General features: G+C 69.8%; 197 protein-coding genes, 2 pseudogenes and 1 riboswitch (2 of these 200 cut by a window edge). Of the genes and pseudogenes, 116 read left to right on the forward strand and 83 right to left on the reverse strand.

The genetic code is table 11. From position 1 onward, the window contains the following. From OG883_RS05720 to OG883_RS05735, 4 genes are all read left to right on the forward strand, one after another. Nucleotides 1-427: the 3' end of a F0F1 ATP synthase subunit gamma gene (locus tag OG883_RS05720; protein WP_266535819.1), read on the forward strand. The gene continues 491 nt to the left of window position 1, outside the view; the window shows 427 of its 918 coding nt (coding positions 492-918); the start codon falls outside the window, past its left edge; it ends in the stop codon at nucleotides 425-427. Continuing rightward, on the forward strand, nucleotides 427-1,869 hold the full coding sequence (atpD, locus tag OG883_RS05725) for a F0F1 ATP synthase subunit beta (RefSeq protein WP_266535822.1): 1,443 nt from the start codon (nucleotides 427-429) through the stop codon (nucleotides 1,867-1,869). Before OG883_RS05720 ends, atpD begins: the two co-directional genes overlap by 1 nt. Before the next feature lie 111 nt (nucleotides 1,870-1,980). Continuing rightward, nucleotides 1,981-2,355, forward strand: coding sequence for a F0F1 ATP synthase subunit epsilon (locus OG883_RS05730; RefSeq protein ID WP_266535826.1), 375 nt, complete (start codon nucleotides 1,981-1,983; stop codon nucleotides 2,353-2,355). Nucleotides 2,356-2,481: 126 nt separating this feature from the next. Then, nucleotides 2,482-2,928 (forward strand): DUF2550 domain-containing protein, encoded by a 447-nt coding sequence (locus OG883_RS05735; protein ID WP_266535829.1) that lies wholly within the window; start codon nucleotides 2,482-2,484, stop codon nucleotides 2,926-2,928. Nucleotides 2,929-3,058: 130 nt separating this feature from the next. Here OG883_RS05735 and OG883_RS05740 read toward each other — a convergent pair whose 3' ends face one another. The 3 genes from OG883_RS05740 to OG883_RS05750 all read right to left on the reverse strand — a co-directional run bounded on the left by OG883_RS05740 (nucleotide 3,059) and on the right by OG883_RS05750 (nucleotide 6,891). Continuing rightward, nucleotides 3,059-4,903: a glycoside hydrolase family 18 chitinase gene (locus tag OG883_RS05740; RefSeq protein WP_266535831.1), complete on the reverse strand. Its 1,845-nt coding sequence runs from the start codon at nucleotides 4,901-4,903 to the stop codon at nucleotides 3,059-3,061. Between the two features lie 144 nt (nucleotides 4,904-5,047). Next, the gene (locus OG883_RS05745) at nucleotides 5,048-5,698 is read right to left on the reverse strand and encodes a response regulator transcription factor (RefSeq protein WP_266535832.1); all 651 of its coding nucleotides are present in this window, start codon (nucleotides 5,696-5,698) and stop codon (nucleotides 5,048-5,050) included. Further along, a complete protein-coding gene (locus OG883_RS05750; protein WP_266535835.1) occupies nucleotides 5,695-6,891 on the reverse strand; it encodes a sensor histidine kinase in 1,197 nt (398 codons plus the stop codon). Before OG883_RS05750 ends, OG883_RS05745 begins: the two co-directional genes overlap by 4 nt. Nucleotides 6,892-7,042: 151 nt before the next feature. Between OG883_RS05750 and OG883_RS05755 the strand changes: the two genes are divergently transcribed. After that, on the forward strand, nucleotides 7,043-7,633 hold the full coding sequence (locus tag OG883_RS05755) for a hypothetical protein (protein ID WP_266535837.1): 591 nt from the start codon (nucleotides 7,043-7,045) through the stop codon (nucleotides 7,631-7,633). Nucleotides 7,634-7,648: 15 nt separating this feature from the next. Here the strand turns inward: OG883_RS05755 and OG883_RS05760 are convergent, their stop codons facing one another. Genes OG883_RS05760 through OG883_RS05770 form a run of 3 tightly spaced genes read right to left on the reverse strand, consistent with a single transcriptional unit; the run spans nucleotide 7,649 to nucleotide 9,781 of the window. Next, nucleotides 7,649-8,221, reverse strand: a complete 573-nt coding sequence (locus OG883_RS05760) for a cob(I)yrinic acid a,c-diamide adenosyltransferase (protein WP_266535840.1) — start codon at nucleotides 8,219-8,221, stop codon at nucleotides 7,649-7,651. Nucleotides 8,222-8,234: 13 nt separating this feature from the next. Next, nucleotides 8,235-8,990, reverse strand: a complete 756-nt coding sequence (locus OG883_RS05765; protein WP_266535843.1) for an ABC transporter permease — start codon at nucleotides 8,988-8,990, stop codon at nucleotides 8,235-8,237. An 8-nt stretch (nucleotides 8,991-8,998) separates the two neighbouring features. Continuing rightward, a complete protein-coding gene (locus OG883_RS05770; RefSeq protein WP_266535846.1) occupies nucleotides 8,999-9,781 on the reverse strand; it encodes an ABC transporter ATP-binding protein in 783 nt (260 codons plus the stop codon). A gap of 79 nt (nucleotides 9,782-9,860) precedes the next feature. On the opposite strand from OG883_RS05770, the gene OG883_RS05775 reads away from it, so the two are divergent. From OG883_RS05775 to OG883_RS05790, 4 genes are all read left to right on the forward strand, one after another. Then, entirely contained in the window at nucleotides 9,861-10,499 is a 639-nt protein-coding gene (locus OG883_RS05775; RefSeq protein WP_266535849.1) for a TetR/AcrR family transcriptional regulator, read from the forward strand. A 128-nt stretch (nucleotides 10,500-10,627) separates the two neighbouring features. Then, a complete protein-coding gene (locus OG883_RS05780; protein ID WP_266535852.1) occupies nucleotides 10,628-11,476 on the forward strand; it encodes a 3-hydroxyacyl-CoA dehydrogenase family protein in 849 nt (282 codons plus the stop codon). A gap of 164 nt (nucleotides 11,477-11,640) precedes the next feature. Beyond that, nucleotides 11,641-11,964 carry an STAS domain-containing protein gene (locus OG883_RS05785; RefSeq protein ID WP_266535855.1) on the forward strand — a complete coding sequence of 108 codons (324 nt, stop codon included), beginning with the start codon at nucleotides 11,641-11,643 and terminating at the stop codon, nucleotides 11,962-11,964. Nucleotides 11,965-12,220: 256 nt separating this feature from the next. Further along, complete coding sequence (locus OG883_RS05790; RefSeq protein ID WP_266535858.1) at nucleotides 12,221-14,689, forward strand: ATP-binding protein; 2,469 nt, start codon at nucleotides 12,221-12,223, stop codon at nucleotides 14,687-14,689. Nucleotides 14,690-14,757: 68 nt separating this feature from the next. Here the strand turns inward: OG883_RS05790 and nucS are convergent, their stop codons facing one another. Continuing rightward, nucleotides 14,758-15,420, reverse strand: coding sequence for an endonuclease NucS (nucS, locus tag OG883_RS05795; protein ID WP_266535861.1), 663 nt, complete (start codon nucleotides 15,418-15,420; stop codon nucleotides 14,758-14,760). Between the two features lie 241 nt (nucleotides 15,421-15,661). Between nucS and OG883_RS05800 the strand changes: the two genes are divergently transcribed. Then, nucleotides 15,662-16,054 (forward strand): SCO5389 family protein, encoded by a 393-nt coding sequence (locus OG883_RS05800; protein ID WP_266535864.1) that lies wholly within the window; start codon nucleotides 15,662-15,664, stop codon nucleotides 16,052-16,054. Nucleotides 16,055-16,172: 118 nt separating this feature from the next. Here the strand turns inward: OG883_RS05800 and OG883_RS05805 are convergent, their stop codons facing one another. Beyond that, nucleotides 16,173-17,204, reverse strand: coding sequence for an LLM class flavin-dependent oxidoreductase (locus OG883_RS05805; protein WP_266535867.1), 1,032 nt, complete (start codon nucleotides 17,202-17,204; stop codon nucleotides 16,173-16,175). A 215-nt stretch (nucleotides 17,205-17,419) separates the two neighbouring features. Between OG883_RS05805 and OG883_RS05810 the strand changes: the two genes are divergently transcribed. Next, nucleotides 17,420-17,749: an ATP/GTP-binding protein gene (locus OG883_RS05810; RefSeq protein ID WP_266535870.1), complete on the forward strand. Its 330-nt coding sequence runs from the start codon at nucleotides 17,420-17,422 to the stop codon at nucleotides 17,747-17,749. Between the two features lie 6 nt (nucleotides 17,750-17,755). Here the strand turns inward: OG883_RS05810 and OG883_RS05815 are convergent, their stop codons facing one another. From OG883_RS05815 to mce, 8 genes are all read right to left on the reverse strand, one after another. Next, a complete protein-coding gene (locus OG883_RS05815; RefSeq protein WP_266535873.1) occupies nucleotides 17,756-18,583 on the reverse strand; it encodes an ABC transporter permease subunit in 828 nt (275 codons plus the stop codon). Continuing rightward, nucleotides 18,580-19,779, reverse strand: a complete 1,200-nt coding sequence (locus tag OG883_RS05820) for an ABC transporter ATP-binding protein (RefSeq protein ID WP_266535876.1) — start codon at nucleotides 19,777-19,779, stop codon at nucleotides 18,580-18,582. The genes OG883_RS05815 and OG883_RS05820 overlap by 4 nt, the downstream gene beginning before the upstream one ends. A 111-nt stretch (nucleotides 19,780-19,890) precedes the next feature. Beyond that, nucleotides 19,891-20,772, reverse strand: a complete 882-nt coding sequence (locus OG883_RS05825) for a hypothetical protein (RefSeq protein ID WP_266535880.1) — start codon at nucleotides 20,770-20,772, stop codon at nucleotides 19,891-19,893. A gap of 124 nt (nucleotides 20,773-20,896) precedes the next feature. Then, on the reverse strand, nucleotides 20,897-21,676 hold the full coding sequence (locus OG883_RS05830) for an ABC transporter permease (RefSeq protein ID WP_266535883.1): 780 nt from the start codon (nucleotides 21,674-21,676) through the stop codon (nucleotides 20,897-20,899). 3 nt (nucleotides 21,677-21,679) lie between these two features. Then, a complete protein-coding gene (locus tag OG883_RS05835) occupies nucleotides 21,680-22,660 on the reverse strand; it encodes an ABC transporter ATP-binding protein (RefSeq protein ID WP_266535886.1) in 981 nt (326 codons plus the stop codon). Between the two features lie 145 nt (nucleotides 22,661-22,805). After that, on the reverse strand, nucleotides 22,806-23,744 hold the full coding sequence (locus tag OG883_RS05840; protein ID WP_266535889.1) for a cellulose-binding protein: 939 nt from the start codon (nucleotides 23,742-23,744) through the stop codon (nucleotides 22,806-22,808). 114 nt (nucleotides 23,745-23,858) lie between these two features. After that, nucleotides 23,859-27,812 carry a polarized growth protein Scy gene (gene scy, locus OG883_RS05845; RefSeq protein ID WP_266535895.1) on the reverse strand — a complete coding sequence of 1,318 codons (3,954 nt, stop codon included), beginning with the start codon at nucleotides 27,810-27,812 and terminating at the stop codon, nucleotides 23,859-23,861. A 166-nt stretch (nucleotides 27,813-27,978) separates the two neighbouring features. Then, nucleotides 27,979-28,407 carry a methylmalonyl-CoA epimerase gene (gene mce / locus OG883_RS05850; RefSeq protein WP_266535898.1) on the reverse strand — a complete coding sequence of 143 codons (429 nt, stop codon included), beginning with the start codon at nucleotides 28,405-28,407 and terminating at the stop codon, nucleotides 27,979-27,981. A gap of 145 nt (nucleotides 28,408-28,552) precedes the next feature. Here mce and OG883_RS05855 point away from each other — a divergent pair, with 145 nt between their 5' ends. After that, nucleotides 28,553-29,755, forward strand: a complete 1,203-nt coding sequence (locus tag OG883_RS05855) for an acetyl-CoA C-acetyltransferase (RefSeq protein ID WP_266535901.1) — start codon at nucleotides 28,553-28,555, stop codon at nucleotides 29,753-29,755. A gap of 11 nt (nucleotides 29,756-29,766) precedes the next feature. After that, nucleotides 29,767-30,723 (forward strand): methylmalonyl Co-A mutase-associated GTPase MeaB, encoded by a 957-nt coding sequence (meaB, locus tag OG883_RS05860; protein ID WP_266535904.1) that lies wholly within the window; start codon nucleotides 29,767-29,769, stop codon nucleotides 30,721-30,723. Between the two features lie 238 nt (nucleotides 30,724-30,961). On the opposite strand, the gene OG883_RS05865 is transcribed toward meaB, so the two are convergent. Next, nucleotides 30,962-31,612, reverse strand: coding sequence for a PepSY domain-containing protein (locus tag OG883_RS05865; protein ID WP_266535909.1), 651 nt, complete (start codon nucleotides 31,610-31,612; stop codon nucleotides 30,962-30,964). A gap of 115 nt (nucleotides 31,613-31,727) precedes the next feature. Between OG883_RS05865 and OG883_RS05870 the strand changes: the two genes are divergently transcribed. Both OG883_RS05870 and OG883_RS05875 read left to right on the forward strand, forming a co-directional pair. Continuing rightward, entirely contained in the window at nucleotides 31,728-32,393 is a 666-nt protein-coding gene (locus OG883_RS05870; protein ID WP_266535911.1) for a response regulator transcription factor, read from the forward strand. Beyond that, nucleotides 32,390-33,841, forward strand: a complete 1,452-nt coding sequence (locus OG883_RS05875) for a HAMP domain-containing sensor histidine kinase (RefSeq protein ID WP_266535914.1) — start codon at nucleotides 32,390-32,392, stop codon at nucleotides 33,839-33,841. Before OG883_RS05870 ends, OG883_RS05875 begins: the two co-directional genes overlap by 4 nt. Before the next feature lie 101 nt (nucleotides 33,842-33,942). Here the strand turns inward: OG883_RS05875 and OG883_RS05880 are convergent, their stop codons facing one another. The 4 genes from OG883_RS05880 to OG883_RS05895 form a co-directional block, all read right to left on the reverse strand. Next, nucleotides 33,943-34,419, reverse strand: a complete 477-nt coding sequence (locus OG883_RS05880; protein WP_266535918.1) for a MarR family winged helix-turn-helix transcriptional regulator — start codon at nucleotides 34,417-34,419, stop codon at nucleotides 33,943-33,945. 140 nt (nucleotides 34,420-34,559) lie between these two features. Continuing rightward, entirely contained in the window at nucleotides 34,560-35,342 is a 783-nt protein-coding gene (locus tag OG883_RS05885) for an AIM24 family protein (protein ID WP_266535920.1), read from the reverse strand. After that, nucleotides 35,339-35,989 (reverse strand): AIM24 family protein, encoded by a 651-nt coding sequence (locus OG883_RS05890; protein WP_266535923.1) that lies wholly within the window; start codon nucleotides 35,987-35,989, stop codon nucleotides 35,339-35,341. The genes OG883_RS05885 and OG883_RS05890 overlap by 4 nt, the downstream gene beginning before the upstream one ends. Beyond that, the gene (locus OG883_RS05895) at nucleotides 35,989-36,621 is read right to left on the reverse strand and encodes an AIM24 family protein (protein WP_266541267.1); all 633 of its coding nucleotides are present in this window, start codon (nucleotides 36,619-36,621) and stop codon (nucleotides 35,989-35,991) included. Before OG883_RS05895 ends, OG883_RS05890 begins: the two co-directional genes overlap by 1 nt. 161 nt (nucleotides 36,622-36,782) lie before the next feature. Between OG883_RS05895 and OG883_RS05900 the strand changes: the two genes are divergently transcribed. Together OG883_RS05900 and OG883_RS05905 are read left to right on the forward strand one after the other, a co-directional pair. Further along, the gene (locus tag OG883_RS05900) at nucleotides 36,783-37,127 is read left to right on the forward strand and encodes a DUF3817 domain-containing protein (protein WP_266535926.1); all 345 of its coding nucleotides are present in this window, start codon (nucleotides 36,783-36,785) and stop codon (nucleotides 37,125-37,127) included. Then, complete coding sequence (locus tag OG883_RS05905) at nucleotides 37,124-37,417, forward strand: MTH1187 family thiamine-binding protein (RefSeq protein ID WP_266535928.1); 294 nt, start codon at nucleotides 37,124-37,126, stop codon at nucleotides 37,415-37,417. The genes OG883_RS05900 and OG883_RS05905 overlap by 4 nt, the downstream gene beginning before the upstream one ends. Nucleotides 37,418-37,474: 57 nt before the next feature. On the opposite strand, the gene OG883_RS05910 is transcribed toward OG883_RS05905, so the two are convergent. Further along, nucleotides 37,475-38,467, reverse strand: coding sequence for a DUF5937 family protein (locus OG883_RS05910; protein ID WP_266535931.1), 993 nt, complete (start codon nucleotides 38,465-38,467; stop codon nucleotides 37,475-37,477). A gap of 231 nt (nucleotides 38,468-38,698) precedes the next feature. Here OG883_RS05910 and OG883_RS05915 point away from each other — a divergent pair, with 231 nt between their 5' ends. From OG883_RS05915 to OG883_RS05935, 5 genes are all read left to right on the forward strand, one after another. Next, complete coding sequence (locus OG883_RS05915; RefSeq protein WP_266541270.1) at nucleotides 38,699-40,102, forward strand: MFS transporter; 1,404 nt, start codon at nucleotides 38,699-38,701, stop codon at nucleotides 40,100-40,102. A 130-nt stretch (nucleotides 40,103-40,232) separates the two neighbouring features. Then, nucleotides 40,233-40,742 carry a MarR family winged helix-turn-helix transcriptional regulator gene (locus tag OG883_RS05920; protein ID WP_266535934.1) on the forward strand — a complete coding sequence of 170 codons (510 nt, stop codon included), beginning with the start codon at nucleotides 40,233-40,235 and terminating at the stop codon, nucleotides 40,740-40,742. Nucleotides 40,743-40,794: 52 nt separating this feature from the next. Then, complete coding sequence (locus OG883_RS05925) at nucleotides 40,795-41,121, forward strand: DUF3817 domain-containing protein (protein ID WP_266535936.1); 327 nt, start codon at nucleotides 40,795-40,797, stop codon at nucleotides 41,119-41,121. Nucleotides 41,122-41,196: 75 nt separating this feature from the next. After that, on the forward strand, nucleotides 41,197-42,897 hold the full coding sequence (locus OG883_RS05930) for a methylmalonyl-CoA mutase (protein WP_266535939.1): 1,701 nt from the start codon (nucleotides 41,197-41,199) through the stop codon (nucleotides 42,895-42,897). A 42-nt stretch (nucleotides 42,898-42,939) separates the two neighbouring features. Next, entirely contained in the window at nucleotides 42,940-43,383 is a 444-nt protein-coding gene (locus OG883_RS05935) for a hypothetical protein (protein ID WP_266535942.1), read from the forward strand. Here OG883_RS05935 and OG883_RS05940 read toward each other — a convergent pair. Both OG883_RS05940 and OG883_RS05945 read right to left on the reverse strand, forming a co-directional pair. Continuing rightward, nucleotides 43,358-44,749 (reverse strand): cell wall metabolism sensor histidine kinase WalK, encoded by a 1,392-nt coding sequence (locus tag OG883_RS05940; RefSeq protein WP_266535945.1) that lies wholly within the window; start codon nucleotides 44,747-44,749, stop codon nucleotides 43,358-43,360. The genes OG883_RS05935 and OG883_RS05940 overlap by 26 nt on opposite strands. Beyond that, nucleotides 44,746-45,429 carry a response regulator transcription factor gene (locus tag OG883_RS05945; protein WP_266535948.1) on the reverse strand — a complete coding sequence of 228 codons (684 nt, stop codon included), beginning with the start codon at nucleotides 45,427-45,429 and terminating at the stop codon, nucleotides 44,746-44,748. The genes OG883_RS05940 and OG883_RS05945 overlap by 4 nt, the downstream gene beginning before the upstream one ends. Nucleotides 45,430-45,492: 63 nt before the next feature. Here OG883_RS05945 and OG883_RS05950 point away from each other — a divergent pair, with 63 nt between their 5' ends. Beyond that, complete coding sequence (locus OG883_RS05950) at nucleotides 45,493-46,653, forward strand: glycosyltransferase (protein ID WP_266535951.1); 1,161 nt, start codon at nucleotides 45,493-45,495, stop codon at nucleotides 46,651-46,653. Beyond that, nucleotides 46,650-47,636, forward strand: coding sequence for an SDR family NAD(P)-dependent oxidoreductase (locus OG883_RS05955; RefSeq protein ID WP_266535953.1), 987 nt, complete (start codon nucleotides 46,650-46,652; stop codon nucleotides 47,634-47,636). Before OG883_RS05950 ends, OG883_RS05955 begins: the two co-directional genes overlap by 4 nt. Nucleotides 47,637-47,745: 109 nt before the next feature. On the opposite strand, the gene OG883_RS05960 is transcribed toward OG883_RS05955, so the two are convergent. After that, nucleotides 47,746-48,381, reverse strand: a complete 636-nt coding sequence (locus OG883_RS05960; protein WP_266535955.1) for a TetR/AcrR family transcriptional regulator — start codon at nucleotides 48,379-48,381, stop codon at nucleotides 47,746-47,748. A gap of 207 nt (nucleotides 48,382-48,588) precedes the next feature. Here OG883_RS05960 and OG883_RS05965 point away from each other — a divergent pair, with 207 nt between their 5' ends. The 4 genes from OG883_RS05965 (at nucleotide 48,589) to OG883_RS05980 (ending at nucleotide 52,842) form a co-directional block, all read left to right on the forward strand. After that, nucleotides 48,589-49,566 (forward strand): tetratricopeptide repeat protein, encoded by a 978-nt coding sequence (locus OG883_RS05965; protein ID WP_266535958.1) that lies wholly within the window; start codon nucleotides 48,589-48,591, stop codon nucleotides 49,564-49,566. A gap of 634 nt (nucleotides 49,567-50,200) precedes the next feature. Beyond that, nucleotides 50,201-50,851, forward strand: coding sequence for a DUF6230 family protein (locus OG883_RS05970; RefSeq protein ID WP_266535961.1), 651 nt, complete (start codon nucleotides 50,201-50,203; stop codon nucleotides 50,849-50,851). Nucleotides 50,852-50,951: 100 nt separating this feature from the next. Beyond that, entirely contained in the window at nucleotides 50,952-51,503 is a 552-nt protein-coding gene (locus tag OG883_RS05975) for a DUF6114 domain-containing protein (RefSeq protein ID WP_266535964.1), read from the forward strand. Further along, entirely contained in the window at nucleotides 51,493-52,842 is a 1,350-nt protein-coding gene (locus tag OG883_RS05980; RefSeq protein WP_266535967.1) for a hypothetical protein, read from the forward strand. Before OG883_RS05975 ends, OG883_RS05980 begins: the two co-directional genes overlap by 11 nt. A gap of 405 nt (nucleotides 52,843-53,247) precedes the next feature. Here the strand turns inward: OG883_RS05980 and OG883_RS05985 are convergent, their stop codons facing one another. Together OG883_RS05985 and OG883_RS05990 are read right to left on the reverse strand one after the other, a co-directional pair. After that, a complete protein-coding gene (locus OG883_RS05985; RefSeq protein ID WP_266535970.1) occupies nucleotides 53,248-53,784 on the reverse strand; it encodes an N-acetyltransferase in 537 nt (178 codons plus the stop codon). Then, nucleotides 53,774-55,012, reverse strand: a complete 1,239-nt coding sequence (locus OG883_RS05990) for a helix-turn-helix transcriptional regulator (RefSeq protein ID WP_266535973.1) — start codon at nucleotides 55,010-55,012, stop codon at nucleotides 53,774-53,776. Before OG883_RS05990 ends, OG883_RS05985 begins: the two co-directional genes overlap by 11 nt. A gap of 241 nt (nucleotides 55,013-55,253) precedes the next feature. Here OG883_RS05990 and OG883_RS05995 point away from each other — a divergent pair, with 241 nt between their 5' ends. The 3 genes from OG883_RS05995 (at nucleotide 55,254) to OG883_RS06005 (ending at nucleotide 61,911) form a co-directional block, all read left to right on the forward strand. Next, on the forward strand, nucleotides 55,254-55,637 hold the full coding sequence (locus OG883_RS05995) for an ATP-binding protein (RefSeq protein ID WP_266535976.1): 384 nt from the start codon (nucleotides 55,254-55,256) through the stop codon (nucleotides 55,635-55,637). A gap of 705 nt (nucleotides 55,638-56,342) precedes the next feature. Further along, nucleotides 56,343-61,253, forward strand: a complete 4,911-nt coding sequence (locus OG883_RS06000; protein WP_266535979.1) for an RICIN domain-containing protein — start codon at nucleotides 56,343-56,345, stop codon at nucleotides 61,251-61,253. Nucleotides 61,254-61,266: 13 nt separating this feature from the next. Further along, complete coding sequence (locus OG883_RS06005; protein ID WP_266535980.1) at nucleotides 61,267-61,911, forward strand: hypothetical protein; 645 nt, start codon at nucleotides 61,267-61,269, stop codon at nucleotides 61,909-61,911. A gap of 148 nt (nucleotides 61,912-62,059) precedes the next feature. On the opposite strand, the pseudogene OG883_RS06010 reads toward OG883_RS06005, so the two are convergent. Continuing rightward, nucleotides 62,060-62,254, reverse strand: a pseudogene (locus OG883_RS06010) (multiprotein-bridging factor 1 family protein); the annotation flags it as partial. Between the two features lie 303 nt (nucleotides 62,255-62,557). Here OG883_RS06010 and OG883_RS06015 point away from each other — a divergent pair. After that, the gene (locus OG883_RS06015; protein ID WP_266535983.1) at nucleotides 62,558-62,815 is read left to right on the forward strand and encodes a hypothetical protein; all 258 of its coding nucleotides are present in this window, start codon (nucleotides 62,558-62,560) and stop codon (nucleotides 62,813-62,815) included. Beyond that, complete coding sequence (locus OG883_RS06020; RefSeq protein WP_266535986.1) at nucleotides 62,812-63,120, forward strand: hypothetical protein; 309 nt, start codon at nucleotides 62,812-62,814, stop codon at nucleotides 63,118-63,120. The genes OG883_RS06015 and OG883_RS06020 overlap by 4 nt, the downstream gene beginning before the upstream one ends. Nucleotides 63,121-63,356: 236 nt before the next feature. Here OG883_RS06020 and pyk read toward each other — a convergent pair whose 3' ends face one another. The 3 genes from pyk to pta form a co-directional block, all read right to left on the reverse strand. Further along, on the reverse strand, nucleotides 63,357-64,787 hold the full coding sequence (gene pyk / locus OG883_RS06025) for a pyruvate kinase (protein WP_266535988.1): 1,431 nt from the start codon (nucleotides 64,785-64,787) through the stop codon (nucleotides 63,357-63,359). A 111-nt stretch (nucleotides 64,788-64,898) separates the two neighbouring features. Continuing rightward, nucleotides 64,899-66,137 carry an acetate kinase gene (locus tag OG883_RS06030; protein WP_266535991.1) on the reverse strand — a complete coding sequence of 413 codons (1,239 nt, stop codon included), beginning with the start codon at nucleotides 66,135-66,137 and terminating at the stop codon, nucleotides 64,899-64,901. A 26-nt stretch (nucleotides 66,138-66,163) separates the two neighbouring features. After that, nucleotides 66,164-68,269 carry a phosphate acetyltransferase gene (pta, locus tag OG883_RS06035; RefSeq protein WP_266535994.1) on the reverse strand — a complete coding sequence of 702 codons (2,106 nt, stop codon included), beginning with the start codon at nucleotides 68,267-68,269 and terminating at the stop codon, nucleotides 66,164-66,166. Between the two features lie 283 nt (nucleotides 68,270-68,552). Here pta and OG883_RS06040 point away from each other — a divergent pair, with 283 nt between their 5' ends. Together OG883_RS06040 and OG883_RS06045 are read left to right on the forward strand one after the other, a co-directional pair. Beyond that, nucleotides 68,553-69,578: an ATP-dependent 6-phosphofructokinase gene (locus tag OG883_RS06040; RefSeq protein WP_266535997.1), complete on the forward strand. Its 1,026-nt coding sequence runs from the start codon at nucleotides 68,553-68,555 to the stop codon at nucleotides 69,576-69,578. Nucleotides 69,579-69,853: 275 nt separating this feature from the next. Then, a complete protein-coding gene (locus tag OG883_RS06045) occupies nucleotides 69,854-70,897 on the forward strand; it encodes an RICIN domain-containing protein (RefSeq protein ID WP_266536000.1) in 1,044 nt (347 codons plus the stop codon). Nucleotides 70,898-70,954: 57 nt separating this feature from the next. Here OG883_RS06045 and OG883_RS06050 read toward each other — a convergent pair whose 3' ends face one another. The 6 genes from OG883_RS06050 to OG883_RS06075 form a co-directional block, all read right to left on the reverse strand. Continuing rightward, a complete protein-coding gene (locus OG883_RS06050; protein ID WP_266536003.1) occupies nucleotides 70,955-71,632 on the reverse strand; it encodes a helix-turn-helix transcriptional regulator in 678 nt (225 codons plus the stop codon). 179 nt (nucleotides 71,633-71,811) lie between these two features. Next, nucleotides 71,812-72,636 (reverse strand): carbohydrate ABC transporter permease, encoded by an 825-nt coding sequence (locus OG883_RS06055; RefSeq protein ID WP_266536006.1) that lies wholly within the window; start codon nucleotides 72,634-72,636, stop codon nucleotides 71,812-71,814. After that, a complete protein-coding gene (locus OG883_RS06060) occupies nucleotides 72,636-73,502 on the reverse strand; it encodes a carbohydrate ABC transporter permease (protein WP_266536009.1) in 867 nt (288 codons plus the stop codon). The genes OG883_RS06055 and OG883_RS06060 overlap by 1 nt, the downstream gene beginning before the upstream one ends. A 41-nt stretch (nucleotides 73,503-73,543) precedes the next feature. Then, nucleotides 73,544-74,902: an ABC transporter substrate-binding protein gene (locus tag OG883_RS06065; protein WP_266536011.1), complete on the reverse strand. Its 1,359-nt coding sequence runs from the start codon at nucleotides 74,900-74,902 to the stop codon at nucleotides 73,544-73,546. A 128-nt stretch (nucleotides 74,903-75,030) separates the two neighbouring features. Further along, on the reverse strand, nucleotides 75,031-75,723 hold the full coding sequence (locus OG883_RS06070; protein WP_266541273.1) for a response regulator: 693 nt from the start codon (nucleotides 75,721-75,723) through the stop codon (nucleotides 75,031-75,033). An 88-nt stretch (nucleotides 75,724-75,811) separates the two neighbouring features. Further along, nucleotides 75,812-77,554, reverse strand: a complete 1,743-nt coding sequence (locus OG883_RS06075; RefSeq protein ID WP_266536013.1) for an ATP-binding protein — start codon at nucleotides 77,552-77,554, stop codon at nucleotides 75,812-75,814. 127 nt (nucleotides 77,555-77,681) lie between these two features. Between OG883_RS06075 and OG883_RS06080 the strand changes: the two genes are divergently transcribed. From OG883_RS06080 to trxA, 4 genes are all read left to right on the forward strand, one after another. After that, the gene (locus tag OG883_RS06080; protein WP_266536016.1) at nucleotides 77,682-79,055 is read left to right on the forward strand and encodes a cation:dicarboxylase symporter family transporter; all 1,374 of its coding nucleotides are present in this window, start codon (nucleotides 77,682-77,684) and stop codon (nucleotides 79,053-79,055) included. Nucleotides 79,056-79,181: 126 nt separating this feature from the next. Beyond that, a complete protein-coding gene (locus tag OG883_RS06085; RefSeq protein ID WP_266536017.1) occupies nucleotides 79,182-80,390 on the forward strand; it encodes a YncE family protein in 1,209 nt (402 codons plus the stop codon). A gap of 397 nt (nucleotides 80,391-80,787) precedes the next feature. Next, nucleotides 80,788-81,207 (forward strand): MerR family transcriptional regulator, encoded by a 420-nt coding sequence (locus OG883_RS06090; RefSeq protein ID WP_266541276.1) that lies wholly within the window; start codon nucleotides 80,788-80,790, stop codon nucleotides 81,205-81,207. Continuing rightward, entirely contained in the window at nucleotides 81,204-81,548 is a 345-nt protein-coding gene (trxA, locus tag OG883_RS06095; RefSeq protein WP_266536020.1) for a thioredoxin, read from the forward strand. The genes OG883_RS06090 and trxA overlap by 4 nt, the downstream gene beginning before the upstream one ends. Nucleotides 81,549-81,691: 143 nt before the next feature. Here the strand turns inward: trxA and OG883_RS06100 are convergent, their stop codons facing one another. After that, nucleotides 81,692-82,258, reverse strand: a complete 567-nt coding sequence (locus OG883_RS06100) for a DUF6817 domain-containing protein (RefSeq protein ID WP_266536023.1) — start codon at nucleotides 82,256-82,258, stop codon at nucleotides 81,692-81,694. A gap of 148 nt (nucleotides 82,259-82,406) precedes the next feature. Here OG883_RS06100 and OG883_RS06105 point away from each other — a divergent pair, with 148 nt between their 5' ends. Next, nucleotides 82,407-84,659 (forward strand): ATP-binding domain-containing protein, encoded by a 2,253-nt coding sequence (locus OG883_RS06105; protein ID WP_266541279.1) that lies wholly within the window; start codon nucleotides 82,407-82,409, stop codon nucleotides 84,657-84,659. Between the two features lie 33 nt (nucleotides 84,660-84,692). Here the strand turns inward: OG883_RS06105 and glgB are convergent, their stop codons facing one another. From glgB to OG883_RS06125, 4 genes are all read right to left on the reverse strand, one after another. Beyond that, nucleotides 84,693-87,059, reverse strand: a complete 2,367-nt coding sequence (gene glgB, locus OG883_RS06110) for a 1,4-alpha-glucan branching enzyme (protein WP_266536026.1) — start codon at nucleotides 87,057-87,059, stop codon at nucleotides 84,693-84,695. Nucleotides 87,060-87,090: 31 nt separating this feature from the next. Continuing rightward, nucleotides 87,091-88,590, reverse strand: a complete 1,500-nt coding sequence (locus tag OG883_RS06115; RefSeq protein WP_266536029.1) for a maltokinase — start codon at nucleotides 88,588-88,590, stop codon at nucleotides 87,091-87,093. 165 nt (nucleotides 88,591-88,755) lie between these two features. Beyond that, the gene (gene treS / locus OG883_RS06120; RefSeq protein ID WP_266536032.1) at nucleotides 88,756-90,462 is read right to left on the reverse strand and encodes a maltose alpha-D-glucosyltransferase; all 1,707 of its coding nucleotides are present in this window, start codon (nucleotides 90,460-90,462) and stop codon (nucleotides 88,756-88,758) included. Then, on the reverse strand, nucleotides 90,459-92,447 hold the full coding sequence (locus OG883_RS06125; RefSeq protein WP_266536035.1) for an alpha-1,4-glucan--maltose-1-phosphate maltosyltransferase: 1,989 nt from the start codon (nucleotides 92,445-92,447) through the stop codon (nucleotides 90,459-90,461). Before OG883_RS06125 ends, treS begins: the two co-directional genes overlap by 4 nt. Nucleotides 92,448-93,491: 1,044 nt before the next feature. On the opposite strand from OG883_RS06125, the gene glgP reads away from it, so the two are divergent. Next, nucleotides 93,492-96,152, forward strand: a complete 2,661-nt coding sequence (gene glgP, locus OG883_RS06130) for an alpha-glucan family phosphorylase (RefSeq protein WP_266536038.1) — start codon at nucleotides 93,492-93,494, stop codon at nucleotides 96,150-96,152. A gap of 188 nt (nucleotides 96,153-96,340) precedes the next feature. Here glgP and OG883_RS06135 read toward each other — a convergent pair whose 3' ends face one another. Beyond that, complete coding sequence (locus OG883_RS06135) at nucleotides 96,341-97,954, reverse strand: sensor histidine kinase (RefSeq protein ID WP_266536041.1); 1,614 nt, start codon at nucleotides 97,952-97,954, stop codon at nucleotides 96,341-96,343. 101 nt (nucleotides 97,955-98,055) lie between these two features. Next, nucleotides 98,056-98,775: a response regulator transcription factor gene (locus OG883_RS06140; protein ID WP_266536044.1), complete on the reverse strand. Its 720-nt coding sequence runs from the start codon at nucleotides 98,773-98,775 to the stop codon at nucleotides 98,056-98,058. Nucleotides 98,776-98,948: 173 nt separating this feature from the next. Here OG883_RS06140 and OG883_RS06145 point away from each other — a divergent pair, with 173 nt between their 5' ends. After that, on the forward strand, nucleotides 98,949-99,353 hold the full coding sequence (locus OG883_RS06145; RefSeq protein ID WP_266536047.1) for a hypothetical protein: 405 nt from the start codon (nucleotides 98,949-98,951) through the stop codon (nucleotides 99,351-99,353). A gap of 3 nt (nucleotides 99,354-99,356) precedes the next feature. On the opposite strand, the gene OG883_RS06150 is transcribed toward OG883_RS06145, so the two are convergent. The 3 genes and pseudogenes from OG883_RS06150 to OG883_RS06160 form a co-directional block, all read right to left on the reverse strand. Further along, nucleotides 99,357-99,875 (reverse strand): hypothetical protein, encoded by a 519-nt coding sequence (locus OG883_RS06150; RefSeq protein WP_266536050.1) that lies wholly within the window; start codon nucleotides 99,873-99,875, stop codon nucleotides 99,357-99,359. A gap of 828 nt (nucleotides 99,876-100,703) precedes the next feature. Beyond that, nucleotides 100,704-101,119: pseudogene (locus OG883_RS06155) on the reverse strand (ATP-binding protein). Beyond that, the gene (locus OG883_RS06160) at nucleotides 101,116-101,286 is read right to left on the reverse strand and encodes a hypothetical protein (protein WP_266536053.1); all 171 of its coding nucleotides are present in this window, start codon (nucleotides 101,284-101,286) and stop codon (nucleotides 101,116-101,118) included. The pseudogene OG883_RS06155 and the gene OG883_RS06160 overlap by 4 nt, the downstream one beginning before the upstream one ends. Before the next feature lie 147 nt (nucleotides 101,287-101,433). Here OG883_RS06160 and OG883_RS06165 point away from each other — a divergent pair, with 147 nt between their 5' ends. Then, nucleotides 101,434-102,780 (forward strand): tol-pal system YbgF family protein, encoded by a 1,347-nt coding sequence (locus OG883_RS06165; protein ID WP_266541282.1) that lies wholly within the window; start codon nucleotides 101,434-101,436, stop codon nucleotides 102,778-102,780. Nucleotides 102,781-102,845: 65 nt separating this feature from the next. Here the strand turns inward: OG883_RS06165 and OG883_RS06170 are convergent, their stop codons facing one another. The 5 genes from OG883_RS06170 to OG883_RS06190 all read right to left on the reverse strand — a co-directional run bounded on the left by OG883_RS06170 (nucleotide 102,846) and on the right by OG883_RS06190 (nucleotide 109,967). Beyond that, the gene (locus OG883_RS06170) at nucleotides 102,846-103,025 is read right to left on the reverse strand and encodes a hypothetical protein (RefSeq protein ID WP_266536055.1); all 180 of its coding nucleotides are present in this window, start codon (nucleotides 103,023-103,025) and stop codon (nucleotides 102,846-102,848) included. 358 nt (nucleotides 103,026-103,383) lie between these two features. Continuing rightward, nucleotides 103,384-105,405: a M4 family metallopeptidase gene (locus tag OG883_RS06175; RefSeq protein ID WP_266536057.1), complete on the reverse strand. Its 2,022-nt coding sequence runs from the start codon at nucleotides 105,403-105,405 to the stop codon at nucleotides 103,384-103,386. A 272-nt stretch (nucleotides 105,406-105,677) separates the two neighbouring features. After that, nucleotides 105,678-106,055 carry a TetR/AcrR family transcriptional regulator C-terminal domain-containing protein gene (locus OG883_RS06180; protein ID WP_266536060.1) on the reverse strand — a complete coding sequence of 126 codons (378 nt, stop codon included), beginning with the start codon at nucleotides 106,053-106,055 and terminating at the stop codon, nucleotides 105,678-105,680. Nucleotides 106,056-106,149: 94 nt separating this feature from the next. Then, nucleotides 106,150-108,057, reverse strand: a complete 1,908-nt coding sequence (locus OG883_RS06185) for an ABC transporter ATP-binding protein (protein ID WP_266536063.1) — start codon at nucleotides 108,055-108,057, stop codon at nucleotides 106,150-106,152. Further along, the gene (locus OG883_RS06190) at nucleotides 108,054-109,967 is read right to left on the reverse strand and encodes an ABC transporter ATP-binding protein (RefSeq protein ID WP_266536066.1); all 1,914 of its coding nucleotides are present in this window, start codon (nucleotides 109,965-109,967) and stop codon (nucleotides 108,054-108,056) included. The genes OG883_RS06185 and OG883_RS06190 overlap by 4 nt, the downstream gene beginning before the upstream one ends. 149 nt (nucleotides 109,968-110,116) lie before the next feature. Between OG883_RS06190 and OG883_RS06195 the strand changes: the two genes are divergently transcribed. From OG883_RS06195 to OG883_RS06210, 4 genes are all read left to right on the forward strand, one after another. Next, nucleotides 110,117-111,046 (forward strand): ABC transporter ATP-binding protein, encoded by a 930-nt coding sequence (locus OG883_RS06195; RefSeq protein WP_266536068.1) that lies wholly within the window; start codon nucleotides 110,117-110,119, stop codon nucleotides 111,044-111,046. Between the two features lies 1 nt (nucleotide 111,047). After that, complete coding sequence (locus OG883_RS06200; protein ID WP_266536071.1) at nucleotides 111,048-111,791, forward strand: ABC transporter permease; 744 nt, start codon at nucleotides 111,048-111,050, stop codon at nucleotides 111,789-111,791. A 122-nt stretch (nucleotides 111,792-111,913) separates the two neighbouring features. Continuing rightward, the gene (locus tag OG883_RS06205; RefSeq protein WP_266541285.1) at nucleotides 111,914-113,158 is read left to right on the forward strand and encodes a sensor histidine kinase; all 1,245 of its coding nucleotides are present in this window, start codon (nucleotides 111,914-111,916) and stop codon (nucleotides 113,156-113,158) included. Then, nucleotides 113,151-113,795 (forward strand): response regulator transcription factor, encoded by a 645-nt coding sequence (locus tag OG883_RS06210; protein ID WP_266536074.1) that lies wholly within the window; start codon nucleotides 113,151-113,153, stop codon nucleotides 113,793-113,795. The genes OG883_RS06205 and OG883_RS06210 overlap by 8 nt, the downstream gene beginning before the upstream one ends. Before the next feature lie 22 nt (nucleotides 113,796-113,817). Here the strand turns inward: OG883_RS06210 and glgX are convergent, their stop codons facing one another. Further along, the gene (gene glgX / locus OG883_RS06215) at nucleotides 113,818-116,121 is read right to left on the reverse strand and encodes a glycogen debranching protein GlgX (protein ID WP_266536076.1); all 2,304 of its coding nucleotides are present in this window, start codon (nucleotides 116,119-116,121) and stop codon (nucleotides 113,818-113,820) included. Between the two features lie 201 nt (nucleotides 116,122-116,322). On the opposite strand from glgX, the gene OG883_RS06220 reads away from it, so the two are divergent. From OG883_RS06220 to OG883_RS06245, 6 genes are all read left to right on the forward strand, one after another. After that, nucleotides 116,323-117,549 carry an Ig-like domain-containing protein gene (locus OG883_RS06220; RefSeq protein WP_266536079.1) on the forward strand — a complete coding sequence of 409 codons (1,227 nt, stop codon included), beginning with the start codon at nucleotides 116,323-116,325 and terminating at the stop codon, nucleotides 117,547-117,549. Between the two features lie 187 nt (nucleotides 117,550-117,736). Beyond that, the gene (locus OG883_RS06225; RefSeq protein WP_266536082.1) at nucleotides 117,737-118,993 is read left to right on the forward strand and encodes an Ig-like domain-containing protein; all 1,257 of its coding nucleotides are present in this window, start codon (nucleotides 117,737-117,739) and stop codon (nucleotides 118,991-118,993) included. Nucleotides 118,994-119,186: 193 nt separating this feature from the next. Continuing rightward, the gene (locus OG883_RS06230) at nucleotides 119,187-119,954 is read left to right on the forward strand and encodes an enoyl-CoA hydratase/isomerase family protein (RefSeq protein WP_266536085.1); all 768 of its coding nucleotides are present in this window, start codon (nucleotides 119,187-119,189) and stop codon (nucleotides 119,952-119,954) included. 262 nt (nucleotides 119,955-120,216) lie between these two features. Then, nucleotides 120,217-120,720 (forward strand): anti-sigma regulatory factor, encoded by a 504-nt coding sequence (locus OG883_RS06235; protein WP_266536088.1) that lies wholly within the window; start codon nucleotides 120,217-120,219, stop codon nucleotides 120,718-120,720. Between the two features lie 369 nt (nucleotides 120,721-121,089). Next, nucleotides 121,090-121,875, forward strand: coding sequence for a polysaccharide deacetylase family protein (locus tag OG883_RS06240; RefSeq protein WP_266536090.1), 786 nt, complete (start codon nucleotides 121,090-121,092; stop codon nucleotides 121,873-121,875). Next, the gene (locus OG883_RS06245; protein WP_266536093.1) at nucleotides 121,875-123,062 is read left to right on the forward strand and encodes a YncE family protein; all 1,188 of its coding nucleotides are present in this window, start codon (nucleotides 121,875-121,877) and stop codon (nucleotides 123,060-123,062) included. Before OG883_RS06240 ends, OG883_RS06245 begins: the two co-directional genes overlap by 1 nt. Before the next feature lie 157 nt (nucleotides 123,063-123,219). Here the strand turns inward: OG883_RS06245 and OG883_RS06250 are convergent, their stop codons facing one another. Both OG883_RS06250 and OG883_RS06255 read right to left on the reverse strand, forming a co-directional pair. Continuing rightward, complete coding sequence (locus OG883_RS06250; protein WP_266536095.1) at nucleotides 123,220-124,410, reverse strand: cytochrome P450; 1,191 nt, start codon at nucleotides 124,408-124,410, stop codon at nucleotides 123,220-123,222. Continuing rightward, a complete protein-coding gene (locus OG883_RS06255; protein WP_266536098.1) occupies nucleotides 124,391-125,116 on the reverse strand; it encodes a tRNA-dependent cyclodipeptide synthase in 726 nt (241 codons plus the stop codon). Before OG883_RS06255 ends, OG883_RS06250 begins: the two co-directional genes overlap by 20 nt. Before the next feature lie 348 nt (nucleotides 125,117-125,464). On the opposite strand from OG883_RS06255, the gene OG883_RS06260 reads away from it, so the two are divergent. Further along, complete coding sequence (locus OG883_RS06260) at nucleotides 125,465-125,680, forward strand: EF-hand domain-containing protein (protein WP_266536101.1); 216 nt, start codon at nucleotides 125,465-125,467, stop codon at nucleotides 125,678-125,680. A 141-nt stretch (nucleotides 125,681-125,821) separates the two neighbouring features. On the opposite strand, the gene OG883_RS06265 is transcribed toward OG883_RS06260, so the two are convergent. The 4 genes from OG883_RS06265 to gcvT form a co-directional block, all read right to left on the reverse strand. Next, nucleotides 125,822-127,204: an L-serine ammonia-lyase gene (locus OG883_RS06265; RefSeq protein WP_266536104.1), complete on the reverse strand. Its 1,383-nt coding sequence runs from the start codon at nucleotides 127,202-127,204 to the stop codon at nucleotides 125,822-125,824. Nucleotides 127,205-127,429: 225 nt separating this feature from the next. Beyond that, nucleotides 127,430-128,689 carry a serine hydroxymethyltransferase gene (glyA, locus tag OG883_RS06270; RefSeq protein ID WP_266536107.1) on the reverse strand — a complete coding sequence of 420 codons (1,260 nt, stop codon included), beginning with the start codon at nucleotides 128,687-128,689 and terminating at the stop codon, nucleotides 127,430-127,432. 25 nt (nucleotides 128,690-128,714) lie between these two features. Further along, nucleotides 128,715-129,092, reverse strand: a complete 378-nt coding sequence (gene gcvH / locus OG883_RS06275; protein WP_266536112.1) for a glycine cleavage system protein GcvH — start codon at nucleotides 129,090-129,092, stop codon at nucleotides 128,715-128,717. A gap of 61 nt (nucleotides 129,093-129,153) precedes the next feature. Beyond that, nucleotides 129,154-130,278, reverse strand: coding sequence for a glycine cleavage system aminomethyltransferase GcvT (gene gcvT, locus OG883_RS06280; protein WP_266536115.1), 1,125 nt, complete (start codon nucleotides 130,276-130,278; stop codon nucleotides 129,154-129,156). A gap of 150 nt (nucleotides 130,279-130,428) precedes the next feature. Further along, nucleotides 130,429-130,526: riboswitch (glycine riboswitch) on the reverse strand. 160 nt (nucleotides 130,527-130,686) lie between these two features. Here gcvT and OG883_RS06285 point away from each other — a divergent pair. From OG883_RS06285 to OG883_RS06335, 11 genes are all read left to right on the forward strand, one after another. Further along, complete coding sequence (locus OG883_RS06285; protein WP_266536118.1) at nucleotides 130,687-131,337, forward strand: AAA family ATPase; 651 nt, start codon at nucleotides 130,687-130,689, stop codon at nucleotides 131,335-131,337. 117 nt (nucleotides 131,338-131,454) lie between these two features. Further along, nucleotides 131,455-132,225: an enhanced serine sensitivity protein SseB gene (locus OG883_RS06290; RefSeq protein WP_266536121.1), complete on the forward strand. Its 771-nt coding sequence runs from the start codon at nucleotides 131,455-131,457 to the stop codon at nucleotides 132,223-132,225. 143 nt (nucleotides 132,226-132,368) lie between these two features. After that, a complete protein-coding gene (locus OG883_RS06295) occupies nucleotides 132,369-133,157 on the forward strand; it encodes an enhanced serine sensitivity protein SseB C-terminal domain-containing protein (protein ID WP_266536123.1) in 789 nt (262 codons plus the stop codon). A gap of 545 nt (nucleotides 133,158-133,702) precedes the next feature. Further along, nucleotides 133,703-134,704, forward strand: a complete 1,002-nt coding sequence (locus OG883_RS06300; protein ID WP_266536126.1) for an ABC transporter permease — start codon at nucleotides 133,703-133,705, stop codon at nucleotides 134,702-134,704. 57 nt (nucleotides 134,705-134,761) lie between these two features. After that, nucleotides 134,762-136,513, forward strand: a complete 1,752-nt coding sequence (locus OG883_RS06305; RefSeq protein ID WP_266536129.1) for an ABC transporter substrate-binding protein — start codon at nucleotides 134,762-134,764, stop codon at nucleotides 136,511-136,513. Between the two features lie 72 nt (nucleotides 136,514-136,585). After that, complete coding sequence (locus OG883_RS06310; RefSeq protein ID WP_266536132.1) at nucleotides 136,586-137,593, forward strand: ABC transporter permease; 1,008 nt, start codon at nucleotides 136,586-136,588, stop codon at nucleotides 137,591-137,593. Next, nucleotides 137,590-138,690: an ABC transporter ATP-binding protein gene (locus OG883_RS06315; RefSeq protein WP_266536136.1), complete on the forward strand. Its 1,101-nt coding sequence runs from the start codon at nucleotides 137,590-137,592 to the stop codon at nucleotides 138,688-138,690. The genes OG883_RS06310 and OG883_RS06315 overlap by 4 nt, the downstream gene beginning before the upstream one ends. Then, nucleotides 138,687-140,081, forward strand: a complete 1,395-nt coding sequence (locus tag OG883_RS06320) for an ABC transporter ATP-binding protein (protein WP_266536139.1) — start codon at nucleotides 138,687-138,689, stop codon at nucleotides 140,079-140,081. Before OG883_RS06315 ends, OG883_RS06320 begins: the two co-directional genes overlap by 4 nt. Nucleotides 140,082-140,099: 18 nt before the next feature. After that, nucleotides 140,100-140,759 (forward strand): trimeric intracellular cation channel family protein, encoded by a 660-nt coding sequence (locus OG883_RS06325; protein WP_266536142.1) that lies wholly within the window; start codon nucleotides 140,100-140,102, stop codon nucleotides 140,757-140,759. 57 nt (nucleotides 140,760-140,816) lie between these two features. Then, nucleotides 140,817-141,689, forward strand: a complete 873-nt coding sequence (locus OG883_RS06330; protein WP_266536143.1) for a thioesterase family protein — start codon at nucleotides 140,817-140,819, stop codon at nucleotides 141,687-141,689. Between the two features lie 41 nt (nucleotides 141,690-141,730). Further along, on the forward strand, nucleotides 141,731-142,711 hold the full coding sequence (locus OG883_RS06335; protein ID WP_266536145.1) for a YafY family protein: 981 nt from the start codon (nucleotides 141,731-141,733) through the stop codon (nucleotides 142,709-142,711). On the opposite strand, the gene OG883_RS06340 is transcribed toward OG883_RS06335, so the two are convergent. Further along, nucleotides 142,680-143,300 carry a TetR family transcriptional regulator gene (locus OG883_RS06340; protein ID WP_266536148.1) on the reverse strand — a complete coding sequence of 207 codons (621 nt, stop codon included), beginning with the start codon at nucleotides 143,298-143,300 and terminating at the stop codon, nucleotides 142,680-142,682. The two genes, OG883_RS06335 and OG883_RS06340, sit on opposite strands and share 32 nt — an antisense overlap. 100 nt (nucleotides 143,301-143,400) lie before the next feature. Between OG883_RS06340 and OG883_RS06345 the strand changes: the two genes are divergently transcribed. The 3 genes from OG883_RS06345 (at nucleotide 143,401) to OG883_RS06355 (ending at nucleotide 145,258) form a co-directional block, all read left to right on the forward strand. Continuing rightward, nucleotides 143,401-143,556, forward strand: a complete 156-nt coding sequence (locus OG883_RS06345; protein WP_266541685.1) for a hypothetical protein — start codon at nucleotides 143,401-143,403, stop codon at nucleotides 143,554-143,556. Nucleotides 143,557-143,578: 22 nt separating this feature from the next. After that, nucleotides 143,579-143,980 (forward strand): hypothetical protein, encoded by a 402-nt coding sequence (locus OG883_RS06350; protein ID WP_266536151.1) that lies wholly within the window; start codon nucleotides 143,579-143,581, stop codon nucleotides 143,978-143,980. Nucleotides 143,981-144,094: 114 nt separating this feature from the next. Then, the gene (locus OG883_RS06355; protein WP_266536154.1) at nucleotides 144,095-145,258 is read left to right on the forward strand and encodes a cysteine desulfurase family protein; all 1,164 of its coding nucleotides are present in this window, start codon (nucleotides 144,095-144,097) and stop codon (nucleotides 145,256-145,258) included. 249 nt (nucleotides 145,259-145,507) lie between these two features. Here the strand turns inward: OG883_RS06355 and OG883_RS06360 are convergent, their stop codons facing one another. Continuing rightward, nucleotides 145,508-146,188 carry an N-acetylmuramoyl-L-alanine amidase gene (locus OG883_RS06360; protein WP_266536156.1) on the reverse strand — a complete coding sequence of 227 codons (681 nt, stop codon included), beginning with the start codon at nucleotides 146,186-146,188 and terminating at the stop codon, nucleotides 145,508-145,510. A gap of 61 nt (nucleotides 146,189-146,249) precedes the next feature. Between OG883_RS06360 and mnmA the strand changes: the two genes are divergently transcribed. Then, the gene (gene mnmA / locus OG883_RS06365) at nucleotides 146,250-147,374 is read left to right on the forward strand and encodes a tRNA 2-thiouridine(34) synthase MnmA (RefSeq protein ID WP_266536159.1); all 1,125 of its coding nucleotides are present in this window, start codon (nucleotides 146,250-146,252) and stop codon (nucleotides 147,372-147,374) included. A gap of 126 nt (nucleotides 147,375-147,500) precedes the next feature. On the opposite strand, the gene OG883_RS06370 is transcribed toward mnmA, so the two are convergent. Continuing rightward, the gene (locus tag OG883_RS06370) at nucleotides 147,501-147,812 is read right to left on the reverse strand and encodes a DUF427 domain-containing protein (RefSeq protein ID WP_266541288.1); all 312 of its coding nucleotides are present in this window, start codon (nucleotides 147,810-147,812) and stop codon (nucleotides 147,501-147,503) included. Nucleotides 147,813-148,084: 272 nt separating this feature from the next. On the opposite strand from OG883_RS06370, the gene OG883_RS06375 reads away from it, so the two are divergent. The 10 genes from OG883_RS06375 (at nucleotide 148,085) to gatB (ending at nucleotide 159,326) form a co-directional block, all read left to right on the forward strand. Then, entirely contained in the window at nucleotides 148,085-148,774 is a 690-nt protein-coding gene (locus tag OG883_RS06375; protein ID WP_266536162.1) for an SDR family oxidoreductase, read from the forward strand. A 196-nt stretch (nucleotides 148,775-148,970) separates the two neighbouring features. Continuing rightward, entirely contained in the window at nucleotides 148,971-149,321 is a 351-nt protein-coding gene (locus OG883_RS46740; protein WP_323180882.1) for a hypothetical protein, read from the forward strand. Nucleotides 149,322-149,436: 115 nt separating this feature from the next. Further along, entirely contained in the window at nucleotides 149,437-149,760 is a 324-nt protein-coding gene (locus OG883_RS46745) for a hypothetical protein (protein ID WP_323180883.1), read from the forward strand. Nucleotides 149,761-149,899: 139 nt separating this feature from the next. Then, a complete protein-coding gene (locus tag OG883_RS06385) occupies nucleotides 149,900-150,904 on the forward strand; it encodes a methionine synthase (RefSeq protein WP_266536165.1) in 1,005 nt (334 codons plus the stop codon). 28 nt (nucleotides 150,905-150,932) lie between these two features. Continuing rightward, nucleotides 150,933-153,116 carry an NAD-dependent DNA ligase LigA gene (ligA, locus tag OG883_RS06390; protein ID WP_266536168.1) on the forward strand — a complete coding sequence of 728 codons (2,184 nt, stop codon included), beginning with the start codon at nucleotides 150,933-150,935 and terminating at the stop codon, nucleotides 153,114-153,116. A gap of 315 nt (nucleotides 153,117-153,431) precedes the next feature. Continuing rightward, a complete protein-coding gene (locus OG883_RS06395) occupies nucleotides 153,432-155,552 on the forward strand; it encodes a bifunctional diguanylate cyclase/phosphodiesterase (protein ID WP_266536170.1) in 2,121 nt (706 codons plus the stop codon). Nucleotides 155,553-155,766: 214 nt separating this feature from the next. Next, nucleotides 155,767-156,063 (forward strand): Asp-tRNA(Asn)/Glu-tRNA(Gln) amidotransferase subunit GatC, encoded by a 297-nt coding sequence (gatC, locus tag OG883_RS06400; RefSeq protein ID WP_016642027.1) that lies wholly within the window; start codon nucleotides 155,767-155,769, stop codon nucleotides 156,061-156,063. Between the two features lie 5 nt (nucleotides 156,064-156,068). Further along, nucleotides 156,069-157,562, forward strand: a complete 1,494-nt coding sequence (gatA, locus tag OG883_RS06405; RefSeq protein ID WP_266536173.1) for an Asp-tRNA(Asn)/Glu-tRNA(Gln) amidotransferase subunit GatA — start codon at nucleotides 156,069-156,071, stop codon at nucleotides 157,560-157,562. 5 nt (nucleotides 157,563-157,567) lie between these two features. Next, entirely contained in the window at nucleotides 157,568-157,801 is a 234-nt protein-coding gene (locus tag OG883_RS06410) for a hypothetical protein (protein ID WP_266536176.1), read from the forward strand. Between the two features lie 16 nt (nucleotides 157,802-157,817). Continuing rightward, nucleotides 157,818-159,326, forward strand: a complete 1,509-nt coding sequence (gene gatB, locus OG883_RS06415; RefSeq protein WP_266536179.1) for an Asp-tRNA(Asn)/Glu-tRNA(Gln) amidotransferase subunit GatB — start codon at nucleotides 157,818-157,820, stop codon at nucleotides 159,324-159,326. Between the two features lie 277 nt (nucleotides 159,327-159,603). Here the strand turns inward: gatB and OG883_RS06420 are convergent, their stop codons facing one another. After that, nucleotides 159,604-160,503 (reverse strand): hypothetical protein, encoded by a 900-nt coding sequence (locus OG883_RS06420; protein ID WP_266536182.1) that lies wholly within the window; start codon nucleotides 160,501-160,503, stop codon nucleotides 159,604-159,606. A gap of 268 nt (nucleotides 160,504-160,771) precedes the next feature. On the opposite strand from OG883_RS06420, the gene OG883_RS06425 reads away from it, so the two are divergent. The 7 genes from OG883_RS06425 (at nucleotide 160,772) to OG883_RS06455 (ending at nucleotide 171,017) form a co-directional block, all read left to right on the forward strand. Continuing rightward, nucleotides 160,772-162,865, forward strand: coding sequence for a phosphocholine-specific phospholipase C (locus OG883_RS06425; protein ID WP_266536184.1), 2,094 nt, complete (start codon nucleotides 160,772-160,774; stop codon nucleotides 162,863-162,865). A 257-nt stretch (nucleotides 162,866-163,122) separates the two neighbouring features. Further along, nucleotides 163,123-165,327, forward strand: a complete 2,205-nt coding sequence (locus OG883_RS06430; protein ID WP_266536185.1) for an MMPL family transporter — start codon at nucleotides 163,123-163,125, stop codon at nucleotides 165,325-165,327. Nucleotides 165,328-165,345: 18 nt separating this feature from the next. Continuing rightward, the gene (locus tag OG883_RS06435; RefSeq protein WP_266536188.1) at nucleotides 165,346-165,909 is read left to right on the forward strand and encodes a GNAT family N-acetyltransferase; all 564 of its coding nucleotides are present in this window, start codon (nucleotides 165,346-165,348) and stop codon (nucleotides 165,907-165,909) included. Nucleotides 165,910-165,944: 35 nt separating this feature from the next. After that, nucleotides 165,945-166,595 (forward strand): hypothetical protein, encoded by a 651-nt coding sequence (locus tag OG883_RS06440; protein ID WP_266536191.1) that lies wholly within the window; start codon nucleotides 165,945-165,947, stop codon nucleotides 166,593-166,595. A gap of 108 nt (nucleotides 166,596-166,703) precedes the next feature. Continuing rightward, on the forward strand, nucleotides 166,704-167,492 hold the full coding sequence (locus OG883_RS06445; protein ID WP_266536194.1) for a GNAT family N-acetyltransferase: 789 nt from the start codon (nucleotides 166,704-166,706) through the stop codon (nucleotides 167,490-167,492). A 201-nt stretch (nucleotides 167,493-167,693) separates the two neighbouring features. Next, a complete protein-coding gene (locus tag OG883_RS06450) occupies nucleotides 167,694-167,870 on the forward strand; it encodes a hypothetical protein (RefSeq protein WP_266536197.1) in 177 nt (58 codons plus the stop codon). Between the two features lie 45 nt (nucleotides 167,871-167,915). After that, on the forward strand, nucleotides 167,916-171,017 hold the full coding sequence (locus OG883_RS06455) for a helix-turn-helix transcriptional regulator (RefSeq protein WP_266536200.1): 3,102 nt from the start codon (nucleotides 167,916-167,918) through the stop codon (nucleotides 171,015-171,017). Between the two features lie 2 nt (nucleotides 171,018-171,019). On the opposite strand, the gene OG883_RS46750 is transcribed toward OG883_RS06455, so the two are convergent. The 3 genes from OG883_RS46750 to OG883_RS06470 form a co-directional block, all read right to left on the reverse strand. Continuing rightward, nucleotides 171,020-171,427, reverse strand: a complete 408-nt coding sequence (locus OG883_RS46750) for a DUF6191 domain-containing protein (RefSeq protein ID WP_323180886.1) — start codon at nucleotides 171,425-171,427, stop codon at nucleotides 171,020-171,022. A gap of 14 nt (nucleotides 171,428-171,441) precedes the next feature. Then, nucleotides 171,442-172,599 (reverse strand): sorbosone dehydrogenase family protein, encoded by a 1,158-nt coding sequence (locus OG883_RS06465; protein WP_266536202.1) that lies wholly within the window; start codon nucleotides 172,597-172,599, stop codon nucleotides 171,442-171,444. Between the two features lie 124 nt (nucleotides 172,600-172,723). After that, nucleotides 172,724-173,722: an aldo/keto reductase gene (locus tag OG883_RS06470; RefSeq protein WP_266536204.1), complete on the reverse strand. Its 999-nt coding sequence runs from the start codon at nucleotides 173,720-173,722 to the stop codon at nucleotides 172,724-172,726. Nucleotides 173,723-173,797: 75 nt separating this feature from the next. On the opposite strand from OG883_RS06470, the gene OG883_RS06475 reads away from it, so the two are divergent. From OG883_RS06475 to OG883_RS06505, 7 genes are all read left to right on the forward strand, one after another. After that, nucleotides 173,798-174,748, forward strand: a complete 951-nt coding sequence (locus tag OG883_RS06475) for a 2-hydroxyacid dehydrogenase (protein WP_266536206.1) — start codon at nucleotides 173,798-173,800, stop codon at nucleotides 174,746-174,748. Between the two features lie 452 nt (nucleotides 174,749-175,200). Next, complete coding sequence (locus tag OG883_RS06480) at nucleotides 175,201-177,984, forward strand: bifunctional diguanylate cyclase/phosphodiesterase (RefSeq protein WP_266536209.1); 2,784 nt, start codon at nucleotides 175,201-175,203, stop codon at nucleotides 177,982-177,984. Between the two features lie 204 nt (nucleotides 177,985-178,188). Then, nucleotides 178,189-180,075 (forward strand): acetolactate synthase large subunit, encoded by a 1,887-nt coding sequence (locus tag OG883_RS06485; RefSeq protein WP_266536212.1) that lies wholly within the window; start codon nucleotides 178,189-178,191, stop codon nucleotides 180,073-180,075. 38 nt (nucleotides 180,076-180,113) lie between these two features. Continuing rightward, nucleotides 180,114-180,638, forward strand: coding sequence for an acetolactate synthase small subunit (ilvN, locus tag OG883_RS06490; RefSeq protein WP_071263920.1), 525 nt, complete (start codon nucleotides 180,114-180,116; stop codon nucleotides 180,636-180,638). Nucleotides 180,639-180,712: 74 nt separating this feature from the next. Next, nucleotides 180,713-181,714: a ketol-acid reductoisomerase gene (ilvC, locus tag OG883_RS06495; RefSeq protein ID WP_266536219.1), complete on the forward strand. Its 1,002-nt coding sequence runs from the start codon at nucleotides 180,713-180,715 to the stop codon at nucleotides 181,712-181,714. A gap of 257 nt (nucleotides 181,715-181,971) precedes the next feature. After that, nucleotides 181,972-183,564 (forward strand): phosphoglycerate dehydrogenase, encoded by a 1,593-nt coding sequence (gene serA, locus OG883_RS06500; protein ID WP_266536222.1) that lies wholly within the window; start codon nucleotides 181,972-181,974, stop codon nucleotides 183,562-183,564. Nucleotides 183,565-183,678: 114 nt separating this feature from the next. Next, a complete protein-coding gene (locus OG883_RS06505; protein WP_266536224.1) occupies nucleotides 183,679-184,254 on the forward strand; it encodes a TetR/AcrR family transcriptional regulator in 576 nt (191 codons plus the stop codon). A 208-nt stretch (nucleotides 184,255-184,462) separates the two neighbouring features. Here the strand turns inward: OG883_RS06505 and OG883_RS06510 are convergent, their stop codons facing one another. Then, nucleotides 184,463-185,812, reverse strand: a complete 1,350-nt coding sequence (locus tag OG883_RS06510; protein WP_266536227.1) for a CdaR family transcriptional regulator — start codon at nucleotides 185,810-185,812, stop codon at nucleotides 184,463-184,465. Nucleotides 185,813-185,987: 175 nt separating this feature from the next. On the opposite strand from OG883_RS06510, the gene OG883_RS06515 reads away from it, so the two are divergent. Together OG883_RS06515 and pruA are read left to right on the forward strand one after the other, a co-directional pair. Further along, complete coding sequence (locus OG883_RS06515; RefSeq protein WP_266536229.1) at nucleotides 185,988-186,914, forward strand: proline dehydrogenase family protein; 927 nt, start codon at nucleotides 185,988-185,990, stop codon at nucleotides 186,912-186,914. 123 nt (nucleotides 186,915-187,037) lie between these two features. Then, on the forward strand, nucleotides 187,038-188,669 hold the full coding sequence (gene pruA, locus OG883_RS06520; protein WP_266536232.1) for an L-glutamate gamma-semialdehyde dehydrogenase: 1,632 nt from the start codon (nucleotides 187,038-187,040) through the stop codon (nucleotides 188,667-188,669). A 249-nt stretch (nucleotides 188,670-188,918) separates the two neighbouring features. Here pruA and OG883_RS06525 read toward each other — a convergent pair whose 3' ends face one another. From OG883_RS06525 to OG883_RS06535, 3 genes are all read right to left on the reverse strand, one after another. After that, nucleotides 188,919-189,884 (reverse strand): alpha/beta fold hydrolase, encoded by a 966-nt coding sequence (locus OG883_RS06525; RefSeq protein WP_266536235.1) that lies wholly within the window; start codon nucleotides 189,882-189,884, stop codon nucleotides 188,919-188,921. A 75-nt stretch (nucleotides 189,885-189,959) separates the two neighbouring features. Continuing rightward, nucleotides 189,960-190,331, reverse strand: coding sequence for a helix-turn-helix transcriptional regulator (locus OG883_RS06530; protein WP_266541291.1), 372 nt, complete (start codon nucleotides 190,329-190,331; stop codon nucleotides 189,960-189,962). 92 nt (nucleotides 190,332-190,423) lie between these two features. Further along, entirely contained in the window at nucleotides 190,424-190,879 is a 456-nt protein-coding gene (locus OG883_RS06535; protein WP_266536237.1) for an SRPBCC family protein, read from the reverse strand. Nucleotides 190,880-191,131: 252 nt separating this feature from the next. On the opposite strand from OG883_RS06535, the gene OG883_RS06540 reads away from it, so the two are divergent. Beyond that, entirely contained in the window at nucleotides 191,132-191,674 is a 543-nt protein-coding gene (locus tag OG883_RS06540; protein WP_266536239.1) for a GNAT family N-acetyltransferase, read from the forward strand. Here the strand turns inward: OG883_RS06540 and OG883_RS06545 are convergent. Continuing rightward, nucleotides 191,671-192,783 carry an NADP-dependent oxidoreductase gene (locus tag OG883_RS06545; protein ID WP_266541293.1) on the reverse strand — a complete coding sequence of 371 codons (1,113 nt, stop codon included), beginning with the start codon at nucleotides 192,781-192,783 and terminating at the stop codon, nucleotides 191,671-191,673. The genes OG883_RS06540 and OG883_RS06545 overlap by 4 nt on opposite strands. Before the next feature lie 125 nt (nucleotides 192,784-192,908). Here OG883_RS06545 and OG883_RS06550 point away from each other — a divergent pair, with 125 nt between their 5' ends. The 5 genes from OG883_RS06550 (at nucleotide 192,909) to OG883_RS06570 (ending at nucleotide 196,733) form a co-directional block, all read left to right on the forward strand. Continuing rightward, nucleotides 192,909-193,805, forward strand: coding sequence for a LysR family transcriptional regulator (locus OG883_RS06550; protein ID WP_266536241.1), 897 nt, complete (start codon nucleotides 192,909-192,911; stop codon nucleotides 193,803-193,805). 186 nt (nucleotides 193,806-193,991) lie between these two features. Then, entirely contained in the window at nucleotides 193,992-194,129 is a 138-nt protein-coding gene (locus tag OG883_RS06555; protein WP_266536242.1) for a hypothetical protein, read from the forward strand. Between the two features lie 100 nt (nucleotides 194,130-194,229). After that, entirely contained in the window at nucleotides 194,230-194,358 is a 129-nt protein-coding gene (locus tag OG883_RS06560) for a hypothetical protein (protein WP_266536243.1), read from the forward strand. A 9-nt stretch (nucleotides 194,359-194,367) separates the two neighbouring features. Continuing rightward, entirely contained in the window at nucleotides 194,368-195,411 is a 1,044-nt protein-coding gene (locus OG883_RS06565; RefSeq protein ID WP_266536245.1) for a 3-isopropylmalate dehydrogenase, read from the forward strand. A gap of 233 nt (nucleotides 195,412-195,644) precedes the next feature. Then, nucleotides 195,645-196,733, forward strand: a complete 1,089-nt coding sequence (locus OG883_RS06570) for a branched-chain amino acid aminotransferase (protein ID WP_266536247.1) — start codon at nucleotides 195,645-195,647, stop codon at nucleotides 196,731-196,733. Between the two features lie 64 nt (nucleotides 196,734-196,797). Here the strand turns inward: OG883_RS06570 and OG883_RS06575 are convergent, their stop codons facing one another. Beyond that, a complete protein-coding gene (locus tag OG883_RS06575; RefSeq protein WP_266536250.1) occupies nucleotides 196,798-198,207 on the reverse strand; it encodes a cytosine permease in 1,410 nt (469 codons plus the stop codon). Between the two features lie 126 nt (nucleotides 198,208-198,333). On the opposite strand from OG883_RS06575, the gene ureA reads away from it, so the two are divergent. From ureA to OG883_RS06625, 10 genes are all read left to right on the forward strand, one after another. Beyond that, complete coding sequence (gene ureA, locus OG883_RS06580; protein WP_266536256.1) at nucleotides 198,334-199,020, forward strand: urease subunit gamma; 687 nt, start codon at nucleotides 198,334-198,336, stop codon at nucleotides 199,018-199,020. Nucleotides 199,021-199,199: 179 nt separating this feature from the next. Then, nucleotides 199,200-200,891, forward strand: coding sequence for an urease subunit alpha (locus OG883_RS06585; protein WP_266536261.1), 1,692 nt, complete (start codon nucleotides 199,200-199,202; stop codon nucleotides 200,889-200,891). Nucleotides 200,892-200,901: 10 nt separating this feature from the next. Further along, nucleotides 200,902-201,918, forward strand: a complete 1,017-nt coding sequence (locus OG883_RS06590; protein ID WP_266536264.1) for an agmatine/peptidylarginine deiminase — start codon at nucleotides 200,902-200,904, stop codon at nucleotides 201,916-201,918. A gap of 314 nt (nucleotides 201,919-202,232) precedes the next feature. Beyond that, on the forward strand, nucleotides 202,233-202,844 hold the full coding sequence (locus OG883_RS06595) for a TetR/AcrR family transcriptional regulator (RefSeq protein ID WP_266536267.1): 612 nt from the start codon (nucleotides 202,233-202,235) through the stop codon (nucleotides 202,842-202,844). A gap of 104 nt (nucleotides 202,845-202,948) precedes the next feature. After that, nucleotides 202,949-204,265 (forward strand): MFS transporter, encoded by a 1,317-nt coding sequence (locus OG883_RS06600; protein WP_266536270.1) that lies wholly within the window; start codon nucleotides 202,949-202,951, stop codon nucleotides 204,263-204,265. A gap of 445 nt (nucleotides 204,266-204,710) precedes the next feature. Then, nucleotides 204,711-206,336, forward strand: coding sequence for a citramalate synthase (gene cimA / locus OG883_RS06605; RefSeq protein ID WP_266536273.1), 1,626 nt, complete (start codon nucleotides 204,711-204,713; stop codon nucleotides 206,334-206,336). A 271-nt stretch (nucleotides 206,337-206,607) separates the two neighbouring features. Beyond that, nucleotides 206,608-207,258: a TMEM175 family protein gene (locus OG883_RS06610; RefSeq protein WP_266536275.1), complete on the forward strand. Its 651-nt coding sequence runs from the start codon at nucleotides 206,608-206,610 to the stop codon at nucleotides 207,256-207,258. A 110-nt stretch (nucleotides 207,259-207,368) separates the two neighbouring features. Beyond that, entirely contained in the window at nucleotides 207,369-208,781 is a 1,413-nt protein-coding gene (locus tag OG883_RS06615; protein WP_266536277.1) for a S9 family peptidase, read from the forward strand. A 110-nt stretch (nucleotides 208,782-208,891) separates the two neighbouring features. Beyond that, entirely contained in the window at nucleotides 208,892-210,235 is a 1,344-nt protein-coding gene (locus tag OG883_RS06620) for a hypothetical protein (RefSeq protein ID WP_266536278.1), read from the forward strand. Then, nucleotides 210,235-210,504 (forward strand): DUF1876 domain-containing protein, encoded by a 270-nt coding sequence (locus OG883_RS06625; protein ID WP_266536280.1) that lies wholly within the window; start codon nucleotides 210,235-210,237, stop codon nucleotides 210,502-210,504. The genes OG883_RS06620 and OG883_RS06625 overlap by 1 nt, the downstream gene beginning before the upstream one ends. Before the next feature lies 1 nt (nucleotide 210,505). Here OG883_RS06625 and OG883_RS06630 read toward each other — a convergent pair whose 3' ends face one another. Then, nucleotides 210,506-210,733, reverse strand: coding sequence for a DUF397 domain-containing protein (locus OG883_RS06630; protein ID WP_266536282.1), 228 nt, complete (start codon nucleotides 210,731-210,733; stop codon nucleotides 210,506-210,508). Further along, a complete protein-coding gene (locus tag OG883_RS06635) occupies nucleotides 210,730-211,551 on the reverse strand; it encodes a helix-turn-helix transcriptional regulator (RefSeq protein ID WP_266536285.1) in 822 nt (273 codons plus the stop codon). The genes OG883_RS06630 and OG883_RS06635 overlap by 4 nt, the downstream gene beginning before the upstream one ends. 187 nt (nucleotides 211,552-211,738) lie before the next feature. On the opposite strand from OG883_RS06635, the gene OG883_RS06640 reads away from it, so the two are divergent. Continuing rightward, entirely contained in the window at nucleotides 211,739-212,938 is a 1,200-nt protein-coding gene (locus tag OG883_RS06640) for a S8 family peptidase (RefSeq protein WP_266541296.1), read from the forward strand. Between the two features lie 100 nt (nucleotides 212,939-213,038). Here OG883_RS06640 and OG883_RS06645 read toward each other — a convergent pair whose 3' ends face one another. Further along, nucleotides 213,039-213,656, reverse strand: a complete 618-nt coding sequence (locus OG883_RS06645; protein WP_266536288.1) for a YceI family protein — start codon at nucleotides 213,654-213,656, stop codon at nucleotides 213,039-213,041. Between the two features lie 231 nt (nucleotides 213,657-213,887). Next, nucleotides 213,888-215,102 carry a glycoside hydrolase family 64 protein gene (locus OG883_RS06650; RefSeq protein WP_266541298.1) on the reverse strand — a complete coding sequence of 405 codons (1,215 nt, stop codon included), beginning with the start codon at nucleotides 215,100-215,102 and terminating at the stop codon, nucleotides 213,888-213,890. A gap of 317 nt (nucleotides 215,103-215,419) precedes the next feature. On the opposite strand from OG883_RS06650, the gene OG883_RS06655 reads away from it, so the two are divergent. From OG883_RS06655 to OG883_RS06670, 4 genes are all read left to right on the forward strand, one after another. After that, nucleotides 215,420-219,268, forward strand: a complete 3,849-nt coding sequence (locus OG883_RS06655) for an endo-alpha-N-acetylgalactosaminidase family protein (RefSeq protein WP_266536291.1) — start codon at nucleotides 215,420-215,422, stop codon at nucleotides 219,266-219,268. A 301-nt stretch (nucleotides 219,269-219,569) separates the two neighbouring features. Beyond that, a complete protein-coding gene (locus OG883_RS06660) occupies nucleotides 219,570-221,909 on the forward strand; it encodes a polysaccharide lyase 8 family protein (RefSeq protein WP_266541300.1) in 2,340 nt (779 codons plus the stop codon). Between the two features lie 154 nt (nucleotides 221,910-222,063). Then, nucleotides 222,064-223,668 (forward strand): acyl-CoA carboxylase subunit beta, encoded by a 1,605-nt coding sequence (locus OG883_RS06665; protein WP_266536294.1) that lies wholly within the window; start codon nucleotides 222,064-222,066, stop codon nucleotides 223,666-223,668. A gap of 30 nt (nucleotides 223,669-223,698) precedes the next feature. Further along, nucleotides 223,699-223,905, forward strand: coding sequence for an acyl-CoA carboxylase subunit epsilon (locus tag OG883_RS06670; RefSeq protein ID WP_266536297.1), 207 nt, complete (start codon nucleotides 223,699-223,701; stop codon nucleotides 223,903-223,905). Between the two features lie 267 nt (nucleotides 223,906-224,172). Here OG883_RS06670 and OG883_RS06675 read toward each other — a convergent pair whose 3' ends face one another. From OG883_RS06675 to OG883_RS06705, 7 genes are all read right to left on the reverse strand, one after another. Continuing rightward, a complete protein-coding gene (locus OG883_RS06675) occupies nucleotides 224,173-224,754 on the reverse strand; it encodes an ATP/GTP-binding protein (protein ID WP_050791473.1) in 582 nt (193 codons plus the stop codon). Further along, nucleotides 224,735-225,280 carry a DUF742 domain-containing protein gene (locus OG883_RS06680; protein ID WP_266536299.1) on the reverse strand — a complete coding sequence of 182 codons (546 nt, stop codon included), beginning with the start codon at nucleotides 225,278-225,280 and terminating at the stop codon, nucleotides 224,735-224,737. The genes OG883_RS06675 and OG883_RS06680 overlap by 20 nt, the downstream gene beginning before the upstream one ends. A 96-nt stretch (nucleotides 225,281-225,376) precedes the next feature. After that, entirely contained in the window at nucleotides 225,377-225,790 is a 414-nt protein-coding gene (locus OG883_RS06685; RefSeq protein ID WP_037649449.1) for a roadblock/LC7 domain-containing protein, read from the reverse strand. 10 nt (nucleotides 225,791-225,800) lie between these two features. Beyond that, nucleotides 225,801-228,977: a nitrate- and nitrite sensing domain-containing protein gene (locus OG883_RS06690; protein ID WP_266536301.1), complete on the reverse strand. Its 3,177-nt coding sequence runs from the start codon at nucleotides 228,975-228,977 to the stop codon at nucleotides 225,801-225,803. Between the two features lie 349 nt (nucleotides 228,978-229,326). Then, nucleotides 229,327-229,908, reverse strand: coding sequence for an ATP/GTP-binding protein (locus OG883_RS06695; protein WP_266488710.1), 582 nt, complete (start codon nucleotides 229,906-229,908; stop codon nucleotides 229,327-229,329). Further along, nucleotides 229,889-230,293 (reverse strand): DUF742 domain-containing protein, encoded by a 405-nt coding sequence (locus OG883_RS06700; protein WP_266536304.1) that lies wholly within the window; start codon nucleotides 230,291-230,293, stop codon nucleotides 229,889-229,891. The genes OG883_RS06695 and OG883_RS06700 overlap by 20 nt, the downstream gene beginning before the upstream one ends. Before the next feature lie 142 nt (nucleotides 230,294-230,435). Further along, nucleotides 230,436-230,686, reverse strand: partial view of a roadblock/LC7 domain-containing protein gene (locus tag OG883_RS06705; protein WP_005311457.1) — the 3' portion only. It continues 163 nt past the right edge of the window; 251 of the gene's 414 nt are visible here — the last part of the coding sequence; the start codon falls outside the window, past its right edge; its stop codon occupies nucleotides 230,436-230,438.

Raw genomic sequence — 230,686 nt, forward strand, 5'->3', positions numbered from 1 at the left:
CACGGCGGAAGGCGGCGTGGACGAGCTCCACATCGTCTTCACCGAGTTCATCTCGATGCTGACGCAGACACCGGTGGACAACCGGCTGCTGCCCCTCAGCCTCGACCTGGCGGCCGAGGAGTCAGGGACCAAGGGCGAGATCCTTCCGCTGTTCGACTTCGAGCCGTCGGCGGAGGACGTCCTTGACGCTCTGCTGCCGCGCTACGTCGAGAGCCGTATCTACAACGCGCTGCTCCAGGCCGCTGCTTCCAAGCACGCTGCCACCCGCCGCGCGATGAAGTCGGCGACCGACAACGCCGGGGAGCTCATCAAGAGCCTCTCCCGGCTTGCCAACGCGGCCCGCCAGGCCGAAATCACCCAGGAAATCAGCGAGATCGTCGGTGGCGCCAGCGCCCTGGCCGACGCGACCGCGGGGAGTGACAAGTAATGACGACCACTGTTGAGACGGCCGCCGCCACGGGCCGCGTCGCCCGGGTGATCGGCCCGGTCGTCGACGTGGAGTTCCCCGTCGACGCGATGCCGGAGATCTACAACGCCCTGCACGTCGAGGTTGCCGACCCGGCCGAGGACGGCAAGAAGAAGACGCTGACCCTCGAAGTCGCCCAGCACCTGGGCGAGGGCGTGGTTCGCGCGGTCTCGATGCAGCCCACCGACGGTCTGGTCCGTCAGGCTCCGGTGACCAACACCGGCGCCGGTATCACCGTGCCGGTCGGTGACATCACCAAGGGCAAGGTGTTCAACACCCTCGGTCAGATCCTCAACGAGCCGGAGGCCGAGGCTCAGATCACCGAGCGCTGGCCGATCCACCGCAAGGCCCCGGCCTTCGACCAGCTCGAGTCCAAGACCGAGATGTTCGAGACCGGCCTGAAGGTCGTCGACCTGCTGACCCCGTACGTCAAGGGCGGCAAGATCGGTCTGTTCGGTGGTGCGGGCGTCGGCAAGACCGTCCTCATCCAGGAAATGATCATGCGTGTGGCCAAGCTGCACGATGGTGTTTCCGTGTTCGCCGGTGTCGGTGAGCGCACCCGTGAGGGCAACGACCTCATCGACGAGATGACCGAGTCGGGCGTTCTGGACAAGACCGCGCTGGTCTTCGGCCAGATGGACGAGCCGCCGGGCACCCGTCTTCGGGTCGCGCTCTCCGCGCTGACCATGGCGGAGTACTTCCGCGATGTGCAGAAGCAGGACGTGCTGCTCTTCATCGACAACATCTTCCGCTTCACCCAGGCCGGTTCCGAGGTCTCCACGCTGCTCGGCCGTATGCCGTCCGCGGTGGGTTACCAGCCGACCCTGGCGGACGAGATGGGTGTGCTCCAGGAGCGCATCACCTCGACCCGTGGCCACTCGATCACCTCGATGCAGGCGATCTACGTGCCGGCGGACGACCTGACCGACCCGGCCCCGGCCACGACCTTCGCGCACCTCGACGCGACGACCGTGCTGTCGCGTCCGATCTCGGAGAAGGGCATCTACCCGGCGGTCGACCCGCTGGACTCGACGTCCCGCATCCTGGACCCCCGTTACATCGCGCAGGACCACTACGACGCGGCCAGCCGCGTCAAGGGAATCCTGCAGAAGTACAAGGACCTCCAGGACATCATCGCGATCCTCGGTATCGACGAGCTGGGCGAAGAGGACAAGCTTGTTGTCCACCGCGCCCGTCGCGTCGAGCGTTTCCTGTCGCAGAACACCCACGCCGCCAAGCAGTTCACCGGCCTGGACGGTTCGGACGTGCCGCTCGACGAGTCGATCGCCGCGTTCAACGCGATCTGTGACGGTGAGTACGACCACTTCCCCGAGCAGGCGTTCTTCATGTGCGGTGGCATTGACGACCTGAAGGCGAAGGCCAAGGAGCTCGGCGTCTCCTGAGCCCCGTGCTCCTGCTGAGAGGGGCGGGTGCGTCCCGCCCCTCTCCGTACGCCCCCTAGAATTGACCCAACACCCGGCACAACCGCCGGGTGGTGACCCGAGGAGCCCACCTTGGCTGCTGAGCTGCATGTCGAGCTGGTAGCGGCGGACCGCAGTGTCTGGTCCGGCGAGGCCACCCTGGTCGTCGCGCGAACCACGTCCGGCGACATCGGCGTCATGCCCGGTCACCAGCCGCTGCTCGGTGTGCTGGAATCGGGCCCGGTGACCATCCGTACGAGCGAGGGCGGAACCGTCGTCGCTGCTGTCCACGGCGGATTCATCTCGTTCGCGGACAACAAGCTCTCGCTGCTGGCGGAGATCGCCGAGCTGGCGGACGAGATCGACGCCCAGCGCGCCGAGCGTGCGCTGGAGCGCGCAAGGTCGGCAGACGACGACGCCGCCGAGCGGCGCGCCGATGTCCGGCTGCGTGCGGTGGCGGTGCGCTAGGCACCCCGCCGACTGGTTGACGACTCAGCCGCGGCCCGGTCTGGACTCTCCAGCCCGTGCCGCGGCTGAGGCAATGCAGGTGACGTTGTATTCCGCTAACGGGACGATGCGAGGAGGTCGGTGGAGATGTTCCTCGCTCTTCTTGTGGGCGGCCTGATCGTCGCACTGGTAGTGATCGGGTTGTTCGTCTTCGGGCTGCGCCGGCGGCTGATCCAGCGCTCCGGCGGCACGTTCGACTGCAGTCTGCGCTGGAACCTGCCGGAGGAGCCCGATGTCTCCGGCAAGGGATGGGTCTACGGCGTCGCCCGCTACAGCGGTGACCGGATCGAGTGGTTCCGGGTCTTCTCGTACGCCCCCCGTCCGCGCCGTGTCCTGGAGCGCTCGGCGATCGAGGTCGTCGCGCGCCGAACGCCCGAGGGCGAGGAGGAGCTGGCGCTGCTCTCCGACGCGGTCGTGCTGGGCTGTGTCCACCGCGGCACCCGGCTGGAACTGGCGATGAGCGAGGACGCGCTCACCGGATTCCTCGCCTGGCTCGAGGCGGCGCCACCCGGCCAACGGGTCAATGTCGCTTAAGTAGGCAGAGCCCCCTCGAAGCGCACTCCGTCGATCCCGGCGAGATGCTGGTACCGCTCCCCGCCCGTAGCCGGTGAGAGAGGGGGACGGCAGATGTGCGCCGTCCCCCTCGATCAGCTTGCTGCCGGGTCTACCCGAGGCCGCTGTCGATGGCGTTCGCCAGCTCGCCGTTGGTGGTGTCGCCGCTGAACTCCCAGAAGAACGCGCCCTTGAGGCCCTGGTTCTTCACGTAGTTCATCTTGCCGCTGATGGTGGCCGGGGTGTCATAGCTCCACCACTGCGTGCCGCAGTGCGCGTAGGCGGTGCCGGCGACGGTGCCGGTGGCCGGGCACTTGCTCTTGAGTTCCTTGTAGTCGTCGATGCCCTGTTCGTACTTTCCGGGGGCCGGTCCGGTGGCCGAGCCGCCGGGAGCGGCCTGGGTGACGCCGGTCCAGCCGCGGCCGTAGAAGCCGATGCCGAGATTCAGCTTGCTGCCCGGGATTCCCTTGCCCTTGAGCTTCTGGATCGCCGCGTCGGAGTTGAAGCCCTGCTGCGGGATGCCGGAGTAGGAGGTGAGCGGGGAGTGCGGCGCGGTCGGGCCCTGCGCGGCCCAGGCACCGAAGAAGTCGTACGTCATCACGTTGTAGAAGTCGACGTACTGGGCGGCGCCGCCGTAGTCGGCCGCGTCGATCTTGCCGCCGCTGGATGCGTCGGCGGTGATGGCCGCGGTGACGAGCTTGCTGCCGAACTTGGCGCGCATCGCCTGCATCATGTTCTTGAAGGAGGCGGCGCCGCTGGTGTCGCAGGACAGGCCGCAGGCGTTCGGGTACTCCCAGTCCAGGTCGATGCCGTCGAAGAGCCCGGCCCAGCGCGGGTCGTTGACGAGGTCGTAGCAGGACTGGGCGAAGGCCGTCGGGTTCTGTACGGCCTGGCCGAAGCCGCCGGACCAGGTCCAGCCGCCGAACGACCACAGAATCTTGATGTGCGGGTACTTCGCCTTGAGCTTCTTCAGCTGGTTGAAGTTGCCGCGCAGCGGCTGGTCCCAGGTGTCGGCGACGCCGTCGACGCTCTGGTCGGCCGTGTACGACTTCTCGTACGCCGGGAAGGCCTCGCCGACCGTGCACCTGCCGCCCTGGACGTTGCCGAAGGCGTAGTTGATGTGCGTGATCTTCGAGGCGGAGCCGCTGGTGACCAGATTCTTGACGTGGTAATTGCGGTCATAGACGCCCCACTCGGTGAAGTAGCCGAGTTTGACCTTGCTGCCCGGGTCGGGGTTGCCGCCACCGCCGGTGGTACGGACCGCACGGGCGCCGCTGACCGGTCCGGTCTGGTCGGCGGTGTCACGCGCCTGGACGGTGAACTCGTAGTCGGTGCCGGCGGTGAGGCCGGTGTTCGTGTACGTCGTGCCGGTCACCGTCGCGACCTTGGTGCCGTCGCGCAGTACGTCGTAGTTCTTGACGCCCTTGTCGTCGGTCGCGGCGGTCCAGCCCAGCTTCACCGAGGTGTTGGTGACTTCGGACGCGCTCGGGGTGCCGGGGGCGGAGGGCGGGTTGTCGCCGGGGACGCCGCCGCCGTCGCAGGAGGCGCCGTTGAGCTTGCAGCCCGAGGGGGCGCCGGAGCCGGTGCCGTTGAAACCGAAGGAGACGGAGGCGCCGGGGGCGAGGGTGCCGTTCCAGCTCTTGTTCCTGGCGGTCCAGTGGGTGCCGGAGCCGGTGACGTCCGCGTCCCAGGCGGAGGTGACGGAGGTTCCCGAGGGGAAGTCCCACTCGACGGTCCAGGAGCCGATCGAGGTGGTGCCGGTGTTCTTCACCGTCCACTTGCCCTCGAAGCCGGAGCCCCAGTCGGAGGCCTTGGCGTAGGTGGCGGTTGCCGAGGGGGCCGCCTCGGCGGGAGAGGCGAGGCCGACCATGGCGGCCAGGGGGAGCAGCAGCGCGGTCAGACCCGCGACAGCTCTGGAGCTGATCCTTCTTCGGTGCAGGGGGGTGTGGGTTCTCAAGGGTGCTCCTCGAGTTGCGGACGGACAATCGGGGTGGTCCGTGCAGTGCGCACCCTGCGACAGCTCACCGCAGCGTGTCCGGTGAGCGTAGGAAGGTCTGGACCAATCGTCAATAGGTCCAGACCAAAGTCGCCCGACTCTCTCTCAGATCCCCAACTCCTGTGCCAGGACAGCCGCTTGGACTCTGCTGCGCAGCTCCAGCTTTCCCAGCAGACGGCTCACATGGGTCTTCACCGTTGCCTCCGCCATGGCGAGTCTGGTCGCGATCTCGGCGTTCGACATCCCTTCCCCCAGACACGACAGCACCTCGCGCTCGCGACGGGTGAGCACATCGAGGACCGCGGGGTCCGGCGCGTTCGCGGCACGTACCGGCTTCGGCGTCGCGAACTCGGCGATCAGCCGGCGGGTCACGGCCGGCGCGATGAGTCCCTCACCACGCGCCACCGTACGCACCGCCTCGATCAGATCCCCCGCCTCGGTGTTCTTCAGCAGGAAGCCGACGGCCCCCGCCCGCAGCGCCCCGAAGACGTACTCGTCCAGATCGAACGTGGTCAGCACCAGGACGTCGGCAAGCTGCTCGGCGACGACCTGCCGGGTCGCCGACACGCCGTCAAGACGCGGCATCTGGATGTCCATCAGCACCAGATCCGGGCGCAGTTCGCGGGCCAGGCGGACCGCTTCCTCGCCGTCCGCCGCCTCGCCGACGACCTCGATGTCCGGCGCGCTGCGCAGGATCAGGACCAGACCGGCGCGTACGGCGCTCTGGTCCTCCGCGACCAGTATCCGGATCGTCATACCTTGCCGTTCCCTTCCTCGACGGGCAGTTCTGCCCGTACCTGCCAGATCTTCGTGCCGTCGCCTGCGGTGACCGGTCCGGCCTCGAACGTCCCGTCCAGCAGCGCCACCCGCTCGCGCATACCGACCAGACCGGCCCCGGAGCCGGGGGCGCGCGGTCCCGGCCGGTCGCCGTACGGGCTGGTGATCCCGACGATCAGCACCTGCCCGTCCTGGCCCAGAGTGACGGAGACCGTGCCGGGAGAGGCGTGCTTGAGGGCATTGGTCAGTGACTCCTGGACGATGCGGTACGCCGAGAGCTCGACCGGCGCGGGCAGCGGCAGACTCTCCCCGCGCGCGTCGGCCAGCGTGAACTCCAGGCCGCTGGAGGCGCCGTTGGTCCGCGTCTGCTCCAGCAGCGCGTCGATACCGTCGAGGGTCGGTGCGGCCGCGGGCCCCCCGTCGTCGCCGCTGTCCCGCAGCAGCCCGATCAGCCGGCGCATTTCGGCCAGGCCGTCCACGCTGTTCTCGCGGATGACCCCGAGCGCCTCGCGCGAGGTCTTCTGATCGTCGAGCGAGAGCGCGGCGGTGGAGTGGATCGCGATCGCCGAGAGATGGTTGGCGACCATGTCGTGCAGCTCGCGGGCCATCCGGGCACGCTCGGCGGTCACCGCCTGGGTGCGGTCCATCTCCGCGAGAAGCCGGGTCTGCTCGGCGCGCAACCTGGCCGCCTCGGCCGCGTCGCGATGGGTGCGCACACTGAAGCCGGTCGCGGCGGGGGCCACCGTGACCAGTGCCACCACCAGGCCGAGCAGCACGGCCTCCGCCCCGTCGAAGAGCACCAGGCCGGTGAGTGTGGTGGCCACCGCGATCATCACGCTCACGTCCGGAATGCGCCGGGCCGCTGCCGGGCTGCCGTACAGGACCGCCGCGTAGACCAGATCGGTGAAGAGCACGGCGGTGGCGATGTTGCCGTTCACGAACTGGTCGGCGGCCATCATCAGGGTGCCGATGCCCAGCGCCGTAAGAGGCATGGTCCGGCGCAGCAGCGCCGCCGCGCTGATCACGGCCAGCGGCAGCAGAGCGAGCCAGCGGGGACCGAGGCCCTGCTTGGGGTGATTGTCCAGGCCCAGCTGCCACAGCAGCAGGCCGCCGAGGAATCCGGCCACGGCGATGAGCACATCGTCGCGGTGCGGGCGGGGGAGAGCGGTCACGGAGCCATCAAACACGGCGGGCGGAGCGGGGACGTCCACGTGTCGGGTGAGGGCCGGCTACATCGAAGGATGCAGTGCCGTTTCGTCACTGGCGACGACGAAGCGGGGCGGTGGCGACGGGAGCCTGGAGGAGGACCGAAGGGAGAGTGCTGTGATCGTCATGCTGATCGTGATCTGCGAGGTCGGCTTCTGGGTGCTGCTGGCCGGGGGACTGGCGCTGCGCTATCTGGCGAAGATGCCCCGTCTCGGGGCGGCCGTGCTGCTCTGTGAGCCGCTGCTGGAGGTCGTCATGCTCGTCGTGACGGCGATCGACCTCAAGAACGGCGCGGAGCCGGACTGGAAACACGGACTCGCCGCCGTCTACATCGGCTTCACGGTGGGACTGGGCCACCACACGATCAAGCAGGTCGACGCGTGGGTCGCACACCGGTTCGCAGGTGGCCCGGCGCCCGTCAAACCGCCGAAGTACGGCACCGGCCGCATGATCCACGAGTGGCGGACGGCCGCGCGCTGGATCGTCGCGGCGGTGGTCGCGATGGGTCTGCTGCAGGCCGCGATCTGGTACGTCGGAGGCGACGGCGACATCGGTTCGCTGCGCATGTGGCAGCGGAAGATGCCCTACGTCATCGGTATCAACGTGATCATCGCCGGGTGCTACACACTCTTCCCGAAGAAGGCCCCGCAACCGGCGGAGACCGAGCCCGTCCGAGTGGAGCGGCCCCGGTCCCTCACCGAGCGCTGACGCCGCGGGGCGTGACTACCGCTCGCCGCCCGGGACCCAGAGCACGTCACCGGCCTCCTTGTTCGCCGTACGGGCCAGGATGAACAGGAGGTCGGACAGGCGGTTGAGATACGTCGCCGTCAGGCTGTTCATGCTCCCGCCGTGCACCTCCAGCGCCGCCCACGTCGAGCGCTCCGCGCGCCGGACGACCGTGCAGGCCTGGTGCAGCAGCGCCGCCCCCGGCGTACCGCCCGGCAGGATGAAGCTGCGGAGCTTCTCCAGCTCCTCCAGGAAGCGGTCGCAGTCCGCCTCCAGCTTGTCGATGTAGAACTGCTCGACCCGCAGCGGCGGGTACTCCGGCGCCTCGACCACGGGGGTGCACAGGTCCGCGCCCACGTCGAAGAGGTCGTTCTGGACGCGGACGAGGACCTTGACGACCTCCTCCGGCAGCTGCCCGAGCGCGATCGCCGTGCCGAGCGCGGCGTTGGCCTCGTTGGCGTCGGCGTAGGCCGCGATCCGCGGATCGGTCTTGGCGGTCCGGCTCATGTCGCCCAGCGCCGTGGTGCCCTGGTCGCCGGTACGGGTGTAGATGCGCGTCAGATTGACCATGCGACCAGCCTAGTTACGCACCGGCCCGGCGGAAGACACGTGTGCCGACCGTCACGGAGCCGAGAACGAGGGCGAGCGCCATGAGTCCGCCGTACAGCATGGCCGTCCCCGTGTAGTCGCCGACATAGGCGGCCCGCATCGCGTCCACCAGATAGCGGAACGGCATGAAGTGCGACAGCACGTCCAGCCAGCCCGGGGCGAGCGTCATCGGCAGCATCAGCCCGGAGAGCAGCATCGACGGCATGCTGACGGCGTTGATGACCGGACCGAACTCGTACGGCTCGGAGACCTTGAGCGCCAGCGCGTACGAGAGCGCCGCGAGCGAGAGTGTCACCGCGAAGACGAACACGAAGCCGATGAGGATGCCGCCCAGCGGCGCACGCAGCCCCATGACCTCCGCGGCCAGCACCAGCAGCACCGCCTGGAACACGAAGAGCACGGCGTCGCGCAGCACCCGTCCGAGGAGCAGGGCCAGCCGGCTGACCGGCGTCACCCGCATCCGCTCCACGACGCCGAACTGCTTCTCGATGATGATCGCGAATCCGGAGAACAGTGCGCCGAACAAGCCGAGTTGGAGAAGCAGGCCGGGCACCAGGACCTGCCAGGAGTCACCCTGGGAGGCGAGCGGCAGATCGGACAGCAGCGGCCCGAAGAAGAGGAGATACAGCAGCGGCATCAGTACGCCGAAGAGGATCTGGAACCTGGAGTGCAGGGTCTGCCGGGCGTACCGCGAAAAGATCAGCGCGGTGTCGGAGAGAACTGAAGGCATGGGGAGTCCTAAACGGCGACGGGGGCGGTGTCCTCGGGCGCGATACTGCGCCCGGTGATGGCGAGGAAGGTGTCCTGGAGGGATGCGTCGGCCGAGCCGCCGTACCGGAGCTTGAGCGCACTCGGCGTGCCCTCGGCCACCACTACGCCCTTGTCGGCCACGACGAGCCGGTCGGAGAGCGCGTCCGCCTCGTCGAGATAGTGCGTGGTGAGGAAGACGGTGGTGCCCTGCTCCTCGCGGATGCGGCGCACCAGCTGCCACAGATCGGCCCGGCTGCCCGGGTCGAGTCCGGTGGTCGGCTCGTCCAGGAAGAGCACTTCGGGCCGGTGCGTCAGCCCCATCGCGATATCGAGCCGCCGTCGCTGACCGCGGGAGAGGGCGGCGCACTTGCGGTCCATCAGCTCGGTGAGGCCGAGGTCGCGCGCCAGTTCGTCGGCGCGGGCGACGGCGTGGGTACGGGAGAGGCGGTAGAGCCGCCCCTGGGTGACCAGCTCCTCGCGTACGGAGACGGAGAGGTCGACGCCACCCGACTGGGCGACGTAACCGATCCTGCGGCGTACCCCGGCGGGGTCGCGGGTCAGATCGAATCCAGCGACCGTGGCGGCACCGCCGGTGGGCCTCAGCAGCGTGGTGAGCATCCGCAGGGTGGTCGTCTTGCCCGCTCCGTTCGGGCCGAGGAAGCCGAGGATCTCGCCCGGCTGCACGGTCAGGTCGATGCCGCGCACGGCCTCGACGGGTCCGTTCCTGGTCTGGAAGGTCAGTGCGAGTCCGGCCGTACTGATGATTGCCATGGCCCCAGAAAAACAGAGTCACTTAAATTTTGCAACGCCTCCAAGTTTTCAGGGAACCCATGAAAGCTAGGATGAGGGCATGGCCGAGGGACTCAGAGAGCGGAAGAAGCGCCGGACCAGGCAGCACATCTCGGATGTCGCCACCGGTCTGTTCGTGGAGCGCGGCTTCGACGTGGTGACGATCGCCGAGATCGCCGAGGCGGCGGACGTCTCCGTCAACACCGTCTACAACTACTTTCCGGCCAAGGAGGACCTCTTCCTGGACCGGAGCGCGGGCATCGTCGACCGGCTCTCCCGCTATGTGCGCGGCCGCGGGGCGGGGGAGTCGGCTGCCGACGCAGTCCTGCGTGAACTGCGCGAACAGGTCGAGGCCGTCTCACCCACCGTCGGACTGCACGCGGGCTACGACAGCTTCCTGAAGGTCATCCACGGCGCGCACACCCTCCGCTCCCGCCTCTGGCACATCCAGCACGAGGCCCGGGAGAACATCGAGGAGACGCTCCGGGAGGAGACCGGCGCCGCACCCGGCGACACCCTCCCGACCCTCGTGGCCGGCCAGCTCTCCTGGGTGCAGGACACGCTCATGGCCTGCATCGGCCGCGCGATGGTGGTCGGCCGCTCGCCGGAAGAGGTCTCCCGCGAGGCACTCGTCCTTCTGGACGACATGGAGGAACTGCTGGGCGAGAGGGTGCTCAAGTACGCGGTGCGCGAAGCCTGATGGGCCGTACCAGTGTGATGTCCGTCATCTGAGACGTGACGCGCATCTCTTCACCGCCCCACGGCACCTCACGGACGCTAACCTCCCGCAGAGAGCGAAGATGTAAACAGTTGTTAAGGGGTGCCGCAGTGGCCAGGAAGCTCGCCGTCATCGGCGCCGGACTCATGGGGTCCGGTATCGCGCAGGTCTCGGCCCAGGCGGGCTGGGAGGTCGTGCTGCGTGATGTCACCGACGCGGCTCTGACCCGCGGCAGGGACGGCATCAAGGCCTCGTACGACAAGTTCGTCTCCAAGGGCAAGCTCGAAGCGGCCGACGCCGACGCGGCGTTGGCGCGCATCACCACCACCACCGACCTGGACGCCGTCGCCGATGCGGACATCGTCGTCGAAGCCGTCTTCGAGAAGCTCGAGGTCAAGCACGAGATCTTCCGTGCGCTCGACAAGCTCGTACGGGACGATGCGGTGCTCGCCTCCAACACCTCCGCCATCCCGATCACCAAGATCGCGGCCGTGACGGAGCGTCCGGAGCGCGTCGTCGGTGCGCACTTCTTCTCGCCCGTCCCGATGATGCAGCTGTGCGAGCTGGTGCGCGGCTACAAGACCAGTGACGAAACCCTCGCCATCACGCGGGAGTTCGCCGAGTCCGTCGGCAAGACCTGCATCGTCGTCAACCGCGACGTTGCCGGCTTTGTCACCACCCGTCTCATTTCGGCGCTGATCGTCGAGGCCGCCAAGCTGTACGAATCGGGCGTGGCGTCCGCCGAGGACATCGACATCGCCTGCAAGCTGGGCTTCGGCCACGCCATGGGGCCGCTCGCCACCGCCGACCTCACGGGCGTGGACATCCTGCTCCACGCCACCGGCAACATCTACACCGAGTCCCAGGACGAGAAGTTCGCGCCGCCGGAGCTGATGCGCCGGATGGTTGACGCGGGTGACATCGGACGCAAGAGCGGGCAGGGCTTCTACAAGCACTGACCCGCATCGACCGGTTTGGTGTCACCCTCCGGGGTGAATTCGGTATCGGTTCGCTCACAAGCAGCAACCGTCCTGCCCATGGGGCAGTCAGTTGTTGCAAGACAGAGAAGTCGGACAGACAGACACAGGCACACACCGCATCGAAGCACTCCCGGGGAGCGTATATGCACATCAGGGGCGACCACGCCGAGCTGGTCGTCGGGGGCCGCCTCGACGTCCGCAGCGCGGCGGACGCCCGTACGGTCCTGCACGCGGCCGTCGACGACGGAGTCGGCGACCTGGTGCTCGACCTGACTCATCTCGACTCCTGGGACGCCACCGGGCTCGGGGTCATCATGGGCGCCCACCGCAGGGCCGGCCGCTGCGGCCGGCGGCTGGTGCTGCGCGGCGTCCCGCCGCAGATGCAGAGACTGCTGGTCGCGACCCGGCTGCATCGCATTCTTGCGATCGAAGGCGGCATCGCGGCCGAATCGCTCCCCCGGGTGTGAACCGTACGACGCTCACAATCCTCACGAGACTGTGACGTCTTGGGCGGGGTGGCACCCCGCCGGTTCCGCGATACTGAGCGAAGGTCTAGGGTTCGGTCGCCTGCCGAATCGACAATCCCACACGGCGGGCACCGGACCGAAGCGACAGCTGGGCGTGCAGAAAGCCGGGAGGGGCATCCGCACGTGGCTCCGCCACCAGGAATAGAGATCTTGGCGGGGACGAAGCCAAGCGAAGCGCATCTGGGGGGCTTTGACCATGGACAACGACAGCTTCGGCGAGGACGCGGGACAGGCGCGCCCGCCGCGCGACGCCATGACTCCCGACTTCGGGCAGTCCGCTCCGGCGCTCGCCCGTACCGTCCAGCTCGTCTCGGGCGACTTCCTGCTCACCGTCAATCCGATCGACGGCAGTGAGATCGAACCCTGCCCGCCGGGCGAACAGCCCGCGCGGCCGGCCCGGCGCAGCGCCGCCGAGCGCGTCGAGCTGCTGCGCGCGGCGCAGCCGCCCGTACCGGCGGGTCCCGCCTCGCCCCGGCTCCCGCTGCTGGAGCGCGACGAGGAGCGGGAGCGGCTGGTACGGCTCCTGGGGCGCGGGCGCTCGGTGCGGCTCACCGGACCCGCGGGCTCCGGGCGCAGTGCCCTGCTCGACGCGGTCGCCGAGGAGTGCGCGGACCTCGCGCCCGACGGTGTCGTACGCCTCAGCGGCTACCACCGCACCCCCACCGAGCTGCTCTACGAGCTCTTCGCCATCGTCCACAGCGCCCCGCTGCACCGTCCCGACCGGGCCGGGCTGCTCGAAATCGTCCGCGACATCGGAGCGATCGTCGTCCTCGACGACCTCGAGTTCGGCGGAGCGTCCCTGGGCGAGCTGCTGGACGCCGCGCCCGAATGCGCCTTCCTCGTCGCTGCCACACCCGACGTCGCCGCGCCCTCCGCGGACTCGCACCTCGAAGAGGTCTTCCTCGCCGGGCTCGGCCGCAGCACCTCGCTGGACCTGCTCAAGCGCACCGTGGACCGGCCGCTCACCGAGGACGAGGCGAACTGGGCGGGCGACCTCTGGTTCGAGTCCGAGGGCCTGCCGCTGCGCTTCGTACAGGCCGGTGCACTGCTGCGGCAGTGCGACACCCTGCGTGCCGACCCGGAGACCTCCGAGGCGTACGCACCCTTCGACGCGGTCGAGGGCATCGACGTACCGCTGCCGACGCTGGGGGAGGGGGCCGCGCCCGCGGCACTGCTCGCCTCCCGGCTGGGCAAGTCCGCTCGTCAGACTCTGCGCATCGCCGTCGCGCTCGGCGGCGAGATCCCGCACCAGGCACACCTGCCGGCGCTCGTCGGGGACACCCACGCGGACGCCGCGCTCGGTGAGCTGATGAGCTGCGGACTGGTCTCCCCGGTCGGTACGCGCTACCGGCTGGCGGCCGGCGTCATGGCGCAGCTGACGGAGAAGGGCTACGCCCAGGACGCGCTCGCCCACGCCCACACCGCCGCCCAGCACTACGCCTGGTGGGCGGGACACCCCTCGGTCACCCCCGAGCGGGCGGTGGCCGAGTCGGACGCGGTCCTCGCGGCGCTCACCGCGCTCGTGCCGGGCCAGGAGGCCGGGCACCCCAGCGCGGCCGTGCTGCTGGCCCGCAGCGCCGCCCCTGCCCTCGCGGCGGGGCTGCACTGGGGCGCCTGGGAGCGTGCCCTGCGGGCGGGCTCCGAGGCGGCCCGGATAGCGGGCGAGGTCGCCGAAGAGGCGTACTTCCACCACGAGCTGGGCGTCCTGGCTCTCTGCCACGGCAACCTGGACCGGGCACGTGCCGAGCTGGAGGCCTCCATCGCCATGCGCGGGGCGCTCGCCGACAAGCGGGGCACCGTCGCGGGACGCAGGGCGCTGGCGCTCGTCGCGGACCGTGCGGGCGGCCCGCTGCTCGGCGGACGCAGTCCGGCGGGCGAGGAGGTGCCGGCCGCACGGTACGAGGAGTCGGCGTCGCCGCCCCGGGGCATTCCGGCAGCCGTGCCTCTGGTGGGGCTGGGATCCGGCCGGGCGGGAGGTCCGGTCCGTCCGGAGGAGGTCACGACGCTGGTGGCCGGGCAGAGCGCCGGTGGCGGCACCAAGTGGGGCCGCCGTCTCTCGGTGCTCGGCGGCGCCCGCCGCAACCTCGTCGCCGCGGGAGCGGGCGCGCTGCTCGCCGCGGTGCTCGGCACGGTGGTGACGCTCGGCGCGACCTCGGACCAGGAGGACCCGCCGGGCAGCAAGGTCAGGAACGGCCAGTCCGCGAACGAGGACGACGCCCAGGACGGCATGGACGCGGAGGAGCCGGCTGCCAACTCGTCCAACCACCCCGGCGGCCCCGGCGACGGAACCGAGGACCCGAAGGACCCGGGCTCGGTGACGCCGGGCGCCACCTCCTCGTCGGGCAACGCGTCCACGCCGGGCGGCGAACCGTCCTCCAGCGCGTCGACGCCGGACGGCAAGCCTTCGACGTCGGGCAAGCCCCCGACCAGGCCGACGACGAAGCCGCCCACGCCGACGAAGCCGCCCGCCACGACGTTCACGCCGCCGACGCCGTCCACCACGCCGCCCACCGCGACGCCTACGCCGACGCCGACGGGTACTCCCGCGGACTCCACCTCCGCGAGCGGCCCCGCGACGACCACCAGCGCCCCGATGACCAGCAGCAGCGCCCCCGGGTCCACCGGCTCCTCGGGCTCCACCACGGAGTCCTCACCGGTCATGTGACACAGGAGTGACGCAGTACGGCCCCGGGCAGCATCGCCGCCCGGGGCCGTACGCACACCTCGGCAGACTCAGAAGAGCCTGAGCTTGTCGTCCTCGATACCGCGCAGCGCGTTGTAGTCCAGCACCACGCAGCCGATCCCGCGGTCCGTCGCCAGCACCCGTGCCTGGGGCTTGATCTCCTGTGCGGCGAAGAGGCCCTTCACCGGAGCCAGGTGCGGATCGCGGTTCAGCAGCTCCAGATAGCGCGTGAGCTGCTCCACACCGTCGATCTCGCCGCGCCGCTTGATCTCCACGGCCACGGTCGCGCCGTCGGAGTCCCGGCACAGGATGTCCACCGGGCCGATGGCCGTGGGGTATTCGCGCCGGATCAGGCTGTAGCCCTCGCCCAGTGTCTCGATCCGGTCGGCGAGCAGCTCCTGGAGGTGCGCTTCCACGCCGTCCTTGATGAGACCGGGGTCCACGCCGAGCTCGTGCGACGAGTCATGGAGGATTTCCTCCATCGTAATGATCAGTTTCTCGCCCGCTTTGTTCACGACGGTCCACACGCTGCCGTCGCCCTCTTTGAGAGCGCAGGGAGGGGACATCCAGTTGAGCGGTTTGTACGCCCTGTCGTCGGCATGGATGGAGACGCTGCCGTCTGCCTTGACCAGGATCAGACGGGGGGCGGAGGGCAGGTGGGCGGTGAGCCGGCCCGCGTAGTCCACGGAGCAGCGGGCGATGACAAGACGCATGGTCGGCAACGCTACTCGACACAAGCAGTTGCGCGCGATTCGCCCCGGAAGCCCCCTTCGTTATTTGGCCGGTTGTGTTCCCAATCTCCTGGTGCCCTCCAGTCGGCGCACTTACCGTGGAAGCAGGAGGTCGTCGGTCGTGCACTCTGCGTCGTCGTACGTCGTTGGTATGCCGTCGTTCGTCGTCGCCTCCTTCCCTGCCCGTAAGGCTCCGGGTCCCGGGGCCGCGAGAGGAGAACCCATGTCGCTCGACGTCTCACCGGCGCTGTTGGAACAGGCCGAGCGAGGCGAGGTCGACGAAGCTGTCTTCGTCGACTGCGTCCGGACCTCCCTGCCCTTCGCATGGGAGATGATCAGCTCTCTGGTGGCTCAGCTGAAGGTGGACGGCGGCGACTTCGCCGACAACCAGACGCCCCCGCCGGACGAGCAGGCACGTGGTCAGCTGCTGCGCGCGCTCGCGAGTGACGCGATTCGCGGCGCGCTGCAACGGCACTTCGGGGTGCGACTGGCATTCCAGAACTGCCACCGCGTCGCGGTGTTCCCGCTGGACTCCTCGGTCGACGAGCGGCTCGCCCGCTTCACCTCCGTACGTGGCCAGCTGCTCAATCAGTCGCCCGAACTGCGCGACTGCTGAAGTCTTTTGCTGCCGCTCCGCATTGCGGGAGGTGCAACTGATGTCGGAGCGGCAGCGCCTCCGGTACGACCACGTACGACGAGTACGCCCCCGTACGACTCCGTACGCCGAGCGGGAGTCAGCCGAGCAGAGGCAGTACCTCTGTGCCCAGCCGCCGCACGTTCTCCTCGGTGGCCGCCAGATCGCCCGAGCCCTCTGCGAGCAGCGCGAAGCGTGTGACACCGGTACGTTCGGCCGTGGCCGCGATCCGGTCCGCGGCGAGCCGTGGCGGGCCCACCGGGTGCAGCCCGCACAGCAGTTCCGTGTAGGCCACGGGGTCCCGCATGGCGCGCTGCCGGCCGTCGACCGTCACATGGGCGTCCAGGCCCTGCTTGAGCCAGCCGGGCATCGCCTTCACCAGGGTCTCGGCGGCCTCGGCCCGGCGGTCGGCGATCTGGGCCACTCCGGCCGACACATGGCCGGGGTCCTCGACCTCCTCGGGCGGGCGGCCCGCGGCGAGCGCGTGCGTGCGCCACAGGGCGACCATCTCCGCCTTCTCCGCGTCCCCGCAGTGCATTCCGAGCAGCATCGGGAGCCCGCGTTCGGCGGCGAGCTTCACACTCTTCGAGGACGTACACGCGACGATGACCTCGGGGCCCTTGGGCGGGCCGTCGATCAGCTCGTCCGGCCGTGGCACGACCGGGACTTCACGGAAGGTGAATCGCTCCCCCCGGGCTGCGACACGGGGCTCGCGCAGCCAGCGCAGCAGCAGGTCAAGGGATTCGGTGAACCCCTTCTCGTACGCGTCGAGCCCCGCGCCGAACACCTCCAGGTCGACCCAGGGGCCGCCCCGGCCCAGGCCGAGCGAGAACCTCCCTCCGGAGGTGAGATGCAGCAGCGCCGCCTGCTCGCCGAGGGCCACGGGATGGGCGTTCGGCAGGACGCTCACCGCCGTGCCGACACGGATCCGGCGGGTGCGGCCGAGCAGCAGTGCGGCCAGTGTGATGGCCGACGGGCACACGCCGTACGGCACGAAATGATGCTCGGCCAGCCAGACCGAATCCAGACCGGATTCCTCCGCCACCTCGGCGGACCGCACCGCTCGGTGCAGCGCCTCCCCCTGCCCCTGGCCCGGGAATTGGGCGGCCAGTACAAAAGTTCCCACGCGCATCGCCTTCTGCCTCCTTGCGGCCGACGCGTCACTCCCCCTACCGGCAACAACGTCTGACACGTGCCATAGGCACGGCCAATCGTGAAGTTGTTGCGATTTTCCGGTAACTGCCCCCAGTGGGTGCCGCGGTCTCACGCAGTCCTGTACGTGTACCCCGGACTGCGGCCCGTAGGCTGGAGGGAGGAACTGTCCGGACTTGCCCCGTGAGGTGTCACGTGTCCCCGCGCCGCAACCGCCCCCGAGGCGGCGAGAACCCGACCGAGCGCACAGCAGAGCCGGGTGAGAGGTACGGCGGCTTCGGGAGGAGCGAGTCCTGGCAGGGCGAGGAATGGTCGGTGCGCCATGTCGCGGGTGCACGTGCCGCGGGCAAGAGGTATCGCTGCCCCGGCTGCGACCAGGAGATCCCGTCCGGGGTGCCGCATGTGGTGGTGTGGCCCGAGCACGGCGGGGTGGACGACCGCCGGCACTGGCACAAGGCGTGCTGGAACGCGAAGGACCGCCGCACCACGCGGGTGCAGCGGTCCCGTAACGCGCCCAGGTACTGAGGCGCGTCAGACGTCGCGCTTGCCGAGGGAGACGAACGCGCCCGCCATCGCGACCGCCGTCACCCCCAGCGCGAGCCACAGCGGATCCCAGCCCTCCGGGCCGGAATCGGTCACGGCGGTGTCGTAGAGCACGCCGATCTGGTTGGGGATCGAGTACTCGAAGAGGGCCTGCTGCAGATCCCGCAGCGACTCCGAGAACATGAACATGGCCAGCACCAGCGGGAGCAGCACGACACCGATCATGATGGTGATCGCGCCCGCCGAGTGGCGGATCAGCGTGCCGACGGCGAGCGAGAGCAGGCCGAGGGTCGCGACGTAGAGAGCGATGCCGATCGTCGCGCGGAACCACTCCTCGCCGGTGGACGGGCCCTGGTCCACGATCACGGTCTGCAGTCCGCCCACGAACGCGGTGATCACCGTGGTGAGGGTGAAGACGAGCAGGAAGAAGACGATCGCCTTGGCGATCAGCACGCGGGCGCGGCTGGGGCAGGCGGTCAGCGTGGTCCTGATCATCCCCGTGCCGTACTCGGACGCGATGGTCAGGACGCCCAGCGTGATCACGCAGATGGAGCCGAGCAGTACGCCGAAGAAGCCGAGGGAGAGGACCGACTGACCGGCCAGATCGGCGTCCGCGGCGGAGACGGCGACCGCCGAGAGCACGCCGATGCCGACCATCAGCACGATCATGACGCCGAGCGTCCACATCGTGGAGCGTACGGAACGGATCTTGGTCCACTCGGAGGCGAGGGCATCACCGAGATTGGCCCCGCGCACGGGAATCGGCGAGGAGTACGTGGCGGCGGGTGCGCCCTGCTGCTGGTAGGGGGTGGTCATCGGGCGTCCTCGGGCTTGGTCAGGTCGGCGGGGGCGGCGGCCGGGGGCACGACGGGCGGAGCAGCCGGAGCAGCCGCAGGCGCGGCGGGAGCTGCGGGAGCGCCCGCGTACGGATTCTGGCCGGGCTGGGGCGGCGTCTGGCCGGGCTGGGGCGGCGTCTGGCCGGGCTGGGGCGGCGGCGGGGCGTACCAGCCCTGCTGCGGCGCGACCTCGGGGATCTGCTGTTGCGGCGGGGCGTAGCCCATCGGCGGCTGCTGCATCAGACCCGACTTCTGGTCGACGGTCGAGCGGTAGTCGACCGCGCCCTGCGTCATCCGCATGTACGCCTCTTCCAGCGAGGCCTGGTGCGGCGAGAGCTCCCAGAGCCGTACGTCCGCGGCATGCGCCAGATCGCTGATCTGCGGCAGCTGCATCCCGGTGATCCGCAGTGCGCCGTCCGGCTCGGACATGACCTGCCCGCCGGCCTCGGTGATCGCGGCCGACAGCTTTTCGCGCTGCTGAGGATCGGTCTGCGGGGTACGCACCCGGGCGAAGTCCGCGGAGTTGTGCGAGATGAAGTCCTTGACGCTCATGTCCGCGAGCAGCTGCCCGCGCCCGATCACGATCAAGTGGTCGGCGGTGAGCGCCATTTCGCTCATCAGGTGGGAGGAGACGAAGACCGTACGGCCCTCGGAGGCCAGCTGCTTCATCAGATTGCGGACCCAGAGGATGCCCTCGGGGTCCAGGCCGTTGACCGGCTCGTCGAAGAGCAGCACCTGCGGGTCGCCGAGCAGTGCCGCCGCGATGCCGAGCCGCTGACCCATGCCGAGGGAGAAGCCCTTGGAGCGCTTCTTGGCGACCTCCTGCAGACCGACGACGCCCAGCACCTCGTCGACCCGGCGGGCCGGGATGCCGGACAGCTGCGCCAGCGAGAGCAGATGGTTGCGCGCGCTTCGGCCGCCGTGCACCGCCTTGGCGTCGAGCAGCGCACCGACCTGGCGGGGAGCGTTCGGGAGCTGACGGAAGCCACGGCCGCCGATGGTCACCTGGCCCTCGGTCGGCTGGTCGAGCCCGAGGATCATGCGCATCGTCGTCGACTTGCCGGCACCGTTGGGGCCCAGGAATCCGGTCACGGCCCCGGGCCGCACCTGGAAGGAAAGGTTGTACACGGCCGTCTTGGCGCCGTAGCGCTTTGTCAGGCCGACTGCCTCGATCATTCTCCAGCCCCATCGACTTTCGGGTCGTCGGGGCCCAGGCCATGTGGCCGTACGCCCCCGTAAGAGTTAGGAGGATAACTGGGACTTGACGGTTCCGGCCAAGCCGTAACGCTATGGCGTCGGTGGAAGGGAGTCGCCGAGCGGCGGCAGATCGTCGTAGGGCCGCAGCTCGGCGTCGTCGTCGAGGTACGGAAGGAAGTCGGTCTTCGGCAGCACCCAGCTCTCCTCACCGAAGATCTGGGTGCCCCGTTCGCGCAGTGCCCGGTCGGCGCCCGCCTTCCTCACCCAGGCCGCCGGATCGGGGCCCAGCAGCCGGTGCAGCCGGGGGGAGGCGTCCAGCAGGGCCGCGAGCAGGGCGGACTGGTCGCCGCCGCCGGGGCGGGGAGTGCCGTCGGGGCCCGCGAGGACGCCGTACGCGCTGAGGTAGATGTACGCGCCGCCCAGCCGTTCCCCCGACGGCATCGTCATCGGGAACTCGTCGCCCGGGAGTATCGCCCGCCGGTTGTTGGGGAACTCCGTGTCGTCGACGGCCGTGAGCTGGGTGGCATCCAGCCAGGAGACGACGAGGACCGTCTGCGCGTCCCGGTCGGCGTACGGCGTGGCCGCGACATAGCCGGCCGGGCTGATGTGGCCCGAGCAGCCGATCCCGATACCGCCCACGCGTACCGGCACCATCGGGACGGTCACCGGGATGCCGCGGCGGGCGATTTTGTGGCTGACCTGGCCCGGCGAGGCGTTGGAGCCGACCGCGATCACCGGATGGCGGTGGCCCGTCCCGACCTGGCCGCGGTCAAAGAGCACTTCGTCGAGCCGCTGCTGCTGCGCCTGCTCCTCGACGTACCAGTCGCCGAGCCGCAGCGGGCGGACGTGGAGCGGCAGCAGTTCGTCGCCGACGAGCAGCGAGGGCTCGGTGGTGGGCAGGCCCGGATAGATCAGCGGCTGCCGGGCCGGGACGCCGTCCAGGCCCAGCGCTTCAAGGCTTCGGTCCTTCATGGCGCACGCCCCTCCGGGCCGGTCGCGCGTACAGGGAAGCCCGGTCCGGTCCTTGAACGGCTGGACCGGGGACGGAGTCCGGCAGAGCTGCTGCCCGACGAGGGGAAGCCGTGGAACCCGTCTCCTACGCGTCCCGCTTCTTGAGTACCAGATAGCCGCCGAGCAGCGCCAGGACCACCCAGATGACCATGATCCCGAGTCCGCCCCACGGGCCGTACGGAGCCTCGTCACTGCCCAGTGCGGTCGGGACCACCTGCATGATCTTGGAGCCGGCCTGGTCGGGGAAGTACTGCGCGACCGTCTTCGCCTTCGGTACGGACGCCAGGATCTGCGAGACCAGGAAGAAGAACGGCATCAGGATGCCCAGCGACAGCATCGAGCTGCGCAGCATCGTCGCCACGCCCATCGAGAACAGCGCGATCAGGCCCATGTAGAGCCCGCCGCCGATGACGGCGCGCAGCACGTTGTCCGCGCCGATCGTCGTGCGGTGCTCGCCCAGCAGCGCCTGGCCGAGGAAGAAGGAGAGGAAACTGGTCGCAAAACCGACCACCAGCGCCAGCACCGTGGCCACCGTGATCTTGCTGAACATGAAGGTGGCACGCTGCGGTACGGCGGCGAGCGAGGTGCGGATCATGCCGGAGCTGTACTCCGTGCCGACCACCAGCACCCCGAAGACCACCATCGCGAGCTGCCCCAGGATCATCCCGGAGAAGCTGACGAAGGTCGGGTCGAAGGTGAGCCGCTCCACCTCCGACAGATCGTCGAACGTCGCCTTCAGCAGCGCGCTCAACGCGGCGCCCAGTGCGACGGTGACGACGAACGCGCTCACCAGCGTCCAGGTGGTCGAGGACACCGTACGGATCTTGGTCCACTCGGACTGGAGGACGGCGGGTACCGAGGCCATGGGTCAGGCTCCCTTGTTGCTCTGGTAGCTCTGGCCCCACTGGGGACCCGGTGGCTGGACCGGCGGCGACGCCTCGCCCGCCGAGTGCGCGTGGTACTCCACCGAGCCTGCCGTCATCTGCATGAACGCCTCCTCCAGCGAGGCGCGCTGGGAGCTCAGTTCATGCAGGACGAGCTGATGCTCGGCGGCCAGCTCACCGAGTTGCTCGGAGGTGGCACCGTCGACCTCCAGCGTGCCGTTGCCCGCCTCGACGGGGAGGAAGCCCGACCGGTGCAGCACATCGCGCAGCCGCTCCTGCTGAGGTGAGCGAAGCCGTACGAAACTGCGGGAGTTCTCCTGGATGAAATCGGCCATCGAGGTGTCGGCCAGAAGTCGCCCCTGCCCGATCACGATCAAGTGATCGGCGGTCAGCGCCATTTCGCTCATCAGATGCGAAGAGACGAAGATCGTGCGCCCTTGTGATGCGAGAGTCTTCATAAGATTGCGGATCCAGTGAATTCCCTCGGGGTCCAGACCATTGACGGGCTCGTCGAACATCAAGATTTCCGGATCGCCGAGCAGTGCGGAGGCGATTCCGAGCCGTTGGCCCATACCGAGCGAAAAACCTTTCACCTTCTTCCTCGCCACCGGGGTCAGCCCCACCGTGTCCAGGACCTCCGAGACCCGGGAGGCGGGGATGCGGTTGGCCTGGGCGAGACAGAGGAGGTTGTTGTACGCGCTCCGCCCGCCGTGCATCGCCTTGGCGTCCAGCAGCGCACCCATGTACTTCAGCGGTTCCTCGAGGTCGCGGTAGTGCTTGCCGTCGATCCTGACCGTGCCGCTTGTCGGGTTGTCGAGATCGAGCAGCATGCGCATCGTCGTCGACTTGCCGGCGCCGTTCGGTCCGAGGAAGCCGGTCACCACACCGGGCCGCACCTGAAAGGAGAGATGGTCGACCGCGGTCTTGGTGCCGAAGCGCTTGGTAAGGCCCTCGAGCTCGATCATGCGGCCACGCTAAGGGGGACCTCCAGCCTCCGCCACCCGTACGGCAGGCACTTTCCTCCGAGCGTGCGCGTACGCACGAGTGCCCGGCGCCGCAAGGGCACCGGGCACTCGAAGACGTACAGGTGCTACCGCACCGCAGGTCCCACTAGCGGGACTGCTGGGCCGGGACACCGCGGGAGATCGGCTCGTCGTCGGCGGGGGTGCCGGCCGCGGCCACGGCCGCACCGGTCAGCGTGGCCAGCATCTCGCGGACGTTGGTCAGCTGGGCGTTGATCGAGTCGCGGCGGTTGGTGAGCGCCGCCAGCTCGCGCTCCGATTCGCTGCGGATCCGGTCGGCCTTGGCGTTCGCGTCGGCCACGATGTCCTCGGCCTGGCGCTGCGCCGTCTCCACCGTCTGACGGGCCCGGCGCTCCGCGTCCGTACGCAGCTTCTCGGCCTCCAGACGAAGCTGCTCGGCGCGGTGCTCGATCTCCGCCAGGCGCTTCTCCGCCTTCGCCTGACGCGAAGCCAGGTCGCGCTCCGACTGCTCACGGCGCTTGGCGAGGTTCGTCTCGAAGTCCGCGGCGGCCTGGGCGGCCTTGGCACGGGTCTCCTCGAAGAGTGCGTCCGCCTCCTCGCGCTTGGACTGCGCGTCCTTCTGCGCCTCGCTGCGCAGTGTAGAGGCCTCGCCCTTCGCCTTCTCGACGATACGGACGCCCTCGTCCTCCGCCTTCGACTTGCGCTCGGCGGCGAACGACTCGGCGTCGTTGCGCACCTGCTGGGCGGCGGACTCGGCGAGCTCACGGTGCTGCTCGGCCGCGCGACGGGCCTCCTCGCGAAGGTCCTTCGCCTCCTCCTCGGCGAGGCGGAGGATCTTCTCGACGCGCGCACCGAGACCGGCGTACGACGGCTCCGCGTCGTTGACCTGGGCCTGGGCGTTCTGCGTCTCGAGGTGGAGTTCCTCGATGCGCTTTTCCAGAGAGGTGATTCGGGCCAGGGCACTGTCACGGTCGGCGACGAGTTTGGTAATGCGGTCGTCCACCTGACCGCGGTCGTAACCACGCCGCACGAGCTCGAAGCCGAAGGGGGAGGATGTGTCGCTCATGGGGTTCCTGTCGAATGAGACCGGTGAGGTGATAGGGAGAATCCTAGGGGCCGAAGCGGCGTGTCACCGTGTGGATGCCCGTTTGATCTGGAGAATGTCCAGCCTTTTGAGTGGCTAGCTCTCGGATGACTTGCCACTCGAACGTGTAACCCCCGCACTTGCGCCTGCTCTGACGCCTCCGTCCTTCCCACCCGACGGCGCTTCAAAAGACTCCAACGCCTCAAGTACGTCCTGGACACGAGAGATCTCCGCCTGGATGTCCTCGCGGCGGCGCACCAGCACATCGAGCTCGCGCTTGCCCTCCGTGACCATACGCTCGGCCTCTTCCTCCGCCTCCGCCTTGATCCGCTCGGCCTCCCGGACCAGCTCGGCCTTCTTCTGCTCGGCCTCCTTCAGGAGCCCCTCGGCCTTGCGCACCGCCGCGATCCGGACCTTGCCGGCCTCCGAATTGGCGTCGGACAGGAGCTCCTTGGCCTTCGCCTCGGCCTCGGCCTGCTGCTCGGTGGCGGTCTTCAGGAGATGGTCGACCCGCTCGCCGGCCGACTTCATCTGCTCGGAGGTCTCCCGGCGGGCCCGCTCGTGCAGCTCCTCGACCTCGGACTCGACACGGGTCCGCAGCTCCTCGCTGCGTTCCCTGACGGCGGTGGCGTCCCGGCGCGCGCCGACCAGCAGCTCATCGGCGTCCGTACGGGACTTCTCCACCAGGGAGTTGCCCTCGACCGTAGCCTCGCCGACCAGCCGGTCGGCCTCCTTGCGGGCAGCGCCCACCATCAGGTCGGCCTGCTCCTCGGCCTCGGTGGCTGCGCGCAGCGCCTCCTCCTGTGCCTTGTTGATGAGCTGGTCGGCCTGCTCGGCGGCGTCCGCACGGCGCTTGGCCGCGGCCTCGCGCGCCTCGTCGACCGCCCGGTCCGCCTCTTGCCTGGCCTCCGTACGCATCAGCTCGACCGCGGCCTCCGCGTCCGCCTTGGCCCTCTGGGCCTCGGACTTGATGCGCTCGGCGGCCTGCTGGGCGGAACCCACCGTGTCGGCGGCCTCGGCGCGCAGCCGCTCGGCCTCGCTGCTCGCCTCGGAGATGAGCTCGTCGGCCTGACCGGCGGCATCCGCCCGGCGCTTGTCGGCGGCCTCGCGGGCCTCGTCGAGAATGTGCTCGCCCTCGGCACGGATCCCGGCGTGCAACCGCTCGGCCTCGGCCTCGGCGTCCGCCTTGATCTGCTCGGCCTCCTGCAGCAGACGGGCCGCGCCCGTCTCCGCGGCGGACAGGGCCTCGGCCGCGTCGCTGCGCAGCCGCTCGCTCTCGCTCGTCGCCTCGCCGATGAGCAGATCGGCCTGGGCGGCGGCGTCGGAACGCATGCGGTTGGCGTCCTCGCGTGCCTCCGCACGGGCGCGCGAGGCGTCCTGCTCGGCGGCGGCGAGGGAGTCCGACACCTCGGTACGGACCCGCTGCGTGTACTCCGCGGTGTCGGCGCGCAGCCGGTCCGACTCGGTGATCGCGTCCGAGACGGTCCGCTCGGCGAGCGCGTTCGCGGCCTCGGTCTCCTCGTGGGCCCTGGCCCGCAGTCGCCCGGCGTCCTCGGTGGCCCGCTCCCGCTCGGCGTACGCATCGGCGCGGACCCGGTCCGCCTCCTCCTGCGCCTCGGTCCTGGTGCGGTCCGCGGAGTGCTCGGCGGCGGAGCGCAGCCCGGCGATCTCCTGCTCGGCCTGTTCCTGGAGACCGGAGACGGAGTCCCGTACCTGCTGGGCGGTCTGCTCGGCGGCGGAGACCATCTCGGTGGCGCGCCGGTCGGCCTCCTCGACCAGCCGTTGCGCCTCGGTCTGCGCCTCCTCGACGCGCTTGCGGGCGGAGGCGAGGAGCTCCTCGCTCTGCTCGCGGGCCCGCTCGCGCTCCTGATTCGCCTCGCTGCGCGCGGAGTCGAGGATCTCCTCGGCCTCGCGACGACGGCGGTTCGCCTCCTCCTGGGCGGCGGCGAGTGCCTCGGCTGCCTCGGCGGCCACCCGCTCGGCGGCGGCCGCGGCCTCCGCCCGCACCCGGTCGGCGGTCTCCTGTGCCTCGGACTTCAGGCGTTCCGCCTCGGCGGCGGCATCGCTGCGCAGCCGTACCGCGACGTTCTCGGCCTCGGCGCGGGTGGTCGAGGCGTCGGCGGCGGCATCGTCGCGCAGCCGCTCGGCCTCCTGCTCGGCCTGTGCCTGGAGTGTACGGATCCGCTCGGCGGCCTCACTGCGCAGCCGCTCGGTCTCCTCGGCTGCCTCGCGGCGGATCCGCTCGCCCTCGCCGCGGGAGTCGGACAGGCCCTGCTCGGCGGCGGCGAGGCGCGACTCGGCCTCGGTGTGCAGCCGGGTCAGTTCCTCGGCGGCCTCGCCCTGGCGGGCCGCGATGCCGCGCTCGGTCTCCTCGCGCAGCTCCTCGGCGGCCTGCTCGGCGGCGGACTTCACGCCCTCCGCCTGCTCCTCGGCCTCGCCGCGCAGCCGCTCCGCCTCGGCGCGGGTGCGCTCCAGCGTCTCCTCGGCCTGCTTGCGCAGGGTGGTGGCCCGCTCGATCGCTTCCGTACGGACGCGCTGGCTCTCGGTGGTGGCGCCGGCCCGCAGCTCGTCCGCGTCGGTCCGCGCCTTGGTCAGCAGCTCCTCGGCGGTGCGGGCCGCCTCCTCGATCTGCTGGACGGCCTCACGACGCGCCTCGCCGCGGATGCGCTCGCCCTCGGCGACCGCCTCGGCGCGCAGCTGCTCGGCCTCGCCGCGCAGCCGGCGCGCCTCCTCCTGCAGCTCGACGGTCTTGGCGCGGTACTCCTTGGTGTCGTCCTTGGCCGCGCCCTTGAGCTGGTCGGCCTGCTCGGCGGCCTCGCCGCGCAGCCGGTCCGCCTCGGCCTCCGCCTCGCGGCGGATCCGGTCGGCCTCCTCGCTCGCCGCGCGGGTGGTGGCCCTGGCGTCGTCGGACGCCTTGGTCAGTACTTCCTCGGCGGTACGGGCCGCCTTGGCGAGATGTGCCGCGGAGTCCTCGGCCGCGACCGTCTTGGCCTTCTCCCCGGCCTCCGCGACCAGCTTCTCCGCTTCGGCAATCGCCTCGCGGAGCTTCTCGTCGGCCTCCGCCTTGACGGCCTCGGACTCCTTGGTGGCCTCGCCGACCAGCCGGGCGATCTCCGCCTTGGCCGTACGGGTGCGCTGCTCGTTGACGGACTCGGCGGACGCCAGCTGCTTGGCCGCCGAGTCCTTGGCCTCGGTGAGGACCTTCTCGGACTCCGCGCGGGCCTCGCGCAGCTTCTCTTCCGCCTCCTGGATCCGCTGCTCGGCGGCGCGGCTCAGCTCGGCGGCCTGCTGGCGGGCCTGGTCGGACTCGGCGCTGGTCGACGAGCGCAGCTGCTCGGCGTGGCTGGTGGCCTCCTGCGCCTGGTTGGAGGCGGCGTTCAGGAGGCGCTCGGCGTCCCTGCGGGCGCGCAGCAGGATCGCCTCGGCCTCGGTGCGGGCGGCCTCCGACTCGGAACCCAGCCGCTGGCGGGCCTCCTCGGCAACCCGGGTCGCCTCGGCGCGGGCCGCGGCCAGCGACTGCTCGGCCTCGGCGCGGGACTCCTCGAGCAGCCGGCGGGCCTGCGCCTCGGTGCGGGCGCGCAGCTGCTCTGCCCAGGCGACGTTCTCGTTGACGTGCGACTCGACGGTCTGCCGGCGCTCGGCCAGCTCCTGGTCCAGACGCTGGCGCCGCTGATTGGCCTCGGTGTGCAGCTCGGCCTGCAGGCGCGCCTGGTGCTCGGCGTGCTCCTGGAGGATGCGCTGCGTCTGCGCGCGGGCGTCGCGCAGCTCGCGCTCGGCGTCCGAGCGCAGCTGGTCGGCCTGGACCTGGGCGTTACGGAGCAGCTGTTCGGCCTGGTAGCCGATGTCGGCGCTGTCGTAAGCAGGACGGGTGGCGAGGTTGCGGCGCGCCTCATGGAGCTTGGCGCGCAATACCTCGACCTGATAGCCGAGGTCCTCGGCATGCTGGACGGCCTTCTCCCGCGCGGTCTTCAGCCGGTCCATCTCGGCTTCGAACCGCGAGAGGTGGTCGTCGTCAGCTCGGTGGCTCTCCTGGCGTTCGTAGCCCCGCACTGCGCGGTCCCATCCGTCCCCTGGTCGCAACTGTCTCCAAACGAGCACCGTCCAACGGCGAACGGCCCCCCGGGGAATGGTGACAGATCAACGGCGGGGACGCGGCGCGGCCCCGACCCGGCCCCGGCCCGGAATCGCCCACTCTACCGGGCCGGGAATCCGGAGGTCAGTGCTCGGTTGCAGAGGTGACGAGTTCGGTGAGAACGCCGTGGCAGTCCTTGGGGTGCAGGAAGGTGATACGGGAGCCCATGGAACCGATACGCGGCTCGTCGTACAGGACACGTACGCCCTTGTCCCGGATGGACTGCGCATCCCCGTCCACGTCCGCCGTGCCGAAGGCGATGTGGTGGACGCCCTCGCCGTTCTTGGCCAGCCACTTCCCCACGGCCGAGTCCTCGCGGGTGGGCTCCAGGAGCTGGAGGTAGGAGGCGCCGCCGTCGGACGTCTCATTGATCTTGAGCATGGCTTCGCGTACGCCCTGCTCCTCGTTGACCTCGGTGTGGAAGACCTCGAAGCCGTAGGTGGCCCGGTAGAACTCCACTGTCTTGTCGAGGTCGAAACAGGCAATCCCGATGTGGTCGATTCGCGTCAGCATGGTTCCAGTGCAGCGCCCCGGGCAGTGGTTACGCAACGTGCGCGCGATCACACCAGCTGCCCGGTGACCCAGGACAGTACTGCTCAGTACATTGAGGTAAACCCTCGTTCACTCCTCAGCTGCGGCTGAAAGGGGATCGCGTCACATGTCTGGAACGACCGGTACCACGTCAGTGATTGTTGCGGGCGCCCGTACGCCCATGGGCCGCCTGCTCGGCTCGCTCAAGTCCTTCTCCGGTGCCGATCTCGGCGGCTTCGCCATCAAGGCGGCGCTGGACCGGGCCGGCATCGGCGGTGATCAGGTGCAGTACGTGATCATGGGCCAGGTGCTGCAGGCCGGGGCGGGGCAGATCCCGGCGCGCCAGGCCGCGGTCAAGGGCGGCATCCCGATGAGTGTCCCCGCGCTCACCATCAACAAAGTCTGTCTCTCCGGTCTCGACGCCATCGCGCTGGCCGACCAGCTGATCCGCGCCGGCGAGTTCGACGTGATCGTCGCCGGCGGCCAGGAGTCCATGACCAACGCTCCGCACCTGCTGCCGAAGTCGCGCGAGGGCTACAAGTACGGCGCGATCGAGATGCTCGACTCGATGGCGTACGACGGTCTGACCGACTCCTTCGAGAACGTCGCCATGGGCGAGTCCACGGAGAAGCACAACACCCGGCTCGGCATCGCCCGTCCCGAGCAGGACGAGATCGCGGCGCTCTCGCACCAGCGGGCCGCTGCCGCACAGAAGAACGGCATCTTCGAGGCGGAGATCACCCCCGTCGAGATCCCGCAGCGCAAGGGCGAGCCGGTGGTCTTCGCCAAGGACGAGGGCATCCGCGCCGAGACGACGGTGGAGTCGCTGGGCAGGCTGCGCCCCGCGTTCGCCAAGGACGGCACGATCACGGCCGGTACGTCCTCGCAGATCTCCGACGGCGCCGCGGCGGTCGTGGTGATGAGCAAGGCCAAGGCCGAGGAGCTGGGCCTGGAGTGGATCGCGGAGATCGGCGCGCACGGAAACGTGGCAGGACCCGACAACTCGCTCCAGTCGCAGCCGTCCAACGCGATCCAGCAGGCCCTGCGCAAGGAAGGCCTCGGCGTCGAGGACCTCGACCTCGTCGAGATCAACGAGGCGTTCGCCGCGGTCGCCGTGCAGTCAATGAAGGACCTCGGGGTATCCCCGGAAAAGGTGAATGTCAACGGCGGTGCGATTGCCCTCGGTCACCCGATCGGCATGTCCGGCGCGCGGGTGGTCCTGCACCTGGCGCTGGAGCTGAAGCGCCGGGGCGGCGGCGTCGGTGCGGCGGCGCTGTGCGGCGGCGGCGGTCAGGGCGACGCGCTGATCGTTCGCCTGGCCGGCAAGTAAGGAGCAGGCACATGGTGGACGTCCCCCAACTGGTCGCCCAGGCGCGCGAGGGCAGGCCCCGGGCCGTGGCCCGGCTGATCTCTCTGGTGGAGGGGGCGTCCCCGCAGCTGCGGGAGGTCATGGCGGCGCTGGCGCCGCTGACGGGCGGCGCGTACGTGGTGGGCCTGACGGGCTCGCCCGGCGTCGGCAAATCCACCTCCACCTCGGCGCTGGTGTCCGCGTACCGGAAGACCGGTAAGCGGGTCGGCGTCCTGGCTGTCGACCCGTCCTCGCCCTTTTCGGGCGGGGCGCTGCTCGGAGACCGGGTCCGGATGTCGGACCACGCCTCCGATCCGGGCGTCTACATCCGCTCCATGGCCACCCGCGGCCATCTGGGCGGTCTTGCCTGGTCCGCACCGCAGGCGATCCGCGTCCTGGACGCGGCAGGCTGCGACGTGATCCTGGTCGAGACGGTGGGCGTCGGGCAGTCGGAGGTGGAGATCGCCTCGCAGGCGGACACCTCGGTGGTGCTGCTGGCGCCCGGGATGGGCGACGGCATCCAGGCGGCGAAGGCGGGCATCCTCGAGATCGGCGATGTGTATGTCGTCAACAAGGCGGACCGGGACGGCGCGGACGCGACGGCCCGCGAGCTGAACCACATGCTCGGCCTGGGCGAGGCCCGCGGGCCGGGCGACTGGCGACCGCCGATCGTGAAGACGGTCGCGGCGCGGGGCGAGGGCATCGACGAGGTCGTCGAGGCGCTGGAGAAGCACCGCGCGTGGATGGAGGAGCACGGCGTCCTCGCGGAGCGCCGCGCCCGCCGCGCGGCCGGCGAGGTGGAGACCATCGCGGTGACGGCCCTGCGGGAACGCATCGGCGACCTGCACGGTGACCGCCGTCTGGGCGCGCTGGCGGAACGGATCGTGGCGGGGGAGCTGGACCCGTACACGGCGGCGGACGAACTGGTGGCGGGCATCACACAGGCGTAGCGGGGCGTACGGCGGTGGCCTCCCGGCACGGCGGAGTTGCTCCGCCGTGCCGGGAGGCCGCCCCGCGTGCTCCGTGGCCGGCCCGCAGTCCCTGGTCCAGGTCCTGGACCTGGTCCTCGGCCCCGGCGTGCCCGTCGCCTCGCCGGGGCGCCGAACGCGCGAGAGCGCCCCGGGCGGGCCCGCACGTCGCGGTCCCGGCCGTGGGCGCCCTGCTCGCCCGCCTGGCGTGGTGGGCGGCTCAGTCGTCGGAGCCGTCGTTGTCGTCCGCGTCGTCACGGCGGTCGTCCGCGCTGTCGTCGTCCTGGGCGGCCGCCGTCACCTTGCCGGTCCTGGCGTCGACCGTCAGCTCCCGCTCGCCACCGTTCTCGACGTGGACCTCGACCTCCCAGGCGTCGTCGTCGAAGTCGACCGACGTGACCGTCCCGGGGTGTGCGGCGAGTGCCGCCGCCGCGGCCTGCCGGGCATCGACGCCGGCACCGCGCACGGCCGCTCGGTCGTCATCGCGGTCGTCATCCCGGTCATCGCGATCGCCGCCGCTGTCCCCGCTGCGTACGGCCCCGGTCTTCGCGTCGACCTTCAGCTCGTGCTCGCGGTTGTCCTTGCCGACGACATCGACCTCCCAGTACGCCGCCCCGTCGTCGTCGAGGTCGACCGACTCCACGGTGCCGGGGGTCTGCTTCAGCGCGGCGGCCACAGCCTGGGCCGCGGTCGGTCCGGCCGGCTGCTTCCCGGACCGCTCGTCGTCGTCCGGCGTGCCCGCCGCCGCCACGGGTGCGGACGGGGCCGTCCGCGGGCCGTCGTCGTTGCCCGTCACGGCGGCGGCGGTGTACGTTCCGCCGCCCACCAGGACGGCCGCGGCCAGGGTGGCGATGCCAAGGTTGCGCTTCATGAGGGTTCCTCCCGAGTCGTTCGATCGCGACGGGAACCAATCTGGCGCGGGGATCCTGAAGCCGGCCTGAAGCCACCTGAAGTGATCTTCAGCTTCGGTTTGCGACCCTGAGCGCATGCGTTTGTTGATCGTGGAGGATGAGAAGCGGCTCGCCCTGTCCCTCGCCAGGGGACTGGAGGCCGAGGGCTATGCCGTGGACGTGGTCCATGACGGCCTGGAGGGACTGCACCGGGCAGGCGAGGGCTCGTACGACCTGGTCGTCCTCGACATCATGCTGCCCGGCATGAACGGCTACCGGGTCTGCGGGGCGCTGCGCGCGGCCGGCCACGACGTCCCGATCCTGATGCTGACCGCCAAGGACGGCGAGTACGACGAGGCCGAGGGCCTCGACACCGGCGCCGACGACTATCTGACCAAGCCCTTCTCGTACGTCGTCCTGGTGGCACGGATCAAGGCGCTGCTGCGCCGCCGCGGCCGCTCCGGCGGCTCGCCGGTACTCGTCGTCGGCGGGCTCCGTGTGGACACCGCCGCCCGCCGTGTCTTCCGCGGTGAGGACGAAGTCGCCCTCACCGCCAAGGAGTTCGCCGTCCTGGAGCAACTGGCGATGCGCTCCGGCGAGGTGGTCAGCAAGCCGGAGATCCTCGAGCACGTCTGGGACTTCGCCTACGACGGCGACCCCAACATCATCGAGGTCTACATCAGCGCCCTGCGCCGCAAGCTCGGCGCGGACCGGATCCAGACCCTGCGCGGCGCGGGCTACCGGCTGGTGGCGGCGTCATGAGATCCGTACGGGCTCGGGCCGCGTTCGGCGCCACCCTCGTCGTCGCCGTCGCCCTGATCGCCGCCGGGCTCTCCGTACTTCTCGTACTGCGCTCGAACCTCATCGGCCAGGCGGATCTCCAGGCCGAGGTCACGGCCCAGGACGTGGCCTCGCGGTTCGCCCTCGCCAGGCCGGGCGACCGACTGGACCTGCCCGACAGCGACGACGACCGCCCGGTCCAGGTCGTCGGCGAGGACGGCCGGGTGCTTGCCGCGAGCGAGGGGCTGGAGGCGGTCTCCGGGACCGGGAGCGCGCAGGTGAAGCCCCAGGCACAGACCCCGGCCGCGGGTGCGGGATCGACGGGGCCGGGGGCCGAGGACGACGACGACAGTGACGCCGACGACGACACCGCCGCCGATCCGGCGCGCGGCGAGGTCTCGGGCGACGAGCCGCGGTTCAGCTCCGGCCGCGCCACCGTGGACGGTGACCGCGCCGACTACCGCTTCGCCGCGGTCGAGGCGACCAACGAGGCCGAGCAGACCGTCACGGTCTACGCGGGCGCGCCCCTGACCACCGAGCAGGACGCGGTCGGCACGGTGCGTGACGCGATGCTCGTCGGCTTCCCGCTGCTGCTTGTGGTGGTCGGCTCGGTGACCTGGCTGGTGACCCGGCGGGCCCTGAAGCCTGTGGAGGGCATCAGGGGCGAGATGGCGGCCATCACCGCCTCCGAGGATCTCTCCAGGCGCGTCCCCGAGCCGGATTCACGCGACGAGGTGGCGAGGCTGGCCCGTACGACGAACGAGACGCTGGCCGCGCTCGAAGCCTCCGTGGAGCGCCAGCGGCGCTTTGTCGCGGACGCCTCGCACGAACTGCGCAGCCCCATCGCCTCGCTGCGCACCCAGCTCGAAGTCGGCGCGGCCCACCCGGAGTTGCTGGATGTGCCGGGCGCGGTCGCGGACACCGTACGGTTGCAGCAGCTCGCCGCGGATCTGCTGCTGCTGGCTCGTCTGGATGCGGGGGAGCAGCCGGGGCAGTCCCTGCTCGACCTCGCCGCGCTGGCCCGCGAGGAGACCTCCCAGAGGGCCGGTGACCGCATCCCGGTGACGGTCACCGCCACCGACGGGCTGGAGGTGACGGGATCGCGCGGGCAGTTGGCGCGGGTGCTCGGCAATCTGCTGGACAACGCCCAGCGTCATGCGCGTACTTCGGTCACCGCGTCCGTCCGCAGGGAAGGCGACCGCGTCGTACTGGCGGTCGGGGACGACGGTTCGGGCGTGCCGGAAGCCGAACGCGAGCGGATCTTCGAGCGGTTCGTCCGCCTCGACGAGTCCCGCGCCAGGGACGACGGCGGCGCGGGACTCGGCCTCGCGATCGCCCGCGATGTGGCTCATCGCCACGGCGGCACGCTCACGGTCGGCCGGTCCCCGGCCGGCGGGGCGCTGTTCGAACTCGCCCTGCCCGCCGCCTGAAAGTACCGGCCGCCGCTGCGCGTTGCCGCGACGCCCTTGCGGCCTTCGCCGGTGCCTTCGCCGCGCCGCTGTGCCCTTCCTTCGCCGCTACATCCTTGCCGCTACACCTTGCCGCGTCGCCCGCGCAGATGCTCGGCGACCGGTGAGAGTGACTCGCGTAGATCCGCGAGGGCCTCCGGTGAGAGCATGTCGATGAAGTGCTTGCGCACGGACGCGACATGGTGCGGCGCGACCTTCTGCATGGTCTCAATGCCCTGTTCGGTCAGGACCGCGTACAACCCTCGCCGGTCCGACTCGCAGTTCTCCCGGCGGACCAGTCCCGCGTTCTCCATGCGGGTGATCTGATGGGAGAGCCGGCTCTTGGACTGCAGCGTCGACGCGGCGAGGTCGCTCATCCGCATCCGCCTGTCCGCCGACTCGGAGAGGTTGACCAGGATCTCGTAGTCGTTGTTGGTCAGGCCGAACGGCTGGAGGTCCTTCTCCATCTGGTACGTCAACAGCCGGTTGACATCCAGATATGTGCGCCAGGCGCACTGCTCGTCATCGGTCAGCCAGCGGGTGGCCGTCTCGGTCTCCATATATGGATTCTACCTAAGAAGTTGAAAGACGGACGAAGTGGATGGGTGCGATGAGTGTGACGCCCGGCGCCCGGCGTGCGACAAATGGTGCCCTCGCGCAAAGGTGCAGACGTTCGACGTCACACTCCGCAGACTACCGCTCACAGGCCGAAGCGGCGCTGGAGGTCCCCCAGTTGACCGGGGAGGCGGGGTGCGGACCCGTGTTGACCTGGGGCTTGCCCCCCACCGTGCCCGCCGGGAACCCCCGCGTCATGCGGCACGGCACCGGTCGCCTGCTCGGCCATCAGCGCCTCGGTCGACTGGAGCAGCACGGTGCCGGCCCCGACGAACTCGAACTGGTGCTCCTCGCCCGAGGCCCCGCCGATCCCTGTCATGGCCCGCAGCCCGCCCATCACGCCCGTCATATAGCCGTGGTCGTAGTGGTGGCAGGGCGAGGGGCAGTCGGCCCACCCGACCAGCGCCTGCGGATCCACCCGGATCGGCGGCTCCATGAAGACCACGGGACCGTTGGACGCGGCCACGAACTTCCCCGTACCGATCAGCGTCAGAAAGCCGGGCACGATCGACTGCTTCAGCGCCAGCGTCGGCTGGTACGCCAGCAGGTTCCCGGAGCGGATCGTGAGGTTGCCGTTCTCCAGGTCGTAGGAGTTCACATCGAAGGCGCGGTCGGCGAGCAGCATCTTGCCGCTGCCCTCCGCCACCACCCAGTCGCTCGCGTGCAGCGGCGAGTGGAAGGAGGTCCGCATCAGCCGGTCGAGCCGGCCGTGGCCGATGCCGTTGAAGTCGATCTGCCCGTAATAGGCGATCATCTTCCCCTTCTGCAGGAACCACTGGCTGGATTTCAGCTCCACGCAGAAGGTGTACGGATTGACGTTGTCGTCGCTCGGCAGTGACATCGGGTCGTGGATCACGGGCGTGCTCACAGCTTCTCCTCCGACGCCTGGACGTACACCGCACCACTGCCGCTGAGCTCCAGCTGGAAGGCCTCGCCCGAGCCGCGCCCCACCATGTCGCGCCAGCCGAGCGCGGTGGAGAGCTTGTTGCGTACGTCGCCGTGGTGGGCGACATACGCCTGCGGGTCCACATGGACCGCCCGGCCCGGAGTGATCGGCAGCTCGATCACTCCGCCGTGCGCCATCACCGCGACGGCGCCCTGGCCCTTGAGCGTGGTCGTGAACAGGCCCTGGCCCGTCACCTGTCCGCGCACCATGCCCATGACCCCGCCCTGCGAGCCCATGAACATCGTGCCCTGCTGCAGCGTGCCGTCGAAGGCGAGCAGCCGGTCGGCCTCGACGTACAGGGTCTCGCCGGTGAGGTTGATGAGCTGGATGTGGTGGCCGCCGTGGCCGAACATCACCGTGCCGCTGCCCTCCACCGCCATCAGCGGCGTCGCCTCGCCCGCCACGCGGCGGCCGATCATCGACGCCAGGCCGCCCTGACCGCCCTGCATGTTCGGCGTGAAAGAGACGTCGCCCTTGTACGCGAGCATCGCGCCGCGCTGGCTGAACATCTTCTGGCCGGGGAGGACCGTCGCCTCGACCATCCTTGAATTGATCTCACGGAACGGCATCAGACCTCGCCCCCGACGGTGTTCCGCTCGCTCGGCTGGACGTACACCAGGCCGTCGCCCTCGAAGCGGATCTGGAAGGCCTCGCCCGAGCCCTCGCCCATGAGGGTCCGGAAGTTCACCCCGGACTGGAAACTCTGCTGGAGATTGCCCTGGTGGGCGACGTACGCGCCGGGGTCGACGGAGAGCGGGTACTGGGGTGTCACCCGCAGCACCACGGCCTGGCCGTCCGACATGATCGCCGCCTGGCCGGTGCCTTCGACGGTGGTGGTGAACAGACCGTTGCCGGTCGCCCCGCCGCGCAGCCCGGTGAAGCTCGTGCCGGTGCGCAGTCCCGCGTCCGTGCACAGCAGGTTGCTCGACTCGACATAGAGCTTGTCGCCGTGCAGGTTCACCAGGTTGATCTCGGAGGCGCGATCGGCGAAGTAGCAGGTGCCCTGCCCCTTCACCTCCATCATCACCATCTGCTCGCCGGTGAGGCGGCGGGTGACCATCCCGCGGATGCCCTCACCGCCGCCGGACATCTTCTTGAAGGCCATCTGGCCGTCGTAGGCGACCATCGAGCCGTTCTTCGCTTTGACGGCGTCGCCGGTCATATCGACGGCGAGCACCTTGCTGCCTTGGAGTCGGAACATTGCCACGGAGCGACGTTATCCGGTGATTCCGGGTGCGAACAGTGGCCCGGAGGAGGATCTGGACCCTGAGAAAGCGAAGGCGGAGCCGTACTGCCACAATGGGCCGACGCTTGTGCATGCGTTCACAAGATCAACGCCCCCTCCCACCGAAGGTGACTTTCGTGGACATCAAGACCGCCTCGTCCCTCCACCGCCTCCGTCTGGTCTCCGCGCCGGAGGCCGTGTCCTTCCTCCTGCTGCTCGTCTGCTCGGTACTCAAGCGCACGACGGAGTTCAACGCGGTCCCGGTGATGGGCGCGGTCCACGGCGTGCTCTTCATCCTGTACGTGCTCTTCTGGCTGGACGCCTGGAACCGCACCAAGTGGAACGCGAAGACCGCGGCCCTCTACTTCGTCCTCTCCGTCCTCCCCTTCGGCGGCTTCTTCGCGGAGCGCAAGCTCAAGCGCGAGGCCGAGGACGCCGTCATCGCCTCCCGCGCCCGCCGTGAGCCCAAGGTCAGCGCATGATCGTCGCCTTCTCCGTCACTCCGCTGGGCGTCGGGGAGGACGTCGGCGAATACGTCGCCGACGCCGTCCGCGTGGTCCGCGCATCCGGACTGCCCCATCGCACGGACGCGATGTTCACCTCGATCGAGGGCGAGTGGGACGAGGTGATGGACGTCGTCAAACGCGCCGTCGCGGCGGTCGAGGCCCGCGCCCCGCGCGTCTCCGTCGTCCTCAAGGCCGACATCCGGCCCGGCGTCAGCGATGGTCTCAGCTCCAAGGTGGCGACCGTGGAACGGCATCTCTCCGTCTGAGCCCGGCCCGGGCCCGGCCGGTCACATGGCCGGTCACTCGGCCGGCCGCCCGGCCGGTCACTCGGCTTCGGGTTGCGATGCCAGCGCGATCCCCAGGGGTGTCCGTTCGTACAGCACCTGGTGACCGTAGCGGCGCGAGGTCAGCAGCCCCGCGCCGCGCAGCACCGACAGATGCGCCGATACGGACGAGGGCGCGAGGCCGAGGACGTGCGCGAGCGCGGTGGTCCCGGCCGGCTCGTCGAGCGCGCACAGGACGTCCGCGCGCACCCGGCCGAGCAGCCGGGCCAGCGCGTCGGGCGTACGGTCCGCGGCCTCCGTCCACAGTCCGCCGATGCCGCGCGCCGGGTAGATCACGGCCGGCTGCCAGGGCGGCTCGAAGCCGCTGACCACATGGGGCCAGGAGAAGACGCTCGGCATCAGCACAAGACCCTGACCGCCGAGCACGCGGACGTGGTCACCGTTCGTCCCGACGATCGTGAGCGTGGAGTCCTGCCAGCCGAGCTGCGGGCTCAACTCGCCGACCAGCCGCTCGAATCCGGCCTCGGCGAGCCGCCGCGAGTGGTACGCGACGTCGGCCTCGAGCAGTGCCCGCAGCCGGGGCCACTCGGGCTCGATCAGCGCGCGCCAGGCCTGCTCGAGCAGCCCGGCCAACTCCCGTACGGCCCGCGCCGGATCACCGAGCATGGCCCGTCCGGCGGCACTGTCCAGTCCGCCCGGCCTGTCGGCGAGGGCGAGGGCCATGTCCTCCCGTGCGGTCTCGAGCGGGGTGGCACGCACGCCTGCGATCTCCTCCTCGAAGGAGGCGATGGGTCCGAGGGGCGGAGGGCAGAGGAAGTCGGGGTTGTGCCCGTTCTGCGGCATCAGCAGCCACAGCGGGCGCAGATCGATCCCGTCGGCGGCGTCCCGTATCCGCCGCAGCCAGGGCAGGTGATATCCGTGCCGTTCGGGCCGGTCGAGGGTGCGTACGGCTTCCTGGGTCTCCCACAGGGGGGAGACGGCGAACCGGCAGCGGAGGAGGTCGCTCTCGCCGAAGTGCAGATGGAACGGCATGCGGTGAGCCCTCCTCGGGAGATTCGGATCCAGCCGAAAGTCTAGGGAGCGGGCTGGGGCGACGGCACGCTGATCGCCATGCCGAACGAGGAGTTGAGGGGCGGGCCCGCGGGCGCGCCCGGAGAAAGGGCGGCCGCGGACGGTCGCGTCGTGGAACCCGGCACGGACTGCGCGGCCGCCCGGCAGGAAGGGCCGGGTCGGTCTGCCCCCGGCGGGGAGGCGCCGCTGGGGATGGGGGGCGCCGACGCGGATGGGCGGGCGTCGGGCGAGCGCGTCCCGGCCGGTCGTGCGGGGAAGCCGGCGGCCGAAGGGGGTGGCGTGGGGAAGCCGGCGGCCGAAGGTGGTCGTGCGGGGAAGCCGGCGGCCGAAGGTGGCCGTGCCGGGCGGCTCGCGGGCGAAGGGGGGCGGGCGGGGTATCGGGGCGTGTTTGCCGTGCGGGAGTTCCGGGCCGTGTTCGCTGCCCATCTGCTCTCCCTGCTCGGGGTCGTCGTCAGCGAGATCGCGCTCACGTTCCTCGTCTACGACCTCACCGGATCGCCCCTCCTCAGCGCGCTCACCTTCGCGCTCGGGTTTCTGCCGTACCTCCTCGGCGGAACGCTCTTCGCCGGTGTCGCCGACCGCTACCCGGCCCGGCGGGTGCTCGTCGTCTGTGATCTCGTCTGTGCCGCCTGCGTCGCCGTCATGGTGCTGCCCGGGACCCCCGTCGGCGGGCTGCTCGCGCTGCGCTGTGCCGTCGCCGCCGTGGCGCCCGTCTTCACCGGGACCCGGATGGCAGCGCTCACCGACATCCTCGGTGAGGGTGACCTCTACGTACTGGGCCGCTCACTGCTCCGCATCGTGTCGCAGAGCGCACTGCTCGCCGGGTTCGGGGCGGGCGGCGTCCTGCTCGCCGTCGTCTCCCCGCGCGGGGCCATCAGCATCACCGCGGTGACTTTCCTCGCGTCCGCCGCACTGCTGCGCTTCGGCACCCGCGACCGGCCCGCCCGCGCGGGCGGGGGCGGCGCGCTCCTGAAGGATTCGCTCGCCGGGGCCCGGCTGCTCCTCGGCGACCGGCGGATCCGTGCGCTGATGCTGCTCTTCTGGCTGCCGACGATGTTCGTCGTGGCCCCGGAAGCGCTCGCCGCCCCGTACGCCGACGAGATCGGCATCGGACCCGCCGCCCTCGGGCTGCTGATGTGCGCGATGCCGGTCGGCCACATCTCCGCCGAGCTGTACGTCGGTTCCGTACTGAGCCCTCGCTCCCGCTCCCGCATCGTGCTGCCGGTGGCGGCCGTGGGGCTGCTGCCCCTGGTGATCTACGCGGGCACACCGGGCATGGCCTGGGCGCTGTTCGCCCTCGCCCTCGCCGGGGCGGGTGCCGCGTACGTCATCGGCCTCGACCAGTGGTTCGTCGATGCCGTCCCGGACGAGTTGCGCGGGCGGGCGATGACCCTGCTCACCGCGGGCCTGATGACGATCCAGGGCGTGGGCATGGCGCTCGCCGGTCTAGCCGCGGAGTTCCTGCCGGTGCACCAGGTCGTCGCGGGCTCGGGAGCCGTCGGCACCGTATGCACGCTCGCGCTCGTCGTCGAGGTCAGGAGGTCCGGCGGTCAGGAGGTCCGGCGGTCGGAAGGGCTTGCGGTCCTGCGGTCCTGAGATCCGGCGGTCCTGAGATCCGGCGGTCCTGAGATCCGGCGGTTCTGAGATCCTGCGGTCCCTGCGGCCGGGAGGACCGAAGGGCGAGACGGGGCTGACCGCCATATGACCAGTCGGTAGGGTCGGTGTCGTGCCGAAGCCGCTCAGCCTTCCCTTCGACCCCATTGCCCGAGCCGACGAGCTCTGGCAGCAGCGATGGGGACCCGTGCCCTCGATGGCCGCGATCACCTCGATCATGCGCGCGCATCAGATCCTGCTCGCCGAGGTCGACGCGATCGTCAAGCCGTACGGACTGACCTTCGCGCGGTACGAGGCGCTGGTGCTGCTCACCTTCTCCAAGGCCGGCGAGCTGCCGATGTCCAAGATCGGCGAGCGGCTGATGGTCCACCCGACCTCGGTGACCAACACCGTGGACCGGCTGGTGAGGTCCGGTCTGGTCGACAAGCGGCCCAATCCGAACGACGGGCGCGGCACCCTCGCTTCCATCACGGAGAAGGGCCGGGAGGTCGTCGAGGCGGCCACCCGCGAGCTGATGGAGAGGCAATTCGGGCTCAGTGCGTACGACGCCGAGGAGTGCGGGGAGATCTTCGCGATGCTCCGTCCGCTGCGGGTCTCGGCGCAGGACTTCGACGAGAAGTAGCGCGCGGCCCCCGCCGCAAGATCGCCCCTTGTGCCCGGTTACGCTCGGTGCCATGAAGTCGAATGTGCTGTCCCGTTACCGGGTGATGGCGTACATCACCGCCGTATGGCTGCTGGTCTTCACCGTGGCGATCGTCGCGAAGTACGCGTTCGAGGTCGGTGACACCATGCTGATCTCGCAGATCCACGGTGTTCTCTTCATCATCTACGTGATTTTCGCCTTCGATCTGGGATCCAAGGCGAAGTGGCCGTTCGGCAAGCTGCTGTGGGTGCTGGCCGCCGGCTGCATCCCTGTGGCCTCCTTCTTTGTCGAGCCGAAGATCAGCCGCGAGATCCGTCCGCTGATCACGGACGACGGCGCGGTGACCGCAAAGGCGTAACACTTTCCGCCGCGAGCCAGGCTCGCGGCGGTCTCCCATCGACATTTACTAGGACGTCCTAGTAAATTCGGAGGTATGGACGCTGACGCCATCGAGGAAGGCCGCCGACGCTGGCAGGCCCGTTACGACAAGGCCCGTACGCGGGACGCCGACTTCACCACGCTCTCCGGCGATCCGGTCGAGCCGGTGTACGGCCCGCTGCCGGGGGACACCTACGACGGCTTCGAGCGGATCGGCTGGCCCGGTGAGTACCCCTTCACCCGTGGGCTCTACCCGACCGGCTACCGCGGCCGCACCTGGACCATCCGCCAGTTCGCCGGCTTCGGCAACGCCGAGCAGACCAACGAGCGCTACAAGAAGATCCTGGCCAACGGCGGCGGCGGCCTCTCCGTCGCCTTCGACATGCCGACCCTGATGGGCCGCGACTCCGACGACCCGCGCTCGCTCGGCGAGGTCGGCCACTGCGGCGTCGCCATCGACTCCGCCGCCGACATGGAGGTCCTCTTCAAGGACATCCCGCTCGGCGACGTCACCACCTCCATGACGATCAGCGGCCCGGCCGTCCCGGTCTTCTGCATGTACCTGGTCGCCGCCGAGCGCCAGGGCATCGACCCGGCCGTGCTGAACGGCACGCTGCAGACCGACATCTTCAAGGAGTACATCGCGCAGAAGGAGTGGCTCTTCCAGCCCGAGCCGCATCTGCGTCTGATCGGCGACCTGATGGAGCACTGCGCACAGGGAATCCCCGCGTACAAGCCCCTCTCGGTCTCCGGCTACCACATCCGCGAGGCGGGCGCGACGGCCGCGCAGGAGCTCGCGTACACGCTGGCCGACGGCTTCGGTTATGTCGAGCTGGGACTGAGCCGCGGCCTGGACGTCGACACCTTCGCGCCCGGGCTCAGCTTCTTCTTCGACGCACACCTCGACTTCTTCGAGGAGATCGCCAAGTTCCGCGCGGCACGCCGGATCTGGGCGCGCTGGATGAAGGAGGTGTACGGCGCCACGACCGACAAGGCACAGTGGCTCCGCTTCCACACCCAGACCGCCGGTGTCTCGCTCACCGCCCAGCAGCCGTACAACAACGTCGTACGCACCGCGGTCGAGGCGCTCTCCGCGATCCTCGGCGGCACCAACTCCCTGCACACCAACGCCCTGGACGAGACCCTCGCCCTGCCGAGCGAGCAGGCCGCGGAGATCGCGCTGCGCACCCAGCAGGTGCTGATGGAGGAGACCGGCGTCGCCAATGTCGCCGACCCGCTCGGCGGCTCCTGGTACGTCGAGCAGCTCACCGACCGTATCGAGGCCGACGCCGAGAAGATCTTCGACCAGATCAAGGAGCGCGGCCGGCGGGCGCATGCCGACGGCAAGCACCCCATCGGCCCGATCACCTCGGGCATCCTGCGCGGTATCGAGGACGGCTGGTTCACCGGCGAGATCGCCGAGTCGGCGTTCCAGTACCAGCAGTCCCTGGAGAAGGGCGACAAGCGGGTCGTGGGCGTCAATGTCCACCACGGCTCGGTCACCGGTGACCTGGAGATCCTGCGGGTCAGCCACGAGGTCGAGCGTGAGCAGGTCCGGGTTCTCGCCGGCCGCAGGACGGGACGCGACGACGCGCGCGTACGGTCCTCGATCGAGGCGATGCTGACCGCCGCGCGGGACGGCTCCAACATGATCGTTCCGATGCTGGACGCGGTCCGCGCGGAGGCCACCCTGGGCGAGATCTGCGACGCGCTCCGGGACGAGTGGGGTACCTACACCGAGCCGCCCGGCTTCTGACATCCGGTGGGAAGGCCGGTCGTCGCGCCCTACGGTGGCGGGATGACCGGCCTTCCTTTTCCCGTACGCGAGGTGCGCGTGCGCTACCACCGCATCTCGAGCTGCGGTCCCTTCGCCCACTTCACGGTGGACTTCGAGCCGCCCGCCGAGGACGGAGGCGCGGAGTTCCTGAACACCGTGCCCGAAGAGCTGCTGCCCGCCGAGTGCATCGGGCCGCTGCGCGCAGGCATCGAGGCCGGGCTGGAGGGGGTGGCGGCGGCCGTGCTCCTCACCGAGGGCCGCTTCCACGAGACGGACTCGTCGGAGTACGGATACCGGCTGGCCGGGCGCATGGCCGGGCGGGCCGCACTCATCGGGGCCGGACTGCTGCCCGCCGAGGAGGCGACGCGCCTCCCGCACGTCGACCGGCCGGGGCGGCCCCGGCCCAAGGACCGCGAACGCGCCGGTTCCGGTCGCCACGCTACGGCGACCCGTCCGGGAACGTGAGCCGGAACAACGCGCCGCCCCCCGGGGCCTGTTCCGCCCTGAGCTCCGCGCCGTGCGCGCGGGCGATCTGGCGGGCCATCGCCAGGCCAAGGCCCGAGCCGGGCAGCGCGCGGGCCGACTCGGCGCGATAGAAGCGGTCGAAGACGTACGGGAGATCCTCCGCCGCGATACCGGGGCCGTGGTCCCGGACCGTCAGCTCGGTCCGGCCGAGCGCCACTTCCACGTGCGCTCCCGGCGGGCTGAACTTCGCCGCGTTGTCCAGCAGATTGGTCAGCAGCCGTGACAGCCGGGACGGGACGCCGGGCAGTGTCAGCTCCGTGGCGGCTTCGTCCGTCCAGAGCGTGAACGGGATCTGCGGCCAGTGGGCGCGCGCCCTCTCCACGCAGTGGGCGACCAGCGGCGCCGGCGCCACCTCCTCGAGGAGCGGATGCGGCTCCTCGTCCCGCGCCAGCTCGATCAAGTCATTGACCAGGCCCGTCACTTCCCGCAGCTGACGGGCGAGCGCACCCGAGGCACGGTCGCGCTGCGCCTCGGTGAGACGGTCGGAGCGGGCGAGCAGCTCCGCGTTGGTGCGCAGTGCCGTCAGCGGCGTACGCAGCTCGTGGGAGGCGTCCGCGACCAGCCGGCGCTGTGCCGTGACCGACTGCTCCAGCTCACCGAGCATCGTATTGAAGGTGGTGGCCAGCCGGGTGACCTCGTCCTGGCGGGACGACGGGCCCGGCGGGAGTTCGATGCGGTGGCGCGGATCGCGGGTCGCGGCGATGCGTTCCGCGGTGGCGGTGAGCCGGGCCAGCGGAGCCAGGCCCGTACGGGACACCCAGTACCCCAGCGCGCCCGCGAGCAGCACGCCCGCGCCGCCCGCCGCCGCGAGCAGCCAGGCCGCCCGGCGTACGCCCTTCTCCACCGTGTCCGCGCGCAGCGCGACCTGGAGCGCTTCCCCCTTGCCGAAGTGTGTCGTCAGCATCCGCGACGGATGGCCGAAGAGCGTGACATTGGTGAAGTACGGAGCCCGTTCACCGGCCGCGACCTCCCGGACGGGCGCGCCGACCGGCAGGAGATAGGGCTGTTCAGGGTCCTTCCCGGCGGCCGCGGGCACGATCTGCGCACACGCCGGAGCGGACAGGAAGCGGCACTCGCCCGCCACCGTCCCCGGGCCCTCGTCCCGGTTCTGCTGGGTCACCAGGGTCGCCGACTGCGTCAGATTCAGATCGAGCTGGTGGTACAGCTCGTAGCGGATCAGGAAGAACGCGGCCGTGCAGAAGGCCACCGCGACCAGAGCCACCGCCGCCGAGGCCGCCAGCGCAAGACGTGTACGCAGCGGGCGGTGGCGGCGCCAGGGAGCGCCCAGCCTGCGCCGGGCGCTCATGCCACGTCCAGCCGGTAGCCGACGCCGTGCACGGTGTGGACCAGGCGGGGCTCGCCGCCCGCCTCCAGCTTGCGGCGCAGATAACCGACGTACACAGCAAGGGAGTTGGAGTCGGGGCCGAAGTCCCGGCCCCACACCAGCTCCAGGATCAGCTCCCGGGGCAGTACCTGGCGGGGATGGCGCAGCAGCAGCTCCAGCAGGGCGAACTCGGTACGGCTGAACTCCAGGGACCGGCCGCCCCGCTGTCCGGTGCGCGTCTGCGGATCCACCGTCAGATCGGCGAAGGACAGCCCGGACTCCTCCGGTGCGGGAGCGGCCCGCCGTAGCAACGCCCGGACCCGTGCGGTCAGTTCGTCCAGCGCGAACGGCTTCACCAGATAGTCGTCCGCCCCGGCGTCCAGGCCGTCGACGCGCTCGCTCACGGTGTCCAGCGCGGTCAGTACGAGCACGGGCGTACGGTCCTCCATCGCCCGCAGCCGACGGCAGAAGCCGAGCCCGTCGAGCACCGGCATCATCACATCGAGGACGATCGCGTCCGGCTGCCAGGCCGCCACTTCGGAGAGCGCCGCGAGCCCGTCACCCGCGCCCCGCACCTCGTACCCCTCCACCGTCAGACCGTCCTCGACCGCCGCCCGTACTTCCGGCTCGTCGTCGACAACCAGGATCCGGATCTTCTTCATGGGCAAAGACTGCCAAACGACGCTCTTAGAACCCTCTTAAGGCGTTTCGCGAGTGTGGCCGCCATGCGCACACCACTCTCCGTCGTGATCGGTGCGGGCGGCACCGGCGGCCATATCTATCCCGGGCTCGCGCTCGCCGACGCACTGCGCCGGGCCGTCCCCGGCGCGGTGATCTCGTTCGTCGGTACGACACGGGGCCTGGAGACCGAGCTCATCCCGGGCGCCGGCTACCGCCTGCACACCGTCGACATGATCCCCTTCGATCCCGCACTCGGCGCCAAACGCTATCTGCTCCCCGCCGCACTGCTCAGGTCCGGCGCCCAGTGCCGGGCGATCCTGCGCGAGCAGCGTGCCCAGGTCGCGGTCGGCATGGGCGGTTACCCCAGCGCGCCCGTCATCGTCGGGGCGCGGATGGCCGGGCTGCCGAGCGTGATCCACGAATCCAACGCCGTACCGGGCCGGGCCAACCAGTTCGCCGCCCGTCTCACCCCGCACATAGCCGTCGCCTTCGACCGCAGCCGCGCGCACCTCGCGGGCGGCGAGGGCGCGCTCACCACCGGCATGCCGATCGCCGCGCCGATCGCCCGGCTCGACCGCGCGGCGCTGCGTGCCGAGGCCCGGCGGGCGCTCCGCGTACCGCAAGGCGCCCGGCTGGTCCTCTTCAACGGCGGCAGTCTGGGCGCGGCCCGCCTCACCGAGGCGGCGATCGGGCTCGCCGAGCGCTGGCACTTCCGCAACGACGTGCATCTGCTGATCAAGACCGGCCCGGCGGCACTCGAGGAGACGCGCCGGCGGCTCGCGGACTCCCCGGTCGCCCGGGCCGTCCCGTACCTCGACCGGATGGATCTCGCGTACGCCGCCGCCGATCTGGTCGTCTGCCGGGCCGGGTCCGCGACCGTCGCCGAACTCGCCACGGTCGGTGTGCCCGCCGTCCTCGTCCCGTACCCGCACGCCCCCGGCGACCACCAGACCCACAACGCCCGGGTCCTGTCCGACGCGGGCGCCGGGCTCCTCCTCCCGGACGCGGAGACCACCGCCGACCGGCTCGCCCCGCTCATCGAACCGCTGCTCGCCGACCCGGCGCGACTCGCCGCGATGAGCGGCGCCGCCGACCCGGGACCGCACGCCCACGCCGCCGATCTGCTGGCGGCCCGGGTTCTCGAACTCGCCTCGCAGTCCAAGCAGTCCAAGCAGTCCACGCAGTCCAGGGAGTACGCAGCATGAACTGGCACAACCGCACCGTCCTGGTCACCGGCGCCGAAGGCTTCATCGGCTCCACTCTCGTCGACCTGCTCGTCGAACGGGGCGCGCGCGTCCGCGCCCTGGTCCACTACAAGCCGTATGCCGAGAAGGGGTATCTCGCCCACCATCTGGGCGGCGACGACGTGGAGATGATGGCGGGCGATGTACGCGACCCGGGCCGCGTCATGGACGCCGTCGCAGGCTGCGACACGGTCTTCCACCTCGCGGCGCTGATCGGCATTCCGTACAGCTACGACTCGCCCGGCGCGTACGTCCAGACGAACGTCGTCGGCACCGAGAACATCGCCGAGGCCTGCCGGCGCCATGCCGTACGCCGCCTCGTCCACACCTCCACGAGCGAGGTGTACGGAACCGCCCTGACCGCCCCGATCAGCGAGGACCACCCGCTCCAGCCGCAGTCCCCGTACTCCGCCTCGAAGATCGGCGCGGACATGATGGCGCTCTCGCACTGGCACGCCTTCGAGCTGCCGGTGACGGTCGTACGCCCCTTCAACACCTACGGACCGAGGCAGTCCGCGCGTGCCGTGATCCCCACCATCCTGGCCCAGCTCCACGCCGGTGCACGGGAGATCAAGCTCGGCTCGCTCACCCCCACCCGTGACTTCACCTATGTCACGGACACCGCGCGCGGCTTCCTGGCGATGGCGGAGTGCGACCGCGCGATCGGCGAGGCGGTCAACCTCGGAACGGGCCGCGAGATCGCGATCGGGGAGCTGGCCCAGGCACTCATTGCGGCATCCGGCCGCAAGGCCGAGGTCGTCGTCGACCCGGCGCGACTGCGGCCTACGGGCAGCGAGGTGGAGCGGCTGCTCTCGGACAACTCCCGGGCGCGGGAGTGGGCGGGCTGGGAGCCGGAGGTCTCGCTGGAAGAGGGGCTGAAGAACACCTCGGCATGGATCGAGCAGAACCTGCACCTGTTCGCGACGGACCGCTACCAGGTCTGAGGTCCGGCCGCAGGCTCAGCATCAGCACTGCGCCGGCTCAGCATCAGCACTGCGCCGGCTCCGCGCCGGCTCAGCATCAGCACTGCGCCGGCTCCGCGCCGGCTCCGCATCAGCTCTGCAGGGAAGCGAGTCCCGACACCAGCAGCAGCGTGAACCGGCGCGCCCACTCCTCGTCCACCGGCTCCGCGCTCACCAGCGCCCGGTGCACCACCGCGCCCGCCACCACATCGAAGATCAGGTCCGTGTTGCGGGCTGCCGCCCCGGGGTCCTCCTCGTACGGCAGCTCGCCACGGGCCTGAGCGCGTTCCCGGCCCTCGACCACGAGCCGCTTCTGCCGCTCGACGATCGCCGAGCGGATCCGCACGCGCAGCGCGTCGTCCCGCGTCGACTCCGCGACCACCGCCATCAGCGCGGTCCTGGTCTCCGGCCGGCCGAGCAGCGAGGCGAACTGCAGCACCACGCCCTCCACATCGGCCATCAGGCTTCCGCGGTCGGGGAGTTCGAGCTCGTCGAAGAGGACCGCGACGGCGTCGACAACCATCTCGTTCTTGTTCGTCCAGCGGCGGTAGAGGGTGGTCTTGGCCACCCCGGCGCGCGTGGCCACATCGCCCATCGTCAGCTTCGACCAGCCCTGCTCGATGAGCGCGGCGCGGGTCGCCTCGAGGATCGCCGAATCGGCTTCGACGCTGCGCGGACGTCCTGTACGACCCGTACGTACGCTTTTGGGAGGGGTGTGGCTCGACATGACGGCGACCATACCGGCGGGTAGGCGAGATGTTGTGAGGCAGTTCACCGGGGGAATCTCACACGCGGCAGGGGGTGTGCAGTTACGCTACGACCCGTAGCGAAAGCTTTGACCGGCTCGAGCGACAGCCACTGGCGTGGGTGGGGACCCATGCCGAACCGCAGGATCACTTTTCACATGCGCGCGCGGAGGGGGGAGGATGTACTCATGCAGCCTAGGAACATGTCCATGAGCGGCGTCGTCGACCTCGCCGCGGTGAAGGCGGCCGGTGAGGCCAAGGCGAAGGCGGAGCAGGCGCGCGCCGAGGCCGCCCGCCAGGGCGGCGGCGGTGCCGTAGCCCCTTCCAGTCTTGTGATCGATGTCGATGAGGCAGGCTTCGAGCGCGATGTCCTGCAGCGCTCCACCGAGGTCCCGGTCGTCATCGACTTCTGGGCCGAGTGGTGCGAGCCGTGCAAGCAGCTCGGCCCCCTGCTGGAGAAGCTGGCCCAGGAGTACAAGGGCCGGTTCCTCCTCGCCAAGATCGACGTCGACGCCAACCAGATGCTGATGCAGCAGTTCGGGATCCAGGGCATCCCCGCGGTCTTCGCGGTGGTGGCCGGCCAGGCGCTGCCCCTCTTCCAGGGCGCGGCCCCAGAGGCGCAGATCCGCGAGACGCTGGACCAGCTGATCCAGGTCGCCGAGGAGCGCTTCGGCCTGACCGGTATCGCGGTCGACCCGGACGCGGCCGGCCAGGAGGACGCGGCGGCTCCCGCCGCGATCCCCGAGGGTCCGTACGACGCCCTGCTGGAAGCTGCCGTACAGGCGCTGGACGCGGGCGACTTCGGCGGTGCGGTCCAGGCGTACAAGAACGTCCTGTCCGACGACCCGGGCAACACCGAGGCGAAGCTGGGCCTGGCCCAGGCCGAACTGCTCGCGCGTGTGCAGGGCATGGACCCGCAGAAGGTGCGCCAGGAGGCGGCCGAGAAGCCGGCCGATGTGACGGCGCAGATCGCCTCTGCCGACCTGGACCTGGTCGGCGGGCATGTGGAGGACGCGTTCGGCCGGCTCGTGGAGACGGTACGGCGCACGGCGGGCGAGGAGCGCGACAGGGCGCGGGTGCGGCTGCTGGAACTCTTCGAGGTCGTCGGACCGGACGACCCGCGGGTGACGGCGGCGCGTTCGGCGCTGGCGCGTGTGCTGTTCTGACAGACGCGTCCTGAGCGCGCTGTTCTGAGTGTCCTGAGGTGATGGCGCCCGTAGGGCGCCATCACCGTTTTGGCGACAGAGTGACAAAATGCGGCCGCGCTTTGCCAAAACTTGGCAAACGCGGCCGCTGTTACTCCCAGTAAATCAACCCGCTTGTTCTGTCCGTATATTGACGGCAATCTCCCCTTCTGTTGAGCCACCTGGTGACACCCTGTGTGGCTGCCCGACATCACGCCGTCGTGGCGTGGTTATCAGGCCGTTACTAGCGAGTAACGAACCCCCTTGTGCCCCGGCCGTGAATGGACCACGATCGGCCACGCTCGGTCCAATACCGCACCAGCCCGGCCTCCAGCCGTGCCGCGGAATCTTGGGTCCCCACCGAGTGGGCCGGCGGCAGTGGCGCCGGTCGCGGACAGGGGGGTTCCTGCTGAATGGCAGGGCCTGTCCGGCAGGTTGTGCGTGATGCGTCAGGCGCGACCAGTGGTTGTCGCTCGGGGGTGATCGCCGGTGTTTCGGACGCAGCTCGCGCCTGAAAGTACGGGCGCTCTCCTTCCCGAGGACGTAGCACTTCTCCCATCCCAGGCCGGGCCCGAAGGTCCGGACCGGAGATGTACGTCCGAGAAGGAGGAAAGTCATGGAGTCTGTGGCTCGTGGCGGAACCAGATGGAAGCGGTTCGCCCTTGTCATGGTGCCGAGTGTGGCCGCAACGGCTGCGATAGGCATCGGAATGGCACAAGGCGCGCTCGCCGCGTCGTTCAGCATTTCCGGCCAGGAATTCAAGGTCGAGGCACAGAAGCTCGAAGGTACCGGCTTCGTCCAGTACGGCAGCGTTGCCAGCGGCAAGACCCTTGAAGGCAAGTCCTTCACCGAGCCGGTAGCGGTGTCGGGCTTCAAAGAGGCCTACATCACCAAGATGTGCCAGTCGGTCGTCACCCCGCTGCCGTTCGGCATGGGCAACGTCAGCCTTGAGTTGACCGCCGGCACGGACGGCGACAAGGACAAGAACAAGCGGGTCTACGCCAAGGACCTGTACCTGGATGTGTCCCAGCTCGATGCTGACGCCACGTTCGAGGACATCGACATCGGCGTCGCTGCGGGCTCGCTCAAGAACCCGGGCATCCAGCCCGGCACCCAGGCGAACCCGAACGGCTTCTCGCAGCGTGCGAGGTCGGCTGAGCTGACCGACGTGAAGCAGAAGGCGTGGGCCACCACGGCCGGCACCTTCAAGCTCCCGGGTCTGAAGCTGCGGCTGCACAAGGGCACCAAGGAGTGCTTCGCCGGTTAGCACGTCCTGGAGGGGCGGGGATTGTCATTCTGAGGCCCCGCCCACTCCGCCCATCTCACCAATTTCTTAGAGCAAGACCGCTTACAGGGAGCTGTTTTCCATGAGCGCCGAGTCCACTGGTTCCCGCGGATTCACCTACTGGCGGCGCCGTTTCCGTGCGTGGCGCGGCAGCCGGCCCTTCTGGGCGGGTCTGTTGACGTTGCTCAGTGGTATACCGATCGCCTACCTTCCGTACGCCGACATCCGGCTGGGCAATCTCACGATCGCCATGGCGACCACGGCCGGGGCGGGCGCCCTGATCATCGGCGTGCTCCTGATGACGCTCGGTCTGACGATGTGGTTCCACGCCGTCGTCCGGGTGTTCGCGGGTGTCGCGGCGATCGTGCTCGCGCTGATCTCCATCCCGATCTCCAACATCGGTGGCTTCCTGGTCGGCTTCCTGCTCGCCCTCCTCGGTGGTGCGCTGTCGATCTCGTGGGTGCCGGTCAAGCGGAAGGCCGAGCCCGCTGAGCGGGCCGAGCCCGCAGGGGCTCCGGAACCGGACGGCGAGACGGACCCGCTGGTGCCCGGGTTGCGTACCGATGAGGGACACGACCCGAACGTGACCAAGACGACTGCCCATGCCAACGGCGGGAGGAACAGTGCGGGGTGACGAAACGCAGCTGAGCACGGCTGACGGTGGTGATTCCCGGGTGAGAAGCGGGCCGCGCCACGCGGCCCCGAGGAAATCGCTCCTGACTAAGCTGCAGATACCCGCGAGCAAGGCGATAGCACTGGCCGCGATGCCCACCGCCGTCTTTGTGGGCATGGGTCTGACTCCCAAGCTGGCACTCGCCGACGACAAGGACATTCCGTTCGCCCCGGGCCCGTGCGTGACCCGCTCGGACGAGCCGGCGGAGTCCGAGTCGCCGTCTCCCTCGGACTCGGCGAAGCCTTCCGCGTCGCCGTCGGACGAGCCGTCGGAGAAGCCCGAGCCGACCCCGAGCGGTTCGGCGGGCAACAGCGACGACCAGGAGCCGAAGCCGGGCACGACCCCCTCCGCCTCGGAGGCGGGCCAGGGTGGCCAGGCCGCGGATGCCGAGGCGCCCGCGCCGACTGCGACTCCGACGCCGAGCGAGACCAAGAACCCGTTGGACCCGCTGGGTGTGGGTGACGCGCTCAAGGACCTCTTCGACGGCCCCGACAAGGAGCCGACGGAGAGTGCGACGCCGAGCGCCCCCGCGGAGACCGAGCCTGCCGACAAGCCGTCCGAGGAGCCTTCGGCGGAGCCGTCCGAGAAGCCGGCGGACACGCCTGCCGACACGGCGGATACGCCTGCCGACACGGTGGACGAGGCGGCCGGCACGGTGGACGAGGCGGCCGACACGGCGGCGGACAAGACCAAGGACGCCATCAAGGACGCGGCGGACAAGGCCGGCGCCGAGGTGGAGGAGCTGGACGAGGACGCCAAGGGACTCGACCCCAAGAAGGACGAGGACATCCCGGACGGTGCCAAGCCGCGCTTCCCGTGCCCGACCGCGGACCCGGAAGCCCTGGCCGACGCCCAGCTCGAGCCGGGCCTCCCACTGCTCCCGGACGATCCGTGGATCCTTGAGAGCTCCAAGCTCACCCTGAGGGGCCTGGACTACCACGGCATCGTCGAGGTGAAGACGTACGGCGGCAAGGTCAAGAAGGTCCTGAAGTTCACCGCGACGGGAGTGGACATCAAGGACCTCCACCAGCTGGTGGTCTACCCCGAGGGCACCACGGCGCATGTCGAGGACGACAATGGCTCCACCCCCTCCACTATCACCAACGGTGAGGTGACCATGTACACGGAGGAGCTGAAGGGCAACCTCTTCGGCCTCATCCCGGTCACCTTCAGTCCTAAGACCCCGCCGCCGCTGAACGTTCCCTTTGCCGTCTTCACCGATGTGAAGGTGACTCAGGCGGGCCAGTTCGGCGGGACGCTGACTGTTCCGGGCCTGAACAACTACATCACCGGCAAGTGAGCAACTGACCTTCCGGGAGCCGCAGAAAAGCTGTGGGCCGCACCCCTTGCCGGGGTGCGGCCCACAGCTGTCCCGGCCGCCCGCAGGCTCTCCCCGACTGCTCTCGCCGCACCAGTGAGTGAACTCCTGGGCGCTCACTCCGTACAGCAGGGCGCCACCAGTCGGGGGCGCCCACCACGAGGACGGTTTTGTCCGCGGCGGTCGCTCTTGGCTCGCTCGACGGCGTCGGCGACGCCGTCGGTGACGAAGGTAAATGTGGCGCTTTTCTAGGGCAGCAAAGGGCCGAGGGTCTCGTGGGTGATCACAGAGATCGGTGCCGGGCAGGAGGTGTCCTCTAAGCGAGCAACACCGTCGAGCGACATGGAAAAGGTTCAATAGCACGGTCGGCGTGGAGCGACGACAGGTCTAGGAACCCGTCGGGTTGAGCGGCTTGATCATCACGGAGAATTTCGGCGAGTCTGCGAACGGCTGCCGCTCGCCGACTTTCTGATACCCCCAGCTCTCGTACCGAGCTTGGACTTTGGGATGGGCGGAGTCGACGAGCAGAACCGCAATGTCTTCTTTGACGTCCGCCAATAGAGCTTGGTGGAGCCGGTCTGATACCCCTTTCTTGCGCCACTCAGGACGCACCATCAGTTCTGATACGGCGTAGGTACGCGACTTCTCGGGCGCGGGTTCGAGGTGGTCGCGCCACCACTCCCGTCCGTCGTTGAGCGGAGCTCCGTATGCGAAACCGACTGCCTGGTCCCTGTCGTAGCCGATGACGCAAGTGAAGTCAGGGTTTTTGCCCCAGTGGTCTACGAACCACGGGAACCGCTGATCGAAGGGATCGTCCGGCGGATACTCCGGGATCAGAGCGTGCACGTCCAGCAGCGTCTGGCGGATGACCGAAAGGTCTTCGTGACGATAGCGCCGCAGTTCTATCACGGGGTCAGCTCCCATTCGGACGGAGTCGGTGGATCAAGTCCGCTACATGCGCAGACTTCGGCGCACAGTCCAGAACGTTGCGCTGGAAGCCGCTGAGCTCGGTTCGAATGCGCCCTGGGATCTCTACGCCTTGCATGATGTCGAAGACGTCCGTCACCGTCGCACACGCGAGGTCGAGGTCGCCCTGGTGGAGCTGTGCGAGCGCCAGACGGACGGTGGAAAGTGCCCTGTTGCGGCGGAAGCGCTCCGGAATGATGGCCAGCGCGCGGTGGGAGGACGCTTCCGCTTCCGCCGACATTCCCAGTCGTTCCTGAACGATCGCTGTGATAGCGAACAGCTCTGCAGACCCGTAGAAGTCGATCCAGCCAGGCCGGGGCGCGGGCGCCGCTTTGGTGAGGGCGTCCTGGGCGTGGCCGAGGCTCCGGAGAGCGGCCTGCTTGTCGTTCCGGTTGGACTGCCCGATCGCGATCCTCGCGTGCGCCAAGGACGCGAAGAGCGGATCACGTCGGGCAATCCTCAGTCCCTGTGCGGCTTGCCCCGCTGCGACCGCATCAGTGTGCCGTCGGTATTGGCGGGCGAGCATGGCGATCTGGTTCCATGCGCTGAACTGCGCGGTGCTGTCCTGCGCCATCCCGGCGTAGATCATGGAGCGGTCGAGGTAGTGCTGGGCCTGGTCGGGTCGGCGGTCGTCAATGCAGGACCAGGCAGCCCTGGATGTGTAGTCGGCGGCGATGGTGAAGAGCCGCTGCCGAACGCGCTCGCTGACGCAGTACTGCTGCAGGTCAAGGGCCTGCTGAGCCCCTGCCAGGGCAGCCTTCTCCAACGCCAGGTGCCCGCCACGGTGGTTGTCGAGAGCGGTCAGGCGGTTGAGGCCAACCTGGAGACGCTCGACGTCCGAGACGCCGACTTGGCGCGACGCGGCAACGAACGGTGCCGCCGTGGTGCCGGTGGTCGCGGTGATGAAGGTACGTCGGAGCACGGGATCCTCCGGAGGCACTGCGCTACGTGGTGGGCTGAGGCCCAGTTCTTTGACCGGACAGCCAAAGACTCTCTCCAGTGCAGCACATGTGCGACCGATAGGGCGCAGAGTCTTTCCGCTCAGCAGGTTGCGAACCGTACGGTCGGACACTTCGCCGGGCCTGCCGGTGATCTCTTCCAGCGCATCATTCATGCGACGCGCCAACTCATCCTGGGTCAGGCCGCGTTCGATCATTTGCTGCTTGAGCGCGACGTTGACTGTCATGTGATCGAAAGTAGCCCTGCGGCCAGTCTCGTGCCACGCGGTGGGTCATAGGGAAGCAAAGTTTTCCGGTTGCTGGCGGTGCAACGCCAACGGCTCTTCCTGTCCTCTCGCAGTCCCGTGGCCGTTAACTGATTTCAGTCACCGGCTGGATAGCTCTACTGCGAAAGGTGCGCCCGTGAAGAGCGAAACGCCCCGAACCGGAACTGACTTCGAACTCGCAGCTCCAGTAAGAGAGTTTGTGATGCGATTCACTTCCAGCCCCCGCGGCGCCCGCCTTGCGCGGCGATTGGTTTCTCACCGGCTCAACGGTTGGGGCCATCCGTACGCCTCAGAGGCCAACGAGACGGTCAGCCTCATCGCGGCTGAGCTGACGGGCAATGCTGTTCGGCACGGGCATGTCCCCGGGCGGGACTTCCATGTGCGACTTGCCGTGACGGCAACCCTGATCCGACTGGAGGTCACTGATGCGCGAACCGAGAAGCAGCCGACAGCTGTCTGCGCGGCGGACCCCGACGCCGACGGCGGCCGCGGACTCTTCCTCGTTTCCCAGCTGGCCACCCGCTGGGCCGTCGCGTCCCGTCCGTCGGGCCCAGGAAAGACAATCTGGGCCGAGCTCCATGTGTGACGACCTGGAGACGCGGGTGAGTTGCGGCGGAGATGAGTGTCCGTCCGCACGTTAGTTCCACGGGCCCCCGCCGGGGACTCTGCGCTCTAGGGCGATCACGCTGTGGTCGTTCGACCAGGCGTGCGGGCGTCGGGGGCGGCCTTTGTGCGGCGATCCTCAAGTAGGGCTTTGTTCGGTTCTGTGTGGGATTCTGGAGCTGGTGCGCAGCTACGCCTGCGACCTCAGAGTGCGGCATGCGCCAACGCATCCTCTGTCGAGCAAGGGGTGCTTTATCGGCCAACTTCCGGCCGAGAGGTATCGCCTCATTCGCTCTTCCTTCACAGCAGCCACACAGGAAATCCATGGTGTGAGCAAGGGGTTTACACATGCTGTGTTGGGAGGGGCCCTGTGGGTGCTTTCGCGTCATGGAGCTCCGGACGCTGAAGTTGCCTGTTGCTGCCCGGTGTTGGCCTGTGCCTATGGTGATCGCCGTGCGTGTGGTGGACCTTGACCGCTCCGCCATGACGCGCGCACGTCAGTCGGCGGCCGGGGGAACTGTGCCGTCACGGGGGGATGGACCGTCATGCCGCGAGTCCGGCTCACTGCGCACGCTGCCTGCTGTCCCTGTCGCCGCGTCGGGACAGTGGGCTGATCCGCGCGTATCGCCTCCGCCTCGTTGGACGGGTACCTCCGCCTGCCCTCACTTCGCTGTGAAGGAATGCTCTCTTGCGCCCCAGACCAGGGTTGTTCAAACCCAGATCACGAAGATCCGCAGTTCTCACCCCCGTCATCACGTCCGTCGCCGCCCTGGCCGTTCTCGGTGGCCTGGCCGTACAGCCTGACGTGCTCAACCGGGACACCGGACAGCGCATCGACCCGGCGGGCAACTCCTACGACTGGTACGAGGACACCGCTGCGGAACAGTTGCGGCAGGACCAGTGCCTGATGGACGGTGTGCTGCGCCTGGGCGGGCCGTCCATGGCGACCACCGCGCAGGACGGACTCAACCAGCCGCAGGACAAGCTCCATGAACTGGCGAACCAGAAGCACTGGCAGGACACGCCGCTCGCCCAGGCGTACGAGAAGGACAAGGACGAGGGTAGAAAGGAGGCGGCCGCCCTCCACGTCCTCCACGAGGGTTGGAAGAAGCCCCTCGATGGGCTGGAGATTCCTGCCGGCTTCAGCGGTTCCGACTTTTACTGGCCGCCCGGTACCCGCGACGGCGAGAACTTCTACTCCCAGACCGGTCTGACCCAATGGATCTCCGACCGGTTCTGGAAGAACGAAAGCGACTTCTACGAAGACCCCACCCCCAGGGCCGAGGGGCAGACGGTCAAGGCCGTCAAGGATCTGGGCACTCCGCTGTACGGGAAGGACCCGGACCCGAACCAGGACGACTGGAGCCGCAACGTCGCCGAGCAGGACGCCTTCGAGCACCTGTCGGACTGGTCTCTGGAGCCCACGGGTGCGGACAACGCCCGCGTCTTCCTCGCGTCCGGCGGCTTCCCCCGCACCGCCCCGCAGCCGGGCGCGGCAGAGCACCGCATCGCGGTCGAGGATCTCAAGACCCGGTTCGCGTCGTGCGCGTGGCGTGACCCGATGGACCCGAACAAGGTGCTGGGTGACATCTCCGCCACCGCCGCTGCGGAGTGGCAGCAGGAGATCGCCTCCCAGCAGGTGCAGCGCAACCAGCTCCTGAATGCCAGCAAGGATGCCACCAAGGCTCTCGCCGGCGGCGCGAAGGCGTTGGGGGACATGCTGGGGCACTCGTGGGCCGCCGATCGCCTCGCCCGCTGGCAGGACTACTGGTCCCCCGGCGGGGTCGGCTGGGTCGGCGACAAGCCGGCGGTCATCGAGGTGCGCGCCGCGAAGGGCAAGTGTCTTGACGTCCAGGGCGGCGGGAAGGCCAACGGCACCCCGGTCCAGGTGTATACGTGCAACGGCTCGGCGGCGCAGGAGTGGGTGGTCGAAGGCGACGACAGTGGTCTTCACCTGCGGAACGCCAGCTCCCAGAAGTGTCTGGACGTGTCGGACGGGAAGGCCGACAACGGCACGAAGATCCAGATCTGGACCTGCGTCAGCTCCCCGGCGCAGACGTGGGAGTACAACCTGCGCGCCACCACGGCCCTGAAGAACGCCGGCTCGGGCAAGTGCCTGGATTTGCACACGTTCGACAACGGAAGCAACTCGTGGCTGTGGACGTGCAACGGCACCGACCCGCAGAAGTTCACCATCAAGCCGTCGGGCCACAACGGCTCCGTTCCGCCCAAGTCCCAGTTCGACAAGGCGAAGAAGGGCATCGCGGACGCCCAGGCAGGAGCGAAGAAGCAGCTGGCCGCGCTCAAGGCCCAGCTGGAGAGCGCCAAGAAGTCGGCAGCCGCTTCCGACACCGCCGAGCAGGCGGCGTACGGGATCGCGGACGCGGCGGGTGCGCCGCGAGGCCGTGGTCTGCTGGTGGGTCAGCAGAAGGCGCAGGTCACCAAGGGGGCGGTCGCCGCGCTGGAGGCGATGGTGAAGGCCGGCACGACCGCCGAGGCCGCCACCCGGGCTTCCGCGGGCGACAGCGAGACGATCGCGCAGCGCGCTTTGGCTCAGACCGCGCAGGTCAAGGCGGAGTTCCGCAAGGAAGCCGCGCACACGGCCGAGTTGCAGGCGAAGGCCGCGGCGGATGCGGCGAAGGTGCACCGGGACAACGCGAAGAAGGACAAGGAAACCGCGGAGGCCAAGCTCGCCGAAACCGTGAAGGCGGAGGCGGATGCCAAGGCGGCCGCTGCCGACGCGCATGCGAAACGGCTCGCCGCCGAAGCCGAGGAGGCGACGGCGAGGAAGGAGAAGGAGACCGCCGCGGTCAAGCAGGCCGAGGCAGCGCAGCACAAGGAGAACGCCCAGGCCGAGGCGGCGACGGCAAAGACCGCCAAGGAAAAGGCGGAGGCCGCAGAGGCGACCGCGGTCGAGAAGAAGAACGCGGCGGTCGGGGCCCGCGACAAGGCCCGCGATCTGCGGGACGACGCGTGGGACGCCGCGCAGAAAGCCGACGCGGCCCGCGCGAAGGCGGACGCGAAGGAGGCCTTCGCCGAGGCCCACGAGTCCGACAGCAACGCCCAGGAGTCCAGGGCGGCCGCGAACGCGGCCGACAAGCATGCGGATGACGCCGAAGCAGCCGCCGGCCGGGCCCGCACCGAGGCGGATGCCGCCACGCAGGCGGCAGCGGAGGCAGACGCCGCGGCCACCCGCGCCGAGGCGGCCGCAAAGCGGGCCCGCTCGAACGCGGACGACGCCCAGGCCGCCAAGCTGAAAGCCGACGCCGCCGTCAAGACAGCGACCAGCGCCGCCGCTGATGCCATCGACGCGTCCGAGCATGCCTCCTCGGAGGCCAAGGCGGCCGTCAAGCTGGCGGAGGAGGCGGAGAAGCTCGCCAAGACCGCCAAGTCCCATGCGGACGAGGCGAACAAGGAGGCCGGCAAGGCTCTCGCGGCATCGGCCAAGGCCGCGGGCTACGCCCACGTCACCGCTCAGGCCGCGGTGGATGCCGGGAACGCCGCAGCCCAGGTCGCCAAGCCGGCCAACGACGCCATCCAGCTCGGCTCCCCCTACGTCACCACGGACTCGGCCGCGAGCCTGGTCGTGCTAACCGGGCAGGCGTCGAAGTCGATCGCCGACCAGCAGAAGGCCGTCGCCGACGCCCACGCCAAGAACGCACAGACGGAAGCAGCCGCGGCCAAGAACCTCGCCGAGCAGGCACAGGGCGACACGAAGATCGCCTACCAGCACGCGGCCAACGCCGCCGGCCACGCGGCGACCGCCCGTGGGTATTCGAAGGAGGCCCTGGGCTACGCGGCTGACGCCGCCAAGGCCGCCTCGCAGGCAGCGGCGTCCCTGGCCCGCACGATCGAGTACGACCGTAAGGCCACCGAGGATGCGGCCGCCGCGGACAAGGCGGCCGGGCGCGCCGAAGGCCACGCCAAGCAGGCCCGCGACTCCGCCGACCAGGCCGCCCTCGACGCCCAGGCCGCACGCGACGCCGCAGCCGCGGCCGAGCAGTCCGCCAAGGACGCACGCGCAGCCGCCACCCGCGCCGACACCGCCGCCACCGAAGCCGAACAGGCGGCCAAGGACGCGCTGAAGTACGCGCAGGAGGCACAGAAGGCAGCAGAGGAAGCGGCCCGCAACGCCGCGAACAAGCAAGTCTCTACCGGCGCGGGTACCGGAGTCGGCGGCACGTGGTACGTCGTCGACGAGGACAGCATCGAGATCACCGACGCCAAGCAGCACAACCCCTGCGTGATCACGATCGGCTTCGAAGGCTGCACCACCACCTTCACGGTCACCTTCAGCGCGACGGTCGACTTCTTCCTCTGCACCAACCCCGACACAACGGCCAGCGCCGGCGGCTGCCCGCCGGAGGACACGCTGCTCATCGAGAGCAAGCGCATCCCGGGTCTGAAGAAGGACGTCACCAAGTACTTCTCCAAGTTGCAGCTCATGGAGATGACGCTCACCTACAAGCTCATCAAGGCGGTCCTGGTCCAGGACTTCGTCGACTGCTGGCATGGCAGCGCCAGCGGCTGCGCCTGGGCCGCAAGCAACTTCATCCCCGGCAAGGCGTTCGCGAAGGCCGCCGAGGGGATTCGCGCTCTGGACGCCGCGATGAAGACCGGCGTCGGGGTCCGTGACGCGTTCAAGGCCCTCAAGGCCCTCGACCTGGACCCCGCGACCCTCGCCATGATCGAGCGGTCGGTGAACGCCTACGAGGACGCGTTCACGGCCTGTGCGCGCAACAGCTTCCCCGGCGCCACCCAGGTGCTGATGGCGGACGGTTCCCACAGGCCCATCAGCCAGGTGGAGGTCGGCGATCTGGTCAAGGCCACGGATCCGGCTTCCGGCAGGCTGCGGGCCCGGCAGGTCACCGATACCTACCAGCACGACACCCAGCGGCTGGTCGACCTCACCATCGCCGGTGGCGGCACGCTGGCCAGCACCGCGGGCCACAAGTTCTACGTGGTGGACCGAGGCTGGACGCTGGTCTCCGACCTGCGCGTCGGCGACCGCCTGCGCACCCCGGACGGCTCCGTCCGCGCGCTGACGGCCCTCCGTGACCGCTCGGGCCTGGCTCCGCGCACCGTCTACGACCTCACGGTCGACGACCTGCACACGTTCTTTGTGCGTACGTCGGGTGAGCGGCCCCAGGATGTGCTCGTTCACAACTGCCTGGACCTCGTGCTGCACGAGAGAGACCGCGGGGGACACACGCTCAGGGATCATGTGAACCCCAGCCCGCAGCAAGCCGTTAACAAGGCCATTGACGACATGCGAAGGATCCCCGGCCACCCGGGAGTAACGAGCGTCTGGAAGGACCTCGCAACGGCCCAGGCCTCTGTGGACGCGGCCTTCGCGAAGTGGTACGCGACTCATAGGAATGAGCTGAAGACGTGGATGGAGAACACTCCCAAGGACTCGGAGAGTGCGGTGCACCTCAAGGCTTTCAAGGTCCAGCTGGACACCCCGGGCTCACTCGGGACCATCTACCCTCACACTGGCGTTGCGGACGCTCGTTCGGCCGGGAATTGGGTCTCCATCACCCTGAAGAGGTCCCGGCACAAGCCCGGGTACATGGTCTACACGTCGCACCCGGAATGAGAGTCACCTAGCAATGGATCGTAAGGACATCTGGATCGACTTCGGTTTCAGCGGCCTCACCAAGTGGTACGGCAGCCTCTTCGAGTTCACTCCGTTGGAAATCGTCGTGGCTGCCGCGGACTGGGGGGAGGGTGCTTACGTACCCACCCTCCGAGAAGACGCCGTGAGGCTGTTGGAGTCACCCCTGCCGACCAGGGTGATCGACATTCTGTGGTGTGCGGCCGTGCGCTCTAAGTTCGTCCCGGATGAGCCATGGATGGACGGACGCGATTGGCTCCGCCAGATCGTGGACGTTTGCGAGGAACGCATCCGCCGGGACGAACCGCGATTTGATGCCCTCCCTCCTGCGCCCGTCTGCGATCCGGAACTGAGGGACGCGGTCCTCGCCGAGGTGCGAACCACCGCAACGGTGCTGGAGCACACCACCGCCGACCACCCCTACTACGGGGTGCCGGAAGTGGTCCCGTCGCTGGAACGGGTCGTCACCGAGGTCGACCCCGACCTCGGGTTCCGGCTCTTCCTTCGGGTCCTCAAGGCGTACCTGATTCCGATCAGCGAGTCGCAGCACCTCCGGTACCTCGAACTGGGCGAGAGATTCGGGTACAACGAGTTCGTTGTCGATGACGGCACTCTCCAGTTCATGCCGCGTGCAGACTGACTGCTGAGCACTACCACCGAGGGCGGTATCCCGGTCTTCCACGGGTACCGCCCTCGGGTCTTCGTCATCCACACCGCTCGAGATCAGGTCGGTCGGGCCTGCCCTGGAGCAGGCCACGGCCCACCACTCCTACAACGCGCTTGACGGTGTCGTCCCGTTCCGAGAAGTCCCGCGTCGGTACCTTCCTCGCCGTCTCGATCTGGCCGATGAGTGACGCCGTGCAGAAGACGCTGACGCCCAGCTCGCCCTGCTTCAGCCCGGCGTCCTCTCTCAGGCGGCGCAGTTCGGAGCCGTAGTAGTCCAGCGGTGATGCGCTGGGATCGAGATCGCGGATGTTGACCACGCGGCGGTCACCCCCAAGCAAACGCCTCGCGGCATACGTTTCCGATCATAGCCGAGCGTAACCGCGCCACTCCACCCTGGTGGCATGAATCACGCAACTGACCCGGAGTGCCGAGTCGACGATGGCGATGACTTCCGGGCGCACTGTGCCCGCATGCCTGCCTGGACTCGGTGTACTTTGCGGGTAATGAGCGGCTGATTACACCGCGCACGCGCGGGCACCAGCCACCGCCGGTCTGGCATAGGAGGAAGCCGTATGACCACGCAGCCCATACTGCCTACCACGCCGGTCGAGCCTCCCCCCATGCGGACCCTCGGAGAGGTCCGAGCGGCTCTCGCCGCCGGGCTGGGGTTTCCGGGTGATCTGGCGCGCATGGAGGCCGAGCTGGCGGCCACCTTGGAGCGTGTGGAGTACACCGATCTGCATGAGGTGTCGGAGATCATCGCCTCCTACCGAGGGCACGTCCTGACACGCTGCTCCCCGGGATTCGACGAAGCGCTCTCCGAAGGAATTGAGCTCGCGCTCGGTCTCAAGGAGAGCAGGGGACAGGGGGAGCGTTGACAGGGGAGGAAGAGCAGCGCGTCATCGCCGAGTTCACCGACACGGCCCGCAAACGCGTCGAGCAGGTGGGTGGGCGTGCCGCCGCCGTGGTCCATGAGCTGCGCGCGGAGCTGGAAGTGACTCCGCGCCTCGGACGCATGGTCGGCGTCGTAAAAGGCGGCACCGAGATCTGGGTGACGCGGACCGAACCACGTGAATTTCTGCCCGGCCTGACCGTCACGTACGTATACACGCCCGAACCGCCACCGCCCACCGCTGTGATCGTGTCCGTGGTGCCCGACGACGGGGACGACGCCAGAGCGTGAGCGGCAGGCCGCCTGAACAGCTGTGGGCCGTAATCCGCCAGGGAGTGCGGCCCACAGCTGTCGCGGACGACGTCGACTACGGGCCCGGCACGGTGACCATCTCGGCACGAGGCCGCAGGTTCGCCCGCGCCTGGAATGCTGTGGGCATCGAGGTCACAACCTGACCCGAACAGGACGAGGGCGGTACCCCGGCCAAACCGGGGTACCGCCCTCGCCATCTCTGCAGGCGCAGGGGACTACTTCGCGTCCACCCCGCCCAGGTGGTGCACCCGCACCATGTTCGTCGTGCCGGGGACGCCGGGAGGCGAGCCCGCCGTGATGATCATGACGTCGCCCTCGTTGTGGCGCTGGAGCTTCAGCAGCTCCGCGTCCACCAGGTCCACCATCGCGTCCGTGTTGCCCACGTGCGGCACCACGTAGGACTCCACGCCCCAGCTCAGCGCCAGCTGGCTGCGCGTCGACGCGTCCGTCGTGAAGGCCAGGATCGGCTGGGCCGTGCGGTAGCGGGCCAGGCGGCGGGCCGTGTCGCCCGACTTGGTGAAGGCCACCAGCGCCTTGCCGTCCAGGAAGTCCGCGATCTCGCAGGCCGCACGGGCCACCGAGCCGCCCTGGGTGCGGGGCTTCTTGCCGGGGACCAGGGGCTGGAGGCCCTTGGAGAGCAGTTCCTCCTCCGCCGCGACCACGATCTTCGACATCGTCTTGACCGTCTCGATCGGGTACGCGCCGACGGACGACTCCGCGGAGAGCATGACCGCGTCCGCGCCGTCCAGGATCGCGTTCGCGACATCGGACGCCTCGGCGCGCGTCGGACGGGAGTTGGTGATCATCGACTCCATCATCTGGGTCGCCACGATCACCGGCTTGGCGTTGCGGCGGCACAGCTCGATGAGGCGCTTCTGCACCATCGGGACCTGCTCGAGCGGGTACTCCACGGCCAGGTCGCCACGGGCGACCATCACACCGTCGAACGCCATCACGACGTCCTGCATATTGGCGACCGCCTGCGGCTTCTCCACCTTGGCGATGACCGGGACCCGGCGGCCCTCCTCGTCCATCACCTTGTGGACGTCCTTGACGTCGCTCGCGTCCCGTACGAAGGAGAGCGCGACCAGGTCGCAGCCCATACGGAGTGCGAAGCGCAGGTCCTCGATGTCCTTCTCGGACAGGGCCGGGACATTGACCGCCGCGCCGGGCAGGTTGATGCCCTTGTGGTCGGAGATCACACCGCCCTCGACGACGATGGTCTTGACCCGCGGGCCCTCGACCTCGACGACGCGCAGTTCGACGTTGCCGTCGTTGATCAGGATCTGGTCGCCCTTGGAGACATCTCCGGGCAGACCCTTGTAGGTGGTGCCGCAGATCGACTTGTCGCCGGCGACGTCTTCGGTGGTGATGGTGAACTCGTCGCCGCGGACCAGTTCGACCGGTCCCTCGGCAAAGGTTTCCAGACGGATCTTGGGGCCCTGGAGGTCCGCCAGCACGCCGATGGCGCGGCCGGTGTCGTCGGACGCCTTGCGCACGCGGTGATACCGCTCCTCGTGCTCAGCGTGGGTCCCATGGCTCATGTTGAAACGGGCTACGTTCATGCCGGCCTCGATGAGCGCTTTCAGCTGCTCGTAGGAGTCGACGGCGGGGCCCAGTGTGCAGACGATTTTGGAACGGCGCATAAGGCGGATCCTATCGGTTTGTTTCGATGCGGAATATTCCGTCTGGTGGAAAGTACAAATGGGCGGCCTGCCGCTCAGGCGAGACCCTTCGGGTGAGGGCTTTCAGGCGGCTCAGGCGGCCGGCGAGGCGGCCGGTGCGACCAGAGCGAAGGTCTGCTGGGCGATCTCCAATTCCTCGTCCGTCGGGACCACGGCCACCACGACCCGTGCGTACGCCGCCGAGACGATGCGCGCCTCGTCGGAACGTACGGCATTGAGCTCGGCGTCCAGCGCCAGCCCCAGCTCCTCCAGGCCGGCGACGGCAGCTTCCCGCACCGGCGCCGCGTTCTCACCGACCCCGGCAGTGAACGCGACCGCGTCCACCCGGCCGAGCACCGCGTAGTACGCGCCGATGTACTTCTTCAGCCGGTGGATGTAGATGTCGAAGGCGAGCTGTGCGCGCTCGTCGCCCTCGTCGATCCGGCGGCGGATCTCCCGCATGTCGTTGTCGCCGCACAGGCCCACCAGGCCGCTCTTCTTGTTGAGCAGCTCGTCGATGTCGTCCGCCGACATTCCGGCGACCCGCTTGAGGTGGAAGGTCACCGCGGGGTCGATGTCACCGGAGCGCGTACCCATCACGAGCCCCTCCAAGGGGGTCAGCCCCATCGAGGTGTCCACGCACCGGCCGCCCGCGACCGCCGACGCCGAGGCCCCGTTGCCCAGGTGCAGGACGATGACGTTCACCTCGGACGGATCCTTGCCCAGCAGAGCCGCCGTCTGGCGGGAGACGTACGCGTGCGAGGTGCCGTGGAAGCCGTACCGGCGGATCCGGTGGGCGTCGGCAGTCTCGATGTCGATCGCGTACCGCGCCGCGGACTCCGGCATCGTCGTGTGGAAGGCGGTGTCGAAGACCGCGACCTGGGGGAGGTCCGGGCGCAGCTCCTGGGCCGTACGGATACCGATGATGTTCGCCGGGTTGTGCAGCGGCGCGACCGGGACCAGGCGCTCGACCTCGGCGAGCACCTCGTCGGTGATCACGGTCGGAGCCGTGAACTTCAGACCGCCGTGCACCACCCGGTGACCGATCGCCGCCAGCTCGGGGGAGTCCAGGCCGATCCCGTCGTGCGCCAGCTCCTCCGCGACCGCCTTCAGGGCCGCGCCGTGGTCGGCGATCCGTCCGGTGCGCTCGCGCTTCTCGCGGCTGCCGCCGGTCAGCGGGGTGTGCACCAGGCGGGACGTCTCCTCGCCGATGCGCTCGACCAGGCCGACGGCCAGACGCGAGCTGTCACGCATGTCGAGCAGCTGGTACTTCACCGACGAGGAGCCGGAGTTGAGGACGAGGACGCGGGTCGCGTGGGTCGGACTGGTCACGGTGGGGGCGCCTTCTGTTGCGAGGGTCATGCGGACTCGGACTCGGACTCGGACTCGGACACGGACTCGGACTGCGACTGGATCGCGGTGATCGCGACCGTGTTCACGATGTCGCTCACCAGCGCACCGCGGGACAGGTCGTTGACCGGCTTGCGCAGACCCTGCAGCACCGGCCCGACGGCCACGGCGCCCGCCGAGCGCTGCACCGCCTTGTAGGTGTTGTTGCCGGTGTTGAGGTCCGGGAAGATCAGCACCGTTGCCCGGCCCGCCACCTCGGAGTCCGGCAGCTTCGTCGCCGCGACGGACGGCTCGACCGCCGCGTCGTACTGGATCGGGCCCTCGATCCGCAGATCCGGACGGGCGTCGCGGACCAGCTTGGTCGCCTCGCGCACCTTGTCGACATCCGCGCCGGAGCCCGAGGTGCCGGTGGAGTACGAGAGCATCGCGATCCGCGGCTCCACGCCGAAGCGGGCGGCGGTGGCCGCCGACTGGACCGCGATGTCCGCGAGCTGCTCGGCGTCGGGGTCCGGGTTGACCGCGCAGTCCCCGTACACCAGCACCCGGTCGGCCAGGCACATGAAGAAGACAGACGAGACGATCGAGGCCTCCGGCTTGGTCTTGATGATCTCGAAGGCCGGGCGGATGGTCGCGGCCGTGGAGTGCACGGAACCCGACACCATGCCGTCGGCCAGTCCCGCCTGGACCATCAGCGTGCCGAAGTAGTTCACGTCCGCCACCACGTCGTACGCCAGCTCTACCGTCACGCCCTTGTGGGCGCGCAGCTCCGCGTACCGCTCGGCGAAGGTCTGGCGCAGTTCGGAGGTCTGCGGGTCGATCAGCTGGGCGGCGGTGAGGTCGATGCCCAGGTCCGCGGCCCTCTTCCGGATGACCTCGGTGTCGCCGAGGAGCGTCAGGTCGCAGACGTCCCGGCGCAGCAGTACGTCGGCGGCGCGCAGCACCCGGTCCTCGGTGCCCTCGGGCAGCACGACGCGACGGCGGTGGGCGCGGGCCTGCTCCAGCAGCTCGTGCTCGAACATCATCGGGGTGACCCGGCCGCTGCGGGCCACCGCGAGCCGGGCCAGCAGGTCGCCGGTGTCGACATGTCGCTCGAAGAGGCCGAGCGCGGTCTCCGCCTTGCGCGGCGTGGCGGCGTTCAACTTCCCTTCCAGCGAGAACAGTTCGGCCGCGGTGGGGAAGCTGGTGCCGGCCACCAGGACCACCGGGGTGCCGGGTGCGAGGCGCGCGGCCAGGGTGAGGATCTCCTCGCTCGGCCGTTCGTTCAGCGTCAGGAGTACGCCGGCGATGGGCGGGGTGCCGGCGGAGTGCGCGGCGAGCGCGCCCACGACCAGATCGGCGCGGTCGCCGGGGGTGACCACCATGCAGCCGGGAGTCAGGGCGTTCAGGAAGTTCGGCAGCATCGCGCCGCCGAAGACGAAGTCCAGGGCGTCACGGGCCAGGCCGGCATCGTCGCCGAGCAGCACTGTGCCGCCCAGCGCGTGGGTGATCTGGGCGACCGTGGGGGCGGCGAGGGCCGGCTCGTCGGGGAGCGCGTAGCAGGGCACCGGGAGGTGGGCTGCCAGGCGCTCGGCTATCGCCCCGCGCTCCTCGGGGACGACACGGTTGACGACCAGGGCGAGGACGTTGCAGCCCAGGGCCTCGTACGCGCGGTAGGCGTTACGGGTCTCGGCCCGCACCGACTCGGCGGTCTGCCCCTTGCCGCCCACCACCGGGATCACCGAGGCGCCGAATTCATTGGCAAGGCGCGCGTTCAGCGCCAGCTCGTCGGGGAGCTGGGTGTCGAAGAAGTCCGTACCGAGGACGAGCACGACCTCGTACTGCCGTGCCACCTGCAGAAAGCGCTCGACGAGCCGGGAGACCAGCTCGTCGGTACCCTTCTCGGCCTGCAGCGCGGCGGCCTCGTGGTAGTCCATGCCGTACACCGAGGCGGGATCCTGCGAGAGCCGGTAGCGCACCCGCAGCAGATCGAAGAGCCGGTCGGGGCCGTCGTGCACGAGGGGGCGGAAGACACCCACCCGGTCCACCTGGCGGGTCAGGAGCTCCATGACTCCCAGTTCGACGACCTGGCGGCCGTCCCCGCGATCGATCCCGGTCACGTACACGCTGCGCGTCACGCGTGCTCTCCCGTCCATGCTGTTGCGTACAAGAAGTACAGAAAAGGTGGTGTATACAAAAAAACCGCCCGGCGCGGCATTGCCCTCTTGACAATACCTCCGTGGGTAGATAGAGCGCCCGCCGGACGAGGGTGGGCCCAAAGGGCCCACGAGCAGCTGCCGAGCGCCGTCCGCGCAGTGGTACGAAGGAGCGGCGAGCCGCTGGGAGCGCGGGGTCCCGTAAGCCCGTGGAACAATCGAACTGGGCTCACATGTACCACTGACGAGCAGGAGACACAGCACGATGCGCATCGGAGTTCTCACCGCAGGCGGCGACTGTCCCGGCCTGAACGCAGTGATCCGGTCGGTCGTGCATCGCGCCCTGACCGGGCACGGCGACGAAGTCATCGGTTTCGAGGACGGGTTCAAAGGCCTCCTCGACGGCCACTACCGGCCGCTCGACCTCAACGCGGTCAGTGGCATCCTCGCGCGCGGCGGCACGATCCTGGGCTCCGCGCGGCTCGAGCGCGGCCGGCTGCGCGAAGCCGCCGAGAGTGCCGCGGAGTTGGCGAAGCAGTACGGCATCGACGCGCTGATCCCGATCGGCGGCGAGGGCACGCTCACCGCGTCCCGGATGCTGGCGGAGGCCGGGATGCCCGTCGTCGGCGTACCGAAGACCATCGACAACGACATCTCCTCCACCGACCGCACCTTCGGCTTCGACACCGCCGTGACGGTCGCCACCGAGGCCATCGACCGGCTCAAGACCACCGCCGAGTCGCACCAGCGCGTGATGGTCGTCGAGGTGATGGGACGGCACGCGGGATGGATCGCGCTCGAGTCCGGCATGGCGGGCGGCGCGCACGGCATCTGCCTGCCCGAGCGGCCCTTCCAGGTCGAGGACCTGGTGAAGATGGTCGAGGAGCGCTTCGCGCGCGGCAAGAAGTTCGCGGTGGTGTGCGTGGCGGAGGGTGCGCATCCGGCCGAGGGCTCGATGGAGTACCGGAAGGGCGCGATCGACCAGTTCGGTCACGAGCGCTTCCAGGGCATCGGTAACCGGCTGGCCGCGGAGCTGGAGATGCGGCTCGGCAAGGAGGCCAGGCCGGTCATCCTCGGGCATGTGCAGCGCGGCGGCACGCCCACCGCGTACGACAGGGTGCTGGCGACGCGCTTCGGCTGGCATGCGGTGGAGGCGGTGCACCGCGGTGAGTTCGGCATGATGACGGCGCTGCGCGGCACGAAGGTCACGATGGTGCCGCTGGCCGAGGCGGTCACTCGGCTGAAGACCGTGCCCGAGGACCGGGTGTTCGAGGCGGAATCGGTCTTCTGACTCTTCCCCTTCCCTCCTCCTCTTCCTCCCCTCCCTGCCCGTCCGGTTCCTGTCCGCCTGGCCGGCTGCGCGTGCCGAGTGGCCTTGATTGCCCCCCCGTGGGCGATCAAGGCCACTCGCCTTTCCCCCGTCCACCTCCGCGGTTCCCCGTCCCTTTTCGCCGCGGTTGGCGCAGATCACTCTTGAGTTCGGTGGCCTGAATCGCAAGGCTGTTCTCTGTCCGGGACATGTCCCAACCCTGTCCCGCCACGGCGTATCGGCAGAGGGGGGAGCGGATGGAACCCGCTGGGCATGGCGCTCCGGATCCGGAACAGGCGTGCAGCTCCGTCGAGTTCATCGCTCAGCTGCAGGCGCTCAAGGACTGGTCGGGCCTGACCTACCGGGAGTTGACGACCCGGGCGGAGGCGGTCGGCGACGTGCTGCCGCGCTCGACCGTCGCCAACATGCTCAACCGCACCACGGTGCCGCGCGAGGAGCTCGTCGCGGCATTCGTACGCGCGTGTGGCTGCGGCCCCGGCGCGACCGACGCCTGGCTGCGGGTCCGCAAGGAGCTCACCCGGCGCGAGCGGCAGTCCGGCGAGGTCCCGGACTTCGGAGCCGTTGAGGGGGCCCAGGAAGCAGCCGGTTCCGGCGATGTGGAGCCGGGTCCCGGCACGGAGGAGCCGGCCCCGCCGGAGCCGCCCCGCAGGACCTGGCTCACCCGCGCGGTCCGGCCCGCGGTGGTCGTCCTCGCGCTCGCGGTGGCCGCGGTGACCGTGACGCTCGCCGTCCGCGACACCGGCCCGGACAAGGGCGAGCAGAGCGACGGGCAGCGGAAGAAGCAGGGGCTCCAGGTTCCGCCCCGCTCGCCCGAACCCGGTTCCGTACGGATCAGAGCCGTCGACTCCGGTCTCTGTATCGGCGAGCGCGCCGAGGACGGCCCCAGCGGGCAGCTCTACCAGCTGGCGTGCGTGCCGGACACCATTCCGCGCTTCGCTCTGAGACCCGTCGAACCCGGCTGGCGGATCGTGACGTTCCACCCCGAGTTCGGCGAGGGGTGCAGCGGCGTGCAGGAGAAGTCGAGGGACATCGGCGCCCCGGTCGTCGACCAGGAGTGCGGCAAGCGCGGCCCGGCCGAGGCGTTCCGGCTGGAGGCGGTCGGCAAGCCGGTGCGCGGGTACCGGCTGCGGCCGCTGCACAGCGACCTCTGTGCCGGGGTGCGCGGAGCCCCGAAGGAGACCGGGGCTCCGATCGAGCAGCAGGCCTGCGCCAAGGACGCACAGGGCCAGCTGTTCACCTTCGACCGGGACCCGACGGCAGGCAAGACCAACGTCAGCTAGGGGGTGTCGTTCGGATCAGGTTGGATCTTGCCGGGCTCGCCCGGTTCAGGAGTCCGCCTAACGGCGCGCCAGTTCCCAGAAGTGGTCCACGATCCGGTCCAGGAAGTCGCGGCCCGCCTCCCCGGTGTCCGCCGACGTGGAGCCCCAGCTGAGCGTCGCCACCGTCCGGGACTGGTAGTCCGTGTGCAGCTGCGCCAGTACGTCCTCCAGATGGTGCCGCTCCATCGGCAGCATCTTGGACACCGGACGCACGTACGCCTGCCAGCGCGCAGCCACCGCGTCCCGCAGCAGCCCCGCCAGCTCCTCGTCCCGGCCGGTGGCCCTCAGCAGTTCGCGGGGCTCGAGGTCCAGCGTCTCGGCGAGCGCGGCGGTCTGCCGCTCATTGCCGCGCCAGCGGCCCGACTCCTCCATCCGCCGGTACGAGGAGACGTCGAGGCCCACCCGCCGGGCCAGGTCGTCGGGGGCGAGGCCGCGCGCCATCCGGTGCTCGCGCAGGGTGGACGCCGCGGTGAGCAGCTCACTGGGCGCGCACCACAGGACCCCGGCGAGCGCGGTCAGTTCCTGCTGGCTGGGCGTGGCGAGCCCCCGTTCCCAGGCGACCACCGTGTCCGGCGGTATCAGGAGCCCGTACTGGGCGCGGAGGCCGTACGTGACGTGGCCGGGTGCCATGCCGAGGGCCTCGCGCAGTCGGCGCGCGGCGGGAGCGTTGAAGGGCGGGGAGGGGGTGTGGTGCACGGGCACACCGTAGAGGCCGGAGGGGGTCGGCGACTACGGGGCGTTCACCCAACGCCACGTGTCGTAGGAACATCCGAGGTGATCGTACCGTTTGGTAACGTTCCGGGGGATCTCGGCGTCCGAGGGGCCCTGCGCGGGGGGTTACCGCAGGGTATACGGTGCGCTACCGCCCCGGCCCGTCAGCCCTTGACCGCGCCGCCCAGCGCGAAGCCGCCGCCCAGCCTGCGCGCGATGAGGATGTACAGCAGCAGTACCGGGACCGAGTAGAGGATCGAGAATGCCGCGAGCTGGCCGTAGATCACCGAGCCGTAGTTCCCGAAGAAGGTGAAGATCGAGACCGACGCGGGCAGCTGCTCGGGGCTCAGGAGCAGCATGAACGGGACGAAGAAGTTCCCCCAGAGCTGGATGAAGGTGTAGATCGTCACCACGGTCAGCCCCGGGCCCATCAGCGGCAGTACGACCCGGGTCAGCGTCTGGAGACTCGTCGCGCCGTCCGTCCAGGCCGCCTCCTCCAGGACCACCGGGACGCCGTCCATGAAGTTCTTCATCAGCCAGATGGCGAACGGCAGCTGGGACGTGGCGAGGAAGAGCCCGGTGCCGTACGTCGTGTCGATCAGGTTGACCTGCACGAACAGTCCGTAGACCGGGACCATGATCGCGGTGATCGGCAGGCACGTGGTGAACAGGATCGTCAGCAGGTACGGACGGCTGAAGCGCGAGCGGTGGCGGGAGAGCGGATAGGCGGCGAACGCCGCGCACACCACCGTCAGCAGCGTCGAGCCGCCGCACAGCAGCAGGCTGTTGAGCATCGGAGTGAAGGTGATCTCGTCGGTGAGCACCGCGTCGTAGTTCTCCGCCGTGACGGACGAAGGGACGCGCACCCGCAGATCCGCCTCCGCGTTCACCGAGGCAAGCAGCAGCCACACCAGAGGGAGGGCGAAGGCCGCGGCGGTCAGCAGCAGCGCGCCGTTCGCGGTGAGCCGGGCCCGGGTGGTCCGGCGCATCACACCTCCACCTTCATCAGGCGCAGGTAGACGATCGAGAACAGCGAACCCACCAGCAGGAGCAGCAGCGCCACCGCGGTGCCGTAGCCGATCAGGCTCTTGAGGAACGCCTGGTCGTACATGAACACCGGCAGCGTCTGGCTGCGGTTGCCCGGGCCACCCCGTGTCATCGCCCAGATCAGGCCGAAGACCGAGAGCGTGGAGAGAGTGTTGAGCATCAGATTGGTGCCGATGGAACGGCGGATCATCGGCAGAGTGATGTACCAGATCCGCCGCGGCCCGCTCGCTCCGTCGACCTCGGCCGCCTCCGTGATCTCCCGCGGGATCTCGGAGAGCGCGGCGGAGTAGATCAGCATGGAGAACGCCGTGCCCCGCCAGACATTGGCGAAGGACACGGCCAGGATCGGCAGCGTGAACAGCCAGTTCTGGGACGGCAGATGCAGCCAGTCCAGGATGGCGTTGAGCGTCCCCTCGCGCCGGAAGAAGGTGTACAGCAAGAACGCCGCGACGATCTCCGGCAGCACCCAGGCCGTGATCACCAGCGTGCCGGTGAGTGTGCGTACGGGACGGGACGCGGCCCGCATCAGTCCCGCCAGCGCCAGCCCCAGCGTGTTCTGGCCGATCACCGCGGAGACAAAGGTGAAGACGAGTGTGAGCCGGACGGCGTTGCGGAAATTGTCGTCGGCGAACGCCCGGCGGAAGTTGTCCAGGCCGACGAAGTCGGATCCGGACGCGCCCGTCAGCTGGGTGTCGGTGAAGGCGATCCAGACGCAGTAGCCGATGGGGCCGGCGAGGAAGAGGAGCAGAAGGATGGTGGCGGGGGTGAGCGGTACCCACCGCCACCATCCCGTTCGGGTGGCGCTCACCAGGCCCACCTGGACGCGCTCATGACGGGCTCATGAGGCGCTCATGGGGACACGACCGCGCCGTCGACGATGGTCGTGAGCTGGTCGGTGTACGCCGTGGCCGCGTCCGCCGGTGAGGAGTCCCCCGTGGTCACCTTCTCCATCGCCTCACCGATGGCCGTGGACACCTGCGGATAGACGGGCAGCGCGGGCCGGTAGTGGGTGTACTGCACGAGCCCGGTGAAGAACTCGATGCCCGGCATGGACCGCAGATACTCCGGGTCGGCGGCCACGTCCTTGCGTACGGCGATCTGCGCGGCCACCACACACCACTGGGTCGCGTTCTGCCTCGTCTGCAGCGTCTTGACGAACTCCCATGCCAGATCGGGGTTCTTGGCCTTCTGCGGAATCGACCAGGCCCAGCCGCCGGACATGGACACCTTGCCGGGCGCCTGTCCGTTCTGGGTGGGCATCGGGGTCTGGGCCAGCTCCCTGCTCCAGTCCGGCCACTCCTTGGGACCCTTGTTCACCCAGTTCTGCCCCATCCAGGAGCCGTCCAGAGAGATCGCGAGCTTCCCCTCGGGGAACCACTCGGTGGCGACCCGGGTGCCGACATTGGGGTCGAGGGCATCGGAGACGTCCGGGCCGAGCTTCTCCGCGTACACCGTCCGTACGAAGTCGAGGGAGTCCCGGAAACCCTTGCCGCCGGCGACCCACTTCTTGGCGGCGGGGTCGTAGAGCGGGTCTTCGCCGGTGCCGTACAGCAGCATCTCGAAGCCCTGCATCACGGCCGCCTCGCCCGGACCCTTGCCGGTGTACACATTGAGCGGGATGACGCCGGGGACCTTCCGTTTGACGGTGCGCGCGGCGTCGAGGATCTCGCCCCAGTTCTTCGGCTGCCAGTCGGCGGGCAGACCGGCCTTGGCGAAGATCTCCTTGTTGAACCACAGGCCACGGGTGTCGGTGCCGTCCGGAATGCCGTACGTCCTGCCGTCCTCCGCCTTCGCCGCCTCCTTCGCCGTGTCGACGAACTGGCCCCACTGGTCCCACTGGGGGAGATAGTCGTCCAGCGGCTTCAAGTACCCGGCCTTGATGTCGGAGTTGATGCGGAAGGTGTCCTCGTAGACCAGATCGGGAGCGGTCTTGGGGGAGCGCATCATCTGCTGCGCCTTGGTGGCGTAGTCGTTGTCCGGGGCCTGGATCGGAATCAGCTTGATCTTCTTGCCCGGGTGGTCCTTCTCGAACTGCTTCTTCGCCGCCTCGAGATGGGCGTCCTTGAAGCGGATCTTGTTGTCGGTGGACCGGTTGTAGGCGACTTTGACGGTGCCGGCGTCGTCGCCGGAGCCGCCGCAGGCCGTGAGCGTTCCTGCGACAAGCGCGGTGACGGCGGTGATGAGGATCAGTGGGGCGGTGGGGCGCACGGGCACGACCTCCTCTGAGCCGCATGGCTCGGAGCCACAAGGGCTGCCCGGTGACCGTAGGACCGGCCTGTCGGCAAGGTCAATCCCCGTGCAGGGTACGGTCGTTGAAGCGCTTTCTCGGCCGCGGTTCAGTGCGCGGCGGGAACCCACCGGTACTGGAGCTCGGGACGTCCGATCTGCCCGTACTGCGGGCTGCGCGCGGCCCGCCCGTCGGTGACCAGATGTTCGAGGTAGCGGCGCGCGGTGATCCGCGAGATACCGACGGCGGCGCCCGCCTCGGCGGCGGTGAGCCCGGCCGGAGCCTCGCGCAGCGTACGGGTGACCGCCTCCAGCGTCGGGCCGCTGAGTCCCTTGGGCAGACCGGCGGGCCGGGGCGCGCGCAGCGCGCCGAGCGCCCGGTCCACCTCGTCCTGGCCGCTGGCCTCGCCGGCCGCGGCGCGGAACTCGGCGTACCGGGAGAGCCGGTCGCGCAGGGTGGCGAAGGTGAACGGTTTCAGGACGTACTGCACGACCCCGAGCGAGACGCCTTCGCGGACGATCGCGAGATCACGGGCGGAGGTGACGGCGATGACGTCCGCGTGGTGGCCCGCGGCACGCAGGGACCGGACGAGATGCAGACCGTGCCCGTCGGGCAGATACAGGTCGAGCAGCAGCAGATCGACCTGGGTCCGCTCGAGGACGCGGACCGCCTCGGACCGCGAGTGCGCCACGCCGGCCACGGCGAACCCGTCGACGCGCCCGACGTAAAGGGCGTGCGCGTCGGCGGCGACGGGGTCGTCCTCGACGACGAGGACTCTGATGGGTTCGGTCATGCGGGTCATGTGGGTCATGCGGGCACCTCCGCGGTCTGCAGCGGCAACCGTACGGTGCGGTGACCTGCCCGGGGGCGTGGTTGGGGGGCGGGCGGTCTCATGCGTCCACCTCCGGGGCCCGCACCGTGCCGTTGGGCCCTTCCGCAGCCCCCGGGGGTACGTCCGTCTCATGCGTCCGCCGCCCCACGGACCGCAACGGCAGCCGCACCGTGAACTCCGCGCCGCCGTCCGGGCCCTGGGCCAGTACCACGGTGCCCCGGCCGCGGTGCACGGCCTGCTGGACCAGCGCCAGCCCGAGCCCGCGGCCCGCGCCATGGGTGGACCAGCCGCGGCGGAACACCTCCTCCGCGTCGGCCGGGGCGACCCCCGCACCGGTGTCGCCGACGCGCAGCAGCAGCTCGTCCTGGCCGGCACACGCGGTGACGGTGACCCGGGCGCGGTGCGCCTGGCCCACCCGTCCGGCAGCCGCGCCGCCTTCGAGGGGGCCGCCGCTCCGGCTGTCGCCGCCCCCGCCCGCCGACGCGTCGGAGGCCGCGTCCACCGCGTTGTCGATCAGATTGCCCAGGATCGTCACCAGGTCGCGCGGCGGGAGCGACGAAGGCAGTACGCCGTCGTCGATGCGGCTGTCCTCCGTGAGGACCAGCTCCACGCCGCGTTCGTTCGCCTGCGCCGCCTTGCCCAGCAGCAGCGCGGCCAGGACCGGCTCCCCGACCGCCGCGACGACCCGGTCGGTCAGTACCTGGGCCAGCTCCAGTTCCGATGTGGCGAAGTCGACCGCCTCGTCCGCGCGACCGAGCTCGATCAGGGAGACGACCGTGTGCAGCCGGTTGGCGGCCTCGTGCGCCTGGGAGCGCAGGGCCTGGGTGAAGCCCCGCTCCGAGTCCAGTTCGCCGGAGAGCGCCTGGAGTTCGGTGTGGTCCCGCAGGGTGACCACCGTCCCGCGCTGTTCGCCGCCGACGACCGGCTGGGTGCTCACCACGATGATCCGGTCGGTGGTCAGATGGACCTCGTCGACCCGCGGCTCGGACGCCAGCAGCGCGCCCGTGAGCGGGGCAGGCAGCCCGAGTTCGGCCACCGGCCGCCCGACCGCGGTGTCGTCCAGGCCGAGCAGTTCGCGCGCCCCGTCGTTGAACAGGGCGATCCGCCGCTGCCCGTCGAGCATCAGCAGCCCCTCGCGGACGGCGTGCAGCGCGGCCTGGTGGTAGTCGTGCATGTTGCTCAGCTCGGCCGCGTTCATACCGTGCGTATGCCGCCGCAGCCGCACGTTGATCACGTAGGTGCCGACACCGCCCAGCGCGAGCGCGGCACCCGCCACGAGGAGCAGCACGGTGACCTGCTTGCGCACCTGCTCGCTGATCTCCTGGATGGTGATGCCCGCGCTGACGAGCCCGGTGATCTTCCCGCCGTCGCGCACGGGCACCACCGTCCGCACCGAGGAGCCGAGCGTGCCCACGTACGTCTCGCTGTAGACCTCGCCCCGCAGTGCCGGGCCGATGTGTCCCAGATACGTCCTGCCGATCTGGCCCGGCTGGGGGTGTGTCCAGCGTGTCCCGTCCGGGGCCATGATCACCACGAAGTCGACCCCCGCGTCCTTGCGCAGCGCCTCCGCGTACGGCTGGAGCCGGGGCGACGGGTCGGCGGAACGCGCGGCCTCGACGACCGAGGGGGAGCGGGCGGCGGCCGCCGCGGTGGCGGTGGCCTGCAGGCGCGCGGACTCCTCGGCCTGCGAACGGTCGGTGAAGTACACGAAGAGCGCACAGCCCGCAACGATCACGGCGACCAGCACGACCTGCATGGCAAAAAGCTGGGCGGCCAGGCTGCGGGGGCGGGGTAGGCGCATGAAACAAGTCTGCCTGGCCGATTTTATGTGAACGAAACGCACGCAACGGTGACCCCGGTCACAGCCTCGTGAATAGTCACGGGCATTCCATCGGGACATGGACGCGTGATCGAAACAGGAGGACCCCGTGGCTACCAAGACGGACAGACGGGACCGGACCCACTATCTCTATATCGCCGTGATCATCGCGGTGGTGCTCGGTATTGCCGTGGGCCTGGTCGCCCCCGAGTTCGCCACTGAGCTCAAGCCGCTCGGTACCGGTTTCGTGAACCTGATCAAGATGATGATCTCGCCGATCATCTTCTGCACGATCGTGCTGGGCATCGGCTCGGTGAGGAAGGCCGCCAAGGTCGGAGTGGTCGGCGGCATCGCGCTCGGCTACTTCCTGGTGATGTCGATGGCCGCCCTCACCATCGGCCTGGTCGTGGGCAACGTCCTGCAGCCCGGTGAAGGGCTCCGGCTGACCGATGCCGTCAAGGAGGCGGGCCAGGGGCAGGTGGCGGCGGAAGCCAAGGACACCGTCGAATTCCTGCTCGGGATCATCCCGACCACGATCGTCTCCGCCTTCACCGCGGGCGAGGTCCTTCAGACCCTTCTCGTCGCGCTGCTCGCCGGCTTCGCGCTGCAGGCGATGGGCAACGCGGGACAGCCGGTGCTGCGCGGTGTCGAGCACATCCAGCGGCTTGTCTTCCGCATCCTCGCCATGGTGATGTGGGCCGCGCCGATCGGTGCCTTCGGCGCGATCGCGGCCGTCACCGGCTCGGCCGGTCTCGACGCCCTCCAGAGTCTCGCCGTGCTGATGCTGGGCTTCTACGTCACCTGCTTCCTCTTCGTCTTCGTCGTGCTCGGGGCGCTGCTGCGCTTCGTCGCGGGCCTCAACATCTTCACGCTCTTCACGTACCTGAGCCGTGAGTTCCTGCTGATCCTGTCCACGTCCTCCTCCGAGTCCGCCCTGCCGCGGCTCATCGCGAAGATGGAGCACCTGGGCGTCAGCAAGCCGGTGGTCGGCATCACCGTCCCGACCGGCTACTCCTTCAACCTCGACGGCACCATGATCTACATGACCATGGCCTCGCTCTTCATTGCCGACGCGATGGGCAACCCGATGTCGCTCGGGGAGCAGATCCCGCTCCTTCTCTTCCTCTTCGTCGCCTCGAAGGGCGCGGCGGGCGTCACCGGGGCCGGGCTGGCCACGCTGGCCGGCGGCCTGCAGTCGCACCGCCCCGAAATGGTCGACGGCGTGGGCCTGATCGTCGGCATCGACCGCTTCATGAGCGAGGCGCGCGCGCTGACCAACTTCGCGGGCAACGCGGTCGCCACCGTCCTGATCGGCACCTGGACGAAGGAGATCGACAAGGACCGGGTCGAGCAGGTGCTGGCGGGCCGGATGCCGTTCGACGAGAAGACGCTGCTGGACGACGGTCACGGCACGCCTCAGGAGGACGTGGGCGTCGATGTCCCCGAGCCCCGCAACGAGGCCGAGGTGCCTGCGAAGGTCTGACGCGGAGCCGCGTTACCGGCGGAACGCTCAACTTCCGGTGAATGTCCGGTCGTTGGCGTACCGCCGGTAACAGAGACGTGTCATCGTATGCGCTGCCATGGCATGCGCATGCGAAGGGATGGTTCGATGTCGCGTTTTCCGGTAGTGCTCGCGCTCACCCTCACGCTCGCTTTCGGCTCGGTGACCGCCTCGGCGGCTTCCTCCGCCCCCACCGACGGGTCGCGGGACGGTCTGCGTGACGTCGTGATCGTCGGCAACAGCGCCGGCGGCACGGTGAACTTCATCGATTCACGCACGTACGAGAACCTCGGCTCGCTCGATGTCATCCCCGACCTCGACGCGGTGCTGGCCGGGATGAATCCGCTCAGGCGGGCCGCGTACGAGGTGGTCAAACAGCAGGCGGGCGGCGACAAGTTCGTCGACGACGCCCATGTCTCGCCCGACGGGCGCACCCTGTACGTGTCGCGCGGCAACCTGGGTGACGCGGCGGCGTACGACATCGCGAGCGGCCGCCAGTTGTGGCGTACGCACCTCGACGGCGTCAAGGCAGACCACGCGACCCTCTCGCCGGACGGCAGGACCTTCGTGATCTCGGCCATCACGGCCGCCAAGTCACAGACGCTGGACACCGCGACGGGCAGGATCACCGGAGAGTTCCCGACCGGCACCTACCCGCACGAGAACATGTACTCGGCGGACGGCAAGCGCATCTACAACATGTCGATCGGCGTGACCTCGCTGCCCAAGGCGCTCAATTTCCTCAAGGGCACCAAGCAGGTGACGGTTGCGGACGCGCAGACCCTGAAGGTGGTGCGGAAGTACTCCTTCGAGTTCGGTGTCAGGCCGGCCGTGATCACGCCGGACGAGCGGACGATGTACGCGCAGCTGTCGTATCTCAACGGCTTCATCGAGTACGACCTGGAGCGCGGCCGTACGGTGCGTACGGTGCAGATGCCGTTCGGGGCGGGCGGCGGGGCGATGAAGCCCGACGACTACCCGCAGAACTCCGCCCACCACGGCATGGCGATGAACGCGGCGGGCGACAAGCTCTGCATGGCGGGGACCATCGACGACTACACGGCCGTCGTCTCCCGGCCGGGCCTGACGACGGACGGATTCGTCCACTACCCGGCGGGCTCACTGCCGTACTGGACCGTGACCGCGCCCGACGGCAAGCACTGCTTTGTGACTCTGTCGAACCGCGACGAGGTGTCGGTCGTGGACTACACGACGGCCAAGGAGGTCGCCCGGGTGAAGGTCGGTGACTTCCCGCAGCGGGAGCGGGCGGGGAAGATCGCGGAGGATGCGCTGGGTGGCCTGACTGCCACGCCGTGACCTCTACGCCCTCTACCCCGTCCGAACAGGTGTGAGCGCGGGCGGGGGCGTCACCGAAGCTCTCGGACCGGGACGCCCTCACCCGAGGGCTGCTGGGCGTCCCGGACCCCGCCGTCCTCACTGCTGGATCGGGTTGCCGTCCGTCCCGCAGACGTACCCCGCGTTGATGCAGTTGCTCACGCGGCGCCTCAGTTCCGCGTCGTCCCACGCGTTGAAGAAGTGACCCGCTCGGGGGCCACGGGGGCTCCGTTCTGACAGAGAGGGGGCGTCACTTCCTGAACACCACCGGGAGTTGTGCCGGATGCCCGTTCCGGAGCGGCTGGTCCCGCTGCTCGGCCGGACCGGCCGGCGCCGGGCCGTTGCCTTGACGCCGACGTCAAGGATTACCGTCGAGGACATGCGCATCGGCGAGCTGGCGGAGCGGGCCGGGACGACCACCCGCACTCTGCGTTACTACGAGTCCCGCGGGCTTCTGCCTGCCCGGCGCGCGGTGAACGGCTACCGCACCTACGACGAGGACGATCTGCGGCTGCTCCAGCAGATCCGGACCCTGCAGGACTTCGGGTTCGATCTGGAGGAGACCCGCCCGTTCGTCGACTGCCTGCGGTCCGGTCACCCGGCGGGCGACTCCTGCCCCGCCTCGCTCGCCGTCTACCGGTCCAAGCTCACTGAGCTGGACACGCTCATCGAGCAGCTCCGGACGGTACGCACCCAGGTCGGCGCGCAGCTCGCGCGGGCCGAGCTGGAGGCGCAGGCCGATGTTCCGGGCGGCCCGGAGCCGCGCTGTGAATTGACCTACGGAGGGGAAGACGAATGATCCACGCAGAAGGTGTCGCCGAAGTGACCGACACGGACTTCGACGACGAGGTGCTCAGGGCCGACCGCCCGGTCCTGGTGGAGTTCACGGCAGACTGGTGCGGCCCGTGCCGCCAGCTGGCCCCGGTCCTGAGCGCGATAGCAGCCGAGGAGGCCGAGCGGCTCAAGGTCGTACAGCTCGATGTGGACACCAACCCGGAGATCATGGCGCGTTACGGCGTGCTGTCGATGCCGACGCTGATGGTGTTCCACGGGGGCGAGCCGGTGAAGTCCATGGTCGGCGCCCGCCCCAAGCGCAAGCTGCTCCAGGAGCTGGAGGGCGTGCTCCAGCCCGCCGTCTGAGGTGCGGCCTCGCCCGGCGCCGAAGTGCTGCCTCGCCCGGGCGGAGCGTGACGCGGGCCCGGCGCCGGACGATGTCGATCCCGAGGTCCCGGCGATCCCGGCGATCTTGACGTCGGTTCCGCGGCTCGCGCCCGGCGAGGTGGTCAAACCTGCCGCTCCTCGCCCCGCGGCGCGAGCACATCGCGGGCGTCCGCCCAGGCCGTCGTGGACAGCAGCGACCGCCACCCGGTGAAGAGCCGCATCAGCTCCCCGCCCCACTCCGCCCGGAACGCCTCGTTCGCCCGGGCCAGATCGAGCTCATTGGCCGCCGTCAGTTCGGCGAAGTCCCGCCGCTGCCCGGCGGTCGGTGTGAAGGTCTCGCCCGTGAACCGGTCGCGGTATGCCGCGTCGGCCCGGGGCAGCGTCCGATACGACGCGCCGCGGTCGCAGCTCGCGTAGAAGTACACGAGCTCCTCCGCCTCCCGCCCGATCGCCGCCGTCAGTTCGTCCCGCCGCTCCAGGGGCAGCAGCGAGGTGGCGAAGCCGTCCGTCCCGTAGAACGCATGGCACAGTCCGGCCAGCTGGAGTGCCGGCCGCGCACCCCAGGCTTCAAGTCGTTCCCGAACGCGTTCCAGATGGGCGAGCAGGGTTCCGCCGGGGTGATCGATGCGGGCCGCGCCGGCCTTGTGCAGCAGGGCGACGGCCTCTGTTGTGTTCCCCGATGTGCTCACGGACAGAAAAATACCCCGGAACCGAATTGACGGCCGGGGTATTTCACTGCGTATATTGGATATTTCCGCATGCGTGTACGCTAAAGCATACGGAGAGGTTCATTAGAGGCACTGTATCGCGTCAGGAGCTGAATTGTCAACCGACGAATTGCAGAACGAGCAGCAATTCATCACTCTGCTCTACGAGCGTCTCGACGCTCTCCGTGAGCAGGCCGAAGCTGCTGTCGGGACGACGATCAGGCAGGTCAGCACCGGTTTGCAGGCTCGCGTGGAGCGCGATGTGAGCGTCGCGGAACACTCCGACCAGGTGGCCGCGCTGAATGCCGTCGACTCCGGGCTCTGTTTCGGACGCATTGATCTCAAGGACGGAGCCCGGCATCACATCGGGCGTATCGGAATGCGGCAGGACGATACGGAACGCACTCCGCTGCTCATCGACTGGCGTGCTCCCGTCGCCCGGCCCTTTTACCTCGCCACCGGCCATGAGCCGATGGGACTGCGCCGACGCCGGCACCTCACCACCAAGGGGCGCGCCGTCACCGCGCTCCATGACGAGATCCTCGATCTCGCCGACGCCACCCGGACCGGGCACGAGGACCCGGACGCGGACGCCGTACTGCTCGCCGCCCTCGGGTCCGCACGCACCGGGCGGATGAGCGACATCGTGCAGACCATCCAGGCCGAGCAGGACCGCATCATCCGTGCCCCGCAGCGCGGAGTCCTCGTCGTCGAGGGCGGTCCCGGCACCGGGAAGACCGCGGTCGCGCTGCACCGGGCCGCGTATCTGCTGTACGCGTACCGCGAGCAGCTCGCCCGTCGTGCCGTGCTGATCGTCGGACCGAACCCGGCCTTCCTCGGGTACATCGGCGAGGTGCTGCCCTCGCTCGGTGAGACCGGGGTGCTGCTCTCCACGATGTCGGAGCTCTTCCCCGGCGTACACGCCACCGGCACCGACACCCAGCAGGCCGCCGCGGTGAAGGGCCGCGCGGGGATGGCCGATGTCCTGGCCCGTGTCGTACGCGACCGGCAGACGCTTCCCGAGACGGTGCGGGACATCGATCACGAGGGGAGCGGCACGCTGCCCGAGCCGGTCCTGGAGATCGACCACCAGGACCACGGGACGCTGCTGCTCCATCGCGAGATGGCCCACGAGGCCCGCGACCGCGCCCGGGCCACCGGGCTGCCGCACAATCTGGCCCGCCCGCACTTCGCCTTCCGGATCATCGATGCGCTGACCGCGCAGCTCACGGACCGGCTCGGGGCCGACCCGTACGGCGGGCCGAACCTCCTCGGCCCCGACGACATCGCCCAGCTCGGCAAGGAGATCGCCACCAGCGCCGAGGTCCACGCGGCGATCGAGGAGCTGTGGCCCGCGCTCACCCCGCAGCAGCTCGTCGCGGACTTCCTCGCCGAGCCGGGCAGCCAACTGTCCGACGCGGACGCGGACGTGATCCGGCGTGCGGGCGGTCCGTGGACCCCCGCCGATGTGCCGCTGCTGGACGAGGCCGCCGAACTGCTGGGTGCCGACGACAGTGCCGAGCGTGCGGCACAGGAGGCCGAGCGGCAGGACCGGATCTCCTATGCGCAGGGCGTGCTGGAACTCTCCCAGGGCTCCAAGACCTACGAGTTCGAGGACCAGGAGTCCGAGGTGCTCGCGGCGCACGACATCATCGACGCCGAGCGGATGGCCGAGCGGCAGGAGGAGGCCGACCACCGCAGCGCGGCCGCGCGCGCCGCGGCCGACCGGACCTGGGCGTTCGGGCACATCATCGTCGACGAGGCGCAGGAGCTGTCCGCGATGGCGTGGCGGCTGCTGATGCGCCGCTGCCCCACCCGCTCGATGACCCTGGTCGGCGATCCGGCCCAGACCGGCGACGCCGCGGGCTGCGGGTCGTGGTGGCAGATCCTCTATCCGTACGTCGGGGACCGCTGGGAGCACACGCGGCTGGGCGTCAACTACCGCACTCCCGCCGAGATCATGGAGCTCGCGGCGGACGTGCGCAGGAGCGAGGACCCCGCCTTCGAGCCGCCGCGCTCGGTGCGTTCGACGGGCGTACGGCCCTGGGAGGTGACCGTGTCACCGGACAAGCTGGCCCGCACGGTCGCCGAGCGGGTGGCCGAAGCACCCCACGAGGGGCGCCTCGCGGTGATCGCCCCGGCCGGGCTCCAGGCCGCCCTCGCGGCCGAGCTGCCCGACGTCCCGTCCGGCGGCGAACCGGACCTCACCCGGCCCGTCGTACTGCTGGACCCCCGCCAGGCCAAGGGCCTGGAGTTCGACACGGTGATCGTCGTCGAGCCGGAGCTGATCCGCTCCGGCTCGGCGCACGGGACGAATGACCTCTATGTGGCACTCACCCGGCCCACCCAGCGCCTGGGGGTGGTGCGTACGGACACCGCGTAGGTGTACTGCGCGCCGGTGCGCGCCCGGTCCCGCTCAGGCCTGGCGCAGCCAGAGCGTCGCCAGCGGGGGCAGCGTCAGCCGGATGCTTGCCGGGCGGCCGTGGGACGGCACCGCCTCCGGCTTCAGCGGGTCCTCGTTCAGTACGTCGCCGCCGCCGTAGCGTGCCGCGTCCGTGTTGAGGACCTCCGTCCAGACAACGGACGACTCCGGCACCCCGAGCCGGTACTCGTGGCGCACCACCGGCGAGAAGTTGCTGACGGCGAGCAGCGGGGCGCCCGAGGCGTCGTAGCGCAGGAACGCGAAGACGTTGTCCTCCGACGCGTCGCCGTCCACCCACGCGAAACCCTCGGGGTCCGTGTCCCGCTGCCAGAGCGCCGGGGTGGCCCCGTACACGGTGTTCAGCTCGCGGACCAGGTCCCGTACGCCGCGGTGGTCGGCCTCCGCGGCGTACGAGGGGTCGAGCAGCCACCAGTCGGGGCCGTGGCCCTCCGACCACTCCGCGCCCTGGGCGAACTCCTGGCCCATGAACAGCAGTTGCTTGCCGGGGTGGGCCCACATGAAGCCCAGATACGCACGGTGGTTGGCGCGCTGCTGCCACCAGTCGCCGGGCATCTTGCTCACCAGAGACCGCTTGCCGTGCACGACCTCGTCGTGCGAGATGGGCAGGACGTAGTTCTCGCTGTACGCGTACACCATCGAGAACGTCATCTCGTTGTGGTGGAACTTGCGGTGCACCGGCTCGTGCGAGGCGTAGCCCAGCGAGTCGTGCATCCAGCCCATGTTCCACTTCAGGCCGAAGCCGAGGCCGCCGAAGCCGCCCGGTCCCACATGGTGGGTGGCCCGCGTGACCCCGTCCCAGGCCGTGGACTCCTCGGCGATCGTGACGACGCCGGGGCAGCGCCGGTAGACGGTGGCGTTCATCTCCTGGAGGAAGGCGACCGCGTCCAGATTCTCCCGGCCGCCGTGGACGTTCGGGGTCCACTCGCCCTGCTCACGGGAGTAGTCGAGGTAGAGCATCGAGGCGACGGCGTCGACCCGCAGCCCGTCGATGTGGAACTCCGCGCACCAGTACGTGGCGTTGGCGACCAGGAAGTTGCGTACCTCCTTGCGGCCGTAGTCGAACTCGAGGGTGCCCCAGTCGGGGTGCGCGGCGCGGGCCGGGTCCTCGTGCTCGTACAGCGGACGGCCGTCGAACTGGGCGAGCGCCCAGTCGTCCTTCGGGAAGTGCGCGGGCACCCAGTCCACGAGCACTCCGATGCCCGCCCGGTGCAGGGAGTCGACGAGGAAGCGGAAGTCGTCGGGGGTGCCCATCCGGGAGGTGGGGGCGTAGAAGCCGGTGACCTGGTATCCCCAGGAGACGCCGAAGGGGTGCTCGGCGACCGGCATCAGCTCGACATGGGTGAATCCCAAGTCCTTGACGTACGCCGGAAGCTGGACAGCCAGCTGGCGATAGGTCAGGCCGGGCCGCCAGGAGCCGAGATGCACTTCGTAGACGGAGAACGGCGCTTCGTGCACGGGCCGGTCGCCGCGCTGTGCCATCCACTCCTCGTCGTGCCACACATGGTGGGACTCCGTCACGATGGAGGCGTTGGCGGGTGGCACCTCGGCGCGCCGCGCCATCGGGTCGGCGCGCAGGGTGTGGCTGCCGTCCGGGCGCATGATGTCGAACTTGTAGAGCGAGCCCTCGCCGACACCGGGGACGAACAGCTCCCAGACTCCGGTCGAGCCGAGCGACCGCATCGGAAAGCCGGTGCCGTCCCAGAAGTTGAAGTCGCCGACGACGCGCACACCGCGGGCGTTGGGCGCCCAGAGGGTGAACCGGGTGCCGGTGACGTTCTGGTGCGTCATGGGCTGCGCGCCGAGCGCCGTCCACAGCTCCTCGTGGCGGCCCTCGCCGATCAGATGCAGATCGAGCTCGCCGAGGGAGGGCAGGAAGCGGTACGGGTCCTGCACCTCGATCTCATGGGTGCCTGCGCGCCCCCCTTCTGCGCCCTCGGTGGCCTCGGCGTCCGGGCTGTCGTACGTGACCAGCAAGTGGTACTCCGGGGCGGTACGCATCGGCAGCAGCCCGGAGAAGAAGCCGTCGCCGTCCTCGTGCAGCTCGGCACGGAGCCCTTTGCCGAGGACGGTCACCGCCCGCGCGTAGGGGCGCAGTACGCGCAGTTCGACGCCGCTGCGGACCGAGTGGGCGCCGAGCAGCGCGTGCGGGTCGTGGTGGGCGCCGGTGAGCAGACGCTCCCTGTCCCCGTCCGCGAGCGCCCTCGCCGCGCGTACGCCGTGGCTGCCACCGGCACGGGGCCGCGGCGCCGGCGCTTTCTGCTTGCGGCGGGGCCCGGTCTCGGCCGTCTGCTTCTGTACATGGGGGTCGGACGGGTTACGGGACGAGGGTCGGGCGGTCACGGGGGCAGCCTCCTTGGGCGCGTGGAAGGGTCTAGGGGAGTGCGGCGAGGCGTTCGATCGCCGCCATCGGCACCGGCAGCCAGTCGGGGCGGTGCCGGGCCTCGTACACGACCTCGTAGACGGCCTTGTCCGTCTCGTACGCACGCAGCAGTTCGGGCTCGGTGCGCGGATCGGCGTCGGAGACCTCGGCGTAGCCCTCGCAGTACGCCGTACGGCAGTGCTCCGCCCAGGCCGGGTTCCACGGGCGGTGGGTGCGGGCCGCGTAGTCGAAGGAGCGCAGCATGCCGGCGACGTCGCGCACCGGGGGCTGCGGGCGGCGGCGTTCGGTGAGCGGGCGCGCGGGCTCGCCCTCGAAGTCGATCACCGACCAGTGGCCCTCGGCCGCTTCGGAGGAATCGGTTCCGCGCGGGGCCCGCCCGGAGTGCGGCGCCTGCGAGGGATGGGGCGTCCGGCCAGGCCCGGACGTCTGGCCGGGATGCTGCGCCTGCCCCGGATCGGGCGTGTGGCCGAGATGCAGCGTCTGCCCCAGATGCAGATCGCCGTGGACCCGCTGGGCCCGCCAGGTGCGGCCGCGACGGCCGAGCGAGGCGACCGCCTCGAAGGCGGCGCGCAGCCGGGGTACGTACGGAACGAGGGTGGGCACTGCCTGTGCCGCCGCGTCCAGCCGCTCCGCCATCGATGCCGCCAGGTGTTCGGTCTGCGGACCGCGCAGCATCACCGTCGGCAGCGCTGCCGCCAGCGCCGTATGAACCTCGGCGGTCACCCGGCCCAGCGCACGGGCCTCGTCGGTGAAGGCGCGCCCGCCTGCCAGCGAGTCCAGCGCGAGCAGCCAGCCGTCCTGTGAACCCTGCAGGAACGGCTGAAGCACCCCGAGGGTGAACGGCTCCGGCACGGTGGCCTCGTACCAGGCGACGGGCGCCGGTACCCGGCGGCACCCGGCGCGGGCGAGCGCGAGCGGCAGCTCGAGATCGGGGTTGGGGCCCGGGTGGATCCGGCGGAAGAGCTTGAGGATGTACGCATCGCCGTACACCAGCGAGGAGTTGGACTGCTCGGCCTCCAACGGGCGCGCCGCGAGGCCGCCCGGGATGACCGGAGCGTGGTCGAGGCGGTCGAAGCGGAGCGGTCCGAGCGCGCCCGGCGTGCGCAGCCGCTCCAGGATCAGCTCGGCCAGCCGTGGATCGTGCAGTCCCTCGTAGACCGTCCGCCCGGTCAGCGGACCCTCGGTCACATGGCCGATCAGTGCGGGAGCGAGATGCGGTGGAAGCGTCTCGCGTACGCCGAGGAGCAGTTGATAGCAGTCCTGCGACGAGGCGGCCGGAAGTCCCGGCTGCTGCACGCGTACGAGCAGATGCAGCAGTCCGGGTCCCGGCTTCTCCAGGGGCAGCAGCTCGGTCGCCGAGACGAGGGAGAAGCCGGTCAGAGGGTGGCCCTTGCCGGCGAACCAGCGTTGCCGGGGGAGCCATTCGTGCAGGAGTGGGGCGAGTGACGGGAGGAGAGCGACGGGAGTCCGGGTGGATGCAGCCTCCGACATGGGCATCGCGTCCTTTCCCCGAGATGCACTCCAATGGCGCTGAATGCGCAGAGTGTCCCGGATTACAGCAGTGGCTGTCCGGCGGCGCGCGGGGATGAAGGGGAGAGTGCCCTGCGCGGGGCGGTGGAAACCGCCCCGCGGGACGTACCTCTCCCCCTGTGCGACTCAGTTCGGGACCGGCTCCTTCCGCAGTCGGAACCAGTAGAAACCGTGACCCGCGAGAGTCAGCAGGTAGGGCCACTGCCCGATGGCCGGGAACCGCACCCCGCCGATCAGCTCCACCGGATGCCGTCCGGTGAACGCCCGCAGATCGAGTTCCGTGGGCTGCGCGAAACGCGAGAAATTGTTCACGCACAGCACGAGGTCGTCCTTGTACTCGCGCAGGAACGCGATCACTGCCGGGTTGGACGACGGCAGTTCCGTGTACGAGCCGAGCCCGAAGGCGTGGTTCTGCTTACGGATCTCGATCATCCGCCGGGTCCAGTGCAGCAGTGAGGACGGCGAGGACATCGAAGCCTCGACATTGGTGACCTGGTAGCCGTAGACCGGATCCATGATCGTGGGCAGATACAGCCGTCCCGGGTCGCTGGAGGAGAAGCCGGCGTTGCGGTCGGGGGTCCACTGCATCGGGGTGCGTACCGCGTCCCGGTCGCCGAGCCAGATGTTGTCGCCCATCCCGATCTCGTCGCCGTAGTACAGAATCGGCGACCCCGGCAGCGACAGCAGAAGTGCCGTGAACAGCTCGATCTGGTTGCGGTCGTTGTCCAGGAGCGGGGCGAGCCGGCGGCGGATGCCGATATTGGCGCGCATCCGCGGGTCCTTGGCGTACTCCGCGTACATGTAGTCGCGCTCTTCGTCCGTGACCATCTCGAGCGTGAGCTCGTCGTGGTTGCGCAGGAAGATGCCCCACTGGCAGCTTTTCGGGATCGCCGGGGTCTTGGCCAGGATTTCGGAGACCGGGTAGCGGGACTCGCGCCGCACCGCCATGAAGATCCGTGGCATCACCGGGAAGTGGAACGCCATGTGGCACTCGTCGCCGCCGGCCGCGTAGTCGCCGAAGTAGTCGACGACGTCCTCGGGCCACTGGTTGGCCTCGGCGAGGAGCACGGTGTCCGGGTAGTGCGCGTCGATCTCCTTGCGTACCCGCTTGAGGAAGGAGTGGGTGGCGGGCAGGTTCTCGCAGTTGGTGCCCTCCTCCTGGTACAGATACGGCACGGCGTCCAGCCGGAAGCCGTCGATGCCCAGATCGAGCCAGAAGCGCAGTGCCGAGGTGATCTCCTCCTGCACCGCCGGGTTCTCGTAGTTGAGATCGGGCTGGTGGGAGAAGAAGCGGTGGAAGTAGTACTGCTTGCGCACCGGGTCGAAGGTCCAGTTCGACGTCTCGGTGTCGACAAAGATGATCCGGGCGTCCTGGAACTGTTTGTCGTCGTCCGCCCAGACGTAGTAGTCGCCGTACGGCCCGTCGGGGTCGCTGCGGGACTCCTGGAACCACGGGTGCTGGTCGCTGGTGTGGTTCATGACAAAGTCGATGATGACGCGCATGCCGCGTTGGTGTGCGGCGTCCACGAACTCCACGAAGTCGGCGAGATCGCCGAAGTCGGGGAGGACGGCGGTGTAGTCGGAAACGTCGTAACCACCGTCCCGCAGAGGGGACTTGAAGAACGGTGGCAGCCAGAGGCAGTCGACCCCCAGCCACTGCAGATAGTCCAGTTTGGCAGTGATGCCCTTGAGGTCGCCGATGCCGTCGCCGTTGCTGTCCTGGAAGGACCGCACGAGGACCTCGTAGAAGACTGCCCGCTTGAACCAGTCGGGGTCGCGGTCCTTGGCGGGTGTGTCCTCGAACGTGTCGTGGACGGGCTCATTGACGATCATGATGTGGGTGACCCTCCGATCGGCGGGGACGGTCGCAGAACGACGATGTGCGCGGGCGTGATGCCCGGCTCGAGGCGCACATAGTTGGCCCTGCCCCAGTGATAGGTCTCGCCGGTGAGCTCGTCGCGCACCGGTGCGCTCTCGTGCCAGTCGAGGCCGAGTAGCGGCATGTCCAACGAGACCGTGGCCTCCTGGGTGTGGTGGGGGTCGAGGTTGGCGACCACGAGCACGGTGTTCGAGCCCGCGTGCTTGGAGTACGCGATCACCGCGTCGTTGTCGGTGGAGTGGAAGTGGATGTCACGCAGCTGCTGGAGGGCGGGGTGCCGCCGCCTGAGCCGGTTGAGTGCCGTGATCAGGGGGGCGATGGTGCGGCCCTCGCGCTCGGCCGACTCCCAGTCACGCGGCCGCAGTTGGTACTTCTCCGAGTGAAGGTACTCCTCGCTGCCGTCCCGCAGGGGGGTGTTCTCGCACAGCTCGTAGCCGGCGTACACACCCCAGGACGGAGACATGGTCGCGGCGAGCACCGCCCGTACCTCGAAGGCGGGTCTGCCGCCCTGCTGGAGGTAGGCGTGGAGGATGTCGGGGGTGTTCACGAAGAAGTTGGGGCGCATGGAGGCGGCGGCGTCGCCGGAGAGCTCGGTGAGGTACTCGGTGAGTTCCTGCTTGGTGTTGCGCCAGGTGAAGTACGTGTACGACTGCTGGAAGCCGACCTCGGCGAGGGTGCGCATCATCGCCGGGCGGGTGAATGCCTCCGCCAGGAAGATCACATCGGGGTCGGTCCGGCTGATGTCCGCGATCACCTTCTCCCAGAAGATGACCGGCTTGGTGTGCGGATTGTCGACGCGGAAGATCCGTACGCCGTGGTCCATCCAGAAGCGCAGCACCCGCACGGTCTCCTGGAGCAGGCCGCGCATGTCCTGGTCGAAGGCGATCGGATAGATGTCCTGGTACTTCTTCGGCGGGTTCTCGGCGTACGCGATCGAGCCGTCGGCGCGGTGGTGGAACCACTCGGGGTGCTCGCTCACCCAGGGGTGGTCGGGGGAGCACTGGAGGGCGAAGTCCAGGGCGACCTCCATGCGCAGGGAGCGGGCCGCCGTGACGAAGTGGTCGAAGTCCTCGAATGTGCCGAGGTCGGGGTGGAGCGCGTCGTGGCCGCCCTCGGCGGAGCCGATGGCCCAGGGCACGCCGACATCGTGGGCGCCGGGGGAGAGGGTGTTGTCGGGGCCCTTGCGGTGGGTGGTGCCGATGGGGTGGACGGGCGGCAGATAGACGACGTCGAAGCCCATCGCGGCGACGGCGGGCAGCCGCTCGGCGGCGGTGCGCAGCGTGCCGGAGACCGGCGGCTCGCCCTCGGCCACGACCGCGCCCTCGGAGCGCGGGAAGAGCTCGTACCAGGAGCCGTACAGGGCACGCCGGCGCTCGACGAGGAGGGGCAACGGGCGGGAGGTGGTGACCAGTTCGCGCAGCGGGTGGCGGGCGAGCGCCGCTTCGGCGTCGGGGGCGAGGGCGGCGGCGAGCCGGGCGGCGGCGGGGCGCTCCTGGTCGCGCAGCGCGTCGACGGCGGCCAGCACGGCTTCGCGCCCCTCGCTCTTGGGCACCTCTGCGGCGGCGCGTTCGTACAGCTCGGCTCCCTCGGCCAGCACCAGGGCGGTGTCGATCCCGGCGGGGATCTTGATCTGGGCGTGGTGGCGCCAGGTGGCGACCGGGTCGCTCCAGGCCTCGACGGCGTACGTCCAGCGCCCCTCGGCGCCCGGCGTGACCTCGGCTCCCCACCGGTCGGTGCCCGGGGTGAGTTCACGCATGGCGGTCCAGGGGCCGGGGCGGCCGCTCGGATCGCGCAGGACGACATTGGCGGCGACCGCGTCATGGCCCTCGCGGAAGACGGTGGCGGTGACCTGGAAGGTCTCACCGACCACCGCTTTCGCGGGCCTTCTCCCGCAGTCGACTGCGGGGCGGACGTCCAGGACGGGGATGCGACCGATCATGGGATCACCTGAGGGCTGTGCGGGCAGGGCGGATTGAGCTGGTTGTGCCTTTTTACGTGGTTTGCGGGTTCTTTGTAGCTGCTCAGGCTTCGACTGGCGGGCTGCGGGCATGGCCGCTCCTGTCCGCGTTCACTCGGGTGGGCGGAAAGAATGTTGAGAGGGCTGCGATCGCATGCGTACCGGATGAGCCTTCCCCTGGTGCTCGGGTGGGCAATCCGGCAGCTTGTTAACTACTCGGACGTAACGAATTGCACAAGAACGTGGCGGGGTCCATTCGGGTTTCACCGCACATGGAACGCGGCGGGCCCATTCGGGTACCCCTGATCCCCCTGAGACCCCTGATACCCCCGAGACACAGAACAACCGGCCCCGTCGTGATGACGGGACCGGTCGCAGTGGGCCGGGCTGCTCGGGGCTGCTCGCGATGCCCGCCGACTCCGTCGACGACGCCTCGCGCGGCGACTGGAACCGGCCGGTCCCGGTCACCGGATTCCTGCACCACTACGAGGGCCGGGACTTCGACGGCGTCAGCGTCCCCGACGTCTCAGGGCCGCGAGGGGGCCTTCGAGTACCCGATGGTGGACCGCGAGCCGCTGGAGCGCCGGCCCTGCGGCCGTACGACACGGATCGGCGACGCCGCCCACGCCATGCACCCGATCGGCTCCACCGGTGCGAACCGGTCCGCGATGACCGGGCTTCAGCGGGCCAACCGCCTGCGGGGCCCGGAGGCCGTCATCAACCTCGCCCACCAGCGGGCGCCCGGCGGCTTCACCGATGTCCACGAGGTGATCCCGGCGGCGGAACTCGCCGAGATCTCGGCCCGTTACGCGGCGGCCGGGGCGTTCGCCCCCCCAGGCCGTCAGCCCGGGGTCACCGTACGACCTGGCGGTGCGTTCGATGCGCCGAATGCTCCGGCGAGCGCCCCGCGGACGGCCGCGCGCCGTGTTGAGCGCGGCGGGGCTGCCACTAACGTCAGGGTGATGGAGAGACGCACACCGTCGTGCGTCCCCTCGGATGCGTACCTCCCCTGCGAAGGTGGGACCTGTGAAGGCCATTCGTCGATTCACCGTCCGCCCCGTCCTCCCCGAACCGCTCCATCCACTCAGCGATCTCGCGCGCAATCTGCGCTGGTCCTGGCACACCGAGACCCGTGACCTCTTCCAGGCCGTAGACCCCGAGGGCTGGCAGGCCACGGGGGGCGATCCCGTGCGGCTCCTCGGGGCCGTGTCCGGCGCCCGGCTGGCCGAGCTCGCCTCGGACCGGCGTTTTCTCCGCAGACTGACCGCCGCCGCCGACGACCTGGACGACTATCTGCACGGGCGCAGGTGGTACCAGGCACACAGTGGCGGCACCGGGAACTCCGGCTCCGAGGAGCCGGAATTCCCGGTCGCCGTCGCCTATTTCTCTCCCGAGTTCGGCGTCACCGCCGCACTGCCCCAGTACTCCGGCGGCCTCGGCATCCTCGCCGGGGACCATCTCAAGGCCGCCAGCGACCTCGGCGTACCGCTCATCGGCGTCGGGCTGCTCTACCGCCACGGCTACTTCCGCCAGTCCCTGTCCCGCGACGGCTGGCAGCAGGAGCACTATCCCCTCCTCGACCCGAACGAACTACCCGTCAGCCTGCTGCGCGAGTCCGACGGGACACCGGCCCGGGTGTCCCTCGCGCTGCCCGGCGGGCGCTCGCTGCACGCGCACATCTGGGTCGCCCGGGTCGGCCGCGTACCGCTGCTGATGCTCGACTCGGACGTCGAGGAGAACGGCCACAGCGAGCGCGATGTCACCGACCGGCTGTACGGCGGCGGCAGCGAGCACCGGCTGCTGCAGGAGATGCTGCTGGGGATCGGCGGCGTACGGGCCCTGCGGACGTACTGCCGGCTGACCGGCCACCCCGGGCCCGAGGTGTTCCACACCAACGAGGGGCACGCCGGCTTCCTCGGACTCGAACGCATCCGCGAACTCGGCGACGCCGGTCTCGAGTTCGACGCCGCGCTCGAGGCGGTGCGGGCCGGGACCGTGTTCACCACGCACACTCCCGTGCCCGCCGGGATCGACCGCTTCGACCGGGAGCTCGTGGCCCGGCACTTCGGCGACCACGCCGAGCTGGCCGGAGTCCCCGTCGAGAAGGTGCTCCAGCTCGGCATGGAGACCTACCCCGGCGGCGAGGCCAACCTCTTCAACATGGCCGTGATGGGGCTGCGGCTCGCCCAGCGTGCCAATGGTGTATCCGTCCTGCACGGGGCGGTGAGCCGCGGCATGTTCGCCGGCCTGTGGCCGGGCTTCGACGTCGAGGAGGTGCCGATCACCTCCGTCACCAACGGGGTGCACGCGCCGACCTGGGTGGCCCCCGAGGTGTTCCGGCTCGGCGCACGCCAGATCGGCCCGGGCCGTACCGAGGACGCCCTGTCCGTGGGCGGCTCCGAACGCTGGGACTCCGTGAAGGACATTCCGGACTCCGACATCTGGGAGCTGCGCCGCGGGCTGCGCGAACAGCTGGTCCTGGAGGTGCGGAAGCGGCTGCACGCCTCCTGGCGGCAGCGCGGGGCCGGGGCGGCCGAACTGGGCTGGATCGACGGGGTGCTCGACCCCGACGTACTCACCATCGGTTTCGCCCGCCGGGTCCCCTCGTACAAACGGCTCACCCTGATGCTGCGTGACCGGGACCGTCTGATGGAACTGCTGCTGCATCCGACCAGGCCCATCCAGATCGTCGTCGCGGGCAAGGCGCATCCGGCGGACGACGGCGGCAAACGGCTCGTACGGGAGCTGGTGCGGTTCGCCGACGACCCGCGCGTGCGCCATCGCATCGTCTTCCTGCCCGACTACGGCATGGGCATGGCGCAGAAGCTCTACCCGGGCTGCGATGTGTGGCTGAACAATCCGCTGCGCCCGCTGGAGGCCTGCGGGACCAGCGGAATGAAGGCCGCGCTCAACGGCTGCCTCAATCTGTCGGTGCTGGACGGCTGGTGGGACGAGTGGTTCGAGCCGGACTTCGGCTGGGCGATCCCCACCGCAGACGGCGCGGCCACCGACGAGGACCGGCGCGACGAGCTGGAGGCGGCCGCGCTGTACGAGCTGATCGAGGAGCGGGTGGCTCCGCGCTTCTACGACCGCGGAGCGACCGGGCTGCCCGGGCGCTGGATCGAGATGGTCCGCCGGACCCTGACCACGCTCGGTCCCAAGGTGCTCGCGGGACGCATGGTGCGGGAGTACGTGGAGCGTCTGTACGCTCCCGCGGCCCAGGCGCACCGTTGCCTGGATGCCGGCACCGCACGGGAGCTGGCGTCCTGGAAGTCCCGGGTGCGGGCGGGCTGGCCCCAGGTGGCCGTCGACCATGTGGAGTCCTTGGAGCATTCGGCGCCGGCGGGCGGTACCGCCGAGCTGGGCTCGACTCTGGTGATGCGGGTGCGGGCCGCGCTCGGTGAACTCCAGCCGGACGATGTCGAGGTGCAGGCGGTGGCCGGCCGGGTCGATTCCGACGATGCGATCGGCGAGGCCCAGACCTTCCAGCTGAAGCCGGCGGGCGGTCCCGACCTGGACGGCCGCTGGGTGTTCGAGGGGCCGCTGGCCCTGGACCGTACGGGTCCCTTCGGCTACACCGTGCGCATTCTGCCGGCCCACCGGCTGCTCGCGGCCAGCGCCGACCTGGGACTGGTGGCGCTGCCGACGGAGGCGACGGGGGAGGGTGCGGGCGTACTGATGCGCTGAGTGCCGCGCCGGTCTCCGGTGCGGTGGGCCCCGGTCGCGCGTGCGGCCGGGGCCGCCTCTTGTCCCGCCGCCCGTCCAGGGCCGGGACCTCTCCCCGGAGGTCGCCGGCCGGCTCCGGCATGCGCTCGGTCCGCACGCCGAGCACCGGCTCGGCCCACGCCGGCAACCCCAGCCGGAAAGCACATCGGTCAGCGGTTCTCCTCGTTGTCCACGTCGACCACGATCGCCTTGGAGGCCAGCCGGCCGTTTGCGAAGCACAGCCGGTACGCGGGTGTCGCGCTGTATGCCTCCAGGCGGTAGTACTCGCACTCGCCCGCCCCGGGCGGCTCGGGATCCACGCCCTGGGGCGCGCCGTCCAGTTCGTAGCGGGGCAGGCGCGTCTCCACCTCGGCGCGGGTGTCGCCGACGCGGATGCGGTCGTAGCTGACGCGGTCCAGAACCGTGCGGGACCGGCTGTACATCTGGAAGGCCGCCATCAGCACCCCCAGGACGGCGATCACTGCCAGCGGCACGGTGATCGCCTGCAGCAGACCGCGCCGTACGCGCTTCCTGGCCCGGTCCAGCTCCCGCGCGGCGGTGGGCGCCTCGGGGCCGGCGGCGGTGCCGGCCGCGGTGCCGGCGGTCAGCGGCAGCCGGGCCGTCACCGCGAAACCGCCGTCCGCCGCCGGGCCGTGGACCAGGGTGCCGCCCGCGAGCCGTACCCGCTCGTCCAGGCCGACCAGACCCGTCCCGCCGGAGGCGAGCAGCGGCCGCGGGCCCGTGGGGCGTGCGGTGTTGGTGACGTTGACGGTGACCTTCTCCCCGTCGCGTGCGATCCGGACCAGGACGGCCGCGCCCGGTGCATGTCTGACGGCGTTGGTCAGGGACTCCTGGACGACCCGGCGGACCGCGCGGTCGGTCATCTCGGGCAGCGCCCCGGCCGCTCCTTCCTTGCCCGCCGCTCCCTCCTCGCCCGCCGCTCCCTCCTCGACCTGCGCGGTCTCTTCGGTCAGCTCCACCGCGACACCGGACTCCCGGGCCCGCTCGACCAGGGCCTGCACCGTCTCGTCGGCGGGCGAGGTCGGCGCGTGCTCGTCGTCCGCCCGCAGCACGCCGACGATGTCCCGCAGCCGGGCCGTGGCGTCCGCGGCCGCCTGCCGCAGCTCCCCGGCCGCGGCCTGCTGCCGCTCGCCGAGCGTCCGGTCGACCTCCAGGGCCGCCGCCCGTACCGCGATCAGCGACAGATCATGACCGAGAGAATCGTGCATGTCCCCGGCGATACGGGACCGTTCGCGCAGCCGCTCCCGGTCCGCGGCCGCCTTCTGCTCGCGCTCCATCCGGTCGGTCAACTGCCAGCCCGTGCCGACGAGTTGGGCGTACTGACGGACGTACCGCCCGAGCAGCCAGGGCACGACGACGGTGAGGAGCAGCGTGGTCAGCAGGGTGAACCAGGTCCACAGGTCGTCGCCGGTGACGAAGCACAGCAGCAGCCCCGCCAGGGCAATGCCCACAAAGGTGAACAGCGCGGGCCGGGCATGTGCCGCGCGGCGTCCGGCGAGATACCCGAACACAGCCATCGCCACGGTGTACGAAGGCGTGAACAGCTCCCGGTCGACCGACGCGCTGAGTGCCACGGCGACGGCGAGCGAGACCAGCGGCCAGGCACGGCAGAGCAGCACCGCGACCCCCGAAAGCGTCACGCCGATGCCGACCTGCCACCAGGAGCCGCCGTCGTTCGGGTCCCTCTTCAGCAGCACCAGGCAGCTCAGCGCCGCCCAGAGCGCCAGGTCGACGACCCGCTGCCGGGTTCCTTCTCTCCGCATGGCCCCACTGTGCCCGACGTGCCACAGCCGGACCCCCGGCGAAAGTAGGGGCTACGGCGAAGGCAGGGCGGCGAAGGCAGGGGCCACGGCGAAAGCAGGGGCTACGGCTGCCCGTTCGCGCCGTGTCCGCCGTCCGTTCCGTTCACGAGTCCGGCCTCGTACGCCAGAATCGCCAGCTGTACCCGGTTCTTGAGCCCGAGCCGCCCGAGTACGGCGCTGACGTGTGCCTTGACGGTGCCCTCGACGACGTACAGCTGTGCCGCGATCTCGGCGTTCGACAGCCCGGCCCCGACGAGCGCGACCACCTCGCGCTCCCGGCCGGTCAGCGGCTCCAGGGTCCCCTTCGCCTCGGCGGCCCGCGACAGCCGCCCCGGCCCGAGGTGTGTGATCACGCGGCGCGCCACCTGGGGGGAGAGGAACGCGGCTCCCTCGGCCACCGCCTGCACCCCCGCGATCAGTTCGCGCGGATTCCCGGACTTGAGCAGAAACCCGCTCACCCCGAAGCCGAGCGCCTTCGCGATGTACTCGTCCTCGGAGAACGTGGTGAGCATGACGAGGGCGGTCCCGGGCGCGGTACGCCGCAGCTCCTCGGCGGCCCGGAGGCCGTCGAGGAGCGGCATCCGGATGTCGAGCAGCGCCACGTCCGGCCGGTGCCTGAGGGTCAGTTCGACGGCCTCACGCCCGTCGCCCGCCTCTGCGACGACTTCGATGCCGGGGTCGGTGCCGAGGATTGCCCGTATGCCCGCGCGGATCATGGCTTCATCGTCGGCGAGGAGGACTCTTATACGTCTTACGGGGCTGGCGTCGGCAGGCTCGGTCATACAGCCAGAGTAGGCATCGGAGCACAGCGAAGCCCCGCCCGCCGGCCCGGTGGAGGCGGCGAACGGGGCTCACGGGGACTCAGGCAGGGTTCCTGCCCCGCCCGCTTCCCTCATCTCCTCGGCCGGACCCTTTGGCCAGACTGAGGAGGGGCTTCGGGCACTACGCTCTTGCCATGGCTGAGGCTTTCGTCAGTGGCGACGTCCACCACCTTGCTTGCGGAATCTGTCCATCACGCCGCTTCCCTGTTGGTGAGTTCGACGTGTTCGAGCGCCCGTCTCGGGAATGCCCCTTCGACGCTGCTGACGGCCATCGCTATACCGCTGATGGCGTGCCTGTTTGCGTGCACCCGGACAAGGTCGGGTTGCCTGTCGGCCGGTACAAGAGCGACAACGCACCGGTGACGGCCGACCTGGTGTTGCCGGCTGACGAAGCTGATTTGGTTCCGTACCTTCGGGGGGTGCTGTACGGCGCAGCGCCGGTCTTGCTGGATGGACTCATTGAGCGCGCCACTGCCGAGATTCCTCGTGCCTTCCCCGGCGTGGACGTGCTTGCGACGCTGCGCCGCGCGCTCAGCTAGCCGTTACGCGGCAGCGAAGTCGAACGTGTGCGCCTTGCCCGACCGCAGGAACCCCGCCGCTTCGTACTTGCGGTCAAGGATCTCCAACCGCCGGTTGGCTTCGGAGTGGTCCAGCCAGTAGCGCACGGCCGGCTCGCCCCACGCCAGCGTGTACGCCGTGTGCGTGTAGTCGCCGCTGGCATAGTCGTGGTGCTCCTTGTCCGTCTGGTGGATGACGGAGATTCCGACCCGGTCAGCGATGCGCGCCAGCAACTGAGGTTGAGCAATCATGGCGTGCATCATCTCGTCCACGGGGACGGCGACCGGGATTTCGGTCATGTCCTCGTCCTGGCCGCCCAGCTCGAAGACGGCCGCCTTGAGGGACAGGGCGCGGAGTCCTTCCGTGAGGAGCGGGCGCTTGTCGGTGTCCAAGTCCCAGTTGCTGATCACAGGGAAGCCGGTGAAGCAGGTCCAGGCTTCGTCGTACTTGAGCGCGGCGGCCGTGAAGGCGCCGAACTCCGGGTCGGCCTCAATGGCCGACATGATTTCTTGGGCCCGTCGTGCCACCTGTTCGGGGGCTGGCAGGGCCTGAGCCGTGTTGGTCACTGTTGCACTCTCCTTTTGGGTTACGTGCATTCCTGAGGGCCCCGGACGCGTGTCGGCTAGTGCTCGGCTGCAACGCCCAAGGCTACCCATCCCGTGAGAAATGGGGGTTTGCCCGCCCCTGCCAGGGGCGTTCTCTTGGGCCGTGTCTGGCGGCAAGATAGTGCATCCTGGCAAGGGCGGAATCTAGGGAGATTTCCTGGGGCGCCTCTTATGGAAGAAGGTGAGCACCGTCTTCCGTTCCCAGTCTTTGCCCCACTTGAGGACCAGCCAGCCACCGCCCTTATCCTTCGGGATAGAGCGAAGCATCATGTCGTGGCGCTGATCTCGATTGTGTGGGGGTAGCTCACACACGACTATGCGCGGAATCCGGACCGTGTAGCGGTTGTTCTCAGGGTGGCAGCGCCGCGCCTTTTTGATGTGCTGCACCCTGAGCCACGCCTTAGAACCACATACGCGCCTCTCCGCGCTCACCAGTTCATCACCAGCGATGTGCCGAGAAAGAGGCCACAAGAGCCGCTGATCATCGCGATCATGAGCGTACCGCGTAGTGCGCGACCCGGTCATGCGATCGCCGTATGGCGCTCTCCGCTGTGCTCCCCTTGAGTTCTGCAATTCCTTCGACAGCGTGCCGTACGAGAGCTGAGACAGCGGCCCCTATGGCTGCATGCCATTCCTGGACTTCCTTCTCTTCAAGAATCCGAGCCAATCCCGCGTCCAAGACGGCGCGTTGTTCGGTTCCCCGTGTCGGGACCGCTGTCCCTGTGCTCACATCGGCGCCCATGCTGTCAGCTCAGCCCATACGGTTTTGCCGGTCGGCCGATCTTCGACCCCCCATTTGGCGGCCAGCGCCTCAATGAGCCTCAGCCCATTCCCGCCTTCGCCGTCAGTGGACCGCCGCACATGGGGCCGGCTCTCTCCGCGTGCGTCGGCCACGGCTACGCGAAGGGTGCCGTCCGTCAGTTCAAGCCGGAGCTCGAAGTCACGCCCGGGATGCGCCCGTGAGTCACCGCGTTGGCGGCAAGCTCCGCGATCACCAGCGCCGCCGTCTGAGATCGTTCGCTGTCCAGCGGGGCACCCCAGTCGTGCAACTGGATGAGCGCCAGGTGCCGCGCCAGTCTGGCGCCACGCCGGGTGCTGCTGAACCTCTGCCGCCATACGGTCGGAGTCACCGTGACGTTCATGCGATCACGCACCCAACAGAGTCGGTTGGTTCGTCGGATGCTTCGGCGGGCATCGTGCCGTCGTGGTGGCCCGGCGTCAGCCGGATGAAGACCCGCGCCTCTATCGCGCCGGCCAGCTCCGCCGCCACGTCTTCCGCCGGTCTGGTCATGGTGGTGATGCTGGTCATGGTCGGCTGTCGTCGCCTTTCGCATCGCCTTGTGGGTTGAGCCCTGCTCGCTCTAGGTAACTGCTTGGCCACGCACGGCGGTACCGTTGCAGCAGCAGGAGGACTTAAGAGCTTTAAGTGCGCCAGCAACAGGAGGAGTTGAGCCCGGTGCCGACACCTGAGCCGAACGCCGGCCTTGAGCGGCTGTACCGCGAAACCGGCTGGACGCTGCGCCAGTTCGCGCAGGAGGTCAACCGGATCGGCACCGAAAGGGGGACGCCCCTCAGGTACCGGGAACCCTCGGTTCACCAGTGGTTGAAGGGGCACGTCCCGAAGGAGGAAGTGCGACCGCTGATCTTGGAAGTTCTCGCCCGGAAGCTGCACCGGCCAGTCACCCGTGGTGAGGCGGGATTTCCGTCAGTGCCTCCGGGGGAGTCGAACGCCCTGCCAAGTACGGTGGAGGGGCTGATCGACTTGGGGAGGCAAGATATGGACCCGTCCCGCCGCAGCGTCCTGAGCGTGGGGCTGTTCTCCGTCGCCCTCACCATTCCGGATTGGTCGGATGTGGTGGGCCGAATTGAATCCGCACAGAAGGGCGAAGTGCGGCGCATAGGAATGTCGGACGTCCAAGCCGTGATTGCCATGACTGAGCGCATCTCGGAATTGGACGACCAATTCGGCGGGCGCATCGCCCGCCCCATGGCTGCCGCGTTCTTGGTGAATGCAGTCACCCCCTATCTGCGGGCTGACGCTTCCGAAGAAATCCGCAAAGCAATGATGGCCGCCACCTCCGACCTTTGCTATCTCGCGGGATATATGGCCGTGGATGAGGGTGTGCACGGCCTTGCTCAGCGGTATTACCTCAAGGCGTTGGAGCTTGCCGGCGCTTCAGAGGATCATTCTACCTACTGTACGACGCTGCGAGGAATGAGCGTCCAAGCCGTGGATTTGGGCCACGGTAGTGAAGGCTTGCGCTTGGCCGACGCCGCCTCCGCAGCCTCTCCACAGGCAGGCCCAAGAATGCGAGCTTTCCTAGCCGGGCAGCAGGCGCACGCGTCTGCTCAGGTTGGACAGCGAAGTAAAGCTCTGATGTATCTCCGTGAAGCCGAGACCGCAATGGAAAAGGCCGAATCCAGATCGAAGACGTTTGGGTCATACAATCCTGCGTCGTTGGCCTATCACATTGGCCAGGTCCGCTATGAGTTGGGGGACGTTCGCGGTTCTATTTCCGCGCTGCAAGAATCCGACAGGATGCGCCATGGTTCGTTCAGGAGAACCCGCATCCGATACCTTTCCATGCTGGCGGAGCGGCAGCTTGAGATTGGGCATCTTGAGGCAGCGTGTGAGACGTGGGGGGAAGTTGTGGATATCTACCCGCATGTGCAATCAGGACAGTGCGACCGCAGCGTAGCAAGGATGCACAGCCGAATTCGCCCCCACCTCAAGAACCACAATGCCCGCAACTTGTACGAGCGGGCTCGGCTCGTTACGCCAACAGCACTCTTGTCCCGCTAACGGACCCAGGAATTCCGCCGACGGAGCAACCGTCGCGTGGCGATGAAACGCGAAAGACTCCTTCCCTACCTTCCGCACGGCGTAGCCGTTGTGGTGCCCCAGCGGTGTCCCTGCTCCTGCTGAGAGCCAGTGCTCTGATCGCGGCGGTGGTCGTCGTCCCTCAGACGCTTCGACTTGCGGACGTAGAGGGCCACGGCGTTCGGCTCGGTCTTGCCGCAGATGGTGCGGACGTGTTCAGCGGACATCGGGCGCGCTCCCGGTAGGCGTTACCCCTTCGGAAGCACCTGGAGCGCGACGGTTCTTGCGAAGAGCGCTGGTCAGCTCGAGGTGTCTAAGGGGTGCCTCCTCCTCAGCCAGCAGCACCCTGATCACGCGGTCACGATATGTCGCCCCTGCCCTGCCCGAACCGGCGTTCGCCCTGGACCTGGTGAGATCCTGCGCGCCCCCCGCCCCCGTGAAATTGGTCAGGGCGCTGCCCGGGAGCCTTGAGGCATCCCGGGCAGCGCCCCTGTCAGTGGCGGGTGTTCATCCCCTCCAGCGGTGTCGGATCGATGGGATCCCGGCGTACGAAGAGATCGCAGCGTTCGGGGCGCTCGCTGTGGCTCAGAAGGTGAGCTTGAAGCTGTTGATGTAGCCGACGTCCTGCGCCGCCACGTCCTGGACCTTCAGCTTCCAGGTGCCGTTGGCGACCTCGCTGGAGGCGTTGACGGTGTAGGTCGTCTGGACGTTGTCCGCCGAGTCGCTGCCGCTGGAGTTCTTCAGGCGGTACGCGGTCCCGTCCGGTGCGAGCAGGTCGATGACCAGGTCACCGCGCCAGGTGTGGACGATGTCCACGCCGACCTTGAGGGCGGCCGAGGCGTTGCCCGTGCGGCCGGCGACGGTGATCGAGGAGGTGACGGCCGCGCCCCTGTCCGGGATGGCGACGTCCGTCGTGTTCTCGAAGACACCGCCCGGGTCGGGGTCGCCGCCGCCGGGACGGGCGCCGACGTTGATGCCGGCCCACGCGTCGGTCACGGACTTGACCTCGGCGCTGGTGGCTCCGTACAGCTCCGTGGCGACCGCGATGGTGCCCGCGCGGGCACCCGCGTAGTCGGTACGGGAGTTGAACTTCGTGGTGAGACCCTTGAACCAGATCAGCGCGGCCTTCTCCCGGCCGATGCCGGTGACCGGCAGCCCGTCCGAGGTCGCGGAGTCGTAGTTGACGCCGTTGATGGTCTTCGTGCCGCTGCCCTCGGAGAGCAGGTAGAACCAGTGGTTCGCCGGGCCCGAGGAGTAGTGGACGTCGACGTTGCCGATGCCCGCGTACCAGTAGTCCTTGGACGCGCCGTCCTTGCTCGGCTTGTCCATGTACCGCAGCGGGGTGCCGTTGCCGCGGATGTCGATCTTCTCGCCGACCAGGTAGTCGCCCAGGTCCTGGGCGTTGTTGGCGTGGAACTCGACGGCCGCCGCGAAGATGTCGGACGTCGCCTCGTTGAGGCCGCCGGACTCACCGCTGTAGATCAGGCCCGCGGTGTTGGCGGTGACGCCGTGCGTCATCTCGTGCGCCGCGACGTCGATCGAGGTGAGCGGCTTGGCGTTGCCCGAACCGTCGCCGTACGTCATGCAGAAGCAGCTGTCCTGCCAGAACGCGTTGACGTAGTTGTTGCCGTAGTGGACCCGGGAGTACGCGCCGACGCCGTCACCGCGGATGCCGCTGCGGCCGTGCACGTTCTTGTAGTAGTCCCAGGTGAGCGCCGCGCCGAAGTGCGCGTCCGCGCCGGCCGTCTCGGCGTTCTGCGGAGTGCCGTCGCCCCAGATGTCGTCCGTGCCCGAGAAGAGGGTGCCGGTGCCGGAGCTGCCGCGGTTCAGGTTGTACGTCTTGTGGTTGCCGCGGCCGGTGTCGGTCAGCGTGTACGAGGGGGCGGTGCCGAGCGTGACCTGCCCGCTGTACTGGGTGTTGCCGGTGCCGTTGTGGACGGCCTGGCGCTCGAAGAGCTTCTTGCCGGTGGTGGCGTCGGTGATGACATGCAGCTCGTTGGGAGTGCCGTCGTGCTGGAGGCCGCCCACGACGGTCTCGTACGCCAGAGTCGGCTTGCCCTGCGCCAGCCAGACCACCTTGCGCGGTGCGCGGTCGGCCTTGGTCTTCGTCGAGCCCTCCGCCTTGGCCGCGCCCAGCGCCTGCTTCTCGGCGGTGGCCGGGGCGACATCGGCGCTGGTGTCCACGTTCTTGAGAGCGGCTGTGGACGCCTTGGTGACCGACTGCGTCGCGCCCGCCTTGGTCTCGGCGACCACCAGGTCGCCGCCGAGGACGGGAAGCCCGTCGTAGGTGCGCTCGTAGCGCGTGTGTGTGGTGCCGTCGCGGTCCTGGGTGACGTCCCGGACGACGAGCTTCTCCTGGGCGGTGAGGCCCAGTTCCTTGGCGGTTGCCGCCGTGGTGGCGCTCGCCTTGCGTATCAGCTCGGCGCGCTGGGCGGGGCTGAGATTCTTCGGCAGGGCACCGGGGTCGGCGCCCTTCGCCGCGGCCGTCGCGGCGGGTGCCGCCGGCTCGGCCGAGGATGTACCGGTCTGGAATCCGACCGCGAGGAGGGCGGCGGTGGCGATAAGAGCTCCGGTCGCGGTGGTGCGCCGGCGAGGCGTGGGTCTCACGCGAACTCCTTCTGCGAGGGGGGTACCGGTCTGCTGGGTGGGCAGGCCGGGCAGAGCATGCGGAGAGGTGATGCGTGGGTCGGGGGAAGAGTGGCAGCAGCGAACGCTTCCTGTCAGGAGCGCGTCAACAAAATGGCCGGAATTCGTCCGTTGTCCGAAAGGTCATGTTCGTTGAGCGGACATTTCGCCGGCCATCACCGCGATGCCGTCGAGCGTTCACCGAAGCCCGCTCTCGAAGAGCGTGTTGAGGTCCGGAACGAACTCGTCCTGTTTCAGGGGCTGTTGAGCAAGAGAGGGTTCACGGCTACGGAGATCGCCACGTACGGTGTCTCGTTCCGTGCCGCCCACTCGTTGTCCGCGATGCCCGTGTCCTGCTCAGTCCGCGTTTCCCACTCGGAGGCGATGGCCGGTCCTTGGACGTACGCGAAGAGCGTGAGAAGGGTGTGGAACATCTTCTGAAGGGAGTGGGCCGAGCGCATCCGCAGGGCGCGCAGCACCCGTTCGGCGAGGTTCATCGCGCTCGCCGAGGCGGCCGGACGCGTCAACGACGCCGCCGGGTCGGCCGTCCAGGGGTGGCGGGCGTAGACGGCGCCCGGCCACCGCGCCCCGATTTCGACCCCGGTGCGCCAGTCGGCCGGAACCGGCCCCAACGGCTGATCGCGCGCGACGGGCGCGGCAACCTGCCGGAGGGGACCGCACTGAGGGGTCAAACAGAGGCGCTCGTACGGGCCCGCGTCACGGCCGTCACCCCACCACACTGTCGCGCCACGCCCGGTGCAGACCCGCGAAGCGGCCCTCCCCGGCGATCAGCCGCTCCGGCGGGCCGTCCTCCACGATCCGCCCGTGCTCCATCACCAGCACCCGGTCCGCGATCTCCACCGTCGACAGCCGGTGCGCGATCACGACGGCGGTACGCCCGTGCAGCACCGTGTCCATCGCGCGCTGCACCGCCCGCTCGCCGGGGATGTCGAGGGAGCTCGTCGCCTCGTCGAGGATCAGCACCGCCGGGTCGGCGAGCAGCGCGCGGGCGAAGGCCACCAGCTGCCGCTGCCCGGCGGAGATCCGCCCGCCCCGTTTGCGTACGTCGGTGTCGTAGCCGTCCGGCAGAGTGCTGATGAAGTCGTGTGCCCCGATGGCCTTCGCGGCCTGCTCGATCTCCTCGCGGGTGGCGTCAGGACGCCCGATCGCGATGTTCTCGGCGACCGTCCCGGAGAACAGGAACGCCTCCTGGGTCACCATCACCACCCCGCGCCGCAGTTCGGCCGTGGCCAGGTCGCGCAGCTCCACTCCGTCGAGGAGGACCCGCCCCTCGGTGGGGTCGTAGAGCCGGGCCAGCAGCTTGGCCAGCGTGGACTTGCCCGCGCCGGTCGAGCCGACGACGGCGACGGTCTGGCCGGCCGGGATCGTCAGATCGAAGCGAGGGAGCACCTCGCCCCCGGTGCGGTAGGCGAAGCGGACGCCGTCGAAGACGACCTCGCGGCCCGGGTGTTGGGAGCGCAGGGCCGGCAGTTCCACGGGGTTCTGGGCCTGCGGAACGGACGGCGTCTGAGCCAGCAGACCCGCGATCTTCTCGAGCGAGGCGGCCGCCGACTGATAGGAGTTGAGGAACATGCTGAGCCGGTCGATCGGGTCGTACAGCCGCCGCAGATACAGCACGGCGGCGGCCAGCACGCCGAGCGCCATCGTCCCGGAAGCCACCTGGTAGGCGCCCCACAGCACCATCCCCGCGACCGCGGTGTTGGCGACCAGCCGGGAGCCGACCACGTAGCGCGCGTTCTCCAGCATGGCGTCCCCGTTGCTGCGCTCATGGCGGCGGTTGAGGACCCGGAAGTCCGCGTCGTTCGCACGCTCGCGCCGGAAGGCACGCACCGGCCGGATGCCGTTCATCGTCTCCGCGAACTTCACGATGACCGCGGCGATCGCCGTCGAGCGGGTGCTGAAGACGACCGCGGCGCGGCGCTGGTAGAGGCGTACGAGCAGATAGAGCGGTACGAACGAGAACACGGCGAGCCCGCCGAGCCCGAGGTCCAGCCAGAGCAGCATCGCCGAGATGTAGACGAAGGCGAGGACGACTCCGATCAGTTCCTGGAGCCCCTCGCTGAGCAGCTCCCGCAGGGACTCCACGTCCGTTGTCGAGCGGGAGATCAGCCGGCCGGAGGTGTACCGCTCGTGGAAGTCGACACTCAGGGCCTGGGCATGGCGGAAGATCCGCCCGCGCAGATCGAGGAGCACGTCCTGGTTGACGCGGGCGGAGACGCGAATGAAGGCGTACTGGAGGAGGCCGGCACCCAGCCCGCACAGCGCATACCCGACGGCGACGGCGATCAGCGGCCCGTAGTCGTGGGCGCGGAAGGCGGGTACGCCGCGGTCGATGGCGTACGCGACGAGGAGCGGACCGGCCTGGACGGCGGCCTGTTGGAGCAACAGGAGAAGTGCGGCGACGGCGACGCGTGCCCGCCGGGGCGCCAGGAGGGAACGCAGCAGCACCCCGGTCGCGCCCTCGGGCGCCGGGAGGGAGTCCCGGTCGAAGGGGTCGTCCCCGCGGGGCGCGGGCGCCGGCTCCGCCTCCGCTGCGGCCGGCGCGCTGCCGCCCGGGGGGCCGTCCTCGTCCTCGCCGTCGGCGTACGGCTTCGCAGTCGTCGATGACGTCATCGGGCCCCCTCCTCGGCGACAGCGGCAGCGGCAGCGGCAGCGGTGCCGGAATCGGTGTCGGAATCGGAATCGGCCCCCGACATCAGCCATGCGTACTCCGCGTTCGTACGCAGCAGTTCCTGATGCGTCCCCACCGCCGTGATCCGCCCCTCCGACAGCAGCGCGACCCGGTCGGCGAGCATCACCGTCGAGGGACGGTGCGCCACCACCAGCGCCGTCGTGTCCTGAAGCACCCTGCGCAGGGCCGCCTCCACCAGGGCCTCCGTATGCACATCGAGCGCCGACAACGGGTCGTCGAGGACCAGAAAGCGCGGCCGGCCGACGACCGCACGGGCCAGTGCCAGGCGCTGTCGCTGCCCCCCCGAGAGGCTCAGGCCCTGCTCGCCGACCTGGGTGCCGGAGCCGTACGGCAGGTCGGCGACGAAGCCCGCCTGCGCGATGTCCAGCGCCCGGCCCAGCGCCTCTTCGTCGCGCGCGCCGTCCGCCCCCATGAGGACGTTCTCCCCGACGCTCGCCGAGAACAGCGTCGGCTCCTCGAAGGCCACGGATACCAGCTCGCGCAGTCGCTCCCGGGGCATCGCGGCGATGTCCTGGCCGTCGAGCGTGATCCGCCCGGCGGTCACCTCGTGCAGCCGAGGCACGAGCGCGGTGAGCGTGGTCTTTCCAGAGCCGGTGCCACCGACGAGCGCCATGGTCTCGCCGGGCCGCACCCACAGATCGATGCGGGCGAGCACGGGCGCGGCGTCCCCCGGCGCGTCCGGGTAGCGGAACTCGACGCCCTCGAAGGCCAGTCCGCCCCTGCCCGTCCCGCCCGTCCCGCCCGTCCCGCCCGTGTCCTCGCCCGAGCCTCTGCCCGTGCCGTCCTGCGCGCTTGCCCCGCCGGTTTCGCCCGCCCCCGCCCCACAGGAAGTCTCGCGCTCCTCCTCCGCGTCCATCACCTCGAAGTACCGCTCCGTCGCCGTCGCCGCCTCCTGGCTCATCGCCAGCAGAAAGCCCATCGATTCCACCGGCCACCGCAGCGCCAGCGCCGTCGACAAAAACGCCACCAGCGTGCCCGCCGACAGAGCGCCGTCCGCGACCTGGACCGTGCCCAGCACCAGCGCCGCGCCGATCGCCACCTCCGGGATCGTCGTGATCAGCGCCCAGATCCCGGCCAGCAGCCGCGCCTTGCCCAGCTCCGTACCGCGCAGCCGCTCCGAGAGCCCGCGGAAGGCGAGGGCCTGGCTGCGGTGGCGGCCGAAGCCCTTGATGATGCGGATGCCGAGCACGCTCTCCTCGACGACCGTCGTCAGATCGCCCACCTGGTCCTGGGCGCGCCGCGCGACGATCGCGTACCGCGACTCGAAGAGCGAGCAGACGATGACCAGCGGCACGACGGGCACGAGCAACACCAGTCCCAGCGTCCACTCCTGCGCCAGCAGAATGACGAACCCCACCAGGATCGTGGTGGTGTTGACCAGCAGGAAGGTCAGCGGAAAGGCCAGGAACATCCGCAGCAGCATCAGATCCGTGGTGCCGCGGGAGAGCAACTGCCCCGACGCCCACCGGTCGTGGAAGGCGACCGGCAGCCGCTGCAGATGCCGGTAGAGGTCGGCCCGCATGGCCGCCTCCACCCCGGCCAGCGGCCGGGCCACCAGCCACCGCCGGAACCCGAAGAGCACCGCCTCCGCGACCCCCAGCAACAGCAGCACCAGCGCCCCGAGCCACACTCCGCCGGGGTCCCGGCCGGCCACCGGCCCGTCCACGATCCACTTCAGTACGAGCGGGATGACCAGGCTCAGACAGGAAGCCACGATGGCGACGAATGCCGCACTGAACAAGCGCGTTCGAATGGGCCGTACGTACGGCCACAGCCGCCGCAGCGAACGTACGGCGGACCGGTCCTCGATGGCTGCATGTGTGTCGGACATCAGGAGCGAGCCTACGGTTCACCACTGACAGTGTTCATCCGGATTTCCGCGGGCGCGTGGTCGTAGCCCGCCGTCAACCGATCGGCTGATGCCGTTTCGAGCGTGATGGGCGATGCCCCGCACCCCCGCCGCCCGGAACCCTCGTACCCATGGCGATTATCGAAGTGAACGGCCTCCACAAGGCCTACGGCGGCCGCCCCGCCGTCGACGGAGTGAGCCTCGACGTCGAGGAGGGCGAGATCTTCGGGATCCTCGGCCCGAACGGCGCCGGCAAGACCACAACCGTCGAATGCGTCGAGGGGCTCAGGACCCCCGACTCCGGCACCATCCGGGTGGCCGGGCTCGACCCGGTCGCCGACCACCAGCAGCTCACCCGGCTGCTCGGCGCGCAGCTCCAGGAGAGCGAGCTGCAGCCCAAACTCACCGTCCGCGAGGCGCTCGAGCTGTATGCCGCGTTCTATCCGGGCCCCGCCGACTGGCGGCCCCTCGCCGAGCGGCTCGGTCTCGAGGAGAAGCTCACCACCCGGTTCGCCAAGCTGTCCGGCGGACAGAAGCAGCGGCTGTTCATCGCGCTCGCCCTCATCGGCAACCCGCGCGTCGTCGTTCTCGACGAGCTGACCACCGGCCTCGACCCGCGTGCCCGCCGCGACACCTGGCAGCTGATCGAGGAGGTACGGGACTCGGGCGTCACCGTCCTCCTGGTCACCCACTTCATGGAGGAGGCCCAGCGCCTCTGCGACCGTATCGCCGTCATCGACAAGGGCCGGGTCGCCGCCCTGGACACCCCGGCCGGGCTGATCAGCCGCTCGACGGCCTCCACCGTCATCTCCTTCACCCCCTCCGCCCCGCTCGACGAGCACGAGCTGGCCGCGCTTCCGCGGGCCACGTCCGTCGACGTCGGCAGGTCACCGGATGGCCGGATCGTCATCAACGGCACCGACGAGACCGTCAACGCAGTGATCTCGCTGCTCGCCCGCCACCGCATCACCGCCCGCCAGCTCCGCGTCGCCGACGCCTCCCTGGACGACGCGTTCCTGGACCTCACCGAGCGGAACGACCAGCAGGAAGAGAGGGTCTGAGATGACCTCCGCGTCCTTCGCCGTACTCAGGACCGAGGCGCGCCTGTTCTCGCGCGAGCCCGGCAGCCTCTTCTGGATCATCGCTTTCCCGACCGTCCTGCTGACGATCCTCGGTCTGCTCCCGTCCTTCCGGGAGGTCTCCGACGACCTCGGCGGCCGCCGGGTCATCGACCTCTATGTCCCCGTCGCCGTACTGCTCGCCACGATCATGGCCGGGCTCCAGGCGATGCCGCCGGTCCTCACCGGCTACCGCGAGCGCGGCATCCTGCGCCGGATGTCCACCACCCCGGTCCGCCCGGCCTCGCTGCTCACGGCCCAGCTCACCCTGCACGGTGTGGCCACCCTGTGCTCCGCCACCCTTGCCGTCGCCGTGGGCCGTGTCGCCTTCGACGTACGTCTGCCCGAGAAGTTCGCGGGATACCTGCCGGCGCTCGTCCTCACCACGGCGAGCTCGCTCGCCCTCGGCGCGACGGTCTGCGCGGTCGCCCGTACCCAGAAGATGGCGACCGCCATCGGCTCGGTGGTGTTCTTCCCGACGATGTTCACCGCCGGCGTCTGGGTCCCCGTCCAGGCCATGCCGGACGCCGTGCAGCGCATCGTCGAGCTCACCCCGTTCGGCGCGGCGTCCGAGGCACTCGACCGGGCGGCGACCGGCGGCTGGCCGGGCTGGCTGCACCTGGGCGTGATGGCCATCTGGACGGTACTGCTCACCGCGGCGGCCGCCCGCTGGTTCCGCTGGGAGTGACCGGGACGGCGGGAGAGACTGTGCCCATGACCAAGACCGGGGCTGCGACGGAGACGGGGGCCGTAAAGGCCGGGGCCGGGAAGACGGGAGCCACGAAGACCGGGGCCGTTGCGGCCGGAGCCATGACGACGGTCGACAAGCGCTGGCATCAGTACTACCGTCACGGCCCCTATGCCCTGCTGGGCCTCGCCACCCTGCTGGGCGTCGCCGCCGCCGATCTGTTCATGACCCGTCCCGAGATGTACGCCACCGGGGTTCTGGTCCTGGCGGCGCTCGCACTCCAGGTCTGGTGGGGTGTCAGACGGCCCGGGCTGCCGGAACACGCGGTGCCGGGCCAGGTGTACTACGCCCTGCGCACCGTCCTCGCGTTCGCGCTCACCTGGTTCAACCCGTTCTTCGCCATCTACGCCGTCCTCGGTTACTTCGACACTGCGCAACTGCTGCCCAACCGCCTGGTGCGCGCCGGCCTGATCGTCACCGCCGTCACCATGGCCGGCTCACAGTCCGGCGGACTGCCGCCCCCCTCGACAGTGAGCTGGATCGCCTTCGGCGTGCTCTTCGTCCTCAACGTCTCACTGTGTCTGCTGTTCGCCAACATCGGCATCCAGGAGGCCGAGAACGCGCGGCAGAAGGCCGCCACCATCGCCGAACTGGAGCGCACCAACGCCCGTCTCGAGCAGGCCCTCGAGGAGAATGCCGGTCTGCACGCCCAACTCCTGGTCCAGGCGAGGGAAGCAGGCGTGGCCGACGAGCGCCGCCGGCTCGCCGCCGAGATCCACGACACCATCGCGCAGGGCCTGACCGGGATCATCGCCCAGCTCCAAGTGGTCACCTCCACCGGGGACCGCGACCCGGAACTCGCCCGCGAACACCTCGCCCGCGCCGCCGCGCTGGCCCGCCACAGCCTGGGCGAGGCGCGTCGTTCCGTGCTGAATCTCAGCCCGGTCGCCCTGGAGCACGACACCCTCCCCGAAGCCCTGAAGAAGACCGTCGCCGACTGGGGCGAACGCACGGGCATACGGGTGCAGTTCACCGTCACCGGCACCGAGGAGGGGCTGCACGACGAGGTCGCGGCGACCCTGCTCCGTATCGCCCAGGAAGCCCTCGCCAACACCGCCCGGCACGCGCGCGCGACACGCACCGGGGTCACCCTCTCCTACATGGGCGACGAGGTCACCCTGGACGTCCGTGACGACGGCCGGGGCTTCGACCCGGCCGCTCTGCCCCCGCGCTCGGGCGCCGGCGGCTTCGGACTCGACGGCATGCGGGCCCGCGCCGCACGCATCGCGGGCACGGCCTCCGTCGAAACCGAACCCGGCCAGGGAACGGCCGTCTCCGCTCGCGTACCGTTGGTCCGCCATGGCTGAGAAGAGCATCACCCTGATCCTCGTCGACGACCATCCCGTCGTACGGAACGGCCTGCGCGGCATGTTCGAATCGTCCCCCGGCTTCGAGGTCCTCGGCGAGGCCGCGAACGGTGTCGAGGGCGTCGAACTGGCCACCCGCCTCGACCCCGACGTCATCCTGATGGACCTGCGGATGCCGGGCGGCGGCGGAGTGGCGGCCATCGCCGAACTCGGCCGCCGCGGCGCCCGTTCCAAGGTCCTGGTGCTCACCACGTACGACACGGACTCCGACACGCTCCCCGCGATCGAGGCGGGCGCGACGGGATACCTCCTCAAGGACGCTCCCCGCGACGAACTCTTCACGGCGGTCCGCGCCGCGGCCGACGGCCGCACGGTGCTCTCGCCCGCGGTCGCCTCCCGCCTGGTCTCCCGCGTACGCACCCCGGGCGCCGCGGGCAACGAGCCGCTGTCCACACGCGAGCGCGAAGTCCTCGAACTGGTCGCCAAGGGCACGTCGAACCGCGCGATCGCGGCGGAGCTGTTCATCAGCGAAGCCACGGTGAAGACCCATCTCACCCATATCTTCGCCAAACTGGGAGCGAAGGACCGTGCGGCGGCGGTGGCGGTCGCGTACGACAGGGGCGTCCTGGGCGGATAAGGGGCGGCCCGCAGGGGAACCTTCAGGTCCTGACCCGCAGCAGCAGCACCGACCGCGCCGGCACCGTCATCGTCTCCCCGCCCCGGTGCACCGTTCCCGGCGCCGTCCCCTGCTCCTCCCGTGAGGTGTCGACCACCAGCTCGTACGCCTGTGCCCAGGGCGGTCCGGGCAGTTGGAAGCTCGCCGGACGGTCGGAGGCGTGCAGGACCGTCAGGAAGCTGTCGTCCGTCACCTCCGCTCCCCGCGCGTCACGCCCGGGAATGTCGCGGCCGGAGAGATAGAGCGCGAGCGTGGAGGCCGGGGCGTACCAGTCCCGTTCCGTCATCTCCGTGCCGTGCGGCGTGAACCAGGCAAGGTCCCGCAGGCCGTCAGCCGCCCGCGCGCGGCCCGAGAAGAAGGCGCGGCGGCGCAGCACCGGATGGGCGTGACGCAGGGCGAGCAGCCGGGTGGTGAGCTCCAGCCGTCCGTGCGGCCCCGGCTGCTCCAGCAGTGACCAGTCCACCCAGCTGACCTCGTTGTCCTGGCAGTAGGCGTTGTTGCTGCCGCCCTGCGTACGGCCCATCTCGTCGCCCGCGACCAGCATCGGCACCCCCGTCGACAGCAACAGGGTGGTCAGCAGGTTGCGGACCTGCCGGCGCCGCAGCGCGTTGACGGCCACGTCGTCGCTCTCGCCCTCCGCGCCGCAGTTCCAGGACCGGTTGTCGTTCGTGCCGTCGCGATTGCCCTCCCCGTTGGCCTCGTTGTGCTTGCGCTCGTAACTGACCAGATCGCGCAGGGTGAACCCGTCGTGCGCGGTGATGAAGTTGATGGAGGCATACGGCCGCCGCCCGCCCCACGCGTACAGATCGCTGGACCCGGAGAGCCGGTACCCGAGATCCCGTACGTCGGGCAGCGCGCCGCGCCAGAAGTCCCGTACGGCGTCCCGGTACCGGTCGTTCCACTCCGTCCACAGCGGTGGGAACGCACCCACCTGATAGCCACCGTTGCCCACGTCCCACGGCTCGGCGATCAGCTTGACCCTCCTGAGCACCGGGTCCTGGGCGATCACCGCGAGGAAAGGGGAGAGCATGTCGACGTCGTGCATCGAGCGTGCCAGTGCCGCCGCGAGGTCGAAACGGAAACCGTCGACCCCCATCTCGGTCACCCAGTAGCGCAGCGAGTCGGTGATGAGCCGCAGCACATGGGGCTGCACCACATGCAGTGTGTTGCCGCACCCCGTGTAGTCCGCATACGTCCGGGCGTCCGACTGCAGACGGTAGTAGCCGCGGTTGTCGATACCGCGCAGCGACAGCGTCGGACCCCGCTCGTCCGCCTCCGCCGTGTGGTTGTAGACCACGTCGAGGATGACCTCGATCCCGGCGGCGTGCAGCGCCCGCACCATCCGTTTGAACTCGCCGACCTGCTGACCGGTGGTGCCGCTCGCGGAGTACGCGGCATGCGGCGCGAAGTAGCCGATGGAGTTGTAGCCCCAGTAGTTGCGCAGCCCGCGCCGCAGCAGATGGTCCTCGTGCGCGTACTGGTGCACCGGCAGCAGCTCGACCGCCGTCACCCCCAGCCCCACCAGATGCTCGATCGCCGCGGGGTGCGCGAGACCCGCGTACGTGCCCCGCAGCTCCTCGGGAATCCCCGGATGCAACCGGGTGAATCCCCGCACATGAAGCTCGTAGATGACCGAGTCGGCCCAGGGAGTCTTGGGCCTGCGGTCGTCCGCCCAGTCGTCGTCGTCATGGACGACGACACCCTTGGGGACGTACGGCGCCGAATCCCGGTCGTCGCGCACCGTGTCGGCGACATGCTGCTGCGGCCAGTCCCGCACATGCCCGTACACCTCGGCGGGCAGCACGAAGTCGCCGTCCACCGCGCGGGCGTACGGGTCGAGGAGCAGCTTCGCCGGATTCCAGCGCGCACCCGTCCACGGGTCCCAGCGGCCGTGCACCCGGAAGCCGTACCGCTGCCCCGGCCGGACATCGGGCACGAAGCCGTGCCAGATCTCGTGGGTCAGCTCGGTCAGCGGCAGCCGCGTCTCCCTGACGGGCCTGCCCGGATCTCCCGGCCTGCCCGGCTCCCCGGGCCCGCCGGCATCGTCGAACAGACACAGCTCGACAGCCTCCGCCCCGCCCGCCCAGAGCGCGAAATTGGTGCCCGCGACCCCGTCGGGGCCGACCCGGAACCGTGCCCCGAGCGGCGTGGGCGCCCCCGGCCACACCGACGGCCCGGCGACGCCCGGATCCCTGTGGCGGCCGTTGACCCCGGCCGCCGGAGGTGGGCCCGGCCGGTCGCCCGGCACCCCCTCCTGCACCGTCTCCTGCTCGGCTGCGCTCGACACCTGCCGGCCTCCCGCGGCTCGTCGGGCCCCGCTGGGGACACTCCCGGGCCCGAAGGGGTCTGGGGGAGTCCGGCTGCTCACGGCGTCCCGGCCGCGGCACCCCACGCGTGGTCCTCCCACCTGTTCTGCCCGCACTGCTCTCATCCCAACATCGCCCCGCACACACGTTTCCCCTGGAGGGGGGTGGTCGTTGGGCGGTACGTGAGACATGTACTGAAGCGGGCAGGGCACGGTACGGCCGTCGCCCTGACATGGGCAGGACTGATGGCCGGGCTGGCCGGCTGCACCGGCGGGGGGATCGACATCGCCGGCAAGGCACGAGGATCCGAGGAAACGATCCGGGTCACCCCCGAGGACGGGGCGAGGGGGGTGCGCCCGGACGGCGAGTTCGAGGTGAGGCTGCCCAGCGGGCGGCTGGAACGGGTCAAGGTGATGCAGATCGAGGACGCGCAGCCCGTCGAGGTGCATGGGCGGGTTTCCGAGGACGGCCTGCGCTGGAACCCCGGGAAGGGCACCCGGCTCGAGCTGGCGGCGAAGTACAGCGTCGACGTAGTGGCGCTGGACGCACACGGTCGCCGCTCGGCGCGCCACACCACCTTCACCACCTACGTCCCCGAGCGGCGCTTCATCGGCTACTTCAAGCCCGAGAACCGCTCGACCGTGGGCACCGGCATGATCGTCTCCTTCGGCTTCAACCGGGAGATCGAGAACCGCGCGGCGGTCGAGCGCGCCATCCGCGTCACCTCGGAGCCGCCGGTCGAGGTCGTGGGCCACTGGTTCGGCAAGGAGCGCCTGGACTTCCGGCCGCGCGAGTACTGGAAGCCGGGCACCAGGGTCACGGTCGACCTGCGGCTGAGGGACGTCCAGGCGGCGCGGGACGTGTTCGGCATCCAGGACAAGAGAGTGTCCTTCACCGTCGGCCGCTCCCAGGTCTCACGGGTCGACGCGGCCAAGCACACCATGGAGGTACGGCGCGACGGCGAAGCCGTGGCGACCGTGCCGATCACGGCGGGAGGGTCCAAGACGCCGACGTACAACGGAAGGATGGTGGTCACGGAGATGCACGACGTGACCAGGATGAACGGTGCGACGGTCGGCTTCAAGAAACGGGACGGCAAGGGCGAGTACGACATCAAGGACGTACCGCACGCGCTGCGCCTGACCGCCTCCGGGACGTTCCTGCACGGCAACTACTGGGCTGCGCCCGAGACGTTCGGCTCGGCGAACGTCAGCCACGGCTGCGTCGGGCTGCTCGACAACAAGGGCGGCGGCGGGGACACCCCGGCCGGCTGGTTCTTCGACCGCACGCTGATCGGCGATGTCGTCGAAGTGTTCAACTCGCGGGACAAGACAGTCGCTCCCGACAACGGTCTGGGCGGCTGGAACATGGACTGGAATCTCTGGAAGACGGGTTCCGCGCTGGGCTGACCCTCGCCGCTGACCTGCAAGGCCCGCACCGTCTCAAGTGAGCCCGCCGGACAAGTTGGGACTGAACGGTGACATCCGCGGGGAGTTCACGCGACGCGCGGTGTGATTGTCTATCGCCGTGCGTGCGTGAGGCGCGCGGGGGTGCGGGCCGTGGCGGGGCCAGGCCGTGCGAGGGGAGACGACCATTTTGAACGGGCAGCCGATATCCGGGGCATCGGCAGGGACCACAGGCGGGGACGGCGGACGCGGGCGCCGGGGCACCGCGTTGTCGGCTCTGGTGCTGGGGGCGTTGCTGGTGCTGGTGACGGCGTGCGGCGGCGGGGGATCCGACAAGGACAGCGCCGACAAGGGCAGGAAGGACGGGAAGGCCGAGAACGCGGCCTCCCAGGCGGTGGTCACCATCGCACCGAAGGACGGCGCCAAGTCGGTCGCCACGAGCGGCGCACTCAAGGTCACCGCGGCCAAGGGCAAGCTGTCGACGGTCACGGTCAAGGACGACAAGGGCACTCCGGTCGAGGGCAAGCTCGCCGCGGACGGCGCCAGCTGGCAGCCGCTGCAGCATCTCGCGGGCTCCACCAAGTACAAGGTGCACGCCATCGCGAAGGACTCCGAGGGCCGTGAGTCGGCGAAGGACGCCACCTTCACCACGCTGGTCCCGCAGAACACCTTCATCGGTCACTACACGCCGGAGGACGGTGCGACCGTCGGCGTCGGCATGCCCGTCTCGATCAACTTCACCCGTGGCATCACCGACCCCGAGGCCGTCGAGAGGGCCATCAAGGTCACCGCGGAGCCGAACGTCCCGGTCGAGGGCCACTGGTTCGGCAACGACCGCCTCGACTTCCGCCCGGAGAAGTACTGGGCAGCGGGCACCAAGGTGACGGTGAAGCTGAACCTGGACGGCGTCGAGGGCCGTCCCGGGGTGTACGGCGAGCAGGCCAAGACGGTGAAGTTCACCATCGGCCGCAGCCAGGTCTCCACCGTGGACGCGAGCGCGCACACCATGAAGGTCGTACGGGACGGCAAGCAGATCAAGGACATCCCGATCACCGCGGGCGCGCCGTCGACGACGACGTACAACGGCCAGATGGTCATCAGCGAGAAGTACAAGGTGACCCGGATGAACGGCGCCACCGTCGGCTTCGGCGGCGAGTACGACATCAAGGACGTGCCGCACGCGATGCGCCTGTCCACCTCGGGCACCTTCATCCACGGCAACTACTGGGCCTCGTCCGGGACGTTCGGATCGGCCAACGTCAGTCACGGATGTGTGGGTCTGCGGGACGCGCGCGGGGCGAACGACAACGGCACCCCGGCGGCGTGGCTCTTCGACAACTCGCTCATCGGCGACGTGGTGGTCGTGAAGAACTCCAAGGACAAGCTGATCGCGCCGGAGAACGGCCTGAACGGCTGGAACATGTCCTGGGCGGACTGGACCAAGTAACGGTCTTCTTCCGGCTGCTCCTCGTACGGCCCGGTGCTGTGACACACAGCACCGGGCCGTACTGCGTTAACCACCACTAACCTGCTGCCATGACTGTGCTGCATCTCCCGGGGGACAACCCCCGGACCCCCGCCAGGCTGCATCTCCCGGGGGACGACCCCCGGACCCCCGCGAGGAAAGGCAGGCGCACCCCGTGACCGTTGCACTCGAGGTCTCCGAAGGCGTCGGCACCATCCGACTGGACCGCCCGCCGATGAACGCTCTGGACATCGCTGTCCAGGACCGGCTGCGTGAGCTCGCCGAGGAGGCGGCCCGCCGTGACGACGTACGGGCCGTGATCCTGTACGGCGGCGAGAAGGTGTTCGCGGCCGGTGCGGACATCAAGGAGATGCAGGCCATGGACCATACAGCGATGGTCGTACGGTCCCGTGCCCTGCAGGACTCGTTCACCGCCGTCGCCCGCATCCCCAAGCCCGTCGTCGCGGCTGTCACCGGCTATGCGCTCGGCGGCGGCTGTGAGCTCGCGCTCTGCGCCGACTTCCGTATCGCCGCGGACAACGCCAAGCTCGGCCAGCCGGAGATCCTGCTCGGCCTGATCCCGGGCGCCGGCGGCACCCAGCGGCTCTCCCGGCTGATCGGCCCGTCCAAGGCCAAGGACCTGATCTTCACCGGCCGTATGGTGAAGGCGGACGAGGCGCTCGCACTCGGTCTGGTGGACCGCGTCGTTCCGGCCGCCGAGGTGTACGAGCAGGCGCACGCCTGGGCCGCGAAGCTCGCCCAGGGGCCCGCCCTCGCGCTGCGTGCGGCCAAGGAGTCCATCGACGCGGGCCTGGAAACGGACATCGAAACCGGCCTGGCCATTGAACGCAACTGGTTCGCGGGTCTGTTCGCGACGGAGGACCGCGAGCGGGGAATGCGCAGCTTTGTCGAGGAGGGGCCGGGCAAGGCCAAGTTCCTCTGATCGCACCCGCGTTGGACACTTCCGAGTGGAAGGTCAATCCGGTGCGCAGCTTAGCGGAGGCTTAAAGAAGCCTTAAGGCGGAGCGGCCACATATGCTTGGCGATCATTCGCATACAAGGCGTTGGTGCAGCTCAGAATGGGTATTAGGCCCCGCGGACTGCCACCGTCATATGCCATTACCTGCCCCCGGAATAACTCATTCCGGGGGCCCTATTCCCGTGGAACGGCCCCGCAAGGCGCGTGTTACGGCCATGATGGGGGCATGGCGGGCCTGGAGGGTGTGGAGCAACCGCGGCAGCGCGGCAGCGCTACCGCCGCGCGGTGGGTGCCGGCCGTCGAGGACGAACGGGCACTCAAGGCGCTGGAGTTGTTCGGCGATCCCACGGACGAGGAAATCCGCCTGCCCTCCCGCCCCGAATCCGCCGCCACCGCGCGACGGCTGACCCAGTGTGTGGTGCTGCGCCAGTGGGCGCTCTCCGCGCAGACCGCCGAGCATGCGGTCCTGCTCGTCTCGGAGCTCGTCGGCAACGCGGTACGTCATACCGGCGCGCGCGTCTTCGGTCTGCGCATGATGCGCCGGCGCGGCTGGATCCGGATCGAGGTACGTGATCCCTCGCGCGGCCTGCCCTGTCTGATGCCGGTTCAGGAGATGGACGTCAGCGGCCGGGGGCTGTTCCTGGTCGACAAGCTCTCCGACCGATGGGGCGTGGATCTGCTGCCCCGCGGCAAGACCACCTGGTTCGAGATGCGGGTCTCCGAGCGCTGAAGCACCCCGGAAACACAGAAGCCCCCTGAGCGGGGGCTTCTGCGGAGCGCTGTGGATCGGGGGGGTGTATCCACGGCTCGTTTCAAACGACCTGGCCCGGGTCAATGGGGGTCGCGTCATCGACTATGGCAGACGAAGGGCTCACCGCCAAAAGCCCATACTCGGGCGTAGTCGGCAAAAAGTGACGTAGCGGAAGTGAATCGTAGGCGAACTGACCTACCGGCCTAGTAAATGCTGAGTAAATATGCTCAGTGTCGGGTGTTTCATCGATGCGTTCATCCCGGGGGGCCCGGGAGGGGCGTGACTCGAAACATCATAAATTGGGTCAATCGTTATTTTTTGCTCGCTTCGCCCCTACTGTGCATTTCCGTGACCTCGATCGACCGCCGCGGCACACTGCGCGCGGGGGTGGGGGCTGCCCTCACGGGCGTCCTCGCCACGGGCTGCACCGACGGCGGCCCCTCCCCGGCGCAGCCCGCACCGCCCGCCACACCGTCCCGGCCTTCCCGCAGACCCCGTCCCGCATCCGCACCCGGCCCCCGCCCCTTCCCGGGGCAGCCCGTCGAGATCGAGCACGGACCCCGCGACCGCGACCGGGTGGCCCTCACCTTCCACGGTCACGGCGATCCGGCCACCGCCAGGGCCGTCCTCGCCGAGGCCGAGCGGGCCGGCGCCCGTATCACCGTGCTTGCCGTCGGCAGTTGGCTCGACACGTACCCGGAGCTCGCGCGCCGGATCCTCGACGGCGGCCACGACCTCGGCAACCACACCCATCGCCACCTGAGCATCTCGACGATGTCCGCGACACAGGCGTACGCCGAGATCAGCGACTGCGCCGAACGGCTGCGGCAGCTCACCGGGTCGATCGGCACCTGGTTCCGCCCCTCGCGCACGCAGTACGCCACCCCTCTCGTCAGCAGGCTCGCCCGCCGGGCCGGCTACCCGCACGTTCTCTCGTACGACGTCGACTCCCTCGACTTCACCTCACCCGGCGGTCCGGCCGTCGCCCGCAACGTCGTCGGGCAGACCCGGCGCGGGTCCGTGGTGAGCCTGCACTTCGGCTATGCGGACACGGTCGCCGCACTGCCGGCCCTCCTCGACGGACTCGCCCACCGCGGCCTGCGCGCGGTGACCACCACGGAGCTGCTGATCTGATGCACCCGACGACTCCCTTCCCCACGCGGACCACCGCGCTGCTCGCCGGCGCCCTCCTCGCCCTGCTCGCGGGCTGCGGCTCGCCCGCCGAGACGACGCAGGCGCGGGGCACCGACGCCGCCGTGCCGCCCGTCAAGCCCGAGAAGACCGTGTCGCGCGGACTGCCCGGCATGCCGCCGGTGCTCGATCCGGACGACGTCTACGCGGCCGACCGGCCGAACCTGCTCTCACCCACGGTCAGGGGCTTCCCGTCCCGGGTGTACGTCCCCAACACCAACTCCAACACCGTCTCGGTCATCGACCCCACGACGTACAGGGTCATCGAGACGATCCCGGTCGGCGCCCAGCCGCAGCACGTCGTCCCCTCCTGGGACCTGAAGACCCTCTGGGTCAACAACAACCGGGGGCATACGCTCACCCCCATCGACCCGGCCACCGGGGTCGCGGGCAAACCGGTCGAGGTGCACGACCCGTACAACCTCTACTTCACGCCGAACGGCAAGTACGCCGTCGTGATGGCCTCCCTGGACCGCGAGCTCGTCTTCCGCGACCCGCACACCATGGACCGGATCAAGAGGGTGCCCGTCTCCTGCTACGGCGTCAACCACGCCGACTTCTCCGCCGACGGCCGGTACTTCATCGTCTCCTGCGAGTTCTCCGGCGAGCTGCTGAAGGTCGACACCGAGAAGATGGAGGTCATCGGCCAGCAGAAGCTGCCGTTCGGCGGCGCGATGCCGCAGGACGTGAAGATCTCGCCGGACGGCAGGACCTTCTACATCGCCGACATGATGGCCCACGGCATGTGGGTGCTCGACGGGGAGAAGTTCACCACCCCCCGGCTGCTGCCCACCGGCAAGGGCTGTCACGGCCTCTACATCGGCCGTGACTCCCGGGAGATGTACATCACCAACCGCGGCGAGGGCTCCGTCTCGGTCTTCGACTTCAAACAGAACGAGCTGACCAGGAAGTGGCGGCTGCCGGACGGCGGCAGCCCGGACATGGGCGGTGTCTCGGCGGACGGCAACGTGCTGTGGCTGTCGGGGCGCTACGACTCCGAGGTGTACGCCATCGACACCAGGTCGGGTGAGCAGCTGGCCCGTATCGCGGTGGGCAGCGGCCCCCACGGACTGGCGGTCTATCCGCAGCCCGGCCGCTACTCGCTCGGCCACACCGGGATCTTCCGTTAGGCGACTGCCGGGCTCTGTCCCGGATCCCGCGACTCGGCCGGCGGGGCCGGACAGTCCAGCCCCGCCGGTGATCGAGGACACGGCCGAAGGCCGTACGGGGCGGCCTCCGGTTACGGGAAGGGGCGGGCGGGGGAGCGGCCTTCGGCAGGACCCTGGCTCACCACAGCACCGGCAGCCGTTCCGGCAGTCGTTTGATGAACCCCGTACGCCACACCAACTGCTCTTCCGGGACGGCGAGCCGGAGCCCGGGCAGCCGGTCCACCAGCGCGGCCAGCGCCACCTCCGCGTGGGCGCGGCCGAGCGCGGAGGCCGGGCAGAAGTGCCGCCCGCCGCCGAAGGACAGATGGGGATTGTGCGTACGGTCCAGATCCAGGCGCTCAGGGTCCTTGAAGACCTCCGGGTCGAAGTTGGCGCCCTCGACCAGGACCAGTACCAACTCGCCCGCGCGGACCAGGACGTCGCCGAGCTGTACATCGGCAAGGGCGAGGCGCGGCAGACCGTCGCCGATCGACAGGTTCCAGCGCAGCAGCTCGTCGACGGCGCGGCCCATCCGCTCCGGGCGCTCGCGCAGCGGGCCGATGAGCTCCGGACGCTGCAGCAGCGCCAGCACGGCCAGGACGAGGAAGGCGGAGGTGGAGACCGCCCCCGCACCGAACAGCGACACGGCGACCGCGCCGAGCATCTCGTCGGTCAGATGCGCCGACTCCTCGTCCTCCCGCAGTGCCGCCAACTGGCCGAGCAGGCCCGTGCGTTCGGACTCCGGAACGTTCAGCCGCTCCACCATGTACTCAAGGTCCTTGTACCAGTTGAGCTGCGACCCCTCAAACGTGTGCGGGCTGGTCATGAAGGCGATGTCCAGACCGGACATCAGCCGTCGCCAGTCGCCGAACGGCACCCCGATCACCTTGCAGTGCAGCGCCGCCGAGAAGGGGTCGGCGAACCCCGCACGGAGGTCGAACGGCGGGCCCTCGGCGAGCATCTGGCCGATCAGCTCATCGGCGGTGGCGCGCAGCCAGCCGTGCAGCCCTTCGCCCGCACGCGGGCTGAGTGCCTTCATCACCGCCTGGCGCAGCCCCGCGCTGTTGATGTTGCCCATGTTGTTGACGACCTCGGGCGGGATCGTCAGCGCGTACTGCCGTGGCGCACCCGGGGCGGCCGTGTCCTTGAGGCTGAACCGTTCGTCCCCCAGCACCTGTTTGGCCAGCGGGTAACTGCTCACCAGCCAGGCGCTGTCCCCGGTGAGGGTGCGCACCCGGGCCACCGGCTGCTTCTCGCGCAGCCGGGCGCACTCCGCGGGGAGGACATCGCCTCGCCGGGAGAGCGGGAAGTCAAGCTGCTCGACGGTCATCGTCCGCGGTCCTTCCGACGGATTCGGGTCGTACGACGGCATAGGCCTGGTTGCGGGCGGCGCGCAGTCCGCCGCCCTTTGCGTAGAGCAGTTCCGTGAGCGGCATCAGGTGGTGATAGCAGGACACGGAGCTGGGGACGTCGAGAATTCCCGGAGTATCGAGAAAGAAAGGGAGTTCCGCGGCGATGTAGGCGAGACAGGCGGACCGCTGCCGGGCGGTCATGGGCAGGCCGCCGGGCAGTCTCGCGCCCAGGAAGTGTTCCACCATCGCATCGCAGCTCTTGCGGAATTCCTCGTCGGTGGCGAGGAAGTGCTGCACGCGGCGGTGCAGGAGTTGGTACACCGGGTTGCCGGAGAATTCCGACAGCGCCCGCACGTGGACGGTGAGGCCGTGCGGTGCGGCCGCCTCGACCCCGGCCAGGATGCGCCGGCGCACGGCCTTGAGCTCCTTGGCCGCGCGCCGGGCGGCATGGTCGTCGGTGTGGCCGAGGGCCGCGAACATCTCGGCGACGTGCAGATCGGCGTAGACGAAATCCACCGCGGTGAAGTGTGCGGCTGCCCAGCGGGTGAGTTCCGCGATGCGCCGGGCATTGAAATAGCTGTTCCCGGGGGAAACCCCGATCAGAACGTGGTCGCCCTCGTCCCAGGTGATGTGGCAATGGGGGCTGTAGGGCTGGAACGTGAATGTGGCGGTAGTGATCGTCACTGTGAGAACGCCCTCGCGTCGCTTGTCCCTGGGAGCCCTGCGCTCCTGGTGTGGCGACGACGCCATGAAGTTATCTCCGGGCGGCGGAGAGTGACGAAGGGCCTCGAGTGATTTGGCGCGAACTCGGCCCAACGGGGCGGAAAATACCCTTCCGTAATACGGAAGGGTATTTGAAGCCTTTTCTGTCGCCCGGCTCACCGGCCTCCGGGGTCACCATCCTTCCGGGGCGCGCGACACCCCCGGCTCACCCGGCGACGAGCGGCGCCTCCGACAGCCCGCGCAGGTGCGGCGGCGACCGGGCCGTTAATCTGACTGCCGTCAGTAATGCACCAAGAAGGGGCGGAAGCAGTGGCGGACATCGAAGAGGCGCGCAGGGCGTTCGAGCGCTACGACCTGAACGGCGACGGGCTGATCACCGCGGCCGAGTACAAGAGCGTGATGGCGCAGCTGGGCGACTTCAATGTCACCGAGACGGTCGCCGAAGCAGTGATCAAGACCAAGGACGCCAACGGCGACGGTCAGCTGACCTTCGACGAGTTCTGGGCCTCGCTGAACAAGGCCTGATCCACCGAAGCGGCTCCGCGGCCCCCAGAACTCCCGTCATTGGGCCGGGGGCCGCCAGGAGCCGACCCTCACCGGCTCGGCAGGCGCCGGCGCCCGGCCCTCGCTGACACGGCAGAAGGAGACCGCGCCCGCGCGAGGTGCTCAGCACTCGATGATGTTCACCGCGAGGCCGCCGCGCGCGGTCTCCTTGTACTTCACCGACATGTCCGCGCCGGTCTCCTTCATGGTCTTGATGACCTTGTCGAGGGAGACCTTGTGGCTGCCGTCGCCGCGCATCGCCATCTTCGCGGCCGTGACGGCCTTGACCGCCGCCATGCCGTTGCGCTCGATGCAGGGGATCTGGACCAGACCGCCGACCGGGTCGCAGGTCAGACCCAGGTTGTGCTCCATGCCGATCTCGGCGGCGTTCTCGACCTGCTCGGGGGTGCCGCCGAGTACCTCGGCGAGCGCGCCCGCCGCCATCGAGCAGGCGGAGCCGACCTCACCCTGGCAGCCGACCTCGGCGCCGGAGATCGAGGCGTTCTCCTTGAAGAGCATGCCGATCGCGCCGGCGGAGAGCATGAAGCGGACGATGCCCTCCTCGTCCGCACCGGGCACGAAGTTCATGTAGTAGTGCAGGACGGCCGGGATGATGCCCGCGGCACCGTTGGTGGGGGCGGTGACGACGCGGCCGCCGGCGGCGTTCTCCTCGTTCACGGCCATCGCGTACAGAGTGATCCACTCCATCGCGCGGGCCAGCGGGTCGCCCTCGGCGCGCAGCTGGCGGGCCGAGTTGGCCGCACGGCGGCGGACCTTGAGACCGCCGGGCAGGATGCCCTCGCGGGACATGCCGCGCGAGACGCAGGCCTGCATGACCCGCCAGATCTCCAGCAGCCCCTCGCGGATCTCCTCCTCGGTGCGCCAGGCCTTCTCGTTCTCCAGCATCAGGGCGGAGATGGACAGGCCGGTCTCCTGGGTGAGCCGCAGCAGCTCGTCGCCGGTGCGGAAGGGGTACTTCAGCACGGTGTCGTCGAGCTTGATCCGGTCCTCGCCGACGGCGTCCTCGTCGACGACGAAACCGCCGCCCACCGAGTAGTACGTCTTCTCCAGCAGCGGGGTGCCGGAGCCGTCGTACGCGAAGAGCGTCATGCCGTTCGCGTGGTAGGGCAGGGCACGGCGCCGGTGCAGGATCAGCTGGTTCGGCTCGTCGAAGTCGATCTCGTGAGCCGTCCCTATCTCCGCGCCCATCAGACGCAGCCGGCCGGTCTGCCGGATGCGCTCCACCTCGGCGTCCGCCGTCTCGACGTTGACCGTGCGGGGAGAGTGGCCCTCCAGACCGAGCAGTACGGCCTTGGGCGTCCCGTGACCGTGACCCGTCGCACCCAGTGAGCCGAAGAGCTCGGCGCGGACCGAGGCCGTCTGGGCGAGCAGTCCGTCCTTCTTGAGGCGGCCGGCGAAAATGCGGGCCGCCCGCATCGGGCCGACCGTATGCGAGGACGACGGGCCGATGCCGATGGAGAAGAGATCGAAGACGGAGATGGCCACGGTGACGGACTCCCTTGTCTGCTCGTGGTGGGCGGTGCGGTAAGGAGAGCTTTGGTGCGGTAAGGCGTATTTGTAGAAGACGAGCGTAACTCGATCGAGTGACAAGACCGGCTCGGAGGGGTGTCGGGCGAGACTCGACTCACAGCCTGGGCGGCAGAACGGCACGGGACGGGCCCGCACCCCTTGTGGCGGGGTACGGGCCCGGGCCCTGCGACGCCCGTTCGCTCAGAGCGACGGGTACAGCGGGTGCTTCGCGGCGAGCGCCGAGACGCGCGCCTTCAGTGCCTCGGTGTCGTACGTCGGCTTCAGTGCCTCGGCGATGACGTCCGCGACCTCGCGGAAGTCCTCCTCCTCGAAGCCGCGGGTGGCCAGCGCCGGGGTGCCGATCCGCAGACCCGAGGTGACCATCGGCGGCCGCGGGTCGTTCGGGATGGCGTTGCGGTTGACCGTGATGCCGACCTCGTGGAGGCGGTCCTCGGCCTGCTGGCCGTCCAGCTCGGAGTTGCGCAGGTCGACGAGGACCAGGTGGACGTCCGTGCCGCCGGAGAGGACGGAGACGCCGTGCTCGGTCACGTCGGCCTGGACGAGGCGCTCGGCGAGGATGCGGGCACCGTCCAGCGTGCGCTGCTGGCGCTCCTTGAATTCCTCGGAGGCCGCGATCTTGAAGGAGACCGCCTTCGCCGCGATGACGTGCTCCAGCGGACCGCCCTGCTGACCGGGGAAGACCGCGGAGTTGATCTTCTTGGCGAGCTCCTGCGTCGACAGGATCACACCGCCGCGCGGACCGCCGAGGGTCTTGTGCGTGGTGGTGGTGACGACATGGGCGTGCGGCACCGGGTTGGGGTGCAGACCGGCGGCGACGAGACCCGCGAAGTGGGCCATGTCGACCATCAGGTACGCGCCGACCTCGTCCGCGATCCGGCGGAAGGCGGCGAAGTCCAGCTGACGCGGGTACGCCGACCAGCCGGCCACGATCAGCTTCGGGCGGGACTCCTTGGCGAGGCGCTCGACCTCGGCCATGTCGACCTGACCGGTCTCGAGGTCCACGTGGTACGCGACCACGTTGTAGAGCTTGCCGGAGAAGTTGATCTTCATGCCGTGGGTCAGGTGCCCGCCGTGGGCGAGGTTGAGACCCATGATCGTGTCGCCCGGCTTGAGCAGCGCGAACATCGCGGCCGCGTTCGCCTGGGCGCCCGAGTGGGGCTGGACGTTGGCGTGCTCGGCGCCGAACAGCGCCTTGATGCGGTCGATGGCGATCTGCTCGACGACATCGACGTGCTCGCAGCCGCCGTAGTAGCGGCGGCCCGGGTAGCCCTCGGCGTACTTGTTGGTGAGGACGGAGCCCTGGGCCTCCATGACCGCGACCGGAGCGAAGTTCTCCGAGGCGATCATCTCGAGGGTGGACTGCTGACGGTGGAGCTCGGCGTCGACAGCAGCGGCGACATCCGGGTCCAGCTCGTGGAGCGGGGTGTTGAGAAGCGACATCTCGATCCCTGTCGTGGTCGTGGGCTCAGTTACCGGAGAACTCGGAGTACTCGTCCGCGGAGAGCAGATCCTTCGGCTCCCCGCTGACGCGCACCTTGAAGAGCCAGCCGCCCTCGAAGGGGGCGGAGTTCACCAGCGACGGGTCGTTGACGACGTCCTCGTTGGCTTCGGTGATCTCACCGCTGACCGGGGAGTACAGATCGCTGACCGACTTGGTCGACTCCAGCTCACCGCAGGTCTCGCCCGCGGTCACCGTGTCGCCGACCACCGGGAGCTGGACGTACACGACATCGCCGAGCGCGTTGGCCGCGTGCTCGGTGATACCGACCGTCGACACGCCGTCCTCGGCGGCCGACAGCCACTCGTGCTCCTTGCTGTAGCGCAGCTGCTGGGGGTTGCTCATGAGCTGAATTCTCCTGTACGCGGGGGAGTGCTGGGAAACGGGCAAGGGAGAGTACTGAAGGTCACTTCTGGCGCTTGTAGAACGGCAGCGCGACGACCTCGTACGGCTCGTGGGCGCCGCGGATGTCGACGCCGACGCCCTCGCTGCCCGGCGCGGCGTGCGCCGCGTCCACGTATGCGATGGCGATCGGCTTGCCCAGCGTGGGCGACGGCGCGCCCGAGGTGACCTCGCCGACGACCTGGCCGCCGGCGACGACCTGGTAGCCGGCGCGGGGAACGCGGCGCCCCTCGGCGATCAGGCCGACGAGCTTGCGCGGCGGGCTGGACTCGGCGCGCTCGGCGGCGGCCGTCAGAGCCGTACGCCCGACGAAGTCGCCTTCCTTCTCGAACTTGACGACCCGGCCGAGACCGGCGTCGAAGGGCGTCAGCGCGGTCGTCAGCTCATGCCCGTACAGCGGCATGCCCGCCTCCAGGCGCAGCGTGTCGCGGCAGGAGAGGCCGCAGGGGATCAGACCGGCCGGGGCGCCGGCCTCGGTCAGCGCCACCCAGAGCTTCTCGGCGTGCTGCGGCTCGACGAAGAGTTCGAAGCCGTCCTCGCCGGTGTAGCCCGTACGGGCGATCAGCGCGGGAACTCCGGCCACCGTGCCGGGCAGACCCGCGTAGTACTTCAGCCCGTCGAGGTCGGCGTCGGTCAGCGACTTCAGGATGCCGGGGGACTCGGGGCCCTGGACGGCGATCAGCGCGTACGCGTCACGGTCGTCGCGGACCTCGGCGTCGAAACCGGCCGCCCGCTCCGTGAGGGCGTCGAGCACCACCTGGGCGTTGCCCGCGTTGGCGACGACGAGGTATTCGGGGGTCTCGCTCCCGCCGAGGCGGTAGACGATCAGGTCGTCGAGGATTCCGCCGTCCGGGCGGCAGATCATGGTGTAGCGGGCGCGGCCGACGGCGACGCCGCCGATGTTGCCGACCAGCGCGTAGTCGAGCAGCGCGGCGGCCTGCGGTCCGGTGACGGTGATCTCACCCATGTGGGAGAGGTCGAAAAGACCGGCCTTGGTACGGACGGCGTTGTGCTCGTCGCGCTCGCTGCCGTACCGCAGCGGCATGTCCCAGCCCGCGAAGTCGGTCATGGTCGCGCCCAGCGAACGGTGCACGGCATCGAGGGCGGTCAGACGGGGGGCGTTGCTCATAGATGTGACTCCCAGGGCAATGGCCGGCGAGGACAATCCTCCCCATCTGTCATCGGAACCTGAGAGGTTCGCCGCGACCACACGTCATGATGGTCGTGACTTGCACCTTGGGTGGAGCCACTCGACAGCGGCTCGCTTTTCAGATCTGCCTCATCACACGCGGTACGGGGCCTGAGAGATTCAAGGGAGGGACTTGCTCCTTCGGCGCCCGGCGCACACAGTGGCCAGGACTCTCCCGCGTGGATTCAAGCGGCCGGTATGCAGTTGGCGCGCACATCATTGCACGCATCGTGGGGGAGTGGGGTGTCCGGCCCACGGTCGAGCCTCAGCCGCAAAACGGTTGTGCTGTATTACCGTTTCTTTACACTTCATGGGCAAGGGTGGGATGACCCGACATGGGGGAGGCTGATGACGTTGCAGCGGCCCGAGGCTTACGCAACGACCGCGGGGGTGCCCGCCCGGCGGCTGTTCGGGGCGCCCGCGCCCGTCCTGCGCGACCTGAGGGACCGGTCCGGGCGCAGCCCGCGCAGCCTGGACTTCGCCGCGGGTGACGTGGTGGTCGTCTCCGGCCTGCCCGGCAGCGGGAAGTCCACCCTGATCCGGCGGGCGGCCAGCAGCCGGGGAATCGACTCGCAGGACACCCGGGACCGGTGGGGCGCGCGGATGCCGCGGCTGCTGCCGTACGCCGTCTACCGCCCGCTCGTACGGATCGCGCACTACGCCGGACTGCGACGCGTACTGCGCTCGGGCGAGAGCGTCGTCGTGCACGACTGCGGCACCCAGGCGTGGGTACGGCGGTGGCTGGCCCGTGAGGTCCGCCGCCGCGGGAGCGGCCTTCACCTGGTGCTGCTCGATGTCACCCCCGCCGTCGCCCGTGAGGGCCAGCGCGAGCGCGGCCGCGGAGTCTCCGGCTACGCCTTCGCCCGGCACCGCCGCGCGGTGGGCCGCCTGATCGCCGACGCGGAGTCCGGCAGCCTGCCCAAGGGCTGCGCCTCGGCAGTCCTCCTCGACCGCGACGCGGCGGGCACGCTGACCCGGATCGGCTTCGAGGGCCCGTAGGGGCCGCGTCCGGCGTGCCGCCCGCAGCTTGGGGGCCGTCCCGCTCTCGGTGCGGCTCCACGGCGGCGTTAGGGTCGGAGCGCGAGACCGTGGGAAGCAGGGGGAGAAGGACAGCACATGGAGACACCGGAGCACGCCCATCCGTATCCGCACGGCGGCTGGCCGGGGAACGAGCTCGAAGAGGTGCTCGGCGCCTCGCTCGGCAACCCCTCGGCCGGCGGGCGGCTGGTCGAGGTGCTCGGGCGCAGTCATGTCTGGGTGCCACTGCCCAACGGCGGCGGGCCCGACAGCCCCGCCCTCGATCTGCCCACGATGGAGATCGACGGGGCTCCCTACGTACCGGTCTACAGCTCCGAGCAGCAGTTCCTGCAGTGCGTCGGCAGCCATATGTCCTTCACCGTCGCCCCCGCCCGCGAGTTCGCCCGCGGACTGCCCCCGCAGCTCGGCATCGCCGTCAATCCGGGCGGCACCGTCGGCACCCCGCTGCCCCCGCCCGCCGTCGCCGAACTGTGCCGGGTGGGGCGCACGCTCCTCGACGGACCCGCGAGCGGCGGCAGGGTGCGGCTCTTCGAGCCCGACTGGCAGGAGGAACCCGTCGACTTCCTCGCCGCCGCGGCAGGCGAGTTCGAGGCCTGTGGCGTCGTACTGACCGCACGCCGCGCGCTCGCCTCCATCGAGGGCGACTCGCCGACCCTCTTCATCGGCGTCCAGCTCTCCTCCTGGGAGGGCGCCGACCGCAACGCCCCGATGGACGCGCTGGGTCGCGCACTGGGCCGGGCGCAGGTCGGCTGGCCGGTCAGCCTCGTTCTGCTGGACGTGACACAGGACCCCGTCGGCGCATGGATGCTGGAGCGGGTCCGGCCCTTCTATCAACGACAGCACGTGTAGTCGTCAAGTCGGTGTCAGCTCTGCCGATTAAGCTGGTTTCATGGCTTTACCGCCGCACCGTGTGCCCGGTGGGGGCACCTCCCACGCCGCAGGCTGTGGGGAGGTCGTGCTGAATGGTCGATCGAAGAGGGGCGGAACCCAGGGTGAGTGCGTCAGGCACCGCGGCGGCCGGGCAGGTCGAGCACATGCTGCGCCAGGTGACTCCCGGACGCTATGACGCGTACGAGGCGCTGCTGCACGCGATCGCCGACCCGTCGAGCGGCCAGATCTGGATGCTCCTGTGGCACGGCCAGGCCGGCTCGCCCGACGCCCAGTACGGGAACATGGAGGTCGACGGCGTCGGTTACGCCCCCTGTGTGACCTCCGCCCAGGAACTCGCCGTCTCCGGCTGGACCCGCGCGCACGAAGTGGTCACCGGCCCGGACATCGCCCGCGCCCTGTACCCGGACCGCTGGGGAATCTGGCTCAACCCGCACGCCCCGGGCGGCGGCGTCGGCATTCCCTGGCTGGACCTGCGCCGTATCGCCACCGGCCTCGACCGGATGCCCGCGGGCCCCCTGCGGCTGTCCGAACCGGCCATCGAGATTCCGCACTTCTACGCCCTGCTCTCGCAGAACGCCCACCGCACGCCCGCGGTCCGCTCCCTGCGCCGCGCCTGGGTGCAGCCTGTGCTCGGTGCTCCCTATCTCGCCATCGGGCTCGATCTGTACGACACCAGCAGGCAGTCCGTGGAGGCGGTGCGCGCGATGATGCAGCAGTCGATCGCCGCCGTCCCGGACGGGCTGCCGGTCTCCACCGTCGCCATGTCCGACGACTACGACCCGGTGTCGATGTGGCTGCGGACCAATGCCCGGCCCTTCTACGACCGTGACGCCCACGGCGGCGCTCCCGCGGCCGGCGGCTACGGCTACCCGCCGCCCCACGGCCGCTGATCGGGGAGCAGCCGATCTCCCCGGGCCGCCCTCCGCGATGAGTTGAGGGCTTGACTCTTCACGACCGCACCCGATCCGGGGCGATCGTGAGGATCTCAACCCGCCCTGCCTGGGCGCGCCTACCCGGGCCACCTTGGCGTATCCGCTGCGCGGCACGCGTCGGCCTCACACGTATCTCGGCTTTGCAAAGGAACGACAGCAAACCTTGCCGAAGGTGAGGGCCGGGAGACGGTGTTGAGCCCACGTCGGTGGCCGCCAAACCCGTTCAGTCGATCACGATGTCCGCATTACGGATCGAGGCTGGCCACATCACGGTTGCGCATCCATTCCCCGTGGGGACTGGCAGGTGATCGCGAGAGCGTTGAAGACTCCCGGCAAGCGGGGGGCGTCGGACGTGTGTGCAGTTGAGGTCAATGACTCGACGCCTCACCTGTCAGAACCACCCGAACACCGGTAATACGGCAGCAAATCGACCGCACCGTCGACCCGGAGCGGGCCGCCAACGCACCGTCGGCAACCGCCGGCACGGGCAAGCACGAGGGACGATGACCGCACCCATTGAGACCACTGGATCGCAGACCGACGTTGCGCCCGAGGCTGTGCTGAAGGGCGTCAAGTCCCAGCAGATCGAGGGCCGTTCGCTCGGGCAGATCGCCTGGACGCGCTTCAAGCGCGACAAGGTGGCCGTCGCCGGCGGCATTGTCGTGGTGCTGCTCATCCTGATCGCCGCCTTCTCCAGACCGCTCCAGGCGCTGCTCGGGCTCGACCCGAACCAGTTCCATCAGGACCTCATCGACCCGAACACGACCCTGCCCACGGGTGATTTCGGTGGAATGAGCTGGGATCACCCGCTTGGTGTGGAGCCGAAGTTCGGCCGTGACATCCTCGCCCGCATCCTCGAGGGCTCCTGGGTGTCGCTGGTGGTGGCCTTCGGTGCGACGGTGCTCTCCAACGCGATCGGCACGGTCCTCGGTGTGATCGCCGGGTACTACGGCGGGCGGGTCGACATGATCATCAGCCGCCTGATGGACACTTTCCTGGCGTTCCCGCTGCTTCTCTTCGCCATCGCCATCTCCGCCACCCTGCAGGGCGGCGCCTTCGGCCTCGAGGGCTTGCCGCTGCACATCCTGGTGCTGATCTTCGTCATCGGCTTCTTCAACTGGCCCTATATCGGCCGTATCGTCCGCGGCCAGGCGCTGGCGCTGCGTGAGCGGGAGTTCGTGGACGCCGCGCGCGGGATGGGGGCACGTGGCCCGTACATCCTGTTCAAGGAGCTGCTGCCGAACCTCGTCGCGCCGATCATCGTCTACTCGACGCTGCTCATCCCGACCAACATCATCTTCGAAGCGTCGCTCAGCTTCCTCGGTGTCGGGATCCAGCCGCCCCAGGCCTCCTGGGGCGGAATGCTCGACCAGGCAAAGGACTCCTTCGAGGTCGACCCGCAGTACATGGTCGTGCCCGGCCTTGCCATCTTCGTCACCGTGCTGGCGTTCAACCTGCTCGGTGACGGCCTCCGGGATGCGCTCGATCCTCGCAGCCGCCGCTGACGTCTGCCGGGCTGAGTCCCAATCAAAGTTTCCGACAACGAAGGGGAGCCGACCATCATGCGAAGGTCAGCAGTGGCCGCAATCGCGGTCATCAGCAGTGCGAGCATCCTGCTCGCCGGCTGCAGTAAGGCCGAGGACAAGGACGGCGGCGACGCCAAGGGCGCCGGCGTCAATGCCGCCACGAAGGGGGTCGTCAACGCCTCCGACAAGAAGGGCGGCACGGTCACCTACGCGATGGCCGACGCCCCGGAGTCCTTCGACCCGGGCAACACGTACTACGCCTTCATCTACAACTTCAGCCGGCTCTACGCCCGCCCGCTGATGACCTTCAAGCCCGCTGCGGGCGAGGCGGGCAACGAGCTCGTCCCCGACCTGGCCGCGTCCAAGGGCACGCCGACCGACGGCGGCAAGACCTGGACGTACAAGCTCCGCGAGGGCGTCAAGTACGACGACGGCACCGTGGTGACCTCGAAGGACGTCAAGTACGCCGTCGAGCGCTCCAACTTCGCGCGTGATGTGCTGTCCCTCGGTCCGAACTACTTCCAGCAGCTGCTGGACGACCCGGACAAGTACAAGGGTCCGTACAAGGACAAGAGCGACAAGGGTCTGTCGTCCATCCAGACCCCGGACGACAACACCATCGTCTTCAAGCTCAACAAGCCCTTCGCGGACTTCGACTACCTGGTCAGCGCCCCGCAGACCGCCCCGGTGCAGAAGGCCAAGGACAAGGGCGTGGACTACACCAAGTCCATCGTGTCCTCGGGCTCGTACAAGTTCGAGTCCTACCAGGAGGGCAAGCAGGTCACCCTGGTCCGCAACCCGAACTGGGACGCCAAGACCGACCCGCTGCGCAAGCAGTACCCGGACAAGATCGTCCTGAACCTGAAGGTCGCGCAGTCGACCATCGACAAGGACCTGATGGCGGGCACCACGCACATCGACCTGGGCGGCAAGGGTGTCGACACCCAGACCCAGGCCCAGGTGCTCGGCAAGCCCGCGCTCAAGGCGAGCACCGACAACACCGCCGGTGGCCGTCTCGTCTACGCGGCGATCAACACGAAGGTCGCGCCGTTCAACAACGTCGAGTGCCGCAAGGCCGTGCAGTACGCCATCGACAAGGTCTCCACGCAGACCGCGATGGGTGGCCCGATCCGCGGTGACATCGCCAGCACCGTGCTGCCGACCGACATCAAGGGCTACGAGAAGGCCGACGCCTACGCCACCCCCGACAACAAGGGTGACACGGCCAAGGCCAAGGAGCACCTGAAGGCCTGTGGCCAGGAGAAGGGCTTCAAGACGGTCATCTCCGCGCGCAGCGACCGCCAGACCGAGGTCGACGCGGCCACCGCGATCGTCGAGTCCCTCAAGAAGGTCGGCATCGACGCGAGCATCAAGCAGTACCCGTCGAGCAAGTACTTCTCGGACTACGCGGGTGTCCCGACCTTCACCAAGAAGCAGGGCATCGGCCTCATGATGATGCAGTGGGGTTCCGACTGGCCCACCGGCTACGGCTACCTGCAGCAGATCGTGCACGGCAAGGCCATCGGTCAGTCCGGTAACACGAACCTGTCCGAGCTGGACGACCCGGCCGTCAACAAGCTCCTCGACGAGGCCATCGCGAACACCGACGAGTCGGCCCGCAACACGGCCTACACCGAGGTCGACAAGAAGGTCATGGAGCAGGCGGTCATCGTCCCGCTGACCTACTTCAAGATCCTTCTGTACCGCTCGCCGACCGCCACCAACCTGGTGTCCACGGCTGCCTTCAGCGGTCAGTACGACTACCTCAACATCGGCACCACGAAGTAGCAGCCCCGGAAGGCAGGTGAAGGCATTGGTGCCCGCGGGCTTCGCAGCCCGCGGGCACCAGCGCCGGTCCCCGTGATTTCGTACATCCTCCGCCGGACAATCGCAGCAGTGATCCTGCTCCTGGTTGTCACCGCGGTCACCTTCGCCATCTTCTTCCTGCTGCCGAGGATGGCCGGCCAGACCGTCGACCAGCTGGCACAGCAGTACATCGGCAAGAACCCCACGCCCGAGGACATCGCGGCAGTCAAGCGGAACCTCGGCCTGGACCAGCCCATCTACACCCAGTACTGGGAGTTCATCAAGGGGATCGTCGTCGGTGCCGAGTACGACCTCGGCCCCACCACCGCGCACTGCAACGCACCCTGCTTCGGCTACTCCTTCAAGGACCACCTCGAGGTCTGGCCCCAGCTGACCGACCGCCTGCCGGTGACCATCTCGCTGGCCAGCGGCGCAGCGGTGATCTGGCTGCTCTCCGGAGTGACCGCCGGTGTCATTTCCGCGCTCAAGCCCGGCTCGATCTTCGACCGCGCCGCCATGAGCGTCGCGCTCGCCGGCGTCTCGCTCCCCATGTTCTTCACCGGCCAGCTGGCCCTGCTGCTGTTCAGCTACAAGCTGGAGATCTTCGGCAGAACCTACGTTGCTTTCACCGAGAATCCCGCGCAATGGGCCAACACCCTGTTCCTGCCGTGGTGTTCGCTCGCGCTGCTCTACTCGGCGATCTACGCCCGGCTCACCCGCTCCGGCATGCTGGAGACGATGAACGAGGACTTCATCCGTACCGCACGTGCCAAGGGCCTGCGGGAGCGGACGGTCGTCGGCCGGCACGGACTGCGTGCGGCGCTCACCCCGATCATCACCGTCTTCGGCATGGACGTCGGTCTGCTGCTCGGAGGTGCGCTGATCACCGAATCGGTGTTCTCGCTGCACGGAATCGGCGAATACGCGGTCCAGGGAATCACGGCCAACGACCTGCCGCCGATCCTCGGCGTCACCCTCGTTGCCGCCTTCTTCGTCGTGATCTGCAATCTCCTGGTGGACCTGCTGTACGCCGCCGTCGACCCGCGGGTGAGGCTCTCGTGACCGAACTTTCCAAGACCGGTGCCGCTGTGGGCGAGCCGGTGAAGTCCGGGGACTCACCCGCTCCGGACGCCTTCCTCGAGGTCCGCGACCTCAAGGTGCACTTCCCGACCGACGACGGCCTGGTCAAATCCGTCGACGGGCTCACCTTCCAGCTGGAGAAGGGCAGGACCCTCGGCATCGTCGGCGAGTCCGGCTCCGGCAAGTCGGTGACCTCGCTCGCCGTGATGGGACTGCACCGCCAGGGCGCCGCCGGCAAGAACGTGCGGATGTCCGGCGAGATCTGGCTCGGCGGCAAGGAACTCGTCGGCGCGGACCCGGACGAGGTACGGCGGATGCGTGGCCGCGAGATGGCGATGATCTTCCAGGATCCGCTGTCGGCGATGCATCCGTTCTACACGGTCGGCAACCAGATCGTGGAGGCGTACCGCGTCCACCACGACGTGAGCAAGAAGGTCGCCCGCAAGCGCGCGATCGAGATGCTCGACCGGGTCGGCATCCCCGAGCCCCACAAGCGTGTGGACAGCTACCCGCACGAGTTCTCCGGCGGTATGCGCCAGCGCGCCATGATCGCGATGGCGCTGGTCAACAACCCCGAACTGCTCATCGCCGATGAGCCGACCACCGCCCTGGACGTCACCGTGCAGGCGCAGATCCTCGACCTGATCCGGGATCTGCAGAAGGAGTTCGGCTCCGCGGTCGTCCTGATCACCCACGACCTGGGCGTGGTCGCCGAGATCGCCGACGACATTCTGGTGATGTACGGCGGCCGCTGCATCGAGCGCGGGCCGGTCGACGACATCTTCTACGCTCCCCAGCACCCGTACACCTGGGGCCTGCTGGGCTCGATGCCGCGCATCGACCGCGACCAGACCGAACGCCTCATTCCGGTCAAGGGCTCGCCGCCCAGCCTCATCAACGTCCCCTCCGGCTGCGCCTTCAACCCGCGCTGCCCGTACGCGGACGTGCCGAAGGACGGGATCACCCGTACCGAGCGCCCGGAGCTCCGCCAGGTCGGCAGCCGGCACTACTCCGCCTGCCACATGTCGCAGGAGGACCGCACGCGGATCTGGACCGAAGAGATTGCGCCGAAGCTGTGAGCGAAACGAAGAAGACGGCCGCGGACACGATCCCGGAGCAGGCAACCGCCTCGCCCGAGCCGCTGCTCAGGGTGCAGGGCCTGGTCAAGCACTTCCCCATCAAGAAGGGGATCCTGCAGCGCCAGGTCGGCGCGGTGAAGGCCGTCGACGGCATCGACTTCGACGTCCGTCCCGGTGAGACGCTCGGCGTTGTCGGCGAATCGGGCTGCGGCAAGTCGACGATGGGCCGGCTCATCACCCGGCTGATCGAGCCCACGGGCGGCAAGGTCGAGTTCGAGGGCAAGGACATCACGCATCTCGGCACCCGCGGGTTGCGGCCGATGCGCCGCGATGTGCAGATGATCTTCCAGGATCCGTACGGCTCGCTCAATCCGCGCCACACGGTGGGTTCGATCGTCAGCGCGCCGTTCCGGCTTCAGGGCGTCGAGCCCGAGGGCGGGGTCAAGAAGGAAGTCCAGAACCTCCTCGAGCTGGTGGGGCTGAGCCCCGAGCACTACAACCGCTACCCGCACGAGTTCTCCGGCGGCCAGCGCCAGCGCATCGGCATCGCGCGTGCGCTCGCGCTCAAGCCGAAGCTGGTCGTGGCGGACGAGCCGGTCTCGGCGCTGGATGTCTCCATCCAGGCGCAGGTGGTGAACCTGCTCGACGACCTCCAGGACGAGCTGGGCCTCACGTATGTGATCATCGCCCACGACCTGTCGGTGATCCGCCATGTGTCGGACCGGATCGCGGTGATGTACCTCGGCAAGATCGTGGAGCTGGCGGACCGCAAGTCGCTGTACGAGGCGCCGATGCACCCGTACACCAAGGCGCTCATGTCGGCCGTGCCGGTGCCGGATCCCCGGCGGCGCGGGGCCAAGAGCGAGCGCATCCTGCTCACGGGTGATGTTCCTTCACCGATCTCACCGCCTAGTGGCTGCCGGTTCCACACACGGTGCTGGAAGGCGACGGAGATCTGCGTGAAGCAGGAGCCGCCGCTGCTGGCGCTGAAGAGCGGTCACCAGGTGGCCTGCCACCATCCGGAGAACGCGGAGGACCAGGCGCCGGACGATGTGGTGCCGGCGTCGGCACGCGGGGTGATCGAGATCACCACGATGCCGCCGGTCAAGGCCACGGCCGCGGAGGCCAAGGCCGCGGAGACCGAAGCTGTCCCCGCCGGGACCAAGGGTGCCGAAGCCGTGTCCGCCGAGAGCAAGGCCGCCGAGGCCGGGCCCGCCGCGGGCAGGACGGACCTCGCCGAGGGCGAAGTCCAGGCTGCTGCCGACGGCGACGGCGACGGCGAAAGCAATGGCGACGCCGCGGGCGAGGAGGCCCCGGCCGGGGCTGACGCATCCGATGCCGAAGGTGGCGCGGCTGCCTCCGAGACCTCGGGGGACATCTCCAAGAAGTAGAACCGGCACAATCGTCCGGTGCTCCATGAACTGTTCACGCCCTCCGTCCAGCATGCGCTCGAGCTCGTCGGGATCTTCGTTTTCGCGATCTCCGGCGCACTGCTCGCCGTACGCAAGAATTTCGACGTCTTCGGCATCGCGGTGCTCGCCGAGGTGACCGCGCTGGGCGGAGGGATGTTGCGTGACCTGATCATCGGGGCAGTCCCGCCGGCCGCCTTCACCGATCTCGGGTACTTCGTGACGCCGCTGGTGGCGGCCGTCCTGGTGTTCTTCCTGCATCCGCACGTCGAGCGCATCCAGGTCGGTGTCAATGTCTTCGACGCGGCGGGCCTCGGACTGTTCTGCGTCACCGGCACCACCAAGGCGTACGAGTACGGGCTCGGCCTGACCGCATCGGCGGCGCTGGGTCTGGCCACCGCTGTCGGCGGCGGTGTGCTGCGCGACGTACTGGCCAATGAGGTGCCTTCGCTGCTGCGCTGGGACCGCGATCTGTACGCCGTCCCCGCGATCGTCGGTGCCGGGATGGTGGTGCTCTGCATCCGCTTCGACGTACTGAACTCCGCCACCAGTGGAGTCGCCGTGGTGACGGCGTTCGTGCTGCGGCTGCTGGCGATGCGCTTCCACTGGCGGGCCCCGCGCGCCTGGAACCGACGCTCGGCGGCCGCCGAGGAGGGGTAGCCCGCCCCCGGGAGAAAAAAGCTACCGCTCAGTAGTGTTCTGTTGTACCGTGCCGCCATGGCACAGGCAGCAGAGGTGGCGCAGACAGCGCAGGCAGTACAGGCGACGATCGGGGACAGCGAGTTCGACCGGGACACCGCTGTCACCCCGCGCGAACCGGGCGTCTACGACGCGGAGCTCTCGGCGGGCTGGACGATCATCCACGCCGTCAACGGCGGCTACCTCCTGGCTCTGCTCGGCCGCGCCCTCGGTGACGCCCTGCCGCACCCCGACCCGTTCACGGTCTCGGCGCACTACCTCACGGCGTCCCAGCCGGGCCCCGCGGTGATCCGTACCGAGGTCGTACGCACCGGCCGCACCCTCTCGACCGGCCAGGCCTCGCTCTTCCAGTACGCGGAGGACGGCACCGAGGTCGAGCGCATCCGCGTGCTCGCCTCGTACGGAGATCTGGACACGCTCCCGGATGACGTGCGAACGACGGCAGAGCCCCCGGCCATCCCGCCGTTCGAGCACTGCTTCGGGCCGTCCGACGGTCCCGCGCCGAAGATCCCCGGCAGTTCGGCGATCACCGACCGTCTGAACATCAAGCTCGACCCGGCGACCCTCGGCTGGGCGATCGGCGCGCCCTCCGGCAAGGGCGAGATGCGCGGCTGGTTCGGGCTCGCGGACGGCCGCGACGCGGACCCCCTCTCGCTGCTGCTCACGGTCGACGCGCTGCCGCCGACCTCGTTCGAGCTGGGCCTCAAGGGCTGGACCCCCACGGTCGAACTCACCACCCACATCCGCTGCCGCCCGGCCCCGGGTCCGCTGCGTGTCTCCATCACCACCCGCAACCTGGCGGGCGGCTTCCTGGAGGAGGACGCGGAGGTCTGGGACAGTGCGGACCGTCTGGTCGCCCAGTCCCGCCAGCTGGCGAAGGCGCCGCGCTAGCCGCTGCTGCTCCGTTCCTTTGCCCCGGAGACGCCCACACCGTGAAGTCCGACCGGCTGCTCTCGATCCTCCTGCTCCTGCAGACCCGCAGCGTCGTTCCCGCCGGTGAGCTCGCCGAGCGGCTCGAAGTCTCCGTACGCACCATCTACCGCGACGTCGAGGCGCTCTCGGCGGCCGGCGTCCCCGTCTACGCCGAGCGCGGGCGGCACGGCGGGATCGCCCTGCTGCCCGGGTTCCGTACCGACGTCACCGGGCTGACCGCCGACGAGTCCCGCGCCCTGTTCGTCCTCGCCGCCCAGGGCGCTCATTCCGCGCTCGGCCTCGACCAGGCCCTCGGCTCCGCCCTGCGCAAGGTCATGGCCGCACTCCCCGAACCCCATCGCCCCGCCGCCGAGTTGACGAGCCGCCGGATCCTGGTGGACCCGGCCCGCTGGATGCGGGTACCGCGGCCGGCCGTCGACCTGGACGTACTGAACTCCGCCGTCTTCAGCGACCGGCGGCTGCGACTGCGCTACCGGCACAGCGGGACGACCGAGCCGCGTACATACACCCTCGATCCGTACGGCCTCGTCGTGAAGGCGGGCGTCTGGTACCTGATCGCCGACCACCGGGCGGTCCCCCGGCTCTTCCGCGCGGACCGGGTGGTCGCCGCCGCCCTCACCGATGCGCCGGTCCGGCGGCGCGCCGGTCAGGAGCTGGCGGACGTCTGGCAGGTGCTGCGCCGCCAGGTCGAGGACCGTCAGGCGGACGTACGCGTGACGGCGCGGGTGAGGGCCGACCGCCTGGAGCTGTTTCTGCGGATCCAGGAGGGCCAGGTCACGGCCGAGCCGGTGACCGAGGGGGAATGGGCGCACGTGGAGCTCGCCTTCCCGTCGGTCGTGGCGGCCCGCTCCCTGCTGGCCTTCGGCGAGAATCTGGAGGTGCTCTCGCCGCCCGAGGTCCGCGAGCTGCTGGCCCGTTCGGCGGCCATGGTTGTCGAGCTGTACGGCCTCAGTCCAGCCAGTGGCGGCGGCCGAGACTGACCAGTCGCAGCTGACGCCGGGCGACCGAGCCGACCCGCTCCTCGCCCTCGGGGCCGGCCTCCAGGAACGCGGAGGCCGTCATCACCATGTGGTCGACATAGACGCCCGCGAGCATCCGCAGATCCGCCTCGCTCCACCCCGCCGACTCGGGATCGTGCGCGAAAGCCGCCGCCACCTCGTCCGCGAACAGGCGCAGTTGCGCGCCTATGGCCTCGCGCACGGGCTGTACGCCGCCGTGGCGCTCGCGGGCGACGAAGCGGACATGGGCGGGGGACGTACGGACCAGGGCGGCGATCAGGGCGACGGTCCGGTCGATGCGTACTTCGTCGCCGGTCTCGGCGAGCATCTCGCCGATCGTGGCGTGCAGGCTGCCGAGCGTCTCCTCGACGAGCGCGACCCCGAGGTCGGCCGTGTCCCGGAAGTGACGGTAGAACGCGGTCGGCGCCACACCCACGGCCCGGGTCACCTCGCGCAGGCCGAGACTGCTCAGACTCTGCTCCTCGAGCAGCTGGAGCGCGGCATCCAGCAGGGCCTGACGGGTCTTCTGCTTCTGGGCCTGGCGGATCCCGGCGGTGTGACTGTGACTCATGCCATTCAGTAAACAACCGTTCTCCGGATAAGGGAACTGTAGACTCAGTAGTCAGTGAACAGTCGTACTCACAAGTGTTCACCCAAAATTGGAAAGGAAGATGATGCTCGCCCTCGTCGCAGCGCTCCTTCTGTTGGGGATCATGCTGGGCGCCGTGGTCCAACTCCCCTTCTCCGTGTCCCTCGTGGCCGGTGCCGCCATCGGCGGCTGGCTGGTCGTCTTCGCCGTGCGCGAGCGCCGCGCGCGTCACCACTGAACCGGAAGGAGCCGAACCCACCATGCAACTCACCGCTACCGCACGCAGCGAGAACCGCCTCGACACGAGCACGAGTACCAGCGCGAGCCCGAGCTCGAGCTCGAGTGCCGGAACCGGCAGCCGTCCGGCGGGCGAGCGCCCCGGCACGGGCCGGGACGCCGACCGGGACACCGGCCGGGACGGGGACCCGCACGACGCCGACGGCATGGCCGTGGCCGCCTTCGTCCTCGGCCTCGTCGGCCTGCTCGTGATGAACATCGTGCTCGGCCCGATCGCACTCGTCCTGGCCGGCCTCGCCCTCTGGCGCGGCACCGCACGCCGCGCCCGCGCCCTGCTCGGACTTGCCCTCGGCCTGGCCGACCTCGCGGTCCTCGCCGTACTCGTCACCATGAACGGAACGGTCGTCTGGGGCTTCGGCAACTGACCCTGCCGAGCCCGTCCGCGGCGCCCCTGCCCGCACCAGGGGCGCGCGCCGAACGCCCGTGCACCCCTGCGCCGCGCCCGCGCCCCCGCCACGCCTCGTAGAATCGTGGCCACCATGGCTTACCTCGACCACGCCGCGACCACTCCGATGCTGCCGGAGGCCGTCGAGGCGATGACCGCCCAGCTCACCGTCACCGGCAACGCCTCCGCGCTGCACGCCGCCGGGCGCCGCTCCCGACGCGCCGTCGAGGAGGCCCGCGAGACGCTCGCCGAGGCGCTCGGCGCACGGCCCAGCGAGGTGGTTTTCACCTCCGGTGGCACCGAGGCCGACAACCTCGCCGTGAAGGGGCTGTACTGGTCGAGACGTGATGCCGACCCGGCCAGAACCCGGGTGCTGGCCAGCCCCGTCGAGCATCATGCCGTCCTCGACGCCGTGGACTGGCTCGGCGAGCACGAGGGTGCGACGGTCGAGTTCCTGCCGGTGGACGCCTACGGGCGAGTGCATCCCGAGGCGCTGCGCGAAGCCATCGAGCGCAATCCCGACGATGTGGCGCTCGCCACCGTGATGTGGGCCAACAACGAGATCGGCACCATCCTGCCGGTGGCCGAACTCGCTGCCGTGGCAAGGGAGTTCGGCGTCCCGATGCACGCCGACGCGGTGCAGGCCTTCGGGCAGCTCGAGGTCGACTTTGCCGCCTCTGGCCTCGCCGCCATGACCGTCTCCGGGCACAAAATAGGCGGTCCGTACGGCATCGGCGCGCTGCTGCTCGGCCGTGAGTACAGCCCGGTCCCGGTTCTGCACGGCGGCGGCCAGGAGCGCCACGTACGCTCCGGCACCCTGGACGCTCCCGCGATCGCCGCCTTCGCCGTGGCCGGCCGCCTCGCCGCCGAGCGCCGCGAGGACTTCGCCCGTGAGATCGGCGCACTGCGCGACGAACTGGTCCGCGCGGTGCGCACCGCCGTCCCGGACGCGATCCTCGGCGGCGACCCGGACGGCCGCCTCCCCGCCAACGCCCACTTCACCTTCCCCGGCTGCGAGGGCGACTCCCTGCTTCTGCTCCTGGACGCCCAGGGCATCGAGTGCTCCACGGGCTCCGCCTGCACGGCCGGCGTCGCCCAGCCCAGCCATGTGCTCCTCGCCACCGGTACCGACCCGGACCTGGCGCGTGGCACGCTGCGCTTCAGCCTCGGCTCCACCTCCACCAAGGCCGATGTGGACGCGGTTGCCGAGGCCATCGGTCCGGCGGTGGAACGGGCCCGTACGGCCGGTCTGGTCTGATCCGCTCCCGACCGGACGGAGGGGGCGCACGCACAAGCGGAATGCCGTCGTATACGTCACAAGGCGTATGGCTCGAACTCGACTTCAAAGGCAAGAAATGGGAAGTACGAGAAGAAGCGGGCGGTGAAGGCCGAAGAGAGCCCGACGGCAGGCGGTGAGCGCGGGCCCGGTGCCGGCCGTCCGCCGGGCAGGCCCCCGGCCGCCCGCCCCTAGCGGCCCCGGGTGCGCCCGGGGGGGTGGTGAGGCGGGTTACGAGGCGGCGACGCGGGCGTCCCGCACCAGCTTCATGTAGCGGTTCCAGTTCCAGTGCGGCCCCGGATCGGTGTGATCCGTCCCCGGCACCTCCACATGCCCGATGACGTGCTCGCGGTCCACCGGTATCTCGTAGCGCGCGCAGATCCCCGCCGTCAGCCGCGCCGACGACCGGTACATCGCATCCGTGAAACCGGCCGGCCGGTCCACGAATCCCTCGTGCTCTATACCGATGCTGCGCTCGTTGAACGAACGGTTCCCGGCGTGGAAGGCCACGTCGAGCTCGCGGATCATCTGCGCCACGTGCCCGTCCTTGCGGACGACATAGTGCGTCGCGGCGCCGTGCCCCGGGTTCTTGAAGACCTTGAGCGCCGTCGGATAGCTGCCCTGGACAACATGGATGATCACGCGGTCGATGCCGTAGTCGTCGGGCCGGTCCGCGAGCCGCCAGTTCGCCCGGGAGGCGGCCGTCCACTCCGCGCCCGAGTGATCGAGCTCACCCTCCTTGCGCGGCTTCGCCATCCCCGGCAGCCGCCACCAGGCGCGCCTCAGCTCGTCCTGCGCCAGGACGCCGCCGCCCACCAGCACGGCTCCGCCGCCGATCAGCGCGGCACGCCGGCTGATGCGCCGCTCAGTGTCCCGGCCTCTGCGGCCCCCGTGCTCCGATTTGCTGCCCATGCGATCCACAACGCTTACTCGCGAGCGTTCGGTTCCCCGGGCCCCTTACCCTGGTAGGGCTATGACTCAGACTTCCCAGCGCCCCCTCCGTGTGCTCGCCGCCATGTCGGGCGGCGTGGACTCCGCCGTCGCCGCCGCCCGCGCCGCCGAGGCCGGGCACGATGTCACCGGTGTGCACCTGGCACTCTCCGCGAACCCGCAGTCCTTCCGGACGGGTGCGCGGGGCTGCTGCACCATCGAGGATTCGCGCGACGCCCGCCGCGCCGCGGACGTCATCGGCATCCCCTTCTACGTATGGGATCTCGCCGAGCGCTTCCGCGAGGACGTGGTGGAGGACTTCATCGCGGAGTACGAGGCGGGCCGCACCCCCAACCCCTGTCTGCGGTGCAACGAGAAGATCAAGTTCGCTGCGCTGCTCGACAAGGCGCTCGCGCTCGGCTTCGACGCGGTCTGCACCGGCCACTACGCCACGGTCGTGATGAGCGAGGACGGCAGCCGCGAGCTGCACCGCGCCAGCGACATGGCCAAGGACCAGTCGTACGTCCTCGGGGTCCTCGACGAGCGCCAGCTGGCGCATGCCATGTTCCCGCTCGGCGACACCCTCACCACCAAGGACGAGATCCGGGCGGAGGCCGAGCGCAGGGGACTCGCGGTCGCCAAGAAGCCCGACAGCCACGACATCTGCTTCATCGCGGACGGCGACACCCAGGGCTTCCTCGCCGCACGGCTCGGCACGGCCGAGGGCGACATCGTCGACGAGTCGGGTACGAAGCTGGGCAGCCACGACGGAGCGTTCGGCTTCACCATCGGCCAGCGCAAGGGCCTGCGGATCGGCCACCCCGCGCCCGACGGCAAGCCGCGCTACGTCCTGGACATCTCCCCGGTGAACAACACGGTGACGGTCGGACCGGTCGAGGCCCTGGACGTCACAGGCCTGACGGCCATCAAGCCGCGCTGGTGCGGGGCGCCTCCGGCGGGCCCGGGGACGTACACCGCTCAGCTGCGCGCGCACGGCGGCGAGACCGAGGTGAGTGCCGAAATGATCGACGGCACCCTTCAGGTCTCCTTCGCCGAGCCGGTGCGGGGCGTGGCGCCCGGCCAGGCGATCGTGCTGTACGACGGCACGCGGGTGGTCGGCTCGGCAACGATCGCAACGACGGAGCGGGCGGCCGCGTCGGTCGCCTAGACGCGGCGAGCAGCCGGACCGAGGTGGGGGTGTCCTGGCCCGCTGCCGGTTCCGTTGGTGAAGAACTCCGCCGGCAGCGGGGCCGGCACTGTGCCGACTCATCGCTCGGCCACAGGACTTCCCCGGTCAGGCCTGGACGACCTCGGTGTCGTAGAAGCAGAAATAGCCCTTGATCCGCGCCACTTGGTCCTTCGGCTCGGGATATGACCACACCAGATCGGGTGCGCCCGCCACCGACCAGTAGTCGGCGTCACCCTTGAACGGACAGTGCGTGTGGGTGTCCGAAGGCTTGAGGAGTTCGATGCGTACGTCGTCGGGCGGGAGGTAGTAGCGGACCGGCAGACCCGACTCGTGCAGCAGCAGGGGCCGCCGGCTTTCGGCGAGCAGCTGCCCGTCCCGCACGACCCGTACATGGTCAGTGCCCTGCTCCACCGTGATGCGGTGTCCCTTGGGCCCGTTGCCCGGCTGTCCGTGCTGTGGCTGCCCGTGCTGCGGCTGCCCGTGCTGCGACTGTCCGTCGTGCGTCTGTCCGTTGTGCGCCTGTGTCATGGCGGTCGGATCCCTTCGGTGAGGCCTTCTCCGGTACAGCGTCCGAGGCATCCTTGTTCTTCCGGATCCTGGCTCCGAATCCGTCCGGATGCCGCCCGGGTTCGCCGGCCCCGGCCCACCCGGACGAGCCTGCCGGGGTGCAGGAGTGCGAGCATGGCGGCATGGCTACACACCTGATCACCGGGGCAGGCTCCGGCATCGGCGCGGCCGTCGCGCGCCGGCTGCACGAGCGCGGAGACGACCTCGTGCTGCTGGCGCGCGACGCGGGACGCGCCAAGGAATTCGCGGGGCAGTTCCCCGGAGCCCGTACGCTCGTCGCCGACCTGGCGGACCCGGACCGCATCTCCTGGGCGCTCGGCCATCAGCCGATGCCGGACCGGCTGGACTCCCTGCTGCACATCGCGGGCATCGTCGACCTCGGCCCGATCGTCGAGCTGCGCCCCAAGACCTGGCACGAGCAGCTCAACGTCAACCTCATCGCCCCGGCAGAGCTGACCCGCCTCTTTCTGCCCCAACTCCGCGCCGCCCAGGGCCAGGTGCTCTTCGTCAACTCCGGCGCGGGCCTGAACGCCCATGCCGAATGGGGTGCGTACGCCGCCTCCAAGCACGGACTGAAGGCCCTCGCCGACTCGCTGCGCCACGAGGAGAAGCCGAACGGCCTGCGGGTGACCTCCGTCTACCCGGGGCGTACGGCCGGCCCGATGCAGGTCAAGGTGCACTCGCAGGAGGGCAAGGAGTACGACGCGTCCCGCTGGATCGACCCGGAGTCGGTCGCGACGACGATCCTGACCGCGCTGGATCTGCCGCGCGACGCCGAGATCAACGACCTGACGGTCCGGCCGGGCCACTGAGAGACCGGGCCACTGAGAGACCGGGCCAGGACCGGCCTGCGGAGGCGAACCGGCATGATCGCCCCGTCGGGAATCACCGGTCGTGCCGCTGATACCCTGCCGCCCTCGCCCTGCGGTGTCCTGTCTCTCCCGCGGGAGGTTCTCTCCGATCCGTACAACGCAAGAGGTATGCATGAAATCAGGCAGACCCGGCCCAATGGCCGTGCTCGTGGGCGCCCTGGCCATGACGGCGCTCACCGCCGCTCCGGCGCAGGCCGCGTCCACCGGCATCACCGTGTCGGACGTCGTGGTCAACGGCGGCAGGCCCATCGTGGTGGGGACGGCGGACGCGAAGGAGCCGCCCGTCTCTTTCCGTATTGCGCTGCCCGCCGGCTACAGCACCGCCGATCCGTCCCGCTACGACGCGTCCCCCTTCCTGTACCACGACACCACGGCCGCCAAGGGAGCCGACACCGGCGGCCTCCACATGGGGTCGTACACCCTGCTACGAGGAGAGCGCCCGGGCGGCGCGCTGCGAGGGCAGCCTCTCCATCGACCCGCGCTATGACCTCGACTCCCACAACGACGCCACCACGTGGAAGATCGGCGTCAGCAAGCGTCTGTGGAATGCCAACGACACCCTCAAGGCCGAGGAGTACACCACGGCCCCCGGCAGCGTCCGGGTGCAGCGCTGGGCGAAGGTCAGCGTCAACGCCTCCCCGGAGCCGGTGACGAAGGGCAAGACGATCACCGTGACCGGCAGCCTCACTCGCGCGGACTGGGTGAAGCACACGTACACCGGCTACGCCGGCCAGTCGGTCAAGCTCCAGTTCCGTAAGGCAGGGAGCTCGGCCTACGCCACCGTCAAGACCGTGAACTCCTCGTCCACGGGCGCGCTGAAGACCACCGTCACGGCATCCGTCGACGGCTACTGGCGCTACACCTTCGGCGGCACGTCCACCACGGGCACCGCCACCGCCACCGGCGACTTCGTCGACGTCCGCTGACGGCACGCTGCTGCCGGACCGCACCGCCAGCACCCGATCGCCGGGCGGGTACCCGTTCCCCACGAGGTGACGCCGCCGCGCCGACGCCCGGGCCCGGACGCCGTACGGCGCGCCCCGGCGCGCCACGTACGCTTCCTGAGTGAGCGAGAAGAGCGAGTTCAGCTGGGGCCCGGCCACCGGTGTCGGGTCGATGCCCGGCGGCGATGCGCGCGAGGCCGCGAAGACCGTCGCAGGATCCTTCGAGGACTTTCCGTATCTGGCCGAGCTGCCCGCGCGCGGGCCCGGCGCCGACATGATCGGGCGGACCATCGGGCTGCTCGTCGAGATGTACGCGCATGTCGAGCCCAGCGGCTGGCGGATCAGCGACCGGCCGGGGCGCGACACCCGGCGCGCGCGCTCCTGGCTCGGGGAGGATCTCGACGCGCTGGAGGAGTTCACCCAGGGCTTCGAGGGTCCCCTGAAGGTGCAGGCGGTGGGGCCGTGGACGCTGGCGGCCGCCCTGGAGCTGCGGAACGGTCAGGCGGCGCTGGGTGATCCGGGAGCCGTCCGGGATCTGGCGGGATCGCTCGCGGAGGGGCTGCGCGCCCATCTCGCGGAGGTACGCCGCCGGGTGCCGGGCGCCCAGGTGGTGCTGCAACTCGACGAGCCGTCGCTCACGGCCGTACTGCGCGGACAGATCGGGACCGCCAGCGGATACCGGACCTACCGGGCGGTGGACCGCCAGATCGTCGAGTCCACACTGCGCGACGTCGCCGGTGTCACCGATGGTCCGGTCGTCATGCACTCCTGCGCGCCGGACGTGCCGTTCGCGCTGCTGCGCCGGGCCGGTGCCGCAGGAGTCTCGTTCGACTTCGCTCTGCTCACCGAGCGTGACGAGGAGTCGATCGGTGAGGCGGTGGAGTCGGGCACCCGGCTCTTCGCGGGCGTCGTGCCCTCCACCGACACGGCATTGTCAGACCCTGCCGGTAGCGTCATGGGTGTCAGGACGCTGTGGCGCAGGCTGGGGCTGAATCCGGGGACTCTCGCCGAGTCCGTGGTGATCACCCCGTCGTGCGGGCTGGCGGGCGCTTCGCCCGCCTATGCCCGGACTGTGCTCGCCCACTGCGTCCGGGCGGCGAGATCGCTCGCGGACAACCCTGAGTAACGGGCTGAAGTAACGGGAGGACGAAACGGTGGCTGTCGAACAGCAAGGGTCTGTGCCCGCCGAGGCACGGGAGAAGCACGCCCAGCTGGCCGAGCAGGTCGAGGAGCACCGCTTCCGGTACTACGTGAAGGACCAGCCGGTCGTCAGCGACGGCGAGTTCGACCGACTGCTGCGCGCGCTGGAGGCACTGGAGGACGAGTATCCCGAGCTGCGTACGCCCGACTCGCCGACCCAGAAGGTCGCGGGACAGTACGAGACGGAGTTCACCGAGGTCGCGCACCGCGAGCGGATGCTGTCGCTGGACAACGCCTTCGACGACGAGGAGCTGGCCGCCTGGGCGGAGCGCGTCGCGCGCGAGGTCAACACCTCCGACTACCACCTTCTGTGCGAGCTGAAGGTCGACGGCCTCGCGGTGAACCTGACGTACGAGCACGGCAGGCTGACCCGGGCCGCGACTCGCGGCGACGGGCGCACGGGCGAGGACATCACTCCCAATGTCCGCACGATCGCGGACATCCCCGACCGGCTGAAGGGCGATCGCATCCCCGCTCTCGTCGAGATCCGCGGCGAGGTCTACTTCCCGATGGAGAAATTCCGGGAGCTCAACGCCCGCCTGGTGGAGGCCGGTGACAAGCCCTTCGCCAACCCCCGCAACGCGGCCGCCGGTTCACTGCGCCAGAAGGACCCGAAGGTCACGGCCACCCGCCCGCTGCGCATGGTGGTGCACGGCATCGGCGCCCGCGAGGGCTTCGACATCAACCGTCTGTCGCAGGCGTACGGGCTGCTGCGCGAGTGGGGCCTGCCGACCGCCCAGCACAACAAGGTGGTCGACTCCCTCGACGCCGTACGGGAGTTCATCGCCTCCTTCGGCGAGAAGCGGCACTCCGTGGAGCACGAGATCGACGGCGTCGTCGTCAAGCTCGACGAGATCCCGCTCCAGGGGCGGCTCGGCTCCACCGCGCGGGCGCCGCGCTGGGCGATCGCGTGGAAGTACGCCCCGGAGGAGGTCAACACCAAGCTGGTCGACATCCGGGTCGGTGTGGGCCGCACGGGTCGGATCACGCCGTACGCCCAGGTCGAGCCGGTCACCGTCGCCGGCTCCGAGGTCGAGTTCGCCACTCTGCACAACCAGGAAGTGGTCAAGGCCAAGGGTGTGCTCATCGGCGACACCGTGGTGCTGCGCAAGGCGGGCGATGTCATTCCGGAGATTCTCGGCCCGGTGGCAGATCTGCGGGACGGCAGCGAGCGGGAGTTCGTGATGCCGGCCGAATGCCCGGCGTGCGGGACGGGTCTGCGGCCCATGAAGGAGGGTGACATCGACCTCCGCTGCCCCAACGCCGCGACCTGCCCGGCCCAGTTGCGGGAGAGAATCGCCTATCTCGCGGGCCGCGAGTGCCTGGACATCGAGAACTTCGGTGAGGTGGTCGCGGCGGCCCTGACCCAGCCGCTGGAGCCGGCCGAGCCGCCGGTGGCCGACGAGGGCGACATCTTCGGCCTCACCGTCGAGCGGCTGCTGCCCATCAAGGCCTATGTCCGCGACCAGGACAGCGGACTGCCCAAGCGCGACCCGAAGACCGGCGAGGAGAAGGTCGTCACGGTCTTCGCGAACCAGAAGGGCGAGCCCAAGAAGAACACCCTGGCGTTGCTGGAGAACATCGCGGCGGCCAAGGAGCGCCCGCTCGCGCGGTTCCTCAACGGCCTTTCCATCCGCCATGTCGGGCCGGTGGCCGCTGCGGCTCTGGTCCGTGAGTTCCGGTCCTTCGAGCGGATCGAGCAGGCGACGGAGCAGGAGCTGGCAGCCGTCGACGGCGTCGGCCCGACCATCGCCGCCTCGCTCAGGCAGTGGTTCGAGGAGGACTGGCACCGCGAGATCCTGCGCAAGTGGCGGGAGGCGGGCGTCCGGATGGAGGAGGAGGGCGGCGGCCAGGACGAAGGGCCGCGTCCGCTGGCGGGACTCACCGTGGTGGTCACCGGCACCTTGCAGAACTTCACCAGGGATGGCGCAAAAGAGGCCCTCCAGAGCCTCGGAGCGAAAGTGGCTGGTTCCGTTTCGAAGAAGACGGCCTTCGTGGTGGTCGGCGACAACCCCGGTTCGAAGTACGACAAGGCCATGCAGTTGAAGGTGCCGGTTTTGGACGAGGACGGCTTTGCCGTGTTGCTCGAACAAGGACCTGATGCGGCCCGTGGGGCCGCTGTGCCTGCAGAGGCGTAACAGAGGGGGCTTGCGCCGGGCTTGGGAGGGGCTTGCGCAGGGCTCGGAAGGGGCGCACGGGGGCCGGAATCAGACGTCGGAAACAGCGCCGGAACACCCAGTACAGGTCACCCGTTCAGCGCATACCAGATGGATAAGGGTGGCCGGGTCGCATTCGGGCAAGAGCTGTAGAGCGCTGCTCGTCCGAGCCTCCTGCGGCCTACTGTTGAGATGTGCGCCTGTCGTGCACGGCTGCGTGGTGGGATTCAGTCGTGGTGGCATGACAACGGGAGCCATCGCGAGGCATCGGCACCGCCGGCTGTGAGAGGGACGGGAATGAAACCGACCGACAGCGCCGCCCCGGTCTCACGGCCGGGTGTATTCGCGGTTCTTGCTGGCATGACCTCGAGGCTGACCGTCGCCGTCGTGCTGGGCGCCGCGGCCGTGCTCGTGACGGGGGTCCTCCGGACCGTACGGGAGGGCCACGCGCTCTTCCCCGCCTCCACGGTGGGCTGGTCGCTCGCCGTGCTCACCGGGATCATCGTCGGCCATCTGGTCGCGCTCGGCCGCGACCGCTGGTGGGGCGGCACCGGCTCCGGCGCCGCCCTCACCCTCGCCGTCCTCCTGCTGTACGGCTGGGTGCCGGCCGGGCTGGTCAGCCTGGCCGTCGTCGTCCTGGTCGGCGTCGCCCGCCGGCACCGCTGGCGTCAGGGCGTGCTGCACGGCTCCGTGGACATCCTGGGCATCGGCGCGGCCGCGCTCGTCCTCGCCGTGGCCGGGGTGGTTCCGACCGTCGAGCGGCCCTGGGATCCCCTCGACTGGGGGATCGCGGCCGTCCCCGAACTGATCCTGGCGGCCACCGCCTATCTCTCCGTCACCCGGCTGCTCCTGTGGTACGTCCTGGCCCCGCAGGGCGGTGGACTGCCCACCGTCGCCCGTACGGCCCTGCTCAGGCAGGGTCTTGTCGCGGTCGCCCTGCTCGGCATCGCCCCGCTGATCTGCGTGGTCGCCGTGGCGATGCCGCTGCTGCTGCCCCTGTTCGCCGTGCCGCTGATCGCCCTGGACTCCACGCTCTGGATCGCCCGGGCCCGGGCGGAGGAGCAGCTGCGCGACCCGCTCACCGGGCTGCCCAACCGCCAGTGGCTGCTGGAGCGGACCTGGTCCGCGCTGGAGGACGCCGAGGGCAGCGGGGCACGATCCGCGCTCGTACTGATCGACCTCGACCGCTTCCGGTCGGTCAACGACACTCTCGGACACCTGGCGGGCGACCGGCTGCTCCTCCAGATCGCCGACCGTCTCCGACTGGCCCTGCCCCGCGGGGCCGAGGCCGCCCGGCTCGGCGGCGACGAGTTCGCCGTACTGCTCCCGACGGCCGACTCCACCACCAGCGCCCAGCGCGTGGCCCGGCATCTGGTGGCCGAGCTCTCCTCCCCGCTCGATCTGGACGGCCTCACCCTCGTCCTGGAGGCCAGCGCAGGCGTCGCCGTCTTCCCCGACCACGCGCTGGACGCGGAGGGACTGCTGCGCCGCGCGGACGTGGCGATGTACCAGGCGAAGCGGGACCGTACGGGCGTCGAGGTGTACGAGTCCAAGCGCGACAGCAACACCCCCGACCGGCTGGGCCTGTTGGGCGACCTGCGCCGGGCGCTGGACGCCGGCGACGTGGAACTCCACTACCAGCCCAAGGTCCGCTTCGACGGCCATGTCGCCGGCCTGGAGGCCCTGGTCCGCTGGGTCCACCCGGAACGGGGCCGGGTCTCCCCGGACGAGTTCATCGCCATCGCCGAGTCCTCGGGTCTGATGCCGCATCTGACGGAGTACGTCCTCGACACCGCCCTCGCCCAGGTCGCCGAGTGGCGCGCCCAGGGGCTCGACGTCCCGGTGGCGGTCAATGTCTCGCCGCGCGATGTGCACACCCCCGGGTTCGCCGGGTCCGTCGCCGCCCGTCTCGCCCGCCACGGCGTCCCGCCGGGCTCACTCCAGCTGGAGATAACGGAGCACGTGCTGCTCGAGGACCCGCAGCGCGCCGCCGACACACTGGCCGGGCTGACCGACCACGGCGTGAAGATGTCCCTCGACGACTTCGGCACCGGCTACTCCTCGCTCGTCCACCTGCGCCGCCTCCCGGTGAGCGAGCTCAAGATCGACCGCTCCTTCGTGGCCAGGCTCGCCGTGGACAACGAGGACGCGGAGATCGTCCGCTGCACCGTCGACCTGGCCCACTCGCTCGGCCTGCTGGTGGTCGCCGAGGGCGTCGAGGACGACGAGACCTGGGAGCGGCTGCGCGACCTGGGCTGCGATGCCGTACAGGGCTGGCTGGTGGCGGCCGCGATGCCGCCGCAGGAGGCCACCGCGTGGCTGCGGGCCAGGGGCGAGCGGGGCTGGCACCGCCCGGCCGAGCTGCGTGCGGCCGCCGAGACGGACGCGGACGAGCCGACCGGCCAGGTCGTCCCGTAGGGGCCCGGCGCGAGCCCTCAGCGGCCCCCTCAGGCCGGCACGGCCCCGGGGGCCATCTGCCCTCACAGGCGCCCTGAGGGCATGCCCCGCAGGCCCACAGGGCCCCCGGGCAGGCCACCTCAGGGACCCCGTCCCGTTAACCGTTTAGTGGGCAGAGGCCCGCGCCCCATAGGATTGGGCCAAACCACACACACTCACCCCAGAGGATCGCTGCATGCCTGGCATTACGCGCGAGGAGGTCGCCCACCTCGCCCGGCTGGCGCGTCTGGAGCTGAAGGACGAAGAGCTCGACCACTTCGCCGGACAGCTCGACGACATCATCGGCGCGGTCGCCCGCGTCTCCGAGGTCGCCGACCAAGACGTACCCCCGACCTCCCACCCGCTGCCGCTGACCAATGTCATGCGCGCGGACGAGGTCCGTCCGTCGCTCACCCCCGAGCAGGCGCTCTCCGGCGCCCCGGCCCAGGAGCAGCAGCGTTTCAAGGTGCCGCAGATCCTGGGGGAGGACTAATCACCATGACGGACATCATCAAGCTCACCGCCGCCGAGATCGCCGGCAAGATCGCCGCAGGCGAGCTCACGGCCGTCGAGGTCACCGAGGCCCACCTGGCCCGGATCGAGGCCGTCGACGAGAAGGTGCACGCCTTCCTGCACGTCGACCGCGAGGGCGCGCTGGCCCAGGCCCGCGCCGTCGATGCCAAGCGCGCCGCGGGCGAGAAGCTCGGCCCGCTGGCCGGTGTGCCGCTCGCGCTGAAGGACATCTTCACCACCGAGGGCATCCCGACCACGGTCGGTTCCAAGATCCTCGAGGGCTGGATCCCGCCGTACGACGCGACGGTGACGAAGCGGCTCAAGGCCGCGGACGTCGTCATTCTCGGCAAGACCAACATGGACGAGTTCGCCATGGGGTCCTCGACCGAGAACAGCGCGTACGGTCCCACGGGCAACCCGTGGGATCTCACCCGTATCCCCGGCGGTTCGGGTGGCGGCTCCAGCGCCGCCCTCGCCTCGTTCGAGGCCCCCCTCGCGATCGGCACGGACACCGGCGGCTCCATCCGCCAGCCTGCCGCCGTCACCGGCACGGTCGGCGTCAAGCCCACCTACGGCGGGGTCTCCCGCTATGGCATGGTCGCCTTCTCGTCCTCCCTCGACCAGGGCGGCCCCTGCGCCCGTACGGTCCTGGACGCGGCGCTCCTGCACGAGGTCATCGCCGGTCACGACGAGCTCGACTCGACGTCCATCGACGCCCCGGTCCCGCAGGTCGTCGAGGCCGCGCGCAACGGCTCGGTGGCCGGGATGCGCGTCGGCGTCGTCAAGCAGTTCTCCGGTGAGGGCTACCAGGCCGGTGTCGTCCAGCGCTTCAACGAGTCGGTGGAGCTCCTCAAGGAGCTCGGCGCGACGGTCGTCGAGCTGGACTGCCCCTCCTTCGACCTGGGACTTTCGGCGTACTACCTGATCGCGCCGTCCGAGTGCTCGTCCAACCTCGCCCGTTTCGACGCCATGCGCTACGGCATGCGGGTCGGCGACGACAAAACGAAGTCCGCCGAGGACGTCACCGCGCTGACCCGTGAGGCCGGCTTCGGCGACGAGGTCAAGCGCCGCATCATGCTCGGTACGTACGCGCTGAGCTCCGGCTACTACGACGCGTACTACGGCTCCGCCCAGAAGGTGCGGACCCTGATCACCCAGGACTTCGAGAAGGCCTTCGAGCAGGTCGACGTGATCGTTTCGCCGACCACGCCCACCACCGCCTTCCCGATCGGTGAGCGCGCCGACGACCCGATGGCGATGTACCTCGCCGACCTGTGCACGATCCCGACCAACCTGGCCGGCAACGCCGCGATGTCGCTGCCCTGCGGCCTCGCGCCGGAGGACGGCCTGCCGGTCGGGCTGCAGATCATCGCCCCCGCCATGAAGGACGACCGGCTGTACAAGGTCGGCGCTGCCGTCGAGGCCGCCTTCGTGGAAAGGTGGGGGCACCCGCTGCTTGAGGAGGCTCCGTCGCTGTGAGTGCCATGGCCAAGAAAGCCAAGAACTTCAAGAAGTCCAAGTCCGGTCTGTACGTGTCGCTCGCGACCACCGCGTTCGGCGCCATCAGCGTCGCCAAGCAGGCCAAGATTGCCCGCAAGGACAACGACGTGCTCCGGCTGGTCGATGCTGCCGTGTCCGCCGCGGCCATCGCCACGGGCCTGGCAATCCTCTATCGCGAGCTGAAGCGGCTCGGCGACGACGACGTTCTGCTGGGCTGAGAGGGAAAGTTTCACCGTGACCGTCACTGAACTGGTGTCGTACGAGGACGCGCTCGCGTCCTACGACCCCGTCATGGGCCTCGAGGTCCACGTCGAACTCGGCACCAAGACCAAGATGTTCTGCGGGTGTTCGACCGAGCTGGGCGCCGAGCCCAACTCGCAGACCTGCCCCACCTGCCTCGGCATGCCCGGCGCGCTCCCGGTCGTCAACGCGATCGGCGTCGAGTCGGCCATCAAGATCGGTCTCGCGCTCAACTGCGAGATCGCCGAGTGGTGCCGCTTCGCCCGGAAGAACTACTTCTATCCGGACATGCCGAAGAACTTCCAGATCTCGCAGTACGACGAGCCGATCGCCTTCAACGGCTATCTGGACGTCCAGCTGGAGGACGGCGAGGTCTTCCGTGTGCAGATCGAGCGTGCCCACATGGAGGAGGACACCGGCAAGTCGACGCACGTCGGCGGCGCCACCGGCCGTATCCACGGCGCGTCCCACTCCCTGCTCGACTACAACCGCGCCGGCATCCCGCTCATCGAGATCGTCACCAAGCCGATCGAGGGCGCGGGCGAGCGTGCGCCTGAGGTCGCCAAGGCGTACGTCGCCGAGCTGCGCGAGCTCATCAAGGCGCTCGGCGTCTCCGAGGCCCGGATGGAGATGGGCCAGATGCGGTGCGACGTGAACCTCTCGCTGCGTCCGCACGGCCGGGAGAAGTTCGGCACGCGCTCCGAGACGAAGAACGTCAACTCGCTCCGCTCGGTCGAGCGCGCGGCCCGCTTCGAGATCCAGCGGCACGCCGCGGTCCTCAACAGCGGTGGCACGATCATCCAGGAGACCCGCCACTTCCACGAGGAGGACGGCTCCACGACGTCCGGCCGTGTGAAGGAGGAGGCCGAGGACTACCGGTACTTCCCGGAGCCCGACCTCGTGCCGGTCGCCCCGTCCCGTGAGTGGGTCGAGGAGCTCCGGGGCGTTCTGCCCGAGCTGCCGCGTGTCCGCCGGAACCGGCTCCGCGAGGAGTGGGGCGTCTCCGAGCACGACATGCAGTCGATCCTCAACGCGGGCGCGGTCGACCTGATCGTCGCCACGATCGAGGCGGGTGCCCCGGCCGACCAGGCCCGTAAGTGGTGGATGGGCGAACTGGCCCGTAACGCCAACGAGTCCGGCCGTGCGCTGGACGCGCTCCCGATCACCCCGGAGCAGGTAGCCCGGGTGACCGCGCTGGTCGCTTCCGGTGATCTGAACGACAAGCTGGCCCGTCAGGTCATCGAGGGCGTGCTCGCCGGTGAGGGCGACCCGGACACGGTCGTCGACAAGCGCGGCCTCAAGGTCGTCTCGGACGAGGGTGCGCTCGGCGCGGCCGTCGACGAGGCGATCGCGGGCAACGCGGCCATTGCCGACAAGATCCGCGGCGGCAAGGTCGCGGCGGTCGGCGCACTGGTGGGCGCGGTCATGAAGACCACCCGCGGCCAGGCCGACGCGGCACGCGTCAAGGAGCTGATCCTGCAGAAGCTGGGCGTCGAGGGCTGACGGCCGACCCCGCAGGGAGGACGGCGGCTCGCACCCCACGGTGCGGGCCGCCTTTCCGTTTCGGGGTGCGTGATGCGCGTGATGTGCGCGGTGTCCGGCGCGACGTATGCGGTGTCCGGCGTGATGTGCTTGGTGTCCGGCGTGGCGTATGCGGACTTGGTGTGCGGCGCGACGTGCCTCGAGTCGGTGTGGGCCGATACACGGGATCGGCAGGGCGGGACGCGGCCGGTTGTCGACGTCCCGGGTGAGGGCCCTCCTCCGCTCCGCGCCCGCCCGCTCAGTGGCGTATCCCGAGGCCCGGCAGCCACAGCTCGCCGCGGTCCTTGCAGCTGACGTCCCTGGCCCGCAGTTCCTCCGGCTCCTGCGTGCCACGGGCCCGCAGTTCCGCGACCGCCAGCCGGGCCACCGCAGACACCTCCGCCCGCTCCGGGACCTCGAAGTCCGTCTGCCACCAGCCCCGGTCGCGGGTCTGCCAGCCGCGCGACTGCATCAGCTGCGCGCGTTCCGGGCTGTCCTCCCCGTCCCGGTCGTCGATCGAGACATGCAGCCCGTCCGCCAGGCTGAACGACACCAGCAACTGTCGGCCACGGTCCGCCCCGCTGGTCACGCAGAAGCTCGCCCAGTCCTCGCCGACCTGTACGGGAAGCTGCTCGACCCAGGCGGCGAGCAGCAACTTCAGCGCGCTCTCGAAGTGTTCGAGACTGGAGGCCATGCGGCTGCCGGGCTGCTCGATCGGCCGCTCGCCCGGCCCGCTGCGGTCCAACTGCCAGGCGTACGGCAGGAAATCGAAGTCGTGCGGCTCGTCCGCCGACCACGCGCCGCCGTACTCGAAGGTCCTGCGTTCCTCTGTCTCCAGGGCGTCGGTGTCGTGGACCGACAACTGCGCACGGTTGCCGTTCCCGGCGAGCAGCAGGAGCCTGCTGCCGTCGCGCCAGCGGACGTTGGGACCCTCCGCCGAACCGCCGTACAGCGTCGGTTCACCGATCCGGGTCACGACCGCCTCGTACACCACCCGGAACGCCTCCCGCCGGTCCCGCAGCGAGGCGCCCGGTTCGTACGCCAGCACCTGGACAGGATCCCGGCCGAAATGCGGATCGGGTGCGTCATGGAGCGTCCGGGCGAACTCTGCGGCGTCGGCGGGCATAAGGATCGGCTGGTTGGTCCCCGTGTTTTCCATTCCGCCATCGTGCCAGCCGCCACCGACAACTTCCCCTGCGGACCGAGGGATAGGAACGGCGATCTTCGGCCGTTTCCGGATGCCCGCCCAGGAACACCTCCGAGCATCTGCCGCCACCCTGGGCTTGGACTTTTCGGGGCGAACCCATGGACGTTCACGATGCGGACGGCACGGGGTCTTCTCGTCGCCATCCGCCTTCACTACCGTCCCGGCCGAACCACCCAATGGATCGCAGGAGAACCATTGGCCGTCGACTGGGAGGTCGAGCTTGTCACCGGACATTTCACGCAGGCGGATGATCGCGCTCGGAGCGGGCGCCGTGGGCGCCGCCGCGGCCGGGTCGCTGCTGCCCCCGTCGCTGCAGGCCGCGCTCGCCGCCGCACCTCCTTCGGGCGGGCTGCGGGCGGTCAGGCATGTGGTGATCCTGATGCAGGAGAACCGTTCTTTCGACCACTACTTCGGAACGCTGCGCGGCGTACGCGGCTTCGGGGACCGCAACGCCATCGAACTTCCCTCCGGGAAGCCGGTCTTCGAGCAGCCCGGGCCGCTGCACACCGTGCTCCCCTTCCCTGTCCGCGACGCCGCCGAGGCGCAGAAGAAGGACCTTCAGTACATCGGCGACCTCGACCACTCCTGGGGCGGCGGGGCCAAGGCCTGGCACGACGGGTGGATGGACGGCTGGATCTCCGCGAAGACCGCCGCCACCATGGCCTACTACGACCGGGGCGACCTGCCGCTGCACTACGAGCTGGCGGACACGTTCACCATCTGCGACGCCTACCACTCCTCGGTCCACACGTCGACGAGCCCGAACCGCAACCATCTGTGGAGCGGCTGGACCGGTTACGAGGCCGACGGCAGCCGGGCCGTGACGAACGCCGCGTACGCCGAGGGCAGCCACCCCGGCTACCCCTGGCCCACCTACGCGGAGCGTCTGGAGAAGGCCGGCCGCACCTGGAAGACGTACCAGGAGTGGGAGAACTTCACCGACAACAACATCGAGTTCTTCACCACCTTCAAGAAGATCGCGCGCAAGGCGCTGGCGAAGGCCGGCGACTTCACCTACATGGAGGCCTTCTACGCGAAGGTGCGCGACAGCGAGGACGCCGCCGAACGCGCGCGGCTGCTCGCGGCCCTCGAAGAGGGCGTGGCGACGCTGACGAGGAGCGAGCGGTCGCTCTTCGAGCGGGGGCTGCGGCGCGGCGGGACCGGCAGCCTCGCCGAGCAGTTCCGGGCCGATGTCGCCGCCGGCACACTCCCCGCGGTGTCCTACCTGGTGCCGTCCGCGATCGACTCCGAGCACCCCGGCTCCTCGTCGCCCATCGCGTCCGCCTCCCTTGTCTACAAGGTGCTCGACGCGCTCGGCTCGCACCCCGATGTGTGGCGGCACACCGTAGTCCTCATCAACTACGACGAGAACGACGGCTTCTTCGACCACGTTCCGCCGCCCGTGCCGCCCGCCGACAACACGGACGAGCGCTGGAAGGGACTGCCGACCGGGCTCGGTGTCCGCGTGCCGATGCTGGTCGTCTCGCCCTGGTCGGTGGGCGGTTACGTCTGCTCCGAGGTCTTCGATCACACCTCGGTGATCCGGCTCCTCGAAGAGTGGACAGGCATAGAGGAGCCCAACATCACGCCGTGGCGGCGCGCCGTCACCGGCGATCTGACCTCCGCCTTCGACTTCGGGCGCGGAAGGCCGCAGCCGGAGGTGGAGCGGCCGGGGGAGATACCGCCGTTCTCGGGACGCTGGCGGCCCGTGCCGCCCGCCGTCCAGCACATGCCCGTCCAGGAACAGGGGACCCGGCCCGCGCGGCCCCTGCCGTACCAGCCCGACGCACAGGGCCGGATCGAGGGCGATGCCTTCACGGTGGCGCTGAGCAACAGCGGGCGGGCGAGCGCGCACTTCGCGCTCTATCCGTACGCCGGTGAGTTTCCCGTTCCGCAGCACAAGGATGTAAGGGGCAAGGCGCAGTGGTCGGTACCCCTTACCGGGGACGCCTACCGCTTCACGATCACCGGGCCGAACGGTTTCCGCCGTGAGTTCGCCGGAAGTGCGCAGGGCGGCGCCGAGGTCTCCTCGTACATCGATCACCACGACCGCGATCTGCACCTCACTCTGCGCAATGAGGGCACCAAGCCGGTCACCTTCATCCTCCGCCCGCTGGGCTACGTCGACGAGGCCGACCTCGACGACTGGACCCGCCGGGTCACCGTCAAGGCGGGCCGCAGCCGCACCGTCGTGCACTCGGCCGCCGACGCGCACGGCTGGTACGACGTAGAGGTGACCGCCGACGTGGGCACCGGCTTCCGCCGCCGACTGATGGGGCACATCGAGAACGGTCGCGCGAGCGTCTCGGGCTGAGCCCCGGAAGGAAGCCGCGGAAGGAAGCCGAGGAAGGGGCTGGGGGGAGAGGCTGAGGGAGACGTTGAGAGAGGGCGTACGCCAGGGGCGCGCGGGGGCACCGGGCCCATGACCCGGACCCCGCGCATCACTGTGAGTAAGCCCACGAAAAGGGTAATCGATCACCATAGGCTGTCAGAATGCCCCTTAGCAGGTGATGAGTTCTTTGCGGGCTGTTCCCGGTCAAAGATCAACGAACCCCCCAGGGAGCAACTCCGGTGGCAGCCATCGCCCGCTGGTGCGTCAGGCACCGACTCGTCACCGTTCTGCTGTGGCTCATCGCCCTCGGCGGCACCGCAGCCGCGGCGAGCGTGGCCGGAGCGGCGTACTCCAACGACTACGAGGTCCCCGGCACCGAGTCCGGCCGTGCCACCGCCCTCCTTCAAGAGGGCTTCCACGACCACGGCGGCGACAGCGACACCGTCGTCTGGCACACCGACCGTGGCAGCGTCCGCGCGGCCGGTGTCGAGCACCGCCTGTCCGAGATGCTCCGCGACGTCGTGAAGCTGGACGGGATCGCGTCCGTCACCAGCCCGTACGGCAACGAGGGCGCCGCGCAGATCAGCGCCGACGGACACACCGCGTACGCCACCGTCGTCTTCGACGAGGCGGCCGACGACATCCCCGAGGCACAGGTGACAGCCGTCGTCGCCACCGCCAAGGCGGCCCAGGGCGACGGGGTCCGGGTCGAGCTCGGCGGCAGCGCCATCGCCCTCACCGAAGCCTCCGGCGGGCATCTGGCCGAGATCGTCGGCGTGGCCGTCGCCGCCGTCGTCCTCTTCCTCGCCTTCGGATCGCTCGCCGCCAGCGTGCTGCCCATCGCCACCGCTCTGGTGTCGGTCGGCACGGCATACGCGGGCATCGTTCTGCTCGGGCATGTGATGACCGTCGCCGACTTCGCGCCGATGCTCGGCATGCTCATCGGTCTTGGCGTCGGCATCGACTACGCACTGTTCATCGTCACGAGGCACCGCAAGGGGCTCGGACAGGGACTGCCCGTGGCCGAGGCGGCCCGCAACGCCGTCGCCACCACCGGGCGCGCCGTCGTCTTCGCCGGCGCCACCGTCTGCATCGCCCTGCTCGGCATGCTCATCCTGCGCCTCGGCTTCCTCAACGGTGTCGCGATCGCCGCATCCCTCACCGTCGTGCTCACCGTGGCCGCCTCCGTGACCCTGCTGCCCGCGCTGCTCTCCTGCATCGGGATGCGGGCGCTGTCCCGGCGCGAACGGCGCCGGCTGATCGAGCACGGTCCGCGGCCCGAGCTGCCGACCGGCTTCGCCGCCCGCTGGTCCGCCTTCGTGGAGCGGCACCCGAAGCTCCTGGGCGCGGTCGCCGCGGTGGTCATGCTCCTCTTGGCACTGCCGACGTTCTCTCTGCGTCTTGGCACCTCGGACCAGGGCAACGCTCCTGTCTCCGCCACCACCCGCCAGGCCTACGACCTGCTGGCGCAGGGCTTCGGGCCCGGCGCGAACGGGCCGCTGACCCTCGTCGCCGGCCTCGAGGGCGCCGACGAGCGGCTCGCCATGGACAAGCTGCCCGACGCTCTGAGGGGTGCCGAGGGCATCGAGTCGGTCGGCCCGGTCACATACAACGGCAGCGGCGACACGGCGGTGCTCACCGTCGTCCCCAAGTCCGCACCGCAGTCGCAGTCGACCAGCGACCTGGTCGACCACCTGCGCCAGGACGTCCTGCCCGCCGCCCGGAACGGAACCTCCATGGAGGTGCACGTCGGCGGTCCGACCGCGAGCTACGACGACTTCGCCGAGATCATCGTCGGCAAGCTCCCGCTCTTCGTGGGCGTCGTCATAGCGCTCGGCTGTCTGCTCCTGCTGCTGGCCTTCCGTTCGGTGGGCATCCCCCTGAAGGCCGCCGCGATGAACGTCGCCGCCGTCGCCTCCTCCTTCGGGATCGTTGTCGCGATCTTCCAGTGGGGCTGGGGGAGCGAGCTGCTGGGTCTGGGCAGCGCGGGCCCGATCGAGCCTTTCCTGCCGGTGATCATGATCTCGGTCCTCTTCGGGCTCTCCATGGACTACCAGGTCTTCCTGGTCAGCCGGATGTACGAGGAGTGGCTGGAGACCGGCGACAACCGGCGGGCGGTACGGGTCGGCCTCGCCGAGACCAGCCGTGTGATCAACTCCGCGGCCGTGATCATGATTTCGGTCTTCCTCGCCTTCGTCCTCAGCGGTGACCGCGTCATCGCCATGTTCGGCATCGCGCTCGCGGCGGCCGTCGCCCTGGACGCCTTCGTCCTGCGCACCCTGCTGGTGCCCGCGCTCATGCACATGCTGGGCGGCGCGAACTGGTGGCTGCCGCGCTGGCTGGACCGCCGGCTGCCGCGCATCAGTATTGAACCGCCCGGCCACCGCCCGCATGCGAAGATCCGTGGGCAGCGCGCGAGCGAGGAAGAGCAGCTCGTGCCGTAACGGGCCGGAGGAAGAACGATGTTCGCTATATCGCTGGGCGACGACGGAGCGGAAGTGCGTCCCCTGGAGCCGTGGCGCGCCGAGGAGTTCCTCGCCCACATGGACCGTGGCCGGGAGTACATCGGCCGGTACGTCGGGCTCCCCACCGTCGTCACGGACCTCGAATCGTCGCGCGCTTTCCTCCAGGCGTACGCGAACAAGCAGGCCGCGGACGCGGGCCGGGTCTACGGCATCTGGCTGGACGGGAAGCTCGTCGGCGGGGTGATGTTCCGGATCTTCGACACGGCGGAGGGCAACTGCGAGGCCGGCTGCTGGCTGGAGCCGGCCGTCGCGGGCCGCGGCCTGGTCACGCGCGCCGTACAGGTGCTGATCGACTGGGCCGTGGAGGAGCGCGGGATGCACCGGGTCGAATGGCACGTGTCCTCCGCGAACGCCGCGAGCATCAAGGTCGCCGAGCGGCTGGGGATGAGGCGGGACGGGGTGCTGCGGGAGAGCTATCCGTACGGGGGCGTACGGCACGACATGGAGGTCTGGTCGGTGCTGGCTCCCGAGTGGCGGGAACGGTCGCAGGCCGGCCGTTAAGGGGACTCTCATACAGGCCGCCTAGCGTGCGGCGCATGAAGACCAGCGAGACCAAGAAGACCACCGACGTGACCGACAAGGCGGACCTGCCCGACAAGGCCACCGAGCCCGCAGACCCGGTCGAGCCGTCCGGATCGGCCGTGTCCGCCGAACCGGCTGAATCCACCGACTCGACCGACTCGACCGAATCCGCTGCGCCTGCCGAACCTGCGGCGTCCGAGGCCGACGGGCACGGTGCCGGAGAGACGACAACGGCAAGGGACGTGGAGGCGCCACGCGGCGCCGCCTCCGGCCTCGGGGCCGCCGCCGCGGGCGTCGTCGCCGCCGGTCTCGGCGTGGTCGCCCTCAGCGGGAGCTGGGTCGGGAAGATCGCTGCCGAGCGGCAGACCCTGATCGGCCAGATCGAGACCTCGCAGGGCGGCACACCCGCCCAGCAGATCGCCGCGATCTACGGCGACGCCTGGCACACCACCGCGATGGTCAACGGCATCTTCGCGCTGGTTGCGCTGGTCGTCGGCCTGGCAGTGCTGGCCTGGCCGCAGAAGGCCGGCTGGGTACGGGCCTTCGCCGTGGCGGGAGTCGTGCTCGGCGTCCTTGGGCTGATCGTCTCCGCCGGCATGTACTTCGACTTCCTCCTGGAGGTACCCAGCACCGGTGCCACTCCGGGTGCCGGAACCGGATCCTAGACACCCTGGCTCCGCGCCCTGCCCTGCCCTGCCCTGCCCTCCCCGCCCACCGGTGCCCGGCCCCGGAATCCTGTGGTGCCCGTGCCCGGCGGGTGCTGGAATGCGCGGATGGATCACGACGAGGTACTCATGCTGTTCGACCGCCAGATGCGGCAGCGCACCCCCACCCGTACCCGTGCCGACGGTTCCGGGGCGCGGGTCGAACGGGTCGGTGACGTGGTGCGGCAGGTCGGTGCCGACGGCGACTGGAACGGCGTCGTCTGGTCCGGTCTGGACCCGGCCACGGCGGACGCGGCGATCGCGGAGCAGGTGCGGTATTTCTCCTCACAGGGGCGCGAGTTCGAGTGGAAGCTGTACTCCTACGACCGCCCCGACGACCTCGGCGAACGGCTGCGGGCGGCCGGGTTCGTGGCGGAGCCGGAGGAGACCGTGATGGTCGCCGAGGTCCGTGGTCTTCGCACCGCCGTCGACCTGCCCGAGGGCGTAGAGCTGCGGCCGGTGACCGGCCCGGCGGGTGTGGAACTGGTGGCGGACGTGCATGAGCAGGCGTTCGGCACGAGCAGCGCCCGGCTGCGGGAGCAGTTGCTCGCGCAGCTGACGCAGACGCCGGAGACGGTCACGATGGTCGTCGCGACGGCGGACGATCTGCCGGTCTGCGCGGCGCGTATGGAGCTGCACCCGGGCACGGAGTTCGCGAGCCTGTGGGGCGGCGGCACCCTGCCCGCCTGGCGGGGACGGGGTATCTACCGGGCCCTGATCGCCCACCGGGCCGGTATCGCCGCCGAGAGGGGCATCCGCTACCTCCAGGTCGACGCCTCCAGCCAGAGCTGGCCGATTCTGCGGCGGCTGGGGTTCACCCCGCTGAGCACCACCACGCCGTACGTGTACGGGCCCTAGGTGGCCGCCCCGGACGTATCCCTAGTCCGCCGGCCTTCGTGCGCAGGGGGCCTTAGGCCCCGGTCCTCCGCAGGGCGGTTGCGTCTAAGGCCCCCGCCGCCGCGAAGATGCGGCACTCTCCCGATGTGGCAGGGGCCCCTGGGAAGCGAGAGTTGAGGCATCGCAGGAAGCGATGAAGACCTCACCACCAGGGAGTACGAAATGTTCGAGAACGAGATCCGGATCCGTCAGGCCGAGATGATCCGTGAGGCCGACACCCACCGTCTCGCGCGGCAGGTGCGCCAGGCCCGCCGTTCCGCCAGAAGGTCCGCCAAGAACGCAGGGGAGGACCGGGTGAGTACGGCGGCGGACAGCGCCCGCTTCGCCCGCGCCGCGTAAACCGGCGGACTCGGTGAACCCGACAGACCCGGCGGAAGCGGCGTGATGACCGTTGTTCCGATCAAGGGTGCCGCGTTGTCGGACCCCTGTGCGATGCTCGGCGACGTGGAGACCAGGTCTGTAAGCCCCGTGTTCGTCGGCCGCGCCGGCGAACTGACCGCGCTCACCCATGCGATCGCCCGCGCCGCTTCCGGCGATCCGCAGGCATTGCTCGTCGGCGGTGAGGCCGGAGTCGGCAAGACCCGGCTCGTGGAGGAGCTGATCAACGAGGCCTGCCGCGGCGATGCTGTCGTCGCGGTCGGCGGATGTGTGGAGATCGGCGCGGACGGACTGCCGTTCGCGCCCTTCTCCACGGCCCTGCGTACTCTGCACCGCCAGCTGCCGAAGGAACTGGCCGCGGCCGCCGCGGGCCAGGAGGACGAGCTGGCGCGGCTGTTGCCCGAACTGGGCGACACACCCCGTGGAGAGCACAGCCGGCACGACGAGGAAGGCATGGCGCGCCTCTTCGAGCTCACCGCGCGTCTGCTGGAGCGGATCGCCGCAGACCGCACGGTGGTCCTGGTGCTCGAGGACATGCACTGGGCCGACACCTCCACCCGCCATCTCCTCGCCTATCTCTTCCGCACACTGCGCCGCGGCTGTCTCGTCGTGATCGCGACCTACCGCTCCGACGACGTCCACCGGCGCCACCCACTGCGGCCCTTCCTCGCCGAACTCGACCGGATGCGCTCCGTCCAGCGCATCGAGCTGACCCGGTTCAACCGCGGCGAGGTCCGTCGCCAGATGGCCGGGATCCTTGCCGCCGAACCGGAACCGGCCATGGTGGACCGGGTCTTCGAGCGCTCCGACGGCAATGCCTTCTTCGTCGAGGAGCTCGCCTGCAGCTTCGCCGACAACTGCGCCAACGGCCTGCCCGACTCCCTGCGCGACATCCTTCTCGTACGCATCGAGGCACTGCCGGAGGACGTCCAGCGGGTGGCGCGGATCGTCGCGGAGGGCGGCTCGACCGTCGAGTACGGACTGCTGTGCGCCGTCGCCGGGCTGCCCGAGGACGACCTCATCGAGGCGCTGCGGTCCGCCGTGGGCGCCAACATCCTGCTGGCCACGCCGGACGGGGGCGGCTATCGCTTCCGGCACTCCCTGGCGCGCGAGGCCGTCAGCGACGATCTGCTGCCCGGCGAACGCTCCCGGCTCAACCGCCGTTTCGCCGAGGCACTGGAGGCAGCCCCCACGCTCGTACGGGAGGACGAGCGCGCGATGCGCCTCGCCACGTACTGGTACCACGCGCACGATGCGGCCAAGGCGCTGCCCGCCGTGCTGAGCGCCTCGGTCGAGGCGCGCCGACGGCACGCCTACGCCGAGCAACTGCGGCTGCTCGGCCGGGCGATGGAGCTGTGGGACAGCGCGCCGGACGACGTGCGGGCCGCGCTGCGCCCCGTCGACCACGCGGAGATCTACCCGCCCTGCGGCTGTGATTCCGCCACCACGCCGCTGCGCTATCTCGATCTGATGGCGGAGGCGTCCGTCGCCGGCCGGCTCTGCGGTGAGCGCGAAAGCGCGCTGAAGATAGCCAAGCGGGCGCAGCGCCTGGCGGAGTCGGAGGGCGACCCGCTGCGCGCGGCCTGGTTCTCGGTCCAGCGCTCCCGGCTGGTTTCGTCCCTGGGGCGCGGCGACGGCTGGGCGGAGCTGGAGACCGCGCAGCAGCTGGTGCGCGGACTGCCGCCGTCCGCCGTCCACGCCGAGGTGCTCGCCGAGGCGGCCGGATGGGGCATGGTGCACGATCCCGGCCCGGGGAGCCTGGAGACGGCCGAGCGCGCCGTGGAGTACGCGCGCATGGTCGGCGAGGAGGACACCGAGCTGCGCGCCCGCCTCACGCTCGGCAGCCTCATGGCCGACGCGGGCGACGTCGAGGGCGGGCTCGCCGAGATGTATGCGGTCAAGGAGCGGGTCATCGCACTCGATCTGGCCGCACACGTGGGTCGCACCCATGTGAATCTGCCGTCCGTGCTCGAGGGGGTGGGCCGCTCGCTGGAGGCGGTGGACATTCTTGCCCAGGGCATCGAACTCTCCCGCGCATACGGCCTGTTGGACACTGAGGCCTGGGTCTGCACCAATCTGTCCGAGGCGTACGGGTCGCTCGGTCGCTGGGACGAAATGGCCGAGGCGGCGGAGCGGGCGCAGCGCATCGCGCTCAGCCCCAAACCACGCGGGTACGCCACCAGTCGGCTCGCCTTCCTGTCGCTGGCCCGCGGCGACACGGCGAGGGCGGCCGAGTATCTGGAGGCCGCACACACCCACTTCGGGTCCAACGACCCGATGCCGCAGACCTTCCTGCCCCTCCACACACTGGCGCTGGGCGTTGCCGTGGCACAGGGGCGTGTGCTGGACGCCCGGGCGGAGTTCGAGCGGGCGGCGACGGCGGGCTTCCCGCCGGGTACCCAGCGGTACGCCTGGCCACTGCTGCGCGCCGCCGCCGCGCTGGAGGCCGATACGCGTGGTCTGCCCGCCGCGGAGGCGGGCCGCGCCGAGGCACTGGAGCGGATCCGCAAGGTGGCCAGGACCGTGGTCACCGCGGTTCCGGTGTGGCTGGCCCATGAGCAGTGGGTCCGCGCGGAGCTGCTGCGCGCCGGAGGCGAGGACACGGCAGTCGACTGGGCTGAGGCGGGTGCCGCGTTCGCGCCGCTGGACCGCCCCTACGACCTGGCGAGAGTCCGTCACCGCTGGGCGGAGGCCTTGCTGCAGTCGGGCACGGGCGCCCCGAACCGCGCGCAGGCCGCCGAACTACTGCGCCAGGCCCAGGACACGGCCGTTCGGCTGGGCGCCCGCCCGCTGGCCGAGGACATCGCCCTGCTCGCCCAGCGTGCCCGCATCTCCCTGACCGCCGACTCCGCGCCCCTGTCCTGCCCGTCGTCCGACTCCGGCCCTGCCCTCGGACTGACCCCGCGCGAAGAGGACGTACTGCGCCTGGTCGCTGCGGGCCGCAGTAACCGCCAGATCGCCGAGGAGCTCTACATCTCCCCGAAGACGGCGAGCGTCCATGTCTCCAACATCCTGGCCAAACTCGGCGTCTCGGGCCGTGGCGAGGCGGCGGCCCTGGCCCACCGGCTGAGGCTGTTCCCGGACGCGGTGAGCGAGGCGACGGCCTGACGTCAGGAGGCCCGACCACGCCGGGTCGCCGTGCCCGCACCTTGGCCCGGCACCTGGTCGGCGCCGTCGTCCGGTATCTGGTCCGGGCCCTCGTTCCGTACCTGGCCCGGTACCTCGTCCGGCACGTGGTCCGCGCCGTCGTCCGGTATCTGGTCCGCGCCCTCGTCCCGTACCTCGTCCGGCACCGGGTCCCGGCCCACGTCCGGGCCGTCGTCCCCGGGGAGCTTGCCCGGGCCGCCGGCCGGGTTCTCCTTCGGTGGGCGGATCGAGACCTTGCCCGAGGTCAGGTCTATCGGGCCGCGGCTCGGGTCGTTGTCGCCCGTGTCGGACCTCGTCAGCGCCAGGCGGTTCCGCTCCTCATCGGTATGTCTGCGGCCCGGCGCAAAGAACTCGTCGAAAGCGTTGAACACAGGCTGCTCACCCCTTACTTCACCTCCAGCTGGAGGATCTTGTCGTCCCCCGGCTCGGGTGTGCCCCGGGTGTCCGTCTCGCTGGTGACGAGCCAGACCTTGTCGCCGCCCGCGGACAGGACCGTGCGCAGGCGCCCGTGCTTCTCTTCGAGGAACGCCTGGGGCTCCGCCAAGGGTTCCGCACCCGCCAGAGGAATTCGCCAGAGCCGCTTGCCCTGCAGCGCCGCCATCCAGATCGACCCCTCGGCGTAGGCGATTCCGCTCGGCGAGGCCTCCGACGTACGCCACTCCGCCACCGGATCCACGAAGCCCGCCTTGCCGCCCTTGCCCTCCACCTCCGGCCAGCCGTAGTTCTTGCCGGGCTCAATGAGATTGAGCTCGTCCCACGTCTCCTGGCCGAACTCCGCCGCCCACAGCCGCTTCTCGGAGTCCCAGGCGATTCCCTGCACATTGCGGTGGCCGTAGGAGTAGACGACCGAGTCGGCCTCCGGATTGCCGTGCACCGGCTGGCCGTCCGGGGTCATCCGCAGGATCTTGCCGCCCAGTGACTTCTTGTCCTGCGCGAGCCCCGTCTCACCCGTCTCGCCCGTGCCCGCGTAGAGCATCTTGTCCGGGCCGAACGCGATCCTCCCTCCGTTGTGGATGACGCCCTTGGGGATGCCCCTCAGGATCGTGTCCGGGGCGCCCAACTGCTGCCCGGCCGGCTTCTCCTCGCCGTACAGCATGCGGGCGATGCGGTTGTCCGACTCGGTGGTGAAGTACGCGTACACCTGATGGTCCGAGGCGAACGAGGGAGAGACGGCCAGACCCAGCAGCCCGCCCTCGCCCGCAGGCGAGACCCCGGGCACCGAGCCGATCACGGTCTTCTTGCCGCTCTCCACGTCGACCCGGCTGATGGTCCCCTCGTCGCGCGAGCCGACCAGCAGATCGCCGTCGGGCAGCGCGGCCACACCCCACGGCGACTTGAGATTCTCGGTCAGCGTGGACACCACCTTCACCGAGCCCTTGGCGGGCGGCCCGGTGGGGCTCGGAGCACCGCCCGTCCCGGAGGCGGGGGCGGAGGGGGCCGGGGCGGTGGACGTCGCCCCTTCCTGATCCGCCGGATCCTTCCCGTCGCCGGACGAGCACCCGGCGACGAGCACCAGCACGGCAGCGGCCAACACGGCCGTCACAGCAGGACGTTGCACAGTTCTGATCCCTTCGACGGCGGCTTGAGCTGCCTGACTACTGTTCTTACACCGCCCGCGTGCTCCAGGTTCCCGATCCTCCGAGAAGATCCTGGAGGCAACCGACGCCTCAGTCCCACGAACCCCGCGCCGGCGGCAGCCGCGCAATCTCCGCCACGTCGTACGCCGTCAGCTCCACTTCCGCGGCCCCCGCGTTCTGAACCGCCCACTCCTCCCGCTTCGCCCCCGGTACCGGCACCACGTTCCGCCCCCGCCCCAGCACCCATGCCAGCGCCACCCGCGCCGGAGTCGTCCCCGGCCCGTGCTGCTGTGCGATCCGCCGCAGCCCGGCCACCACCGGCTGGTTCGCCGCCATCATCTCGGCCGTGAACCGCGGGTGCCGCGCCCGCACGTCCTCCGGCTCGAAGCCCTGGCCGGGCGTGAGCGTCCCCGTCAGGAACCCGTTCCCCAGCGGCATCGCCGCCAGGAACCCCACTCCGCGCGCCTCGCACCACGGCAGCAGCCGCTCCAGCGCCTCCGGCGACCACACCGACAGCTCGGCCTGTACCGCGCTGACCGGGAACACCTGCTGTACCCGCTCCAGCTGCCGGATCGTTCCCTCGTGCAGATGTGCCCCTGAGCGGCGCGAAGCGCGTGCCCCCACCGCGCACATCCCGAGCGCCCGCACTTTCCCGGCGCCCACCAGCTCCGCCATCGCGCCCCAGGTCTCCTCGACCGGAACCTCCGGATCCGGCCGGTGCAGCTGATACAGGTCGATCACATCGGTCTGCAGCCGGCGCAGCGAGGCGTCGCAGGCCCGCTTCACATACCCGGGCCGCCCATTGGCCACCACATGCTGTTCGCCCACGAGCAGCCCGACCTTCGTCGATACGAAGGCGTCGCTGCGCCGCTCCTTGAGGACCCGGCCGAGCAGCAGCTCATTGGTGAACGGCCCGTACATGTCGGCCGTGTCCAGCAGGCTGGAGCCGGCGTCGAGCGCGGCGTGCACCGTCCTCAGCGACCGGTCCCCGCGCTGCTGCGAGCTGCTGTATGCCCAGCTCATCGGCATACAGCCCAGCCCGATCGCGCCCACTTCGAGAGCCGCCGCACCGATTGTCCTGCGCTCCAACTGCCCGTACCCCTCCTTTGGCCGCTCCCCAAACTAACCAATGCGGACCGCGGCCCTTCGCATAGCCTCCTGACCATGACTGCAGACGTGTGGCTCCCGTTTCCGGCCGACGAGATCGAAGGGCTCCCCGCCCCCGCGGACTCGGGTCTCAACTACCTCTTCTGGGACGGCGGTCCGGACTTTCCCGCCGACCCCGCCGACTGTGTCTTCTATGCCGTTCCGTATATGAAGGGCACAGAGGTCGCGGTGCGCCCGCTGGCCGCGATGACGTCCGTAGCTGTTGTCCAGACCCTCTCCGCCGGGATCGACCATGTGGAGCCGGGGCTCGGCTCACTGCCCGCCGGCGTACGCCTGTGCAATGCCAAGGGCGTCCACGAGGCGTCCACCGCCGAGCTCACCATTGCCCTGATCCTTGCTTCGCTGCGCGGCATCCCCGGCTTCGTGCGCGGTCAGGACAGGGAGGAGTGGCGGTCCGGCTTCTACCCGGCGCTCGCCGACAAGTCGGTGCTCATCGTCGGGTACGGATCGATCGGCGCCGCCATCGAGGACCGGCTCGCACCCTTCGAGTGCGCGCGGGTGGCGCGCGTCGCGCGCTCTGCACGCGCTACGGAGCGCGGCGAAGTGCGCGCACTCGCCGATCTGCCTGCCCTGCTCCCGGACGCGGATGTCGTCATCCTCTCCACGCCGCTCACGGAGCAGACGAAGGGCCTGGTGAACGCCGGTTTCCTGGCCCGGATGAAGGACGGGGCGCTGCTGGTGAATGTTGCGCGCGGCCCGGTCGTCGACACGAAGGCCCTGCTCGCGGCGGTGGAGACCGGACGCATCACCGCTGCCCTCGATGTCACCGACCCGGAGCCACTGCCCGCAGGACACCCCCTGTGGCACTCCCCGGGCGTCCTCATCAGCCCCCATGTGGGCGGCTCCACCTCGGCGTTCATGCCGCGCGCCAAGCGACTGCTCGCCGGACAGCTCAGCCGGTTCGCCGCGAAGGAGCCGCTGCGCAACGTGGTGCTGACGACCGGTTAGAGGCCCGCCCGCGGGACCGTCCCGGGCGCCCGCTCTGGGCCCTCCCCGGGCTGTTCGGGAACTCTTCGAAGTCACCCGGATGCACCGCGTGCCGACAACGCTGCCAACCGTCACGCAGAGTAGAGGGACTATGTCCCTAAGTGACGATACTGGTGTATCGTCCCGACCTGGGGGCTGCACTGAGGCAAGGGGCGTCGCTGGGGTGCGGCCTGACTGCCGATCAGACTTCGAGGGGGGCGATGGGCGATGCACGGCCAATGGACCAACGATCCGACGCGGCGAGGCCGCCGACGGCGACTCTCGCGCGCTCCGATGCGCAGACCCGATCCGCTGACGGTCACGCCGACGGCGGTGCTGCCCGAGGCTGCTCAGTGAGCGCCCCGGGGGCCCTCATGGCCCGGCAGGCGGTCCCCAAAAGCGGTAGGGCCGACGGCAGCAAGGTGAGTGGTGGCATGGGCGGGGTGAGCAGTACGGGAGTGCTTTCGCGGCTCGTCCTCGGGTTCGTCTGCGGGGCCTACGGAGTAGGCGCGGCCCTCGGTTGGGGATCGCCGGAACTGGCCCTGATCATGGGCGACTTCGGACTCAGTGCCGCAGCCATGATCGCCGCTGTTTCCTGCTTCCTCTACGCCCGTGCGAAGGAGAGCCGCTTTCGGCCTGCCTGGCTGCTGTTCGCGGTCTCCTCGGCCATGGCCTCCGGAGGCAACGCCGTCTGGGGGTGGTACGAGGTCGTGCTGGACCGCGACGTCCCCAGTCCCTCCATCGCCGACCTGTTCTTCCTCTGCTTCGCGCCGCCCGCCATCGTCGGACTCCTCGTCCTCGCCAAACGCCCGGTCACCAGAGCGGGCTGGGTCTGTCTCGCACTGGACGCCTGGCTGATCGGCGGCTCGCTGCTGACCCTCTCCTGGAGCCTCGCCCTCGCGCACACCGCCCGGGTGCAGGGCGAGAGCGTGGCTCCGGCGGCCCTTTCCCTCGCCTATCCGCTGCTGGACATCGTGCTGGTCAGCATGGTGCTCGCGCTGCACTTCCGGCGCTCGGCCACCAACCGCTCCGCGATCAACACCGCCATCGCCGCACTCGCGCTGACCGTGCTGTGCGACGCCCTGTTCACCTCGCCCCTGCTGCGGGAGAGCTACCGCTCGGGCCAGTTGCTGGACGCCGGCTGGTTCGCCGGTTCACTGCTGCTCGCGTACGCCCCCTGGGGTGCGCGGCGTACGGTCGAGACCGCGCGGCCACCGCGAGGTGGCGGACCGCGCCACCCGTCCCGCCCCGTCGCGGGTTCACTCGCCGCTCTCACGCCGTATCTCGCCGCCGCAGTCTGCACGCTCGGCATCCTCTACAACGTGATCGAGGGCCGCCGCGTCGACCGTGTCGTCGTCCTCACCGGCTGCACCGTGGTCCTCGCCCTGGTCGTACGGCAGGGCATCATGCTCCTCGACAACATCGCGCTCACCCATGAGCTGGCGCAGAAGGAGAACCACTTCCGTTCCCTCGTGCAGGGCTCCAGCGATGTCATCATGATCGCCGCGCCCTCCGGGATACTGCGGTACGTCAGCCCCGCGGCCGCCGGGGTCTACGGACGCGATGCCGAAGAGCTCATCGGCTCCGAGCTGGCCTCGCTCATCCATCCGGAGGACCTCGGCCGCGTGGTCCACGAAGTGCGCCGGTTCCTGGCCGCTCCTCCCGCCGAGGAGCCCACCACCCGCATCGAGTGCCGTTTCAGGTCCGGCGGTGGCGACTGGCTCAATGTGGAGTCCACGGTCAACCGCCACCAGGGCGGCCTGATCTTCAACAGCCGGGACGTCACCGAACGGGTCCGTCTCCAGGCGCAGCTCCAGCACAACGCCGAGCACGACCCGCTCACCGACCTGCCCAACCGCGCCCTGTTCACCGAACGGGTCCGCCAGGCCCTCACCGGCCGCCGCGCGGGCGATCAGGGCACCGCCGTGCTCTTCATCGACCTCGACGGTTTCAAGGGGGTCAACGACCGCCTCGGCCACCAGGCCGGCGACGAGCTGCTGATCCAGGCGGCGCGCCGCCTGGCGGAGTCGGTACGCGCCGGGGACACCGCGGCCCGGCTCGGCGGCGACGAGTTCGCCGCCCTCATCGTCGGCGACGGCAGCCGCGACCGCTCCGCCCGCGAGTACCAGGTCCACGAGATCGCCGACCGGCTGCGGCTGACCCTCTCCCAGCCGTACCGCGTCGACGGCAACGAAGTGCGGGTGGCCGCCTCCATCGGGGTGGCCTTCGCCGAGCCGGCCATCACCCCCACCGATCTGATGCGCAACGCCGACCTTGCCATGTACCGCGCCAAGGCCGCGGGCAAGGACCGCGTCGAGCTGTACGCACCGCAGATGCAGGCCGAGGTGGTGCGCCGTACGGAACTGGCCGCCCGGCTGCGCAGCGCCCTGCACGAGGGTGAATTCGCGCTGCTCCACCAGCCCGTGGTGAGCCTGACCACCGGCCGGATCTCCGCAGTCGCCGCCCAGGCCCGCTGGCGCTCCGCCCAGGGCATCCTGTTCACCCCGGCCGAATTCCTGCGGGTCGCCGAGGACAGCGACCGCACCGCCGAGCTCGGCCGTTGGCTGATCGAGGAAGCCGTGGAACAGGCAGCGGAGCGGGCCAGGCTGGGCCACCGGACGCCCGTGTCGGTCCGTCTGTCGGCCCGACGTCTGCTGGACAAGTCCCTGCCGCTCGGCTCCATCGAGGCCCTGCTCACCCTGCACGGGCTGCCGTCCGGCGCTCTCGTCATCGAGCTCGCCGACAGCGACCCGAGGATCTCCTTCGACGATCTGGAGCAGCGTCTGGTCGCGCTGCGCAGACTCGGCGTACGGATCGCGCTGGACGGTTTCGGCAGCGGATACGCCGCTATCAACGCCCTGCGCAGACTCCCCGTGGACGTACTGAAACTGGACAGAGGTCTGGTGGAGGGCGTGGTCGAGTCCGCCCGGCTGCACAAGATCACCGCGGGACTGCTGCGGATCGCCTGCGACCTCGGCATGCAGTCCGTGGCGGACGGGGTGGACCTGCCCGAGCAGGTGCTCGCCCTGCGGGCCATGGGATGTACGCACGGCCAGGGCATGGCATTCTCCGGGCCGCTGGACGAGTACCGGCTGCGCCGCGCCCTGGTGCGCGACGAGTACCCGGTGCCGGGCGGGATCGCCCTGCCCGCCCTGTCGGGTGGCGTTTTCCCTGCGCGCAATGGCTCAAATAATGAGACGCGCGTCCCACCCACTTGACAGTCATGGCCCGTCGGCGGGAGGGTCAGTGCCATGCGCACCCGAATTCTCGTACTTGGAAAGCGCGTCGGCTGAGCAGGGCCGCACGAAGGCCCTGCGGACCCCTCCCGACGCGCTCCCCTCGCTTGCCCCACGGCACGAGGGGTTTTTTGTTGCACTGGACCACCCCAAACCCTCGCAAAAACCCTCAGCTTCGAGAAGAGAATGTCGATGACCGAGCAGGCCACCGGGGCCCACCACCCGCAGCCGCGGGCCCGTAACGGCGGACCGACGTCCGCCACCGTTGAGCACGTCACGGGCGCGCAGTCCCTCATCCGTTCTCTCGAGGAAGTCGGGGCCGACACGGTATTCGGCATTCCGGGAGGCGCCATCCTCCCCGCGTACGACCCGATGATGGACTCCACCAGGGTCCGCCACGTCCTGGTCCGCCACGAGCAGGGCGCGGGCCACGCCGCCACCGGCTACGCCCAGGCCACCGGCAAGGTCGGCGTCTGCATGGCCACCTCGGGACCCGGTGCGACCAACCTGGTCACCCCGATCGCCGACGCCCACATGGACTCCGTCCCGCTGGTCGCGATCACCGGCCAGGTCTCCTCCAAGGCGATTGGCACGGACGCCTTCCAGGAGGCGGACATCGTCGGCATCACCATGCCGATCACCAAGCACAACTTCCTGGTCACCAAGGCCGACGACATCCCGCGGACCATCGCCGAGGCGTTTCACATCGCCTCGACGGGGCGTCCCGGCCCGGTCCTGGTCGACATCGCCAAGGACGCGCTCCAGGCGCAGACCACGTTCAGCTGGCCGCCGCAGCAGGACCTGCCCGGCTACCGCCCGGTCACCAAGCCGCACGCCAAGCAGATCCGCGAGGCCGCCAAGCTCATCGTCCAGGCCAAGCGGCCTGTGCTGTACGTCGGCGGCGGCGTCATGAAGGCCGGCGCCACCGCCGAGCTGAAGGTCCTGGCCGAGCTGACCCAAGCGCCCGTCACCACCACACTGATGGCGCTCGGCTCCTTCCCCGACAGCCACCCGCTGCACGTGGGAATGCCCGGCATGCACGGTGCGGTCACCGCCGTCACCGCGCTGCAGAAGGCCGACCTGATCGTTGCCCTCGGAGCCCGCTTCGACGACCGCGTCACCGGCAAGCTGGACAGCTTCGCCCCGTACGCAAAGATCGTCCACGCCGACATCGACCCGGCCGAGATCGGCAAGAACCGCACCGCGGACGTCCCGATCGTCGGTGACGCCCGCGAGGTCATCGCCGACCTGGTCCAGGCCGTCCAGGCCGAGCACAGCGAGGGCCACACCGGCGACTACAGCGCCTGGTGGAAGGACCTCAGCCGCTGGCGCGACACCTACCCGCTCGGCTACACCCAGCCGGACGACGGCAGCCTCTCCCCGCAGCAGGTCATCCAGCGCATCGGTGAGCTCGCCCCGGCAGACACCATCTACGCCGCGGGCGTCGGCCAGCACCAGATGTGGGCCGCCCACTTCATCAACTACGAGCAGCCGTCCACCTGGCTGAACTCCGGCGGCGCCGGGACGATGGGGTACGCGGTCCCGGCCGCGATGGGCGCCAAGGCCGGCATGCCGGACCGTACGGTCTGGGCGATCGACGGCGACGGCTGTTTCCAGATGACCAACCAGGAACTCACCACCTGCGCGCTCAACAACATCCCGATCAAGGTCGCGATCATCAACAACGGCGCGCTCGGGATGGTCCGCCAGTGGCAGACCCTGTTCTACAACCAGCGCTACTCCAGCACCGTCCTGCATGCCGACGACACGGGTCACCACGTGGCCGGCTCCCAGGTCGGCGCGAGCACCACGGCGCGCCAGGGCACCCGGGTCCCGGACTTCGTCAAGCTGTCCGAGGCCATGGGCTGCCACGCACTGCGCTGCGAGTCCCCGGACGACCTGGACAAGGTCATCGCCGAGGCCAACGCCGTCAACGACCGTCCCGTCGTGATCGACTTCATCGTCCACGAGGACGCCCAGGTCTGGCCGATGGTCGCCGCAGGCACCTCCAACGACGAGGTCATGGCGGCGCGTGGCGTCCGCCCCGACTTCGGCGACAACGAAGACGACTGAGTCAGAGAGTCCGAGAGAAGACCGAGAGAGACCGACACATGTCCAAGCACACACTCTCCGTCCTGGTCGAGAACACGCCGGGCATCCTCGCCAGGATCGCCGCGCTGTTCTCCCGCCGCGGCTTCAACATCGACTCGCTCGCCGTCGGTGTCACCGAGCACCCCGACATCTCCCGCATCACCATCGTGGTCAATGTCGAGGACCTGCCCCTGGAGCAGGTGACCAAGCAGCTCAACAAGCTGGTCAACGTTCTGAAGATCGTCGAACTCGAGCCCGGCGCTGCGATCCAGCGCGAGCTCGTGCTGGTGAAGGTCCGCGCGGACAACGAGACCCGCTCCCAGATCGTCGAGATCGTCCAGCTGTTCCGCGCCAAGACCGTGGACGTCTCTCCCGAGGCAGTCACCATCGAGGCCACCGGTTCGAGTGACAAGCTCGAGGCGATGCTCAAGATGCTGGAGCAGTTCGGCATCAAGGAGCTCGTCCAGTCCGGGACGATCGCCATAGGACGCGGCGCCCGGTCCATCACGGACCGGTCCCTGCGGGCCCTCGACCGTTCCGCGTAGCGAGACGGGCGAACCTCCCATCCCTCCCCGCCGTACGGTGGGACGCAACACCAGCACTCCAAGGAGATATCCCAGTGGCCGAGCTGTTCTACGACGACGACGCCGACCTGTCCATCATCCAGAACCGCAAGGTCGCGGTCATCGGTTACGGCAGCCAGGGCCACGCCCACGCGCTGTCGCTCCGTGACTCGGGTGTCGACGTCCGGGTCGGTCTGCACGAGGGCTCGAAGTCCAAGGCCAAGGCCGAGGAGCAGGGCTTGCGGGTGGTGACTCCGGCCGAAGCCGCCGCCGAGGCCGACGTCATCATGATCCTCATCCCGGACCCGATCCAGGCCCAGGTCTACGAGGAGTCCATCAAGGGCAACCTGAAGGACGGCGACGCGCTGTTCTTCGCCCACGGTTTCAACATCCGCTTCGGCTTCATCAAGGTCCCGGCCGGTGTGGACGTCGCCCTCGTCGCTCCCAAGGGTCCGGGCCACCTCGTCCGCCGTCAGTACGAAGAGGGCCGCGGCGTCCCGGCGATCGCAGCCGTCGAGCAGGACGCCTCCGGCAACGCGTTCGACCTGGCTCTCTCGTACGCGAAGGCCATCGGTGGCACCCGCGCCGGCGTCATCAAGACGACCTTCACCGAGGAGACCGAGACCGACCTGTTCGGTGAGCAGGCTGTCCTCTGCGGTGGCGCGTCGGCGCTGGTCAAGGCGGGCTTCGAGACCCTCACCGAGGCCGGCTACCAGCCGGAGATCGCGTACTTCGAGTGCCTCCACGAGCTGAAGCTGATCGTGGACCTGATGTACGAGGGCGGCCTGGAGAAGATGCGCTGGTCGGTCTCCGAGACCGCCGAGTGGGGCGACTACATCACCGGCCCCCGCATCATCACGGACCAGACCAAGGCCGAGATGAAGAAGGTTCTCGCCGAGATCCAGGACGGCACGTTCGCCAAGAACTGGATGGACGAGTACCACGGCGGTCTGAAGAAGTACGACGAGTACAAGAAGCAGGACGAGAACCACCTGCTGGAGACCACCGGCAAGGAGCTGCGCAAGCTCATGAGCTGGGTCGACAACGACGAGGCGTAAGCCTGTGTGCCAGGGGGCCCGGGCCGTGTCCCGGCCCCCTGGCACCGTGCCCCGCCGAGCTCGACCGCTTCTCCACTCCGTCCAGCCACGGACGAGTGATCCTGCCATCGAGGCGCAAGACCGACCCGGTGGCACCACTACACTGCTCAACACATACGCGTCAGGCCCACAGTGTCGTGCGTCTTCCACGCGGCTAGCCCCCTCCACCGCCTGCGGCCGTCGGGACGGCCGTCCGCAATGGACTAGTGAGGACTCACGTGAGCTCGAAACCTGTCGTACTCATCGCTGAAGAGCTGTCGCCCGCCACCGTCGACGCACTGGGCCCGGACTTCGAGATCCGGCACTGCAACGGCGCCGATCGCGCGGAGCTGCTCCCCGCCATCGCCGATGCCGACGCGATCCTCGTCCGCTCCGCCACCAAGGTCGACGCGGAGGCCATCGCCGCCGCCAAGAAGCTGCGGGTCGTCGCCCGCGCGGGTGTCGGTCTGGACAATGTCGACGTCTCCGCCGCCACCAAGGCCGGCGTGATGGTCGTCAACGCGCCGACGTCCAACATCGTCACCGCCGCCGAGCTCGCCTGTGGTCTGCTCGTCGCCACCGCGCGCAATATCCCGCAGGCCAACACCGCCCTCAAGAACGGCGAGTGGAAGCGCTCCAAGTACACCGGTGTCGAGCTGAGCGAGAAGACCCTCGGTGTCGTCGGCCTCGGCCGCATCGGCGTGCTGGTCGCGCAGCGCATGTCGGCCTTCGGTATGAAGATCGTCGCGTACGACCCCTACGTACAGCCGGCGCGTGCCGCGCAGATGGGCGTCAAGCTGCTCTCGCTGGACGAGCTGCTCGAGGTCTCTGACTTCATCACCGTCCACCTCCCCAAGACCCCCGAGACGCTCGGCCTGATCGGTGACGAGGCGCTGCACAAGGTCCAGCCGCACGTCCGGATCGTCAATGCCGCGCGCGGTGGGATCGTCGACGAGGAGGCGCTGGCCTCCGCGCTCAAGGAGGGCCGGGTCGCCGGCGCGGGCCTCGATGTGTACGCGAAGGAGCCCTGCACGGACTCCCCGCTCTTCGAGTTCGACCAGGTCGTCTGCACCCCGCACCTCGGCGCGTCCACGGACGAGGCGCAGGAGAAGGCCGGTGTCTCGGTCGCCCGTTCGGTGCGTCTCGCCCTCGCCGGTGAGCTGGTGCCCGACGCGGTCAACGTCCAGGGCGGGGTCATCGCCGAGGACGTACGCCCGGGTCTGCCGCTCGCCGAGAAGCTCGGCCGGATCTTCACCGCACTGGCGGGCGAGGTCGCGGTCCGCCTCGACGTCGAGGTGTACGGCGAGATCACCCAGCACGATGTGAAGGTGCTCGAACTGTCCGCGCTGAAGGGTGTGTTCGAGGACGTCGTCGACGAGACCGTGAGCTATGTCAACGCCCCGCTGTTCGCGCAGGAGCGCGGCGTAGAGGTGCGGCTGACGACCAGCTCGGAGTCCCCGGACCACCGCAACGTCGTCACCGTGCGCGGCACGCTCTCGGGCGGCGAGGAGGTCGCGGTCTCCGGCACGCTGGCCGGCCCCAAGCACCTTCAGAAGATCGTCGCGATCGGCGACTACGACATCGACCTGGCGCTCGCCGACCACATGGTCGTGCTGCGCTACAGCGACCGCCCGGGTGTGGTCGGCACGGTCGGCCGGATCCTCGGCGAAGCCGGTCTGAACATCGCGGGCATGCAGGTCTCGCGCGCGGAGGAGGGTGGCGAGGCGGTCGTCGTGCTGACGGTGGACGACACCGTGCCGCCGGCGGTCCTCGCGGAGATCGCCGACGAGATCGGCGCGACCTCGGCGCGGACGGTCAACCTCACCGACTGAGCCCGACTGAGCCCGACTGAGCCCGACCGAGCCCGGTCACTCTTTCCCATCGGCGTACCCGGTTCATAGACGCGCGTCTTACACAAGCGTCTGTGAGCCGGGTACGCTGCTGTCATGGGACATCGTGAGGATCTGCTCGAAGGCGCGAAGCAGTGCCTGCTGGCCAAGGGGTACGCCCGGACGACCGCGCGCGACATCGTCGCCGCATCCGGCACCAACCTGGCTTCCATCGGTTACCACTACGGCTCCAAGGAGGCCTTGCTCAACCAGGCCTTCCTGGCGGTGACCGAGGAGTGGGGCGACGCGGTCGGCCCCGCGGACAAGGAAGCCCCCGACGCCACGGCGGATCCCCTCGAGCGCTTCGAGAAGATCTGGGAGCAGGTCATCGCCGCGTTCGACGCCAGCCGCCCGGTCTGGAAGCTCCAGCTGGAGGTGGTCTCGCGGCTCGACGACGACGAGGACCTGCGCAACGCCATCAAGGAGCCGCAGAAGCAGGGCCGTACGGGGATGGCCGAGGCGTTCCTGGGCATGGACCCGGAGGCCGATCCGGAGAAGGCCAGGGTGGCGGGGCTGTTCTATCAGGCGCTGGTGGCGGGCGTGATGATCCAGTGGATGGTGGACCCGGAGACGGCTCCCTCGGCGAAGGACCTCACGGACGGGCTGCGGGCGATCCTGGAGAGCAAGGCCTGAGTCCTCCCCTTGGCTCTTGTGCACGGGCCGCGATTCGATGAGCACGGGGGACGGCTGGGCCTCGGTGGCCCGTCACACGGTGATGACGACCTTCGCGCGCGCGTGCTCCACTTCGAGGTAGCGGATGGCCTCGGGTGCCTCGCTCAACGCTCCCGCAGGCAGGACACGGATCTGGCAGTGCGCATCGAGAGGCGGATACTGGGCCTCCTTACAGTCGTGCCGCCTTCAGGGCCATGTGCAGCAGCAGCCGGTCCTCGCCCTCCGCCAGGTCCAGGCCGGTGAGCTGTTCGACGCGCGAGAGCCGGTAGTAGAGCGTCTGCCGGTGAATGCCGAGCGCCGCCGCTGTGCGGCCGGCCTGGCCCGCGCAGTCCAGGAACACCTCGGCGGTGCGGGCTAGTTCCGTGTGGGCGGGGGTCAGCAGATCGCGTACGACCGGGTCGTGGGCCGCGTTCGCGGGGAGCGCCGTCAGCAGCCGGTACGGGCCGATGGCCGACCACCGGGCGACGGGGCCGAGGTTCGCCCTGGCGTGGGCGGCGCGGGCCGCGGAAGTCGCCTCCTGCCAGGCGGTGTTGAGCTCACCGAGTCCCCGGCGCGGGTCGGCGACCCCGCCCGCGACCCCGCCCGTGGCGCCGGCCGTGCCCGCGACCTCGCCCCCGCCCGCGACCCCGGCCGCCTCGCGGAGCCGGTCCGCCGCCGTGAGCGCGGGGGAGAGGGTGTCGGCCGAGCGGAGCCTGACCAGGACCGCGAGCGCACGCCCGCCGGTACCGGCGGGTGCACGGGCGACCGTGGTATCGGTGCCGTGGGGCGGCGTCCCGGCCGCGTCCCGCCTGCGCACGCCTTTCGCCGCGGCCGCGTCGCCGCCGTCCTGCGGGCGGCCCGCCGCGCGTTGCTCCGCACGGACATCGGTGCCGGCGTCGGGACGCCCCGCCCCCCACTCCACTGTGCACAGCGCCGCGACGCCCGGCAGCGAGCGCGCCGAGGGGGCGTCGTCCGCCGGCCACGGGGTCACGCACACCACCGCGTGCAGACCCTCCGCCTCCCCGCCGCCCAGAGCCGTACGCAGCGCCGCAACCGCCATGTCGTACTGCCAGCCGTGCTCCGCCGTGAGCACCGCGCGGAACTCCCGCGACAGATCCGAGCCCGCCCGCTCCTCGTCGGCGAGCAGCGTGCCGATCCTGACCGTCACCTCCATCGCCGCGGCCAGCTGTTCCTGGGTGGGACGGGGCTCCGCGTCGAGCAGCCATACGTAGCCGAGCACGATGCCCCGGTGGCGTACGGGCAGGCAGATCCGGTCGCGGAAGACCCCCGCGTCCGGGGCGGCCGGGATACGGACCGGGCCGGTCGCGCGCGCGATGCCGAAGCCCTCGAACCAGGCGCGGACCGCGGGGGTCGACTTCCGGGTCAGGATCGAGCGCGTCCTGACCGGGTCCATCGCACTGTCGTCGTCGCTGTCGTGCGCGCCGAAGGCGATCAGACCGAAGTCCCGGTTCTCCAGCGTCGCCGGCTCGGCCAGGAGCGCCGAGATCTCGTCGACCAGGTCCTGGTAATCGCCCTTCATCCGGACATTCTCGCACCCCCTTCAGACATATGTCTGAGATCCCGGCCACGGATGCGTGACAGCTGTCGATGGCAGAGGATCGGAGCGATCCTTAGGTTTCACGGTGGTTCTCCGTGCCGTTCCGGATTTGTTTCGGTTCCGGCCTCCTTCAACACCTGTTCCGTGGAGGTGCCCCGTGCTGGGTCCCGTGATCCTCGCCGCGTCCCGCAGCGACAAGATGCGCCGCTTCGTCTCGGCCGCCCCGGGGACCAAGCAGGTCGTCGGCCGGTTCATCGCCGGCGAGACGGTCGAGCAGGTCGTCCCGATCGTCAAGGACACCGTCGGCAAGGGGCTCGAGCTCACCCTGGATGTGGTGGGCGAGGACATCACCACGCGCGAGCAGGCAACCGCTGCCCGCGACGCCTACCTCGAGCTGATCGAGCACCTCGCGGGCCTCGGCCTGGGGACGAGGGCCGAGATGTCGGTGAAGCTGTCGATGTTCGGCCAGGCGCTGGAGGGCGGCCACGAGCTGGCGCTCGCCAACGTCCGTCCGGTCGTCGAGGCCGCCGCCGCGATCGGCACCACGGTCACCCTGGACGCGGAGGACCACACCACCCTCGACTCGATGTTCGCCATCCACGAGGAGCTGCGGAAGGACTTCCCGCAGACCGGCTGTGTGATCCAGGCGTATCTGTTCCGTACCGAGGACGACGCCCGCCGCCTCGCCGCGGCCGGCTGCCGGGTCCGCATCGTGAAGGGCGCCTACAACGAGCCCGCGACCGTCGCCTACCAGGACAAGGCCGAGACCGACAAGGCCTACGTGCGCATCCTGAAGATCCTGATGGACGGCGACGGCTACCCGATGATCGGGTCCCACGACCCGCGTCTTATCGCGGTCAGCCAGGAGCTGGCGCGCCGCGCCGGGCGCAAACTGGATGAGTACGAGTTTCAGATGCTGTACGGCATCCGCAGCGACGAGCATGTCCGGCTCGCGGCCGAGGGCCACCGGATGCGCGTCTACACGGCGTACGGCACCGACTGGTACGGCTACTTCATGCGCCGCCTCGCGGAGAAGCCGGCCAACCTGCTGTTCTTCCTGCGAAGCCTGATAACCCGTGGCTGACAAAACCGGCTGCTGCGGAGACTCTGCCGGGGATCCGGGGCTTGTCCCCCCGGCCGGCACCGTTTCCGCTCGATGATCACCAAGGGCCGAGCCCTGAACCCTCACAAAGGAGTTACGGAACTCATGGACGCTGTTACCCAGGTCCCCGCCCCGGTCAACGAGCCGGTGCACGGCTACGCCCCCGGTTCCCCCGAGCGCGCCCGCCTCGAGGTCAAGCTCAAGGAGCTGGCCGAGAACCCCATCGAGCTCCCGATGACGATCGGCGGCGTCCGGCGGATGGGCGGCGGCGACCGCGTCGACGTCGTACAGCCGCACAACCACAAGGCCGTCATCGGTACGTTCGCCGGTGCCACGCAGCAGGACGCTCAGGACGCGGTCGACGCCGCGCTCGCCGCCGCCCCCGCGTGGCGTGCGATGTCCTTCGACGACCGCGCCGCGATCATCCTGCGCGCCGCCGAGCTGCTGGCCGGCCCGTGGCGCGAGACGCTCGCCGCCTCCACCATGCTGGGCCAGTCGAAGACCGCGCAGCAGGCCGAGATCGACACCCCCTGCGAGCTCGTCGACTTCTGGCGCTTCAACGTCAAGTACGCCCGTGACCTGCTCGCCGAGCAGCCGCCGGCCAACTCGCCGGGTGTGTGGAACCGACTGGACCACCGTCCGCTCGAGGGCTTCGTCTACGCGATCACGCCTTTCAACTTCACCGCGATCGCCGGCAACCTGCCCACCGCCCCCGCCCTGATGGGCAATGTGGTGGTCTGGAAGCCGTCCCCGACGCAGACCCACGCGGCAGTGCTGCTGATGCAGCTCCTGGAGGAAGCGGGCCTGCCCAAGGGCGTCATCAACCTGGTGACCGGCGACGGCATCGCCGTCTCCGAGGTGGCCCTGAACCACCCCCAGCTGGCCGGTATCCACTTCACCGGCTCGACCAGGACCTTCCAGCACCTGTGGAAGACGGTCGGCAACAACATCGAGAAGTACCGCTCCTACCCGCGCATCGTCGGCGAGACGGGCGGCAAGGACTTCGTCGTCGCCCACCCCAGCGCCGACCGCGCCGTGCTGAAGACCGCGCTGACCCGCGGCTCGTTCGAGTTCCAGGGTCAGAAGTGCTCGGCGTCCTCGCGTGCCTACGTCCCCGCCTCGATCTGGAACTCCGGCTTCAAGGAGGAGTTCGCGGCCGAGGTCAACGGCATCACGATGGGTGATGTCACGGACCTGTCGAACTTCATGGGCGCCGTGATCGACGACCGCGCGTTCGCGAAGAACAAAGCCGCGATCGACCGGGCGAAGGAGGACCCGACCTGCACGATCGTCGCCGGCGGTACGTACGACGACTCGGTCGGCTACTTCGTCCGCCCGACGGTCGTCGAGTGCTCGGACCCGGGCAACGAGGTGTTCACGACCGAGTACTTCGGCCCGTTCCTCGCGGTGCACGTGTACGAGGACGACCAGTACGACGCCATGCTGGAGCAGATGGAGTCGGTGTCGGCGTACGCCCTGACCGGTGCGGTCGTCGCGAACGACCGTGCGGCGGCGGCGCACACGATGGAGAAGCTGCGCTACGCCGCGGGCAACTTCTACATCAACGACAAGTCGACCGGTGCGGTCGTCGGCCAGCAGCCCTTCGGCGGCGGCCGCGCGTCCGGCACCAACGACAAGGCGGGCGCCCCGCAGAACCTGATGCGCTGGACGCTGACCCGCGCGATCAAGGAGACGCTGGTCGCGCCGACGGACTACGCGTACCCGCACATGGGCTGACCGCCCCCGTAGAACCCCGCCCCCGTCCCGGCCCCCCCGCCCGGACGGGGGCGGTCCACGTTCGGCGGGTCTACGCTGCTGGGAGGGGGCGTTGGAAGGAGGGTGTGATGCCTGGTTCCACGACGCTGGGCGCCGGCCACGGAGTCGACTCGATCGAGCACACCGATGCCGTACGGCTGGCCTCCCTGCTGCGGGAGATGAGCGCGCTGATGACCGTGGACGGACCGAACCGGCTTACCGATGCGCAGGTCAGCGCCTTGTGCGGTGGTGAGGTGCATCATCGCCAGGAGTTCGGCGAATGGGTCGCGCGGGTTGCGAAGGACCTGAGCCTGAAGGTGGCGTGATGGCCCGCGGGAGAAAATCAAGGATGAGCGTGGCGATCTGAGGCGCGTGCGTCTCCAGCGCGAAATGGCCCGTGGGCAGAAGGTGGATCTCCGCGTCCGGGAGGTCGCGGCCGAAGGCCTTCGCCCCGGCCGCCACGAAGATCTCGTCGTACCCGCCCCAGACGGCCAGCAGGGGGACCCGGCTGGTGCGGAAGTACTCCTGGAAGGCCGGGTAGAGGTCGATGTTCGAGCCGTAGTCGGCGATCAGACCGAGCTGGATCGCGTCCTGGCCGTCCCGGGCCATCAGCGCCGCGTCGTGGTGCCAGGCGTCGGGACTGAGCAGGGAGCGGTACTCGGCCGGGACGCCGTGGGTGTACTGCCACCGGATCCCGTCCAGCGAGCGGATCTCACGGACCGGGGCCTCGGTTTCGGGTGTCCGGTCGGCGATCAGGGCGAGGACGGGGGCCCAGGCGTCCGCGCCGAGGCCCTCGCGGTAGGCGTTGCCGTTCTGGGTGACGATCGCGGTGATGCGCTCGGGGTGGGCGAGAGCCAGGCGCAGGCCGATGGGGGCGCCGTAGTCCTGGATGTAGAGCGCGAACCGGGTGAGGCCGAGCTGCTCGGTGAACTCGGCGGTCAGCACGGCGAGTTCGGCGAAGGTGTAGGGGAAGTTCGCGGCGGAGGGGGCCGCGGAGTGCCCGAAGCCGAGGTGGTCGGGGGCGATGACCCGGTAGTGGCCGGCGAGGCGGGGGATCAGATCGCGGAACATGTGCGAGCTGGTGGGGAAGCCGTGCAGAAGCAGGATGACGGGTGCGTCGGGCGCGCCCGCCTCCCGGTAGAAGATCTCGTGGCCGCGGACGGTCGCGGTGCGATGGTGGATCTGCCGCACGCTCATGATTAACCCCTCATGACTGCATAGCTGGTTATAGACATGAGGGGATCACGAGAGTGACTAACCTGTCAATGCTTCTTAGGAGGTTAGATCTCTGTCGGGGTCTGGTTCGGTGTCCGTGTCCGTGTTCGTGTCCGTGTCCGCGTCCGGCGCCTCGGCGAGGCGCTTGATGGCCGAGAGGCGGCCGTCCCACTCGGCGGCGACGCGGTCCATCCATCGGGCGGTGACCCCCAGCCGCGCGGGCAGGACCTGGTAGCGCGCCTCGCGGCCCTCGCGGCGGCCGGTGACGAGGCCGGCCCGGGTCAGGACCGCGAGGTGTTTGACGATGGCCTGCCGGCTGACCGGCAGTTCCGTCGCCAGGACGGTCGCGGTCGCCTCGCCGTGCGCGGCGAGGGCGTCGAGTATCCGGCGGCGGGTCGGGTCGGCCAGCGCGGACAGGACCTCGCTCACGGTGTCCTGCTCCGGGTCCCGGCCGGTGGCCTCCGGGTCCCGGCCGGAGTCCTCTGTGCCCCGGCCGGTCGCCTCCGCGCCTGTGTCCGCCGTCATGCCGCGAGTCGCTCCGCGTACTGCTTGATGTTCTCGACCTGCTCGCTCCAGCCTGCGGAGTGGCTCTCGTACCCGGCGGTGTCGGCCTTGTCCTCGGGGATGACGAGATCGGCGAAGCCGGTCTCCACCACGCGCAGACGGGTGCCGTCGCCGTCCGGGGTGAGAGTGAACTCCACGAGGGTGGAATTGCCCTCGACCGCCTGTTCCCCGGGGTGGGCGCTCGCCCAGCGGTACGAGAAGTGGTGCGGCGGGTCGACCTTCACGATCGTGGTCGGGAACTGCCCGTACGTGCCGTGGTCCAGGTGCATGGTGCCGCCCGGGCGCAGGTCGACCGGGGTCGGCTCGCCCTGTCCGAACCACGCGCCTACGTGCTTCGGCTCGGTGAGTACCGCCCACACGCGTTCCATGGGTGCGGCGATGGTGATTTCCCGTTCGATGCGGTCCCTGCTCATGGTTCCAGCCTCCTCTTCGACTAACGTGCTACCCAATGGTTGCACGTCACTCGGAACAGTGCAACCCATCGGTTGCACTACCTCTCCGCCCCGGTCGGCGTAGTGGGTGCCGGGTGCCGGGTGTGCCGGTGCGGGGCGCGCTCGACGGAGGCACGGCCCACACCCGTGCAACCGGCCATATTTCGTCACGCACGACCTGCCTCGCCGAGAAGTGAGTACCTGGTACGGAAGGGGCCTGGGAGGATGCGGCGTATGACCGTGTTACCGCGCACCGCCCACACCTTCGAGCTCAGTCCGGCCGAACTGCTCGAGATCCGCACACTGCTGACGGGCGCCTTCGACGGCGACTTCGGCGACGACGACTGGGACCACACCCTGGGCGGCGTTCATGCGCTGCTGTACGAGGACGGTGTACTCGTCGCGCACGGCAGTGTGGTGCAGCGCCGGGTGATCCACGCCGGTCGCTCGCTGCGCATCGGATACATCGAGGCGGTGGCCGTACGCGCCGACCGGCGGCGGCGCGGTCTGGGCGACCGGGTGATGGACGCGCTGGAGCGGGTGATCGACGGGGCGTACGAACTGGGCGCACTGTCCGCGTCGGACGAGGGTGCCGAGCTGTACCGGTCGCGCGGCTGGCAGCTCTGGGGCGGCCGTGTCGAGGCGCTGGGCCCCGAAGGGGCGGTGCACCTTCCGGAGGAGGAGGACTCCACCTTTCTGCGCCCGGCCGGGGGCCGACCGCTCCCGGAGACGGCCTCCGCGCTGCTCTTCGACTGGCGCGACGGGGACGTGCTCTAGCCGAGTGTCTGTGCCTGTGCCTGTGCCTGTGTCTGTGCTTTGACGAGCATCTTGCCCAGGTTCTCGCCCCGCAGCATGCCGAGGAACGCGTCCACGATCCGCTCGAAGCCCTCGACGACCGTGACATCGGGCGCGATCCGCCCGCTCTGCAGATGAGGAACGAGAAACTCCTCGAACTCCCCCTGCACATCGGTGTAGTTGCGCACCAGCACACCCTCCAGACGCAAAGACTTGTCCACCACGTCGAAGAGATTGCGCGGCGCGGCCGGCGGCTCGGCGGCGTTGTTGTACTGGCTGATCGCGCCGACCCAGGCGATCCGCCCGTGGTCGCGCAACGACGCGATCGCGCCCTCCAGATGGTCGCCGCCGACGTTGTCCACGTACGCGTCGATGCCCTCGGGTGCCGCCTTCGCCAGGAGATCGCGCACCGTACCGTCGTGGTAGTCGAACGCTGCATCGAAGCCGAGGTGCTCGGCGAGGTGGGCGGCCTTCGCGGCCGAGCCCGCGCTGCCCACGATCCGGCCCGCGCCCAGCAGGCGCGCGATCCGTCCCACGGCCGTGCCCACACCGCCGGCCGCCGCGGAGACGAACAGGTCCTGACCGGGGCGTAGTTGGAGGGTCCGGGTGAGGGCCACATAGGCGGTGAGGCCGGTGCCGCCGAGGATGCTGAGATACGCGGAGAGCGGGACCCCTGCGTAGGGCTGGATCGTGCGGGTTCCGTACGCCCCCGGTGTCACCAGCGCGTGCGTACGCCAGCCCTGCCGGTGGAGGACCAGATCACCCTCCCGCAGCCCCGGGTCGCGGGAGTCGACGACGCGGCCGAGGGTGCGGCCCTCCAGGGGGGTGTTCAACTCGAAGTCCCCGTCCATCATTTCGCGGTGGTACGGGTCCACGGACCAGTAGAGGTTCTCCACCAGCGCCGTACCCGGTTCGGGGGCGGGTACGGGAGCCTCGACGAAGGCGAAGTGCTCAGGGGTCGGGAAGCCGGTGGGGCGGGCGGTCTGCTGCACGGTGAGCGAGGTGGGCGAGGTGGGAGGGGCCTCCGAGGTGGGCGAGGCCGGCGAGGTGAGAGGGGCCTGCGGAGCCTGCGCGGTCTGCTTGATCTGCACGGTCTGCTTGATCTGCGTGGTCATGCCGTGACCGTAAACAAGGAAGCAGAGAGCCGGGCAGTAGGTTGCGTCGATGGAACCGCCGTTTCCATGAGCGGTCCTCATAGAACGAGGTGAGCGCCCCGATGCCCGACCTTGCCCCGCACGAACTGCGGGTACTTGTCGCCGTCGCGCATGCACGCGGGTTCTCCGCCGCGGCCACCGCGCTCGGCATGACCCAGTCCGCGGTCTCGCACTCCGTACGCGGCAGTGAGCGCAAGATCGGGGCTGTGCTCTTCGACCGCGGCCGACAGGGCGCGACTCCCACCGTCGCCGGCATCCGCGCCGTCGCGCACGCCCGGCGCATTCTGCGGCTGCTGGAGACGATGGGGGCCGAGGCGCGCGGCGCGGAAGCGGACACGGTGGCGGGGCCGCTGCGGATCGCCGCCTTCCGCAGCGCGGCTCTCCACCTGCTGCCGCCCGCGCTGGAGCGGCTCACGGCGCGGCACCCCGGCATCGAGCCGGAGGTGCGGATGGTGCGGGAGCTGGGGCGCGGCACGGCGGGCGAAGTCGCCGACGGGCACGCCGACTTGGGGATCGCGACGATCGGGACGACCTCGCCCGTGCCGCCGGAGCTGGTCGGGGGAGTGCTGCTGGAGGAGGGGTACGCCCTGGTCCACCCGGCCGGCCACGTCGCGCCCCGCTCACTGCCGCTGGTCGACTGGGCCGAGAACTGCACCTCGTACACGCGCGAGTGGTGGGCGGAGCAGGAGTGGCTCCCGAGGGCGACCGTCCAGGCGGAGGACGACGGAGCAGTGCTCTCGATGGTGAGCAGTGGTTTCGGGATGGCGGTGATGCCGGCGCTGTCCCTGAATGGAGCACCGCCCACTGTCGAGATCACTGATCTCGGACCGGACCGCCCGACCCGCTCCGTCGGCTATGTCACCACCCCTGAGCTGGCCCGCACGGTCGCCGTCCGGGCCCTGATCCGCGAGCTCAGAGGCCTTTACGGGACCTCTCCCGACGATCACCGTCTCAGATAGTAGGAAGTCCGAGTAATTGTGGAGACAGAAGCGCGTACCTGTCCTAGCTTTGTAGGAGCCGAACGTCTCGCTCGATCCAGCGAATGGCGGTCGTGAGTCAGTGCCCCGAGCAGGCAACCCCTGCGGCATCGCTCCCCGCCTCTTCCGGCGCCTCGAATCAATGTGATTCTCAAGGAGTCGATCATCATGCCCGCTGAGACCGCCCGCCGCGTCCGCCGTTCCTCCCGTACGAGCGAGTCCGACCGCAAGAATGCCGCCGCCGCCCTGCAGCGAGCTCTCGACCGCAGGGACAACGGTGGCGAATGGGGTCACCACCCTCGCTGAAAGCTGAAAGCTGAAAGCCGTGGGGGAGGGGCGCCGACCGAGCGCCTCACCTCGAAACACGCGATCCGCTTGCCGCGCTCGGCGAGCGCGGAGACCTTCCGTGACACGCAGGTACGGCTCCTTCACCGCGAAGGGCACCTGCCACGAGATCCGCATCCGGGATCGGGGCGCCTCCTACCGGCAGTCCACATGGCGGACACCACATGTCATGGGGTGGGACGGAGAGTAGGGTGCCGATATGTCTCGCAGCATCAATCTCGCAGTGATCCCCGGTGACGGCATCGGCCAGGAGGTCGTGGCTCAGGGCCTGAAGGTCCTCGCGGCCGCCCTCCCGCAGGATGTGAAGCTGGAGACCAAGGAGTACGACCTCGGCGCTCAGCGCTGGCACCGCACCGGAGAGACCCTCCCGGACGCGGAGCTCGACTCCCTCAAGAACCACGACGCCATCCTGCTCGGCGCGATCGGTGACCCGTCTGTGCCGTCCGGCGTCCTGGAGCGCGGGCTGCTGCTCAAGCTCCGTTTCGCCTTCGACCACTACGTGAACCTGCGTCCGTCGAAGCTGTTCCCCAACACCGCCACGCCGCTGGCCGGCCGCCCCGACATCGATTTCGTCGTCGTCCGCGAGGGCACCGAGGGTCCGTACACCGGCAACGGCGGTTCCCTGCGCACCGGCACGCCCGCGGAGGTGGCCACCGAGGTCAGCCTGAATACGGCGTACGGCGTGGAGCGCGTGGTCCGTGACGCGTACGAGCGGGCCAACTCCCGTCCCCGCAAGAAGCTGACGCTGGTCCACAAGAACAACGTCCTCGTCTACGCCGGTCACATGTGGAAGAACATCTTCGACAAGGTCGGCCAGGAGTACCCCGAGGTCACCACCGACTATCTGCACGTCGATGCCGCGACGATCTTCTTCGTCACCCAGCCGGAGCGCTTCGACGTCATCGTCACCGACAACCTTTTCGGTGACATTCTCACCGACCTCGCCGCTGCCGTGACCGGCGGCATCGGCCTGGCCGCGTCCGGCAACATCAACCCGACGGGCGCCTTCCCGTCGATGTTCGAGCCCGTCCACGGCTCCGCGCCCGATATCGCGGGGCAGGGCAAGGCCGATCCGACCGCCACGATCCTGTCCGTCGCCCTCCTGCTGCGTCACCTCGGCTTCGAGGCCGAGGCGGTCAGGATCGAAGAGGCGGTCGCCGCCGACCTGGCGGAGCGGGACGGCGCGAAGGTCCGTACGACGGACGAGATCGGCGACGCCCTCGCGGTACGAGTAGCGAGCTGACCTGACGGTTCCACTTCAGCCGCCGGGTCGCATTCGCACCCGGCGGCTTTTCCTGTGCGGCCTCCGGGTGTCACCATCATCCCCTGGGCCGCATTCACCTCGTTACTTGCACGGCCCCACGCGAGCGATAATCGAACGTGGGGCCGCGGCATGCGGGAAAGCTCGGACGTCCTAGCAGCAGTAGCGGCGTGAGCGCGGTCCGTCACAAACAACCGGTGAAGGACACTGCACTCATGACGACGCCCACGATCGAGCTCAAGCCCTCCTCGACCCCGCTGTCCGATGCGGAGCGCGAGGCGATCCTGGCCAGCCCCGGCTTCGGCCGCCACTTCACCGATCACATGGTGACGATCAAGTGGACGGAGGGGCGCGGCTGGCACGATGCCGAGCTCGTCCCGTACGCGCCGCTGTCGATCGACCCGGCCAACATGACGCTGCACTACGCGATCGAGATCTTCGAGGGGCTGAAGGCCTACCGCCGCCCCGACGGCTCGGTCGCCACCTTCCGCCCCGACGCCAACGCCGAGCGCTTCCAGCGGTCCGCCCGCCGGCTCGCCATGCCGGAGCTGCCCGTCGAGACGTTCATCGCGGCCTGTGACGCGCTGGTCCAGCAGGACAAGGAGTGGGTCCCGGAGCACGGCGGTGAGTCCTCGCTCTACCTCCGCCCCTTCATGATCGCGACCGAGGTCGGTCTCGGTGTGAAGCCCGCCAACGAGTACCTCTTCCTGGTGATTGCCTCCCCGGCCGGTGCGTACTTCCCCGGTGGTGTGAAGCCGGTCTCGGTCTGGCTCTCGGAGAACTACGTCCGCGCGGTCCCCGGCGGCATGGGCTTCGCCAAGACCGGCGGCAACTACGCGGCCTCGCTGCTCGCCCAGGCCGAGGCGGCCGAGAAGGGCTGCGACCAGGTCGTCTGGCTGGACGCGCTGGAGCACAAGTGGGTCGAGGAAATGGGCGGCATGAACCTGTACTTCGTGTACGGGGACAAGATCGTCACCCCGGAGCTGACGGGCTCGCTGCTCGCCGGCATCACCCGTGACTCGCTGCTGACGGTGGCCAAGGACCTCGGTTACAAGTCCGAGGAGGGCCGGATCTCCACCGACCAGTGGAAGCGCGACACCGAGAACGGCACGCTCACCGAGGTGTTCGCCTGCGGTACGGCGGCGGTCATCACCCCGGTCGGCTCGGTCAGGTCCGCAGGCGGGGACTGGACGCAGGCCGACGGGCAGCCGGGCGAGGTCACGATGAAGCTGCGCAAGGCGCTGCTCGACATCCAGCGGGGTGTCGTGGAGGACGTCCACGGCTGGATGCACGAACTGGGCTGACGCGCCCGGCCGGGTCCGGCCACGGAGGCCCGCCCCCTGCGCGCAGGGGCCCGTGCGGGGAGGGTCAGGGGACAGCCGCTTCCGGCTCCGGGGCCCGCGCCGGGCGGGTGCCCAGTGCCAGGTAGCTCGCCCCGCCCACGAGTCCCGACAGGATGAAACTGCAGTCCACACCGGCGGTCAGAGCCAGGAGCGGGCCCTCGTGGAGCGGGGTGGAGACCGCGCACAGGCCCACCGCCGCGCCCAGCGTCCAGGAGAGCGTGGCGCGCGGGTTCCAGCCGGAGCGGAACCAGTAGATGCCGCCCCGCGCACGGCGGTTGTAGACCTGCAGGGCCTCGGCGTCGTACACGCCGCCGCACCGGAGGTGGGCGATCATCGTGATCACCGCCCAGGGTGTCCCGATCGCGGTCAGCAGCAGCACGAACGAGGTCATCGCGGACTGCGCGTCCCAGGCGAAGTGCCCGAGGAAGACGAAGACCGTCGCGACGACGGCCACGACCAGCGTGGCCCGGGCCCGGGAGACGCGGGGCAGGATCGCGTCCAGGTCGAGGCCCATCGAGTAGAGCATCAGGCCCGCGTTGCCGACCGACCCTGCCGTCGCCGCCAGCAGCAGCGGTACCAGGTACCAGGCCGGGGAGGCGGCGACCAGCGGGCCCGCGTAGTCGAGCGCACCCCGGGCCGCGAGAGCCGTGTACGTACCGAAGAGCTGCGGGAGCAGCAGCCCCGCGCACAGCCCCAGACAGGTGGCCCGCAGCACCCGGCGCGGGCTGTGGCGCTGCGGTGAGATGTAGCGGGTGTAGTCGCCGAGCAGGGTGATGAAGGCGATCGGGCCGCTCAGCCCGGCGGCCACAGCGGACAGCAGCCAGGTCGGCCAGAAGGAGCCGAGCAGGTACGGCGTGTCCTGCGGGGCGGCCGTGGTGAGGTCGGGGGCGTACGCGATCAGCCCCAGCAGCAACAGCGCGGTCATGCCGATGGCGAGGATCTTGCTCAGCCCGAGCAGCAGCCGGTAGCCGTACACCGCGCCGACGACGGTGCAGGCGGCGAGCAGGGCGTAGACGAGGCCGTGCGCGAGGCCGCCGGTCGGCAGGCCCGCGATCCGCGCCAGCGTCCCGACCATCACATCTCCGCCGATCCACAGGGTCAGCGCGGTGTAGCCGAGCGACAGCAGCAGACCGACGACCGAGCCGACGAGCCGGCCGCGTACGCCGAAGGCCGCACCGCTGGAGGTCGACAGATTCGTCGCCGTCCGCAACGAGACCAGCGCGAGCGGCGCGGTGACCGCCACACCGACGACCGTGCCCGCGACGATCGACGTGACCGCCGGCCACAGGCCCAGCCCGAAGGAGACCGGCAGCCAGCCGAAGACGATCACGCCCAGGCACAGGTTCGATCCCAGCAGGATCGACACGAGATCGCGCGGAGAGCTGGTGCGTTCCGCCTCCGGGACGGTGTCGACTCCGCGCTGTTCCATCGGCATAAGGGCGCCCCTGAGGCTCGACTGTTTGAGTGCCGCTCAATGTGACGCAAGCGATGGTGGCACGTCAATGCTTCCGTGGAAAGAAACTCATGGTTAGAGTGTCGTTCAACCAGGAGGTGTGGTGACGTGCGACTGACCCCGACCGAGCGCGACCGGCTGCTGCTCTTCGGCGCGGCAGAACTGGCCCGGGCCCGCCGGGCCCGCGGGCTCAAGCTCAATGTCCCCGAGGCGACGGCGCTCATCGCGGACACCGTCTGCGAGGCGGCCCGCGACGGGCGACGGCTCGCGGAGGCGATCGAGGCGGCCCGCAGCGTGCTGGGCCCCGACGATGTGCTGCCCGGTGTGGCGGATGTGGTCACCGAGGTACATGTGGAGGCCGTCTTCGACGACGGGTCACGGCTCGCGGTCGTCTCCGCGCCCATCCGCGGCGCGACGGGCCTCGGCGACGGAGCGCCCGGCGCCGTACTGCCCGCGCCGCCGCGGACCGAGCCCGAGCCCGCCGTGACGCTGACCGTGCGCAACACCGCGGCAGTCCCGGTCAGCGTCACCTCACACTTCCATTTCTTCGAGGCCAACCCCCGGCTCGATTTCGACCGGGCGGTGGCGTACGGCATGCGGCTCTGCGTCCCCGCCGGGTCCTCGGTCCGCTTCGCCCCGGGCGGCGAGGCCGAGATCGGTCTGCTGCCCATCGGCGGCGACCGGATCGCGATCGGCTTCGCGGGCCTGGTCGACGGCCCGCTGGACGCGCCCGGGGCCAAGGAAGAGGCCCTGCGCAGGGCTGTGGCCTGCGGCTATCTGGGAGCGGACCGTTGAGCCCGGCCCTGCGTCCGGTTCCCTGTCCTGTCCAGCGTCCGGCCCCACATCCCGCCCTGCGTCCGGCCCCGCGCCCCGCTTCGCACCGCGCGCCGGACGCCCACCCCGTGCCGGACGCTCCCCCCCGTACCGAAGGCCCACTCCGCACCGGACGCCCACCACGAGCAGGAGGCCCGCCCATGACCGGCATCGATTCGTACGAGTACGCGGCCGTGCACGGTCCGCGCGCCGGAGACCGGGTCGTGCTCGGCGACTCCGGGCTGGTCGTGCGTGTCGGGTCGGACGCGCAGAAACCCGGCGACGAGTTCCTGGCCGGCTTCGGCAAGACCGCGCGCGACGGGCTGCACCTCAAGGCCGCCGCCGTACGCGAGACCTGCGACGTCGTCATCAGCAATGTGCTGGTCATCGATGCCGTGCAAGGCATCAGGAAGGTCTCCGTCGGCATCCGCGAAGGCCGGATCCGCTCGATCGGACGAGCCGGCAACCCGGACACCCTCGACGGCGTGGACGTCGTCGTCGGCACAGGCACCAGCATCGTCTCCGGCGAGGGCATGATCGCCACCGCCGGAGCCGTCGACACCCACGTCCATCTGCTCTCGCCGCGCATCATGGAGGCCTCGCTCGCCTCCGGCGTCACCACCGTCATCGGCCAGGAGTTCGGCCCGGTGTGGGGCGTCGGGGTCAACTCGCCCTGGGCCCTGCGCCACGCCTTCAACGCCTTCGACGCCTGGCCCGTCAACATCGGCTTCCTGGCACGCGGCTCGTCCTCGAACGACGCGCCCCTCGTCGAGGCGCTGGCCGAGGGCGGCGCGTCCGGCTTCAAGGTCCACGAGGACATGGGCGCGCACACCCGCGCGCTGGACACCGCCCTGCGGGTCGCCGAGGAGCACGACGTCCAGGTCGCCCTGCACAGCGACGGCCTGAACGAATGCCTGTCGGTCGAGGACACTCTGAGGGTGCTGGACGGCCGTACGATCCACGCCTTCCACATCGAGGGCTGCGGCGGTGGACACGTACCGAACGTGCTCAAGATGGCGGGTGTGCCCCATGTGATCGGCTCCTCCACCAACCCGACCCTGCCCTTCGGCCGGGACGCGGTCGCCGAGCACTACGGAATGATCGTCTCCGTCCACGACCTCAAGACCGACCTGCCGGGCGACGCCGCCATGGCGCGGGACCGGATCAGGGCCGGGACGATGGGCGCCGAGGATGTGCTGCACGACCTCGGGGCGATCGGGATCACCTCGTCGGACGCGCAGGGGATGGGGCGCGCGGGCGAGACCGTACGCCGCACCTTCGCCATGGCAGGAAAGATGAAGGCCGAGCTCGGCCCCATGGAGGGCGACGGCGAGCACGACGACAACGCGCGCGTGCTGCGCTACATGGCGAAGCTGACCATCAACCCGGCGATCGCGCACGGCCTCGCGCACGAGATCGGTTCGATCGAGGTGGGCAAGCTCGCCGACATCGTGCTCTGGAAGCCGCAGTTCTTCGGGGCGAAGCCTCAGCTCGTACTGAAGTCGGGCTTCCCGGCGTACGGCGTGACAGGCGACCCCAACGCCGCCACCGACACCTGTGAACCGCTGGTCCTGGGGCCGCAGTTCGGGGCGTACGGCGCGACGGCCGCGGACATCTCGGTCGCCTTCGTGGCGAAGGCGGCGACCGAGCTGGGCTCCGACCTGATGCCCACGCGCCGCCGCCGGGTCGCCGTGCGCGGCACGCGCGGTATCGGCCCGGCCGACCTGCGGCTCAACTCCCGGATCGGGGAGGTCGACGTGGACGGGCACACCGGGCTCGTCACTCTCGACGGCGCCCCGGTGCGCTCCGAGCCCGCCGACTCGATCTCTCTCAACCGCCTCTACTTCCTCTGAAGGAACCACCATGACCTTCCGAATGCCGCCCGAGTGGGCCCCGCACGAGCGCACCTGGATGGCCTGGCCCGGCCCCAATGCCACCTTCTCCGGTGACGACCTCGCCGAGTCCCGCGGGGCATGGGCCTCTGTCGCCCAGGCCGTACGCCGCTTCGAGCCGGTCACCGTGGTCCACAGCCCCGGCCAGGCGGAGTCCGCCCGCGAACTCCTCGGCCCGGACATCGACCTCGTCGAGCGCGAGCTGGACGATGCGTGGATGCGCGACATCGGCCCGACCTTCGTCACCGACGGCACCCGACTGGCCGCTGTGGACTGGGTGTTCAACGGCTGGGGTGCGCAGGACTGGGCCACCTGGGAGCACGACGAGAAGATCGCGCGCCATGTCGCGGACATTGCCGGCGTGCCCGTCCACAGCTCGCCGCTCGTCAACGAGGGCGGCGGCATCCACGTGGACGGCGAGGGCACGGTACTGCTCACCGAGACCGTGCAGCTCGGCCCCGAGCGCAACCCCGGCTGGAAGAAGGAGGAGGTCGAGGCCGAGATACACGCCAAGCTCGGTACGACCAGGGCGATCTGGCTGAAGCGCGGCCTGACCGCCGACTATCCGCCGCACGGCTTCGGCACCCTCGGCCATGTCGACATCGTCGCCGCCTTCGCCGGCCCCGGTGTGATCGTCGCCCACACCCAGCCGGACCCCTCCCACCCCGACCACGAACTCTGCAAGGAGAACGTGGAGATGCTGAGGTCCCAAAAGGACGCGCGCGGCCGCAGCCTGGAGGTCGTCGAGATCCCGGCCCCCACGGTGGTCAAGGAGGACGGGAAGTGGGTCGACTACTCGTACATCAACCACTACGTCTGCAACTCCGGCGTGGTGCTGTGCGCCTTCGACGACCCGCGCGACGAGATCGCGGCCGGTATCTTCCGCCGCCTCTACCCCGGCCGCACGGTCACGCTGGTCGACGCCCGGACGATCTTCGCGGCCGGCGGGGGCATCCACTGCATCACCCAGCAGCAGCCGCGGGTCTGAAGCCGAGCGTCCGAAGCGGCGGCGGCGGCACTCTCCCCACGGAAGACGTCGCCGCGCCGCCGAAGTCCATCGCCGCACAAGTCCCGCGCCGCTGAAGTCCATCGCCGCACAAGTCCACGCCGCCGGAGTCCCGCACCGCCGAAGTTCCGCGCAGCCGTACGACCGAGGACGGCCGGACCGTCGTCGCCGACGAGCGAGATCAGGTAGAACATACGGGTGAACGTGATGCGCTGTGCGGCGTGCGGCCGCGGTCCGACCACGCCGGTGCGGCTGCTCGATCTCCACTCGGACGCGGTGCGCGTGGAGGCCGCCGTATGACCCCCGCCGCCCGCCGGCGCAATGTCGCGCCGCCGCGCGAGGCGCTGCTCGCCGCCGCCATGGCCACCATCGCCGAGAGCGGGCTCGACGGGCTCACCATGGCCGGGCTCGGCCGCGAGGTCGGGATGAGCAGCGGGCATCTCCTCTATTACTTCCGCACCAAGGACGAACTGCTTCTCCAGACCCTCGAATGGAGCGAGAACCGCCTCGGCGCCGAACGCAGCGCACTCCTCTCCCGTCAGGCGCCCACCGCGGAGCGGCTCGCGGCGTACGTCGATCTGTACGTACCCCAAGGGCCACGCGACCCCCACTGGACGCTCTGGCTCGAGGTGTGGAACCGCTCGCAGAACGCCGACGCCGGGGCCCGCGCGCGGCAGGCGGCGATCGAGGGCGCCTGGCACCGGGATCTGGTGGCGCTGCTCGCCGAAGGCATCTCGCGCGGGGAGTTCCGTTCCGTCGACCCGGACCGCTTCGCCGCCAGGCTGCGCGCCCTGCTCGACGGCTTCAGTGTCCATGTCGCCGTCGGCATACCGGGCACCGGCCGTGCCCAGGTCCTCGCCCACGTACGGGAGTTCCTCGACGAGGCGCTCCTCACCGCCGAGAGCTGACCGACTGCCTCCGGCCGGTCGGGAACACAACGTACGCAAGTACTCCCGATCGTTGCGGCCTGCTCCCTTGTTCCACTTCCGGCCCTCCGGCACGGTTTCGGATCATGGGACGAGAGCAGTGGAAGAAAATCTGGGTCGGCTCGGCCGGAAACATGGTCGAGTGGTTCGACTGGTTCGTGTACGCGACGTTCGCGGTGTACTTCGCGGACTCCTTCTTCCCCAAGGGGAATGAGACCGCGAACCTCATGAACACCATGGGGATCTTCGCAGTCGGCTTCTTCATGCGGCCGGTCGGCGGCTGGCTGCTCGGCCGGATCGGCGACCGCAAGGGCCGCAAGGCCGCGCTCACCATGACCGTCACCCTGATGTCGGCGTCCGCGGTCCTCATCGCGATCGCGCCGACGTACGAGGTCGCGGGCTACGGCGGCGTCGCCGTCCTGCTGGTGGCCCGCCTCCTCCAGGGCCTGTCGGTCGGCGGCGAGTACGCGGCCAGCGCCACCTACCTCACCGAGGCCTCCGCGCCCGAGAAGCGCGGTTTCGCCTCCAGCTTCCAGTACGTGTCGATGACCGCCGGCCAGCTCGTCGGCCTCGGTCTGCAGATCGTCCTGCAGCGCAACATGTCCGAGGCGGCGCTGCACAGCTGGGGCTGGCGCATCCCCTTCGTCATCGGCGCGCTGGGCGCGGCCGTCGTCTTCTATCTGCGCCGGAACATGCTCGAGACCGAGGTGTACGAGGACTCGGGCGCGGCCGAGGACAAGGACCGCGGCACGCTGAAGGCGCTGTGGGCGCACCGGCGCGAGGCGTTCCTGGTGGTTGCCCTGACCATGGGTGGGACCGTTGCGTACTACACGTACACGACCTACCTCACCAAGTTCCTCTCCAGGAGCGCGGGCATGGAGAAGTCGACCGCCTCCCTGGTCAGCTTCTGCGCGCTGTTCGTCTTCATGTGCCTGCAGCCGCTGGCGGGCGCGCTCTCGGACCGGATCGGGCGCCGCCCGCTGCTGATCGGCTTCGCCGTCGGCTCGACGTTCCTGACCGTGCCGATCATGACGATGCTCAAGAGCGCGGGCACCTTCTGGCCGGCCTTCGCTCTGGCGCTCCTCGCGCTGGTCGTCGTCACCGGCTACACCTCGATCAACGCCTGTGTGAAGGCCGAGCTGTTCCCGACCGGCATCCGCGCGCTGGGTGTGGCACTCCCGTACGCGATCGCCAACGCGCTCTTCGGCGGTACGGCGGAGTATGTGGCGCTGTGGTTCAAGAAGGCAGGCATCGAGTCGGGCTTCTACTGGTACGTGGCCGGGTGCGCGGCGGTCTCGCTGGTGGTGTACCTGACGATGCGCGAGACGAGGGACATCGATCTGAAGAAGGTGGGCGCGGCGACGCCCCGGGACGACGCCCCGCTCCCGGCGCGGGTGCCGTGAGGCGGGCGCCGTAACCAGGGGAAGGACCCCGGACCCCCGTACGTCCCTCGGCCGTGTCCTCATCGCCGGCCGGGCCGGGTTGCCCGCCCGGGCGGGCAACCCAAGCCCCGCCGGCGATTGAGGCGCGGGGTCCGGGTGGAGCCCCGGTCACGGGCAGCCCGCATGCTGAGATGCTCGTCCGCCGGCCGCACGGCGTATGGCACACTGCGACCGTGCTCTCGTTCGCCATGATTATTGACAGCAGGCGCGCCGGTCCGCAGTGATCGCCTCGTACCATCACGTACGACGCGGCCACCGTGCCCCAGACCCGCGCGCAGACCTCTCGCACCAGCGAGGGGTTTTTTCGTTTTCAGGCCTCACCCCGGCCGAAGGCGAACCGCGCGAAGATGGGGGCAAGTGGAGCCAGAACTTCGGAGCCACTCATCCGACAGGAGTCAACACAGCCATGACCACTCAGGCCACGGACACGGACACGGACACGGGGACCGACGACAGCTTCCATGTCTTCGACACGACGCTGCGCGACGGCGCACAGCGTGAGGGGATCAACCTCACCGTCGCGGACAAGCTGACGATCGCCCGGCACCTGGACGACTTCGGCGTGGGGTTCATCGAGGGCGGCTGGCCCGGCGCCAACCCCCGGGACACGGAGTTCTTCTCGCGCGCCCAGCAGGAGATCACCTTCCGGCACGCGCAGCTGGTCGCCTTCGGCTCCACCCGCCGCCCCGGGGCCAAGGCCTCCGAGGACCCGCAGGTCAGGGCGCTTGTCGAGTCGGGCGCCCCGGTGGTCACGCTGGTCGCCAAGTCGCATGACCGGCATGTGGAGCTGGCCCTGCGGACCACGCTCGAGGAGAACCTGGAGATGGTCCGCGACACGGTCTCCTACCTGCGCGAACAGGGCCGCCGGGTCTTCGTGGACTGTGAGCACTTCTTCGACGGCTACCGCGCCAATCCCGAGTACGCCAAGTCCGTCGTCCGCACCGCCTCCGACGCGGGCGCGGACGTCGTCGTCCTGTGCGACACCAACGGCGGGATGCTGCCCGCCCAGATCCAGGCCGTCGTCGCCACCGTTCTCGCCGACACCGGCGCGCGCCTGGGCATCCACGCCCAGGACGACACCGGCTGCGCCGTCGCCAACAGCCTGGCCGCCGTCGACGCCGGCGCCACTCATGTCCAGTGCACCGCCAACGGCTACGGCGAGCGCGTCGGCAACGCCAACCTCTTCCCGGTTGTGGCCGCGCTGGAGCTCAAGTACGGCAAGAAGGTGCTGCCCGAGGGCGCGCTGGCGGACATGACCCGGATCTCGCACGCGATCGCAGAGGTCGTCAACCTCGCGCCCTCCACCCACCAGCCCTATGTCGGCGTCTCGGCCTTCGCCCACAAGGCCGGACTGCACGCCTCCGCCATCAAGATCGACCCCGATCTGTATCAGCACATCGACCCCGAACTCGTCGGCAACACCATGCGGATGCTCGTCTCCGACATGGCGGGCCGTGCCTCCATCGAGCTCAAGGGCAAGGAGCTCGGCATCGAGCTCGGCGGCGACCGTGAGCTGGTCGGCAGGGTCGTCGAGCGGGTCAAGGAGCGCGAGCTCAAGGGGTACACGTACGAGGCGGCGGACGCCTCCTTCGAGCTGCTGCTGCGCGCCGAGGCGGAGGGCAGGGCCCGCCGTTACTTCCGTACCGAGTCCTGGCGCGCCATCGTCGAGGACCGCCCCGACGGCACCCACGCCAACGAAGCCACCGTCAAGCTGTGGGCCAAGGGCGAGCGCATCGTCGCCACCGCCGAGGGCAACGGCCCGGTCAACGCCCTCGACCGGGCGATGCGGGTCGGCCTGGAGAAGATCTATCCGCAGCTCGCCAAGATGGAGCTGATCGACTACAAGGTCCGCATCCTCGAAGGCCGCCACGGCACCGAGTCCACCACCCGCGTACTGATCACGACGGGCGACGGAGGCAGCGAGTGGGCGACGGTCGGCGTCGCCGAAAACGTCATCGCCGCCTCCTGGCAGGCCCTGGAGGACGCGTACACCTACGGTCTGCTGCGCGCCGGGGTCGAGCCGGCGGAGTAGACCGCGCAGCCCCCGGGCCCCGCAGATTCCGCAGGCCCCGGAAGGTCCGCTCCGGAGCCGCCACTTCCGGCCGGCGGCTCCGGTGCAGGACCGGATCCGGGCGCGGGCGACGTTCGCCGACGAAGCGCACGCGGCGGCGTTTTCCGAGACGTCCAGGCGCGTGTGGGCCGGGGCCGTTCACCGGATCGACAGGTCTGCGCAGTCCGGCGGGTGACTCAACGCGCGCACGGGATCAATCGGAATATTTCGGGTCAGTCGACCCTAGGGTGGCGTGGTGGACAGCCACCAGCGAGTGCGGGACGACGAGGGGAGCGCGGCCCGGCTCCTCGCGCTGTCGGACGGAGTGTTCGCCATCGCGATGACGCTGCTGGCTCTGGACATCACGCTGCCCGCCGATCTGGACGCCGATGGTTTCGAGCAGGCGCTGAGGGATGTGAGGCCCAACCTGTGGGCGTACGGCCTCAGCTTCCTGGTCATCGCGGCATTCTGGCGGGGCCACCACCAGATGTTCCGGTACGTGCGAGAGGTGGACGGGACGGTCATCAGGCTCGGGCTGCTGAGCCTGGGCCTGATCGCGCTGATGCCCTTCCCCACCACCTTGCTGGCCGAGTACGGGGACATGCCGCAGTCGGTGGCCGTCTACTCCGGCGCCGTCGCGGCCATGGCGGCCACGCAGCTCGCGCTGACGGTCGCTCTGTGGAAGCGCCCGTGGCTGGGCAGCGGGACGCTGACCGATCCCGTCGCGCGCAACGATGTGGCCGACATGGCCGCGACCGTGCTGGTCTTCGCCGTCGCCGTGCCGCTCGCCTTCGTCTCCCCGACGGGCGCGAAGCTGTGGTGGGCAGTGCTGATTCCGGTGAAGGCGGTGACGGGCAGGCGGGGCAAGCGCCTGCGCGCGGCCGCCCAACGGTTCGGGACCTAGGAGGTGTCGGTCCGGCAGTTCAGCAGGAGGGAGAGTGGGAAGCGCCGTTCGGGGGAACGGCTGGTGTTGCTGAGCCGGGCCCGCAGACGCGAAGCGTACGTTCGGCCGACATGACGTACACATCGGGCGATCAGGCATCCGGCCCCACCCGCCGCACCACGCTTGCCGGGCTCGTCGGTGGGGCCGGCGCTCTGGTGACCGCCGGGTGCACCCCGTCGGGCGTGTCTCCCGCCCAGGCGCGCACCCCCAGTCCCACGGCGTCGGCCTCCGCCGCGGCAAGCGGTCCCACGCCCGGTGCGATGACGCTTTTCAAGGATCCGGGCTTCAATTTCAACGGGCTCCTCGCGCTCGGCGGATCCGGCTACGGCGCCGCCGAGGTGGGCGAGGTGCTCACCGCGGTGAACGCGATCAACAAGGCCGGTCTCTCCGCGCAGACGTACACCGAGACCTTCAAGAAGCTCGGCGATCAGCTGATGGAGGCGCCCCAGGGCAGCAAGCCCGGGGCGCAGACCACACGTTTCCGTGCGCTGCGGGCCGCCCAGTACTACGGCCAGGCGCTGTTCTTCGTCCTCGGCTCCGACGACCCCGGCAGCGAGGAGCAGTTGTACAAGGCCGGGCGCGGCGCCTGGGACAAGTTCTGCGAGCTGTGCGACCCGGTACCGGTGACGGCGAACATTCCGTACGGGAAGACCCCGCTGCCTGTGTGGTTCTTCCGGCCGGACGAGTCAAGCGAGCGGCGCCCCACCGTGATCCTCACCAACGGCAGCGACGGCCAGAATGTTGACATGTGGACCTACGGCGTCCAGGCCGCTCTGGAGCGCGGCTGGAACGCCCTTGTGTACGACGGGCCCGGCCAGGGGCAGCTGCTCTTTGTGGACCAAGTGGTCTTCACGCCACGCTGGGAGACCGTCGTCACGCCGCTCGTCGACTGGCTGGCCGCCCGCTCGGACGTGGACACCGGCAAGATCGCTCTGACCGGGCTGAGCATGGGCGGGAACCTGGCCCCCCGGGCAGCGGCCTTCGAGAGCAGGATCGCCGCTCTGGTGGCGATGCCCGGCTGCCTCGCGCCCTGGCTGGGCTTTCCTGCGGAGCTCCGGGAGATCCTCACCCCGGACAAGGAGGAGACCAACAACATCTGGAACAAGGAGGTCGTCCCCGAGCTGCCTCCGCCCGTGGCCGCGACTCTTCAAAAGCGCATCGAGCCCTTCTCCGTGCCGGCGATGCTCGACGCACGCGAGGGCAAGATGTTCACCGACTTCTACACCCCCGCCAAACTCATCGAGTCGCTGGACATCACGAACGTCGTGGGCCGCATCAAGATGCCCACGCTGGTCCTCGACTACGACTACGAGCAGTTCTATCCCGGCCAGCCGCGCCAGATGTTCGACAAGCTGACGGCTCCCAAGGGCTACGTGAAGCTCACCACGGCCACCGGCGCGCAGCTGCACTGCTCCCCGATGGCCCCGCAGCAGCACTGCGAGGTCGTCTTCGACTGGCTGCAGGAGACGCTGTCGGGCAACTGACCGAGGGATGCGACGGGGGCGGCCGCCAAGCTGACCGCCGCCTGCCGGGCGGCCCGATACCCTACTCCGGAAATGTCCGAAAAGGCACCCTTTCGGGTAGCGTCGAGGGTATGAAGACCAGGCTGTTTTCCGCACTGTCCGGTCTGCTGCTCGCGTTCTCCGCGGCCTTCCTCGTGGCCGCGCCGGGAGCGCAGGCGGCCACCGGCCCCGAAACTGTGGCCGAGGCGCTCAAGGACGGCCCGGTCTATGTCGACCCGCGAGCCACGGGGCAGCTGTCCGCGGCCGAGGCGAACGCCCTCGCGGAGAAGATCAAGGGCGCGGACAAGGCGCTCTTCGTGGCGGTCCTGCCCACGGGCGAGGAGTTCCCCGAGGACACGGTCCTGCAGAACATCCGTACCCAGACCGGCGTCACCGGCCTGTACGCCGTCCGCCTCGGCGACGGCTTCAACGCGGGCGCCGACAACAGTGTCATGACCAACCAGGCCGTACGTAACCTGGTCACGGCGGTCAAGACGCCCCCCGGCGTCGACGCTGCCACCCAGCTGAACAACTTCGTCGACCAGGCGCTGCCCCAGATGCGCGGCAGCGCCCCGTCCTCCTGGGGCGCGGGTCCCGACGCCGGCGTGGACACCGGTGCCCTGATTACGTTCGGTGTGGTCGCGGCCGCCGGCACTGCGGGCGTGTACACAGTGGTCCGCCGCAAGCGCCGGATGAAGGCCGAGGAGGAGCGGGCCGCCCTCGAAAAGCTGCGCGTGGTCGTCGACGAGGACATCACGGCCTACGGCGAGGAGCTGGACCGCCTCGACTTCCACCCCTCCGAGAAGGGCGCGGACGACACCATGCGGGCCGACTACGAGCGCTCACTCGACTCGTACGACAAGGCGAAGTCACTGATGGGAGGGGCCGAACACCCCAGCGACGTCCGCGGTGTCACCCAGGCACTGGAGGACGGCCGCTACTCCCTGGCCGTCCTGGACGCCCGCCGCTCGGGTGCGACCCTGCCCGAGCGCCGCGCGCCCTGCTTCTTCGACCCGCGTCACGGTCCTTCGGTGGCCGACGCCGCATGGTCCCCGTCCGGCGGCGCCACGCGCCAGGTGCCGGTGTGCGCGGCCGACGCGGCCCGGCTGGAGGACGGTCAGGATCCGATGGCCCGCACCGTCGAGACGGAGAGCGGCCGCCGCCCGTACTGGGAGGCGGGACCGGCCTACGGCCCGTGGGCGGGCGGCTACTTCGGCGGCGGCATCCTGCCCGGCCTGCTGGCGGGCACGCTCCTCGGCTCCATGCTGTCCACCCCGGCGTACGCGTCGGACTACGGCGGCGGGGAGTTCAGCGGCGGTGACTCCTCGGGCGCCGACTTCGACTCCTCCGACTTCGGGGGCGGTGGCTGGGGCGGCGGCGGAGACTTCGGCGGCGGGGGCGGCTTCGGCGGATTCGATGGAGGCGGTGGATTCTGATGCGGACCAAGATGTGGAACGTCGAGATCGTCATCACCGAGAACGACCACGTGACCAAAGCCGAGGCCAGGCTGCGCGGCCAGAACGCGGAACTGATCGCCGGAGAGGGCACGGCACACCGCAATCGCGCGGACCAGGACGTGCCCCACATCGGGGACGAACTGGCCGTGGCCCGTGCCCTCAGCGAGCTGACCCACCGACTGCTGAGTGAAGCGGCATCGGAGATAGAGACCCGCACGGGCGAGCGGGTCGAGCGCCTTCGCGCCTGAGTCAGGCGGGGCGACCGGCGACGAACGCGGCCCAGGTGGCCGGCGTGACGGTGAGGGCCGGGCCGGTGGGGTTCTTGGAGTCGCGGATATGGACGGCGAGGGGGTGCGCGGCGATCTCGACGCAGTCGCCGCCGGCGTCGCTGCTGTAGCTCGACTTCCGCCAGTCGTAGGCGACTTCGACGCAGTCCCCGCCCGCGCTGCCGCTGTAACTGGACTTGAACCAGTTCATGACTCTCCTAGCAGGTCGTCCAGCAGGCCCATGCTCTCCGCGGGGGAGAGGGCCTGCGAACGCAGCATCCCATATTTCTGCTGGTACATACTGACCTGGTCGGGATCATCGACGAGGAAGCTGATGTGCTGCCCCTCGATATAGGCGAGTTGATCGTGGTCGGGGGTCTCCAGCAGCACCAGCGGCCCGTCGAGACCGGCGTGTGTCCCTCGGTCGGTCGGCATGATCTGGAGGCCTAGGAAGGGGAGTTCGGCGCAGCGCCGCAGATGCTGGTTCTGTAACCGCAGCACCTGCCGCCCCCCGATGGGCCGGTGCAGGATGGACTCCTCCAGCAGGAAGTTCACCATCGGCCGGGGCTTGCGCGCGAAGACCTTCTGCCGGGCCAGCCGGGCCTGGACCCACTCCTCCAACTGCTCCTCGTCCAGGGGCGGATAGAGACAGGAGAAGACCGCCCGCGCGTACTCCTCGGTCTGGAGGAGGCCGGGCACAGCCTGGGTCTGGTACGAGAGCAGCGTCAGCGCCTCCTGCTCGTGCTCGACGAAGTCCTGCGCGAACGCCGGGAACCGCTCCCGCTCCGGGACCTTGTCCACAGCGGTCTGCAACGCCTTCTTCGTGTCGAGCAGCTCGTCGAGCTGCTCCGCGAAATCCGGCTTGAGCGGTCGGCGGCCCTGCTCGATCGAGGCGATGGTCTCCTCGTGAATGTGGAACTGCGCCGCCAGCTCGGCCTGGGTCATCCGGGCCGCCTTGCGGAACACGGCGAGCTGGGCGCCGATCACATGCCAGGAGGTGACCCTCTTGGTCCTGTTGGCTGAGTGCATGCGCTCCCCCTTCCCGTCACGTACCGCGTTCGATCCATCACGACCCGTACAAATCCGCTGTACGGCCTGGCGCAGGGGTTCACGGGGGCGTAATTCTCGAATTGCTACCGAAAGTGTCCGATTGGCTGCGTTCGGTGATTGACCATGATCGTTTCAGCATGCTTATCTCGTGCCCATGCCCACCCGAATGAGGCTCAAAGCCTTCGCGGCCGCCGCCGCCACCACCGCTCTCGTCACGGCCGGATCGCTGTCCGCTTCCGCTCATTCCGGCCCCGTCGCCCCGGCGTCGGACCAGCGCGCCACCCCCGCCCCGCTGTACCGCTCGGCAAATGCCCTGCCGGGTCGCTACATCGTGACCCTCAGCAACGCCTCGGACCCGTTCTCGATGGTGGACCGCTTCGGTGTGAAGCCGCTCTTCACCTACAAGTCGGCGGTGCGCGGATTCGCCGCCATGCTCAGCCCGGGCCAGCTGGAGGCCGTGAGGTCGACCCTCGGGGTGGAGGCCGTCGAGCAGGACGCCAAGGTCACGGCGGTGGGGTCCAGCGGCAGCGACACGCGGTCGCCGTCCGCGTCCTGGGGGCTGGACCGCATCGACCAGCGCGACCTGCCGCTCGACAGCGACTACACCTCGGTCGGCAGCGGCGCGGGTGCCACCGCGTACATCCTCGACACCGGCATCGAGTACGCCCACGCCGAGTTCGGCGGGCGCGCCACGTTCGGCTATGACGCCATCGGGGACGGGCGGGCCGGGAAGGACTGCCAGGGCCACGGCACCCATGTCGCGGGCACCGTCGGTGGCAAGACGTACGGCGTCGCCCGCAAGGCCAACCTGGTCAGTGTCCGGGTTCTCGACTGCCAGGGCACGGGTACCTGGTCGGGGGTCGTCGCCGGACTCGACTGGGTGGCCGCCAATGCCAAGCAGCCGGCCGTGCTCAACGCCTCCCTGGGCGGCTCGAAGTCCGTCGTCGTGAACAACGCCGCCACCGCCCTCTCGGACAGCGGTGTCCTGCCGGTCATCGCCGCGGGCAACGACTCGGTGGACGCCTGCACCGTCTCGCCCGCATCCGCGCTGCGCGTGGTGACCGTCGGCGCGAGCAGCAGCTTCGACGCAGAGACCGATTTCTCCAACTTCGGCGGGTGTCTGTCGCTCTACGCACCCGGCGCCGCCATCGTCTCGGCCAAGCTCGGTGGCGGCAGCGTGGCCCTGAACGGCACGTCCATGGCCTCCCCCCACGTCGCCGGTGTTGCCGCGCTCTACAAGGCGGCGCACCCGACGGCGCCCCCGGCGGAGGTCGCCGGGTTCCTCGACGCCGAGTCCACCAAGGATGCCCTGACCGGCATCGGCCAGGGCTCACCCAACCGACTCCTCTTCACCGCAGGACTCTGAACGCACGCCGGCGGGGCCGGGTGGCTCCCGGCCCCGCCGTGGCGGTGCATGCGGTACGGATCAGGTCCGTTCGGTACGGATCAGGTGCGCCCGGTACGGATCAGGCCTGGGGGGCGGACTTGATCGCCGAGATGTCAAAGGTCAGCTTGACCTTGTCGCTGACCATCACGCCGCCGGTCTCCAGCGCCGCGTTCCAGGTCAGGCCCCAGTCGGAGCGCAGGATCTGCGCGCTGCCCTCGAAGCCGACGCGCTCATTGCCGTACACGTCGGTGGCGGAACCGTTGAACTCCAGGTCGATGGAGAGCGGGCGCGTGACGTCCTTGATCGTCAGGTCGCCGGTGATGCGGTAGGTGTCGCCGCCGAGCTGCTCCGCGGTCGTCGAGCGGAACGTCATCAGGGGGAACTTCTCGGCGTCGAAGAAGTCGCCGCTGCGCAGGTGGCCGTCGCGGTCGGGCATGCCGGTGTCCACGGTGGCGATCGTGACGTCGATCGAGGCGGTGGAACGGGCCGGGTCCGCGCCGTCCAGGTGGAGGCTGCCCTCGAATTCGCCGAAGGAGCCGCGCACATTGGTGACCATCGCGTGGCGGACGGTGAAGCCGATGCTGCTGTGGGCCGGGTCGATGGTGTAGTCGCCGGTCAGCGCTGCCAGCGCCGGGTCCACCTCGAGGGTGGCGGTGGCGGCCGGGGCGTTGTCGTTCTTGCGGTTGAACAGAGCCATGGCTCCTCCTCGGGTGGGGGTGGGTCGAGGTTGTTTAACCTTCAACGAGGTCTACCGTAACCCCATCTTGTTCAAGTTTCAACCTCTGTGTCCACGTGTCTGCCCCTGCCAGGAAAATCCACTCCGCTCTCGGGGTGCTCGCGCGCGTCTCGGGCGCGCTCCTTCTCTGCTGCGACGGCTGCCGCATGGGGTGTGCGGGTGCCCGGGCGCCGTCCCGGGCACCCGTATGTGTCACGAGCCGACGGTCACCGTGAAGCGCCGAGGGTTGCCGTCGTGGGCCGCACCCGAGACGTCGGGCTGTCCGTCGGGGCGGACGTCGTCGTACGGGAAGGCGTAGCCGATCGGGGTGTGGGCGTGCAGCACGCGCGCGAAGTGGTTGGTGGCCGGATCGCGGTAGTAGTCGGCCGCCGTCGCGCCGTTCGGCTGGTCGGGGTGGGTCAGCAGGGTCGTGCGGTTGAATCCGGCGGCGAGCCTGGCCAGCAGGGCCTTCTTGTCGTCGGGGTCGCCGGGGTTGTTGGCGAAGGGCCCGTGGTTGCAGGTGAAGACGTCCTTCGAGGTGGGCTTGGCGAAGGCGTGGCCGCCGGTGAACGTCATGACGTCGCCGCTGACCCGCCCGGTGCGCACACCGCGCCCGCCCTGGAGATCGATCCGCAGATCGGTGGAGCGGTACTTCTGCCAGACCTGGTTGATGTAGCCGTCGAAGACGTCCCGGAAGGGCATCTGGGCGGGGCGGTCGAAGTACGGGGCCATCAGGTTCTGCGGTGAGATCACCCGCAGCACCTGCCCGCCCGAGCCGCGGATGACCAGCTTGTCCCAGGGCCGGCCGTCGCGCCCCGCCTGGGCGACAAGGTCGTCGGCGATCTTCTGCAGAGCCCCGGCGGGGAGGGGTGCGACCCGGTGGGTGGCATCACCGGTGAGGGTGAGACCGATGGGAAGGGCGGTCACCAGGTCGACGTAGCTGATGTTGGCGTACAGCTGCTGCGGGTTGAAGGTGAACTCGGCGAACGACCAGGTGCGGCCGTAGTTGGCGTCGGAAGGTGTGGCGAAGGCCGGTTCCACCAGGGCGGGGCCGGGGTTGAGGAAGAAGTCCAGCTTGTTGTCGCGTACGAAGTACACGCGGGCGCCGAACATCTGGGGCAGGGTCAGCACGACCGGGCCCGAGCCCGCCGGGCGCAGCGGGATGGCGCAGTCGACAGGGAGCGGAGTCTGGGGTGCGGAGGGCGACTGCGGGTAGTAGACGCCGCCGCCCGGGCGCAGCAGCACCCAGCGTCCGGTGCCCTGCTCGTGGCCGGTCACATAGGCGCGGACCGTGCCGGGCAGGGACTTGTTCTCCAGGGCCAGTTCGCAGGTGGGGGGCGCCGCCGCCTTGGCGCGAGGGCTGAGAGCGCTTCCCCAGGCGGGGTAGGTGAGTGCCGTCGCCGCGGCGGCGGTGCCGGACAGGAACATTCTGCGGGATATCACGGAGGAACTCCTGTGCTCGTGGGGGTGTTCACCACTCTTCCGACGGTCGGGGAAGGCGTCAATAGATGAGACTGAGAGCGCTCTCATAAAGTTTGCCACTTCAGAAGTTGGCGTCCGGGAAGGGGACTTGGACTAACGCGCGGGGGTTGTTGGACTGCTGGCCGCCGCGGCGTCCGACTTCGTTGACGGTGGTGAGAGCGGAGGACTACTCAGTCCCCATGCCAGTCCCGAAGCCAGTCCCCACGCCAGCCCCGACGCCAGCCCCCATGCCGGTTGCCGAGCCTGTTCCCAGGCCGGTCCCCATGTCGCGAAGAGTGCGTGCCGCGTGCGCGCTCGCCGCCGCGTCGTCCGCCGTGTTCGCCCTGGCCGGGCCCGCGCTCCCGGCGTCCGCAGTCGCGGTCGCCGCCCCCGCTGCGCCGGCCGCCCCCGCCGTCATCGGCTCCGGTCAGCTCTCGGTCGCCGTCGCCGAGGACTTCCCGCGGGTCCTCTCCTACACCGACCGGTCCAGCGGGGCCACGCTCCTCGGGAGTACGAGCCCGGTCACCGAGGTCACCCTCAACGGCACGGCGTACGCCGTGCAGTTGAAGAGCGCGCCCGTCATCAAGGCGTCGAGCGCCGCGTACAAACTGGCCTTCGGGGACCTGCCCGGCGTCGAGATCGACGCGACGCTCACCGTCTCCGGGCGGACGACCGCCTTCAAGGTGACCGGGGTCCGTGACACCGAGGCCTTCAAGGTCGCAACCCTCGACATCCCCGGCCATGACCTCGTCTCGGTCGGCAGCACGGACACCGGCGCCTCGACCGCCTTCACCCGGCTCGACCCGGACTCGACGAGGACCGCGGATGTGTTCGGCACGGTGACCGGGGAGACTCCGGCGGACTCCGCGCCCGTGGGGGCCTCGTACGCCTTGGTCAACACCGACGAGCTGGCCGCGGCCGTCGAGTCGAACTCCTCCTACGACAAGCCGGGCGGCGCGACGGGCGGCGACGACGCGCGCTTTTGGCACCGGGCCCGCAAGGCCGGGGACGGCAGCACACGCGTCGGCGTCTGGTCCGGGCAGTGGACCTACCGGGGGAGCGGTGCCCCGAGCCCCGAGAGCGGCAAGGACCTCCCCTGGGCGAAGGTCGTCGTCACGCCCGACGCCAACGGCGACAACAAGGTCGACTGGCAGGACGGCGCCGTCGCCTTCCGCACCATCGGAGTCAAGGCGCCGGGCGGTGAGCAGACCCCGGACCGCGTGATCACCCATATTCCGTTCAACTTCGCCAGCCAGGCCACCCACCCCTTCCTCCGTACCCTCGACGACGTCAAGCGGATCTCACTCGCCACCGACGGGCTCGGCCAGCTGGCGGTGCTCAAGGGGTACGGCTCCGAGGGCCACGACTCGGCGCACCCCGACTACGGGGGCAACTACAACAAGCGGGCCGGGGGACTCGCGGACCTCAACACGCTGCTGAAGGCCGGCAAGAAGTGGGGCGCGGCCTTCGGCGTGCATGTGAACGCCACCGAGTCGTACCCCGAGGCGAAGAACTTCAGCGAGAGCCTCGTCGACAAGAGCAAGCCCGGCTGGAACTGGCTGAACCAGAGCTACTACATCGACCAGCGCCGCGACATCAACAGCGGTGATCTGGCGCGCAGATTCCAGCAGCTGAGGGACGAGACCGACCGTAATCTCTCCTTCCTCTACATCGATGTGTACTACTCCCACGGCTGGATCGCCGACAAGACGGTGCAGGCCGTGCAGAAGCAGGGCTGGAACGTCGGCACCGAGTGGGCCGACAAGTTCGAGCGGGCTTCGCTCTGGTCGCACTGGGCCAACGACCTGGACTACGGCGGGGCCACCAACAAGGGCCTCAACTCCCGGATCATCCGGTTCATCCGCAACGGCGAGAAGGACATCTGGAACAACCACCCCGTCCTGGGCCAGACGGCCCTCCAAGACTTCGAGGGCTGGACCGGAGAGACCGACTGGAACGCCTTCTACGACAACATCTGGCAGCGCAATCTCCCCGCCAAGTACCTCCAGCAGCAGCAGATCACCCGCTGGGACGGGAACGAGATCCGATTCACCGGCGATGTGCGCGGCACGGTCGAGAACGGCCGGCGCACCTTCTACGACCACGGGCGCAAGGTGCTCGAAGGCGACGCCTATCTGCTGCCGTGGGACGGCGGCAAGAAGCTGTACCACTACAACAAGGCCGGTGGTACGAGCAGTTGGGCCGCGACGGGCGGGTCGAGATACACCGTGTACAAGCTCACCGACAACGGGCGGGTGAAGACCGGCACGGTCAGGGCCGTGGGGGGCAAGGTGACGCTCAAGGCCGAGGCGGGACAGCCGTACGTCCTCCACCCGGACCGTGCGCCGGCCTCCCGGGACCCGCGGTGGGGCGAGGGCGGCGCGGTCGCCGACCCCGGCTTCAACGACGCCGGTCTGGACGACTGGACCCGGCGCGGCAGGGCCGCCCGCGACACCGACGGCAAGGGCCGCAACAGCGCCGTACTGAGTGGCACCCCCACCGCCTCGGTCGCGCAGCGGCTGACCGGGCTCACTCCGGGCGCCCGGTACACCGCGTCCGCCTGGATCGAGGTGCAGCCCGGCAAGGAGCGCCGTACGACCCTCTCGGCCGGTGGTGCGTCCGTGTCCGTGGCGCGCTCGACCGCGAAGGACCAGGTCGCGGCGTCCGACCGGCACGGTACGTACTTCCAGCGCGCCAAGGTGAGCTTCACCGCGCCGGGCGGCGGGACCACCCTGAAGGTGGAGGCGGCGGGCGGGAGTCCAGCGGCGGTTCGCGTCGATGACGTACGGGTGGTCAAGAACGCACCGGCGACCGGGCCGGGCGCGGTCGTGTACGAGGACTTCGAGGCCGTCGACCAGGGATGGGGCCCCTTCCTCAAGGGGGATGCGGGCGGGGTCACCGACCCCCGCACCCACATCGCGCAGAAGCACGCCCCCTACACCCAGGCCGGCTGGAACGGAAAGCTCGTCGACGACGTGCTGGGCGGCGGCGAGTCCCTCAAGTCCCATGAGGAGAACAGCGGGCTGGTCTACCGCACCGCGCCCTGGTCGGTGCCCATGAAGAACGGGCACAGCTACCGGGTCGCGTACGACTACCAGTCGAGCCACGCGGCCGCGTACGAGTGGGTCACCGGCTACGACCGGATCGGCGCGGACGGCGTCCCGGCCTCGGTCGAGACCCGTCGTACCCCGATCGGGCAGCAGAGGACGACCGGCCACTTCGCCCAGACCGTCACGGCAGGCTGCGGCGACACCTGGGCCGGGCTGCGCAAGCGCGCGGACGCCCCGGACGGCGCGGACTTCGTCCTGGACGGCTTCACCGTCACCGACCTCGGCCCGGCGGCCGGGCAGGCGGCGTGCGGCACGCTGGGTCTGGCTGCGGGGGAGACCCTGGAGCCCGGCCGGAAGAACGAGGTCAGGGCCACGTTCACCAACTACGAGGCGCAGGCGGCGACCGGTGTCTCGGTCGGCCTCACGCTGCCCGACGGATGGACGGCCGAACCCGCCGGTCCGGTGGCCTTCGCATCGGTCGCGCCGGGTGCCCGGGTCACCGCGACCTGGCAGGTGGGGGTGCCGGTGGACGCCGAGTACCGGACGTACCCGGTGAGTTCGGCGGCGACGTACGCGGTCGGCGGGGCTTCCCGCGAGCTCGGCGCACAGACGTCCGTACGCACCCTGCCGCCGCCGCCCACCGCGGATGCCTGGGCGAGCGACATCGACTGGACCTCGGCGGAGAGCGGCTGGGGGCCGGTGGAGCGCGATCTGTCCAACGGCGGGCAGGGCGGGGGCGACGGCACCCCGCTGAAGATCGGCTCAGTGGCGTACGAGAAGGGCCTCGGCAGCCACGCTCCGGCGAAGATCCGCTACTTCCTGGGCGGGAAGTGCACCTCCTTCACCGCCGAGGTGGGCGTGGACGATGTCCAGGCGTCGCGCGGCAGCGTGCGGTTCGGCGTGCTGGCGGACGGGAGCGAGAAGGTGAGGTCGCCGGTCCTGACGGCCGCCGACGCCGCCTGGCCGCTCACTGCGGACGTCACCGGCGCCTCCTACGTCGAGCTGGTCGTGGGCGACGGCGGGGACGGGAACGGCAACGACCACGCCGACTGGGGCAGTGCGCGCTTCCGGTGCGGCAGGTGACGGAGGCGCACCGCCCTCCCCGCACCTCCACCGGGGCCCGTCCTCACACCGGGTCCGTCCTCAGACGCCGGACGGGCCGGCTTCGCCGGATCTGCCGGCCTCGTCGGCGATTGACGCGCCGGGTGCGGGGCGGAGTCCCGGCGGGTCCCTGAGCGGCGCTTGCCCCTCGTGCTGACAACCCAAACCGAGGGGCAAGCGCTTTCCCTATTCTCTGTCATGCCCATTGAGGGCGCGCGGACGGCCGTGCTACACCAACGGGCAACCGGTCTACGCGATTTACCTACCGGAGGCTCCCGTGCCGTTGCCGTCCGCATGGTCCCGCCGTACGTTCCTCGCCGCGACCAGTGCAAGCGCTCTCACCCTCGCGCTCGCCTCCCCGGGGCTGGCGGCCCCGGCCGACGAGTTCGAGACGCTGCGCCTGCGCTGGCTGGAGATCAGCCTCGGCACCGGCTACGACCCGACCGCGGAGCCGTACTCCTCCCGCCTCGCCGAGACCGGCGCGCTGGCCGCCGGATTCCGCGCCTCCATGGCCCCCACCGACACCTCCCTGTGGCCCGGCCACACCTTCAATCCGCCCTCCGGTATCACCCAGAGCTACAGCCGCCTGTGGACCATGACCCAGGCGTACACGCAGGAGGGCAGTGGGCACACCGGCGACGCCGGGCTCCTCGCCGACATCCTCCGCGGCCTCGATCACCTCTCGGCGAAGATCTACAACCCTTCGACCACCCGCTACGGCAACTGGTGGGAGTGGCAGATCGGCAGCCCCCGCCTCCTCATGGACATCGTCGCCGTCCTCCACGGCAGGCTCACCGAGGCGCAGATCCAGGCGGCATGCGCCGCCGTCGACCACTTCGTCCCCGACGCCGCGCTCGGCGACTACAGCGGCACCTCCACCGGAGCCAACCGCGTCGATCTCTGCCGATCCGTCACCCTGCGCGGCATCCTCGGCAAGGCCCCCGCCAAGATCGCGCTGGCCCGTGACGCCCTCTCGCCCGTCTTCCCGTACGTCACCAGGGGCGACGGCCTCTACGCCGACGGCTCGTTCGTCCAGCACACCTGGGTCGCCTACTCCGGCACGTACGGCCAGGTCATGCTCGACGGCCTCGGCCGCCTCTTCGCTCTCCTCGCGGGCTCCAGCTGGGCCGTCACCGATCCCGGGCGCCAGATCATCCTCGACAGCGTCGAGCACGCGTACGCACCCCTGATCTACAACGGGCTGATGATGGACAGCGTCAACGGCCGTGCCATCAGCCGGGGATACCTCAAGAACGACGAACGCAAGGTCATGCGCAGCGACCACTTCCACGGGCAGGGGCTCATCGCCGCGATCGCGCTGCTCGCGGACGGTGCATCCGTCGCCGAGCGGGACCGCTGGCACGGCCGGATCAAGGGCTGGATCGAGCGGGACACCACCACCCCCGTCCTCACCGGCAGGCAGTTCGGCGTCGCCGACCTCTCCCGGCTGCAGGCGGTGGCCGCCGCGCCCGTCCCCGCCGCCCCCGAGCCGGTCGGCCACCGGCTCTTCGCCTCGATGGACCGGGCCGTGCACCGCCGTCCCGGCTGGGCCGCCAACATCTCGATGGCCTCGGAACGCATCGCGTACTACGAGTGCGGCAACGGCGAGAACCCGCGCGGCTGGCACACCGGTGCCGGAATGCTCTACTGGTGGCCGGGCGAGCGGGAGGGCGGCCAGTACACCGACTGGTTCTGGCCCACCGTCGACTTCTACCGGCTGCCCGGAACGACCGTGTCCACCCAGCGGCTTGCCGACAGGGCGGGTGGCGAGTGGGGCGAGCCCAAGCCCGCCGCGCAGTGGGTGGGCGGTGTGAGCGACGGAGAGTTCGCGGCCGTCGGCCAGCATCTGCTCGGCCTCGGCTCCACCCTTCAGGCCCGCAAGTCCTGGTTCTGCGTCGCGGACACGGTCGTCTGCCTCGGCGCGGGCATTTCGAGCACCGACGGTGTGCCCGTCGAGACCGTCGTGGACAACCGCAACCTCGGCGCGGACGGCAGGAACGCCTTCACCGTGGACGACCGCTCCCGCCCCCGCTGGGCCCATCTGGAAGGTCACGGCGGCTGGGTCTTCCCCCGCGGCGCCGGCTCCCTGCGCACCCTGCGCGAGGAGCGCACCGGCGCCTGGAGCGACATCAACACCACCAGCTCGACCGAGCGGGTCACCCGCCGCTACCAGACCCTCTGGCTCGACCACGGGACCGATCCGGCGGACGCCTCGTACGCGTATCTGCTGCTGCCGGGCGCGAGCCGCCGCACCGTCGCCGCGTGCGCCCGCGACGAGCGCCGACCGGAGATCCTGGCCAACACCAGGGCATGCCAGGCGGTGGCCGTCCGCTCCCTGGGACTGACCGCGGCGAACTTCTGGCAGGCCGGTACGGTGGGCCCGCTCACTGCAACGGCCCCGGCCAGTGCCCTCGTACGGAGTAATCACCGCGCCGCGACGCTCCACATCAGCGAGCCGACGCGTTCGGGAGCACCCGTGGAGATCACCTGGCACCACCCGGTTCGCCGGGTGACCAGCAAGGATGCGTCCGTCGAAGTGCTCGCCACCGGACGCGCTCTGCGGCTGCGGATCACCGGTGGCACGGCTGGGGCGGCCCACCGCTGTGAGGTGGCACTCGGCTGAGACCCTTGTTGAACCCCCACAAAGCTTGGCGCCTCTGAGCTGGCAGTTGGGCTGCAGTGCGAAATGGTTCTGTTGATGCCTCACAGGAGAACGGTCCCGAGACTGTACGGAGTCGACGGCAGGGTTTTCTTGGTCGGATCCGTAGGGTCGATGCATGACCGTTTTGGACGAGACCTCCAGCGAGTTGGAAGAGACCTCCAGCGAGCCGAGTGACGCGCGTGGGCGCGTGGCCGAGCTGCACTCCCTGCGTGAGCAGGCCCGGCGCGGACCCAGTGACCGTGCGACCGAGGCGCAGCACGCCAAGGGCAAGCTGACCGCCCGTGAGCGCATCGCGCTTCTGCTGGACGAGGGTTCGTTCAAGGAGGTCGAGCAGCTGCGCCGGCACCGGGCGACCGGCTTCGGCCTGGAGACCAAGAAGCCGTACACCGACGGTGTCATCACCGGCTGGGGCACGGTCGAGGGCCGTACGGTCTTCGTCTACGCGCACGACTTTAGGATCTTCGGCGGCGCACTGGGCGAGGCCCACGCCACCAAGATCCACAAGATCATGGACATGGCCATCTCGGCCGGTGCGCCGCTTGTCTCGCTGAACGACGGCGCCGGCGCCCGTATCCAGGAGGGCGTCTCCGCGCTCGCCGGCTACGGCGGCATCTTCCAGCGCAACACCCGCGCATCCGGTGTCATCCCGCAGATCAGCGTGATGCTCGGCCCGTGCGCCGGTGGCGCCGCGTACTCTCCCGCGCTCACCGACTTCGTCTTCATGGTCCGCGAGACCTCGCAGATGTTCATCACCGGACCCGACGTCGTCAAGGCCGTCACCGGTGAGGAGATCACCCAGAACGGGCTCGGCGGAGCGGATGTGCACGCCGAGACCTCCGGTGTCGCGCACTTCGCGTACGACGACGAGGAGACCTGCATCGCGGAGGTCCGCTACCTCCTCGCGATGCTCCCCTCCAACAACCGCGAGAACCCGCCCACCGCCCACGCCGAGGACCCCGCCGACCGGCGCTCCGACGTCCTGCTGGACCTCGTCCCGGCCGACGGAAACCGCCCGTACGACATGCACAAGGTCATCGAGGAGCTCGTCGACGACGGCGACTACCTCGAGATCCACGAGCGCTGGGCCCGCAACATCATCTGCGCCCTGGCCCGTCTCAACGGCCAGGTGGTCGGCATCGTCGCCAACCAGCCGCAGTCCCTGGCCGGTGTCCTGGACATCGAAGCCTCCGAGAAGGCCGCACGATTTGTACAGATGTGCGACGCTTTCAATATCCCTATCATCACTCTTCTGGACGTACCCGGCTTCCTGCCCGGCGTCGATCAGGAGCACGGTGGAATCATCCGGCACGGCGCGAAGCTGCTGTACGCGTACTGCAACGCGACGGTGCCGAGGATCTCGCTGATCCTGCGCAAGGCGTACGGCGGTGCCTACATCGTCATGGACTCCCAGTCCATCGGTGCTGACCTCACCTACGCCTGGCCGACCAACGAGATCGCGGTGATGGGCGCCGAAGGTGCCGCCAATGTCATCTTCCGCAGGCAGATCGCCGAGGCCGAGGACCCCGAGGCCATGCGTGTCCGCATGGTCAAGGAGTACAAGGCCGAGCTGATGCATCCCTACTACGCCGCGGAGCGCGGCCTGGTCGACGACGTCATCGACCCGGCCGAGACACGCGAGGTGCTGATCGCCTCTCTCGCGATGCTCCGTACCAAGCACGCAGACCTGCCGTCGCGCAAGCACGGCAACCCCCCGCAGTAACCCTGCGAAGACATTGGAGCCCCGACACCCATGAGCACTCCTGACGAGTCCTCCTCGTTGCTGCGCGTCGAGAAGGGTCACGCCGACCCCGAGGAGCTGGCCGCCATCACCGCGGTCCTGCTCGCCCGCGCCGCCGCCCAGCCCGTCGCCCCGTCCCACCGCGGCCGCTCCGCGGCCGGCTGGCGCCGCCTGGAGCGCCAGTCCGGCTTCCGCACGGCCCACAGCTGGCAGGGCTGACCTCCACGGTCCGACGCCGCTTGAGAGGGCCCCGCACTCCTTCGGGAGGGCGGGGCCCTCTGCTGCGCGCCCGCGCCCCCTCTGCTGCGCGCCCGCGCCCCCTCTTCTGCGCGCCCGCGCCCGGCGCGCCCCGGCGCACCGGCTCCCCGGGGCGCGCCGGTCCCCGGTCGCCGGACGGGCTGAAAGCGTCCCCGCACGAGGAAGCCCTCGCACTCCGTCAGGAGTGCGAGGGCTTCCTCGTAGCTGCGCGCGGACTCGCGGTACCGGCTACCGCAGTCGGGCCATCAGGGCGTGCTCGACCAGGGTGATCAGGGCACTCTTGGCGTCCGCGCGGTGGCGGGCGTCGGTGGTGATGATCGGGGTGTCGGGGCCGATCTGCAGTGCTTCGCGGACCTCTTCGGGGTTGTAGGGCTGGTGCCCGTCGAACCCGTTGAGGGCGATCACGAAGGGCAGGCCGGAGTTCTCGAAGTAGTCGACGGCGGGGAAGCAGTCGGCGAGTCTGCGGGTGTCGACGAGGACGACGGCGCCGATGGCGCCGCGGACGAGGTCGTCCCACATGAACCAGAAGCGGTCCTGACCGGGTGTACCGAAGAGGTACAGGATCAGGTCCTGGTCCAGGGTGATGCGGCCGAAGTCCATGGCCACCGTGGTGGTGGTCTTGTCGCCGGTGTGGGTGAGGTCGTCGATGCCCGCGGAGGCTGACGTCATGACGGCTTCGGTACGCAGCGGGTTGATCTCCGAGACGGCGCCGACGAACGTGGTCTTGCCCACGCCGAAGCCGCCCGCCACCACGATCTTCGCGCTGGTGGTTGAGCGGGCTGCACCGCCGCTAGAGCTTGCGAAGTCCACTGAGCACCCTTTCGAGCAGTGTCACGGCTGGCTGGCCGCCGGCGGACTCGTCGCCGCCGGGCTGGTGAATGGCGACAAGTCCGGCCTCCGCCAGGTCGGCTACGAGGATCCGGGCGACGCCGAGGGGGATGGTGAGAAGTGCCGAGATCTCGGCGACCGACTTGATCTCGATGCACAGCCGGCAGATCCGCTGGTGCTCGGGCAACTGCCCTTGCAGCCGGTTGGGATCGGCCGTGGTGCTGACCAGCGCCTCGATGGCGAGCTGGTAGCGCGGCCGGGTCCGGCCGCCGGTCATGGCGTAGGGGCGCACCAACGGGTTGTGCGTGTTCGCCGGCGCCGACTCCGCGGCCCGCCGCGGCTGAATGCGGGGCTGCCGCTGCTGGTCGTACGGCGACTGCGGCTGCTGATAGGGCTGCTGGGCGCCCTGCCTGCTCGGTGTCGAAGGAAAGTTGAAGCGGTTCTGAGAGTGATCATCCGGGTTCCGGTGAGCACCGTCGTAAGGGCGTCCGCCTGGGGGTGTTGCCACGTTTCCTCCTCCGACTGCCGGTCGCCGGTCCATGTCCCTGTGGATCCGCGCCACCGCACCCTATGGTGCAGTGGCGCAAAACGCACTGTCCGTCTGTTAGTTGAGAAGACTGCCCTGGAGCTCCGCACGCAGGTCCGGAGTCAGCACACTGCCCGCACGGTCCACCAGGAGGGCCATCTCGTAGCCCACCAGACCGATGTCGGCTTCGGGGTGTGCGAGGACCGCCAGCGAGGAGCCGTCGGAGATGGACATGAGGAAGAGGAAGCCCCGCTCCATCTCCACCACTGTCTGGTTGACCGCGCCGCCTTCGAAGATCCTGGACGCTCCCGCGGTCAGCGACGTCAGCCCGGAGGCTACGGCCGCCAGCTGATCGGCGCGGTCACGCGGGAAACCCTCGGACATCGCCAGCAGGAGTCCGTCGGCGGAGACCACCACCGTGTGGGACACCCCAGGGGTGTTGTCCACGAAGTTGGTGATCAACCAGTTCAGATTCTGCGCCGCCTGGCTCATCGGGCTCACACTAACGCTCCTGGTTGTAGGTACTGCCCGGGCCGAAGCCCGATCCGTTCGTGTCCGATCCCGCGCTGCGTCCCTGCTGGACACCGCGTCGCAGGTTGCTCAACCTGCCACGCACGTCCTCAGGGGCGCGGGAGACCTGAGGTCCGCCCTGCGGGGTCTGTTCCGCCGTGCCCTCGACCAGATTGGCCTTGGGCACTCGCCGGGGGAGACCGGACGGGGTGACCCCGCCCGCCTTCGGCTCACGAAGCTTCTCCGCCCGCATCCAGCGGTCGTCGTTCTTCGAGCGCCAGTCCTCGGTGCCGCTGCCGTCGCCCTCGGCCTGTCCGCTCTGCGGCGCGTGTGGGGCCTGCTCGGCGGGCTGCTGCCACTTCTGTTGCGGCTGCGCCGGGGACTGCGGCTGCTGGCTGCTTCCGCGCCTCGGCAGACCGGCGTCGGTCAGCGCGTGACTGCTGCTCGGAGAGGGCCCCGGACGGTCGAAGCCTACGCGTTCCTGGGCGCTCGCGGGAGCGTCGGGGGTAGATTCCGATTCGGTCCGGTACTCCGGCTCGTACGCGCCCTGGTACGTACCTTGTTCCGGCCACTCTGCCTGGTGGGACTGGGTGTCGAACTGGTTGTCGTACTGCGGCTCGGGAGTCTGCGGAGCCTGGTAGCCGACTTCCGCATACTGGGTTTCGTGGTGCCCTTGGTGCCCCTGGGGCTCCTGGTAACCACCGGGGTCCTGGTAGCCGTCGTACGCCTGCTGCTGGTCCCCGGCGTACCCCTGCTGCTGGTCGCCGGCGTACCCCTGTGCGTACTCCTGGCCGTACTCGGAGCCGTACTGCTGCTCCTGCTGGTACGGCTCCTCGTCGCGGTAGAGCGGGCGCTCGCCCTGTGCCTGCGCCTCGAGGGCGGCACGGCGCTCCTCGCGCATCAGCGAGCGGCCCACCGGGTCCAGCTTGGTGGAGTCGTCCGAGGGCTCCTCGTAGCGGGAGTCGTCGAAGCCGAGCTCCGCGGCCGTGCGCATCGGGGCGGCCTGCAGCGGGGCAGGTTCGAACACCTGCTGCTGCTCAGGAATGATCTGGGAGACCGTGAAGTCGTCCTCGGGCAGCGCCTCGCCACCGCCACCGTGGGTGATGGCGTCGGGAAGCATGACCAGCGAGGTGGTGCCCGCCTGCTCGCCCGAGGGGCGCAGCTGCACGCGGACGCCGTGCCGGTCGGCGAGGCGGCCGACCACGAACAGGCCCATGCGCTGCGAGACAGCGGCGTCCACCGTCGGCGGGTTGGCCAGCTTGTGGTTGATGTCCGCGAAGTCCTCGGCGGTGAGGCCGATGCCCTTGTCGTGGATCTCGATCATCACGCGGCCGTCGGGGAGACGGGTCGCGGTGACGCGCACCTTGGTCTGCGGCGAGGAGAACGTGGTGGCGTTCTCCAGCAGCTCGGCCAGCAGGTGCACAAGGTCGGTCACGGCCTGGCCGTGGATTTCCGTCTCCGGTACGCCGGTCAGCTCGATGCGCTCGTAGGACTCCACCTCGGAGGAGGCGGCACGCAACACGTCGACCAGCGGAACCGGCTGGTTCCAGCGGCGGCCCGGCTCCTCGCCGGCGAGGACCAGGAGGTTCTCGCCGTTGCGGCGCATACGGGTCGCCAGGTGGTCCAGCTTGAAGAGGTTCTCCAGCTGGTCCGGGTCGGCCTCGTTGTTCTCCAGGTCGGTGATCAGGGTCAGCTGGCCCTCGATCAGCGACTGGTTGCGGCGCGAGAGGTTGGTGAAGATCGCGTTGACGTTGCCCCGGAGCATGGCCTGCTCGGCGGCGAGCCGGACGGCCTCACGGTGGACCTGGTCGAAGGCGCGGGCGACCTCGCCGATCTCGTCCTGGGTGTCGATCGGGATCGGCTGGACGCGGGTGTCGACGCGGCCCGGCTCCGTACGCGAGAGCTGGTCGACCAGCATCGGCAGACGCTGCTCGGCGATGCCGAAGGCGGCGGTACGCAGCTGGCGCATCGAGCGGCTCATCTGGCGGGCCATGAGACCGGCCAGGATGAACGCCGTGAGCAGCGCGAACACGACGATGGCGCCGATGACGATGGCGTCGGTCTTGGCCTCGTCGGAGATCAGCGCGGCCTCGTCCACCGCCTTGTTGACGAGATCCTTCTCGATCTCGGTGTAGCCCTCGAACTTGGCGGTGGAGGCGCCCATCCACGTCTCGGGCGTGATGTCCTTGGCCTCGAGCGCCTCAGGGTCCTGGCCTGCGCCGATCTGGGCGGCCATCCCGGTGACGATGGAGCCGTCCTGGCCCTGCGGCGGGTTGAGCCCGGCGGCCTCGAGCCGCTTCTTGCCGTCGGCGGCCTTGCCGGCCATGACTTCCCGCAGCCGGTCCTCGTCGGCCTGCGTACCGCCGGAGACGTACTCGCCGATGGCGATCTGCTCGAGGTAGTTGTACGAGTTGAACGCCACCAGCTGCCGGCCGAGGACCCTCTCGTCCTTGCTCGGCCGGACCAGCAGGTGCATACCGATGGAACGCTGGAGCGACGTGGCGGCCTTGGCGAGCTCGACCGCGTAGACCGTACGGCCGTAGCTGGTGATGTTGCCGGTGCCGAGGCCGAGCTCGTTGGAGAACTCCATCAGCGAGTGCTGGACCTTGACGTAGCCCTCTTCGGTGAGAACCGGGTCGAGGGCCTTGGTGTAGGCGCGCTCGCGAAGCTGGGCCAGGCTCGGCTCCTCGCCGCGGAAGAGCTGCAGACGGCGCTCGAGACCCTGCTTCTTGGGCATGTTCTCGACGGCCTCGTCGAACTTCTTCTTGGCCGCGTCGGTGTTGGCGTAGGCCTTGGTGACGACGTCGGCCTTGCGGTCCGCTTCGCTGGTGGCCGTGAGGAGGGCCTGAGCGGTGAGGTCGCGCTCGTTGAGCAGCGCCTGGCCGTACTCCGCGGAGGCGCGCACGACCAGCGCCGTCTGCTCCGCGTCCTGCGCCTCGCTCCAGGTGTCGATGGCGGCCTTGACCTGGAAGCCACCCATCACCAGCCCGACGAGCACGGGTATGAGGAGGATGGCGTTCAGGCGAGTGGGCACTCGCCAGTTGCGCGGGTTCAGCCGGCTGGTGCTGCCGGCGGCCGGGGCCGGACCGGGCGCATCCACAGGCGACGCCGCTGCACGCGGCGGCGGGGTGAAGTTGCCCCGCGCCTGCTGCTCTGCGGAGCTCGTCATGCTTCGCCTCACTCGACCAACAACCTCTCGGCGTCGGCACCAACGTTGTGCCGTGTTTCGTTCAGAGCTCTACTACTCGGGAGTTCGTCGAATTCCAGCACGTGGAAGGGTCCCGTTCCAAACAGTTGGAATCAGTCATTCCGAGTGGCGTATGCCTCAGATAAAACGGGCATAAAGAGCGAGCTCTGCTAAATGGTGTCGGTAATGTAAGCGCAGTGGTACCGGTCGTACGCATCGAGTGTCCGAGACGGATTAATTCTCTGTCGAAACGTTATGAACACGGAGGCGGGCCGTGTCAAAGGACACGGCCCACCCCTGTACAACTACGACAACTGCCGTATGTCGTCGTCTACTTGAGTCGGGCCATCAGGGCGTGCTCGACCAGGGTGATCAGGGCACTCTTGGCGTCCGCGCGGTGGCGGGCGTCGGTGGTGATGATCGGGGTGTCGGGGCCGATCTGCAGTGCTTCGCGGACCTCTTCGGGGTTGTAGGGCTGATGTCCCTCGAACCCGTTGAGGGCGACGACGAAGGGCAGGCCGGAGTTCTCGAAGTAGTCGACGGCGGGGAAGCAGTCGGCGAGTCTGCGGGTGTCGACGAGGACGACGGCGCCGATGGCGCCGCGGACGAGGTCGTCCCACATGAACCAGAAGCGGTCCTGACCGGGTGTACCGAAGAGGTACAGGATCAGGTCCTGGTCCAGGGTGATGCGGCCGAAGTCCATGGCCACCGTGGTGGTGGTCTTGTCGCCGGTGTGGGTGAGGTCGTCGATGCCCGCGGAGGCTGACGTCATGACGGCTTCGGTACGCAGCGGGTTGATCTCCGAGACGGCGCCGACGAACGTGGTCTTGCCCACGCCGAAGCCGCCCGCCACCACGATCTTCGCGCTGGTGGTCGACCGGGCTGCACCGCCGCTAGAGCTGGCGAAGTCCACTGAGCACCCTTTCGAGCAGTGTCACATCCGGCGTGCCGCCGGCCTCTCCGTTGCCCGGCTGGTGGATTGCCACCATCCCCGCCTCCGCCAGGTCGGCCACGAGGATCCGGGCAACCCCCAGCGGCATCGACAACAGCGCCGACACCTCCGCCACCGACTTGACCTCACGGCACAAGTGGCAGATGCGCTGGTGCTCGGGGAGCAACCCCGCGAGGTGGGCCGGGTCGGCCGTGGTGCTGACCAGCGCCTCGATGGCGAGCTGGTAGCGCGGCCGGGTCCGGCCGCCGGTCATGGCGTACGGACGTACCAGCGGCTGATCGCCCTCGAATCCGTACGCGTCGACTGAGGCGCCGTACGGATCGTGAGAGGCGGGTGGCGGGGTCATGAATCCTCCGGGCGTGACAGCAAGTGGTCGGCGTGCCGTCTGACTGGGCCGGTGGGGGGGGCTGTGGTCGGCCTGACGGTGGGCGTTCGTTGGCGTACCTGAGTACGTGGCGCGTACCTCAGTACCTGGGGGGATGGCGGGGTCAGTGCAACAGGCTTCCCTGGAGCTCGGCGCGCAGGTCCGGGGTGAGGACGCTGCCCGCGCGGTCGACCAGGAGAGCCATCTCGTAGCCGACGAGGCCGATGTCGCAGTCGGGGTGCGCGAGCACGGCCAGCGAAGACCCGTCGGAGACGGACATGAGGAAGAGGAAGCCCCGTTCCATTTCGACCACGGTCTGGCTGACCGGACCGCCTTCGAAGATCCTGGACGCCCCCGCGGTCAGGGAGGTCAGTC

The organism is Streptomyces sp. NBC_01142 (genome assembly GCF_026341125.1).
Classification (GTDB): Bacteria; Actinomycetota; Actinomycetes; order Streptomycetales; family Streptomycetaceae; genus Streptomyces.

Coding starts and splice junctions, on each gene's coding strand:
- trxA (WP_266536020.1), top strand. CDS start 81,204: ATGATCCACGCAGAAGGTGTCGCCGAAGTGACCGACACGGACTTCGAC.
- OG883_RS06655 (WP_266536291.1), top strand. CDS start 215,420: ATGTCGCGAAGAGTGCGTGCCGCGTGCGCGCTCGCCGCCGCGTCGTCC.
- OG883_RS06205 (WP_266541285.1), top strand. CDS start 111,914: ATGACGACGGTCGACAAGCGCTGGCATCAGTACTACCGTCACGGCCCC.
- OG883_RS06330 (WP_266536143.1), top strand. CDS start 140,817: ATGGCACAGGCAGCAGAGGTGGCGCAGACAGCGCAGGCAGTACAGGCG.
- OG883_RS06630 (WP_266536282.1), bottom strand. CDS start 210,733: ATGAACTGGTTCAAGTCCAGTTACAGCGGCAGCGCGGGCGGGGACTGC.
- cimA (WP_266536273.1), top strand. CDS start 204,711: ATGACCACTCAGGCCACGGACACGGACACGGACACGGGGACCGACGAC.
- OG883_RS06045 (WP_266536000.1), top strand. CDS start 69,854: ATGGAACCCGCTGGGCATGGCGCTCCGGATCCGGAACAGGCGTGCAGC.
- OG883_RS06395 (WP_266536170.1), top strand. CDS start 153,432: ATGAAACCGACCGACAGCGCCGCCCCGGTCTCACGGCCGGGTGTATTC.
- OG883_RS05770 (WP_266535846.1), bottom strand. CDS start 9,781: ATGGCAATCATCAGTACGGCCGGACTCGCACTGACCTTCCAGACCAGG.
- OG883_RS06140 (WP_266536044.1), bottom strand. CDS start 98,775: ATGACCGAGCCTGCCGACGCCAGCCCCGTAAGACGTATAAGAGTCCTC.
- OG883_RS06625 (WP_266536280.1), top strand. CDS start 210,235: ATGCGGACCAAGATGTGGAACGTCGAGATCGTCATCACCGAGAACGAC.
- mce (WP_266535898.1), bottom strand. CDS start 28,407: ATGCTGACGCGAATCGACCACATCGGGATTGCCTGTTTCGACCTCGAC.
- OG883_RS05965 (WP_266535958.1), top strand. CDS start 48,589: ATGCAGCCTAGGAACATGTCCATGAGCGGCGTCGTCGACCTCGCCGCG.
- OG883_RS05840 (WP_266535889.1), bottom strand. CDS start 23,744: ATGAGCGACACATCCTCCCCCTTCGGCTTCGAGCTCGTGCGGCGTGGT.
- gatA (WP_266536173.1), top strand. CDS start 156,069: ATGACGGACATCATCAAGCTCACCGCCGCCGAGATCGCCGGCAAGATC.
- OG883_RS06640 (WP_266541296.1), top strand. CDS start 211,739: ATGAGGCTCAAAGCCTTCGCGGCCGCCGCCGCCACCACCGCTCTCGTC.
- OG883_RS06565 (WP_266536245.1), top strand. CDS start 194,368: ATGTCTCGCAGCATCAATCTCGCAGTGATCCCCGGTGACGGCATCGGC.
- OG883_RS05915 (WP_266541270.1), top strand. CDS start 38,699: ATGGGGGGCGCCGACGCGGATGGGCGGGCGTCGGGCGAGCGCGTCCCG.
- OG883_RS06305 (WP_266536129.1), top strand. CDS start 134,762: ATGCGAAGGTCAGCAGTGGCCGCAATCGCGGTCATCAGCAGTGCGAGC.
- OG883_RS06075 (WP_266536013.1), bottom strand. CDS start 77,554: ATGCGCCTACCCCGCCCCCGCAGCCTGGCCGCCCAGCTTTTTGCCATG.
- OG883_RS05855 (WP_266535901.1), top strand. CDS start 28,553: ATGTCTGGAACGACCGGTACCACGTCAGTGATTGTTGCGGGCGCCCGT.
- OG883_RS06570 (WP_266536247.1), top strand. CDS start 195,645: ATGACGACGCCCACGATCGAGCTCAAGCCCTCCTCGACCCCGCTGTCC.
- OG883_RS05990 (WP_266535973.1), bottom strand. CDS start 55,012: ATGACAGTCAACGTCGCGCTCAAGCAGCAAATGATCGAACGCGGCCTG.
- gatC (WP_016642027.1), top strand. CDS start 155,767: ATGCCTGGCATTACGCGCGAGGAGGTCGCCCACCTCGCCCGGCTGGCG.
- OG883_RS06510 (WP_266536227.1), bottom strand. CDS start 185,812: ATGAAGGGCGATTACCAGGACCTGGTCGACGAGATCTCGGCGCTCCTG.
- OG883_RS05880 (WP_266535918.1), bottom strand. CDS start 34,419: ATGGAGACCGAGACGGCCACCCGCTGGCTGACCGATGACGAGCAGTGC.
- OG883_RS06450 (WP_266536197.1), top strand. CDS start 167,694: ATGTTCGAGAACGAGATCCGGATCCGTCAGGCCGAGATGATCCGTGAG.
- OG883_RS06575 (WP_266536250.1), bottom strand. CDS start 198,207: ATGCCGATGGAACAGCGCGGAGTCGACACCGTCCCGGAGGCGGAACGC.
- mnmA (WP_266536159.1), top strand. CDS start 146,250: ATGACTCAGACTTCCCAGCGCCCCCTCCGTGTGCTCGCCGCCATGTCG.
- OG883_RS05960 (WP_266535955.1), bottom strand. CDS start 48,381: ATGTCGAGCCACACCCCTCCCAAAAGCGTACGTACGGGTCGTACAGGA.
- OG883_RS05895 (WP_266541267.1), bottom strand. CDS start 36,621: ATGTTCCGACTCCAAGGCAGCAAGGTGCTCGCCGTCGATATGACCGGC.
- OG883_RS05945 (WP_266535948.1), bottom strand. CDS start 45,429: ATGAAGAAGATCCGGATCCTGGTTGTCGACGACGAGCCGGAAGTACGG.
- OG883_RS06475 (WP_266536206.1), top strand. CDS start 173,798: ATGACTGCAGACGTGTGGCTCCCGTTTCCGGCCGACGAGATCGAAGGG.
- OG883_RS06200 (WP_266536071.1), top strand. CDS start 111,048: ATGACCTCCGCGTCCTTCGCCGTACTCAGGACCGAGGCGCGCCTGTTC.
- OG883_RS06360 (WP_266536156.1), bottom strand. CDS start 146,188: ATGGGCAGCAAATCGGAGCACGGGGGCCGCAGAGGCCGGGACACTGAG.
- OG883_RS06210 (WP_266536074.1), top strand. CDS start 113,151: ATGGCTGAGAAGAGCATCACCCTGATCCTCGTCGACGACCATCCCGTC.
- OG883_RS05830 (WP_266535883.1), bottom strand. CDS start 21,676: ATGGCCTCGGTACCCGCCGTCCTCCAGTCCGAGTGGACCAAGATCCGT.
- OG883_RS06185 (WP_266536063.1), bottom strand. CDS start 108,057: ATGACGTCATCGACGACTGCGAAGCCGTACGCCGACGGCGAGGACGAG.
- OG883_RS06525 (WP_266536235.1), bottom strand. CDS start 189,884: ATGAGCGTGCGGCAGATCCACCATCGCACCGCGACCGTCCGCGGCCAC.
- OG883_RS05940 (WP_266535945.1), bottom strand. CDS start 44,749: ATGAGCGCCCGGCGCAGGCTGGGCGCTCCCTGGCGCCGCCACCGCCCG.
- OG883_RS06160 (WP_266536053.1), bottom strand. CDS start 101,286: ATGACCAGCATCACCACCATGACCAGACCGGCGGAAGACGTGGCGGCG.
- OG883_RS06685 (WP_037649449.1), bottom strand. CDS start 225,790: ATGAGCCAGGCGGCGCAGAATCTGAACTGGTTGATCACCAACTTCGTG.
- OG883_RS06090 (WP_266541276.1), top strand. CDS start 80,788: ATGCGCATCGGCGAGCTGGCGGAGCGGGCCGGGACGACCACCCGCACT.
- OG883_RS06455 (WP_266536200.1), top strand. CDS start 167,916: ATGACCGTTGTTCCGATCAAGGGTGCCGCGTTGTCGGACCCCTGTGCG.
- OG883_RS05825 (WP_266535880.1), bottom strand. CDS start 20,772: ATGAAGGACCGAAGCCTTGAAGCGCTGGGCCTGGACGGCGTCCCGGCC.
- gcvT (WP_266536115.1), bottom strand. CDS start 130,278: ATGAGCAACGCCCCCCGTCTGACCGCCCTCGATGCCGTGCACCGTTCG.
- OG883_RS06135 (WP_266536041.1), bottom strand. CDS start 97,954: ATGCGGAGAGAAGGAACCCGGCAGCGGGTCGTCGACCTGGCGCTCTGG.
- OG883_RS05865 (WP_266535909.1), bottom strand. CDS start 31,612: ATGAAGCGCAACCTTGGCATCGCCACCCTGGCCGCGGCCGTCCTGGTG.
- OG883_RS06480 (WP_266536209.1), top strand. CDS start 175,201: ATGGGCGGGGTGAGCAGTACGGGAGTGCTTTCGCGGCTCGTCCTCGGG.
- OG883_RS05805 (WP_266535867.1), bottom strand. CDS start 17,204: ATGCGCGTGGGAACTTTTGTACTGGCCGCCCAATTCCCGGGCCAGGGG.
- glyA (WP_266536107.1), bottom strand. CDS start 128,689: ATGTCGCTTCTCAACACCCCGCTCCACGAGCTGGACCCGGATGTCGCC.
- OG883_RS06650 (WP_266541298.1), bottom strand. CDS start 215,102: ATGTTCCTGTCCGGCACCGCCGCCGCGGCGACGGCACTCACCTACCCC.
- OG883_RS06690 (WP_266536301.1), bottom strand. CDS start 228,977: ATGACGAGCTCCGCAGAGCAGCAGGCGCGGGGCAACTTCACCCCGCCG.
- nucS (WP_266535861.1), bottom strand. CDS start 15,420: ATGCGTCTTGTCATCGCCCGCTGCTCCGTGGACTACGCGGGCCGGCTC.
- OG883_RS05820 (WP_266535876.1), bottom strand. CDS start 19,779: ATGATCGAGGCAGTCGGCCTGACAAAGCGCTACGGCGCCAAGACGGCC.
- OG883_RS06085 (WP_266536017.1), top strand. CDS start 79,182: ATGTCGCGTTTTCCGGTAGTGCTCGCGCTCACCCTCACGCTCGCTTTC.
- OG883_RS06550 (WP_266536241.1), top strand. CDS start 192,909: ATGCCCGACCTTGCCCCGCACGAACTGCGGGTACTTGTCGCCGTCGCG.
- OG883_RS06145 (WP_266536047.1), top strand. CDS start 98,949: ATGGCTGAGGCTTTCGTCAGTGGCGACGTCCACCACCTTGCTTGCGGA.
- OG883_RS06635 (WP_266536285.1), bottom strand. CDS start 211,551: ATGCACTCAGCCAACAGGACCAAGAGGGTCACCTCCTGGCATGTGATC.
- OG883_RS05975 (WP_266535964.1), top strand. CDS start 50,952: ATGAGCGCCGAGTCCACTGGTTCCCGCGGATTCACCTACTGGCGGCGC.
- pyk (WP_266535988.1), bottom strand. CDS start 64,787: ATGCGCCGTTCCAAAATCGTCTGCACACTGGGCCCCGCCGTCGACTCC.
- OG883_RS05970 (WP_266535961.1), top strand. CDS start 50,201: ATGGAGTCTGTGGCTCGTGGCGGAACCAGATGGAAGCGGTTCGCCCTT.
- OG883_RS06435 (WP_266536188.1), top strand. CDS start 165,346: ATGTTCGCTATATCGCTGGGCGACGACGGAGCGGAAGTGCGTCCCCTG.
- OG883_RS06245 (WP_266536093.1), top strand. CDS start 121,875: ATGCACCCGACGACTCCCTTCCCCACGCGGACCACCGCGCTGCTCGCC.
- OG883_RS06620 (WP_266536278.1), top strand. CDS start 208,892: ATGAAGACCAGGCTGTTTTCCGCACTGTCCGGTCTGCTGCTCGCGTTC.
- OG883_RS05950 (WP_266535951.1), top strand. CDS start 45,493: ATGCGCACACCACTCTCCGTCGTGATCGGTGCGGGCGGCACCGGCGGC.
- OG883_RS05870 (WP_266535911.1), top strand. CDS start 31,728: ATGCGTTTGTTGATCGTGGAGGATGAGAAGCGGCTCGCCCTGTCCCTC.
- treS (WP_266536032.1), bottom strand. CDS start 90,462: ATGATCGTCAATGAGCCCGTCCACGACACGTTCGAGGACACACCCGCC.
- OG883_RS05910 (WP_266535931.1), bottom strand. CDS start 38,467: ATGCCGTTCCATCTGCACTTCGGCGAGAGCGACCTCCTCCGCTGCCGG.
- OG883_RS05765 (WP_266535843.1), bottom strand. CDS start 8,990: ATGCCTTCAGTTCTCTCCGACACCGCGCTGATCTTTTCGCGGTACGCC.
- atpD (WP_266535822.1), top strand. CDS start 427: ATGACGACCACTGTTGAGACGGCCGCCGCCACGGGCCGCGTCGCCCGG.
- OG883_RS06055 (WP_266536006.1), bottom strand. CDS start 72,636: ATGCGCCGGACCACCCGGGCCCGGCTCACCGCGAACGGCGCGCTGCTG.
- OG883_RS06420 (WP_266536182.1), bottom strand. CDS start 160,503: ATGGAAAACACGGGGACCAACCAGCCGATCCTTATGCCCGCCGACGCC.
- OG883_RS06005 (WP_266535980.1), top strand. CDS start 61,267: ATGGATCGTAAGGACATCTGGATCGACTTCGGTTTCAGCGGCCTCACC.
- meaB (WP_266535904.1), top strand. CDS start 29,767: ATGGTGGACGTCCCCCAACTGGTCGCCCAGGCGCGCGAGGGCAGGCCC.
- OG883_RS06445 (WP_266536194.1), top strand. CDS start 166,704: ATGGATCACGACGAGGTACTCATGCTGTTCGACCGCCAGATGCGGCAG.
- OG883_RS05955 (WP_266535953.1), top strand. CDS start 46,650: ATGAACTGGCACAACCGCACCGTCCTGGTCACCGGCGCCGAAGGCTTC.
- OG883_RS06285 (WP_266536118.1), top strand. CDS start 130,687: ATGACGTTGCAGCGGCCCGAGGCTTACGCAACGACCGCGGGGGTGCCC.
- OG883_RS06300 (WP_266536126.1), top strand. CDS start 133,703: ATGACCGCACCCATTGAGACCACTGGATCGCAGACCGACGTTGCGCCC.
- OG883_RS06540 (WP_266536239.1), top strand. CDS start 191,132: ATGACCGTGTTACCGCGCACCGCCCACACCTTCGAGCTCAGTCCGGCC.
- OG883_RS05835 (WP_266535886.1), bottom strand. CDS start 22,660: ATGATCGAGCTCGAGGGCCTTACCAAGCGCTTCGGCACCAAGACCGCG.
- OG883_RS05890 (WP_266535923.1), bottom strand. CDS start 35,989: ATGCCGTTCCGTGAGATCAATTCAAGGATGGTCGAGGCGACGGTCCTC.
- OG883_RS06125 (WP_266536035.1), bottom strand. CDS start 92,447: ATGATCGGTCGCATCCCCGTCCTGGACGTCCGCCCCGCAGTCGACTGC.
- OG883_RS05785 (WP_266535855.1), top strand. CDS start 11,641: ATGCACATCAGGGGCGACCACGCCGAGCTGGTCGTCGGGGGCCGCCTC.
- OG883_RS06345 (WP_266541685.1), top strand. CDS start 143,401: ATGATGCTCGCCCTCGTCGCAGCGCTCCTTCTGTTGGGGATCATGCTG.
- OG883_RS05745 (WP_266535832.1), bottom strand. CDS start 5,698: ATGACGATCCGGATACTGGTCGCGGAGGACCAGAGCGCCGTACGCGCC.
- pruA (WP_266536232.1), top strand. CDS start 187,038: ATGGACGCTGTTACCCAGGTCCCCGCCCCGGTCAACGAGCCGGTGCAC.
- OG883_RS06040 (WP_266535997.1), top strand. CDS start 68,553: ATGCGCATCGGAGTTCTCACCGCAGGCGGCGACTGTCCCGGCCTGAAC.
- OG883_RS05815 (WP_266535873.1), bottom strand. CDS start 18,583: ATGACCACCCCCTACCAGCAGCAGGGCGCACCCGCCGCCACGTACTCC.
- OG883_RS06485 (WP_266536212.1), top strand. CDS start 178,189: ATGTCGATGACCGAGCAGGCCACCGGGGCCCACCACCCGCAGCCGCGG.
- OG883_RS06440 (WP_266536191.1), top strand. CDS start 165,945: ATGAAGACCAGCGAGACCAAGAAGACCACCGACGTGACCGACAAGGCG.
- OG883_RS06290 (WP_266536121.1), top strand. CDS start 131,455: ATGGAGACACCGGAGCACGCCCATCCGTATCCGCACGGCGGCTGGCCG.
- OG883_RS06355 (WP_266536154.1), top strand. CDS start 144,095: ATGGCTTACCTCGACCACGCCGCGACCACTCCGATGCTGCCGGAGGCC.
- OG883_RS06590 (WP_266536264.1), top strand. CDS start 200,902: ATGACCTTCCGAATGCCGCCCGAGTGGGCCCCGCACGAGCGCACCTGG.
- OG883_RS06190 (WP_266536066.1), bottom strand. CDS start 109,967: ATGTCCGACACACATGCAGCCATCGAGGACCGGTCCGCCGTACGTTCG.
- OG883_RS06170 (WP_266536055.1), bottom strand. CDS start 103,025: ATGTCCGCTGAACACGTCCGCACCATCTGCGGCAAGACCGAGCCGAAC.
- OG883_RS05760 (WP_266535840.1), bottom strand. CDS start 8,221: ATGGTCAATCTGACGCGCATCTACACCCGTACCGGCGACCAGGGCACC.
- OG883_RS06195 (WP_266536068.1), top strand. CDS start 110,117: ATGGCGATTATCGAAGTGAACGGCCTCCACAAGGCCTACGGCGGCCGC.
- OG883_RS46740 (WP_323180882.1), top strand. CDS start 148,971: ATGGCCGTGCTCGTGGGCGCCCTGGCCATGACGGCGCTCACCGCCGCT.
- OG883_RS06670 (WP_266536297.1), top strand. CDS start 223,699: ATGAGCACTCCTGACGAGTCCTCCTCGTTGCTGCGCGTCGAGAAGGGT.
- OG883_RS06150 (WP_266536050.1), bottom strand. CDS start 99,875: ATGTCGGCCATTGAGGCCGACCCGGAGTTCGGCGCCTTCACGGCCGCC.
- OG883_RS06250 (WP_266536095.1), bottom strand. CDS start 124,410: ATGACCGTCGAGCAGCTTGACTTCCCGCTCTCCCGGCGAGGCGATGTC.
- ilvN (WP_071263920.1), top strand. CDS start 180,114: ATGTCCAAGCACACACTCTCCGTCCTGGTCGAGAACACGCCGGGCATC.
- OG883_RS05935 (WP_266535942.1), top strand. CDS start 42,940: ATGACCGGCCTTCCTTTTCCCGTACGCGAGGTGCGCGTGCGCTACCAC.
- OG883_RS06535 (WP_266536237.1), bottom strand. CDS start 190,879: ATGAGCAGGGACCGCATCGAACGGGAAATCACCATCGCCGCACCCATG.
- OG883_RS06235 (WP_266536088.1), top strand. CDS start 120,217: ATGGCGGGCCTGGAGGGTGTGGAGCAACCGCGGCAGCGCGGCAGCGCT.
- OG883_RS05800 (WP_266535864.1), top strand. CDS start 15,662: ATGTCGCTCGACGTCTCACCGGCGCTGTTGGAACAGGCCGAGCGAGGC.
- OG883_RS06700 (WP_266536304.1), bottom strand. CDS start 230,293: ATGACCCCGCCACCCGCCTCTCACGATCCGTACGGCGCCTCAGTCGAC.
- gcvH (WP_266536112.1), bottom strand. CDS start 129,092: ATGAGCAACCCCCAGCAGCTGCGCTACAGCAAGGAGCACGAGTGGCTG.
- OG883_RS05995 (WP_266535976.1), top strand. CDS start 55,254: ATGCGATTCACTTCCAGCCCCCGCGGCGCCCGCCTTGCGCGGCGATTG.
- OG883_RS06645 (WP_266536288.1), bottom strand. CDS start 213,656: ATGGCTCTGTTCAACCGCAAGAACGACAACGCCCCGGCCGCCACCGCC.
- OG883_RS06595 (WP_266536267.1), top strand. CDS start 202,233: ATGACCCCCGCCGCCCGCCGGCGCAATGTCGCGCCGCCGCGCGAGGCG.
- OG883_RS06350 (WP_266536151.1), top strand. CDS start 143,579: ATGCAACTCACCGCTACCGCACGCAGCGAGAACCGCCTCGACACGAGC.
- OG883_RS06505 (WP_266536224.1), top strand. CDS start 183,679: ATGGGACATCGTGAGGATCTGCTCGAAGGCGCGAAGCAGTGCCTGCTG.
- OG883_RS06585 (WP_266536261.1), top strand. CDS start 199,200: ATGACCGGCATCGATTCGTACGAGTACGCGGCCGTGCACGGTCCGCGC.
- OG883_RS05930 (WP_266535939.1), top strand. CDS start 41,197: ATGGACGCTGACGCCATCGAGGAAGGCCGCCGACGCTGGCAGGCCCGT.
- OG883_RS05735 (WP_266535829.1), top strand. CDS start 2,482: ATGTTCCTCGCTCTTCTTGTGGGCGGCCTGATCGTCGCACTGGTAGTG.
- OG883_RS06375 (WP_266536162.1), top strand. CDS start 148,085: ATGGCTACACACCTGATCACCGGGGCAGGCTCCGGCATCGGCGCGGCC.
- OG883_RS06615 (WP_266536277.1), top strand. CDS start 207,369: ATGACGTACACATCGGGCGATCAGGCATCCGGCCCCACCCGCCGCACC.
- OG883_RS05925 (WP_266535936.1), top strand. CDS start 40,795: ATGAAGTCGAATGTGCTGTCCCGTTACCGGGTGATGGCGTACATCACC.
- OG883_RS06665 (WP_266536294.1), top strand. CDS start 222,064: ATGACCGTTTTGGACGAGACCTCCAGCGAGTTGGAAGAGACCTCCAGC.
- OG883_RS06070 (WP_266541273.1), bottom strand. CDS start 75,723: ATGACCCGCATGACCGAACCCATCAGAGTCCTCGTCGTCGAGGACGAC.
- OG883_RS05875 (WP_266535914.1), top strand. CDS start 32,390: ATGAGATCCGTACGGGCTCGGGCCGCGTTCGGCGCCACCCTCGTCGTC.
- OG883_RS06600 (WP_266536270.1), top strand. CDS start 202,949: ATGGGACGAGAGCAGTGGAAGAAAATCTGGGTCGGCTCGGCCGGAAAC.
- OG883_RS05905 (WP_266535928.1), top strand. CDS start 37,124: ATGATCGTCGCCTTCTCCGTCACTCCGCTGGGCGTCGGGGAGGACGTC.
- OG883_RS06410 (WP_266536176.1), top strand. CDS start 157,568: ATGGCCAAGAAAGCCAAGAACTTCAAGAAGTCCAAGTCCGGTCTGTAC.
- OG883_RS06555 (WP_266536242.1), top strand. CDS start 193,992: ATGCCCGCTGAGACCGCCCGCCGCGTCCGCCGTTCCTCCCGTACGAGC.
- OG883_RS06115 (WP_266536029.1), bottom strand. CDS start 88,590: ATGTCGGAGGCTGCATCCACCCGGACTCCCGTCGCTCTCCTCCCGTCA.
- OG883_RS06015 (WP_266535983.1), top strand. CDS start 62,558: ATGCGGACCCTCGGAGAGGTCCGAGCGGCTCTCGCCGCCGGGCTGGGG.
- OG883_RS05775 (WP_266535849.1), top strand. CDS start 9,861: ATGGCCGAGGGACTCAGAGAGCGGAAGAAGCGCCGGACCAGGCAGCAC.
- OG883_RS06340 (WP_266536148.1), bottom strand. CDS start 143,300: ATGAGTCACAGTCACACCGCCGGGATCCGCCAGGCCCAGAAGCAGAAG.
- OG883_RS05985 (WP_266535970.1), bottom strand. CDS start 53,784: ATGGGAGCTGACCCCGTGATAGAACTGCGGCGCTATCGTCACGAAGAC.
- OG883_RS05790 (WP_266535858.1), top strand. CDS start 12,221: ATGGACAACGACAGCTTCGGCGAGGACGCGGGACAGGCGCGCCCGCCG.